Annotated in this window: 153 protein-coding genes and 4 pseudogenes (1 of these 157 only partly in view); 79 read left to right on the top strand and 78 right to left on the bottom strand. The window is 71.3% G+C overall.

Going from position 1 to position 182,423, the window contains the following annotated elements:
* Nucleotides 1–1,058, bottom strand: a 1,058-nt coding sequence (locus AB0E90_RS26295; RefSeq protein ID WP_360410898.1) for an aldo/keto reductase, incomplete at its 3' end; no start/stop codon positions are given.
* 125 nt (nt 1,059–1,183) lie between these two features.
* Between AB0E90_RS26295 and AB0E90_RS26290 the strand changes: the two genes are divergently transcribed.
* On the top strand, nt 1,184–1,762 hold the full coding sequence (locus AB0E90_RS26290; RefSeq protein WP_360410895.1) for a helix-turn-helix domain-containing protein: 579 nt from the start codon (nt 1,184–1,186) through the stop codon (nt 1,760–1,762).
* Nucleotides 1,763–1,780: 18 nt separating this feature from the next.
* Here AB0E90_RS26290 and AB0E90_RS26285 read toward each other — a convergent pair whose 3' ends face one another.
* Together AB0E90_RS26285 and AB0E90_RS26280 are read right to left on the bottom strand one after the other, a co-directional pair.
* Complete coding sequence (locus AB0E90_RS26285) at nt 1,781–2,524, bottom strand: alpha/beta fold hydrolase (protein WP_360410892.1); 744 nt, start codon at nt 2,522–2,524, stop codon at nt 1,781–1,783.
* Nucleotides 2,521–2,745 carry a DUF5988 family protein gene (locus AB0E90_RS26280; RefSeq protein WP_360410888.1) on the bottom strand — a complete coding sequence of 75 codons (225 nt, stop codon included), beginning with the start codon at nt 2,743–2,745 and terminating at the stop codon, nt 2,521–2,523. The genes AB0E90_RS26285 and AB0E90_RS26280 overlap by 4 nt, the downstream gene beginning before the upstream one ends.
* Before the next feature lie 150 nt (nt 2,746–2,895).
* On the opposite strand from AB0E90_RS26280, the gene AB0E90_RS26275 reads away from it, so the two are divergent.
* Nucleotides 2,896–3,213 carry a hypothetical protein gene (locus AB0E90_RS26275; protein WP_360410885.1) on the top strand — a complete coding sequence of 106 codons (318 nt, stop codon included), beginning with the start codon at nt 2,896–2,898 and terminating at the stop codon, nt 3,211–3,213.
* 4 nt (nt 3,214–3,217) lie between these two features.
* Nucleotides 3,218–3,904, top strand: coding sequence for a response regulator transcription factor (locus AB0E90_RS26270; RefSeq protein WP_360410882.1), 687 nt, complete (start codon nt 3,218–3,220; stop codon nt 3,902–3,904).
* 2 nt (nt 3,905–3,906) lie between these two features.
* On the opposite strand, the pseudogene AB0E90_RS26265 reads toward AB0E90_RS26270, so the two are convergent.
* From AB0E90_RS26265 to AB0E90_RS26235, 7 genes and pseudogenes are all read right to left on the bottom strand, one after another.
* A pseudogene (locus AB0E90_RS26265) lies at nt 3,907–5,280 on the bottom strand (beta-ketoacyl synthase N-terminal-like domain-containing protein); the annotation flags it as partial.
* 10 nt (nt 5,281–5,290) lie between these two features.
* A complete protein-coding gene (locus AB0E90_RS26260) occupies nt 5,291–19,060 on the bottom strand; it encodes an SDR family NAD(P)-dependent oxidoreductase (RefSeq protein WP_360410879.1) in 13,770 nt (4,589 codons plus the stop codon).
* Between the two features lie 2 nt (nt 19,061–19,062).
* A complete protein-coding gene (locus tag AB0E90_RS26255) occupies nt 19,063–19,842 on the bottom strand; it encodes an SAM-dependent methyltransferase (RefSeq protein WP_360410876.1) in 780 nt (259 codons plus the stop codon).
* A 53-nt stretch (nt 19,843–19,895) separates the two neighbouring features.
* Nucleotides 19,896–20,510, bottom strand: a complete 615-nt coding sequence (locus AB0E90_RS26250; RefSeq protein WP_360410873.1) for a response regulator transcription factor — start codon at nt 20,508–20,510, stop codon at nt 19,896–19,898.
* Nucleotides 20,507–21,073 carry an ATP-binding protein gene (locus AB0E90_RS26245; RefSeq protein WP_360410870.1) on the bottom strand — a complete coding sequence of 189 codons (567 nt, stop codon included), beginning with the start codon at nt 21,071–21,073 and terminating at the stop codon, nt 20,507–20,509. Before AB0E90_RS26245 ends, AB0E90_RS26250 begins: the two co-directional genes overlap by 4 nt.
* Complete coding sequence (locus AB0E90_RS26240; RefSeq protein WP_360410867.1) at nt 21,070–21,741, bottom strand: class I SAM-dependent methyltransferase; 672 nt, start codon at nt 21,739–21,741, stop codon at nt 21,070–21,072. The genes AB0E90_RS26245 and AB0E90_RS26240 overlap by 4 nt, the downstream gene beginning before the upstream one ends.
* A 14-nt stretch (nt 21,742–21,755) precedes the next feature.
* The gene (locus AB0E90_RS26235) at nt 21,756–22,538 is read right to left on the bottom strand and encodes an SAM-dependent methyltransferase (protein ID WP_360410864.1); all 783 of its coding nucleotides are present in this window, start codon (nt 22,536–22,538) and stop codon (nt 21,756–21,758) included.
* Nucleotides 22,539–22,839: 301 nt separating this feature from the next.
* On the opposite strand from AB0E90_RS26235, the gene AB0E90_RS26230 reads away from it, so the two are divergent.
* The 12 genes and pseudogenes from AB0E90_RS26230 (at nt 22,840) to AB0E90_RS26175 (ending at nt 33,955) form a co-directional block, all read left to right on the top strand.
* Entirely contained in the window at nt 22,840–23,073 is a 234-nt protein-coding gene (locus AB0E90_RS26230) for an acyl carrier protein (RefSeq protein ID WP_360410860.1), read from the top strand.
* Nucleotides 23,070–24,347, top strand: a complete 1,278-nt coding sequence (locus tag AB0E90_RS26225; RefSeq protein WP_360410857.1) for a beta-ketoacyl-[acyl-carrier-protein] synthase family protein — start codon at nt 23,070–23,072, stop codon at nt 24,345–24,347. Before AB0E90_RS26230 ends, AB0E90_RS26225 begins: the two co-directional genes overlap by 4 nt.
* Nucleotides 24,344–25,549: a beta-ketoacyl synthase N-terminal-like domain-containing protein gene (locus AB0E90_RS26220; RefSeq protein ID WP_360410854.1), complete on the top strand. Its 1,206-nt coding sequence runs from the start codon at nt 24,344–24,346 to the stop codon at nt 25,547–25,549. Before AB0E90_RS26225 ends, AB0E90_RS26220 begins: the two co-directional genes overlap by 4 nt.
* Before the next feature lie 73 nt (nt 25,550–25,622).
* Nucleotides 25,623–26,009, top strand: a pseudogene (locus AB0E90_RS26215) (cupin domain-containing protein); the annotation flags it as partial.
* Entirely contained in the window at nt 25,989–26,327 is a 339-nt protein-coding gene (locus tag AB0E90_RS26210) for an antibiotic biosynthesis monooxygenase family protein (protein WP_360410922.1), read from the top strand. The pseudogene AB0E90_RS26215 and the gene AB0E90_RS26210, both read left to right, overlap by 21 nt.
* On the top strand, nt 26,324–26,674 hold the full coding sequence (locus AB0E90_RS26205; protein WP_360410851.1) for an antibiotic biosynthesis monooxygenase: 351 nt from the start codon (nt 26,324–26,326) through the stop codon (nt 26,672–26,674). Before AB0E90_RS26210 ends, AB0E90_RS26205 begins: the two co-directional genes overlap by 4 nt.
* Nucleotides 26,658–27,056, top strand: a complete 399-nt coding sequence (locus AB0E90_RS26200) for a nuclear transport factor 2 family protein (RefSeq protein ID WP_360410848.1) — start codon at nt 26,658–26,660, stop codon at nt 27,054–27,056. Before AB0E90_RS26205 ends, AB0E90_RS26200 begins: the two co-directional genes overlap by 17 nt.
* Nucleotides 27,053–27,913, top strand: coding sequence for an MBL fold metallo-hydrolase (locus AB0E90_RS26195; RefSeq protein ID WP_360410845.1), 861 nt, complete (start codon nt 27,053–27,055; stop codon nt 27,911–27,913). The genes AB0E90_RS26200 and AB0E90_RS26195 overlap by 4 nt, the downstream gene beginning before the upstream one ends.
* Nucleotides 27,879–28,325, top strand: a complete 447-nt coding sequence (locus AB0E90_RS26190) for an ester cyclase (protein WP_360410842.1) — start codon at nt 27,879–27,881, stop codon at nt 28,323–28,325. The genes AB0E90_RS26195 and AB0E90_RS26190 overlap by 35 nt, the downstream gene beginning before the upstream one ends.
* A 12-nt stretch (nt 28,326–28,337) precedes the next feature.
* Entirely contained in the window at nt 28,338–30,926 is a 2,589-nt protein-coding gene (locus AB0E90_RS26185) for an acyltransferase domain-containing protein (protein ID WP_360410839.1), read from the top strand.
* Nucleotides 30,923–32,971, top strand: a complete 2,049-nt coding sequence (locus tag AB0E90_RS26180; protein ID WP_360410836.1) for a beta-ketoacyl synthase N-terminal-like domain-containing protein — start codon at nt 30,923–30,925, stop codon at nt 32,969–32,971. The genes AB0E90_RS26185 and AB0E90_RS26180 overlap by 4 nt, the downstream gene beginning before the upstream one ends.
* Before the next feature lie 33 nt (nt 32,972–33,004).
* Nucleotides 33,005–33,955 (top strand): AfsA-related hotdog domain-containing protein, encoded by a 951-nt coding sequence (locus AB0E90_RS26175; protein WP_360410833.1) that lies wholly within the window; start codon nt 33,005–33,007, stop codon nt 33,953–33,955.
* A gap of 9 nt (nt 33,956–33,964) precedes the next feature.
* Here AB0E90_RS26175 and AB0E90_RS26170 read toward each other — a convergent pair whose 3' ends face one another.
* Nucleotides 33,965–34,372, bottom strand: a complete 408-nt coding sequence (locus AB0E90_RS26170) for a cobalamin B12-binding domain-containing protein (protein WP_360410830.1) — start codon at nt 34,370–34,372, stop codon at nt 33,965–33,967.
* Nucleotides 34,373–34,399: 27 nt separating this feature from the next.
* The gene (locus tag AB0E90_RS26165; protein ID WP_360410828.1) at nt 34,400–35,980 is read right to left on the bottom strand and encodes a methylmalonyl-CoA mutase family protein; all 1,581 of its coding nucleotides are present in this window, start codon (nt 35,978–35,980) and stop codon (nt 34,400–34,402) included.
* A 142-nt stretch (nt 35,981–36,122) separates the two neighbouring features.
* Here AB0E90_RS26165 and mce point away from each other — a divergent pair, with 142 nt between their 5' ends.
* The 4 genes from mce (at nt 36,123) to AB0E90_RS26145 (ending at nt 40,148) form a co-directional block, all read left to right on the top strand.
* Complete coding sequence (mce, locus tag AB0E90_RS26160; protein WP_360410825.1) at nt 36,123–36,548, top strand: methylmalonyl-CoA epimerase; 426 nt, start codon at nt 36,123–36,125, stop codon at nt 36,546–36,548.
* 68 nt (nt 36,549–36,616) lie between these two features.
* Nucleotides 36,617–37,996, top strand: coding sequence for an 8-oxoguanine deaminase (locus AB0E90_RS26155; RefSeq protein WP_360410822.1), 1,380 nt, complete (start codon nt 36,617–36,619; stop codon nt 37,994–37,996).
* A gap of 47 nt (nt 37,997–38,043) precedes the next feature.
* A complete protein-coding gene (locus tag AB0E90_RS26150) occupies nt 38,044–39,411 on the top strand; it encodes an MFS transporter (RefSeq protein WP_360410919.1) in 1,368 nt (455 codons plus the stop codon).
* Entirely contained in the window at nt 39,408–40,148 is a 741-nt protein-coding gene (locus AB0E90_RS26145; RefSeq protein ID WP_360410819.1) for a hypothetical protein, read from the top strand. The genes AB0E90_RS26150 and AB0E90_RS26145 overlap by 4 nt, the downstream gene beginning before the upstream one ends.
* On the opposite strand, the gene AB0E90_RS26140 is transcribed toward AB0E90_RS26145, so the two are convergent.
* From AB0E90_RS26140 to AB0E90_RS26115, 6 genes are all read right to left on the bottom strand, one after another.
* The gene (locus tag AB0E90_RS26140; protein WP_360410816.1) at nt 40,149–40,976 is read right to left on the bottom strand and encodes a carbohydrate ABC transporter permease; all 828 of its coding nucleotides are present in this window, start codon (nt 40,974–40,976) and stop codon (nt 40,149–40,151) included.
* Nucleotides 40,973–41,857, bottom strand: a complete 885-nt coding sequence (locus AB0E90_RS26135) for a sugar ABC transporter permease (protein WP_360410813.1) — start codon at nt 41,855–41,857, stop codon at nt 40,973–40,975. Before AB0E90_RS26135 ends, AB0E90_RS26140 begins: the two co-directional genes overlap by 4 nt.
* Before the next feature lie 2 nt (nt 41,858–41,859).
* A complete protein-coding gene (locus tag AB0E90_RS26130; protein WP_360410809.1) occupies nt 41,860–43,158 on the bottom strand; it encodes an extracellular solute-binding protein in 1,299 nt (432 codons plus the stop codon).
* Nucleotides 43,155–45,470 (bottom strand): glycoside hydrolase family 36 protein, encoded by a 2,316-nt coding sequence (locus AB0E90_RS26125; protein WP_360410806.1) that lies wholly within the window; start codon nt 45,468–45,470, stop codon nt 43,155–43,157. The genes AB0E90_RS26130 and AB0E90_RS26125 overlap by 4 nt, the downstream gene beginning before the upstream one ends.
* 119 nt (nt 45,471–45,589) lie before the next feature.
* Nucleotides 45,590–47,737, bottom strand: coding sequence for a carbohydrate-binding protein (locus AB0E90_RS26120; protein ID WP_360410803.1), 2,148 nt, complete (start codon nt 47,735–47,737; stop codon nt 45,590–45,592).
* An 87-nt stretch (nt 47,738–47,824) separates the two neighbouring features.
* A complete protein-coding gene (locus AB0E90_RS26115) occupies nt 47,825–48,808 on the bottom strand; it encodes a LacI family DNA-binding transcriptional regulator (RefSeq protein WP_360410800.1) in 984 nt (327 codons plus the stop codon).
* Nucleotides 48,809–48,936: 128 nt separating this feature from the next.
* Here AB0E90_RS26115 and AB0E90_RS26110 point away from each other — a divergent pair, with 128 nt between their 5' ends.
* Together AB0E90_RS26110 and AB0E90_RS26105 are read left to right on the top strand one after the other, a co-directional pair.
* Nucleotides 48,937–49,524, top strand: a complete 588-nt coding sequence (locus AB0E90_RS26110; RefSeq protein WP_360410796.1) for a SigE family RNA polymerase sigma factor — start codon at nt 48,937–48,939, stop codon at nt 49,522–49,524.
* Nucleotides 49,451–50,506, top strand: a complete 1,056-nt coding sequence (locus AB0E90_RS26105) for a hypothetical protein (protein WP_360410793.1) — start codon at nt 49,451–49,453, stop codon at nt 50,504–50,506. Before AB0E90_RS26110 ends, AB0E90_RS26105 begins: the two co-directional genes overlap by 74 nt.
* Before the next feature lie 50 nt (nt 50,507–50,556).
* Here the strand turns inward: AB0E90_RS26105 and AB0E90_RS26100 are convergent, their stop codons facing one another.
* The 3 genes from AB0E90_RS26100 to AB0E90_RS26090 are packed head-to-tail and all read right to left on the bottom strand — an operon-like array spanning nt 50,557 to nt 52,879.
* Nucleotides 50,557–51,639: a hypothetical protein gene (locus AB0E90_RS26100; RefSeq protein ID WP_360410790.1), complete on the bottom strand. Its 1,083-nt coding sequence runs from the start codon at nt 51,637–51,639 to the stop codon at nt 50,557–50,559.
* Nucleotides 51,636–52,202, bottom strand: a complete 567-nt coding sequence (locus AB0E90_RS26095) for an RNA polymerase sigma factor (protein ID WP_360410787.1) — start codon at nt 52,200–52,202, stop codon at nt 51,636–51,638. Before AB0E90_RS26095 ends, AB0E90_RS26100 begins: the two co-directional genes overlap by 4 nt.
* A 38-nt stretch (nt 52,203–52,240) precedes the next feature.
* On the bottom strand, nt 52,241–52,879 hold the full coding sequence (locus AB0E90_RS26090; RefSeq protein ID WP_360410784.1) for a hypothetical protein: 639 nt from the start codon (nt 52,877–52,879) through the stop codon (nt 52,241–52,243).
* Nucleotides 52,880–52,969: 90 nt separating this feature from the next.
* On the opposite strand from AB0E90_RS26090, the gene AB0E90_RS26085 reads away from it, so the two are divergent.
* The 3 genes from AB0E90_RS26085 to AB0E90_RS26075 are packed head-to-tail and all read left to right on the top strand — an operon-like array spanning nt 52,970 to nt 55,241.
* A complete protein-coding gene (locus tag AB0E90_RS26085) occupies nt 52,970–53,443 on the top strand; it encodes a nucleoside deaminase (RefSeq protein ID WP_360410781.1) in 474 nt (157 codons plus the stop codon).
* A gap of 5 nt (nt 53,444–53,448) precedes the next feature.
* Complete coding sequence (locus AB0E90_RS26080) at nt 53,449–54,429, top strand: phosphotransferase (RefSeq protein ID WP_360410778.1); 981 nt, start codon at nt 53,449–53,451, stop codon at nt 54,427–54,429.
* A 23-nt stretch (nt 54,430–54,452) separates the two neighbouring features.
* On the top strand, nt 54,453–55,241 hold the full coding sequence (locus tag AB0E90_RS26075; RefSeq protein ID WP_360410775.1) for an SDR family oxidoreductase: 789 nt from the start codon (nt 54,453–54,455) through the stop codon (nt 55,239–55,241).
* Here the strand turns inward: AB0E90_RS26075 and AB0E90_RS26070 are convergent.
* Nucleotides 55,210–56,181 carry a DMT family transporter gene (locus tag AB0E90_RS26070; RefSeq protein WP_360410772.1) on the bottom strand — a complete coding sequence of 324 codons (972 nt, stop codon included), beginning with the start codon at nt 56,179–56,181 and terminating at the stop codon, nt 55,210–55,212. The two genes, AB0E90_RS26075 and AB0E90_RS26070, sit on opposite strands and share 32 nt — an antisense overlap.
* On the opposite strand from AB0E90_RS26070, the gene AB0E90_RS26065 reads away from it, so the two are divergent.
* Both AB0E90_RS26065 and AB0E90_RS26060 read left to right on the top strand, forming a co-directional pair.
* Complete coding sequence (locus AB0E90_RS26065) at nt 56,180–57,568, top strand: PLP-dependent aminotransferase family protein (protein WP_360410769.1); 1,389 nt, start codon at nt 56,180–56,182, stop codon at nt 57,566–57,568. The two genes, AB0E90_RS26070 and AB0E90_RS26065, sit on opposite strands and share 2 nt — an antisense overlap.
* Nucleotides 57,569–57,581: 13 nt before the next feature.
* Entirely contained in the window at nt 57,582–58,799 is a 1,218-nt protein-coding gene (locus tag AB0E90_RS26060; RefSeq protein ID WP_360410766.1) for a TerC family protein, read from the top strand.
* A gap of 7 nt (nt 58,800–58,806) precedes the next feature.
* Here AB0E90_RS26060 and AB0E90_RS26055 read toward each other — a convergent pair whose 3' ends face one another.
* From AB0E90_RS26055 to AB0E90_RS26035, 5 genes are all read right to left on the bottom strand, one after another.
* On the bottom strand, nt 58,807–60,840 hold the full coding sequence (locus AB0E90_RS26055; protein WP_360410763.1) for a hypothetical protein: 2,034 nt from the start codon (nt 60,838–60,840) through the stop codon (nt 58,807–58,809).
* A gap of 410 nt (nt 60,841–61,250) precedes the next feature.
* On the bottom strand, nt 61,251–62,249 hold the full coding sequence (locus AB0E90_RS26050) for a hypothetical protein (protein ID WP_360410916.1): 999 nt from the start codon (nt 62,247–62,249) through the stop codon (nt 61,251–61,253).
* Nucleotides 62,250–62,310: 61 nt separating this feature from the next.
* Complete coding sequence (locus AB0E90_RS26045; RefSeq protein ID WP_360410760.1) at nt 62,311–62,835, bottom strand: DUF4232 domain-containing protein; 525 nt, start codon at nt 62,833–62,835, stop codon at nt 62,311–62,313.
* Nucleotides 62,836–62,927: 92 nt separating this feature from the next.
* Nucleotides 62,928–63,767, bottom strand: a complete 840-nt coding sequence (locus AB0E90_RS26040) for a phosphotransferase (RefSeq protein ID WP_360410757.1) — start codon at nt 63,765–63,767, stop codon at nt 62,928–62,930.
* The gene (locus AB0E90_RS26035; RefSeq protein ID WP_360410754.1) at nt 63,764–66,037 is read right to left on the bottom strand and encodes a tetratricopeptide repeat protein; all 2,274 of its coding nucleotides are present in this window, start codon (nt 66,035–66,037) and stop codon (nt 63,764–63,766) included. The genes AB0E90_RS26040 and AB0E90_RS26035 overlap by 4 nt, the downstream gene beginning before the upstream one ends.
* A gap of 336 nt (nt 66,038–66,373) precedes the next feature.
* On the opposite strand from AB0E90_RS26035, the gene AB0E90_RS26030 reads away from it, so the two are divergent.
* Together AB0E90_RS26030 and AB0E90_RS26025 are read left to right on the top strand one after the other, a co-directional pair.
* Complete coding sequence (locus AB0E90_RS26030; protein ID WP_360410751.1) at nt 66,374–67,921, top strand: M1 family metallopeptidase; 1,548 nt, start codon at nt 66,374–66,376, stop codon at nt 67,919–67,921.
* A gap of 77 nt (nt 67,922–67,998) precedes the next feature.
* A complete protein-coding gene (locus tag AB0E90_RS26025) occupies nt 67,999–69,912 on the top strand; it encodes a KUP/HAK/KT family potassium transporter (RefSeq protein WP_360410748.1) in 1,914 nt (637 codons plus the stop codon).
* 9 nt (nt 69,913–69,921) lie between these two features.
* Here the strand turns inward: AB0E90_RS26025 and AB0E90_RS26020 are convergent, their stop codons facing one another.
* Nucleotides 69,922–70,533 carry a dihydrofolate reductase family protein gene (locus AB0E90_RS26020; RefSeq protein ID WP_360410745.1) on the bottom strand — a complete coding sequence of 204 codons (612 nt, stop codon included), beginning with the start codon at nt 70,531–70,533 and terminating at the stop codon, nt 69,922–69,924.
* A 119-nt stretch (nt 70,534–70,652) separates the two neighbouring features.
* A complete protein-coding gene (locus tag AB0E90_RS26015; RefSeq protein WP_360410742.1) occupies nt 70,653–73,925 on the bottom strand; it encodes a S8 family serine peptidase in 3,273 nt (1,090 codons plus the stop codon).
* A 203-nt stretch (nt 73,926–74,128) separates the two neighbouring features.
* On the opposite strand from AB0E90_RS26015, the gene AB0E90_RS26010 reads away from it, so the two are divergent.
* From AB0E90_RS26010 to AB0E90_RS25970, 9 genes are all read left to right on the top strand, one after another.
* Nucleotides 74,129–77,590 (top strand): LamG-like jellyroll fold domain-containing protein, encoded by a 3,462-nt coding sequence (locus AB0E90_RS26010; RefSeq protein WP_360410739.1) that lies wholly within the window; start codon nt 74,129–74,131, stop codon nt 77,588–77,590.
* Nucleotides 77,591–77,628: 38 nt separating this feature from the next.
* Nucleotides 77,629–78,411, top strand: coding sequence for a class I SAM-dependent methyltransferase (locus AB0E90_RS26005; protein WP_360410736.1), 783 nt, complete (start codon nt 77,629–77,631; stop codon nt 78,409–78,411).
* 75 nt (nt 78,412–78,486) lie between these two features.
* On the top strand, nt 78,487–79,125 hold the full coding sequence (locus AB0E90_RS26000; protein ID WP_360410733.1) for a DUF4956 domain-containing protein: 639 nt from the start codon (nt 78,487–78,489) through the stop codon (nt 79,123–79,125).
* Nucleotides 79,122–79,895: a polyphosphate polymerase domain-containing protein gene (locus AB0E90_RS25995; protein WP_360410730.1), complete on the top strand. Its 774-nt coding sequence runs from the start codon at nt 79,122–79,124 to the stop codon at nt 79,893–79,895. Before AB0E90_RS26000 ends, AB0E90_RS25995 begins: the two co-directional genes overlap by 4 nt.
* Nucleotides 79,896–80,185: 290 nt before the next feature.
* Nucleotides 80,186–80,767, top strand: a complete 582-nt coding sequence (locus AB0E90_RS25990; protein ID WP_360410727.1) for a hypothetical protein — start codon at nt 80,186–80,188, stop codon at nt 80,765–80,767.
* Between the two features lie 174 nt (nt 80,768–80,941).
* Nucleotides 80,942–81,280, top strand: coding sequence for a hypothetical protein (locus tag AB0E90_RS25985; RefSeq protein ID WP_360410724.1), 339 nt, complete (start codon nt 80,942–80,944; stop codon nt 81,278–81,280).
* 157 nt (nt 81,281–81,437) lie between these two features.
* Nucleotides 81,438–81,839: a VOC family protein gene (locus tag AB0E90_RS25980; protein WP_360410721.1), complete on the top strand. Its 402-nt coding sequence runs from the start codon at nt 81,438–81,440 to the stop codon at nt 81,837–81,839.
* 1,920 nt (nt 81,840–83,759) lie between these two features.
* Entirely contained in the window at nt 83,760–84,521 is a 762-nt protein-coding gene (locus tag AB0E90_RS25975; protein WP_360410718.1) for a glucose 1-dehydrogenase, read from the top strand.
* Nucleotides 84,522–84,576: 55 nt separating this feature from the next.
* Complete coding sequence (locus AB0E90_RS25970; RefSeq protein WP_360410715.1) at nt 84,577–86,322, top strand: NAD-binding protein; 1,746 nt, start codon at nt 84,577–84,579, stop codon at nt 86,320–86,322.
* An 8-nt stretch (nt 86,323–86,330) separates the two neighbouring features.
* On the opposite strand, the gene AB0E90_RS25965 is transcribed toward AB0E90_RS25970, so the two are convergent.
* Together AB0E90_RS25965 and AB0E90_RS25960 are read right to left on the bottom strand one after the other, a co-directional pair.
* Nucleotides 86,331–86,894, bottom strand: a complete 564-nt coding sequence (locus AB0E90_RS25965) for a TIGR03086 family metal-binding protein (protein ID WP_360410712.1) — start codon at nt 86,892–86,894, stop codon at nt 86,331–86,333.
* Entirely contained in the window at nt 86,894–87,844 is a 951-nt protein-coding gene (locus AB0E90_RS25960; protein ID WP_360410709.1) for a sigma-70 family RNA polymerase sigma factor, read from the bottom strand. The genes AB0E90_RS25965 and AB0E90_RS25960 overlap by 1 nt, the downstream gene beginning before the upstream one ends.
* A 135-nt stretch (nt 87,845–87,979) precedes the next feature.
* Between AB0E90_RS25960 and AB0E90_RS25955 the strand changes: the two genes are divergently transcribed.
* The 4 genes from AB0E90_RS25955 to AB0E90_RS25940 all read left to right on the top strand — a co-directional run bounded on the left by AB0E90_RS25955 (nt 87,980) and on the right by AB0E90_RS25940 (nt 91,780).
* Entirely contained in the window at nt 87,980–89,446 is a 1,467-nt protein-coding gene (locus AB0E90_RS25955; RefSeq protein WP_360410706.1) for an LmeA family phospholipid-binding protein, read from the top strand.
* Nucleotides 89,447–89,605: 159 nt separating this feature from the next.
* Entirely contained in the window at nt 89,606–90,610 is a 1,005-nt protein-coding gene (locus AB0E90_RS25950) for an NAD-dependent epimerase/dehydratase family protein (protein WP_360410703.1), read from the top strand.
* 40 nt (nt 90,611–90,650) lie between these two features.
* A complete protein-coding gene (locus AB0E90_RS25945; RefSeq protein ID WP_360410700.1) occupies nt 90,651–91,274 on the top strand; it encodes a helix-turn-helix domain-containing protein in 624 nt (207 codons plus the stop codon).
* On the top strand, nt 91,271–91,780 hold the full coding sequence (locus AB0E90_RS25940; RefSeq protein WP_360410697.1) for a GNAT family N-acetyltransferase: 510 nt from the start codon (nt 91,271–91,273) through the stop codon (nt 91,778–91,780). Before AB0E90_RS25945 ends, AB0E90_RS25940 begins: the two co-directional genes overlap by 4 nt.
* On the opposite strand, the gene AB0E90_RS25935 is transcribed toward AB0E90_RS25940, so the two are convergent.
* Nucleotides 91,777–92,418 (bottom strand): hypothetical protein, encoded by a 642-nt coding sequence (locus AB0E90_RS25935; protein ID WP_360410694.1) that lies wholly within the window; start codon nt 92,416–92,418, stop codon nt 91,777–91,779. The genes AB0E90_RS25940 and AB0E90_RS25935 overlap by 4 nt on opposite strands.
* Before the next feature lie 103 nt (nt 92,419–92,521).
* On the bottom strand, nt 92,522–94,315 hold the full coding sequence (locus AB0E90_RS25930; protein WP_360410691.1) for a polysaccharide deacetylase family protein: 1,794 nt from the start codon (nt 94,313–94,315) through the stop codon (nt 92,522–92,524).
* Between the two features lie 192 nt (nt 94,316–94,507).
* Between AB0E90_RS25930 and AB0E90_RS25925 the strand changes: the two genes are divergently transcribed.
* From AB0E90_RS25925 to AB0E90_RS25910, 4 genes are read left to right on the top strand one after another with little or no spacing between them, the layout of a single operon-like run.
* Complete coding sequence (locus tag AB0E90_RS25925) at nt 94,508–95,710, top strand: cytochrome P450 (protein ID WP_360410688.1); 1,203 nt, start codon at nt 94,508–94,510, stop codon at nt 95,708–95,710.
* A 5-nt stretch (nt 95,711–95,715) separates the two neighbouring features.
* Entirely contained in the window at nt 95,716–95,910 is a 195-nt protein-coding gene (locus AB0E90_RS25920) for a ferredoxin (RefSeq protein WP_360410685.1), read from the top strand.
* Nucleotides 95,911–95,930: 20 nt separating this feature from the next.
* The gene (locus tag AB0E90_RS25915; RefSeq protein WP_360410682.1) at nt 95,931–96,080 is read left to right on the top strand and encodes a hypothetical protein; all 150 of its coding nucleotides are present in this window, start codon (nt 95,931–95,933) and stop codon (nt 96,078–96,080) included.
* 14 nt (nt 96,081–96,094) lie between these two features.
* Complete coding sequence (locus AB0E90_RS25910) at nt 96,095–96,388, top strand: hypothetical protein (RefSeq protein WP_360410679.1); 294 nt, start codon at nt 96,095–96,097, stop codon at nt 96,386–96,388.
* On the opposite strand, the gene AB0E90_RS25905 is transcribed toward AB0E90_RS25910, so the two are convergent.
* Nucleotides 96,383–96,997 carry an NAD(P)-binding domain-containing protein gene (locus tag AB0E90_RS25905; RefSeq protein ID WP_360410676.1) on the bottom strand — a complete coding sequence of 205 codons (615 nt, stop codon included), beginning with the start codon at nt 96,995–96,997 and terminating at the stop codon, nt 96,383–96,385. The genes AB0E90_RS25910 and AB0E90_RS25905 overlap by 6 nt on opposite strands.
* 2 nt (nt 96,998–96,999) lie before the next feature.
* Nucleotides 97,000–98,031, bottom strand: coding sequence for an LLM class flavin-dependent oxidoreductase (locus AB0E90_RS25900; protein ID WP_360410673.1), 1,032 nt, complete (start codon nt 98,029–98,031; stop codon nt 97,000–97,002).
* Between the two features lie 61 nt (nt 98,032–98,092).
* Between AB0E90_RS25900 and AB0E90_RS25895 the strand changes: the two genes are divergently transcribed.
* On the top strand, nt 98,093–98,545 hold the full coding sequence (locus AB0E90_RS25895; protein ID WP_360410670.1) for a MarR family transcriptional regulator: 453 nt from the start codon (nt 98,093–98,095) through the stop codon (nt 98,543–98,545).
* Here the strand turns inward: AB0E90_RS25895 and AB0E90_RS25890 are convergent.
* Nucleotides 98,538–99,590, bottom strand: coding sequence for a maleylacetate reductase (locus AB0E90_RS25890; protein ID WP_360410667.1), 1,053 nt, complete (start codon nt 99,588–99,590; stop codon nt 98,538–98,540). The genes AB0E90_RS25895 and AB0E90_RS25890 overlap by 8 nt on opposite strands.
* Complete coding sequence (locus AB0E90_RS25885) at nt 99,587–100,450, bottom strand: intradiol ring-cleavage dioxygenase (protein ID WP_360410664.1); 864 nt, start codon at nt 100,448–100,450, stop codon at nt 99,587–99,589. Before AB0E90_RS25885 ends, AB0E90_RS25890 begins: the two co-directional genes overlap by 4 nt.
* Before the next feature lie 280 nt (nt 100,451–100,730).
* On the opposite strand from AB0E90_RS25885, the gene AB0E90_RS25880 reads away from it, so the two are divergent.
* The 5 genes from AB0E90_RS25880 to AB0E90_RS25860 all read left to right on the top strand — a co-directional run bounded on the left by AB0E90_RS25880 (nt 100,731) and on the right by AB0E90_RS25860 (nt 105,366).
* Nucleotides 100,731–102,548, top strand: a complete 1,818-nt coding sequence (locus AB0E90_RS25880) for a sigma-70 family RNA polymerase sigma factor (RefSeq protein WP_360410661.1) — start codon at nt 100,731–100,733, stop codon at nt 102,546–102,548.
* Between the two features lie 43 nt (nt 102,549–102,591).
* Nucleotides 102,592–103,341, top strand: coding sequence for an SAM-dependent methyltransferase (locus AB0E90_RS25875; protein WP_360410658.1), 750 nt, complete (start codon nt 102,592–102,594; stop codon nt 103,339–103,341).
* Nucleotides 103,338–104,081: an IclR family transcriptional regulator gene (locus AB0E90_RS25870; RefSeq protein WP_360410655.1), complete on the top strand. Its 744-nt coding sequence runs from the start codon at nt 103,338–103,340 to the stop codon at nt 104,079–104,081. The genes AB0E90_RS25875 and AB0E90_RS25870 overlap by 4 nt, the downstream gene beginning before the upstream one ends.
* A gap of 101 nt (nt 104,082–104,182) precedes the next feature.
* Complete coding sequence (locus AB0E90_RS25865; RefSeq protein WP_360410652.1) at nt 104,183–104,317, top strand: hypothetical protein; 135 nt, start codon at nt 104,183–104,185, stop codon at nt 104,315–104,317.
* Nucleotides 104,318–104,367: 50 nt separating this feature from the next.
* Nucleotides 104,368–105,366 (top strand): hypothetical protein, encoded by a 999-nt coding sequence (locus AB0E90_RS25860; RefSeq protein ID WP_360410649.1) that lies wholly within the window; start codon nt 104,368–104,370, stop codon nt 105,364–105,366.
* Here the strand turns inward: AB0E90_RS25860 and AB0E90_RS25855 are convergent, their stop codons facing one another.
* From AB0E90_RS25855 to AB0E90_RS25845, 3 genes are read right to left on the bottom strand one after another with little or no spacing between them, the layout of a single operon-like run.
* A complete protein-coding gene (locus tag AB0E90_RS25855) occupies nt 105,367–106,263 on the bottom strand; it encodes a hypothetical protein (RefSeq protein ID WP_360410646.1) in 897 nt (298 codons plus the stop codon).
* Nucleotides 106,260–106,622, bottom strand: coding sequence for a hypothetical protein (locus AB0E90_RS25850; RefSeq protein WP_360410644.1), 363 nt, complete (start codon nt 106,620–106,622; stop codon nt 106,260–106,262). Before AB0E90_RS25850 ends, AB0E90_RS25855 begins: the two co-directional genes overlap by 4 nt.
* Before the next feature lie 25 nt (nt 106,623–106,647).
* Nucleotides 106,648–110,172 (bottom strand): CHAT domain-containing protein, encoded by a 3,525-nt coding sequence (locus AB0E90_RS25845; protein WP_360410641.1) that lies wholly within the window; start codon nt 110,170–110,172, stop codon nt 106,648–106,650.
* Between the two features lie 234 nt (nt 110,173–110,406).
* On the opposite strand from AB0E90_RS25845, the gene AB0E90_RS25840 reads away from it, so the two are divergent.
* Genes AB0E90_RS25840 through AB0E90_RS25830 form a run of 3 tightly spaced genes read left to right on the top strand, consistent with a single transcriptional unit; the run spans nt 110,407 to nt 114,944 of the window.
* Nucleotides 110,407–110,961, top strand: a complete 555-nt coding sequence (locus AB0E90_RS25840; RefSeq protein ID WP_360410639.1) for a hypothetical protein — start codon at nt 110,407–110,409, stop codon at nt 110,959–110,961.
* A gap of 14 nt (nt 110,962–110,975) precedes the next feature.
* Complete coding sequence (locus AB0E90_RS25835) at nt 110,976–111,605, top strand: hypothetical protein (RefSeq protein WP_360410637.1); 630 nt, start codon at nt 110,976–110,978, stop codon at nt 111,603–111,605.
* A gap of 24 nt (nt 111,606–111,629) precedes the next feature.
* A complete protein-coding gene (locus tag AB0E90_RS25830; RefSeq protein WP_360410634.1) occupies nt 111,630–114,944 on the top strand; it encodes a tetratricopeptide repeat protein in 3,315 nt (1,104 codons plus the stop codon).
* Between the two features lie 4 nt (nt 114,945–114,948).
* Here AB0E90_RS25830 and AB0E90_RS25825 read toward each other — a convergent pair whose 3' ends face one another.
* Both AB0E90_RS25825 and AB0E90_RS25820 read right to left on the bottom strand, forming a co-directional pair.
* Nucleotides 114,949–115,332, bottom strand: coding sequence for a toll/interleukin-1 receptor domain-containing protein (locus tag AB0E90_RS25825; RefSeq protein ID WP_360410631.1), 384 nt, complete (start codon nt 115,330–115,332; stop codon nt 114,949–114,951).
* A 742-nt stretch (nt 115,333–116,074) separates the two neighbouring features.
* Nucleotides 116,075–116,413, bottom strand: coding sequence for a hypothetical protein (locus AB0E90_RS25820; protein ID WP_360410929.1), 339 nt, complete (start codon nt 116,411–116,413; stop codon nt 116,075–116,077).
* Nucleotides 116,414–117,014: 601 nt separating this feature from the next.
* On the opposite strand from AB0E90_RS25820, the pseudogene AB0E90_RS25815 reads away from it, so the two are divergent.
* Together AB0E90_RS25815 and AB0E90_RS25810 are read left to right on the top strand one after the other, a co-directional pair.
* A pseudogene (locus AB0E90_RS25815) lies at nt 117,015–117,536 on the top strand (hypothetical protein); the annotation flags it as partial.
* Between the two features lie 75 nt (nt 117,537–117,611).
* Entirely contained in the window at nt 117,612–118,157 is a 546-nt protein-coding gene (locus AB0E90_RS25810) for a hypothetical protein (protein WP_360410925.1), read from the top strand.
* 3 nt (nt 118,158–118,160) lie between these two features.
* On the opposite strand, the gene AB0E90_RS25805 is transcribed toward AB0E90_RS25810, so the two are convergent.
* Nucleotides 118,161–119,552 (bottom strand): amidase, encoded by a 1,392-nt coding sequence (locus AB0E90_RS25805; RefSeq protein ID WP_360410628.1) that lies wholly within the window; start codon nt 119,550–119,552, stop codon nt 118,161–118,163.
* Between the two features lie 114 nt (nt 119,553–119,666).
* Here AB0E90_RS25805 and AB0E90_RS25800 point away from each other — a divergent pair, with 114 nt between their 5' ends.
* Nucleotides 119,667–121,448, top strand: a complete 1,782-nt coding sequence (locus AB0E90_RS25800; protein ID WP_360410625.1) for an FAD-binding dehydrogenase — start codon at nt 119,667–119,669, stop codon at nt 121,446–121,448.
* Here the strand turns inward: AB0E90_RS25800 and AB0E90_RS25795 are convergent.
* Complete coding sequence (locus tag AB0E90_RS25795; RefSeq protein WP_360410622.1) at nt 121,435–122,067, bottom strand: TetR/AcrR family transcriptional regulator; 633 nt, start codon at nt 122,065–122,067, stop codon at nt 121,435–121,437. The two genes, AB0E90_RS25800 and AB0E90_RS25795, sit on opposite strands and share 14 nt — an antisense overlap.
* 96 nt (nt 122,068–122,163) lie before the next feature.
* Here AB0E90_RS25795 and AB0E90_RS25790 point away from each other — a divergent pair, with 96 nt between their 5' ends.
* A complete protein-coding gene (locus tag AB0E90_RS25790) occupies nt 122,164–122,808 on the top strand; it encodes a DUF4232 domain-containing protein (protein ID WP_360410619.1) in 645 nt (214 codons plus the stop codon).
* Nucleotides 122,809–122,855: 47 nt separating this feature from the next.
* On the opposite strand, the gene AB0E90_RS25785 is transcribed toward AB0E90_RS25790, so the two are convergent.
* Both AB0E90_RS25785 and AB0E90_RS25780 read right to left on the bottom strand, forming a co-directional pair.
* Nucleotides 122,856–124,508, bottom strand: coding sequence for a glycoside hydrolase family 43 protein (locus AB0E90_RS25785; protein WP_360410616.1), 1,653 nt, complete (start codon nt 124,506–124,508; stop codon nt 122,856–122,858).
* A 128-nt stretch (nt 124,509–124,636) separates the two neighbouring features.
* Nucleotides 124,637–126,100 carry a sugar transferase gene (locus tag AB0E90_RS25780; RefSeq protein WP_360410613.1) on the bottom strand — a complete coding sequence of 488 codons (1,464 nt, stop codon included), beginning with the start codon at nt 126,098–126,100 and terminating at the stop codon, nt 124,637–124,639.
* 457 nt (nt 126,101–126,557) lie between these two features.
* Here AB0E90_RS25780 and AB0E90_RS25775 point away from each other — a divergent pair, with 457 nt between their 5' ends.
* The 3 genes from AB0E90_RS25775 to AB0E90_RS25765 all read left to right on the top strand — a co-directional run bounded on the left by AB0E90_RS25775 (nt 126,558) and on the right by AB0E90_RS25765 (nt 130,446).
* On the top strand, nt 126,558–127,655 hold the full coding sequence (locus AB0E90_RS25775; RefSeq protein WP_360410610.1) for an LCP family protein: 1,098 nt from the start codon (nt 126,558–126,560) through the stop codon (nt 127,653–127,655).
* A 248-nt stretch (nt 127,656–127,903) separates the two neighbouring features.
* Nucleotides 127,904–128,956, top strand: a complete 1,053-nt coding sequence (locus AB0E90_RS25770; RefSeq protein ID WP_360410607.1) for a hypothetical protein — start codon at nt 127,904–127,906, stop codon at nt 128,954–128,956.
* Complete coding sequence (locus AB0E90_RS25765) at nt 128,953–130,446, top strand: serine protease (protein ID WP_360410604.1); 1,494 nt, start codon at nt 128,953–128,955, stop codon at nt 130,444–130,446. Before AB0E90_RS25770 ends, AB0E90_RS25765 begins: the two co-directional genes overlap by 4 nt.
* Nucleotides 130,447–130,516: 70 nt before the next feature.
* On the opposite strand, the gene AB0E90_RS25760 is transcribed toward AB0E90_RS25765, so the two are convergent.
* Together AB0E90_RS25760 and AB0E90_RS25755 are read right to left on the bottom strand one after the other, a co-directional pair.
* Nucleotides 130,517–131,773 (bottom strand): hypothetical protein, encoded by a 1,257-nt coding sequence (locus AB0E90_RS25760; protein ID WP_360410601.1) that lies wholly within the window; start codon nt 131,771–131,773, stop codon nt 130,517–130,519.
* Nucleotides 131,770–134,412, bottom strand: coding sequence for a glycosyltransferase (locus AB0E90_RS25755; protein WP_360410598.1), 2,643 nt, complete (start codon nt 134,410–134,412; stop codon nt 131,770–131,772). Before AB0E90_RS25755 ends, AB0E90_RS25760 begins: the two co-directional genes overlap by 4 nt.
* 284 nt (nt 134,413–134,696) lie before the next feature.
* Here AB0E90_RS25755 and AB0E90_RS25750 point away from each other — a divergent pair, with 284 nt between their 5' ends.
* The gene (locus AB0E90_RS25750) at nt 134,697–137,198 is read left to right on the top strand and encodes a glycosyl hydrolase family 28 protein (protein WP_360410595.1); all 2,502 of its coding nucleotides are present in this window, start codon (nt 134,697–134,699) and stop codon (nt 137,196–137,198) included.
* On the opposite strand, the gene AB0E90_RS25745 is transcribed toward AB0E90_RS25750, so the two are convergent.
* The 7 genes from AB0E90_RS25745 to AB0E90_RS25715 all read right to left on the bottom strand — a co-directional run bounded on the left by AB0E90_RS25745 (nt 137,199) and on the right by AB0E90_RS25715 (nt 144,405).
* Nucleotides 137,199–138,290, bottom strand: coding sequence for a glycosyltransferase family 1 protein (locus tag AB0E90_RS25745; RefSeq protein WP_360410592.1), 1,092 nt, complete (start codon nt 138,288–138,290; stop codon nt 137,199–137,201).
* A gap of 4 nt (nt 138,291–138,294) precedes the next feature.
* On the bottom strand, nt 138,295–139,425 hold the full coding sequence (locus AB0E90_RS25740; RefSeq protein ID WP_360410589.1) for a glycosyltransferase: 1,131 nt from the start codon (nt 139,423–139,425) through the stop codon (nt 138,295–138,297).
* A gap of 193 nt (nt 139,426–139,618) precedes the next feature.
* Nucleotides 139,619–140,134 carry a DUF6245 family protein gene (locus AB0E90_RS25735; RefSeq protein ID WP_360410587.1) on the bottom strand — a complete coding sequence of 172 codons (516 nt, stop codon included), beginning with the start codon at nt 140,132–140,134 and terminating at the stop codon, nt 139,619–139,621.
* Between the two features lie 303 nt (nt 140,135–140,437).
* Nucleotides 140,438–141,163 (bottom strand): hypothetical protein, encoded by a 726-nt coding sequence (locus AB0E90_RS25730; protein WP_360410584.1) that lies wholly within the window; start codon nt 141,161–141,163, stop codon nt 140,438–140,440.
* A gap of 851 nt (nt 141,164–142,014) precedes the next feature.
* Nucleotides 142,015–143,202 (bottom strand): serine hydrolase, encoded by a 1,188-nt coding sequence (locus AB0E90_RS25725; RefSeq protein ID WP_360410581.1) that lies wholly within the window; start codon nt 143,200–143,202, stop codon nt 142,015–142,017.
* Between the two features lie 4 nt (nt 143,203–143,206).
* Nucleotides 143,207–144,094 carry a hypothetical protein gene (locus AB0E90_RS25720; RefSeq protein WP_360410578.1) on the bottom strand — a complete coding sequence of 296 codons (888 nt, stop codon included), beginning with the start codon at nt 144,092–144,094 and terminating at the stop codon, nt 143,207–143,209.
* A 119-nt stretch (nt 144,095–144,213) separates the two neighbouring features.
* Nucleotides 144,214–144,405, bottom strand: coding sequence for a hypothetical protein (locus AB0E90_RS25715; protein ID WP_360410576.1), 192 nt, complete (start codon nt 144,403–144,405; stop codon nt 144,214–144,216).
* Between the two features lie 84 nt (nt 144,406–144,489).
* On the opposite strand from AB0E90_RS25715, the gene AB0E90_RS25710 reads away from it, so the two are divergent.
* Both AB0E90_RS25710 and AB0E90_RS25705 read left to right on the top strand, forming a co-directional pair.
* Nucleotides 144,490–144,921, top strand: coding sequence for a MarR family transcriptional regulator (locus AB0E90_RS25710; protein WP_360410573.1), 432 nt, complete (start codon nt 144,490–144,492; stop codon nt 144,919–144,921).
* Nucleotides 144,922–144,925: 4 nt separating this feature from the next.
* Complete coding sequence (locus AB0E90_RS25705) at nt 144,926–145,297, top strand: hypothetical protein (RefSeq protein ID WP_360410570.1); 372 nt, start codon at nt 144,926–144,928, stop codon at nt 145,295–145,297.
* On the opposite strand, the gene AB0E90_RS25700 is transcribed toward AB0E90_RS25705, so the two are convergent.
* Nucleotides 145,282–146,418: a glycosyl hydrolase 53 family protein gene (locus tag AB0E90_RS25700; protein WP_360410567.1), complete on the bottom strand. Its 1,137-nt coding sequence runs from the start codon at nt 146,416–146,418 to the stop codon at nt 145,282–145,284. The two genes, AB0E90_RS25705 and AB0E90_RS25700, sit on opposite strands and share 16 nt — an antisense overlap.
* Before the next feature lie 90 nt (nt 146,419–146,508).
* Here AB0E90_RS25700 and AB0E90_RS25695 point away from each other — a divergent pair, with 90 nt between their 5' ends.
* A complete protein-coding gene (locus AB0E90_RS25695) occupies nt 146,509–147,555 on the top strand; it encodes a LacI family DNA-binding transcriptional regulator (RefSeq protein WP_360410564.1) in 1,047 nt (348 codons plus the stop codon).
* A 144-nt stretch (nt 147,556–147,699) separates the two neighbouring features.
* Here the strand turns inward: AB0E90_RS25695 and AB0E90_RS25690 are convergent, their stop codons facing one another.
* A complete protein-coding gene (locus tag AB0E90_RS25690; protein ID WP_360410561.1) occupies nt 147,700–148,149 on the bottom strand; it encodes a MarR family winged helix-turn-helix transcriptional regulator in 450 nt (149 codons plus the stop codon).
* Nucleotides 148,150–148,218: 69 nt separating this feature from the next.
* Here AB0E90_RS25690 and AB0E90_RS25685 point away from each other — a divergent pair, with 69 nt between their 5' ends.
* Nucleotides 148,219–148,587: a tautomerase family protein gene (locus AB0E90_RS25685; protein WP_360410558.1), complete on the top strand. Its 369-nt coding sequence runs from the start codon at nt 148,219–148,221 to the stop codon at nt 148,585–148,587.
* A 42-nt stretch (nt 148,588–148,629) separates the two neighbouring features.
* Here AB0E90_RS25685 and AB0E90_RS25680 read toward each other — a convergent pair whose 3' ends face one another.
* The 4 genes from AB0E90_RS25680 to AB0E90_RS25665 form a co-directional block, all read right to left on the bottom strand.
* Complete coding sequence (locus AB0E90_RS25680; protein WP_360410555.1) at nt 148,630–149,190, bottom strand: hypothetical protein; 561 nt, start codon at nt 149,188–149,190, stop codon at nt 148,630–148,632.
* Nucleotides 149,191–149,256: 66 nt separating this feature from the next.
* Nucleotides 149,257–150,228, bottom strand: a complete 972-nt coding sequence (locus AB0E90_RS25675) for a nitroreductase family protein (RefSeq protein WP_360410552.1) — start codon at nt 150,226–150,228, stop codon at nt 149,257–149,259.
* A 2-nt stretch (nt 150,229–150,230) separates the two neighbouring features.
* Complete coding sequence (locus AB0E90_RS25670) at nt 150,231–151,208, bottom strand: nitroreductase (protein ID WP_360410549.1); 978 nt, start codon at nt 151,206–151,208, stop codon at nt 150,231–150,233.
* A gap of 96 nt (nt 151,209–151,304) precedes the next feature.
* Nucleotides 151,305–152,990: a GAF domain-containing protein gene (locus AB0E90_RS25665; RefSeq protein WP_360410546.1), complete on the bottom strand. Its 1,686-nt coding sequence runs from the start codon at nt 152,988–152,990 to the stop codon at nt 151,305–151,307.
* Between the two features lie 79 nt (nt 152,991–153,069).
* Between AB0E90_RS25665 and AB0E90_RS25660 the strand changes: the two genes are divergently transcribed.
* From AB0E90_RS25660 to AB0E90_RS25625, 8 genes are all read left to right on the top strand, one after another.
* Nucleotides 153,070–153,714, top strand: a complete 645-nt coding sequence (locus tag AB0E90_RS25660) for a response regulator transcription factor (RefSeq protein ID WP_360410543.1) — start codon at nt 153,070–153,072, stop codon at nt 153,712–153,714.
* A 72-nt stretch (nt 153,715–153,786) separates the two neighbouring features.
* Nucleotides 153,787–155,175 (top strand): cytochrome ubiquinol oxidase subunit I, encoded by a 1,389-nt coding sequence (locus tag AB0E90_RS25655; protein ID WP_360410540.1) that lies wholly within the window; start codon nt 153,787–153,789, stop codon nt 155,173–155,175.
* 17 nt (nt 155,176–155,192) lie between these two features.
* Nucleotides 155,193–156,203 carry a cytochrome d ubiquinol oxidase subunit II gene (cydB, locus tag AB0E90_RS25650; protein WP_360410537.1) on the top strand — a complete coding sequence of 337 codons (1,011 nt, stop codon included), beginning with the start codon at nt 155,193–155,195 and terminating at the stop codon, nt 156,201–156,203.
* The gene (gene cydD, locus AB0E90_RS25645) at nt 156,200–157,807 is read left to right on the top strand and encodes a thiol reductant ABC exporter subunit CydD (protein ID WP_360410534.1); all 1,608 of its coding nucleotides are present in this window, start codon (nt 156,200–156,202) and stop codon (nt 157,805–157,807) included. The genes cydB and cydD overlap by 4 nt, the downstream gene beginning before the upstream one ends.
* A complete protein-coding gene (cydC, locus tag AB0E90_RS25640) occupies nt 157,804–159,459 on the top strand; it encodes a thiol reductant ABC exporter subunit CydC (protein WP_360410531.1) in 1,656 nt (551 codons plus the stop codon). Before cydD ends, cydC begins: the two co-directional genes overlap by 4 nt.
* Before the next feature lie 19 nt (nt 159,460–159,478).
* Nucleotides 159,479–160,420: a nucleoside hydrolase gene (locus AB0E90_RS25635; protein ID WP_360410528.1), complete on the top strand. Its 942-nt coding sequence runs from the start codon at nt 159,479–159,481 to the stop codon at nt 160,418–160,420.
* A 139-nt stretch (nt 160,421–160,559) separates the two neighbouring features.
* On the top strand, nt 160,560–160,808 hold the full coding sequence (locus tag AB0E90_RS25630; RefSeq protein WP_360410525.1) for an Arc family DNA-binding protein: 249 nt from the start codon (nt 160,560–160,562) through the stop codon (nt 160,806–160,808).
* Nucleotides 160,808–161,233: a type II toxin-antitoxin system VapC family toxin gene (locus AB0E90_RS25625; protein WP_360410913.1), complete on the top strand. Its 426-nt coding sequence runs from the start codon at nt 160,808–160,810 to the stop codon at nt 161,231–161,233. Before AB0E90_RS25630 ends, AB0E90_RS25625 begins: the two co-directional genes overlap by 1 nt.
* Before the next feature lie 33 nt (nt 161,234–161,266).
* On the opposite strand, the gene AB0E90_RS25620 is transcribed toward AB0E90_RS25625, so the two are convergent.
* Genes AB0E90_RS25620 through AB0E90_RS25610 form a run of 3 tightly spaced genes read right to left on the bottom strand, consistent with a single transcriptional unit; the run spans nt 161,267 to nt 164,130 of the window.
* Nucleotides 161,267–162,571, bottom strand: coding sequence for an EAL domain-containing protein (locus AB0E90_RS25620; RefSeq protein ID WP_360410522.1), 1,305 nt, complete (start codon nt 162,569–162,571; stop codon nt 161,267–161,269).
* A complete protein-coding gene (locus AB0E90_RS25615) occupies nt 162,561–163,295 on the bottom strand; it encodes a dienelactone hydrolase family protein (RefSeq protein ID WP_360410519.1) in 735 nt (244 codons plus the stop codon). Before AB0E90_RS25615 ends, AB0E90_RS25620 begins: the two co-directional genes overlap by 11 nt.
* Nucleotides 163,296–163,350: 55 nt before the next feature.
* A complete protein-coding gene (locus tag AB0E90_RS25610; RefSeq protein ID WP_360410516.1) occupies nt 163,351–164,130 on the bottom strand; it encodes a hypothetical protein in 780 nt (259 codons plus the stop codon).
* A 111-nt stretch (nt 164,131–164,241) separates the two neighbouring features.
* Between AB0E90_RS25610 and AB0E90_RS25605 the strand changes: the two genes are divergently transcribed.
* Nucleotides 164,242–164,649, top strand: a complete 408-nt coding sequence (locus tag AB0E90_RS25605; protein WP_360410513.1) for a hypothetical protein — start codon at nt 164,242–164,244, stop codon at nt 164,647–164,649.
* Here the strand turns inward: AB0E90_RS25605 and AB0E90_RS25600 are convergent.
* Nucleotides 164,646–165,812: a proprotein convertase P-domain-containing protein gene (locus AB0E90_RS25600; RefSeq protein ID WP_360410510.1), complete on the bottom strand. Its 1,167-nt coding sequence runs from the start codon at nt 165,810–165,812 to the stop codon at nt 164,646–164,648. The two genes, AB0E90_RS25605 and AB0E90_RS25600, sit on opposite strands and share 4 nt — an antisense overlap.
* 374 nt (nt 165,813–166,186) lie before the next feature.
* Entirely contained in the window at nt 166,187–166,750 is a 564-nt protein-coding gene (locus AB0E90_RS25595) for a DUF4190 domain-containing protein (RefSeq protein ID WP_360410507.1), read from the bottom strand.
* Between the two features lie 122 nt (nt 166,751–166,872).
* Between AB0E90_RS25595 and AB0E90_RS25590 the strand changes: the two are divergent.
* Nucleotides 166,873–167,329, top strand: a pseudogene (locus AB0E90_RS25590) (YdeI/OmpD-associated family protein).
* Between the two features lie 89 nt (nt 167,330–167,418).
* Nucleotides 167,419–167,856: a nitroreductase/quinone reductase family protein gene (locus AB0E90_RS25585; RefSeq protein ID WP_360410504.1), complete on the top strand. Its 438-nt coding sequence runs from the start codon at nt 167,419–167,421 to the stop codon at nt 167,854–167,856.
* Between the two features lie 26 nt (nt 167,857–167,882).
* Here the strand turns inward: AB0E90_RS25585 and AB0E90_RS25580 are convergent, their stop codons facing one another.
* The 5 genes from AB0E90_RS25580 to AB0E90_RS25560 are packed head-to-tail and all read right to left on the bottom strand — an operon-like array spanning nt 167,883 to nt 172,156.
* Nucleotides 167,883–168,542, bottom strand: coding sequence for a hypothetical protein (locus AB0E90_RS25580; RefSeq protein WP_360410501.1), 660 nt, complete (start codon nt 168,540–168,542; stop codon nt 167,883–167,885).
* A gap of 57 nt (nt 168,543–168,599) precedes the next feature.
* Nucleotides 168,600–169,172 carry an ATP/GTP-binding protein gene (locus tag AB0E90_RS25575; protein WP_360410498.1) on the bottom strand — a complete coding sequence of 191 codons (573 nt, stop codon included), beginning with the start codon at nt 169,170–169,172 and terminating at the stop codon, nt 168,600–168,602.
* On the bottom strand, nt 169,156–169,494 hold the full coding sequence (locus AB0E90_RS25570; RefSeq protein WP_360410495.1) for a DUF742 domain-containing protein: 339 nt from the start codon (nt 169,492–169,494) through the stop codon (nt 169,156–169,158). The genes AB0E90_RS25575 and AB0E90_RS25570 overlap by 17 nt, the downstream gene beginning before the upstream one ends.
* A complete protein-coding gene (locus AB0E90_RS25565) occupies nt 169,491–169,916 on the bottom strand; it encodes a roadblock/LC7 domain-containing protein (protein WP_360410492.1) in 426 nt (141 codons plus the stop codon). Before AB0E90_RS25565 ends, AB0E90_RS25570 begins: the two co-directional genes overlap by 4 nt.
* Complete coding sequence (locus AB0E90_RS25560; RefSeq protein ID WP_360410489.1) at nt 169,913–172,156, bottom strand: nitrate- and nitrite sensing domain-containing protein; 2,244 nt, start codon at nt 172,154–172,156, stop codon at nt 169,913–169,915. Before AB0E90_RS25560 ends, AB0E90_RS25565 begins: the two co-directional genes overlap by 4 nt.
* A gap of 285 nt (nt 172,157–172,441) precedes the next feature.
* Here AB0E90_RS25560 and AB0E90_RS25555 point away from each other — a divergent pair, with 285 nt between their 5' ends.
* Nucleotides 172,442–173,392, top strand: a complete 951-nt coding sequence (locus AB0E90_RS25555; protein ID WP_360410486.1) for an NAD(P)/FAD-dependent oxidoreductase — start codon at nt 172,442–172,444, stop codon at nt 173,390–173,392.
* Between the two features lie 120 nt (nt 173,393–173,512).
* On the top strand, nt 173,513–174,694 hold the full coding sequence (locus AB0E90_RS25550) for a right-handed parallel beta-helix repeat-containing protein (RefSeq protein ID WP_360410484.1): 1,182 nt from the start codon (nt 173,513–173,515) through the stop codon (nt 174,692–174,694).
* Nucleotides 174,695–175,140: 446 nt separating this feature from the next.
* Here the strand turns inward: AB0E90_RS25550 and AB0E90_RS25545 are convergent, their stop codons facing one another.
* From AB0E90_RS25545 to AB0E90_RS25515, 7 genes are all read right to left on the bottom strand, one after another.
* The gene (locus tag AB0E90_RS25545) at nt 175,141–177,657 is read right to left on the bottom strand and encodes an HAD-IC family P-type ATPase (RefSeq protein ID WP_360410481.1); all 2,517 of its coding nucleotides are present in this window, start codon (nt 177,655–177,657) and stop codon (nt 175,141–175,143) included.
* 113 nt (nt 177,658–177,770) lie between these two features.
* On the bottom strand, nt 177,771–178,283 hold the full coding sequence (locus AB0E90_RS25540; RefSeq protein ID WP_360410479.1) for a Uma2 family endonuclease: 513 nt from the start codon (nt 178,281–178,283) through the stop codon (nt 177,771–177,773).
* 128 nt (nt 178,284–178,411) lie between these two features.
* Complete coding sequence (locus AB0E90_RS25535) at nt 178,412–179,284, bottom strand: NAD(P)H-dependent oxidoreductase (protein WP_360410476.1); 873 nt, start codon at nt 179,282–179,284, stop codon at nt 178,412–178,414.
* Entirely contained in the window at nt 179,281–179,700 is a 420-nt protein-coding gene (locus AB0E90_RS25530; protein WP_360410474.1) for a VOC family protein, read from the bottom strand. The genes AB0E90_RS25535 and AB0E90_RS25530 overlap by 4 nt, the downstream gene beginning before the upstream one ends.
* The gene (locus AB0E90_RS25525; protein ID WP_360410471.1) at nt 179,693–181,051 is read right to left on the bottom strand and encodes an FAD-binding protein; all 1,359 of its coding nucleotides are present in this window, start codon (nt 181,049–181,051) and stop codon (nt 179,693–179,695) included. The genes AB0E90_RS25530 and AB0E90_RS25525 overlap by 8 nt, the downstream gene beginning before the upstream one ends.
* Nucleotides 181,048–181,848, bottom strand: a complete 801-nt coding sequence (locus AB0E90_RS25520; RefSeq protein WP_360410468.1) for an ATP-binding cassette domain-containing protein — start codon at nt 181,846–181,848, stop codon at nt 181,048–181,050. The genes AB0E90_RS25525 and AB0E90_RS25520 overlap by 4 nt, the downstream gene beginning before the upstream one ends.
* A 4-nt stretch (nt 181,849–181,852) precedes the next feature.
* Nucleotides 181,853–182,423: the 3' portion of an ABC transporter permease gene (locus AB0E90_RS25515; protein WP_360410465.1), read on the bottom strand. It continues 473 nt past the right edge of the window; the window shows 571 of its 1,044 coding nt (coding positions 474–1,044); the start codon falls outside the window, past its right edge — the gene reads right to left on this strand; its stop codon occupies nt 181,853–181,855.

The following is a 182,423-nucleotide window of genomic DNA, read 5'->3' as shown; positions in this document are numbered from 1 at the left end:
TCGTGGTGCTGCTCGCCGTGTTCGTCACCCTGCTCGCCTCGTTGCGGCACCTGTTGGCCTACCGGGAGAACCGGCGCCTGATCGCCGCTCAGCAGACCGCCCTGCACCTGGCCCGCGATCGGCTCGAGCGCGGCGAGTTCCGCGCCGGAGAGGGCCACGTCGACGGCGCCGGCGTTCTCGGCCACCCGGCCGGGCCGCTTGGTGCCGGGGATCGGGACCACCGGGACGCCGAGCTTCCCGGACTGATTGATCAGCCAGGCCAGCGCCACCTGGGCGAGGGTGGCGCCGTGCTCGGCGGCGATCTTCCGCAGCGGCTCCAGCAGCTCGGCGTTGCGCGTGGCGTTCTCGTCCGCGAAGCGGGGGATCATCCGCCGGTAGTCGTCGGGGGCGAGGCCGTCGCGAGAGGTGTAGACGCCGGTGAGGAAACCGCGGCCGAGCGGGGAGTGTGGCACCACCGCCACGCCGAGCTCGGCGCAGGCCGGCGCGACGGACTCCTCGATCGACCGGGTGAACAGCGACCAGTCCTGCTGCACCGCGGCGATCGGATGCGCCCGATGGCCTTCGCGCAGCTCGTCGGCGCTGATGTTCGACAGCCCGAGATGCCGGACCTTGCCCGCTTTCACCAGCTCGGCCATCGCGGCGACGGTCTCGCCGATCGGTGTCTTGGGGTCCGGGTGGTGCAGGTAGTAGAGGTCGATGTGATCCACGCCGAGTCGCTTCAGGCTCGCGTCGCATGCCTCGCGCACATACTCCGCGTCGCCGCGCAGCTGGCGCATCGCGCCGGTCTCCGGATCGCGCACGGCGCCAAATTTCGTCGCCAGCACGATCTGGTCGCGGTCGGCCGTCTTCAGGTATTCACCGAGAAACTTCTCGTTGGTGGAGCCGACGCCGTACAGATCCGAGGTGTCGAGGAAGTTCACCCCTAGGTCGGCGGCTTTCCGGAGTGTCGCGAAAGCGTCGTCCCGGTCCACCGGACCGAAGAACTCGCTCATGGTCATGCAGCCGAGGCCGATCGCGGACACCTGGAGGCCGGTTCTACCGAGGTCTACCGTACGCATTTTCACGCCCCATGCTCGATGATGTCGAAGTCAGTTGACGGTAAAACGGAATGGCCATACCGGTGCAAACCTTACCGGTATGCGCATCCCGCTTGTCAAACCTGTGCGAGGAGTGAGCCATCTCGATGACGGCGAAGGAAACCGGGCACCGGCCGCTGCGGGCGGACGCGTCGCGCAACCGTGAGCGCATCGTGGAGGTGGCCACGCGGATCTTCGCTGAGGAGGGGCTTGCGGTGCCGATCCACGAGATAGCCCGCCGGGCCGGGGTCGGCGTCGGCACCGTGGGCCGGCACTTCCCGACCAAGGAGGCGCTGTTCGAGGCGGTCGTGCTGGATCGGGCCCGGCTGATCGCGGCAAGCGCGGAGAACCTGTCGGCGGCCGCGGACCCGGCCACGGCGTTCTTCCGCTACTTCGCCGGCATGGTTGCCGAGGGCGCCATCAACCGTGGGCTCGCCCAGGCGTTCGGCGGGATCGGTTTCGACATGGGCGCCGCCTCCAAGCGCAACGGATACGACATTCTCGGCACCCTCGAACGGCTGCTCGAGGCGGCGCAGGCGGCCGGTGCCGTGCGCGCCGACGTGGACCTGGCCGACGTCAAGGCCTTCATGATCGGATGCCTGTCGCGGGAGAGCCGGGGCGCCGATCCGGCCGCCCGCGACCGCATGATCGCGGTGATCTGCGACGGGATGCGGGTCCGGCCCTGAGCGGAGCACGGCCGGGGTTCAGGCCGGCGTCAGCAGCTGCCGGGTGACCGTCTCGACGATCTGGTCCTGGCAGGCGGTCAGGAAGAAGTGACCGCCGGGCAGCACCCGCAACGCGAAGGCGGCGCCGGTGTGCCGGGCCCAGCCTTCCGCTTCGGCTCGGGTCACGTGCGGATCGCGGTCGCCGGTCAGCGCCGTGATCGGGCATCCGACGGTGGCGTCCGGCGGGCAGGCGTAGGTTTCGGCGGCCCGGTAATCGGCCCGGATGGCGGGCAGCACCGTCCGCATGAGCTCCTTGTCCTGCAGCACCCGCGCGTCCGTGCCGCTCAGCTTGCGGACCTCGGCGAGCACACCGTCGTCGTCGAGCAGGTGCACGGCGGTCCGCCGGGCGGACGAGGGCGCCCGCCGGCCCGAGGCGAACAGCATCTGTGGCGCGGCGCCGGGGCCCAGCCGCCGGGCCAGTTCGAAGGCCACCAGCGCGCCCATGCTGTGCCCGAAGAAGGCAGTCGGGCGCGGCTCGGTGCCAGCCAGGGCCGCCTCGATGCGGCCGGCCAGTTCGGGCAGATCCTCGACCGGGCGCTCGGCCCGGCGGTCCTGACGCCCCGGGTACTGCACGGCGAGCACCTCGATGCTCGCCGACAGGGCCCGGGACAACGGGAAGTAGAAGCTGGCCGAGCCGCCGGCGTGCGGGAAGCAGACCAGTCGTGGCCGGGTGACGGCGCCGGGATGGAAACGGTGGAACCAGGTCTCCGGGTTCTCGCTCACTCGGCGACCCTCGTGCTTCCGGTCCAGCGGAAGACGTTCGTATCGAAGGCCTCTTCGGTGCGCTCGAAGTGTTCGTAGCCGGTGCCCCATCGAAGCTTGATCTTGACGTCGTCCGGGCGGGCCGAGCACTGCCGCATCGATGTCGGTATGTCGACCGGCCCGCCCTCCAGGACGGCGTCGATGGTCAGGTCGTCAGTGGCGGACAGTTGGTAATCCTTCACGATCGGCCTCGCTCTCCAGGTCAGAGGGTCCGAGAGTGCCATGCGTCCATCCTGGGGAGAGCGGTTAAAGCCTGCCTTGCGCCGGTCTTGAGGCCGGCCGCTTAAGGCTCTGGCTAGGGCGGCAAAAGGGCCGCTGCCCACAGTGAGGCCATGCTCTTCTTCCGGCCGCGACGTTTCTCCGTGCTGGCTCTCCTGGTCCGTGCGAGCAAGTGGCTCGCGAGCCGGGCCTACGAAGGCCTGGTCCAGCTCGGCTACTGCATGACGGTGCTGGCCGTGGATCCCGAGACCCAACGGCTCATACGGGATCACGCGCGCTCGCCGCGGCCGGCGGTCCCGCCCTGGCCGGGGGTGCCGGACGACGTGCTGCTGACGGCTCAGGAGCGGATCGCCTGGGCAGAGCTCGCCGCGCATCTGATGGAGACCGGAGACCGGGAGCCCCGCGGCCCCGGCCGGGACGAGAGCAGGTGATGCGATGCCGGACACGAACGGCAGTCCGCACGACTCGCTGCCCATCGGGGTCTGCGCCGCGCCCAGTTTCTACCGGGCGGGCATGACGACGGTTCTCCAGGCCGTACCGGATCTGGACGTCGTGGTCGAGTTCGACAGCTCCGGCTACCGGCCGCGCCTGTTGCACGACTACCGGCCCCGGGTGCTACTGATCGACCTCGAGGGGCTGGACGTCGAGAACCTGCTCATCCGTCGGGTGGTGCCGGAGACGGCGCGACTGGCCATCAAGGTCATCGCGCTCTCGTCCGATCGGCACTTCGACTCCGCGATGCGGATGCTGCAGAGCGGGGCACAGGCATTTCTGCACCGGGACACGCCGGTGCCGCGGCTGATCGAGGCGATCCGCGCGGTCGACGACGGCGGGGTCGTCCTCGATCCGCACATCGCCCGGGACGTGCTGCGCAGCATGCGCACCGGCGGGTTGCCGGACACCTCGGTGCGGCTCACCCGCCGGCAACGGCAGATCCTCGGTCTCCTCGGTCTCGGGCTGACCAACATCGAGATCGCCGACCGGCTGCGTCTCGGCCGGCCCACCGTCAAGACCCACGTGTCGTCCCTGCTGCGCGCCCTCGACCTGCGCGACCGGACCCAACTGGCGGTCTTCGCCTGCACGCACGACCTGCGCGCGCACGACGGCGAACCGGAATATTAGCCCTCCAGCACCACGTGGGCGTTGGTGCCGCTGACCCCGAACCCGGAGACGGCCGCCCGGCGGGGCCGTCCGGCCACGGGCCACTCCTGCGTCTCGGCCAGCACCCGCACGGCGCCGGACGACCAGTCCACCAACGGTGTCGGCTCATCCACGTGCAGTGTTCGGGGCAGCACCGCGGCGCGCATCGCCAGCACCATCTTGATCACGCCGGCCATCCCGGCCGCGTGCTGGGTGTGGCCGAGATTCGACTTCACCGACCCGATCCACAGGGGTCGGCCGCCGTCGCGCCGCGATCCGTACGTGGCGATGACGGCCTCGGCCTCGATGGGATCGCCGAGCCGCGTGCCCGTGCCGTGTGCCTCGACCGCGTCGACGTCCGCGGGCGAGAGGCCGGCGTTCGCCAGCGCCGACCGGATCACCTGCTGCTGGGAGAGGCCGTTCGGCGCCGTCAGGCCGTTGCTCGAACCGTCCTGGTTCACCGCCGAGCCGCGCACCACCGCCCAGACACGACGATTTGCCCGTACGGCGTCGGAAAGCCTCTGCAGCACGAGAACGCCGACGCCCTCGCCGAATCCGGTGCCGTCGGCGGCGGCCGCGAACGGCTTGCACCGCCCGTCCGGGGCCAGGCCCTGCTGGCGGGCGAACTCGACGAACAGCCCCGGCCCGGCCATCACCGTCACCCCGGCGGCCAGCGCCAGCGTGCACTCGCCGGACCGCAGCGCCTGCCCGGCGAGGTGCATCGCCACCAGCGACGACGAACAGGCCGTGTCGACCGTGACGGCGGGCCCGGTGAACCCGAACTGGTAGGCGACCCGGCCGGAGATGACGCTGGGGGAGGTGCCGGTCAGCAGGTGTCCGCCGACCGATTCCGGCGCGCCGGCCGGCGGCGGCCCGTACGCCTGTCCGGTGGCGCCGACGAAGACACCGGTCGCGGTGTCCCGCAGCGACTCCGCCTCGATGCCGGCGTGTTCCAGCGCCTCCCACGACACCTCCAGCAACCGGCGCTGCTGTGGATCCATCGCCAGCGCCTCCCGTGGCGAGATGCCGAAGAAGTCCGCGTCGAACCGGCCGGCTCCGTCCAGGAACGCGCCGTGGCGGGTGTAACAGGTGCCCGGCCGGTGCGGGTCGGGGTCGTAGAGGTCGTCCAGCGCCCAGCCGCGATCGGTGGGAAAGCCGGACACCGTGTCGACTCCGGCGGACACGAGCTGCCACAGGTCCCGCGGCGAGTTCACCCCGCCGGGAAAGTGACACGCCATGCCTACGATCGCCAGCGGTTCACGGCCGGCTTCCTCGAGCTCGCGCACCCGCTGCCGGGCCTCCCGGGCATCGGCGATGCTCCGCCGGAGGTAGTCGCGGAGTTGTTGCTGGTCTGCCATCTTGCCTCCCTCAGGGTTGCTCGTCCACCAGGGCGAACAACTCCTCGTCGCTCGCGGTGTCCAGGTCCTCGGCCGGTGGCTCGGCCCCGGCGTCGCAGATCGCCAGCAGCTCGCGCAGCCCGGCGCGGAGCCGGGCGCGGCCGTCGGCGTCGACCGGGCCGGCGCGCAGCAGGCCACGCAGGTGGTCGACGGCCGCGTCGGTGGCCGGCCGGTCCCCGGCCGGGGCGCCCAGCCGCTCCCGCAGGTGCCCGGCGAGCCGGGCGGGGGTCGGATGGTCGAACACCAGGGTGCTGGCGAGCCGGATGCCGGTGCGGCCGGCGAGCCGGTTGCGGAGCTCGACCGAGGTCAGCGAGTCGAAGCCGAGGTCCTTGAAGCGCTGATCGGACGGCACCCGGCCGCGATCGCCGTGGCCCAGCACGGCCGCGACCTCGGTGCTGACCAGTTCGAGCAGCGCCCGGTCACGGTCGGCCGCGGGAAGTCGGGCAATGCGGTCGGCGGCCCACGCGTCCGGGGGTGCGGCAGCGCCCGCGACCGGGCGGCGCAGCGGTCCCCGGGCCAGCTCGCGCAGCACCGCCGGAAGCTCCGGCCCGCGGGCGGCGAGCGCCTGCCGGTCCAGCCTGGCCGGGACGCAGGTGGTGGCGCCCAGCGTGAGCGCCCGGTCGAACAGCGCGGCGCCCTCCTCGGCCGACATCGCGACCAGCCCGTCGCGGCCCAGGCGGTGCAGGTCGGTGTCGCCCAGGTGACCGGTCATGTCGCTGTGGTCGGCCCACAGCCCCCAGGCGAGTGAGATGCCCGGCCGCCCGGCCGTGCGGCGGGCGGTCACGAGCGCGTCGAGGGCGGCGCTGGCCGCCGCGTAGCCGGCCTGCCCGGCGGTGCCGAGCACCCCGGCGATCGACGAGTAACACACGAAGAGGGCGAGGTCGGCATCCTGGGTCAGCTCGTCCAGATGGCGTGCGGCGTCCACTTTCGCCGCGAGGACGCCGGCGAGCCGTTCGGGGGTGAGCTCCGTGACCACGCCGTCGTCGAGCACGCCGGCGGCGTGCACCACACCGGTCAGCGGCCGGTCCGGGGGCACCCGGGACAGCATCGCCGCGACCGCGGACCGCTCGCCGGCGTCACCTGCCACCACCTCGACCCGGGCGCCCGCACCGGACAGCTCGGCGACGAGCGCGGCCGCGTCCGGCGCATCCGGCCCGCGCCGGCTCGCCAGGAGCAGGCTGTCCACCCCGTACCGGTGCACGAGGTGCCGCGCCAGTAACCCGCCCAGCCGGCCGGTGCCCCCGGTGATCAGCACCGTGCCGGTGGCCAGGTGGCCGGCCGGCACCGTCAGCACCAGTTTGCCGGTGTGCCGCGCCTGGGCCAGATCGCGGAACGCCGCCCGGGACTCGCGCAGGTCGTACACGGTGAGCCGGGGCATCGTGAGGGTGCCGTTCCCGAACAGGGCCAGCACCTCGGCGAGCATCTGCCGGAGCCGGTCCGGGCCGGCGTCGAGAAGCTCGAACGCGTGGTAGGTGACGCCCTGATGAGCCGTCGCGACCGCCGCCGGGTCGCGCAGGGCGGTGCGGCCGATCTCGACGAACCGCCCGCCGGGCGACAGCAGGTCGAGAGACGCGTCCACGAACTCGCCGGCGAGCGAGTTGAGCACGACGTCCACGCCTGGCCGGAACCGATCGCGGAAGCCGAGGTCGCGGGAGGACGCGAGATGCTCGTCGTCGAGGCCGGCCGCGCGCAGCGCGTCCCACTTGGCCGGGCTCGCCGTGGCGAAGACCTCCGCGCCCAGGTGCCGGGCCAGTTGGACGGCGGCGGTGCCGACGCCGCCCGCCGCGGCGTGCACGAGCACCGACTGGCCGGCGCGGAGCCGGCCGACGTTCACCAGGCCGTGGTACGCGGTCAGGTAGACCACCGGGACGGCCGCCGCCTCGGCGAAGCTCCAGCCGGCCGGGATGCGGGCGAGCAGCGCCCGGTCGGCGACCGCGACCGGCCCGAAGCCTCCGGTGAGCAACCCGAGCACCCGGTCGCCGGGGGCCAGGTCGGTGACGTCGCCGGCGACCTCGAGAACCACGCCGGCGCCCTCACTGCCGGGCACGGCGCCGGCCGTCGGGTACATACCGAGGGCGATGAGCGCGTCCCGGAAGTTCAGCCCGGCGGCGCGGACCGCGACCCGGACCTGTCCGGGTCCGAGCGGTGCGGCGGCGTCCGGGGCAGGCGTCAGGACGAGACCGTCGAACGAGCCCGGTGCGGGAACGGCAAGCCGCCAGTGCGAGACGGCGGGGGGTACGAGGCCGGGCGTGGCCGGCTCCAGCCGCGGCACCGTCACCTGGCCGCCGCGGACGGTCGCCTGGGGTTCGCCGGTGGCGGCGATCGCCGCCACCAGGCCGGCCGATATCCGGCCGGTGTCGGTGTCGACCAGGATGAACCGGCCCGGGTGCTCGGTCTGCGCGCTGCGCAGCAGGCCCAGGGCGCCGGCGGCGGCCGGGTCGCGGTCGGCGTCGCGGGTGAGCACCATCAGCGCCGGACTGTCGCCGGACAGCCGGTCCCGGACCAGTTCCAGCGCCTGCCCGGCGTCGGCCACCGAGGTGATCGGGAGGTCGTCCGGGCCCGGCCCGGCCGCCGGGGGGAGCGGCCGGGCCGCCAGGCGGTAGATATCGCCGGCCAACGGCGCCGGAGGCATCGCACCGGCCGGCAGCGGGCGCAGCACGACCCGTTCGGCCCGGAGCACCGGATCGCCCGTCTCGTCGGTGGCCAGCAGTTCGTAGCCGCCATCCGGGCCCGGCGAGAGCCGCACCCGCAGGGCGCCGGCGCCGGCGGCGTACACCTCGACGCCGGACCACGCGAACGGGAGAACCAACGGCCCGTCCGGCCGGGCCAGCCCGGGCACCAGCGCGTGCAGCGCCGCGTCCAGCAACGCCGGATGTACGCGGTAGCCGGCCGGATCCTGCTCGTCGGCCAGCCGGACGTCGGCGAGCAGCACCTCACCGTCCCGCCACATCCGGCGCAGACCTCGGAAGGCCGGTCCGTAGCCGTAGCCGGCCTCGGCGGCGCGCTGATACCCGCCGTCCAGCGGCACCTCCTCCGCGCCCGGCGGCGGCCAGGTGCTCCACCGCTGTAGGGGCGGACGGGCAGTCGCCGGGCGTACCGCTCCGGTTGCGTGCTCGACCCAGGCGCCGTCCGCCGCGCGACTGTGCACGGCCACCGCCCGCCCGCCGTCGGCGCCCGCGGCCGAGACGATGATCCGCACCGGCACCCGGCGCGTGTCCGGCACGATCAGTGGCGCGGTCAGGATCAGCTCGTCGATGCGGTCGCAGCCGGCCCGCCCGCCGGTGGTCAGCACCAGGTCGATCAGCGCGGCCGCCGGGACCATCGGCGTGTCCAGCACCCGATGGTCGCCCAGCCAGGCGGGCGCGGTGACCGACAGCCGCCCGCTGAGGACCACGCCGCCGTCCGGCAGGTCGACGGCCGCGGCCGCGATCGGATGCCCGGCGGCGTCCAGCCCGGCGCCGGCCAGGTCGGGCGCGTTCGCCGGGCCGAGCCAGAATCGTTCGCGCTGAAACGCGTACGTCGGCAGGTCGATTTGCGGCCGGCCGGACCGGTCGGGTGACGCCGGCCAGTCCACCGGCACCCCGCGGACCCACAGCCGGGCCGCCGCGTCGAGCATTCGCGGCCAGCCGCCGTCGTTGCGGTGCAGGGTCGCCCCGACCACCGCGTCCGGCATCGTCTCGGACAGCCCGGCGACCAGCACGGGGTGCGGGCTGACCTCCACGAGGACGGCGCCGGCCAGCTCGCGTACGGTTTGTTCCAGCCGCACCGGCTCGCGCAGATTGCGGTACCAGTAACCGGCGTCCAGCCCGGTGGTGTCCATCCGGCCCGCCTCGACCGTGGAGTGGAAGTCGATGCGGGCGGCCCGCGGCGTCAGCTCGCCCAGCTCGGAGATCAGCCGGTCCCGGATCTCCGCCACGTGTGCCGAGTGGGACGCGTAGTCGACCGGCACCCGCCGGGCCTCGATCTCCCGTCGCCGGCACTCGTCGAGCAGCTGATCCACCGCCGCGGCGTCGCCGGAGACCACGGTCGACGCCGGGCCGTTGAACGCGGCCGTCCCCAGCCGGCCGGGCCACCCGGCGGTCAGCTCGGCGGCCGCCTCCGGGCCGAGCGGCAGCGAGACCATGCCGCCCCGGCCGGCGAGCGCCCGCAGTGCGCGGCTGCGCAGCACCACGACCCGGGCCGCCTCGGTCAGATCGAGCGCGCCCGCGACGCAGGCGGCGGCGATCTCGCCCTGGGAATGCCCCACGACCGCGTCGGGGCGGACGCCGAGGGACTCCCACAGCGCGGCCAGCGACACCATCATCGCGAACAGAGCCGGCTGCACCATGTCGACCCGCTCCAGCGGAGCCGGGCCGAGCACGGCGTCCAGGAGCGAGAAGTCCACCAGGGGGTCGATCGCGGCCGCGCATTCCCGCATGGTCTCCCGAAAGACCGGCGCGGTCTCCCACAGCGCCGCCGCCATGCCCGGCCACTGAGAACCCTGACCGGGGAAGACGAAGACGACGGCGGGCCGGTCGGTGCTCGCGGCGCCGCGCACGACACCGGGGTCGGTCCCATCCGTGGCCAGGCGCCGCATCAGCTCGTCGCGGCCGGCGCCGAGGAAGACGGCACGTTCCGTCAAGGGCGCCCGGCGGGGTAGTGCGGCGGCGATCCGGGCGGCGTCCACGCCGGGATTCGCGGCGGCGAACTCCAGCAGCCGCGCTGTCTGCCCGGCCAGTCCGGCCACCGACCGGCCGGACACCGGCCACGCCAGGGCGGGCAAGGGCAGTGGGGCCGGCTCGGCGGGTGGTTCGGTGGTGGGCGGTTCCTCGAGGATGACGTGCGCGTTGGTGCCGCTGATGCCGAACGCGGACACCCCGGCGCGGCGGGGGCGGTGGCCGGCCGGCCATTCCCGGGCCCGGGTCAGCAACTCCACCGCGCCGGCCGACCAGTCCACCTCCGGCGTCGGCTCGTCCACGTGCAGCGTTGCGGGAAGCACGCCGGCCCGCATGGCCATCACCATCTTGATGATCCCGGCGATGCCCGCCGCGGCCTGCGTGTGCCCGATGTTGGACTTCACCGAGCCGAGCCACAGCGGGCCGTCGGTGCGCTCCTGGCCGTACGTGGCGAGCAGCGCCTGCGCCTCGATCGGGTCGCCCAGCAGGGTGCCGGTGCCGTGCGCCTCGACCGCGTCGACGTCGCCGGTGGACAGGCCGGCGTTCGCCAGCGCGGCCCGGATCACCCGTTGCTGGGCGGGGCCGTTGGGCGCGGTCAGCCCGTTGCTGGCGCCGTCCTGGTTCACCGCGGAGCCGCGCACCACGCCCCAGATCCGGCGCCCGTCCCGGACCGCGTCGGACAGTCGTTGCACCACCAGCACGCCCACGCCCTCGCCCCAGCCGGTGCCGTCCGCCGCCGCGGCGAACGCCCGGCACCGCCCGTCGGGGGACAGGCCGCGCCGGCGCGAGAACTCGGTGAACACGGTGGGCGTGGCCATCACGGTCGCCCCGCCGACCAGGGCGAGGTCGCAGTCGCCGGATCGCAGCGCCTGACCCGCCAGGTGCAGCGCCACCAGCGAGGACGAGCACGCGGTATCCACCGTGACGGCCAGGCTTTCCAGCCCGAAGTGGTAGGCGATCCGGCCCGACGCCACGCTGGTCTCGCTGCCGGTCAGCAGATAACCCTCGGACGCCGGGGCGGTCTGCTGGAGCCGGGTGCCGTAGTCGTCGTACATGACGCCCGCGAAGACGCCGGTGGCCGAGCCGCGAAGGCTTTCCGGCACGATGCCGGCGTCGGCGAACGCGTCCCAGGCCGTCTCCAGCAGAAGCCGCTGCTGCGGGTCGGTGGCGGCCGCCTCGCGCGGGCTCAGGCCGAAGAAGCCCGCGTCGAACAGCGCCGCGTCGTACAGGAAGCCGCCGTGCCGGGTGTACGACGTGCCCGGGTGGTCCGGATCGTGGTGGTAGAGGCGTTCCAGCTCCCAGCCCCGGTCGGCCGGGAAGGCGCCGATCGCGTCGGTGCCGGAGCGGACCAGCTCCCACAGGTCGCCGGCCGAGGCAACCCCGCCCGGGTAGCGGCAGGCCATGCCCACGATCGCCAATGCCTCGTCCCGGTGGCCGGCCGCAACGGGCGCCGGCGCGGCGGAGCCGCCGGCGACCTCGCGGCGCAACAGGACCGCGACCGCGGCCGGGGTGGGGTGGTCGAAGACCAGCGTCGCGGGCAGCCGCAGGCCGGTCGCGCCGGCGAGGCGGTTGCGGAGGTCGACCGAGAGCAGCGAGTCGAAGCCCAGCTCGGTGAAGGCGCGGGCCGGATCGACCGCGGCCGGGCCGGGGTGTCCCAGCACCACCGCCACCTGCGTGCGGACCAGGTCGGTGAGGGCCCGGTCGAGATCGGCGGGCGGCAGCGCGCGCATCCGGTCGAGCCAGTGGTCCGGGTCCGGCGCGGGATCGGCGGCGGTCCCGGGTGTGCTCCGGCCGGTCGGCCGGCGGAGCGCCGCGCTGGTCAGCCGGGCCGCCACGACGACCGGTTCCGGGCTGCGCAGGGCGGCGTCGAACAACGTCAGCGCCTCGCCGGTGGGCAGCGGCGCGATCCCGGCCCGGGCCAGCCGGGCCCGGTCGGCCGGGCTCATGTCCTGGGTCATCGCGCTCTCCTGGGCCCACAGGCCCCACGCGATGGCGAGCGCGGGCCGGCCCGCCGCGTGGCGCTGCCGGGCGAGGCGGTCGAGCGCCGTGTTGGCCGCCGCGTAGTTGCCCTGCCCGGCCCCGCCGAGTGTGCCGATCACCGAGGAGAAGAGCACGAACGCGTCGAGCCCGAGGTCACGGGTCAGCTCGTCGAGGTGGCGTGCGCCGTCCACCTTGGGGCGCCAGGCGGCGGCCATCCGCTGCGGTGTGAGCGAGCCGAGGGTGGCGTCGTCACGCGTGCCTGCGAGATGCACCACGGCGGTCAGCGGGTGTGCGGCCGGCACCGAGGCAATCAGCCGGGCGAGCGCGTCCCGATCGGTGACGTCGCAGGACTCGACGCGGATGTCCACGTCCGGTCGCCCCAGGTCGGGCGGCTCGGCCGCCGTGCGCCCGACAAGGATCAGATGGCGTACGCCGTGGTGCGTGGCCAGGCGCCCGGCGATCAACCGGCCGAGCGCGCCAGTGCCACCGGTGATCAGCACGGTGCCGCCGGAACGCCAGACCCGCTCCGCCCCCACCCCGGCGGGCGCCAACCGGGGCGTCAGGAGCTTTCCGGCCCGCAGCACGAGCTCCGGCTCCCCGGAGGCGAGGGCGGCCGGCAGCGCCCGCTTCGACGCCGGGGTGTCGTCGGTCGCGACGAGCACGAACCGGCCCGGGTGTTCGGCCTGGGCGGAGCGGACCAGGCCCCACACCGGCTCGTCCGGCTCCCCGGTGACGACGGCGAGCGGGGTGCCGGCATCCCGGAGCTCATCCAGGACGCCGAGCATCGCCTGGTAGGAGTCGTCCGGAACGGTCCGCACGACGAAGTCCGGCCGGTCGGCGGGCATCGAGGGAAGTGGCCGTTCCACCCAGTCCAGTCGCTTGAGGGCGGGTGCCCTGGTGACGTCCGCCGGGCGCAGGTCGAGCCGTTCCACGGTCAGGATCGGCGCGCCGTCGGCGTCGGCGACGGCCAGGCCGGCCCCGGCGATCCGGACCTGCGCCGAGACCGCCCCGGTGCGGTGCAGCGTCACCCCGCGCCAGGCGAACGGCAGCAGGAGCTCCGCGCCGTCGTGGGCGAGCCCCACGATCGGGTGCAGCGCCGCGTCGAGCAGCGCCGGATGGATCCCGTAGCCGCCGCCACCGCCGCGCACCTCGGCGAAGATCTGTTCCCCGGCCCGGCGCACCTCGGTGACCAGCGCGAAGGAGGGCCCGTACCGGTAGCCCCGTTCGGCGAGCGTGCGGTAGAGCTCGGTGGGGGACACCGGTGTCGCGTTCCCGGGCGGTCCGGGCGCCGGAGGCGGCGAGTCCCCGGCCGGTGCGGCAATGCCGGTCGCGTGCCGCACCCAGGGGCCGTCGCCGTCCGGTCGCGACCAGATGGCGACCGGACGGCGCTGCCCGTCGTCCGCCGCGCCGACCGAGACCTCGAGCCGCACCGGCTCGCCGGCCTCGAGCGCCAGCGGCGCTTCCAGCACCAGTTCGTCGAGGCGGGTGCAGCCGCTGCGCTGCGCGGCGTGCAGGGCCATCTCGACGAATGCCGCGCCGGGCAGGATCGTGGAGTCCCCGATCGTGTGGTCGGCGAGCCACGGCTGAGCGGCCAGGTCGAGCCGGCCTACCAGCAGGGTGCCGCCGCCGGGCCGGTCCACCGCCGTGGACAGCAGCGGGTGCCCGGTGGCGAGCCCGGCGGTGGCCGGCGGCATGAGCCAGTGGCGGCGCCGTTGGAAGGGGTAGGTCGGAAGGCCGGGCACCACCCGGCCGGGCCGCGGCCACCGCACCGGGACCCCGGCGACATACAGCTCGGCGGCCGAGCGCAGGAACCGGCCGAGCCCACCGGCGTCGCGCCGCAGGGTGCCGGTCACGGTGGTGCGGGCCGGGCCGATCGTGTCCTGAATGCTCGCGGTCAGCACCGGATGCGGGCTGACCTCGACGAAGGCGCGGAAACCGGCGGCGGCCAGGCCACTGATCGTGTCCTGGAAGCGGACGGTGCCGCGCAGGTTCCGGTACCAGTAGCCGGCGTCCAGGTCGGTCGCCTCCACCGGCCGCCCGGTGACGGTGGACCAGAACGCGACAGTGCCGGCGCGCGATCCGATCGTGCCCAGGGCCGCCGAGAGCGGTTCGCGGAGGTCCTCGACCTGGGGAGAGTGGGAGGCGTAGTCGACCGGGATCCGCCGGGCCCGGATCCCTTCGCGCTCGCACCACGCGGCGAACTCGTCGAGGGTGGCGGAGTCGCCGGAGACGACCGTCGCGCCGGGGCCGTTGACCGCGGCGAGCGCGAGCCGGCCGGTCCACCGCTCGATCGCCTCGGCCGGCGCCGCCACCGACAGCATGCCGCCCCGGCCGGCCAGCTCGGCGCGGATCAGACTGCTCCGTGTCATCACGATGCGGGCGGCGTCGGTCAGGGTCAGCGCCCCGGACACGTACGCTGCCGCGATCTCGCCCTGGGAATGGCCGGTCACCGCGTCCGGGCGGACGCCGTGTGCCTCCCAGAGCCGGGCCAGGGCGACCATGACGGCGAAGAGCGCGGGCTGCACCACGTCGACCCGGTCGAGCGGCCGCCGGCCCAGCATCGCATCGATCAGCGGCCCGTCCGCCGACGGGGCGAGAGCGGCCGCGCATGCCTCCACGCTCTGCCGGAAGGCCGGCACGGTGTCCCACAGGCCGGCCGCCATGCCGGTCCACTGCGATCCCTGGCCGGGGAAGACGAAGACGACCGGTGCACGGTCGCTGTGGCCGCGCACCACGACCGGTGATTCGCCACCGGTGGCGAGCGCGGCCAGGCCACCGGCGTATCCACCGGCGTCGGACGGCAGGAGCACCGCGCGGTGCTCGAAGGCAGTGCGGGTGGCCAGCGTGGCGGCGACGTCGCCGGACTCGGCGGGCGGCATGGCCAGCAGATCGGCGGCGCGGGCGGCCAGCGCCCCGGGTGTACGCGCGGTGAGCACCCACGGCGGCGGCGCGTCCGGGGCCGGCGTCGTGGCCGCCGGGGCGGCCGCCGGGTCCTCGAGGATGACGTGGGCGTTGGTGCCGCTGATGCCGAACGAGGACACGGCCGCCCGCCGCGGCCGATCCGCCGGGGCGAACCAGTCTCGCGCCTCGGTCAGCAGCGTGACGTTGCCGGCGGTCCAGTCCGCCTGCGGGGTGGGCGCGTCCACGTGCAGGGTGGTGGGCAGCGACCGGTGCCGCATTGCCATGATCATCTTGATGACGCCGCCGATGCCGGCCGCGGCCTGGCTGTGCCCGATGTTCGACTTCAGCGACCCCAGCCACACCGGAGCCGCCCGGCCCCGACCGTACGTCGATATGATCGCGTCCGCCTCGATCGGGTCGCCGAGGACGGTGCCGGTGCCGTGCGCCTCGACGACGTCGATGTCCATGGTGGACAGTCCCGCGTCGGCGAGGGCCTGGCGGATGACCTCCTGCTGGGCCGCGCCGCTGGGCGCGGTCAGCCCGTTGGAGGCGCCGTCCTGGTTGACCGCCGTGCCGCGCAGCACCGCGAGCACCGGGTGGCCCTGTCGCTCGGCTTCGCTCAGCCGTTCGATGACCACCAGGCCGGCCCCCTCGGCCCAGCCGGTGCCGTCGGCCGCCGCAGCGAACGACTTGCACCGCCCGTCCGGCGCCAGCCCGCGCTGCCGGTCGAACTCGACGAACATGCCGGGGGAGGAGAGCACGGTGGCGCCGCCCGCGATGGCGAGCGTGCAGTCGCCGGACCGCACGGCGCGGGCGGCCAGATGGAGCGCGACCAGCGAGGATGAGCAGGCCGTGTCCACCGTGATCGCCGGCCCGGTCAGACCCAGCTGATAGGCGATGCGGCCGGAGGCCACGCTGGGGGTGGTGCCGGTCAGCAGGAAGCCACCGGCATCGCCGGCCGGCTCGTGCAGGCGCGGTCCGTAGTCCTGTGCGGTGACGCCGGCGAACACGCCGGCCCGCCGGCCGCGGAGCGACGCCGGGTCGATCCCCGCCCGCTCCAGCGCCTCCCAGGCCAGCTCCAACAGCAGACGCTGTTGCGGGTCCATCGCGGTGGCCTCGCGCGGACTGATTCCGAAGAAGTCGGCGTCGAACCCGTCGGCCCCGGTCAGGAAGCCGCCGCGGCCGGACAGCCCCCAGCCCCGATCGGCCGGGAAGTCGCCGATGGCGTCGACCCCGTCGGCGACCAGTCGCCACAGGTCCTCCGGGCCGGCGACGCCGCCGGGGTAACGGCAGGCCATCCCGACGACGGCGAGCGGCTCACCGGGGGCGGCCGCCGGGGCGTCCCCGGACCGGGCGGCCGGACCGGCGGTCAGGTGCACGATCAGCGCGTCCGGGGTCGGGTGCTGGTAGACGAGCGTGCTGGGCAGTTCGAGGCCGGTCGCCGCGGCGAGCCGATCGCGGAACTCCACCGCCGCCAGCGAATCGAACCCGAGGTCCCGGAAGGTGCGCGAGGTGTCGATCGCGTCCGGGTCGTGGTGGCCGAGGGTCAGGCCCAGCTGGGCGCGCACGACCTCGCCGGCCTGGGCCGGGACGTGCGGCGGGGGTGGCGGCGGTGCGGCATCGACCGGGGGCGCCCCGGCCGCCGGCAGCCAGTGCGGCCGGCGCTGGAACGCGTATCCGGGAAGGTGGATCCGCCGGCCGGCCTCGGCGGCCGCCGGCCAGGACACCGGTGCGCCGGCGACCCAGGCCTGCGCGAGAGCCGCACGCAGGGTGTCCGCCTCCGGCCGGCCCCGGCGTAGCAGGGCGATCGTGGTGGTCTCGCCGGGCGGGACGACCCCACGCACCAGACCGCTCAGCGACCGGCCCGGGCCGAGTTCGACGAAGATCGCGGCGCCGGCCTCGCGCAGGGCGCGGACACCGTCGGCGAACCGCACCGGGCGGCGGACGTGCGCCACCCAGTAGTCCGGCGAGCACAGCTCGGCCGCCGTCGCCATCCGGCCGGTGACGTTCGAGACGACCGGCGTCGAGGGCGGCCGGAACGTCAGACCCGCGGCGACCGTACGGAATTCGGCCAGCACCGGCTCCATCTGGGACGAGTGGAACGCGTGGCTCACCGCGAGTGGGGTCGCCCGGCCGCCTCCGGCCCGCCACCGCCCGGTCAGCTCGTGCACCGCCGCCCGGTCGCCCGACACGACGACCGCGTCGGGGCCGTTCACCGCGGCGATGGCCAGATCGTGCCCGGCCAGCCACGGCTGAACGGCCTCCTCGCTGCCGCGCAACGCCACCATGGCGCCGCCGGCCGGCACCGAGCCGATCAACCGGCCTCGCGCGGCCACCAGCGTGCAGGCGTCCGGAAGGGACAGCACGCCGGCCACGTACGCGGCGGTGAGCTCGCCGATCGAGTGCCCGGCGAGCAGATCGGGAGCCAGTCCGTTCGCGGCGGCGACCCGATGCAGGGCGACGCCCAGCGCGAACAGCGCGGGCTGGGTGTATTCGGTACGGTCCAGCAGGGCCGCCGGCGCCGCGAACAGCACGTCGGCCAACGGCCGGTCGAGCAGCGGATCGAGGTGTGCGCACACCTCGTCGAAGGCGGTGGCGAACCGGGCGTCGCCGCGGTAGAGGTCGTGGCCCATGCCGGCCCATTGGCTGCCCTGCCCGGGGAAGAGGAACGCCACCGAGCCCGGGCCGGACCGGCCGCCGCCGTCCGAGGCCACCCTCTCGAGCGCGGTGCGCAACTCGGCGGCGCCGGACGCCCACACGAGTGCCCGCTGAGCGAAGGCGGATCGGCCGGTCGCCAGCGTCCGGGCGATGTCGCCGAGATCCGGCTGGTGGCGCTCCAGGTGCCCGGCGAGCGCTGCGGCCTGCTCGCCCAGCGCGCTCGCGTCCCGGGCCGACAACGCGAACGGCAGCATGCCGGCGGCTGCGGGGCGGCCCGGCCGCGGCGGAGCCTCGGCGATTACCACGTGACAGTTGGTGCCGCCCATCCCGAAGGAGCTCACCCCGGCCACGAGGGGACGGTCCGGATGCGGCCACGGGCGACGGGCCGAAACCATGCCCAGGCCGAGCCGGCCGAGCGGGATGGCCGGGTTCGCGGTGGCGAAGTTCAGGGTGGGCGCGAGCTCGCGGTGGTGGACCGACAGGGCGGTCTTTACCAGGCCGACGATGCCGGCGGCGCCCTCGAGGTGACCGACGTTGGTCTTGGCCGAGCCGACCAGCAACGGGTCGCCGGCCGGTCGCCGGGCGCCGAGCACCGCGCCGAGGGCGGCGGCCTCGACCGGATCGCCGGCCCGGGTGCCGGTGCCGTGCAGCTCGACGTACTGCACCGCCGCCGGCCGGACGCCGGCCCGCCGGTAGGCCCGCCGCAGCACGTCACGCTGGGCGTCCTCGGCCGGCACGGTCAGGCCCTCGCCACCGCCGTCGTTGCCGGTCGCGCTGCCGCGGATGACGCAGTAGATCGGATCGTCGTCGGCCAGCGCGGCGCCGAGCGGTTTGAGGAGCACCACCGCGGCGCCCTCGCCGCGGACGTATCCGTTGGCCCGCGCGTCGAACACGTAGCACCGGCCGTCCGGCGAGAGGCCGCCGAACCGGGCCGCCGCCACGCTGCCGCTCGCCGCGAGGTTGAGATTGACGCCGCCGGCCAGCGCCAGCTCCGACTCTCCGGTGCGCAGGCTCTGCACCGCCAGATGCACCGCAACCAGCGAGGACGACTGGGCCGTGTCCACCGTCATGCTGGGGCCCCGCAAGCCCAAGGCGTAGGAGACCCGGTTCGCGATCAGGCCCCGGAACGTACCGGTGTTGGTGTACCGGCTGACGTTCTCGACCAGCGCGGCGTAGTCGCTGGTGATGCATCCGATGTAGACGCCGGCTCGGCGGCCGCTTACCGCCTCCGGCGCGATGCCCGCGTCCTCCAGCGCGTGCCAGCCGAGTTCGAGCACGAGACGCTGCTGCGGGTCCATCGCCGCGGCCTCGCGCGGGCTGATGCCGAAGAACGCCGCGTCGAAGCCGGCCACGTCGTCCAGGAAACCGCCGCGGCCGATCCGGGCCTGCTCGTCCGGGGTCAGGCCGGTGGGCGGCGTCCACCGACCGGGCGGCACCTCGGTGACGGCATCACGGCCGTCCCGCAGCAGTGTCCGGAAGGCGTCGAGATCGGGTGCGCCGGGCAGGCGGCAGGCCATCCCGACCACCGCGACATCACGGTTGCGCATGGTCAGATCGCGCCTCGGCCGGCGGTCACGATCCGGCCGCCGAACAGATCGGGCAGCCCCGGATCCACCGCGTACCGCTGCAGGCACTCATCCCAGCCGAGGTCCTCGACGGCGTCGAAGCCCGCGTCCATCAGCAAGGCGGCCATCTCGCCGGTGGCGAAGAAGGACCGCCACGGTTCGCCGCCGCGGGCCAGGCCCGCCGCCACCTCCGCCAGGGCTTCCTGCCGGCGCGGCGGCAGGGTGGCCCGCGGCTGGTTGTAGTCGAAGACGAGCTCGGCCGGGGCCTCCAGCCCGGCGACGAATCGCAGCATGCCGACCAGCACGTCGGCGGCGAGGTAGGGCACCACGCCGAGCGAGGCGAAGAACGACGGCGTACGGCGATCGAAGCCCGCCTCTTCCAGGGCGGCGATGTCGCTCAGGTCGACCGGGCAGTAGACGACGTTGCCCGGGACGGCGATGCCGGCATCGGCCAGCCGCTTACGTTTCCACGCCTGGGTGTCCGGCTGGTCCACCTCGAACACCCGCATCTCCGGGTACGGATTGCGGTACGCGAAGGTGTCCAGTCCGGCCCCGAGGATCACCACCTGTGCGGCGCCGGCCCGGGCCAGACGGTCCTCGGCCAGGCGGTGGCGGATGGCCATGAACATGCGGACCGCGGGCGGCATCCCACCCCGCGCGGGCGCGTCCGGATCCATCCCGGCGATGCGTACCGCCAGCGGGTCGGGAAAGACACTGGCGGAATCGGCGATCTGGTGTACGGCGCGTGCGTGAGCAGAACTCATCGCAGTGCGGCTCGGCTGCCCGGCGTCCATGAGGTCTCCTGTCGGCGGGTGGGTCATGCGGTCAGGCGGAGCTGCCGGGCGCAGGTGACCAGCTCGGTACGGCGGCTGACGCCGAGCTTGAGCTTGATCGACGCCCGTTGCGCCTCGATGGTCCGGATGCTCACCCGCAGCTCGTCGGCGATCTGCCGGTTGGTGAGGCCGTCCGCGATGAGCGCGAGAACTTCGCGCTCGCGTTTGCTCAGAGTCGTGTCGAGGCCCGGATCGCGGTCGAGCAGCGCGGCGCCGAGCGCCGGGTCGAGGTACCGGCGGCCGGCGGCCAGCGCGTCCACGGCGGCGACGAGTTCCTCGGCCACGGCCTCCTTGCGCAGGAAGCCGTGCGCGCCGGCGGCCAGCGAATCGCGGGCCAGCTCGGGGTCGTCGTGCATGGTCAGGATCAGGATGCGCGTGCGCGGGGAGAGCGCCCGGATCCGCGGCACCAGGTCGAGACTGGAGGTGCCCGCGAAGCTCAGGTCGAGCAGGAGCAGGGTGGGGCGGTGACGCTCGACCAGTTCGGCCGTCTGCGGCAGATCCGCGGCCTCGCCGACGACCACGTTGCGGTCGTCCTCGAGCAGGGTGCGGATCCCGCAGCGGACGACCGGGTGGTCGTCGGCGATGATGATCGTCGTCATCGGCCGGCCGATCGCGGCAGCGTCACCGTGACGACGGTTCCGGCGCCGGTGGAGTCGATCTCCAGTTCGCCGCCTGCCGCCTTCGTCCGGGCGTACATGGCGGTGATGCCCAGCCCTCGGCGGGCGGCGCCCGGGTCGAACCCGCGGCCGTTGTCCCGCACCTGGCCGACCAGGTGTTTCCCGACGCCGGCCACGATCACCCGGACGTGCGTCGCGCCGCTGTGCCGGATCGCGTTGTGCAGAGCCTCGTGCAGCACGCGCCCGGTCGTCGGATCGGCGGTCGCCCGCTCGTCGACGGAGACGCTGATGCCGGTGAGGGATTCGAGGCGGTGCGCGGTTTCGGTGAGCGTCGCGCCGACGCCGGCCCGGGCCGGACCGGCGCCGCGGACCAGATCGCGCAGGGCGGCGATCTCCCGGTCGAGCAGCGCCCGAAGGTCCTCGCCGACGTCGTGGGCCAGCGGGCCGCCGGTGGCCAGCGCCCGGTCGAGCCGGATCCGGGCGACGGCGAGGCTCTGCAGCACCCCGTCGTGGATCCGCTGCGCCAACTCCTGCGCCTCGGTCATCGTGAGCCCGGAAAACGGGCCGAGAAGAGACACACCACACCGGTCACCGTCACCTCGACATCGGTGAACCGGGCCGCGAGCTGGGCGGCCAGGTCCTCCGCCCGATCGTCGAAGTTGCTGAAGACCCCGCTGCGGTTGAGGCGCCGCAGCAAGCGCCCGGACCTCGTCGTGTGCGGGGCGTCGACGCCGAGGACGGTGCTGCCGAAGACGCGGGCGCCGGGAACGAGGTAGGGCGTCACGTGATCGAGGACGGCGGCCTTGTGCGCCATCGGGCCGGGCAGGCAGTGCAGCAGGAAGCTCATGCCGACCGAGTCGAACCGGGCGGCGCCGAGGTCGAACGGCTGGAGGGCGTCCCGGACCCGGGTGGCGGGCCGGTAGCGCTCGATCCGGCCGGCCGCGGTGGACAGGGCGGCGTCGTTGGCGTCCAGCAGCGTGATCGACGGGGAATCGGCCGGGAAGCGGCAGTGGTCCAGGTACCAGCCGGTGCCCGGCCCGATGTCGAGGTGGCGGGCGCCGACCTGGCGGTCGTAGTGCGCCAGCATCGTGCGCCGGGAGCAGCGCCAGACCCAGCGGCTCACCAGGCCCAGCACGATCAGGTCGTAGGCGGACAGCCAACGGCGATGGTAGAAAGCGGCTTCCTGCGGAATGTGCGTGTCGGTCGATTCCATGGCCACCCTCGGGTCTAGTCGCGGATCGCGGTGATGAACTGCGCGCCCGGAAGCCGGCTGTCGGGCCGGCCGAGGCGCAGGCCGACAGCCGGGCGGCGGTGACTGCTGATCGTCCAGCCCTGCCCGGCCAGCCAATCCGGCCCGTCCGGCCCGAGCCCGCCGCGGAAGACCACGCTGGGCCGGGCCGCCGTGTGCTCCAGCACCAGCCGGCTGCCGGCCGCCGAGTGCGCGCCGATCCAGGTGAGCAGCCGGCGCGCCTCGTCGTCGGCGAGGTAGTGCAGCGCACCCTCGGTGACCCAGGCCGTCGGCCGGGCCGGGTCGAACGGGCTCACCATCGGCCGGTCGGCCCAACCGGCCGGCGGGCCCGCCTCGACGAGAACTCGCCGGCACCCGGCGGCGGCGCCGGCGAGCGCCCGCTCCTTGAACCTGAGGACCCGCGGCACGTCGACCTCGAAAAGGCACGTCCCGCCGGGCCAGGGCAGGCGGAACGCGCGGGTGTCGAGACCGGCGCCGAGGAGGACGACCTGCCGGCACGGCCCGGCCGTCACCTCGCGGAGGTGGTCGTCGATGAAGCGGGTGCGGACGACGCCGCGTGAGTAGAACTGGTCCACCCAGTCGCGGAGCCGTAGCAGATCCGCCGCGCCCATCCCCGCGGTGGCCGCGTCGATGAGCACCTGGGCGAGGGGGTCACGGAACAGCGCATCCGCGCGGGCGGACTCGCGGGCCCGTGCCATCGCCGCCGCGACCGACGCGAGGGAGACACCGGCCGGCGATGCCGTGGAAACTGCTGCGTCCATTCGTCCCCTCCATCAATTAAATGCACGAAATCATAGTGTCGAAACGGTGTCAACCATTGCGCAAGAGCTGGTTTAGCTAATTCTGGAGAATGATATTTCTATTCATCCGCACGAATGAAGAGGTGACCGGCGTCACCATCGCAGGCACGACGAAAACGCTTCTGAGCAGGTGCTTCGTAGATCGGTGCCGGATCGGGGAATTGGTTCGGCGGGCCGAAGAGCGCCCCGCCGAACGTACGTACTCTCACCTTTGTCATCGTCGCGCGTGAGGGGAACGCAAATGGCCGTACCGAAAGTCACCATGAGTGATCTGATGGGAATTCTGGTCGCCCGGATCGGCCTGCCCCGGGATGCGGTGACCGATGACCCGGCGGAGACGTTCGAGGGCATCGGCCTCGACTCCCTGGCCCGGATCCAACTGAACGCCCAGCTCGAGGAGCAGTACGGCGTCGAAGTGGACGACGAGCGGCCGTACGAGACGTTCGGCGAGCTCCTGGCACTCGTCAACGAGGAACTGAGCGAGCACGCCGGATGATCGGGGAACGGCGAGTCGTGGTCACCGGGATCGGAGTGGTGGCGCCCGGCGGGCCGACCCGGAAGTCGTTCTGGCAGCTGATCACCGAAGGCCGTACCGCGACCCGGGCGATCACGCTGTTCGACCCCACCGGGTTCCGGTCCCGCATCGCCGCGGAGGCCGACTTCGATCCGCTCGCCGCCGGGCTGACCCGGCAGGAGATCTTTCGCAACGACCGCTTCATACAGTTCGCCCTGGTCGCCGCGGACGAGGCGATGGCCGACGCGGGGCTGGCCGCGGGCGACGACGGGATCGACCGGGACGACATCGGCGTCTGCCTCGGCAGCGCGGTCGGCGCGAGCACCCGGCTCGAGGACGAGTACGTGGTGGCCAGCGACGGCGGCCGGCACTGGGAGGTGGATCCGCGGTTCGCCTCCCGCTTCCTCTACCACGCGCTGGTGCCGAGCAGTCTGGCCACCGAGGTGGCCTGCCGCTTCGGCGCGCACGGGCCGGCCACCGTGATCTCCACCGGCTGCACGTCGGGCATCGACGCGGTCGGTCACGCCTTCCAGCTCATCCAGGACGGCGCGGCGGACGTGGTGGTGACCGGGGCCGCCGAGGCGCCGATCACGCCGATCTCGATGGCCTGCTTCGACGCCATCCGGGCCACCAGCGCACGCAACGACGAGCCGGCCACGGCGTCGCGGCCGTTCGATGCGACCCGGGACGGCTTCGTGATGGGCGAGGGGTCGGCGGTGCTGATCCTCGAGGAGTACGAGTGCGCGCGGCGGCGCGGGGCCCACGTCTACGCCGAGATCGTGGGATACGCCAACCGCAGCAACGCCTACCACATGACCGGGCTGCGGCCGGACGGCGCCGAGATGGCGCGGGCGATCGCCGCGGCGTTGGACCAGGCGAGACTGGCCCCGGACGCCGTGGATTACGTGAACGCCCACGGATCGGGCACCAAGCAGAACGACCGGCACGAGACCGCGGCCTTCCGGCGCAGTCTCGGCGAGCACGCGTACCGCACCCCGGTCAGCTCGATCAAGTCGATGGTCGGGCATTCGCTGGGCGCGATCGGCGCCATCGAGGTTGCCGCGTGCGCGCTCGCGGTCGAGCACGACGTGGTGCCGCCCACCGCCAACTACGAACAGCCCGATCCCGAATGCGACCTGGACTACGTGCCCAACGAAGCCCGCGACCAGCGGGTGGACGTGGCGCTGTCGGTCGGCAGCGGCTTCGGCGGCTTCCAGTCGGCGATCCTGCTGGCCCGCCCGGGACAGCGGCGATGACCGCCGTCATCACCGGCCTCGGCGTGGTCGCGCCCACCGGGATCGGCATCGACGCGCACTGGCGGGCGACGCTCGCCGGCGAGATCGCGGTGCGGCCGATCGAGGCGTTCGCCGCGCACCGGTACGGGGTCACGCTGGCCGGCCAGGTGCCCGGTTTCCGGGTCGAGGAGCACGTCCCGGAGCGGCTGGCGGTGCAGACCGACCGCTGGACGTGGCTGGCCTTCGCGGCCGCGCGGCTGGCCCTGACCGACGCCGGCTACGACCCGGCCGAGCACGACCCGTACGCCACATCGGTGATCCTCGCCAGCGGCTCCGGGGGAAACGAGTTCGGCCAGCGGGAGATCCAGGCGCTGTGGAGCCGTGGCCGTAAGGCGGTCAGCGTCTACCAGTCGATCGCGTGGTTCTACGCCGCCAGCACCGGCCAGGTGTCGATCCGGCACGGCACCAAGGGCCCGGCCGGGGTGGTGGTGTCCGACGCGGCCGGCGGGGTGGACAGTCTCGGCTGGGCCGAGCGGGTCATCCGCCGGGGGACCACCGCGGTGATCGCGGGCGGGACCGAGGCCCCGATCTCGCCGTACGCGCTGGCCTGTCTGTCGACCAACGGCCGGTTGTCGGCGGCCACCGACCCCCGGGCCGGCTACAAACCGTTCGACCGGTCGGCCAACGGGTACGTGCCCGGCGAGGGCGGAGCCGTGCTCCTCGTGCAGAACGCGGAGACGGCTCGGGCGGGTGCGTACGGGACCGTCGCCGGTTACGCGGCCACCCACGACGGCTATCACTATCGTGACGCGGCGCCGGACGGGCACCAGTACGCACGCGCGATGGGGCGGGCGCTGGCCGTCGCGGGCCTGCGCCCGGACGAGGTCGACCTGGTGGTGGCGGACGGCGCCGGCTCGGTCGACCAGGACGCCGCCGAGGCGAGCGCGTTGCGTGCTGTGTTCGGCCCGCGCCGCGTGCCGGTCACCGCGCCGCAGGGGCTGGTGGGCCGGCTGGCGGCCGGCGGTTCCGCGCTCAACGTCGCCACCGCGCTGCTGGCCATGCGGGCCGGTGTGGTCCCGCCGGTGGGCAACCTCGATGACCCCGATCCCGGCTACGGCCTCGACCTGGTGCGGGAACCGCGGGAGATGCCGATCGGCACCGTCCTGGTGGGCGCCCGCGGAATCGGTGGATTCAACAGCGCGCTCGTTTTGCGACGCGCCTGATGCGGATTTACCGCAACGTTTTCGCGGTGCATCTCCGATGCGCTCCGATTCACTTTACGGAGAGGATGTGGCCATGACGAAACCGAAGACGGCGCGAATTCGCGCCGATGACATCACGCCGGGCCTGGCCCGTGGTGGTGAACTGCGCATCGTGCTCGGACCGGGCACCGTCGGCAGCCGATCCGGGTATCTGGGGACGGTCATTCTTCAGCCGGGCGAGCGGGTGGTCGAGCATTACCACCCGTATTCCGAGGAATTTCTGTTCTGTGTTCGCGGCGAGCAGGTGCTCGACGTCGAGGGCGAAGAATGGAAACTCACTGCCGGCGAGGCGCTCTACGTCCCGATCGGGGCCCGGCACCGGCTGCGCAACGCCGGGACGACCGAGGCGATGACCGTCTACCACCTCGGTCCGCTGGCCCCCGATCCGTCGCTGAGCCACATCGACACCGAGAGCCTGACGGACGCCGAGCAGCGGGCCCGGATCCTCTTCTCGGTGCGGGTGGCCGAGGAGCGGAGGACGGACTTCCTGACCGCGTACGAAAAGGTGAGATATTCCGTCGCCGGGGTGCCCGGGCACGTGCGCGACCAGATCTGCCAGTCCTCGGACGACCCGGACCAGTGGCTGATCACCAGCGAGTGGTCCTCCCTCGCCGACTTCTTCGCCTGGGAGAAGTCCGACGAGCACCGGGAGGTGGTGCGGCCCATGCGCGACTGCTACAGCCAGCCGGAGTTCCGGAGCTTCTCGGTGGTCGCCGAGACGAGTTCGGTGCACCCATGAGCGTCATTTCCGAGAAAGAGCGAGTCCTGACCTACATCAACATATTCCACTGCAAGCCGGAGAATCAGCAGGCGCTTTCCGACGCCATCCGCAAGGAGACCGACGACGTCGTACGGCATATTCCCGGTTTCCGGTCGGCCAATTTGCACCGCAGTGTCGACGGCACCCGGGTGACCAATTACGCCCAGTGGAGCGAGTTGTCGGCCTTTCAGCAACACATTCGCAGCGAGGCCGGCCGCGCGATGATTCTCGAACTCCACAAATACGCCGATGACGTCGACGTCAAGGTGTACGCGGTGGACTGGATCGTGACCGGCGAGAAGGAGAGTCATGAAGACCGCCCGTGAACTGTGGGAGTCGGTGTGGTCGGCGATCGACGGCGACGACCACGTCACCGTCCGCCGGCTGTGCGGCGACGACATGGAGATCAAGACACCCAGCCGCCATTACGTCGGTGGCCAGAAGCTCATCGAGATGCTCAATCTGCACCGGTCGGTGCATGCCGACCTCCAGCGGCAGATCGACGGCGTGATCGAGTCCGCCGACGGCCGCGCGCTCTCCTGCGAGATGACGGTCTCCGGCCGGCCGCACGGCACGGACAAGCGGCTGTCCTGGGTCGTCGTCGAGACGATCCGCACCGACGGGGAACGGATCACCTCGTGGCACTCAATGCTCGACCGGGCGTGGCTGATCAGTGAGGTCAAGTCTCTTCAGGAGCAGCCGGCGTGAGTGCGGTCGAGATCGCCGACGGCGTGGTCGCCCTCGTGCACGGCAACGGTGGCGCCGGTCTCGCCAACTCCGCGCTGCTCCTCCGGGAGTCGTCGACAGTGATCGACACCATGCTCCTGCCGGAGATGGCGTCGGGCATCGCCGCGACGCTGGACCGGCGCGACCGCCGGGCCGATCTCGTGATCAACACCCACAACCACGCCGATCACATCGGCGGGAACACCGTTTTCGGCGATACGCGTACGGTCGCCCTGCCGCGTACCGCGGCGGCCGTCGAGGCAATGCGGCAGCCCGGTTTGCCGGCCCTGCTCAGCCGGGTGATGCCGGCCTTCGCCCCGAAGCTGGCCGGCTGGGACACGGTCGCGCCCGAGCCGCTGCCGCCGGTCGAACTGCAACGTCTGCTGCCGGACGAGGTGCGGGTGCTGGCCTTCGAGGGCGCGCATTCCACCGCGGACCTCGCGCTGTGGCTGCCCGCCGACGAGGTGCTGATCGCGGGCGATCTCTGCTTCGCCGGGGTCACGCCGCTGGCCGTGCACGGCGACATCGGCCGCTGGCGGGCGGCCGTCGGCGAGCTCATCGCGCTGCGCCCGCGGGTGGTGCTGCCCGGCCACGGGCGGCCCGCCGGCGTGGAGGCGCTGCACGCGCTCGCCGACTATCTGGATCGTGTCCTCGACGCTGCCACGGGGGCGCTTGCCGAGCGCCTCGACCCGGCGGCGGCGTGGGCCGCGTTCGATCCCGGTCCCGCGGCCGGATGGCGGGAACCGGAACGGACGCTCGTGAACATCGAAGTGGCAATGCGTCCCCAACCCGAAGGAGCACATCATGTACGCCGAGAAGCTGCGCCGCATCCTCGATGAGGCGTTCTCGCAGGGCAAGGTCGAGGTCCTCGACGAGCTGATGACGCCCGACTTCGTCAACCACAACGCCCCGCCCGGGATGGATCCGGGTGTCGAGGGCGTCAAGCAGGTGATCAAGGCCGAGCGGACCGGCTTCCCCGACCTCAAGATCGAACTGATCCGCGACTTCGAGCAGGGCGACTTCGTCATTCAGCAGGTGGTGGCGACCGGCACTCACCTCGGCATGGCGTTCGGGGCCGAACCGACCGGCCGCAAGGTGAGCTGGAACGAGATCCACATCGCCCGGGTCCGGGACGGGCGGGTCAGCGACCACTGGGCCTGCAACGACCTGCACGCTCTGCTGATCCAGATCGGCCGGATCGATCCGCCGGACATGTCGGCCTTCGCCCGGGCGGCGGCCGCAGCGAACTGAGGGAGACGGATAATGACTGCTGGCGACGCGGGGACGGCCAGGCCGATGGTGCCCTGGGTGCTGTCGGCGCGCAGCCCCGCGTCGCTGCGCGGCCAGGCCACCCGGCTGCTGGCCGCGGTCTCCGAACCGGACGAGCTGGACCCGGCGGCGATCGGATCGGCGCTGGCGTCGACCCGCTCGCGGTTCGAGCACCGGGTTGTCGTCCTCGGCACCGGCCGGCCGGACCTCACCGCCGGGGTGGCGGCGTTCGCGCACGGCGAGCGCTCCCCGGCGGTGATCGCCGGGCCCGGCCCGGGCCCGGTGGGCGGCACGGCCTTCCTCTTCCCCGGCCAGGGCAGCCAGTACATCGGTATGGGCCGGGAGCTCTACCGGCACGTCAAGGCATTCGCCGAGGCGCTCGACGAGGTGTGCGCGGCGCTCGACCCGCACCTCGACCGGCCGCTGACGGCGGTGCTCTTCGCCGCCGACGGGGCACTGCTGGAGCGGACGGTGTTCACCCAGCCCGCGCTGTTCGCCGTCGAGGTCGCCCTCGCCCGGCTGCTCGATTCCTGGGGTGTCCGGCCCGACTACCTGATCGGGCACTCGGTGGGTGAGCTGGCCGCGGCGCACGTGGCCGGCGTGCTCACGCTGCCGGCCGCGGCCGAGCTGATCGCCGCGCGCGGCCGCGCCATGGAGGCGGCGCCGGCCGGCGCCATGGCCCAGTTGCGGGCGACCGCCGCCGAGGTCGAGGAATCCCTGGCCACGCTGGGCGGCGAGGTATCGCTCGCCGCGCGCAACGCCCCGGAGGCGACGGTGGTGTCCGGCGCCCGGGATGCGGTCGAGAAGGTGGTCGAGCTGTGGCGCGGGCGCGGCCGGCGAGCCGACTGGCTGCCGGTCCGGCACGCCTTCCACTCCGCGCACCTGGACGGCGTGCTGACCGAGTTCGCCGCGGTCGCCCGAGGTCTGTCGTACCGGCCGCCGGCCATCCCGATCGTGTCGAACGTGGGCGGCGAGCTCGACGAGAACCTGACGGATCCGTCCTACTGGGTGCGCCAGGTCCGCGAGCCCGTCCGGTTCCATCCCGGGATCGTCGTGCTCCAGCACCTCGGCGTCTCGACATTCGTGGAGGTCGGGCCGGGCCAGGTGCTGTCCTCGCTGGCGGCGCAGTGCGCGCTGCCGGGCCTCGCCGCCCGGCAGGTGACCCTGGCGACGCTGCGTCCCGAGGCCGAACGGACGACGCTCGTGGCGGCGCTGGCCGAGCTGTTCGTCCGGGACCATCCGGTCGACTGGCGGGCCGTCCTCGGCGAACCTCCCGGCCCACCGGCGCAGCTGCCCACCTATGCCTTCGACCACCGGCACTACTGGCTGCTGCCCGAGCCCGCCGGGGAGCCGGCCGCCGCCGGCCTCGACCCGGTGCGCCATCCCGTGCTGCGGCACCGGATGGACACCGCGGACGGCGCCACCGTGATCTTCTCCGGCCGGCTGTCGCTCGCGACGAACGGCTGGCTGGCCGGCCATACGGTGGCCGGCGCGGCGTGGGCGCCGGCGACGTTCCTCGTCGAGCTGGCGCTGCGCGCGGCCGGTGGGGCCCTCCGTGAACTGGTGCTCCAGGCCCCGCTCGTGCTGCCCGAGCAGGGTGTTCTGGTCGTCCAGGTGACCGTCCACCGCGGCGGGGCGCTGGTGCTGGCATCGCGGGTCGAGCACGCCGAGCCCGATGAGCGGGGCGGCTGGTCCGTGCATGCCACGGGTTCGGTCGGCGGACTGGCGCCACCGCCGGTGATGGAAACGTCCTGGCCGCCGGCCGGCGCCGTTGCGGTGGACGCCGGCGCCGGTCAGGAGCGGCTGGCCGCGGCCGGGTTCGGCTACGGCCCGGCGTTTCGCGGTCTGCGCGCGGTGTGGCAGCGGGGCGACGAGGTGTTCGCCGAGGTCGAGGCGCCGTCCGCGGCCGGCGTGGACCCGGCGGCGTACGGTCTGCACCCCGCCCTGCTCGACGCGGTTCTGCAGGCCTGGCCGGTTGCCGTTCCCGGGGTCGGCGCCGTCGTGCCGTTCTCCTGGGAGGACGTCTCGCTGCACCAGGCCGGGGCCGGTCAGCTGCGGGCCCGGCTGTCCCCGGCCGGCGAGCGGGCGATCTCGATCGCGGTCGCCGACGGTGCCGGCCATCCGGTGCTGGCCGCGCGGGCGATCCGGATGCGGCAGCTGCCCACCGGCGCCGGGGTGGCGCCGTCCCTCGGCCGGGCGGCCCCGGCCCCGACGCCCGGCGACGAACCGGACCTGCGCCATCTGCTGGCCGCGATCGATCCGGCGGAGCGGCAGGCGCAGGCGCTGCGGGTGGTCGGCCGCGAGGTGGCCGCCGTTCTCGGGCACGGTGACGACCGGCCGGTCGACCCGTACCGCTCCTTCCGCGACCAGGGGTTCGACTCACTGACCGCGGTGGAGCTGCGCGACGCCCTGGCCGCGACGACCGGCGTCCCGCTGCCGGCGACGGTCGTCTTCGACCATCCGACCCCGGTGGCTCTCGCCGATCACCTCTGCCGGGCCGTCCTGGGCGAGGATCCCATCGATGCCATGGACGTCGAGGACCTGATCGAGGCCGCCCTCGCCACGGGCGGCGATCAACGATGAGCGGCGAACGGGAGGCTCGGCTCGTCGAAGCCTTGCGCGAGTCGCTCAAGGAGGTCGAACGGCTGCGGCGGCACGGCGCCGCAGAGCCGGATCCGATCGCGGTGGTCGGCGTGGGGTGCCGCTTCCCGGGCGGCATCGGCTCGCTCGACGACCTGTGGGACGTGGTCGCCGATGGACGCGACGTGATTTCCGGTTTCCCGGCGGACCGCGGCTGGGACCTGTCCGGGCTCTACGATCCCGACCCTGATCACGCCGGGACGTCGTACGTGCGGCAGGGTGGGTTTCTGGACGAGGCGGTGGAGTTCGACGCCGATTTCTTCGGCATCGGGCCGGCCGAGGCGACCGCGATGGATCCGCAGCAACGACTCCTGCTGGAGACGGCGTGGGAGGCGCTGGAGGGCGCGGGCATCGACCCGCATTCGCTGGCCGGCAGTCCGACCGGCGTCTTCGCCGGGTGCATGACGCCGGAGTACGGGCTCGGCGCCGCCGGGGACGCCACCGGCTTCCGGGCGACCGGGGCGGCCGGCAGTCTGGTCTCCGGCCGCGTGGCGTACGCGCTCGGGCTGACCGGCCCCGCGATCACCGTCGACACGGCCTGCTCGTCGTCGCTGGTGGCGGTTCACCTGGGAGCACAGTCCCTGCGGGCCGGGGAGTGTTCCCTCGTGCTGGCGGCCGGGGTCACCGTGATGGCGACCCCACGCCAGTTCGTGGACCTGTCGCGGCAGCGCCTCCTGTCGCCGGACGGCCGGTGCCGGTCGTTCTCGGCGGCGGCGGACGGCACCGGGTGGAGTGAGGGTGCCGGCGTGCTCGTCCTGGAACGACTCCCGGATGCCCGCCGCCACGGGCATCCGGTGCTGGCCGTGGTGCGCGGCAGCGCCGTGAACCAGGACGGCGCTTCCAACGGGCTGACCGCGCCGAGCGGCCCGGCCCAGGAGCGGGTGATCCGGGCGGCGCTGGCCGAGGCGGGCCTGTCCGCCGACGGCGTCGACGTGGTGGAGGGTCACGGAACCGGCACGGCGCTCGGTGATCCGATCGAGGCGCGGGCGGTGGTGGCGGTCTACGGCCGCAACCGTCCCGCCGACCGGCCGCTGCTGCTCGGGTCGATCAAGTCGAACCTCGGGCACACCCAGGCCGCGGCGGGCGTGGCCGGCATCGCCAAGATGATCGCCGCGATGCGGCACGGCCTGGTTCCCGCGACGGTGCACCTGACCGAGCCCACGCCGCACGTGGACTGGAAGAACAGCGGCGTGGCGCCGGTGAGCGCACCGGTCGCCTGGCCGCCGACCGACCGGCCGCGGCGCGCGGCCGTGTCGTCATTCGGCATGGCCGGCACGAACGCTCACGTGATCCTGGAGGAGCCACCGCCACCCGGCGCGCGGCCGGCCGGGACGCCGATGGAATCGATTCCCTGGGTGCTGTCCGCGAGAACACCGGCAGCGCTGGCCGACCAGGCGCGCCGGCTGCTGGCCCGGGTGGACCGGGACGACCCGGACCCGGAGGACGTCGGCTTCTCCCTGGCCCGCACCCGGGCGCGGTTCGAGTGCCGGGCCGTGGTGCTCGGTGCGGATCGGGCCGGATTGCGGGCCGGGCTGCGGGCGCTGGCCGGCGGCGACGCCGCGGACGCGGTGCTCGGCGACATCGCCGGGCCCTGGTACGACCGGGCGCGGCAGTTCGTCGCGGGCGAGGCGGTCGACTGGGGCCAGGCCTTCGACGGATCGGCGGCCCGGCGGGTGGATCTACCGGTCTACCCGTTCCAGCGGCGGCGGTTCTGGCTGGGTCAGCCGGACTCCGGCCCGGATCCGGCGGCCGGACTGGTCGACGCGGTCGCCGCGGCCGTGCGTGCGGTCACGGCGAGCGCCGGCGGCCAGGAGATCGGTCCCGACGATGACCTCTTCCAGTGGGGACTGACGTCCATGTCGGCCGTGGAGCTTCGCCGGCGCCTGGACGCGCTGGCCGGCACCGGCGTGACCCTGGCCCAGATCTTCGACAACCGCACCATCCGCGCGCTGGCCGGGCTGCTGTCCCGGCAACCGAGCCACACGTAAACCGAGCCACACGTAACCGAGGAGGGACGCGTCATGCGCGAAAGCACCATTCACCCGGCCGTCGCGGCGTTGAGTTTCGACCGGCCGGTGACGCCGGCGGAGGTGAACCGGAAGTCCCCGGCGGAGGTTTTCGCCACCGACGCGGCCCGGCTCGCCGCGGACGAGTTCGCCGTCGCCGTGCGCCTCCCGCATGATCACGCGCTCTGGTCCGATCGGCGGGCTCCGTGGCACGACACGCTCACCGTGGTCGAGGCGTTCCGTCAGGCGCTCGTCCTGGTGCGCTACCGGTACCTGGAGGTCGCGGCGGGCACGCCGTCCGGGGTGCAGCAGATGGAGTTCGCCGTCGGCGACCCCGCCGTCTTCCGGGCCGCGCCGGGCGAGCCGCTCGAGTGCGTGCTGATCATGCGGGTCACCCGTTCCCCGATCGGCGACGGACTGCTCGACATCGCCGGCGCCTGCACGACGCCCCGGGGGCACGGCATGACGTTCTCCGCCGGCAGCGTCGTCATGCCCCGCGGGGTCTACGACGAGATCCGGGCCTATCAGCGCTCCCGGAAGCGGCCGGGTGACGCCGGTCCGGTCGCGGCGGGCCGGGCCACGGCGGGTCCGGTCGATCCCGCGGCGGTGGGCCGTCGCGACCCGCGCAACGTGGTCGTCGGCCGTCCGGCCGAAGTGTCCGGCCGATATCCGCTGGTGGTGGACCGCACCCATCCGTCGTTCTTCGACAAGAGCTACGACCACGTCCCGGGCACGCTGCTGCTGGAGGCCGCGCGGCAGAGCGTGCTGCTGGCCGCGGCCGAGGCCGGCCCGGCCGCAGTCACCCGCTGCCGGCTGAGCTTCGCGACCTTCGTCGAGCTCGACGCGCTCTGCGAATGCAGTGTCACGGTGGAGCGCGGGCCGCGCTCGGTCACCGGGTCGGTGGGTTTCCACCAGTACGGCGAGCGGATCGCCGAGGGAGAGCTGGAGCTGAGCAGGCTCGAGTGACGGCCCGGGTCACCCCGCGACCGGGCGTGGGACGTTGTCCCGGACCCAGTCGGTGATCGTGCCGATCGGCGTGCCCGGTGTGAAGAGCGCCGCGACGCCCAGCGCCTGCAACGCCTCGATGTCGGCCGGGGGGATGATGCCGCCGCCGAACACCACGATGTCGGCGGCGTCCTCCGCGTGCAGCAGGCGCATGACCTCGGCGAAGAGCGTGGAATGCGCCCCCGAGAGGATCGACAGGCCGATCGCGTCGGCGTCCTCCTGGAGGGCGGTGCTGACGATCTGGGCCGGCGTCTGGTGCAGTCCGGTATAGATGACCTCGACGCCCGCGTCGCGCAGCGCCCGCGCGATCACCTTGGCGCCGCGATCGTGTCCGTCCAGCCCCGGCTTGCCGATCACGACACGAATCCGGCCCGGCATGGCGTTCCCCTTACGTCGATCGGTGGATTACAGCGTGTCCGGCGGGACGTAGGCGCCCCAGACGGTGCGCAGCGCGTTGCAGATCTCGCCGACGGTCGCCCGCTCGTCGAGCGCCGTTCGCATCGGATAGAGCACGTTCTCCCTGCCCTCGGCGGCCCGCTTCAGGTGGCTCAGGGCCAGCTGCACTCGCGATTCGCTGCGGCCGGCCCGCACGGCCGCGAGCCGCTTGACCTGCCGTGCCTCGCCGGCCGGGTCGACCCGCAGCGGCTCGTACGGTTCCTCCTGGTCGATGACGAAGCGGTTCACGCCGACCACGGTCCGCTCGCCGGCGTCGGTGCGCAGCGCGATCTGGTACGCGTTCCGCTCGATCTCGGCCTTCTGGAGCCCGCGCTCGATGGCGCTGACCGCACCGCCCGCGTCCGCCACCCGTTGCATGAGCGCGGTGATGGCCGCCTCCAGCTCGTCGGTCAGGGCTTCGATGACGTACGAACCGGCGAACGGGTCGACGGTCGAGGTGACGTCGGACTCGAAGGCGAGCACCTGCTGGGTGCGCAGCGCGAGCCGGGCGGACTTCGCGGTGGGCAGCGCGATCGCCTCGTCGAAGGAGTTGGTGTGCAGCGACTGGGTGCCGCCGAGAACCGCGGCGAGGCCCTGGAGCGTCACCCGTACCAGATTGATCTCGGGCTGTTGCGCGGTGAGCTGCACGCCGGCCGTCTGGGTGTGGAAGCGCAGCATCGTCGACCGCGGATTGGTGGCGCCGAACTCCTCCTTCATGACCCGGGCCCAGATGCGCCGGGCCGCCCGGAATTTAGCCACCTCCTCGAGGATCGTGGTGCGGGCCACGAAGAAGAACGAGAGCCGTGGCGCGAACTCGTCGACGTCCATCCCGGCCGCGATCGCCGTACGCACGTACTCGATCCCGTTCGCCAGGGTGAAGGCGATCTCCTGAGCGGGGGAGGCGCCGGCCTCCGCCATGTGGTAACCCGAGATCGAGATGGTGTTCCAGCGCGGGATCTCCGCCCGGCAGTAGCGGAAGATGTCCGCGACCAGCCGCAGCGACTGCCTCGGCGGGAAGATGTACGTGCCGCGGGCGATGTACTCCTTCAGCACGTCGTTCTGGATCGTCCCGGTGAGCTGGTCGCCGCTCGTGCCCTGCTCGGCCGCCACGCGCTGGTAGAGCAGCAGCAGCACCGCGGCCGGTGAGTTGATGGTCATCGAGGTCGACACCCGGTCGAGCGGGATGCCGTCGAACAGCACCCGCATGTCGTCGAGCGAGTCGATCGCCACGCCCACCTTGCCCACCTCACCGCGAGCCAGCTCGGCGTCGGAGTCGTGCCCCATCTGGGTAGGCAGGTCGAAGGCGACCGAGAGGCCGTTCGTGCCGTTCGCGATCAGTTCCCGGTAGCGGGCATTCGATTCGGCCGCGTCCCCGAAACCGGCGTACTGCCGCATGGTCCACGGCTTCCCGGTGTACATCGTCGGGTATACGCCGCGGGTGAACGGGTACGAGCCGGGCTCGCCGAGCTTCTCCGCGGCGCGCCAGCCCGCCGGCATGTCGGGGCCGTAGACGGGCGCCACGGGCAGGCCGGACTCGGATTCGTACGCCATGGGTGGGCCTCCTCCGGGTGATCGACGGCGTCGGGTCCGAGGATCCAGGTTCGCGCTAAAGGCGCTCCAAACGCACGGTTTCGGGGGGTTGCCCCGGCGGCGGACCGGCTGACACATTCGAGCTCCGCGAGAGGAGTTGATCGTGTCCGACGACAGCCAGTGGAGGGTGACCGGTGTCGACCATGTCGGCATCGCCGTGCCCGACCTCGATGAGGCCATCGCGTTCTACGAGCGCGCCTTCGGCATGCGCTGCACCACCATCGAGGTCAACGAGGAGCAGGGCGTCCGGGAAGCCATGATCGAGGCCGGCGACGGCGCGCAGATCCAGCTGCTCGCCCCGCTCGGCGACGATGGTCCGATCGGCCGGTTCCTGGCCAAGCGCGGGCCGGGCATGCAGCAGATCGCGTACGCGGTGACCGACCTCGACGCCGCCGCGGCCGCGCTGCGCGGGCGCGGCATCGAGCTGCTGCACGAGACGCACCGGCCGGGCACCGGGGGCTGCCGGGTCAACTTCATCCACCCGCGGGACGCCGGGGGCGTGCTCGTCGAGCTGGTGGAGCGCAGGTGACGATCTGTTGGTAACGCGCGGATGCGACATTGGTCGGGCAATCGCCGCACCAAGATCGTGAGGACGCCGTGGAACAAGCCGCTGACCTGCTCGTACGCAATGCCCTGCTGGTGGCCACCGCTGACGAGGGTGGGCGGGAGATCCCGGGTGGGTGGGTCGCCGTCACCGGCGGGCTGATCAGCGGAGTCGGCGGCTCGGCCGAGGCGCCGCCGGCAGCGCGACGGGTGCTCGACGCCGGCGGGTGCCTGGTCACGCCGGGGCTGATCAACACGCATCACCACATCTATCAGAACCTGACCCGCTCCTATCGGCCGGTCGTCAACGGGACGCTCTTCGAGTGGCTCACCGGGCTCTACCCGCTGTGGAGCCGGCTCGACGAGGAGGCCTCGTACCTCTCGGCCTGGGTCGGGCTGGCCGAGTTGGCGCTCGGCGGCTGCACCACCACGACCGACCACCTCTACGTCGCGCCCAAGGGCGGCGGTGACCTCTGGTCGGCCGAGATCGCCGCGGCCCGCGAGCTCGGCATGCGGTTTCACCCGACGCGGGGGTCGATGAGCGTCTCGCAGAAGGACGGCGGGCTGCCGCCGGACAGCGTCGTGCAGGACGAGGACGAGATCCTTGCCGACTGCGAGCGGCTCATCGGGCAGCACCACGACCCGAACTGGGGCGCCCTGGTGCGGGTCGCGATCGCGCCCTGCTCGCCGTTCAGCGTCAGCCCGGAGCTGATGAAACGCGCCGCCGAACTGGCCGAGCGCCTCGACGTCCGGCTGCACACCCACCTGGCCGAGGACCCGGACGAGGACACCTACTGCATGGAGCGGTTCGGCCGCCGCCCGATCGAGCAGTTCGAGGAGGTGGGCTGGCTGACCGACCGGTCATGGGTGGCGCACTGCATCTACCCCAGCGACGCGGAGATCGCCCGGCTCGGTGCGGCCGGCGTCGGTGTGGCGCACTGCCCGAGCTCGAACATGCTGATCGGCGGGGGCGGGTTCGCGCCGGTGCGGGAGTTCCGCGCGGCGGGGGTGAACGTGGGGCTGGGCTGCGACGGCTCGGCGTCGACCGACTCGGCGTCGCTGTGGCTGGAGGCCCGCACCGCGCTGCTGCTGGGCCGCCAGCGGAAGGGGCCGACCGGGATGACCGCCCGCGAGGTCCTCGACATGGCCACCCGCGGCGGCGCCGCCTGTCTCGGGCGGCAGGGCGAGCTGGGTGAGCTGACCGTGGGCGCGGCCGGCGACCTGGTGTGCTGGTCGCTGGAAGGGCTCGCCTATGCCGGCGCCCTGACCGACCCGATCGAGGCCTGGCTGCGGTGTGGCCCGACCGCGGCCCGGCACACCGTGGTGGCCGGGAAGATCCTGGTCGAGCAGGGGATGCTCACGGCGGGCAACACCACCGACATCCTCGCCCGGCACGCCCGTGCCGCCGCCCACATCCAGGGTTTGGCGGCATAAGCAGGGGGAACAGCCCGGCGGTGACACAGGTGAACCGCTGGCACGCGATGACGGTCGCGCTCGTGGCCGGCTTCATGACTCTCCTCGACGTGAGCATCGTCAACGTCGCCCTGCCGTCGATCCGCGACGACCTGCATCTGAGCTCCAGCGAGCTGCAGTGGGTGCTGTCCGGGTACGCGCTCACGTTCGGGCTGCTGCTGGTTCCGGCCGGCCGGTTCGGTGACGCCCGCGGCCGGCGCAACGTGTTCATCGCCGGGCTGGCCGTCTTCACCCTGGCCAGCGCGGCGGCCGGCCTGGCCACCACGGCGACCTGGCTGGTTATCGCCCGCCTGGTGCAGGGCGCCGCGGCCGGCGTGGTCAATCCGCAGGTGTCCGGCCTGATCCAGCAGCTGTTCGAGCCGAAGGAGCGGGGCCGCCCGTTCGGCCTGCTGGGCGCCACGATCGGCATCTCCACCGCAGTGGGCCCGCTGCTCGGCGGTCTGCTGATCCAGATCTTCGGCGCCGCGGAGGGCTGGCGCTGGATCTTCTACATCAACGTGCCGATCGGCCTGGCCGCGATCGCGCTGGGCACCAAGTGGATTCCGGGCCGGGCCGAAGAGGAGAAGGAACGGGAGGGCCTCGATCCGGTCGGCGTTGTGCTGCTCGGCGCCGGCGTGATCCTGCTGCTCCTGCCGCTGGTGCAGGAGCGGGAGTGGCACGGCCAGGCGAAGTGGCTGCTCGTGGTGGCCGCGGCGATCGTGCTGGCCGGTTTCGTGGCGTGGGAGCGTCACCTGAAGGGGGCGCCGCTGGTCGACCTGTCGCTGTTCCAGCACCGGTCCTACGGCCTGGGCGCGATCATCGGGCTGCTCTACTTCGGCGGCTTCACCTCGATCTTCTTCACGTTCACCCTGCTGCTGCAGAGCGGCCTGCACTACTCCGCCCTGGAAGCGGGCCTGGCGGTGACCCCGTTCGCCCTGGGCTCCGCGGCGGCGTCGGCGATCGGCGGCCGGGTGGTCAACCGCTACGGCCGCCCACTGGTCGTGATCGGGCTGATCGCGGTGATCGCCGGCCTCGTCGGCACCGACCTGGTCGTCGATCACGGGGGCTGGGCCACCGCCGTACCCCTGTTGATTGCCGGTCTCGGCAGCGGCCTGGTCATCAGCCCGAACCAGACGCTCACCCTCGCCGAGGTCCCGGTGCGGCGGGCCGGCAGCGCGGGCGCGGTTCTGCAGACCGGCCAGCGCATCGGCACCGCGATCGGCATCGCCGCGGTCGGTTCGGTCTTCTTCAACCGCCTCGCGCATCATGGCGGCGACTGGGTGCAGGCCTTCCGTACCTCTCTCTGGGTGACCATCGCGTTCGTCGCGGTCGCGTTCGTCGCCGCCGCCGCGGACGTGTTTGCGGCTCGACATGATCGAGCATCATTACCGGCATGAATCGATCGATGCTCTGGTTGACCGGGGGAATGACGGCGCTTTTCGTCGCCGGATGCACGACCAGTGATCCGACCGAACCGCTGTTCGCATCGCCCTCCGTGGCCGCCGAGACGCCGACGCCGCCGACGGTGAGCGCCGAGCCGGCCGCGACCGGGACGAAGAGCATTCCGGCGGACGTTCCGGCGAGCGCCTTCCTGCAGGCGGCCGACGCGCCGGAAAAGGCGCGCGACCAGCCCAAGGCCGCCGATCACTCGCTGCCGGCTTTCTGCAAGACGAGCTTCGAGCAGAAAGACCAGGTTGGTGTACGCGGAACCCAGCTGCTCCTGATTCAGAGCAAGGGCGACACCGAAGGCTCCACGCCGAAGTCCGCCGTCTACGAGGACGTGATCGTCTACCGGGGCGACGGCGCGACCGAGTTCATGTCCGACCTGCGGGCGGCCGTGAAGAGCTGCGCCTCGGAGAAGGACGACGTCGGCGTGACGGTGAAGAACTTCCTGCGCGGCCCGATCGGTGGCGGCGACGACTCGGAGCTGATCGAGCGGACCAGGCCGGCCACCGACGACGCCGGCGAGCCGATCGACAACCAGATCCACCAGGTGTTCTGGGCGGCGGTGCGGCACGGCGACACGATCGCGTTCGTGAGCAACACCGGCTGGGAGTCCGGTGGGGCGGAGAAGGGCGACACGGTCACGCTGGGCACCCGCGCCGCCGCCCGGGTCGAGAAATGGCGCGGCTGATCACTTCACCGCGCCACCGGTGATACCCGAGATGATCTTCCGCTGGGCGATGGCGAACACCACGACCAGCGGAAGACTCATCATGATCACGTACGCGAAGATCAGGTGCCAGTTGTTGAGATAGAGACCGGCGCTCGCCACCCGGAACAGGTTCAGCGGCAGCGTGTCGAGCCGGCCGCCGACCACGAAGAACGCGTAGAACACGTCGTTCCACACGTACAGGCAGATCAGGATCGTGGCGGTGGCCAGCACCGGCCGCAGCAGGGGCAGCACGATGCGGCGGAAGACCAGCATCGGCCCGGCCCCGTCGATCTGGGCGGCCTCCTCGAGCGACTCGGGGATGGTGCGGACGAACCCGGTCACGAAGAAGATCACCGTGGACAGGTAGATGCCGAGGTAGACGGCGATCATGCCGACCGCGGTGCCGGCCAGCCCGAGCTGCCGCAGCAGCAGCACGACGGTGACGACGGCCGGTGGCAGAATGATGCCGCTGATGCCGACCGCGTAGAGCACCGCCATCAGCTTCGACGTGCGGCGGGCGAGCACCCAGGCGGCCATCGACCCGAGCAGCAGAACCAGCAGCACAGTGGGAACCACGATTAACATGCTGCCGAGAAAAGCGGCCGGCACCTGGGCGTCCACCCATACCTGCCGCACGTTGTCGACCAGATGCCACCTAGACGGCAGCGCGAAGTTCGGGTTGATCGCCTCACCCTGCGACTTCCCGGCGGTGACGACGACGAGCCACAGCGGCGCACCGATCAACAGCAGAACCAGGAGCACGCTGACGTACGGCTGGAGCCGCCGCCAGATAGGCAGGTCACTCATAGGATCTGCTCCCGTCGCCGCAAGAGGTAGATGACCGGGAACGCGAGCAGCGCCACCAGCAGGAACAGCACCAGGCTCATCGTCGTGGCCTGGGCGAACAGCCCCTGCCCGAAGGTCCGGTAGATGAAGATGTTGAGGATCTCGGTGGTCCGCGCCGGCCCGCCGCCGGTGGTGGCCTGCACGATGTCGAAGCCGTTCATCGAGCCGAGCAGCGCGGTCGCGACAGTGAACGTGACGGCCGGCGCGAGCAGCGGCGCGCGAATCGTCCAGAACGCCCGCCACCGCGACGCCCCGTCGATCCGGGCCGCCTCCATCACGTCCTCCGGCACGGTCTTCAGCCCGGCCAGGTAGATCAGCATCGACAGCCCCATCCACTTCCAGGCGTGGATCAGGGAGACGACCAGCAGCGTCCAGGTCGTGTCGGCCAGCCACCCGGACGGCTTGAGCATCGCCTGGAAGAGGTAGCCGACCGCGAGCGCCGACATCAGCACCGGCACCAGAAAGAACGTCCGCGCGATCCGATTGACAGCGGTGTCGCGTTCGAGTAAAACGGCCAGACCGAAACCGAAGACATTCTGAAAGACCGCGACGAGTACGGCGTAGAGCAGCGTGATCCGCAACGACCGGAACAGCGTCCCGTCGCTCGCCAGCGCGGTGAAGTTGTCGAATCCGACCGGGTTGATGGCGCTCTTGAAGCCGGACCAGTCGGTGAACGCGTACACGAAGTTGAACAGCGTCGGCAGCACGAAAAAGACGACGAGCACGGCGTACGCGGGAAAGAGAAACCACATCGGATGCGTACGCCGGCGGATGGTTCGCGGGGCCGGCCCGGGCGCGGGGGAGACGCGCACCGGGGCCGGCAGTTCGACGGTCGCGGGCATAGCTAGTAACCGGCGGCCTTGGCGAGCTGGGCGAATTGGTCCTGAGTGGCTTTCGCGACCTGTTCCGGCGTCATGGTTCCGGCGATCATGTCGGCGAGGTTGAGGTAGAGATCCGGGTTGGCGACCGCCAGGGCCTGCATCGATCCGACCGAGCTCGGCAGCGACGCGTGCACGTCGAGCAGGGCTTTCGGCACGCCGGCCGGGCTCGCGACCGCGGTTTCCAGGGAGACGGTGTTGCGGTCGGTGACGAAGTCCTGGTAGCCGGGGCCCATCCAGTAGGCGAGCAGCTGCCGGGCCGCCGCTTCCCGTTTCGCGTCACCGGTCTTGAACGCGACGAGGGCGTTCGACTGGTCCGGGATGAACGTGCCGACGTTGCCGGACGGCGCGATCGGGAAGAAGCCGATCTTCTGGTCCAAGGTGGGGGTGTCGGCCTTCGCCTGCAGTTGCCCGAAGAACGAGTTGACCTGCACGACCATCGCGGCCTTGCCGTCCAGCAGCGCCGCGCCCTGGTCCTCGAACTTCGCCTTCTTGATGTCGGCGTTGAACAGCCCTTCACCGATCAGCGACTGGTATTTCTTGATGGCGTCGAGAATGGCCGGGTCGGTGAACTTCTCCTTGCCGGAGTTGACCCGGTCCCACAGCCCGCTCTTGGCCGCATCGGCCAGCTGAATCTGCACCCACCACTGGGTGGCCCACCGGTCGGCGCCCATCTCGTAGAACGGCGTCACGCCCTTGGTCTTCAGTGACCGCGCCAGGGTGATCATCTCGTCGAAGTTCTTCGGCGTGGCCGTGACCCCGTTGGCCGCGAAGACCTCCTTGTTGTAATAGACGCCCTCGACCGCCGGACTGGTGATCAGCGCCGCATAGCGGGTGCCGCCGAGGATGCCGGTGATGTCCTTCAGCGACGGATCCAGCTTGCCGAGCCACGGCGCATCGGTGAGCGGTTGCAGATTGGATTTGGCGTTGAGCGCGGTGAGCATCGACGCGGTCGGCTGCCAGAATGCGATGTCGGGCTGGTCGCCGGTCGCCACCTTGGTCTGGATGCCCTGCTCATAGGGGTCGGGAATGGTGACGACCTGAACCGTCGCCCCGGTCGCCTTCTGAAATCCCTCGATCACCTTGGCCGGCACCGTGTTGCTGTTCTGCGCGGCCCAGATCGTGAGCTTCACCCCGTCCAGCTTGGTGTCGGCAGCGGGCCATTCCGTGCTGCCGGCGGCGGCGGTCGAGTCGCCCGACCCGGGATCGCTGCAGGCGGAGACGGCGAGGAGGGCAATGACGGCGGCACCGATTATTCGTTTCATGCTGATCCTTCGGTCGCGGTGATCCGGAAGAGCCGTGCGGCGTGCGTTTCGTCGCCGGTCGCGGTGACGGTGAGGGTGGCGCCGCCCGGATCCCACGAGTGGGTCCAGGCCGGCAGATGACGGGGAAAGAGCACGTCGACCGCGAGGGGCCGGCCGTGCAGGTGGTCGAGGCGAAGAGTGGTAGTGGCGCCGCCCCCACGCCGCCACAGCGCCAGGTAGGTGACGCCGACCGCGCGCCGGCCGGCCAGTTCAGCTCCCGGCCCCGCCGGCGTGCCCGCCGCGCCGGGGAGCGTCGCGGCCCTCGTGCCGGTCAGTTCAGCTCCCGGGCCCGACGGCGTGCCCGCCGCTTCGGGGAGCGGTGCGGCCGTCAGCGCGAGGCTCAGCCAGGTGTCGTCCCAGCCGGGCAGTCCGTGTGGCCAGCTCGGTACGGCCCGTGCGACGTCGTCGCGGATCGCCCGGTAGGTGTCCACGGCGTCCCGCACGTGCTGTCGTTGCGGCCCGGTCATGCCGTCCAGCCGCCCGGACAGGTAGAGCCGCCCGGACAGGCCGGTGACCAGGGTGAACGCGGCCTCTTCGGCGCTCATCTCCGGCTGCGGATAGGCCCAGCTGGCCGCCTGCTCGGGCAGGATCGACAGCGGCGCGGCCACCGCGATCGGCGGATAGCGCCGCCAGTCCTGCTGGTCGCTGGTCGACTGCAACTGCATTCGGGCGAGCAGCGCGTAGTCGGCACGCATCCCGCCGGAGGCGCAGTTCTCCAGGATCAACCCCGGATGCCGGTCGAGCACCCGGTCGAGCCAGTCGAGGTGCGCCCGGTTGTGCCCGAGCAACCCCGCGCCGGCGCTTTCCCCGCCGACATCGGTGCCCGCCCCCGGGTCGATGTTGTAGTCCAGCTTGAAATAGCCGACCCCGAACTGCTCGACGAGCCGATCGACCACCTCGTCCAGGTGCGCGACCGCCGCCGGATGCCGCAGGTCGAGGTGGTAGCGGCCGTGCTCGACCAGCCGCACCCCGCCCCGCTGCAGGAACGCCGCCGGTGGCAGCTTGTCCTGCATCGGGCTGCGCACCCCGATCACCTCGGGCTCGAGCCACAGCCCGGCCACCATGCCGTGCCCCCGGATGCGGGCGATGACCTCCTCGATGCCGCGCGGGAACCGGGTCTGCGACGGCTGCCACTCGCCGACGCTGTCCCACCAGGCGGCGTCGTTGTCGTACCAGCCGGCGTCCACACAGAACACCTCAGCGCCGACCCCGGCCGCAGCGTCGACGAGCGGCAACAACTTCGCCGTCGTCGGGTCACCCATCAGCGTGTTCATGTAGTCGTTGAACACAACCGTCGCCGTCGCCGTCGCCGGGACCGACGCCGTGGTCGCCACCTGGGCCGGGACCAAGGCCGTGGCCGGGGCCGGGTGCGGCCGGACGAGGTGCCGCCGGTGCGCGGTCATCGCTGCGACCGCCCCGTCGAGGCCGCCGGGGGACCGGGCGATCGACACCGGCACGGTGGTGAACGATTCGCCTGGTTCCAGCCGTTGCTGCCACTGGTGGTCGAGGTCGGTCGGCCCGAGCAGCGCCAGATAGGCGCCGCCGAGCCGCTCGCCCACCTCCCACCGCCACGGCCCGTTGTGCTCGATCTGCCACAGCCAGGTCGCCCCCGACTCGCGATCGACGAGCGCGCCGGCCGGCAGGTGCGTGCCGGTCGACCAGGTGCCGGTCGCGACCCGCGCGATCCGTCCCCGCCCGTCCTGCCCGTGCAACGGCAGATTGAGATCGGGCACGAGCCCGTCGCGCAACGGCCGCCGGCTCCACCGCCCCTCGCCAAGCCATTCACCGTCACCCGAAACGAGATCGAGCCGGTCGACAGCCGCCTCGGCCCGGCCGGGCGCTTCAGCCAACGTCCCGGCTGAGCCGGGCGTTTCGGCCGGCGTCCCGGCCGGGCTGGGCGTTTCGGCTCGGCCGGGCGGGTCGGCCGAGGCCAGCCCCAGCGCCAATGACGTCACGCTGAGCAGCAGGATCGGGTCGTCGCTGTCGTTGGTCACGGTGGTCCGCACCTGGCCGGCCGCGGCCCCGTCCGCCCAGCGGAAACTGATCCGGCTGCGCAGGCCACTGGCTCCGTCCCGCTGGTCGATCTGCCGCTCGTGCCAGACGCCGTCCCGGCCCTCCGAACTGCCGATGAGCCGCATGCCCTGGCCGATGGCGGTGCGCACGTTGCGCTGGGAGACGTGCGCCCGCCCGAACCCGGCCGCGAGCACCTCGACGAGCGGCTGCCCGCCGATCGCCGCCGGCCCGTCGGGCGGCAACTCGATGTCCAACCTCACTGAGGCTCCTTGTCAGCCCTTGCGGGCAGCTCAGCCCTTGCGGGCAGCTCAGCCCTTGCGGGCAGCTCAGCCCTTGCGGGCAGCTCAGCCCTTGCGGGCAGCTCAGCCGGCGGTGGCGCTCAGCCGATGGGGGCGGCGATCTGGATGCGGTCGATGTTCGGGGCGTAGGCGGTTGAGGCGTTGGCGAAGGTGATCGTGTTGGTGCCGGCGGTGAGGTCGACGTCGACGACCGTGGTCCAGTAGTTGGACCAGCCGAGTGTGTTGCGGAAGAACACCTTCTTGGCTGGGCCGCCGTTGACGCTGATCTCGGCGTACCGGTCGACGATGTTGCTGTTGTAGTTGGTGGCGCCGTCGCCGAGTTCGCCGTTGGCGTAGCCGACGACCATGCGGTAGCGCCCGGCCGCGGCCGCGTTCACGCCGTTGAAGCGCAGCGTGTTGCCGCTCCCGGCGCCGATCCAGCCGACGTACTTGCCGCCGGTGGCGGCGCTGTCGCTGACCACGGAGGCCGCCCCGCTGAGCGTGTTGGTCGCGCTTTCCGCCTCGTAAGCTGTGACGGTCCCGCTCGTGGCGGCGACATCGAGGTAGTCGAGGTTCACCGCGTCGCGGTCATCGGTGGCGTAGGCGTTGTATTCGACCCGGCTGATCCCGGCCGGCAGGAACACCTTTGTAGTGGCGGTCTTCCACGTGTTCCAGTCGGCCGTACCCGGCAGGACCAGGGTCGTCAGGTCGGATCCGTTAATCCGGATTCGCGTCGAGCGGTCGGCAGGCGCCCCGGTGTAAGGCCCGGCCGAGTAGCGCAGGCTCAGGTTGTAGTAGCCGTCCGACGGCACGGTCACGACGAATCTGGTCGACGCGGTGCTGCTGGCGCCGTACCCCTCGGTGAAGTAGGTCCCCGAATAGCCGGTGTTGCTCCCGTAGGTGACCTTCGCGGTGCCGCCGAGGGCGGCATATTCCGCCTCGTAGCGAGTGGCCGACGCGGCGCTGGTGTCGGTGTTCGGGGTGACGATGATCTGGTAGGCCGACTGGCCCTTGAGGCCGGTCAGCGGCACCGTGACCTGCCCGCTCGAGGCCGCGAAGTCGCCCTCCTTGACCACGTAGGGGCCGGTGGAGGCGTTCAGGCCGGAGTAGTCGACACCCCAGACGGTGGCGTGCACGGTCGTGCCGAGGCTCGACGGGATGCCCTTGACCAGGACGTTCGTGTCGTAGGTGCCGGCGGCCGGGTTGTTGCCGCCGAAGATCACCCGGGCCTGCTTCCTGGTCGTGTCGAGGGCCGCGACGCCCTGCAACGACCCGCCGGCCGACGGGGGAGTGACCGCGACGGTGTTGCCGGTCAGCTCGCCGTACCACTTGTAGAGCCACCAGCCGCCGGTCGCCTGGTTGTTGTGGGTGACCAGGTCGTTGAGGCCGCCGGCGGTGGTCCAGTAGGCGAGGCAGCCGTCCACCTTGCTCGCCTCGAACTTGGCCACGAACTGCACCAGGTTGCCGGGCACGCCGAGGTCGCCGGAGGACCGCCCGTACTCGTTGATGGTGATCGGCCGGGCGCTGACGCCCAGCGACGTCTCGATCGAGCGGTAGTCGTTGTAGTGGTCCTGCCAGCTCGAATAGAAGTCGTTGCCGAGCTCGTGCCAGGTCATCACGTCGGGCAGCACGTTGTTGGCCTTGGCATAGGTGAGGAAGGTGCGCAGGTCGGCCGAGCGGTAGGAGGCGAAGTTCGGGCCGGCGATCCGCGCGGTCGAGTCGATCGAACGGATCTTCTGGAACACGGTTTTCCAGTCGGCGAGCAGGCCGTTCAGATTGCCCGAGTACCAGATGCCGTCGGGTTCATTGAAGGGCACGTACACGTACGAGCTGCGGTACGGGTCGGCGACCACCTTGCGGGTCATCGTGTCGACCTTGGCCAGGTAGTCGGCGATGCCGGGGTTCGGGTACGGCCATTCCTGGTAGATGTCCTGCAGGTAGATCTGGATGTCGCGGCCGCCGGCCCGCTTGAACATCGGCGCGATCTTCAGCGCGTCGCCGTTGGGGTGCTGCAGCCCGTCGGGCGCCTTCTGCGCGGTGACCTGCGGCTTGAGCGCGGCCAGCATGGTCTCGTTGGGGATGCCCTCGTCGCCGAGGCCGTAGAGGAATCCGGTGGCGCCGTAGCGCAGCGCGCCGGTGCTCGTGGCCAGGTCGACGACCAGCTGCGAGGCGGCCGCCTGGGCCGGGGCGGCGGCCAGGGCGCCCATCAGCGTCGCGGTGGCGAGCACGGCCAGCTCTTTCTTCACCATGGACCTCCATCTATGTGACCGGTCACATCTGTGGTCATGAGTGTGACCGGTCACACGGGGTCAGGAGAAGGGCTCGTTACGGTTTTGTTACGGAGGCGGTGCGGTCGACTCCCGCAGGATCAGCCGGGGCGCCTCGAGCTCGTGCTCCGGCACCTCGGCGAGGGCGGCGACGCAGGCCCGGCCCAGCGCCACGAAGTCCATGCGCACGGTGGTCAACGCCGGCGTCCAGTAGGCGGCGCCCGGCACGTCGTCGAACCCGATGATGCTCACTTCGCCCGGCACGTCCCGGCCCGCCTCGAACAACGCCCGGCGCACCGCGAGGGCGGTGTCGTCGTTGCCGCACAGAATTGCGGTGACCGACGCGTCCGCGGCCAGGCGTTGCCCGGCCAGGTAGGCCGACCGGAAATCCCAGCCGGCCGAGACCACCCCGGGCACCGGTACCGCCGCCTCGTCGAGGGCATCGCGCCACCCGGCCTGCCGCGCGGCCGCCGGCGCCTCGGACGGGATCGCCACGTGATGCACCGTGCGGTGGCCCAGCCGCAGCAGATGCCGGGTCGCGTCGGCGGCCGCCTGCCGCTCGTCCAGGAAGATCATCCGGCGGGCGCTGCCGGGCAGGCCGCCGGCCTCGGTCGCCGCCACCACCGGCACGTCGCCGGGCAGCAGGCGCAGCACGCCCGCCCCGGCCGGGTCGAACGCGACCACCACCACGCTGCCGGCGGTGGGATCGCTGACGTACTCCACCGCGTGCCGGATGTCGGCCGCCGAGTCGGACTCCACCACGCGGACGCCGACGGCCAGGCCCAGCAGCCGCCCGGCCTCCTCGACGCCCTGCAGCAGGCTCGCGTAGCCGTACAGCGTCGTGTTCGCGGTGACCACGGTGATCGCGCGGGCCCGCCCGAGCCCGAGCGCCCGGGCCGCCCGATTGGGCCGGTACTGCAGCCGTTCCATCACCTCGACGACGTGCTGCCGCGTCTCCGGCCGCACGTTCGGCGAGTCGTTGATCACCCGCGACACCGTCTGGTAGGACACGCCGGCCGCGGCCGCGACGTCCCTGATCCGCGGCGCAGTCATGAACACAGACTAGTCACGCGTCGGACGCCTCCCTCGTTCGCGCCACGACCGCCGAGGAAAACCGCCGCCGGATGCAACCTCCGGAAGGCTTCCGCTCCTCTGACTGTCGACGAAGGGGGCTCTACCGAGTGGATGGCGAAGACATCGACGGCTTCCGCGAGTTCGTCCAGGTCCGGTTCGAGCCGTTGCGGGCGCTGGCGTTCATGACGTGCGGGGACTGGCAGGCCGCGGAGGACGCGGTGGCCGGCGCGCTCGCCCGGCTCTACCTGCGCTGGGACCGGGTCTCGTCGCCGGAGGCCTACGCCCGGACGATGGTGGTGCGGGCGGCGATCGGCGAGAAGCGCCGGCCCTGGCGGCGGGAGCGGCCGGCCGGCGACGCGATGCCCGACGTGGCCGGCCCGGATCAGTCCGGCGACATCGACGAGCGGATCCGATTGCGGGGCGCCCTGCGCAAGGTGCCGCCCCGGCAACGCGCCGTCCTGGTGCTGAGGTTCCTCGAGGGCCTCAGCGTCGAGGAGACGGCCGAGATCCTGGGCTGCCGTGCCGGCACCGTCAAAAGTCAGTGCTCGCGTGGGCTGGACACCCTGCGCACGGTGCTGGCGGCCGAAGACATCATCATCACCCACCCGGAAGGGAACGAGAATGGTCTATCACGTCCGCGACGTGCTGGAATCCGGCCGGCAAACGCCGCCGCCGCCGTTCACCAGCACCGATGACATCATCCGCCGGGCCGGGCGGATCCGGCTGCGCCGGAGCCTGGCGGCCGGCGGGGCGGCGGTCGCGGTGGCTCTCGCCGCGATCGGCGGCGGGCTGCTCGTCGGGAAAGGGCCGGGAGACAACCAGATCCTGACCGCGGCGCCGCTGCCGGCGCAGTTCCGCACGGTGTTCGGGGAGTACCGCACCGGCCCGAACCAGATCGGCCCGATCGGCCAGGTGACCACCGAGTACCAGCGGTTGCCGGTCTACCGCGACGGCCTGACCTGGGATGACGACCAGGGCCGCAGCTATCCGCTGACCGACGGCGCGATCACGTTTTACCAGCCCGGCGTCTTCGATCCGGCCGCGCTCGGCTCCGAGGACTTCGGCACGACCTTCGGTCCCGCCTTCGCGGTCACGGTCGGCGGCAAACAGGGCATCGGGAAACTGATGACGTACGCGACGCCGCACTCGGACCGCTCTACCCGGACGGCACTCGCGTGGCAGTACGAGCCGGGCGCGTGGGCCACCTACGTCCCGGCGGCGCGGGAGACCAGCGCCTCCACCGCCGACGCTATCCGCATCGCCGACGCGGTCAAGCCGGGCGCGAGCCACGAGGTCAAGGTGCCGTACCGGATGACGTTCGTCCCGGACGGCTGGCAGACCGTCGCCGCCGAGGAGACCACCACGAAGTACAGCAACGTGCTGTCCGACGTGTACCTCTACGACGGCCCGCTGCCCGGCCCCGGCCCGGTCGACGTGCGGCTGGACGGCGTCCACCTGCTCCTGATGCGCGGTCTGCCCAAGGACGGCGCCGTCCGCGGCAAGGACGGCGTGCACTGCTACCCGGTGCCGGCCTGCACGGTCGTGTTGGGCGACTACTTCATCGACGTGGACGCCCGGACCAGTGGGCTGTCTCCGGCGACCGTCCGGCAGATCGTCGACGGACTGAAACCGGTCGACTTCACCGACCACAGCACCTGGCTGCCGGTCGGCGGATGACAAGCGGCGGTGGCACGACCCCCCGTGAGTCGTGCCACCGCCGTGGCCGATCAGCGCGAGCAGCCGAGCCAGTCCTGGTAACCGACCGGGTCCTTGCCCGCGGCGATCTTGTCGCTGACCTCCCAGAACGCCTCGGGCCAGTCGCCACCGTCGTTCATGTCGTTGAGCACCTTCCAGTGATGGCTGCTCTTCATCGCGTCCGCCGCCTTCCGCACGGCGGCCTGGTCGCCGGCCTTCCGGGCCCGCTCCCACTCGGCGATCCAGCCGCAGCCGACCAGGCCGGTGACCAGGGCGCCGAAATGGTACGGCGAGTTCGTGCCGAGCGCGGCCACCTTGGCGCGGTCGAAGTTCGGCGGCAGTGGGACGTCCGCCAGGATCTTGTCGGCGGCCGCGTCGGCCCGGTCGGCGGTGACGACCTCCGGCGGCATCGCGGCCAGCCACGTCTGCACGTCGACCTGCTTGATGGTCGACACGGTCCGGTCGAACTGGGCCTGCGTCCACGTGCCGCTGGAGCGCAGCTCGACGAAGCTGTCGCCGTTCGGCTTCAGCTGGATCGCCCAGTCGCCGTAGCTGTAGGTGAACAGGAAGCCGGGCAGTCCGTCCACCGTCGCCGGCTTGGGCTTGCTCACGTCGAGCCGGTCTTTGTAGTAGCTGTCGTAGTACTCAGCCCGGTACCAGTTCATCTCCAGCCGGCGATCGCCGTTGTGGAACTCGATCGAGCCCTCCCGCTCGACGAAGTCGTAGACGTTCCCGACCTTCCACCCCGACTCCTTGATCAGCAGGCGCGGGTTCTTCTCGGCCGCCTGCAGCACCATCGCCGAGTAGCGGATGGCGCCGGACGCTGACACCTGCGGCTCTTCACTGGGGGAGGCGGAAGCACCGGAGGAACCGGAAGCATCGGACGAGGGGGCGGACTGGTGGTTGCGGAGCACGGCGGTGACGCCGAGCGCGGTGGTCAGGACTGCGGCCGCGGCCACGGCGGTGACCAGGCGGCGCATCAGCGGGCGACGAGTGGACGGCTCGGACATGATCTCCTCGAGAAGGGTCTGCCCGGCCCCGTCGAGTTGCCCGATGACCTCGGCTCGGTACGGGTCGGCGTTGCGGATCACCCGGTCCAGCTGTTCGTCGGTCATCTGCCCTCCTCGGGGACGGGTGCTGCCAGGACGTCAAATACATGTCCGGGCGGCCCCAGATCGTCACCGAGCAATTCGCGCAGCCGGGCCCGCGCCCGGGAAAGCCGCGTGCGCACCACGGCCGGGCTCACCTCCAGCACCGCCGCGGCCTCGCGCGGTTCGAGGCCCTCCCAGATCGTCAGCATCAGCACCTCCCGGTCGAGATCGCCGAGACGCGCCATGGCGGCCCGCACGGTCAGCCGGTCCGGCACCTCACTGCCCGGATCGGGAGCGGTGGGTGCGGCGAGACGCTGCCGGAGGCGTACGCCTAATCGTTCGCGCCGCACCCCACCGCGTATGTGATTGGAAAGCACCCGCCGGGCCACCCCGTAGAGCCAGAGCCGCGCCTCGCCGCCCTCCGGGATCTCCCGATGTCGCCGCCAGGCGACGAGGAATGTCTCCGCGACCACATCGGCCGCATCCGCCGGCTGGTCGACGCGCCGCAACGCGTACGCCAGCAGGTGCTCGAAGTTGCCGGCATAGATCAGCCGGAAGCGGTCCTCGGGTGCGGTCGCGGAGATCACGTGTAGTCCATGTCCGGCTCGGCGGTGATCGTGACAGGCTAATTCGAAGGCGCCAGCTTCCCCGACGCCGACAGCTTTCTCGAGGCCGACAGTGCGATCGTGTGCATGCCGCGCAACCCGACGTCCTGCGCGCCCACCGCCATCACGATGGCGGTGACTCCGCCTTCGGCGAAGACGATCAGCCGGGTCCGGATGGCCGGTTCACCTCCGGTTTCGATGAGTACGCCGGAAGCCTGCGCGCCGAGATCAGGGACGCTCATCCGGGACACCGACAGGGTGAGGTCGCCGAGGCGAACCCGAGGGCAGGTCTTCGGGGCACGGCCGAGGTCGGCGACCAGTTTCCGGGCCCGGTCCGGCCCGGCGCCGATGAGGATCTCGTAGACCAGCAGCCCGTCCGTCTTGCGGAAGAACGAGGCGTACGAGGTGATCGCCGGCCGGTTGACCACGCTGCCGACCGCCACCGGGTTGGTGCAGATGGCCGGGTCGGGCTGCCCCGGCTCGAGGACGTCGTTCAACTCGTCCGCCGGCTGGAAGCCGGCCGGCAGATCGGCCACGGTGAGCAGCGCGGCCCGTGGCGGCTTGGGATCCGCGGCGGCCGACACCGGCCCCGAGGGGATCGCCAGCGCCGAGGCCGTGATGATGACCGTTGTGATGCATCTTATCGCTTTTGTGGGCATTATCCCACGCTAGCTCTCCCGCAAATCACCGCGGACGGGTTTGCGGCGCGCTCACCCTAGGCTTGGTTGATCAATGGAGAGGGGTGCCGGATGGCGATCACGGAGGCGGATCAGGGCTATCTCGAGCGGGCGGTGGCGCTCGCCTGGGAGGCCCGCGAGCGGGGCGATCACCCCTTCGGGGCACTGCTGGTCACCGCGGACGGCCAGGTCGTGGAGGCCCGCAACAGCGTGGTCACCGGCGCCGACCCCACCGGCCACGCGGAGACCAACTTGGTGCGGCTGGCCGGCAAGCTGGACCGGGCGACCCTGACCGGGAGCGCGCTCTACACGAGCACCGAGCCGTGCGCGATGTGCGCCGGCGCCATCTACTGGTCCGGCATCGGCCGGGTGGTCTTCGCCCTGTCCGAGGCCGACCTGGCCACGATGGTCGCGGAGGAGGAGGGCGTGCCGCCCCTGCGCCTGCCCTGCCGCGAGGTCTTCGCCCGCGGCGGCCGCGAGATCACCGTCGACGGCCCGGCCCCGCTACTCTCCGCCACCAAGGTCCACGAAGGCTTCTGGGACTGAGCCGGATGGACGTTGCGGAGATCGTTGCGCGGGAGTTCGGTCTCGGGGCGGTCGTCAGCTTCCGGCGGGCCACCGCCGGGATCATGAATGTGAACTGGCAGCTCGTCACCGGGAGCGGGACCTATGCGGTCAAGCTTCAGCGGGACGGGACGCCGGAGCAGGCGCGGATGGTGCAGCGGGTGCTGCCGTCGGTGGCGGAGCTCCGGGTCCGGGTGCCGATCGCTCGGGTCACCCGCGGCGGGGACACGCTGCTGCGGGTCGGCGACGACTGGTACATGGTGTTCGACTGGCTGCCCGGCACGCACCCGCGCGAGGGCGACGTCGACCTGGACGCCTGCGCCGCCTTCGGGGACCTGGTCGGGCGGTTGCACCTCCGGCTCGCCGGCGTCTGCCCGGTCGTGCCGCGGACCGTCGTGGACACTCCGGTGCGGGCGGCGGACGCGGCGGCAGCCCTGGCGGGATACGCGGAGCGCGGGACGGGCGACGACTTCGACCTGGTGGCGCGGCCGGTGATCGCCTGGCGGCGGGCGCTTCTGGCCGAGGTGGGCGATCACCGGCCGGCCGGCGGGGCGATCGGGCCGGCCGGGTGGACGCACGGCGATCTGCAGCCTTTCAACCTGCTGGGGGAGGACGGGCGAATCACCGGGGTGCTTGACTGGGATCGCCTGGGAGTGCGCACCTACGGACTGGAGGTGGTGCGGGCGGCCACGATCACGTTCAGCACCGGCGAGCAGGACGGCCTCGATCTGGAACGCGTGGCGGCGTTCGCGCGTGCTTATCGCGTACACATCGAGGTGTCGGACGCGGAGCTGGCCGATGCTGCTCACCGCAGGTGGTGGGTGCTGGCGACGGACGTGTGGCCGCTGGATCGGCATTACGACGACGGCGACACCAGCTGCGACGACATCTTCGTGCGGCGTTGCCGGTTCCTGCGCTGGTGGAGCTCGCATCGGGCGGCGGTCGTCGAGGCCCTGACCCGCCGGTAGCACCCGCCGGTAGGGTGCCCCGCATGGAACGCACCGCGCTGGTCACCGGGGCATCGTCGGGCATCGGGAAAGCTACCGCCGCGCTGCTGGCTGCGCGCGGCTACCGCGTGCTCGGCACCAGCCGCAAGCCGGACGCCGTGGAGAAAGACGTGGAGATGATCCGGCTCGATCTGGCCGACGACGACTCCATCGAGGCCCTGGCGGAGCGTCTGGCAACCGTGGACGTCCTGGTCAACAACGCCGGCGAGAGCCAGTCCGGGCCGTTCGAGGAGCTGCCGGTCGACGCGCTGCGCCGGCTCTTCCAGGTCAACGTGCTCGGGCCGGTCCGGCTCGCCCAGCTCGCGCTGCCGGGGATGCGGGAGCGCGGCTACGGCCGGGTCGTGATGGTCGGCTCGATGCTGGCGTCGTTCCCGCTCGCCTACCGGTCGTCCTACGTGGCCACCAAGGCGGCGATCAAGGGCTTCGCCAACGGCGCACGGCACGAATATTCGCCGTACGGAGTCTGGCTGACCACCATCGAGCCCGGCTCGATCAACACCGGGATCAGCGAGCGCCGCACGAAATACATCTCGGCGGACTCGCCGCACCGGCCGCAGTTCGAGACGATGCTCGCCGCCCTCGACCGCAACGAGAAGGCCGGCATCTCCGCCGAACGCGTCGCCGAGACGATCGTCAAGGCCATCGAGGCGGACAAACCCCGGCAGCGGTACGCCGTGGGCAGCAACGCGCCGCTGGTGTTCGCGCTCCGGCGAGTGGCCCCGGCGGCGCTCGCCGAGAAACTCACCCACCGCCGCCACGATCTGCGCCGCTGACCGGCGCCCGGCCGCCGGCACGCCCCGCGCCGCTGGCCGGGTTCAGGGTTCGGGCGCGCTGGATCAGCACTACGCAGGCCAGCACGACGGCCGCGGCCGCGATCGAGGCCGGCGTGACGGTCTCGCCGAGCAGCAGCGCCGACCAGATCAGCGTGAGGATCGGCTGGCCGAGCTGGATCTGGCCGACCTTCGCGATGCCGCCCTTGGCCAGGCCCGCGTACCAGGCGAAGAAGCCCAGGAACATGGAGACCACGGTCAGGTAGCCGAAGGCGGCCCAGGCGGTCGCATTCGCCTGCGGCGGGCGGGACCAGGCGGCGAACGCGGTGATCGGAAGAGTAGCGGGCAGGGCGACCAGCAAGGCCCAGCAGATGGTACGGGCGCCGCCGAGTTCCCGGGCGAGCGCGCCGCCCTCGGCGTACCCGAGTCCGCAGAGCACCACCGCGGCGAGCAGGTAGAGGTCGTTGACCGAGAAGGATCCGTGCACCGTCCCGGTCGCGATCAGGAACGTCAGGACCACCGCGAGGCCCGCGCCGCCGGCCAGCCAGAACAGTGGCGGCGGCCGTTCGCCGGCGCGCACCACCGCGAAGATCGCGGTCATCGCCGGCAGCACGGTGACGACCACCGCGCCGTGCGCCGACGTCTGGCTGGTCAGGGCGAGCGACGTGAACAGCGGGAAGCCGACGACGACGCCGAGCGCGACGATCGACAGCCGCCGCCACTGGTCGCGGGTGGGCGCCGCGGCGCGCACGCCACGCAGGTAGAACCAGGCCAGCGCGGCCGCCCCGGCCGCCCGGCCGAACGCGACGAACCACGGGTCGAGCTGCTGGACCGCCACCCGGGTGGCCGGCAGCGACATGCTGAACGCCAGCACGCCGATCGCGCCGAGGGCCAGGCCCGCCGTTACCGTCGGCGGCGCGATAGCGTTACTCTTGCTTCTCATGAATGACGGTAACGCAGCCGACCGCGTTATCCAAGATCTCCGGCGCCTCGCGACCGCCGCCGCACCCGGCAGCCAGTTGCCGTCGGTGCGCGCGCTGACCGCCCGGCATCAGGCCTCGCCGGTCACCGTGGCTGAGGCGATCCGAGTCCTGGCCGCTCAGGGCGTGGTCGAGGCCCGTCCCGGCCGGGGCACGTTCGTGGCCGCCCGCCCGGTGCTCCCGGCGCCGCCCGATCTGTCCTGGCAGACCGTCGCCCTCGGCGCGGCGCTGCCGGGCGACGCCGACATGGCGGCGTTACTCGCGTTACCCCTGGCGGGCGCCATTCCGCTTTCTGGCGGTTACCTCGACCCCGACCTCCAGCCGGCCGCCGCGCTCGGGGCGGCGCTGGCCCGGGCGGCCCGGCAGCCGGCCACCTGGCAGCGCGGCCCGGTCGAGGGCCGGGAGGATCTGCGGGCCTGGTTCGCCCAGCAGTCCGGCACCGGCCTGCGCGCCGGCGACCTGGTCATCTGTCCCGGCGGTCAGGCCGCGCTCTCGTCGGCGCTGCGGGCGCTCACCACCCCCGGCGACACGCTGCTCGTCGAGTCGCCCACCTACCTGGGCGCCCTCGCCGCCGCCCGGGCCGCCGGCCTGCGCATCGTGCCGGTCCCGGCCGACGCCGACGGCGTGCTCCCGGACCAACTGGCCGCCGCGTTCGCCCGCACGTCGGCCCGGCTCTTCTACTGCCAGCCGCTGCACGCCAACCCCAGCGGGGCGACACTCGCGGCACACCGCCGCCGGGCGGTGGCCGACGCGGTCCGCGAGGCCGGCGCCTTCCTGATCGAGGACGACTACGCCCGCGACCTCACCATCGACGGCGACGCCCCGCCCCCGCTGGCCGCCGACGACCCCGACGGCCACGTCATCTACTTGCGCTCGTTGACCAAGTCGGCGGCCCCCGGCCTGCGCATCGCCGCGATCGGCGCCCGCGGCCCGGCCGGCGCCCGGCTGCGCGCCGCCCGCCTGCTGGACGACTTCTTCGTGGCCGGCCCGCTACAACAGGCCACCCTGGAGTTCGTCACCGCCCCCGCCTGGCCCCGCCACCTGCGGCACCTGCGCACCGCCCTGCGCGCCCGCCGCGAGGCCCTGCTGACCGCCCTGTCCCGGCACCTGCCTAGCTTGGTTCCGGCGGCCGTCCCGCGCGGCGGCCTGCACCTGTGGGCCCGCCTCCCCGACGGCGCCGACGACGTGGCCACCGCCAACGCCGCAGCCACCGCCGGCGTGATCGTCTTCCCCGGCCGCCCTTGGTTCCCGGCCGAGCCTCCAGCCCCACACCTGCGCCTGACCTACGCCGCCGCCCCACCCGACCAGATGGACGAGGCCATCCGCCGCCTGTCCCACGCTCTCGTTTGATTAGCCTGCTTCTATGCCCCGGGAACCCACCGTCAAGGAGTCGGCGCTCTGGGCGCTGGCCCATGCGGCGGCGGCGGTGCTCTTCGGCGTTCTGGTGTGGGCGGCGGCCGGCGGCACTCGGGCGCTCGAGTTCTACACCGGCTGGCTGGCCGGCTATGCGCTGACCTTCGACAGCGTCCTGGTCTTCGCGGTCATCATGGCCCGGTCCGCGGTGCCCGGTCCGCTCCGGTCGAGGGTGCTGTTCAGCGGTGTCGCGCTGGCTCTGGCCCTGCGCGGGGTGCTGATCGCGGTGGGCGCCGTGCTGATCGCGTACACCTCCTGGGTCCTCGCGGTTTTCGGGGTCTTTCTGCTGAGCACGGTTTTCCACCTGCTCCGGCGGAGTGACGACGAGGACGAATTCCGGGAGGGCATCCTGGCGCGGTGGTTCCGGAAGGTGGTGCCGATCCCGGCGCCGTCCGGCGGTGACGGGCCGGCCGGTGGTGGCGGGCCGGCCGGTGGCGAGCGCGGGCCGGTGCTGGTCGCGGTGGTGGCGTTCGGGTTTGCCGATCTGGTGTTCGCGCTCGATTCGACCGCGGCGACCTTCGGCGTCACCACGGTGCCCTGGCTGGTTCTGGCGATCACGGTCTTCGCGTTGTCCGGGTTTCGCCACCTGTACTTCCTGCTCTACGCCCGGTGGGACCGCCTGATCTACCTCAACGCGGGCGTGGCCTTGGTGCTGGCCTTCATCGGCACGAAGATGGTCCTCGAGGCGATGCCCTGGGCGCCGGAGATCCCCGCCTGGGTCTCCGCCCTGGTGGTCGCCGGCACGCTCGCCGTCGCCGTGCTGGCCAGCCTGTTGATGACCGGCCGGAACGGGCGTCGGGAGACCGCCTCCGTCGACATAGCGCTCTTCGTCGGCACGGCGGTCGCCTCCGGGGTCGTCGGCAACGCCGCCTACGACGGCCTCAAGCATTTCCTGCCGCGGTACCTCCGGAGGAAGTCCGCCCGGAGCGGCATCACCCAGTTGCAGGCTCAGACGATCGCCTATGGAGCGATCATCAAGAAATGCCGGGAGGCGGGGCTGGCCGAGCCCGACCTGGCGACCATGACGCATCGCTACACGGCGCACGGCGACGGCCACTGGACGATCGACATCGGCGACCAGCGGTCCTCGGTGCGGTTCTGGATCGTGGTGCCGGCCGCTGATCCGTCGGCCGGCACCGCCCGCGTCGAAGTGACCTGGAAGGAGTGACCCGGGTTCACTGCCTGCCGGTGTATTGGAAGAGCACCGTCCCGTGCGAGGAGTAGACGGTCGCCCAGGATGGTGAGTTGGCGAACGCGTCGCGGTAGGCGGCGAATTGTGCCTTCGTCTGGATGCCGTATTCCTCGCCGTAGTAGGACGAGACCGGTGACCAGATCGCGTACAGGTGATCGGCGGTCGTGCCGGTGCCGATGTAGTCGACGAACTTGTCGGTCACGCTCGCCTCGATCTCGCTCACCGTGCCGTCGCTGAGCGCGAAGGCGGTGGTGTCGAAGTCGCTGCGTTTGAGGGAGATGTGCGTCCGGCTCTGCGACGGTGGCGAGCTCGGCACGTCACCGGGGCCGAGATTGAGCAGGTAGCTGATGTCGCCGGGACCGGTGTTGGCCGCCTGGAACCGCCTGGTCGCCTCGCGGTCCTGCGGCGAGACCACGTTGCTGGCGTCCATCCCGAACGTGGCGATCGAGAAGGTGGTGACCAGGGTCAGCAGAGTCGCCAGCATCGGCACCGACGGGCGCAGCCGCACCGACGGGCGGAACGCCTGGGCCGCCAGCACGGCCAGCCACGGGATGCCGAAGAGGGTGGCCCGGAAGATGCCCTCGTTGCCGTACGGGTTGACCAGGATGATGACCATGCCGACCGACGGGCACAGCGCCACCGCCCAGATCGCCCGTTCGCGCCGGCGCCGGAACAGGGTGACTGCGGCGAGCAGACCGAGGAGCAGGACGCCGAGCAGCAGCGCGGCGCTGGTGATCGGGACCACCGCCAGCCGGCTGAGCCCGGGCGTGACCATGGTCGCCGGCGGCTTGAAGTTGTCCGAGTTCCCGATGCTCGACAGGTTGAGGAAGTTGCCCAGGTCACGCCAGTGCAGCAGGGCCCAGCCGCCGGCCGGCGCCAGCACGGCGGCCGGCAGCCACCACGGACGGATCATCCGGAACACCGCCAGGATGGCCAGCACACCACCCACGGCGTATGGGCTGAGCTGGTGCGTGACGCTGATCGCGACGCCGGCCACGCTCATCGCCGCGAACTTCGGCCAGGCCGGGAGGGGGGAGAGCGCCAGCCCGAACACCATCAGCCCGAGGACGAAGCCGACCGACTGCGGGGAGAAGTAATCCTGGCCGACGGTGTCCGCCAGGATCGCGAAGGCGACCGCGAGCCAGGCCTGGTAGCGGTCGGCGATCAGCTGGCCGGCCAGGTAACGCATGGCGATCAGCCGGCCGAGGCCGATCAGCGCGGGCCAGGCCATGGCCAGGTTGGTGGAATCCCGGATGCCGGTCACGTCGCACAGCCAGGCCATCGCGGCGAAGTAGCCGGGCCAGCCGTTGTAGACCGGCACGGTCGAGCTCAGGTGATGCGCCGAGCGGATCTGGTCGACGAATTCCAGGTGCTTGACCGCGGCCTGCAGGCGCGGGCCGTCGTAGACCAGGCCGGGTGTGCCGGTGAGCACCAGCATCAGCAGGAGCACACCGATCGCCGTGACAGCCTCACCGGCCGACCTCGCCAGAGCCAGCCCGGCCACGACCAGGCCGAGTCCTACGTACCACCACGGACCGATTTCTACCAGGAAGCCCCAGATTCCCGGGGTGAGGTGCCGATGGGTGGCCGCGGCGAGGAAGCAGATGATCGCGCCGGTCGCCGACAGCAGCAGGGCGGGCGGAGCCGCCGGAAGCCGGAGCGGCACCGCCGGGTTCTCCCGCACGGCGGACCGCAGGCCCAGCACGTGAAGCGGAACGGTCGCCGCGAGGACGATCGCTGCCGCCACCCACGGGTGCCAGGCGCCGAGCTGGAGCATGACCGTCGACAGCACGATCAGGCCGCTCAGCGAGGTGCCCACGCTCAGCACGAGGCGCAGGGTCAGGTCGGGGCCGCGGAACAGGACCCAGGGCGCCGCCCCCGCGCCGAAGAGCAGATAGCCACCCAGCCCGGCGATGCGGAGCGTGTCCACGCCGGCGACCTGGCCGACCAGTCCGGCGACCACCGCGATCAGGCTCACCAGTGAGATGACCAGCCGGGCGCGGGTGGTCGTCGTCACAATTCCGGGTGCCGGTGATTCCGCTATTTCGGTATTACGCACAGGCGGGTCACAGACAATTTCGCTCTGTGTGATTGCCAACAGATTACTATTGTGGTCGGTCACTAGGGCCGGAATCCTCACATCGTCTTTCGGCAGCGTGTGAGCGGGGGCTTTAAGGCCTCCGCGCCGAGCTCATATTAGTGGTGATCAACGAGCATTCCCGGCCTGGCGAAAGGCTTTGCCGATTGTTTAATGAGTTCGATGCGAGCGGCGCGGCGGTCGACCCGAAATCTCCTCGATAATCGACTGTTCGCGTCTCTCCGATGTCCGAACGGTCACCGCCACCATCGCCATGCGTGCCGATTGGCGTACCGATCAGCAAATGCGCACCGGACGGCCGAAACAGTCATCCGGCGGGAAAGGGCCGCTTATCGCGGCTGATGCCGCGAAATGACGTCGTACAACCGCTGCGGGGTGACCGCGCCGGCGTAGACCCGGCCGTCGTCGGTGATCAGGACGCTGAGCACGGTGCCGGCGAACAGGTGGCCGCTGCCCCACGGGCCGCTGACCCGGGGCATGAAGCTGATCGCGCCGGTGGCCGCCGGCAGCCGCGCGGTGAGCACCGACGTCCAGCCCGTGCCGAGCACCGCCGGAGCCACCGCCCGGTGCGGCATGTTGCCCTCGGACATCGTGGTGCCGGGCGGCGGGTTGAACACGAACTGCTCCCGGTCCGGCACCGCGAAGCTGATCTGCTGGAACGCCACCCGGACGGCCGGGTTGGTGGCGTTCTTCGGGTACACGTCGACGCGCAGCGGGAGGTGGTGCTCCGCGTCGATCGCCAGGCTCACCCGGCCGATCAGCGACGCCGGGTCGGTGGGGTGCAGCACCAGCTCGTAAGCGCCCCGGCCGGCCACCTCGACCGCGCCGGTCGTGCTGACCCCGGTGGCCGGATCGATGGCGGCCAGGACGGCGTCCGCGGCCTCCTGCGGCGTCGCCGGCACGATCGGCAGGGTCAGGTGGCTGCCCAGCTTGTCGGTGCTGTTCCACATCCAGGCGTTCGCGCCGTCGCGGATCAGGTCGGTCTCGCCGTGCGAGGTCAGCAGCGCCACCCGCGCCCTGTTCTCGCCGGCCTGCCAGATCCGGGCGGTGGTGACGCCGCCGAGGATGCCGGCCAGGTCGGCGGCTCCGGCGCCCATCCGGCCGAGGGCGGGCAGCCCCAGATCGGCACTCTCCACGATGGTGCCGGACAGCCCGTCGACCCGGACGTCGTGCAGGTCCTCGAGCAACTGGCCGGCACTGCGCGGCGGCAGCGACGGGTCGGCGTTCGCGATGATCGTGCCGGCTGCGGCGCCGCCCCCGATGACGACGACCGCCGCGGCGGACGGCACCAGCCAGCGCAGCGCTCGCCGGGACCCGAATGCGGACACGATGCTCACGCCGACAGCCTGCGTCCCGGCCCCTGTGACCCGGCTGAGAGCGCCGTCAGCGTCAGGCTGCCGGCCGCCAGGCGCTCACGGCGACGCGGCCGGTGCTGCCCAGGTCGATGTCGCTGCGCGGGGTGACCGGCTGGGCGGGGGCGCCGGCGGCCGGGCCGATTTCCAGGTAAGGGGCGCTGACCGGCGGGTTGGTGATGTCGTTGTAGGTGTTGCGCCAGGCCAGGACGGCGGTGGCGCGCTGGCCGGGGCGGAGGGTCAGCTTGCTCGGCGGCTTGTCGTAGTCGGGGATCGAGCCGGTGATGGCGGTGGTGCCCTTGAGGACCTGCACGGTCACCGGCTGCCGCTGGTCGTCGAGGAGGCGCACGACCGGATAGCCGTTGACGCGATACGTGGCGGTGCCGCAGTTGACCAGGTAAAGGTCGAGGACGCGCAATCCCATCGCGGCGTCGCCCGGGCCGAGCTCGACCCGCACGCCGCCGGCCGGGCAGGCCGGCTGGGCCGGGGCCGGGGCCGGAACCGATGGCGCCGCCGAAGCTGATACCGGAGCCGGAGCCGGCGGCGGGACCGAAGCTGACACCGGTGGCCTTGGCGCCGGCGCTGCCCCCTCCAGAGGAGCGAGCTCACTGCAGCCACTCAGAAGAGCGACCACCACCAGGAGGTACGGGACTCTCACCGGACCAACTCCCGGATGTGGGCGACGGCCTTGCCGAAGTAGCGGTGCTCGACCGGCCGGGTCAGGAAGTCGGCCAGTGAGTAGAGGTCGAGGGCCGCGCTCAGCCGCCGCCAGTCGCCGGGCAGCTCGCCGCCGCCGTCGCGGAAGCCGCGCAGGAAGTCGTCGGAGAAACCGGGCGGGCGCGGGTCGCGCAGCATGTTGCCGACATCGAACAGCGGCGAGCTGCTGAACGCGAATTCCCAGTCGAGCACGGCGGTGACCCGGCCGTCGACGGCGAGCAGGTTCTTCGGGTTGTAATCGGCGTGCACCAGCCGGCGGCTGCCCTGGAGGGCGTTCAATTCGGGGGTGACTTCCGCCGCGTACCGCAAGAGGGCCTTTTGCTCGTCGCCGGTGAGGTGGCCGGTTGCGTTTCCCTCGCGCAGGCAGCGGTCGACGAACGCGTCGAGGCCGCCGATCAGCTCGTCTCCGCTGGGCGTCAGGTCCTCGCCTCCGAAGAAGCCCGGCGCGTCGAAGGTGACCGAGCCGATCCGGGCCAGGGTCACGCCAACCGGATAACCGTCCGTGACCGGCCCTCCGTCCACGAACACGGACAGCAGCAGGCCGGCCTCCGGATCGGCGGCCACGACCTCGGCGACCGGCACGACGCCGTGCAACCGGCGGGCCAGCGCCGCCTCCACCGCGCAGCGGTTGTCGCCCCGGTAGCGCCGCAGGACGAGCCGGGCGCCGTCGCTCATCTCGAGCAGGACGTTGTGGTTGCTGTAGCCGCCGCTGAGCTCGCGCGACGAGACGATCTTGAGGTCGGTGACCGATTCGGCCCACTCGGTGCCGGTGCTCATCGGGAGTGCACCTCGCGGTCGGCCAGCTTCGCCCGCACGTCGTCGGCGTCCGGATGGTCGAGCTCGGTGAGGATGGCCAGGGCGTTGCGCCAGGCGTCGCGGGCCGCCCGGTGCCGGCCGGCTGCCTCCTCGGCGTCACCCAGGTGGGACAGCACGATTCCTTGGTATTGCTGGTCGTTCTCGTCGCGGAACGCGGCCGCCGCCCGCCGGTAGCAGGCCACCGCCTCGGTCAACTCGCCCAGCCGGAAGTGCGCCATGCCGACGCTGTCCCACGAGTGGCCGGCGCCCATCCGGTTGCCGGCCGCCTCGTGCACGGTGACCGCCCGCCGGCAGTAGTCGAGGGCCTGCCGATAGTCGCCCATCGTCAGGTAGCACCAGCCGATGTTGTTCATCGCCCGCGCCTCGCCGATCCGGTCGCCGTCCGAGCGGGACAGCTCGAGCGCCCGGCCGCCCTCCTCGAGGGCTTCCGAGTAGCGGCCCTCCCGGCGGGCCACGATGCCCAGATTGAGATGTACGTCGGCCATGCCGGCGACATTACTAAGCTCGCGGTAGAGGGCGAGGGCCGTGGTCAGGTGCGACCGGGAGCGGGCGAGGTCGCCGAGGCCGGCCAGCGCGAACCCGACGTTGTAGTGGCTGACCGCCTGCAGCAGCACGTCACCGGCCCGCTCGGCGGCGGCGACCGCGACCATCTGCCAGTGCGCCCAGTTGCGCTTGTCCCACCGGCGCTCCAGGTAGGTCAGCACCGCCCACGCCATCCACCAGGCCTTCGCGTCCAGGCCGGCGGCGATGGCGAGGTCGGCGCAGGCGCGCAGGGCCGGCTGCTCGGCGGCGAACCAGGCCATCGACGCCGCGCCGCCGGCGAACGACTCGGGCGTCGCGCCCTCGGCGACGTCGGTGGGGCGCTGGCCGCTGAGGTTGCGCTCGCTCTTGAGGCAGTGGTCGGCGGCGAGGGCCGACTGAAGGTAGTGGTCGATCATCCGCCGGGCGGCCGCGTCCCGGTTCTCGTCCGAGTCGATCTCCTCGGCCAGGTCGCGGGCGTAGTCACGGAGCAGGTCGTGCGAGCCGTAACGGCCGGGCAACTGCTCGGCGAGCAGGTTGGCGTCGAGCAGCTCCTGCAGCGCCGGGCGGACCTGCCGGGCGGAGAGCCCGGCCAGGCTGGCCAGCGCGGGCGCGCCGGCGACCGGGGTGGCGTGCAGGGCGAACAGCCGGAACAGTCGGGCCGCGTCGGGGCCGAGCTTGCGGTAGGACCAGGAGAACACCCCGCGCACGTCGGTGGCCGGGTCGGGGCCGGCCAGCACGTCCAGCCGGGAGCGGGCCTCGCGGAGCTCGGCGGCGAGGGCGGTCAGCGGGAAACCGGGGTTGGCGGCGGCCCGGGCGGCCACGATCGCCAGGGCCAGCGGCAGGCGGGCGCACGAGCGGACCAGGTCGTCGACGGCGCGCGGCTCGGCGCGGACCCGGTCGGCGCCCATCCGCCGGGCCAGCAGGTCGCGGGCCGACTCGGTGTCGAGCACGTCGAGCAGCAGCAACTGGGCGCCGTCGGCGACGGCCAGGCCGGCGAGCCGGTCGCGGCTGGTCACGACCACGACGCAGCCGGGCACGCCGGGCAGCAGCGGGCGCACCTGCTCGGCGTCGCCCGCGTTGTCGAGCAGGATCAGCATCCGCTGCCCGGCCAGCACGCTGCGGTAGAGGGCGGCGCGTTCCGGCAGGTCGGCCGGGATCCGCTGGGGCGCCACCCCGAGCCCGTCGAGCAGCCCGCGCAGCGCCTCGGTGGCCGGCACCGGCGGCCCGACCGGGCCGAAGCCGCGCAGGTTGACGTAGAGCTGGCCGTCCGGGAAACGGTCGCGCACCCGGTGCGCCCAGCGGATGGCCAGCGTGGTCTTGCCGACCCCGGCGGTGCCGGACACCGCCGAGATGACCACGCCGCGGGCGGCCTCCTCGGGCGGGCCGTCGAGCAGCGCGTCCAGCCGGGTCAGCTCGCGGTCGCGGCCGGTGAAGCCGGACGGGTCGGACGGCAGCTGCGCCGGGGTGATCTGGGCGCCGGTGGCCGGTTCGGCGGCCGACGCCAGGAAGCGGTCGCGGTCGGCACCCTCGAGCCGGAACGCGTCGGCGAGCAGGCGCATCGTCGACATCCGCGGCGCCGCGACCTTGCTGGCCTCCCACTTGCCGACACTGCGCACGCTGACACCGGCCCGCTCGGCGAGCTCCTCCTGGGTCATGCCGAGCCGCCGGCGGTGAGCGCGCACCAGGTCACCGAACACGGAGCTCCCCACGAAAGTTTCGCCATCGATCCTCGACGATCGTCTCAGGTGGGGTCACGCCGGACCAAGCAGCAAAAGTTCCGGTTAAGTTCCGATTCGAATCCACCCGGTCCCCGCGCAGGAGCGGAGCCGGCGCGGCATTCTCCATCGACGCGATAGGCAAAAGTACCGACGAAGGTCCTGGCTCGGCACTCCTTACCGGGGGAGTCTGATGGGCAGACCAGGGGCGGTGCTTCGCTGAACCAGAGGGGGAGGCTCAGCGGAGGGGGGCACCGCCCCGCCTTATCTTTCGGGTCAGCCCGAAAAGCGGTACTAATTGATCTAGATATATTGTTACGCTCGGCCGCCATGAGCACTGAATTGGGTAACGTCCCAACACGCCTGGTGGCGTTAGGGTCGGCGACGATCCTGAGTGTCACCGGTGTCGTGGTGATCGCAGTCGGCCCCGCGTCCGCCTCGGGGCACCGTCCGACTCCCGGCGCCGCCGGGCTCGGCGACCGGTTGTACCCGCTGCTCGGCAACGGGGGCTACGACGTACAAAATTATGACCTCAGCCTGACGTATCCGAAGAAGGATCCGGCGCAGCAGGTCCTCGGCGACGTGACGATCACGGCCGTCGCCACGCAGTACCTTTCCCGGTTCGACCTCGACTTCGGCGGCGACGGCGTCGGCCAGGTCTGGGTCAACGGGAAGCCGGCCTCGTTCGCCCGCTCCGGCGACGAGCTGATCATCACGCCGAAGAAGGCGCTGCCGTCGCACCGCAAGTTCACCGTCCGGGTGGCCGGCTTCACCGCCACGCCGATCGCTCCCGACGCCGACTCGCCGGCCGGCTTCGTGCGCACGCCCGACGGCACCATCGTGGCCGGGCAGCCGGACGAGACGCACAACCTCTACCCGAGCAACGACCACCCGCGTGACAAGGCCACCTACACGATCCGGATCACCAACCCGGTGGGCTGGACCGGCACGGCCAACGGGGTGCAGGTCAGCAGCCGGCAGAAGAACGGCAACGTCGTCTCGGTCTATCGGGAGAACCACCCGATGGCCAGCGAGCTGATCCAGGTCGCGGTCGGCGACTTCCTCGTCTACAACCGCGGCAAGGCCGACGGGGTCCCGGTGCGCGACGTGGTGCCGCGCCGCCTCGCCGACGAGTTGCTGCCCAAGGCGGCCGACGAGACCAACGAGATCAAGTTCATGCAGGGCAAGGTCGGGCGCTACCCGTTCGAGAACTACGGCACCCTGGTCATCGACGGCGAGCTCGGCTTCGCCCTGGAGACCCAGACGCTGTCGCTGTTCGACACGTGGTGGTACAGCCAGCCGTCGTACTACCTCGACCCGGTCGCCGCCCATGAGCTCGCCCACCAGTGGTTCGGCGACAGCGTCGCGCCGTGGGAGTGGAGCGACGTCTGGCAGAACGAGGGCCACGCCACCTGGTACGAGTACGAGTACGCGCTGGCCACCGGCAACCTGGAGAAGTACACCGGGCACACAAGTCTGGATGACCTGTACAAGAGCGTCTACGCGCGCGGCGACCAGCTGCGTGCCAAGTACGGTCCGTCGGCGCGGCCGCTGAAGGCCGACTCGATCTGGGACGTCTTCAACCCGAACGTGTACGACGGCGGAGCGATCGTGCTCTACGCCCTCCAGCAGAAGGTCGGCGACGCGAAGTTCCGGCAGATCGAGCGCAGCTGGGTCAGCAAGTACAAGGACCGGTCCGCCTCGACCGGCGACTTCATCCGGCTCGCCTCGCAGGTCTCCGGCCAGAACCTGACGTCGTTCCTGACCGACTGGCTCTACAGCACGAAGACCCCGCCGATGCCGGGCCACCCCGACTGGACCGTCACCCCGGTCCCGGCGGCCTCGACGCTGGCCGCTCCCGCCCAGCACCACCGGTAACACCTGCGTTTTCCGGTCCGACCGACCTCTCGGCCCGTAATGTCCGTTCCGACGGCATTACGGGCTGAGGAGGGGTCGTGGGGCATCCCGGTCCGAACGACACCGTGCGACTCGCGGTGGTCATCGGCGCTCTCGGCGTCGTGTTCGGTGACATCGGGACCAGCCCGCTCTACACCCTGCAGACCGTCTTCGACCCCGACGACCCGCATCCGGTCCCGGTCAGCACCGCCAACGTGTACGGCGTCGTCTCCCTGATCTTCTGGTCCGTGATGATCGTCGTGACGGTCACCTACATCCTGCTGGCCATGCGCGCCGACAACGACGGCGAGGGCGGGGTGATGGCGCTGATCACGCTGATCCGGCGCTCCGGCACCGAGTACGGCGGTAAGCGGGCCACGTGGCTGGCGGCGCTCGGCATCTTCGGCGCCGCCCTGTTCTTCGGCGACAGCATGATCACGCCGGCCATCTCGGTGCTGTCCGCCGTCGAGGGCATCAAGATCGTCGAGCCGTCGCTGGCCGAGGCCGTCGTGCCGATCACCGCCGTGATCATCCTGGTCCTGTTTCTCACCCAGCGGCGGGGGACCGCGACGATCGGCAAGGTCTTCGGACCCGTCATGATCCTCTGGTTCGCGACGATCGGGATCCTCGGCATCGGCGGCATCACCATGCATCCCGGGATCCTGGCGGCGCTGTCACCGACGTACGCCATCAGTTTTTTGTTCGGGCATTTCGGCATCGCCTTTTTCGCTCTCGCCGCGGTGGTGCTCTCGGTGACCGGCGCCGAGGCGATCTACGCCGACATGGGGCACTTCGGCCGCCGGGCGATCAGCCGCGGCTGGCTGTTCCTCGTGCTTCCCGCCTGCGTGCTCAGCTACCTCGGACAGGGCGCGTCGATCATCGACGACCCGGCCCGGATCAGCGGGCCGTTCTTCCTGCTCGCGCCGGACTGGCTGCGGCTGCCGCTGGTGCTGCTCGCCGCCGCGGCCACGGTCATCGCCTCGCAGGCGGTGATCACCGGCGCCTACTCGGTGACCTCGCAGGCCGCCCAGCTCGGCTACCTGCCGCGGCTGCGGGTCACGCACACCTCCGAGTCGGAGATCGGGCAGATCTATGTCCCGTGGATCAACTGGCTGCTGCTGGTCTCGGTGCTCACCCTGGTCTTCGCGTTCCGCAGCTCGGCCGCGCTCGCCTACGCCTACGGCATGGCGGTGACCGCCACGATCACCATCACCACGCTGCTCTTCTTCTACATCGCGCAGTGGCGCTGGCCGCGGATCCCCGGCTGGGTGATCGGCGGCGGGGCCGGCCTGCTGGTGGCGTTCGACCTGCTGTTCGTGGCCGCGAACCTGACCAAGCTGCTGCACGGCGCGTGGCTGACGCTGCTGATCGGGCTCACCGCCTTCACCGTGATGACCACGTGGCAGAAGGGCCGCGCGATCATCACGGCCGAGCGCAAGCAGCGGGAGGGGTCACTGCCGGAGTTCATCGAGCAGCTGCGCGAGAACTCCGGCGACATCGCCCGGGTGACCGGGACAGCGGTGTTCCTGAACCGGGGCATGCAGACGGCTCCGCTGGCCCTGCGCGCCAACGTCGAGCACAACCACGTCCGGCACAACCACATCCTGATCATCTCGATCGAGACCCAGGTCGTGCCGCGGGTGCCCGCGGCCGAGCGGGTGGAGATCGACGACCTGGGTTACACCGACGACGGCATCACGTTCGTGACGATGCGCTTCGGTTACGCCGACACCCAGGACGTGCCGGCCACCCTGCGCCTGCTCGATCCGGCGAAGACCGAGGGCCACCTGGACCTGGAGAACGTCTCCTACTTCCTCTCCAAGATCTCCCTGCGCCGCGGCGCCGCGCCGACGATGGCCCTGTGGCGCAAGCGCCTGTTCATCGCGACGTCCTACATCACCGCCGACGCGGCCGAGCACTTCGCCCTGCCCCGCGACCACACCGTCATCATGGGTTCCCACATCGAGGTGTAGGCGGCGTGATCAGATGCCTTCGTTGCCTGGGGTCAGGTCCTTGACCTCGTCGTAGCCGGCCTTGGCCGGGGACTCCGACGGGGCGTAGATCACGCGGATCACGCCGGTCGGGAAGGCCTCGGTCGAGATGACCTTCAGGTGGTACGGGGTGTCGCCGTCGTCGAACAGCCGGCGGCCCTTGCGGGCGGCCACCGGGTGCACCAGCAGGCGCAGTTCGTCGATCAGGCCGGCTGCGAGCAGCTGCTGCACCACCGAGATCGAGCCGGGGATGAGCAGGTCGTTGTCGGCCTTGAGCCCGCGCACGGCCTCGACCAGATCGCCGGTGAGCAGCTCGGAGTTGCGCCAGGTGAACTGCAGCGGCTGGCGGGACACGACCACCTTGCGCACGTCGCCGAGCTGCTTGGCGAACGTGGCGTCGTCGCCGCCGGCTGCCTCGCGGCCGGGCCACGCGCCGGCGAAGCTGTCGTAGGTCTCGCGGCCGATGAGCAGCACGTTGGCGGTGTCGTAGTCCTCGCCGACGGAGCGGCCCATGTTGTCGTCGAAGTACGGGAAGTGCCAGTCGGGGTCGATCTCGGCCACGCCGTCGGCCGAGATGAACAACGTGGAGATGACCTTCGCCATGGCGGTGAGTCCTTCGCAGTCGGTGGTGTCGGCCAAGTAGACCGCCGCCGGGGCCGGAACTCATCGCATGGGGCGGAAAAACGCCGGGCCGGGCCGCGAACGGCCCAGCCCGGCGGGTGTCAGCGGACGGCGTACGCCCGGATGACGGTTTGGGTCACCGCGTTGCCCTTGCTGTCGGTGGCCGAGACGCGCAGCGAGGCGAAGCCGCTGCTGCGCGGGTGGTTGACGGTCGCGACCCGGTGGTCGCCGTCGCCGCGCACCGATGCGTGCTGCCAGGTCTTGCCGTCGTCGTAGGAGACGTCGACCTTGACCGATCGGGCGGTGCCGGCGGTGGAACCCGGCTGGTGCTCGACGGTCACCGGGATCTCGAACCGGCGACCGGCGGCCGCCGCGTTGTTGCTGTCCAGCTTGGGGCTGAACCGGACGGTCGACAGCGGCAGCCGCTGGTAGCCCTCCTCCGGGGCGTGCCCGGACTTGAACGTCCAGGCCGCGCTGACCGAGGTGGAGAGCAGGTGCGGAGCGCCGCGGGTGGCCGCGACCTCCAGGCGGTACGTCGCGGACGCGGCGGGCAGGTCGAACTCGTTGCCGTCGCCCAGCTTCGTGTCGCCCTTGAACAGCGCCGCCGTCTGGGTGTCCGTCGTGGAGAAGCCGGGGTGGCCGGCGCCGTCGCCGAACAGTGCCGGGTACGCGTACAGGTGGTCGCCCTGCCGGACCACCCAGTCGCCCTCCCAGAGCGGCTGGGTCACGTTCGGGCCGAACACCGCGGTGTTCCACGCCTGGTGGTAGGTGTGGCCGGCCCGGAACGGGGTGCGTGCGCTGAGCTGCTCGCTGATCAGCTCCGGGTAGTCGTCGCCGACCGCCGGGACCTGCTGCATGAAGTCGCCCGACCACTGCGCATCGGTGTTGAGGTATTCGGTGCGGTGGAACGGCAGGCTGAACGGCAGGATGACGGACCAGCCGCCGCTGTTCTCCGAGTACTGCGCGAAGTTGCCCTTGGCGCCCTCGGCCCCGGTCGCCGCCACCGCGTAATCGGACTTGATCGTGGCGAGGTCACGCAGCTTCGGCTTCTTGGTCAGCCCGCTGAACATCTTGCCGGGCTGGAAGTAGGCCAGATCGGTGGTCCACGGGCTGTTCCGGAACGTGCCGTCCGCGCCCGGGTCGGCGAACGACCCGTTCACGCTGGCCAGGAAGATGTCCGAGGTGGCCGGGGTGGCCGGGCCGGCGGACAGCGACGCGAGCGTCAGGCCGAGCGCGGTCGCCCCGATGCCGAATTCCGGCGTGGTCCAGTCCGCGCTGACCGCGGCCAGGGTGGTGCCCGCGTTCGCCTGCGGCGGGGTGACGTTCAGCGGCTTGGCGTTGCGGCCGTCGAACGTGACCGTCTGGTCCTTGGCGACGACCAGCTCGGAGATCGTGAGCATGGCGGTCGTCTCGGCCTCGGCGTTGTTGATCCAGGCGAACGCGCCGTAGCGGCCCTTCGGGATGCGGACCGTCTCCGAACCCTGCGCCTGGTAGATGTCGAAGCTCTGGAACGTGTCGAGGTTGAAGAGCCCGGCGTAGTGGTCGAGCGACGGCGTACCGTCCGGATTGGTGGTGTTGACCGTGAGGTTGTAACTCTCCACCTCGCGGTCGACGCCCAGCGGCGTCGAGACCTGCACGCCGCCCGCGGCGGTGGCGGTGAGGTAACCGCCGAGCGCGCCGTCCGGCAGTGAAGTAACGCTCGTGTCGGCGGTGACGGTGGTGCTGGCGGTGCCGCCGGCCGGCACGCTCAGGTGGGTGGTGGCGACCGTGAACGGCGCGCCGGTCAGGGCCAGCGTCAGATCGACGGCGGCGGTGCCCGAGTTGCGGTAGGTGACGGTCTTGGTGACCGGCTGGTCGTCGCCGTGCGGCCAGATCGCCAGGCCGAAGCTGAGGCTGCCCTCGTCGGCGGTGACGGTCTGGGTGATCTCGCGGGCCACGTCGACCCGGCCCGCGCCCTGCTGGAACGCGCCGAAGCCGTCGATCTGCTCGGCCGAGCCCATCAGCGTGTTCTTGCGCAGCTTCGAACCCCAGTCCGGGTGCTCCTGGGTGAGGATCGCGGCCGCGCCGGCCACGTGCGGGGTGGCCATCGAGGTGCCGGACAGCGAGACGTAGCCGTCGACCGGCGCGGGATCGCCGATGAACCCGTGCGCCGCCTTGGCCGCCACGATGTCCACGCCGGGCGCAGTGATGTCCGGCTTGACGGCGTGATCACCGGTCCGCGGGCCGGTGCTGGAGAAGTCGGCGAGCTGGTCCTCGCGGTCGACCGCGCCGACCGCGAGCGCGGCGTCGGCGGTGGACGGCGAACCGGCCGAGTTCGGCCCGGCGTTGCCGGACGCGATCACGAACAGCGTGTTGAACTGCGCGGTCAGGTCGTTGACGGCCTGCTCGAGCGGGTCGATGTCGGGGGTGTCGCCACCGCCGAGGCTCATGTTGACCACCGGCGCGTGCTCGGCCGCCCAGGCCATGCCGGCCAGGATCGCCGAGTCGTCGCAGTACTCCGTCTCGCAGACCTTGCCGATCAGCAGCTTGGCGCCGGGGGCGACGCCCTGGTAGCGGCCGTTCGACGCGGCGCCGGAGCCGGCGATGATCGACGCGACGTGGGTGCCGTGCCCGACCTCGTCGTCGGCCGTCGGCATGGTGGTGAAGTTCTCCACCCCGGCGATCTTGCCGGCCAGGTCGGGGTGGGTGGCGTCGATGCCGGTGTCGAGAATGGCCACCGTGACGCCGGTGCCGTCGAAACCGGCCTGCCACGCGGTCGGCGCGCCGATCTGCGGCACGCTGTGGTCGAGGCTGATCTTGCGCTGGCCGTCCAGCCAGACCCGCTGCACGCCGGGCTTCAAGGAGCGGGCGTTCGCCGGGCCGCTGGTCAGGGACGACCAGAGTGAGGTGCGGTCGGCTTGGGCAGCGATAACCCCCACCTTGGAGATGTCGCGCGTCACCCGCGCTCCGGCGGCGGTGAGCGCGCTGCGTGCGCCACTTGCGCTGTTCTTCGGGTACGAGATGAGCAGTCGCAGATCACCGCCGCCCTGCGCGGCGAGTGCGGTGACGTCGAACAGCCGCTTGTCGAGCCGTCCCGCGCGCAGGAGCGCGAGCGCGTCGGACGGAATTACGTAGCGGTGCTCGCGGGTGGTCTGTGTGTCTCGGGTGGTCTGGGTCAGGAAACGAATCTTGCTGCGGCCCGGTCCGGGCTGGACGGACGCGCCCTTGCCGTGCGTGGTGATCCGGTCGCCGGTGATCAGCGTGACCGAGGTGGACTTCTCTGTTGCGATCGGAGTTCCGGTGGTCGTGGACGGTGCGGCTGCCGCCGGCGCCTGCAGGGCCCCGATTATCAGGGCCGAGGTGAGCAGTACGGCTGGCAGTCTTCGTCGACGCATCTGGGTGCCTCCCCGTGCCGGGCCCGTCCCGGCTCCGGGATAGACACTGGCAAATGGACGCAACCTTCGCTGCCCGGATTTGAGAAAACGTTTTCCTGAAGCCATTGACGAGCGTGACTGGCCCTCCGTAACGTGACCGAAATCCCGGGGTGACATCGCGATCGATGAGGTGGATCTCGTTGCGAAAAGGTTTTCTCTGTTTCTTGGCCGTCACTCTTGCGTGGGCGGTCGCACCGGCCGGCCCCGCTGCGGCTGCGGCCGCCGTGCCCGCGCCGGTGGCCGCCTACACGTTCGACTCCGATGACCTCGCCACCGGCGTGATCGCCGACTCCTCGGGCAACGGTCTGGACGCGACGCTCGTCAACGGCTCGACCGCCGCCCTCGTGGACGGCGCCCTGCAACTGCCGGGCGGCGCCTCGACCTCGAACGGCGCGTACGTCACGCTGCCCAAGGGGATCCTCGAGGGCCGCACCGATCTGACCGTGTCGATCCGGGTCAAGTGGGACGGCGTCGCCGCGCCCTGGCAGTGGATCTACGCGCTCGGCAAGGACACGACCAGCCGGATCTTCACCACGCCCTACAGCGGCGACGGCCGGCTGCTCACCGCGGTTGCCGCGAACGTCGGCGGGGCGGCCGCGGAGGTGTACGGCTATGCCGCGCTGCCCGCGAACGTCTTCAAGACCATCACGTTCACCCTGGACACGTCGGCCGGCCGGCTCACGACCTACCTCGACGGCGCGGAGGTCTCCTCGGCCGCGACCACGGTGACCGCGGGCGGCCTCATCGACGCCACCACGACGTCGTCCGGCTTCATCGGCAAGTCCTTCTACGCCGATCCGCTCTTCGACGGCGCGATCGACGACTTCCGGGTCTGGGGGAGTGCTCTGACTTCCGAGCAGGTCGCTTCTGGTCTTACCCCGCCGACGGTGACCGGTTTGTCGGAAACGGCCTTCTCGGTGGGAACGACGATCGGCACCGCCCCTCAGTTGCCGGCCGCCGTCCGCGGCACGTTCTCGGACGGATACGACCGCGACGTGCCGATTGCCTGGGCCGCCGTGGACCCCTCCGCCTACGCCCAGCGCGGCACCTTCACCGTCGCCGGCGTGGCGGCGGGCAGATCGGTCACCGCCACGGTCACGGTCATCCGCGAAGGCGAGATGACGATCGACCTCGGCCAGTCCACCGGCAAGTTCCACGGTGGGGCGTCCGGCTCGCTCTACGGCCTCTACGGCGACGGCGTGCCGACCAACAACCTGATCGAGGGCATGAACCTGCGGACCGTCTCGACCAAGGCCCAGGACGGGCCGCAACACCCGGGCGCGGACGCCCTCGAGGTGGTCAAGCCGCTCGCCGACAGCACCGGCGGCGACGTCTACATCTACATGACCGACATCCACCGCGGCTTCCCCTACCAGTGGCCGGGGAGCACGCCGGCGGAGAAGCTCGCCACCTATGAGCAGAAGATCGCGACGCAGGTCGACCAGGTGCTGACGCTGGACAAGAAATACCAGGACCACATCGTCTTCGTGCCGTTCAACGAGCCCGAGGGCAACATGTTCGGCACGGGGGAGTGGAGCTACGACGGCACCAGCTGGCTCACCGATCCGGCCGACTACTTCGCGGCCTGGGACGAGGTCTACCGGCTGATCAAGGGCAAGATGCCGGCGGCGCGGATCGCCGGACCCAACACCAGCATCCTGTACGACCAGGTCAAAGGCTTCCTGACGCACACTCTCGCAGCCGGCACCCTGCCCGACGTGATCACCTGGCACGAGCTGAGCCACCCCGAGGCGGTGCGGGAGAGCGTCGCGGAGTACCGCCAGTGGGAAGCCGCTCTGCTGCCCGGCAAACACCTGCCGATCAACATCAACGAGTACGCGTTCAACTACCACACCTCGGTGCCCGGTCAGATGATCCAGTGGATCTCGGCGATCGAGGAGTCCAAGGTCGACGCGGACATCGCGTACTGGAACATCGACGGCAACATCTCCGACTCGGCCGTGCAGGCCAACCGGGGGAACGGCCAGTGGTGGCTGTTCAACGCGTACGGCAGCATGACCGGCGACACCGTGGCCGTCACGCCGCCCTATCCCGGCCAGAACTACACGCTGCAAGGCGTCGCCACGCTCGACCAGACCAAGCGGCAGGCGCGGGCGATCATCGGCGGGGCGACCAGCAAGGGCTACATCCAGTTCACGCACGTGCCCGCCGCCTTCGGGAAGCGGGTGCACGCGTCGATCCGGGAGATCCCCTGGACCGGGCAGATCGGTGACTCGGCGCAGCCGCGGGTCATCGCCGAGAAGGAGCTCTCGGTCGCCGGCGGAACGGTCGCCGTCGAGATGCCGCAGCTCACCGAGTCCTCGGCGTACGAAATCGTGTTGTCGCCCTGGAGTTCTGGTTCTTCGGTTTCGCGGTGGCAGGGCTCCTATGAGGCGGAAGCGGCCACCTGGACCGGCAGCGGCTACAGCAAGAACGGGCCGGAAGGTTCGACCGCCGACGTGTCGAAGTTCTACACCTCCGGCGGGTACGACGTCGGCGGCCTGCGCACCGGCAGCGACGGGGTGCTCTCGTTCGACGTCGACGTGCCGGTCACCGGGCGCTACGACCTGTCGGTGTTCGCCAACTCGCTGAACACCTACGAGCTGGTGAAGGAGCAGGGGCCGACCAACGTGTTCCTGCGCGTCGACGGCGCCGCCGAGCAGGAGTTGTTCCTGCCGCTCGGCTACAAGTGGGTGGTCTGGGACCACACCGACACGACCGTGCAGCTGACCGCGGGCAAGCACACGATCGCCCTCGCCGCCAAGAGCCTCGACGGCGTGCGGGCGACCAAGGGCGACGCGATCCTCGACCGGATCACGCTGTCCCAGCCGGGGCCCGCGGTCGCCACCTACGACGCCGCGCTGGCGTCGCTCGTGAAGGCGGCGCCGATCTCCGGTCACGTCGCCGTGGCGCCCGGTGGCAGCGCGACGTTCTGGGTCTACTCGAAGGCCGATGCCGAGGCCACCCTCGACCTGGGTATCGCTGCCGGGGCGGCGGCGATGACGGTCAACGGGGTGCAGGTGGGGACGCTCCGGCGTGGCCGGTCGAAGGTCGGGGTCCCGCTGTCCGGCGGCGTCAACAAGGTCACGGTCAGCGGGGCGGCCCTGATCGACAAGCTCGACGTCACCCCGGGTGGCAACCGGCTGCCGTCGACCACGGTCGAGGCGGAGAACGGGGTGCTCGCGGGCACCGCCACCGTTGCCGCGAAATCCCTGGCCAGTGGGGGCCGGGCGGTCACCGGCATCACCGGCGCCAACACCCTCACGGTCAGCGTCCCGGCGGCGCGGGCCGGGACGTACGCCCTGAAGATCCGCTACTCCAACCCCGAGCAGGCGGAAGCCACCCACTACAACCCGGACCCGCTCGCCCGGCACGCCGACATCGCGATCAACGGCGGCGCGGCCAGGCGGGTGCTGTTCCCGCACAGCTTCCACGACAACAACTTCTGGGAGCTGACCGTCCCGGTGCAGCTGGTCAAGGGCAGCAACACGATCCGCTTCTCCTCGGCGGAACTGCCCAACTTCGACGGCCAGACGTACGCGTCGAACATCTGGCCGGACGTGCTGCTCCGCTCCGCCTACGCGCCGTTGATCGACAGGGTGACGGTCACGCCGTACCGCAAATGAGTTGCCCGCCGTCATCGCCGCGTCCTACGGTCGTGGCGATGACGGCGGACCTGTTCGACCCCACAGCCATGTATGACCCGGACTATCTGCATTTCTTCGCGTCGCCCGGGGCCGGCTCGCCGACCCACGGCCCGCTGGTCGGCACCGCCTACCGCGACGACGCCGCCGCCGACCTGGTGTGGCAGTTGCTGGCGCTCGAGCCCGGCATGCGGGTGCTCGACCTGGCCTGCGGCCACGGCACGCTGGCCAACGCGCTCGCGGCGCGCGGCGGCGAGGTCACCGGGCTCGACTCGTCGGCGGTGTTCCTGGAGCGGGCCCGCTCCGCTGGCGAAACCGGCGTCGAGTTCGTCGCCGGCGACATGCGGAAGCTGCCGGCGGAGTGGACCGGCCGGTTCGACCGCCTGGTCAACTGGACCACCGCGTTCGGCTACTTCGACGACCCCACCAATCGCGCCGTGCTGGCCGAGATGGCCCGGGTGCTGCGCCCCGGCGGCCGGCTGGCGATCGACGTCGACAACCTGCCGAAGTTCCTGTCGTCCTGGACCCCGTCGCGCATCACCGCGACCCTCGACAACGGCGACATGCTCGTCGACCGCCACCGCCTCGACGCGCTGACCGGCCGTTTCGAGGTGGAGCGCACGGTGATCCGGGACGGCCGCGCCCGCAAGCTCACCTTCGTCAAGCGCCTGTTCGGTTTCCCGGAGCTGCGCGACTGGTGCGCTGCCGCCGGCTTCGCCGACGTGGCCGGCCATGGCGAGGACGGCCGCCCGCTGACCACCGACCACCACCGCATGGTCGTCACCGCACAGCTGCCGGCTTGACCCCCGTCACCCTGGCGGGTGCTCTTTGCTTCACTGTCACCGGCCGGTCCGGCGGAGTTCATTAGCGTACGTCGAGTGCCCCTCCTGTTCTCGTTCGCCGCGACCGGGGCAGATTCGGTGCACATCCCTGATCTGCTGACCCGCGCCGCCATCGACCTGGTGTCGCTGCTGGTGCTGACCGCCGGGCTGTACGCACGCCGGCACAGCGGCCGGGAACTGCTGATGGTCTACGTCTGCTTCAACGTCGGCCTGTTCGCCGCCCTCACCATGATCACGATCGGGATGTTCCCGGCCGGGGTCGGCTTCGGGCTGTTCGGCGTGCTGTCCATCATCCGGCTGCGCAGCCAGACGTTCTCCACCGCCGAGATCGGCTACTTCTTCCTGGCCCTGGTGCTCGCGCTCGTCGACGGACTGTCCGGGCGCGACGTGATCCTGTCGGTCGTGCTGTCTGCCGTGCTGCTGGTCGCCGTGTACTTCGCCGACCACCCCGGCCTGCACCCACGGGTGCACACCGCCCGGCTGACGCTCTCCCGCGCCTACCCGGACTCGCAGGACCTCCAGCGCGCCGCCGAGGAGCGGCTCGGGGTCCCGCTGATGGACCTGGAGGTGCTGGAGATCGACGACGTCCGGGACACCACCCGGGTCGCGGTTCGCTACAAGCGCCTGGACGGTGCCCCGCGCGCCGATTTCGCCCTGGCCACCCCCGAGCCGTGAACACGGAGGCAGTCCGCCGCCGGCTTTCCGCCGCCGCCCCGATCGGCCTGGCCGAACTGGACAGCGCCGCGGCCTTGCAGCACCGCCTGGACACGAAATACCTGATCGACCTCGACCAGCTCGACCGGATTGCCGACCGCTTGGCCGCCACCCATCGCCGGTTGGTCATCGACGACCGCACCGCCTTCGACTACCGCACCAGCTACCTCGACACACCGGCGCTCACCTGCTTCCACGATCACCGCCAGGGCCGGCGGCGAAGATTCAAGATCCGCACCCGGTTGTACGGCGGTGAACTGTGCCGCTTCGAGATCAAACTCAAGGACGGCCGCGGCAGCACCGACAAACACGCCATCACCGTCGCGGCGGACGAGTTCGGCACCGTGTCCGAGCGGGCCGCCGGCTTTCTCACCGAGGTCCTGGCCGGCTGTTACGGCCTGACCGCGCCCGCCGCACTGGCGCCCCGGCTGCTGGTTCGACAGCATCGGCACACGTTCGCGGCCCTCTCCGGCGCGTGCCGGGTCACCCTCGACACCGACGTGACCTTCGCCGCCACCACCGATGGGACGGCGGCCGGCCTGCGTCCGGGCCTGGTGCTGGTGGAGACGAAATCCGCCCGCGGCCGCGGCCTCGCCGACGACCTGCTGCGCCGGGCGGGCGCCCACCCGCTGAGCGTCAGCAAGTACTGCGCCGGCATGGCCCTGCTCCACCCAAGCCTGCCCGACCAGCCATGGCGCCGCCTCCTGCACCGCTACTTCACCTGCGCATGATCTAGCCGAGACAAGCTCCGGATAGATCTGGCTGTGCGGGGCCGGCCAGACGTGGCTCAGCGAATCATCAAAGGCCTTCAGCCGTGGCCGGCCGACGAACGCCGTCGAATTCTGTCTCACCGGTCAGGGTCCGCCCGGAGGGGTACGTGGTTGGTTGACAACCGCAGAGGTGCCATCGACGATGCCGCGATGGGCGGTATCGGCGTCGAAGTGAATCAGCACGATCAGGGTTACCGGGCTGAATGGGAATCGGATTAGATGAGTGGCGCGTTTTCACCATCCTTGTCTTCGTGGCTGCGGTCATCTCGTTCGCCATTTACCGGTACTCGCTGTCGGAGAGACGACGCCAGTTCGAGAATGTCTACGTCCTCGGACAGCTCGCTGCGACCCCGGCGAGCAACGCGGGCAACCCGCTGGAACTCAACCAGTTGTGGCTCGCGAATCGGGATCGCCTGAACGCCTACCACCATCTGACCCAGAGTTATGCCTCGTCGTCGCGTCAGCTCACGATCTTCACCCTGCTCGCCGGCTTCTTCTTCCTGCTGCTGGTCGGCGGGACAGTGGTGTTCGTGCACAGCACCGCCGCGGCCGTCGCGGCCTCGGTGATCGCGGCCGGCGGGGCGGCCCTGACCGGATACATCGGAAACACGGTGCTGCGCAACGCCAACGCCTCCTCCCACGAGGTGCTCGCGTTCTTCGCGCATCCGCTCGAGGTGGAGCGGTTCCTGAGCGCCGAGCGCCTGGTGGCACAGATGCCGGCGGAGTCCCGCCCGGCCGCGCTCACCCTGATCGTGCAAGCCCTGACCCGCACGACCGATCCCGCAACGCCCACCACGGAGGCGCTGGACGGTGAGCCCTCCTCCGCCGGATGACCGATGGGGAGCTCCGCGTGGACTCTGTACGTCGGTTTGCGTACGCGTAGGGCCGCCCGGCGACGGATGAGATGGCCGCCGCTGCGCCGGACCATGGTGCGTGAAGCGGCGGCAAATCTTGGAGGAGCGATGGCATCGGTACGCGTATTGCGGGCGGCTGCGGTAGCGAGTCTGGTGATCGGGGCAGTTGGGATCAGCCTGCTGTGGGCCGGCGGCGTCGAGTTCCCGGTCGCGGTGCCGCCGGGCATCGTGATCCTGTTGGTGGGAGCGGTCTTCGTGGCGTTGGCGCCGTGGCGCTGGGCGCCCATCGTCGGCGTGGTGCTAGGCGCGTTCATCACGGTCGGCTTCCTGATCAGTCCGACCGGAGTGGACAACTTGACGGGCGACGCGGGCAGCACGGTGATGGTGGGCCAAGCGATTCAGCTGCTCGGCGTCGTGGCGGCGATGGTCTTCGGGGCGCTCGCTGCCCGTTCCGGGTACAGCCGGCGGCCGCTCGCTGCGCGTTCCAGGTAGAGCCGCCGGGGGTGAGCGCCTCTGTCCGATGCCGACGCCGAGTCATGCTCGGGCCGGTCCGGCCGTTGTACGATCTTGGCCCGGCATGGGTGCATGTCGATGCCCCCGGATTGAGCTGCCGGTTGTGTGATCAGTCGTCGAACGAGGGGAGTCGCACGTGATCAAAGGATTGAACAAAGTCGAGGTCATCACCATTTTCGTGGAGGATCTCGCCGGCACGCGGGCGTTCTACGAGAACGTCTTCGGGCTCGAGGTCGTCTACGCGGACGAGGCCTCGGCAGTGGTCCGGCTGGAGAACATGATGATCAACATCTTGCGGATCGATCGCGCGGACACGCTCGTCGAGCCGCGGGCGGTCGCCGGGGCGGAGGCCGGCGCGCGCCTGTTGCTCACCATCGCGGTGGAGGACGCCAACGCCGTGCACGAGGAGCTGAAGCAGCACGGGGTGACCATCCTCAACGGCCCCATCGACCGCCCATGGGGCCGCCGGACGATCGCGTTCGCCGATCCCGCGGGCAACGTCTGGGAGGCTGCGCAGATCCTGCCGCAGACCTCCTGACCCGAAGCGAGTCAATCCCGGCCGGCACCGCACTCAGGCGGTGCCGGCCGTTCCCGGCACAACATGAGCAGCCAGCCCGGCACTGTACGAGCATGGGCCATCCTCACCTGGTCAGCGGTAATTCGGATCGTCCGGCGGCCGCAGCTCGCTACCATCAGCCTTCACCCGCGGCCGAGTGATGGATGCGAAATGACGCTGCCTGGCAAGGGCTCCCGACGCATCGTTGTCGACGGTGTCCACTATCGCTGGCTGGTTCGGCGCCGTCCCACCTACTGTCAGGGCAATGGCTGGTCGCCGCTGAGATTCGTTGTCGAACAGCTGGCGAACCCTGGCGCACCATTGGTGGTCTCTCAGACCTGCGCCCATCCTGGCAACTGGCTGAGCTTGTCGAGCGAGCCGGTTCTGCCGAGCATGGTGGCCGCCGAGATCCGCGAGGCGTTGGTGTCCGGCTGGCGGCCGGCACACCCAGGTCCGCCTTTCCGGTCGACAGTGCCGGGGCCGGGCACTGGCGAGGAATAAGGCATTTCGTCCGATCCGGCGAGGGATTGTTCTCATTGCTGTCCGGCTCCGGATCGGTTTCCGAGGTTGGCATGATCGTAAATTGGCGGGCGGTATGCGGGTCGCGGGAGAATGTATCCATGCGGTACCAGCAATTGCAGTTATTCACCCGCCCGGCGACCATTGCTATGCGGGATCGCACGAAAGCGCGTAACTATTCGCCGGAGAAAGATGAGTTCCGCCGCGACCATGCGCGTCGCCGGAATTGGGGGCTTGTTCGGCGGCATGCGCTGAAGTTGTGCCGGTTGCACGGCTGCTCCGGCAGGTGTGCGGAGGTGGGTCTGCACGATGACTTCGAGGCTGTGCCGCCGCTGATCTGGCCGGACGAGGCGACCTGCGTGCGGCGGCCGTCACCGGCTGCGCCGGGCCATGATGGCTCGAACGCGCGTGACCTACCGCCCGCCCGATCGATCCTCGCCAGCCAGGCAGCGACTGCGCGCCGGCCGGAAACCGCAACTCGGGCAGAGTTCCCATCGCGGGCGCAAGCTGCTGTTCCGGCTGGGCCCGCGCGGCAGGCTGGGCCCGCGCGGCAGGCTGGGCCCGCGCGGCAGGCTGGGCCCGCGCGGCAGGCTGGGCCCGCGCGGCAGGCTGGGCCCCCGCTTCAGGTCGAGCCCCCGCTTCAGGTCGAGCCCGCGCGCCGAGCGCACGTCATTGACCAAGCCGATGGTGCCGACCGAGTGGGACCCTCCTGCCGGGGCAGAGGCTGCCGGCCGACATGGATCAGCCGCGCCGGACGAACGGCATCGGCCGCGCGAGACCATCACACAGCCGAGGCCCGGTCGTCACCTCAGGGTTCGCCCATCAGGGTTCGCTCATCAGGCGATAGCGAATTGCGTGCACCCGGCCGTCACCTGTCCGCGACAACATTATGCCGCGGCCGGCACCCACGGGCGGCACCCGTCGACAGCGCATTTCCGGAAAATGAGCGGCCGATGGGGGAAGGCAGGCGACGTTCGCTACAGAATAGGTCGGTGCCGGTTCGGGGGAATGGTAGGCATCATTCGCCCGAAGAAAGAACGGAAGGGGATATTCGTCTCCGGCGCGGGATCCTGTGAGAGCAAAGAGAACAGTTTGGCGGCGACGGCAAATGCGCCTCGTCGGCATGGTCGGACGTGTTTGCGTCAGCAGGCCGGACGGGAGCTCAGGGTTGGGCTCCTGCCCGGTGGCCGGGGGCGGCGCGACCGTTGCCGGGCGGGGTGATGAGGCTTCCTGGAGTGAATCCGGTGGGCCGGTCGTCGGTGAGAACGTGCCTAAGTGCTCCTGTGGGTGGCGGTGGAGTTTGCGAGCGTTGGGTGTCGGATCGCCGCGTTGCGGTGCTGCTTCGCTCGGAGTGGCGGCGCGGGGTCGAGGAAGAAGGCCGTCATGAGCCGCCTGGCCGGGAAGGTCGCCATCATCACCGGGGCCGCGAGCGGTATGGGTCTCGCCGCCGCTGAGCTGTTCGCGCGGGAGGGTGCGAAGGTTGTCGCCACCGACGTGGTTGCCGACGTGCTCGAGAAGGAGGTTGCCGGGCTGGCCGGCGACGTCATCGCGGTGCCGCTGGACGTGGCCTCCGCCGACGCGTGGGCCGAGGTCGTCGCGGCCGCCGTCAGCGCCTACGGCGGGGTGGACATCCTCGTCAACAACGCCGGCATCCACCTGGCCAAGGGCATCCTCGAGACCGAGCTCGACGAGTGGGACCGGGTCATGGCGATCAACACCACCGGGGTGTGGCTGGGCATGAAGGCGGTCATCCCGCAGATGAAGGCCCGCGGCGGTGGCTCGATCGTCAACTGCTCGTCGATCGCCGGCATCATGGGCGGCGCGGCCGACGGGCACGGCGCGGCCTGCAGCGCGTCCAAGGGGGCGGTGCGGTCGCTCAGCAAGCACGCGGCGCAGTGGTTCGCGGCCGACAACATCCGGGTCAACTCGGTGCACCCGGGCGCCGTCTTCACCGGCATGGCCCAGGCGATCGGCATCACGTCGCGTGCGGCGATGGCCGCGTACGACAACGGCAACACCCCGCTCGCGCCGCACGCGGGTGAGCCGATGGACATCGCGTACGGCTACCTCTACCTGGCGTCGGACGAGTCCAAGTTCGTCACCGGCGAGGAGCTGGTGATCGACGGCGGCTGGATCACCCACTGATCCGACGGGCCGGCCGCGTAACACTGCCGAAACGGTTGGCGTCGATCCTGCTCCGATGAGACGCGGGCACATCATCGTCTGCGGGCTCGACGACGTCGGACTGCGCACCGTCGAACAGCTCCACCACGCGGGCGTGCAGGTCGTGGTCGTCGAGGACGACGCCGACCCGCGGCTGGTGCGGGTGGCCCGCGGCTGGGGCGTGCCGGTCGTGGTCGGCAGCCCCCGCCTGATCGAGACCCTCGACGAGGCCGGCCTGGCCACCGCGGCCGCCGTCATCTGTGTGCTCGCCGACGACCTGCACACCATCGAGGCGGCCCTGCTGACCAGGGAGAACCGGCCCGACATCCGGGTTGTCGTGCAGCTGCGCAACCCGGCCGTCGGGCGGGCCCTGTCCGCCCTGTCGATCTCGGTGCTCGACGTGGCCGGCCTGTCCGCGCCGTCGCTGGTCGAGTCGTGCCTGCGCACCGGCGTGCACGACCTGTCGCTGGACGGCCATCCGTTCGTGGCGATGCGGGTGATCGCGGACGCCGACGCCCGCCTGCGCACCCGGTTCGGGTCCCTCGCCCCGCTCGCCGTGACCGGCGCCGACGGCAGCGACATGGTGGTCTGCCCCGGCCGCGACCACCGGGTGCGGCCGGGTGACCTGGTCACGCTGTTCGGCACGGTGGCCGAGCTGGCCGAGGCCGGCCTGCACAGCCTGGCCGGCGGCCGTCGGGCGCCCGACCGGCCGGGCCGGCTGCGCAGCCGGTGGCAGATGGCGCGGTCATTGCTGGGTGCGGTCGACCGCCGATTGGCGTACGTCTTCGGCGGTCTGCTGATGCTGGCGACCGCCGCGATCGTCGTGCTGCGCCTGAACTACCAGGAGGCCGACGGCACCCGGATGTCCGTCCTGGACGCCGCCTATTTCACCGTCGAGACCATCGCCACCGTCGGCTTCGGCGACTTCAACTTCCGCAGCCAGCAACCGTGGCTGCGGATGTTCGCCATCGCCCTGATGGTCTGCGGCGTGCTGCTGGCCACCACGTTCTTCGCGCTGCTGACCAACACGCTGGTCACCATCCGGCTCGAGGAAGCGCTCGGCAACCGGCGGCTGCGGCAGCTCAGCGGCCATGTCGTCGTCATCGGCCTGGGGTCGGTCGGGGTGCGGGCGGTGGAACGCCTGGCGGCGATGGGCATTGACGTGGTGGTCATCGAACGCGACGAGAACAGCCGGTACGCGGCGCAGGCGCGCGAGATCGGCGTCCCGATCATCTTCGGCGACGCCACCCTGCCGCAGACCCTGCATCGTGCCCAGTTGCCGAGCGCCCGCGCGGTGGCCGTGCTGACCAGCGACGACCTGGTCAACCTGGAGACCGGCCTGGCCATCCGCGACCAGTTGGGCGGCGACGTGCCGGTGGTGCTGCGCCTGTTCGACCGCACCCTGGCCGCGACGGTCGAGCGCAACTTCGGCCTGGGCCAGGCGCGGTCGACGGCGGCGCTGGCCGCACCGTGGTTCGTCGGGGCGGCCCTCGGCCTGGACGTCATCTCGACGTTCTACGTCGGCGCGCAACTCATGCTGGTGGGCCGGCTGACGGTCGCTCCCGGCGGCGGCCTGGACGGCCTGGCCATGCAGGACCTGTCGGCCCGCACCCGGGTGGTGGCGATCAGCCGGGCCGCCGCGGCCGGCGCCCTGGAACACCCGCCGCGCCGGGACACCCGCTTCGCCGCCGGCGACCAGGCCTACCTGATCGGCCCCTACGAGGAGCTGCTCCAGGTCCTGCAGCGCGACACCCTCTCACCGAGCACCCTGGGCGCTAACTGATCTGGGCGCTAACTGAGCGGCCGGCCGAGGAAGGCCAGGAGGCGGTCGCCCGGTGCCGCGCCCGGCGATGGGGGGAGCGGGCGGGCGAACCGGCCCGGGCGGTCGGCCGGGTGGATCAGCACCACGGCCAGGTCGAGGAGCTCGTCGGCCAGGTCGGGTGGGATCGGGCGGGGTCGGCCGCAGGCGTGGGCGATGTCCCAGCCGTGGGCGGTGAGCTCGATGGCGCCGGCGCCGGCGATCAGAGGCGCGCTCAGGGCGGCGTGCTCGACGCGTACTGCCGAATTGTCTCGAGCCGACACCCACGCGCCCAGAAGGAGCACCGCCTGGTCCCGCGCCAGCGGGATCACCCCGGCGGCCGGCGGCGGCGCGGTGAGGGTGACCCGGCCGGTCTCGGCGGCCTCCCGCAGGGCCGCCATCGAGTCGATCAGATGCGTCAGCAAGGCCCGCAGGTCCCACCGGCCGCACGGCGTGGGCGACGTCAGCAGCGCCGGCGTGACCAGGGAAAGGCTGCCCAAGCAGTACGCCACTGCTCGCTCCAGCACGGCCACCCCGGCCCGCAGCGCCACATCCATCAGGTGACCGGCAGCGAATCGGGCAGGCCGAACGTGCGGAACAGGCGCAGGTCGAAGAAGCTCGACACGTGGCTGACGCCGTCGGCGGCCAGGGCGAGCACCGGCAGCTGGAACGGCTCGTAGACGTCGCCGTTGCGGAGGTAGAGGCCGAACGCGTGCTGGCCGTTCGCCCTGGTCGGAACCAGTTTCATGTCGCCGGGACCCTGGGCCGGGCACTGCGTGTCGACCAGCCGGGCGATGGTGTCCGGCCCCTTGTACCACCCCGTGAACGGGGGCATCTCCCAGACCGCGTCCTTGGTGAAGATGTCGACCATCGCCGCGGTGTCCTTGGCCTCGAACGCGGCGACGAACCGGTCCAGAAGGCCCTTCTGCACGGCGGAGTCGGGCTCGGCGACCTCATCGAGATCGACGGTGACCTGCGACAACTGGGCGCGGGCCCGTTGCAGGGCGCTGTTCACCGAGGCGACCGTCATGTCGAGCATCGGCGCGACCTCGGCGGCCGGCCACTGCAGCACGTCGCGCAGGATCAGCACGGCGCGCTGGCGGGGCGGCAGGAACTGCATGGCGGCCACCATGGCCAGCCGGATGCTCTCCCGGCCGGTCACCACCGTGGCCGGGTCGAGCAGGGCGTCGGGCATCGGTTCCAGCCACCGCACCTCGCGCTTTTCGATCAGGTCGTCGGCCGGGTCGGAACTCGGCGCGCCCAGGCCCATCGGCAGCGGGCGGCGGCCGCGGGACTCCAGGGCGTTGAGGCAGGCGTTGGTGGCGATGCGGTGCAACCAGGTGCGCATCGACGAGCGGCCCTCGAAACGGTCGAACGACCGCCAGGCCCGCACGTAGGTCTCCTGCACCAGGTCCTCGGCGTCGTAGACCGAGCCGAGCATGCGGTAACAGTGCGCCAGGAGCTCCCGCCGGTACGGATCGGCCTGCTCCACGAACTCGCTGTCCACTACGCCACCTCCTCATGAGTACTGACCACCGGCACCCGCAAAACTCATCGCCAAGGTTAGTGAGGGGGTGAGACATAAAAATCGATGAACCGCGACAGGTTACCGGCACGTAAACAACGCCGAGGGGGTGTCTACATGACCATGGTGGAGCCGGAGACGCGGACCGAGACGCATCGTCCCCTGCACCTCGCGCGCGGTATGCGGTACAAGTGGGTCGCCTGGCTGGCCAGCGGTCTGGTGCTGGTCGTGGCGCTCGCGATGATCGCGTACGCGCTGCCCGTGCCGTTCCTCGACAGTTATTTCCGTGGCCAGATCATCGAGCAGGTGAGCAGCCAGGTGTCGTGCCCGGGCGCGGCCGCCGTGCGCACCGAGGTCACCGTCGGCGGCGGGCCGCTGGTGCCGCAGGCGCTGCACAAACACCTGAACGAGGTGACCCTGACCGTGCCGGACGCGACGCTCAGCGGCGTGCCGCACGCCCGCTTCGTCGCCACCATGCGTGACGTCACCCAGCCGGCCGGCGGCACCCACGTGGGCAGCTTCGACGCCACCATCACGGTCAACTTCGGCTTCCTGCCGACGCCGAAGGGCACCCCGAAACGGACCTTCCACAAGGCGGGCGACGGCGGCCTATCCGTCGACGTGGTGATGCCGGCGTCGTCGGCCGACAACGTCAAGGCCAAGCTGCTCATGAAGATGCGGCTGCGCGGCCAGACCGCGCAGTCGGTGCCGCAACGGCTGGAGATCTTCGGCAAGACCATCCCGGCCGGCCAGGTGGGAGACCTGGCCGGAGGCGTACGCAGTCAGCAGTTGCCCGCTCTGCCGGCCGGTATCGCCTACAAGTCGATCACGCCGAAGCCGGACGGCGTGCACATCGAGATCGGCGGTGTGTCGGTCAACGGCCTCGACACGCTGCCCACCGACGTCGGCGGTCGGACGGTGTCGTACTCGGCAGCGAATGGTCTGCTCGGCATCAACACCACCGCGATCGGGGTCCCGCTCACCATCCACACGCAGCCGGTGCTCGGCGCCGGTGCGCTGACGCTCGTGCCGAAGGTGGTGCACATCTTCGGCGGCGACCACCAGCCGACCGACGCGATCGGAAAGCTGGTGCTGAGCCAGATCAACGCCGACGACCTGAAGCAGTCGCTGCCGGCCCTGCCGTCCGGCGTCACCTACCGGTCGGTCAGCGTCGACCCGGAGGGCATCAAGGTGGTCGTCGGTGGCGTCACGACCCAGCCGTTCTCGGTGCTGAAGCAGCCGCCGGGCAACCCGACCGTGTTCGGCGCGGAGGGCGGCCTGCTGACGGCCACCGCGACCGGCGGCTCCGGCGAGGACACCCCGGTCGTGCTGTACGGCAAGCCGGTCATCAAGGACAGCGCCCTGGACATCTCGCCGGACCAGATCGAGATGTTCGGCGTCCGCTTCCCGGCGGTGAACGTGCTCGCCGAGGTGGCGCCGCAGGAGACTACCTACGCCCTGCAGAAGCTCCCGGAGGGCCTGACCTACGGCGGTGTCGAGGTGTTGCCGGACGGCCTGCGGATCCGGCTGACCGGCCAGGACGTCACCATGCAGCGGGGCGCCCTGACCGGCAGCGCGTGCTGAGTCACGCGCTGCGGCTCCGCCGGAGCAGCCCGGCGACCGACCCGATTCGCATTTGCACGTTCTGCGCCGTGGTCCTGATCACGAGCCTAGACGGAGAAGTAATCTCCGCTTCTTGCTATTCTCGAAACGGAGACCAAATCTCCGATTAGAGGAGGAGCGATGAAGGTTCTCGTGACAGGCGCCACCGGCTACGTGGCCGGCTGGGTCATCGTCGAACTGCTGCGGCGCGGGCACGAGGTGCGGGCCACGGTGCGCAGCCTCGACAAAGCGAACAAAGTGCAGGAGGCGATCGGCGGCGGGAAGCGACTCACGTTCGTGGTCGCCGACCTCACCAAGGACGACGGGTGGGACGCCGCCGTCGCCGGCATGGACTACGTGCTGCACGTGGCCTCGCCGCTCGGCGGCACGGGCGACCTCATCACGCCGGCTCGCGACGGCACGCTGCGGGTGCTGCGCGCGGCCACCGCCGCGGGCGTGCGGCGCATCGTGATGACCTCGGCCGCCAACGCGGCCAGCCCTTCGTCGTACGCCGAGGAGGGCGTCACCGACGAGACCCTGTGGACCGACCCGGACGACCCCACGCTTATCCCGTACCGCCGGTCGAAGACCGTCGCCGAGAAAGCGGCCTGGGATTTCATGGCCGGCTACGACGGCCCGGCCGAGCTGACCACGATCCTGCCCGGCGCCGTCCTCGGCCCCCTGCTGAACAGCGACAACGTCGGCTCGGTGGAGATCGTCCGGCGGATGCTGACCGGCGCCGTGCCCGGCACACCCCGCATCGGGCTCGAGGTCGTCGACGTGCGCGACCTCGCCGACCTGCACGTCCGGGCGATGACCACGCCGGCGGCGGCGGGCGAGCGGTTCCTCGGCACCGGCGAGTTCATCTGGATGAGCGAGATCGCCCAGGCGCTGCGCACCGGCCTCGGCGATGCGGCACGCAAGGTGCCCACGCGCCGGCTTCCCGATTTTCTGGTACGCGTTCTCGCTCTCTTCGACCCGTCGTTGCGTGCCATCACCGTCTCACTGGGCCGCCGCAACCGGCACAGCACCGCGAAGGCCGAGCGGATCCTCGGCTGGCAGCCCCGCCCGGCCGCGGAAACCGTGGTCGACTGCGCCCGCAGCCTGCTCGCCGAGGGGGTGACCGATAAGATGGCCCGGTCATGAGCGCTCGCAGCGGTTCGGCCCGCCTTTTCAAGGCCTGGTCATGAGCGTGCGCAAGGATTCGGCCCGCAACCGCGCCCGCCTGGTCGAGGCCGCCCGCGAGGTCTTCGCCGAGCGCGGCTTCGGCGCCACCCTCGACGACATCGCCCGGCATGCCGGCCTCGGCACCGGCACCGCCTACCGGCACTTCCCGAACAAGCAGGCGATCGCCGCGGAAGTGCTGGCCGGCGCGACCGAGCAGATCGCCGTCGACGCCCGGCACGCGCTCACCATCGACGATCCGTGGGCGGCGCTGGTCGCGTTCTTCGAGGCCAACGCGGCCCGCCAGGCCCGCGACCGGGGCCTCTACGAGGCGCTGACCGGGCGCGGCGACGACGAGACCCAGGCCCGCATCTGGCCGGAGATCATCGTCGCGGTCACCGAGCTGTTCGACCGCGCCCACACCGCCGGGGTCGTCCGCGCCGACGCCACCCCGCAGGACCTCGCCGCGATCTTCGCGCTGCTCGGCCCGGCATTCACCATGAGCCGGCAACTGTCGCCCGACCTGTGGCGCCGCTACCTCGGCCTGCTGCTGGACGGCCTGCGCGCCACCGACCGCCCGCCGTTGCCGGCCCCACCCCCGACCGCCGCCGACCTGCCGATCCTCCTCAAGTCAGGAAAGACATGATCTCCATCGCCGCCGGCCCGGACGTCGCTCCCGCCGTTGCCGACCTGGTCAACGAGGTCTACACGACCGGCGAGGAGGGGTTGTGGGCCGGCGAGGTCTCGCGCACCGGTCCCGCGGAGATCGCCTCGTTCATCGCGGCCGGCGAACTGCTGATCACCCATCTGGACGGCGAGATCGTCGGCGCGGCCCGGGTGCAGCGCCTGCCGTCCGGCGAGGGCGAGGTCGGCATGCTGGCGGCCCACCCGAAGCGGCGCGGCGCCGGCATCGGACGAGACCTTCTTGCGTACGCCGAGAGCTGGGCCCAGGCGCAGGGTCTGCGCACCATGCAGCTGGAACTCTTGGTCCCGAAGACCTGGAAGCACCCGGTCAAGGAGTTCCTGCACACCTGGTACACCCGCTCCGGCTACCAGGTCGTGCGGGTGACCGACCTGACCGAGTCCTTCCCGGCGCTGGCCCCACGGCTGGCCACCCCGTGCGACTTCCTGATCTTCAATAAGCAGCTCTAGTGCCACTGGGTGACGGCCAGGTAAAGCCCGTCGTCGGCGTCGCCGGTCACCCGCACCATCATCACGTTGCCCACGCCGGTGCGGACGCAGAGCTTGGTGCCCACCTCGGCCGGGGCGTCGGCGACCGGCACGGTCTGCAGCGAATCCAGACAGGAGTACGCATCGGTGGTGCCGTCCGCGGACACGTCCGCGAAACGCGCCCCGGACATCGCGGTCAGCCGGTACCTCGTCCCGTAGCGGCTGTTGTCGAGCAGGACGTCCGCCGAGTCGATGGTGCCGGCCGGACCGGTCGCCTGGCTCGGCGGCGCGGTGTCCAGCTCGATGCCGGCGGCCTTGTGGATCAGCACCTTCCCGTTCCACACGACCCGGGCGACGGGTTTGTCGTCCCCGGTCGACTCGGGCGTCGGGTCGGTCGGCGGCCGGGTCGGATTCCTGGTCGGCGGGGTCGTCCCGCGGTCGTCCGGCTCGGTCGGCTCGGCGGTGATCTTGCAATCTTTACCCAGGGACGTGTCGCAGAACCAATCGGCGCCCTGGCCGATCTGGATGACGGCGAACAGGGCTGCGGCCATGGTGCCGGCGAGTGACCACGCTGCGATCTTGTTGCCCCGGCTCCAGCCATTGCCCTCGTCCGTCGCCATGAGTTCCTCGCACTCGACGCAGCAGTCCGCTGCGACGGGATACGGATGCGCCCGGTGATCAGATGAACACTCCGAGTGTCGGCTACCCGACACGGAGGCGTCGTCAGTTGGCGACCATCGCGTAGTTGTCCGTGGTCAGTTGGCCGACGCTGTCGAGGGTCAGGCCGAACGTGACCGCCTTGGTGCCGGCCGGCACGGCCGGTGATGCCCAGGTGGCGGTCGTGTAGGCGGCGGAGGTGGCGAACGGTGGGCTCTGCGTCCACCACGACCAGGTGCCGGCGGCGTCCTGGCGGTAGAGGGTGAGGAACGTGGGTGCGCTGGACTTGTAGGCGACGCTCAGGGTGTACGTGTGGCCGGTCAGCACGAGCGGGGCGCAGTTGCCCGAGTCCCAGCCGGGGATCAGCTTGGCGTCCCCGTCGGTGCGGCTGGTCAGCTCGAGGCGTTCGGCGTAGGTGCCGGTGAACGCGTCGGTGACCCGGGTCCACACCGGAGTGTTGACGCCGTAGCCCGCGCCGGTCCAGCACTGCGGGAAACCGTCCGCGCCGGCCGCCTCGAGGGACGGGTTGACCAGGGCGTTCACGCCGACCGGCGCGGGTGCGGCGGTGGTGTCGGCGAAGCCGTAGTCGTCCACGGTAAGGGTGCCGACGCTGTCGATGGTCAGCCCGAAGCTTGCTGCCACGGCGGTGCCGGGCGGCACGGGGCTGAGCCAGGTCGCTTTCGTCCAGGCGCCGGCGGCGGCCAGCCGCGGGCTCTGCGTCCAGTAGCTCCACTGCCCGATCGCATTGCGTTGGTACAGCGTGAAGAAGACCGGGGCGGTCGATTTGTACCAGGCGCTGACCTGGTATGTCCGGCCCGGCGCCACCTGCGAGGAACACTGTCCGAGGTCGAAGGTCGGGACGAGCTTGGCATCGCCGTCGGTCCGGCTGGTCATCGAGACTCGCTCCGCCCAGGTTCCGGAGTGGGCGTCGTTGACCCGGGTGGTGCTGACGATGTTGGTGCCGTAGCCGGCCGACGTGTAGCAGTCCGGGACCGCGGCGGCGGCCGTCTCGAACGACGGGTTGCGCACCGTGTTCACCCCGGGCGCGCCCGGGGCCGGAGCGGCGGTCGGCGTGACCGCGGGTTTGACCGCGCCGCCGAGCACCTGCTGCACCGTTCGCACGGTGGTGCGGATGGTCGGCGCCGACCGCGGCTGGAGCCACGCCAGGAACTGGTCGAGGACGGCCGGGGCGATCGACTCGGCCGGGCAGCCGCTGCCGGCGCACAGGTGGTGCAGGTTGAGCGGCACCCAGCCGCCGCCGGTCTCGGCCCGGGTGACGACGCTCTTGAGGTTCGCGAGGGTCCAGTTGCTCTCGATGTCGTCCGGCGTGCGAATCGCCCACCGGTCGGCCGGCGGCACGGTCTCCGCGGCCGGGCAGTCCGCACAACTGAACGGTGATCGCAGGTCGCCGGCCACGCGGGCGGAGTTGTAGCCGCAGCTCTGCACGATCGACTTCGTCGTGGCATCGAATTCAACAAATGGATAGGCGAACGACGTGACCGCATATCCCCAGGACAGCAGAGTATTGCGGTCCAGACAGATCTGGCGATTCTGTTCGGCGGCGGAAAGGGTCGGCAGGTTCTGATGTGTCGCGGTATGTCCGCCGATCTCGTGACCGGCCGCCTTCAACGCGTCGAGATCGGTGCGGGTCATGTATCCGGGCAGGCCGATCAGCGCCGAGTTGATGTAGAACGTGCCGGTCATCCCGTACTTCTCAAGCAGCTGTTTGCCCTGCAGTTGATCGGCGACGCCGTCGTCGAACGTGAACGTGACCTGCACCGGTTTGCTGGCCGAGGCCTGCGCCGGCGCGGCCGGCAGAAAAACGAGCAACGCCGCGATCAAAACCTTTTTGAGATCCATTCGGTACGCCCTCCCCGTCCATTCCGGACTATGCCAGGGCAGCGGCCAATTGACTACCGACACAAAATTGCTTTTGGTGGCCGGTGGGCGGCAATTCCGAAATGATCCAGCCGAAAGAGTTGCTTTCGATCATTCATCTGGCCTAGCTTCCATTGAGGACTGTCACTGTCTTGATCGTGGGAGGAACTCGCCATGGCCGTCGCGGACTACCCGTTTTCCCAGCCTGCCGCCCTCGAGCCGCCCGACGAGTGGGCCACGCTGCGCGACGGGTGCCCGGTTTCCCGCATCCGGATGGCCAGCGGAGACGAGGCGCTGCTGCTCACCCGCTACGACGACGTGCGCGCCATGCTCGCCGACCCGCGCTTCACCCACAACCTGACCCAGCCCGACGCGGCCCGCATCGCCGACTCGGAGAGCGGTGGCGTCTTCAACGAGGGCGGCGCGGCGGCCGGCATGACCAGCGGCGAGGGGCACGTGCGGTGGCGGCGGATGATGAGCCGCTCGTTCACCGCCAAGCGGGTCAACGCGCTGCGCCCGCGCATCGAGGAGATCGCCCACGAGCTGATCGACGAGATGGAGGCGGCGGGCGCGCCCGCGAACCTCGGCGCCGCGTTCGGCTTCCCGCTGCCGGTCTTCGTCATCTGCGAGCTGCTCGGCGTGCCCGCCGACTACCGCGACCGGTTCGCCCACTGGTCCGACGCGATGCTCAACCTGACCCGCTACTCCCAGGCCGAGCTGGACATTGCCCGTCGCGACTTCCACGAGTTCATGGCCAACCACGTGCGCACCAAGCGGGAGAAGCCGGGCGACGACCTGCTCAGCGAGCTCGCCACGATCGCCGACGCGCAGGACGGCCGGCTCAGCGAGCCTGAGCTGATCATGACCGGGCAGGGCCTGCTGGTCGCCGGCCACGAGACCACCGCCAACATGATCGGCAAGATGGTCGCGATGCTGCTGTCCGACCGGGCCCGCTGGGAGCGCCTGCTCGACGAGCGCGGCCTGATCCCGTCGGCGGTGGAGGAGTCGCTGCGCTTCGACGCCAACCCCGGCTTCGGCATCCCGCGCTACCTCAGCGAGCCGGTCGAGGTGGCCGGCGAGACGCTGCCGGCCGGCACCACCGTGATCACCAACCTGGCTTCGGCCAACCGGGACACCTGCGCGTTCGCCGACGCCGGCGACATGGTGCTCGACCGCCGGCCCAATCCGCACCTGGCTTTCGGCGCCGGCCCGCACTCGTGTCTCGGGCAGGCGCTCGCCCGGGTGGAGCTGCAGACCGTCCTCGGCGTACTGCTGGATCGTCTGCCCGGTCTTGCTCTTGCGGTCGAGCCGGCCGAGCTGCGCCGCCGGGAGGGCCTGGTGGTCGGCGGCCTCGACGAGCTTCCGGTGCGGTGGTGACGGCCGTGGAGATCACCGTCGACCAGGACCTGTGCTGCGGCGCCGGCCAGTGCGCCATGCTCGCCCCGGACGTCTTCGACCAGCGCGACTCCGACGGCGTGGTCATCCTGCTCGACCCGGCCCCGCCGCCGGCGCTCCTGGGCGTGGTGGAGGACGCGGTCGCGGTGTGCCCGGCTTCGGCCATCTCCGTCAAGCCGTAGAAGCTGGCACCATGGTGTGAATGGACCGCGTCGTCTACCTGGCCGCCCATCCCGACGAGGCCGACGTGGTCGCCGCGCTCGCCGAGCCGCTGGCGGCTGCCGGCTCACGTGCCGCCCGGCCATCCGCTGCGCACCTGCCCGCTCCGAACGCTCGAGCCCTCGCCGGATAGGCCGCGGGAGCCAGTTGTCCGCCCGGTTGGAGCTGGACCGTTTGCTCGCCGGGGATGCGCTGGCACGCGAGATCCTAGGACTGGTCGCGGCGGCCGAGCGGCCGGTGGGCGTCGACGAACTGGTCCGGCTCACCGGGCGGGCGCCATGGGAGGTCGACGGCGCGCTCAGCGGCGCCGCCGGCCGCACCCTGGTCGTCAGCCCCGAGGGCGCCTACGTCTCGTTCGGCCACGAGACGCTCCTGGAGACGGCCCGCGCGCACCTCGGCCCGCTGCTCCTGGCGGGCTTCCGGAAGCGCCTGGACTCATGAGTGGGCGCGGTCCAGCATCGTCCTGACCTCGGTGGCGTCGGTGTTGGCGCCGAAGATCGGGGTGCCGGGCTCCATGCGGATGCCGTCGGCCAGGGGGCCGGCGAGCACCGGGTCGAAGCCCAGGGCGTCGACCAGGGTGGCAACCTCGGCGGGGGAGTCGCCGGCGATCGCTATCGCCTTGCGGCCGGGGGCGCCGGCCGGGCGGGCGCCCTCCTCGAGGTCGTGGTAGCCCATGTGGTTGAACGCCTTGACGACGTTCGACGCCGGCAGGAACTTCTGGACCAGTTCGCTCGAATTGGTCAGGTCGTCGCGGACGCCGTCGACCTCCCACCAGTAGTTCATGGCGTCGATGACCAGCTTGCCGTCCAGTTCTTCGGCCGGGATCGTGCGGTACTTCCCGAGCGGGAGCGCGAGGATGACGATGTCGGACTGGGCGGCGACGTCGGCGGCCGCCAGTGGGACGGCACCGGGGGTGAGGACGCTCGCGATCAGCGCGATCTTCGACGGGGCGCCGGAGCCGGCGATCAGGACCCGATAGCCGGCGTTCAGCGCGAGCCGGGCCAGCACGGTGCCGACCTTGCCCGCGCCCAGGATTCCGATGGTGGTCATGCTCAGCCTGCCAGGATGTCGTGGACCATGGGGATGACCTTCGCACCGAACAGCTCGACGGCGCGCAGCCGCGCCGAGGCGGGCTGGGCGCCGGCGCTGTAGATCAGGTCGAAGCGGCCCACGCCGAGGGCCTGGACCGCGCGGGCGATCTTACGGGCGACGGTCTCCGGCGAGCCGATGTACAGCGAACCGTGCTCCGCCTCGGCCTCGAACTCGGCCCGGCGCAGCGGCGGCCAGCCGCGCAGCGCGCCGATCCGGTCCCGCATCACCTTGTACGGCGCATAGAACACCTCCCGTGCCTCCTCGTCGGTGTCGGCGATGAAGCCGGGCGAGTGCATGCCGACCGGGTGAGCGACGGTGCCGAGCTGGTCGGCGGCGCGGCGGTACAGATCGACGTAGGGCGCGAACCGGGCCGGATCGCCGCCGATGATGGCGAGCATCAGCGGCAGTCCGTGCTTCGCGGTGCGGACCACCGACTGCGGTGAGCCGCCGACGCCGACCCAGGTGGGCAGCCGGCCGGACTCGGTCTTCGGGAACACGTCGGCGTCCTGCAGCGCGGGGCGGGTGGTGCCGCTCCAGGTGACCGGCTTCTCGTCGAGCAGCCGCACGAACAGGTCGAGCTTCTCCTCGAACAGCACGTCGTAGTCGGCCATGTCGTAGCCGAACAGCGGGAACGACTCGGTGAACGAGCCCCGCCCGAGGATCACCTCGGCCCGGCCGTTCGACAGCGCGTCGACGGTGGCGAAGCGCTGGAACACCCGGACCGGGTCGTCGGAGCTGAGCACGGTCACGCCGGACGCGAGCCGGATGCGGCTGGTCCGCCCGGCGATGCCGGCCAGCACCGTCTCCGGCGTGGAGATCGAGTATTCCGGGCGGTGGTGCTCGCCGAGCGCGATCACGTCGACGCCGAGCTGGTCGGCGAGCACGGCCTCGTCCACGACCTGCCGGATCGCGGCGGCGTGGGTGAGGGACCGGCCGGCGTCGTCCACCGGCACGTCGCCGAAGGTGTCGAGGCCGAAGCTGAGATCAGTCATGGTGCGTCCTCCGGTGAGTGCGTCGTACTATTGACACGTCAACTAGATGGGGTGAGGTTTTATGCCCAAGCTCCCGTCACGCGAGGAACTGCGGGTCTGGCGTGAGTTCATCGAGGCCGGCGAGGCGCTGCGCAACCAGATCGCCGGCCGCCTGCAGGCCGACACCGGGCTGTCGACCGGCGACTACACCGTGCTGCTGGCCCTGAGCGAGGCTCCGGCGAACCGGGTGCGCTCCTCCGAGCTGGCCACCCTGATCGGCTGGGAACGCAGCCGGCTGTCCCACCACCTCGGCCGGATGGAGCGCCGAGGCCTGATCCGCCGCGAGGAGTGCGCCACCGACAGCCGGGGCGCCGAGGTGGTGCTGGCCCCGCCCGGCGCACAGGCGTTCCAGGCCGCCACCGTCCCGCACCTGAGGGCCGTGCGCGAGCTGTTCGTCGACGCCCTGACCCCGGAGCAGCTGGCTGCGGCGGCCGACATCGCGGCCGCGCTGCGCCGGCACCTGCCGGTCAGCTGAGGGCGCCCTCCCAGGCCGCGCGGAGCAGGGTCGCGATCTCCGCGCGGGTGGCCGGGCGCGGGTTGGCGTACGGGCTCGCGGTCACCACGTCGGCGATCCGGTCGATGTCGGAGAACGCCATGCCCAGCTCGCACAGGGAGCCCGGGGCGCCGAGGCTGTCGGCCAGGTCCCACAGGTAGCGGGCCGGGTCGGTGGTGTCGAAGGCCTGGCTCAGGGCGGCCGTCGCGGCCGGGGCGAACGGGGCGTTGAAGGCCAGCACGTGCGGGAGCACCACGGTGTGCGTCTCGGCGTGCGGGAGGCCCAGCGTGCCGCCGAGGGCGTGGCACAGCTTGTGGTGCAGGCCCATCGTGGTGGCGCCCAGGACGGCGCCGCACAGCCAGGCGCCGTAGAGCGCGTCGCTGCGTGCGGAGATGTCGGAGATGTCGGCGGCCACCGACGGCAGGGCGGTGACCAGCGCCCGCGCGCCCTCGGCCGCCATCAGGGAGACGATCGGTGAGGCGTCCGGCGCGTAGAGGCCCTCGACCGCGTGCGCGATGGCGTTGAAGCCGCTGGTCACCGAGAGCGACGCCGGCATCGACACGGTCAGTTCCGGGTCGTAGACGACGCTTACCGGGAGCACCCGCGGGTTGCGGCCGGTGTTCTTCACCCCGTCGGCGGTCAGGCCCCAGACCGGCGTCATCTCCGAGCCCGCGTACGTCGTCGGCACCGCCACCACCGGCAGGCCCAGCTCCTTGGCGATCGCCTTGCCGAGGCCGATCGACGAGCCGCCGCCGACCGCCACGCAGCTGTCCGCGCCGAGCTCGGTGGCCAGGGCGACGGCGCGGGCCGCGGTCGCGGCCGGGACGTGCATCTTCGCCTCCGGCAGCAGGCCGACCGCGTGGTCGCCGAGCGCGGCGAAGACCTGCTTGGCGGTGGCCTCCTGGCGCGGGCCGCAGACCACCAGCACCCGCTGGAAGCCCAGGGTGGCGACCTCGGCCGGGAGCTTCGCCAGCGCGCCGGGCGCGAAGACGACCCGCATGGGCAGCGCCGCGTAGGTGAAGTTCATGAGCTCAGCAACCGGATGTCGAAGGTCAGCGTGCGGAACGGATTGCCCAGGCCGAGCGTGGCGGCCCGGGCCGGGTCGTCGACCAGCGGCACGTCGCGCACCAGGCTCTCCTTGACGCCGAAGACGGCATCGGAATCGAGGTATGGGCTGTCGGCCACGAACACGTGCGTGGTCACCGAGCGGAATCCGGGCGCGGTCACGATGAAGTGCAGATGCGCAGGCCGGTAGGGATGCCGGCCGGTGGCGCCGAGCAGCTCGCCGACCGGGCCGTCGTCGGGGATCGGGTAGAACCGCGGCACCACCGAGCGGAACCAGAACCGCCCATCAGCATCGGTCTCGAACAAGCCGCGCAAATTGCCCGGCGGCTGGATGCCGGGCTGCTGGACGTCGTAGAAGCCGTCCTCGTTGGCCTGCCACACGTCCACCGTCGCGCCCGGAACAGGATCGCCCGAAGGGCCGGTGACCTGCCCGGACACCAGGCACGGCGTGCCCTTGTCGTCGAGGGCGATCTCGTCGCCGAGCGAGCGCGGCGGCGACTCGACCACATGGAAGGGGCCCAGCACGGTCGACTCGGTCGAGCCGCCGCCGCTGCGGTGGTTGATCGTCTCGACCAGCATCGACACGCCCAGCACGTCGGAGAGCAGGATGAACTCCTGCCGCGTCGCGTCGCACTTCTGCCCGGTGCGGGTGAGGAAGTCGATCGCGACCGCCCACTCGGCCTCGGTCAGCTCGACGTCCTTCACGAACTCGTGCAGGTGCCGGACCAGCGACGTCATCACCTGACGCAGCCGCGGGTCGGCCGTCTGCCCGAAGCTTTCGGCGACCACCTCGGCCGACCGCTCCTCGCTGAACAGCTCCATGCCGCCAAGCCTAGGCCCAAGACCGGCTGCCGCGCGTCAATAGCCTTTCGCACGCGGCATTACCGAATTCACCAAGGTCTTAAGAAAACCATAACTGTTTTGTACGCCCACCACTCCCGCCATCTCCCCGAAAACCCTGGTCCGGGCACTTGTGACGAAGCCGATGCGGGAAAAGTGATATGTGTGCGCCGTCCATTCGGCCGTTGTTTGACAGGCGGCCGGAAAACAATTTAGCCTCGCTGCGCGGAAACAGCTGAACTGGCGTCAAGGGGAGAGACAAATGCGGGAACGGGATGTGGTCGTCGCGGCCCAGCGCGGTGACCGGCGGGCCCGCGAGCAACTCGTCCGCGCTCTCCTGCCGCTGATCTACAACGTGGCCGGGCGTGCGCTCGGCGGTCACCCGGACGTCGAGGACGTCGTGCAGGAGACGATGCTGCGGGTGGTGCGCGATCTCGGCTCGCTGCGGCAGCCGGAAAGCGTGCGGTCGTGGGCGCTGACCATCGCGATGCACCAGATCAGCAGCCACCAGGAGCTAGCGTCCGGCGAGGCCGGGCTCGACCAGGTGCCGGAGGCCGGTGCCGACTTCGAGGAGCTGGCCATTCTGCGGCTGCGGCTCTCCGGCGAGCGGCGGCAGGTCGCCGAGGCGGCCCGGTGGCTCGACGAGGAGGACCGCACGGTTCTCGCGCTGTGGTGGCAGGAGGCGGCCGGGGAGCTCGCCCGGGCCGAGAGCGCGGCGGCGCTCGGCACCACCCCGGCCTACGCGGCGGTGCGGGTGCAGCGGATGCGCGCGCAGCTCGACCGCGGCCGGGCGATCGTGGCCGCCCTCGCCGCGCAGCCACGGTGCGCCGGGCTGGCCGAGGCCGCCGCCGGCTGGGACGGGCGGCCGGGGCCGCTCTGGCGTAAGCGGATCGACCGGCACGTGCGGGACTGCCCGGTCTGTCTCGCCCAGGCGCGCGGGCAGGTCGCGGTGGAGCGGCTGCTTGCGGGCTGCGCCCTGGTGCCGGTCCCGGCCGGGGTGGCGGCCGCCGCAACGAAGACGGCTGGGGGCTTGTCGCTCGTCAGACTGGTTCGGCCGAGGGTTTTCTCCGTCGCGGCGGCCGCGGCCGCTGTTGTGGTTGTGGGCGGCGCCATGGCGTACTCCCAAATGCCGGCCGGGAAGCCGAAGCCGACCGCCCAGATCGTGGCCGCGCCCAGCTCCGTCCCGGTGACCACCGCGGCGCCGTCGCCGTCCGTCCTGGCCTCGAGTGTGCCGGCGAAGGCGAAGCCGAGCCCTTCGAAGACGGCGAAGAAGGTCAACAAGGTGGCCGCGGCCGGTTGCGGGGCAGGGCTCGACTCGATCTGGGCGAGCTGGCCGATGGTGGCGTCGCCGAAATACACCGATCTGGGGAACGGGACGGTGCGGGACGAGTCGACCTGCCTGGTGTGGCAGAAGGCGGTGGCGCCGTCGACGCACACGTTCACCGACGCGAAGAGCTACTGCGCCGGGCTCGATCTCGACGGGGACGGGTGGCATCTGCCCAGCCGGATCGAGCTGACCTCGATCATCGACGCGTCGCGGTCCGGGCCGGCGATCGACAGGTCGGCGTTCCCGGGCACGCCGGCGCAGTTCTTCTGGACGTCCTCGCCGTGGGCCGTGACGAAGGAGCCGTTGCGGGCCTGGATCATCAACTTCTACGAGGGGCTGGCGTCGAACGGGGCGTACCAGTCGGGGGCGTATCAGGTGCGGTGCGTGCGGTCGGGCGACGGCGCCGGGCGGCCGAAGTACGAAATTTCCGGCTCTGAGGTGAGTGATCCGGCGACCGGGCTGACGTGGCAGCGGGGCCAGTCCGCGACCATGACGGCGGCCGCGGCGGATGCGCACTGTGCCGATCTCGGGATGCGGCTGCCCACTCTGCGGGAACTCTCGACCACCGTGGACGAGACCCGGGTCGCCCCGGCCATCGACATCGACGCATTCCCGTCGACCGTCAAGAACGGGTGGTACTGGACGTCCACCGAGGCCGCGCCGGACCCGACGAAACGGTGGGCGCTGAACTACGACGACGGATACACCAACTACCGCAAGGCGACCGAGGGATACGCGCGCTGCGTCGGCTGAGTCCTCGGTGGACAAGCGCTTGCCGGTGACATAGAAAGGCGCCATGACTTCGCCGGAGCTTCGCCCGGACATCCCGCACGCCGCCCGCATCTGGAACTACTGGATGGGTGGCACGGACAATTTCCCGGCCGACCGGGCCGCCGGTGACGCCGTCGTCGGTGTCTATCCGGAGATCGCGCTGATGGCCCGCTTCTCCCGGCAGTTCCTCACCCGGGTGGTGCGTTTCCTGGCCACCGACGCCGGCATCCGGCAGTTTCTCGACGTCGGCACCGGCCTGCCGACCATGCAGAACACGCACGAGATCGCGCCCGGCGCGCGGGTGGTCTACGTCGACCACGACCCGCTCGTGCTCGAGCACGCCCGCAGCCTGCAGACCAGCGCGGAATACGTGCTGGCCGACTACCACGAGCCGGAGAGGATCCTGGCGGCGGCTTTGGAAAAACTCGACTTCACCGAGCCGGTCGCGGTCATGTTCATGGGCGTGCTGGGTTACGAGCCGTCGCTGGCCGAGGTGCGCCGGATCGTCGGCACGATCTTCGACGCCACCCCGCCGGGCAGTTACCTCGTGCTGTGGGACGGCACGAACACCACGCCCTCGGTGGTGGAGGGGGCCAAGAAGCTGGCCGAGAGCGGCGGCGCGCCGTACATCCTGCGCAGCCCCGCCGATCTGGCGACGTGCTTCGAGGGTCTCGAACTCGTCGAACCCGGCCTCACCCAGATCACCGCCTGGCGGCCGGGCGGGGGAGACGTCGAGTACATCGACGCCTACGGGGCGGTGGCGCGCAAGCCGTGACCGGGGAGGTTCGGTCGGTCGGGCGCGCTTTGGACATCCTCAGCGCGTTCAGTTCGGCGCACCCCCGGCTGACGCTGTCCGAGCTGGCCGAGGCGGTCGGCCTGCCGCGGCCCAGCGTCCGGCGCCTGGCCGTCACGCTGATCGACCGCGGCTTCCTGCGCCAGGACCCGGACGGCGGTTACCTGCTCGGGGCGCGGCTGATGGAGCTGGGCAGCCAGGTCACGGCCAGCTCCGCGGTCATCCACCGGGCCGCGCCGGCCGCCGACGAGCTGGCCCGGATGACCGGCGAGACGGTGCTGATCGCCGAGGTCGACTGGGCCTCGCTGTCGCTGCTGATCATCGGCAAACGGCATCCGGTGCGGCCGGCCGCGGAGACCTCGGCGGTCGGCCGGCGCTCCGCGATCGCCAACGGGTGCCTGGCCAAGGCGGTGCTCTCCGGGCTGCCACCGGCCGAGCTGGCCTCGGTGGTGCCGAAACTGCGGCTGACCCCGCGCACCACGGCGTCCATCATCGACCCCGACGCGCTGACCGCCGACGTGACGGCCAGCCGGGCCCGCGGCTACGCCGTGCAGTCCGGCGAGTTCCTGCCCGGCATGTCCGGCGCGGCCGTGCCGGTGCACATCGCCGGCCGGGTGGTCGGCGCGCTGGCCGTGCTCGGGCAGACGATGCGCTTTCCCGGCCCCGAGCTGCACCGCGCCGGCCGTCTGGTGCGCAGCGTCCTGGCCGCAACCACCCGGTGACGCCCGGTCATGCGTTTCGCGGTGCGGAACGAGGCCTGCCCATGGCCGATCTTGGTGGCTAACCTCCCGGGCGTTCAGTTCCGGACGCAGGAGGATCCACCGTGGCCGACGACAAGCAGGACATCGAGTACGAGAAGGACGGTGGCGGCACGCTGGTGACCCTGATCGTCGGCGGCCTGATCGTGTTGATGCTGGCCGCTCTCGGGCTCCTGCTCTACCTGGCCTTCTCGAACTGACCATCGAGCACTACTCTCCTGGTCTTCGGCATCCGATGGGAGGACCCGCGATGTTCGGCTCGCTGGCATTGGAGACCGCGATCGGTCTCGCCCTGGTGTTCTTCGTGGTCGCCTCGCTCGCGTCGGCCATCGTGGAGGGCATCTCGCGGCTGCTGCGCAAGCGGGCCCGGGACCTCGAACAGACGATCGGCCAGATGCTCAGCGGCAGCATGACCTACGACGGCACGGCGAAGTCGGCCCTCGAACTGTTTCAAGGCACCTCCATCTACGAGTCGGCGGAGATGGCGGCGAGCCGCGGCCGGCGCCTGTTCCGCAAGAAGGTCGGGCCGGCCTATCTCTCCGCCAGGTCCTTCGCCGACGCGATCGACGAGCTGAGCGACAAGCTCACGCACACGCCGGTCGACGGGCTGAACAAGCGGCTCGCGAAGTTCAAGCTCGACGGCGCCGACCTCACGCTCGAGGCGAAGGCGGCCCTGGAGAACTGGTTCGACGAGACCATGGGCCGGCTCGGCGGGGCGTACAAGCGGTGGGTCACCGGGGTGCTGTTCGTCGTCGGGCTGGGCCTGTCCGCCGCCGGCAACGTCTCGGCGTTCCACGCGGCGCAGACGCTCTGGCAGCAGCCGGCCGTGCGGCAGGCCGCCATCGACGCGGCCGCACAGGCCGCCGCGAAGAGCACCACCCCGGACAGCGTCGTCGCCGAGAACGTCAAGACGGTCCAGGACCTCGCCGGGCTCGGCCTGCCGGTCGGCTGGGAGCAGGGCACCCATTGGAGCGATGCGGCCTGGACCGTGTCGCACCTCGCCGGCTGGCTGGTCACCGCGCTGCTGCTGATGCTGGGGGCGCCGTTCTGGTTCGACATCCTGTCCCGCCTCGTCTCGCTGCGGACCACCGGCGCCAAGCCGCCGACCGCCGCGCAGGATCCGGGAGCCGCCACGTCGCTGCGGGCGGCGGCCGCGCCGATGGCCGCGGTGGGGGAGATCGCGGCGGCCGAGCGGGCCGCCGCCGCGCCCAACGAACGCAAGCGGCTCTGGTCGCGCCGCGAGAAGTGATCAGCTCTTGTCGGTGACGAAGGCGGGCTCGGCGCTGTCCGAGCCGTAGCGCAGGTAGGACACGAGCCGCTCGCCCAGCTCACGCTCCGCCGCCGGGTTGGCCGGCAGTGGCCAGCACAGCTTGCGGTAGAGCTCCAGCCGGTGCAGGTCGATCGCCGCTTCGAGCAGCTCGCCGTGGGTGGCGGCGGCGCCGTGCACGGTGGTGCGGACCAGCAGCGCCGCGCCGGCGATCCCCAGCGGCGCCGCCCACCACACCCACGGTGTCAGCACGACGAGCAGCACGCACCACAGCACGGCTGAGACCGAGCGTTCCACGGCGTACCCGGCCGCGGTGATTTCCTTCTGAGTGGTCTCCGGCATGACCAGGAACAGGTGCGGCCAGATCGCCACCGGGTCGAGGCCGTACTTGTCGATCGGGCGCGTCTGCGCCGCCCGCATCAGGTTGCCGAGTCGCGTCGGAAGGTAGCGCTCCGTCGTGCTGGGCCGGTTGCGCAGCCGCCGGTCGAGCCGGGGGTCGCTGCGCTGCTCGTGGTGGAGCCGCTGCACCGCCTCCTGGTCCCGCTCCGCCGCCTGCTCGATCCGGCCGACCAGCCACGCCCGCACCGGCTCCAGCCAGGACGGCCAGTAACCGGCCAGCAGCCGGGTGGCCGGCGGAACCGCGGCCAGGACGAGCAGGCCGGCCAGCGCCACCCCGGTCAGCACCGCCGCCGTCGCCAGCCCCTGCACGAAGCCGGGCCGCCCGCCGGCCCACCTGGTCGCCTTGGCGACCAGCTCACCGCCGTCGTGCCCGGACCAGGCCGCGACGGCCGCGCCGAGGAACACCAGGGCCAGGAAGAACGCGCTGAACACCCGCTGCGAGGCCCGGCCGCTGACCGTCCGGAAGAGCGACTCGATCAAGGCTTGCGTTCCAGCTCGACGTCGTGCACCGGGCACTTCGGCGGCCGCTCGCCGACGAACCTCCGGTACCACACCAGGCTGCCCATCGGGCAGGTGAACGTCGCCGACGGCCGGACGAACTCGGGGTCGCCGCTCAGCCGGGCGTAGTCCCGCTGGCTCGACGTGACCGCCTCCAGATAGTCGGACAGCCACTCGCGCACCCGGGTCTGCTGGCCGACCACCGCGATCAGCGCGTCGTCGTCGGAGGCGGCGGCGAGCTCGGCGGCGAACGCGCCGGCCTCACCCGGCCCGATCAACTCCGGAAGGTACGGCTCCATGGCCGCCGTGGCTCGGCGGATCGTCGATTCCTCGCTGGCCACTCCGGACTCCTCACGCGCCGACGTTTCACGCGCCGACGTAGATGAATGGCGCCCAGAAGTACGGATCGCCGAAGGGACGGTCGGCCGGCACCCGGAAACGCAGGAAGTCGAGCTCCGGCGGCAGGCCGTCGCATTGTTGCAGAATTTCCCGCGCCGTTGCGTCACGCAGCCACTCCCGGGCCCGAGCCAGGGCCACCGGCGGCGTCGCATCGGCACATTCGCGATAGAACGCCCGCACGAACAGGAAGGTGGCCGCGTCGTCCACCGGCCACAGGGTGCCGACGACGCCGATCGCTCCACTGTAGATGCAAGCGGATGGCAGGCCGACGACCTCGTCCCGCGCCGACAGAATGTCACTGACCCCGGTCTGACAGGCCGACAGGAACGCCAGCCGTACGCCGTTGAGCAGCTGCCGCTCGATCAACTCCCGCAGCCGCAGCTCCTGCCCGCCGATCAGGATCGCCGACTCGGCCGGGTCGTCGAGCCGGTAGATGCCGTGCGTCGCGAGATGCAGGCGATCGAAGTCCGGCAGCGCGGCCAGCAACTCGTCCTTGGCGCCGGGCCCGGCCGGCACCACCCGCCCGAGTGTTTCGACCTCCCGGGCGGCCAGCGGCAGGCTCGGATCGCCGTAGGCCAGCACCCCGGACGGCCGGCCGCTCTCCCGCGCCAGCCGGGTGCGGCAGTGGTGCCGGACCTCGGCCGAGACGGCCTGGATCAGCACCGATCCGTCGGCGGCGAACAGACTGAACGGCACGGCGCTCCACGGCCCCATCGGCACGATCAGGGCCGTCCCGAGACCGCGCAGGGCGTCGCGCAACCAATCCGCCACCGCCGACCGCCGCAGGTCGGCGATCGCCTGCCGGATCGGCTCGCCGCCGGTCATCGCGCCGACCAGAAGCCCGCCGCCGTGGCCCGGCCCGTCGGAGTGGAACAGCAGCGCGGACAGGTCCTGGTGGGTGAACGGGTGCTCCCGCTTCTCGATCTCGCCGGTCCCCGGCCGCAGACTCAGCAGCACCGTGCCCCAGGTCGTGGACAGCAGGTAGACGACGGCGTCCACCCCGGTGGCGTACCCGCGGATCGCCGCGACGTCGACCGGCGCCGCCGTGGTCAGCGCGGCGCGGGCGGCCGCCGCCACCCGCCGGGCCGACTCCAGCTCGGCCTTGCGCGTCTCGTCGTCGAGGCGGGCCTGCGGGGCAGTGGTGCGGGCGTGGGCGAGCCATGGCGCCCGGACCGCGGACTCGGCCGCCCGCACCGCGGCGAGGGCGCTCAGGTAGTGCTGATACGCCGCCGACTCCGGGTCGACCGACGCGTCCACGGTGGCCGGATCGAGTTCCAGCGCCTCCCGCAGTGCGAACGCCCGGCCCGCCTCGGCCAGCGCCACGGCCTGCGCCAGGTTGCCGGCCCGCGCCTCCGCGTAGGCCGCGGAGGTGTGCTGCACGCCGGCCTGGCGGAACAGCGTGGTGCGCGCGGACGAGCGGGCCGATTCCGCGTACGCGTACCGGAAGGCGTTGATCGCGGTCCGGAACGCGGCGGCCGCGGCCGGCCATCGCCCGGCCTCGGCATGGCATTCACCGAGCAGGTCGGCGGCCCGGGCGGAGAACTCGGGCGCCCGGTCCGGGGTCAGCTGCTCGAGTGCGAGCTCTCCATGCCGTACGGCGAGATCGGGCTCGTTGTTGATCTGATGCACGACGGCCTTGTTGAGCTGCGCGATGCCCCACTCGAACGGATAACGCTCCGGTGGCAGCGCGGCGATCGCCTCGTCCGCGTAGGCCAGCGCCCCGGGCAGATCCGGCTCGGCCATCTTCGCCTTCACCAGCGAAAGCCCCGACCGCAGCACACCCCACAACCCCGGATCGCGCTCCCGGGTGTAGAAGACGACGGCCCGGGCGCCGTGTTCCAGGGCGCGGCCGGCATCCTCGATCGCCCCGCGGTTCACCCGCCGCCCGTAGAGCGTGGCGAGCTGCTGGTGGCACTCGGCGCGGGCGTGTTCGCCGTCGACGGCGCCGAGGACCTCCTCGATCAGGTCGATGGCCTGCTGCTCGAACCGTGCCCTCGGCTCCAGATCCCGTTCCAGCATCGTCGTCGCCAGGCCGAGCCGGGCCATCGCCCACTCGGTGCGGCCGGTCTGCTCGCGGGTGGCGGCCGTGGCGTTGCCGAAGCAGGTGAACGCCTGCTCGACGTTGACCGCCCGATTGCCGGCATAGCGCTGCTGGTAGCACACGCCCAGGTTGATCTGGACCATCGCCCACTCGGCCGGGTTCCGCTCCCGCCGCAGGCCCGCCACGGCCAGTTCCAGCTCCGCCCGGGCCTGCTCGATGTTGAGGTGCCGGTCGCCGGTGCGGGTACGCAGATAGTGCATACCGATGTCGTTGTGGATCATGGCGGCGGTATAGGGATGGTGTACCGGGTCGACGATCGCCAGCGCCTGTTCCGCCAGCTGCAGGCCCCGGGCCTCGTTCTCCGCCGGATCGCCGGCCGCCCGGGCCGCATAGGCGTGGTGCAGACCGATCAGAACGGCGGCGTGGCGGGCCCGGTCCCGGGGACTCTCCGCCGGGCGCTGGTCGAGGAGGCCGAGCGCCTCCTCGCCGACGCGGACGGCGCGTTCGATCCAGGCCTCGCGGTCGCCGGTATGCCGCTGCGCCCAGTACATCGCACCGAGATTGCACAGCGCGGCGACGAGCCAGATCGGATCCTCTTCCGTGCGCAACGACGGCAGCGCCGACTCCACGGTGGCGATCGCCTCCGTGAAGCTTTCGGCGCCGCGCAGGCTGTCCAGCTTGAACCGGGCCAGCCCCAGGTAAACCCGGGCCTGCGCGCGCTGAACGCCCTCGGCCCGCTCGGCCAGCGCCGCCGACTGCGCCAGCGCCCGTTCGAGGGTCTCCGGCGTCGCGCCGCGCTCCGGATCGATCAGCTCCTCGATCGCGCTCAGCTCCACGGCGACCTGGAGCTCCTCAAGAATCGGCATCGCATGCGCGATACGCCGATCGCCCGCCTCCCCGAATCGGCCTCGGGCGCGGCGCAGCTCGGCGAGCGACGTGTCGATCTGCATCGTCTGGCCGGCGACCTCCGCGGCCGGATCCAGGCGGTCCCGGATCCGGGCGAACAGCCGGTCCAGATCGTCCGGAAGCTCCTCCGCCGGCGCCGGCGGCGCTTCCTCGGCGGCCGGCGGCAGCGCCGTCATCCACTCCTCGATGACCGGGGCGATCGCGTCGATCGTGCCCGAGGCCACGTGCGGTGTCTCGGTCATGCTCTCGGCCTTGCGCACGATCTGAGCCAGATCGCTCCCGGTCCATTGACTGTCCCGGCGGCCCATCCCCGGGGGCGGGACGAACAGCATCACCGGCAGCTTGCGCGGGTGATAGACGAGCAGGCCGTGCGGCGCCTGCACGGCGCGGTGGCAATGCCCGCAGACGAAGTCGAAGAGGACTCCCTGGCGGATCTCGGTGAGGACCTCGGGCTCGGCCTCGAGATTGCGGATGACGCGCAGCTCGAGCACCATCGGCCGGCCGCATCCGTCGCATTCGGCATCAGCCTGGAGTGGTTCGTACATGATGGCCGGAGCCTAGGGGGCCGCCGCTGCCGCCACCAGGACAACCGACAGCTTGCCGACAAACATTGAACCGGCAGTGGTACGCCGTGCGTACCAACCGAATAACCATTCCGGCCACTCTGTCGAATCAAGGACATTGAATCGAATTAAAAGCCGCCGATTCTTTGTGATCTTGAATTGACGCGCTTGGATGGCGCAGTTCCCTGTCAACCGGCTGATGCGGCGGTAAGCACGATGGGTTTTCTGCTTTTCGTGGGCGGCGTCGCCCTGATCGTCTGGGCGATCGTCGAGTCCAGCCGCAAGAAGAATCCGGCCGCTGTCGGCACCGAGCTCGCGGCCGCGCTGTCCCGGGGCGACGGCGACAAGTCGCGCAAAGCGCTGAGCCAGCTCCCCGGCTGGAAGATCGTCGAGCGGCTGCGCACCGTCGCCGACGGCACCTGCGAGCTGCGGCGCGACGCGATGCTGGCGAGCCAGGCGGGCGTGCCGGCCGACACCCTCACCCGCCTCTACACCGCGATCGGCCGCAACGAGGAGATCGTCGTGGCGGTCGCCCGCAAGGTTGCCGCCCTCGGCGAACAGAGCGGCGGCCGCTTCCGCAAGCTGCCACCGGCCGCACGGCAGCTGCTGGACCAGGACGTCGCCCGGCTCGACGAGATCAGCCGGGCATCGCGGACCGTTCGCAGCAGCCTCCAGGTGGCCACCGCGTCGCTGCATGCCGGCGCCGGCGCCGCCCGCGCCGACGCGCTCGAGGCCGTCGGGCGTGCCCTCTACGAACTCAGCACCTCCTAGAAAGGGCAGGGCCCTTGACCCCATCGAATGTCGTCGCCGTCATCTCGATCCTGGACCGGATCATGACAATGCTCGACGGCCCCCACCCCGTGTCGCCGCGGGCCATCGACGCGGAAGCGGGCGAGCTGGAGAGAGCCATGCGCGCTTTCTCGGTGGAGCGCGGCACCCAGCTCGAGAACTACCACGTCGGAAACGTCCGGCTCGAGCGACTCCGCCGCGACGAGGCGCACGCCCGGCGTGAGCTCGAACGCGCCCGGGAGCCGCGGCTGCAGCAGCTGCGGGAACGCGAGCTGCGGAAGATCCAGTCCGAGATCGACCACCTGGAGCGGCTGCACCCGCAATTGGCCGACACCCGCCGCCAGGTCAACGAATCGGCGGCGGTGCTCGGCCGGGGCCTGGTGGAACTGCGGCGGCTGCGGGAGGTCCTGGAGGTCGAGAACGCGGCGGCCGCGGCCACCCGGGCGGCCGGAGCCGCCTACGCGGAACTCAGCCGGGCCCGGCAGGAGATCGAGCAGGCCCGCCAGGAGGCAGACCACCGCGCCGCCCAGGGTCGCCGGGGCATCGAGGAGGCGATGGACGACGACTTCGTGACCGGTCTGGTGCTCGGCGAGGCCGAGGACCGGCGGTGGGACGGCCGTGGCTGACCGTCCATATGCCACTGTTGACCCGTGACGGACGGGGCCTCGATCGGGCAGGGCGTGTGGCTCGTCGCCGCGCCGGAGGAGACCGACCTGGCCGACCTCCTGATCGGGCCGCTGCGCACCGCCGGCTACGTGCAGCACCAGGAGGGCGTGCCGGTCGGTGACTCCATCGTGGGCGCGGCCACCGACGCGGTGGCCCGCGGGCTGCCGATCATCCTGTGCGCCACCCCGCTCTCGGTCGGCAGCAGCTGGACCTATCAGATCGTCAACGCCACCCGGGCCGGCGGCCGCCCGCGGGTCTTCGTCGTGCAGATGAAGGGCGACACCTACGTCGACCATCTCAGCCTGCAGACCAGGGTCGCCCGCTACGACCTCGAGCCGGCCCGCGCCGTCGACGACCTGCTCTCGTCGCTGCGCCGGCATTACCCGCCCGCACCGCCGCCGGCCCGCACCGCCTCGACCGCCTCCACGGCTCGCCGGCACGCCCTCGACGAGCTGGCCGGCCTCGGCGCCGACCATGTCGACCTCGACGCGGTGCAGCGCTTCCGGGAGAGGCTGCGGCCCGAGCGGGCGGCCGAATACCCGGCCGGCCTCGACCCGTGGCAGTGGCTCACGGCGGCACAGCTCTGGCAGGACGGAAGCCTCACCCGGGCCGGCGCGCTGCTCTTCGGCCGGCAACCGACCGCGGCCACCATGACCGGCGTCGTCAAGTGCGTGCGCTACTTCGGTGACGACCGCTCCGCCCGCCGTGAGCTGGTCACCCTCACCCGCGGCATCCCCGACCAGATCCGCGACGCCCGCACGTTCGTCCAGGAGCGGGTGCGCCGCGGCGAGGCGACCGCCGCCGACCAGGCCGAGGCCGCCGTCCAATACGAATACCCGATGGCCGCGGTCCGCGAGATCGTCGCCAACGCGCTCGTCCACCGCGACCACACCGATGCCGGCCGCGAGGTGCACGTGCGGCTCTTCACCGACCGGCTCGAGGTCTCCAGCCCCGGCGGCTGGCCCGGCCGCGAGCTCCAGGCCGGCGTCACCTACCTGCTCGACGACCTCAAAGGCCAGTCGATCAAACGAAACACCTGGCTTGCGTACGTCTTGAGCTGGGCCAGCCTGTTCGAAGGCCTCGGCGGCGGCATCCCCACGGCCGTCCACGACTGCGTGAACCTCGGCACCAGGCCGCCCACGGTGCTGCTCGACGACCAGGGTTTCGTCACCGTCACCCTGACCAAGGCGGAGTGGTCCGGGCCGATCACGAGCACCGCACCGGGCCGGAACACGGCGTGGCCGATCGTGGTCGGCGTGCTGCCACCCCGTTCCGACAATCGTCTGGCACGCGAGGCCGACCGGGTCCTGACCGAGTTCGCCTCGTCGGACGCCGGCGCCGCCATGGTCGTCGTCGGGACCGGCGGCGTCGGGAAGACCCAGGTCGCGGCGGAGCTGGCCCGGCTGGTCGCCGGCTCGGGCGCGGCCGACCTGACCGTGTGGGCCAACGCGTCGTCACGGTCGAACGTGCTGGGCGCCTTCGCCGAGGCGGCCGCACAGGTGACCGGGACGATCGACGCCGACGCCGAGCGGTCGGCGGACCGGTTCCTCGGCTGGCTCAGCTCCACCGGCCGGCGGTGGCTGGTCGTTCTCGACGACGTGCAGGACCCGGCCGACATCCGGGACCTGTGGCCGCCGGAGCGGCCGGCCGGCCGGACGCTGGTGACCACCCGGCGGCGCGACGCGGCCTTGATCGGCTCCCGCCGCGTTCTGGAACTGGGAGTCCTCGCCCCGGCGGAGTCGGCGGAATACCTCGCGGCCCGGCTGGGCCACGACGGCCGGCTGCTCGACGAGGCGGCGGAACTCGCCGACGACCTCGGCCACCTGCCGCTCGCCCTGGCGCAGGCCGCGGCCTACATGCTCGACCGGCAGCTGGACTGTGCCGGTTACCGGCGGCGGCTCGCCGCCCGGGCGATGGCCGCCGTTCTGCCCGAGGTGCTGCCGGACGACCAGTCCCGGCCGCTCTCGCAGACCTGGACGCTCTCGATGGAACTGGCCGACACCCTCGCTCCCCGCGGGCTGGCCCGGCCGATGTTCGAACTCGTGTCGGTGCTCGACCCCAACGCCGTCCCGATCGCCGCCCTCACCGCGCCCGCGGCCCTCGCCTACCTGCAGGACCGCCGGGGTGACGACCCGGTCGGCGAGGACGACGCCCGGGACTCGCTGCACTCCCTCAACCGGCTCAGCCTGCTCAACCTCTCGATGACCTCCCGGACGGTCACCACCCACCGGCTCGTCCAGCGTGCCTGTCGCGAGACTCTCAGCCGCCCGGAGCTCGACGACGCCCAGACCGCGGCCGCCGCCGCTCTGCTGGCGGTGTGGCCCGACGTCGAGGTGAGCGGCACACCGGGCCAGCAGCTGCGTGCCAACGCCGCCGCGCTGCTCGAGCTCGGCGGCTCGGACCCGGAACTGTCCGCCTACAACCTCGCGCGCCGGCTCGGCCGGAGTCTGGGCGAGGCCGGTCAGATCGAGGGCGCCGTCGCGACCTTCGACCGGCTCTGGGGCTATGCCACGCAGCGGTGGGGCGACGATTACCCGGCGACGCTCGTCGCCCGTGCGGACCGCGCCGCGTGGCAGGGCCGGGCCGGGCGGCCGGCCGAGGCCGCCCGCGACTATCGGGGGATCGTCGGCGATATGCGGCGAGTCCTCGGCCCGGACCATCTCAACACCCTGACCGCCCGGCGGAACCTTGCCTCCTGGCGCTCCCTGGCCGGCGACGTCGACGGGGCCCGGCAGGACAACGTGGCCCTGATCGAGGACATGATCCGCCTCTTCGGCCCCGACCACCCGCAGACCCTGACGACGCGGCACAACCTGGCCGCCGCCTACGCCGAACTCGGGCGGCACGACACGGCGCTGGAGATCGCCGACGCGCTGATCGCGGACGAGGAACGCGTGTTCGGCCCGGACCATCCCGACGTGCTTCGCACTCGGGCCAACCGGGCGGGTTCGCTCGGCAAGCTGGGCGATCCCGGCGCGGCCGTGCGAGCCTACGAGGACGTGCTCGCGCGACTCACCGTCGTGCTCGGCCCCGACCATCCCAGCACCCTCGCGACCCGCGCCGAACTGGCCCTCTGGCGGGGCCGCGTGGGTAAGGTCGTCGCCGCGGTAGCCGAGTACACCGCGCTTCTCGCCGACCTGACCCGGGTGCTGGGCTCGACCCACCTGGACACCCGGCGCGTGCGGGCAAGACGGGACGAACTGGCCCGCAAGGCCGGCATCGATTCGCCGTCGGGCGCCACTGTCTCGCATGGCGTCGTGCTCGGCGATCTCAGCGTCCAGAACAACACATTCGGTTGAGTGGTCAGGCCATCGCGGCGCAGAGGTCGGTCACTCCCTGGGGCCAGTCCTTGACCAGGTCGGCGTACCGCGTGCCGGCCAGGATCGCCGGTGGGTCGCCACCGGTCAGCCGGGCCGGGAGGATCTTCACCGGGTGGCCGCTCAGCTGCCGGTGCAGAGTGGACGTCCACTCCGCGTCGGTGTAGGCGGATCGCCCCGACGACGAATAGCACAGGACCAGGTAGTCGAGGCCGTCGAGGCCTTGGTCGATCTGGCCGGCGATCGAGTCGCCGATCTTGATCTGTTCGCTGTCGATCCAGACGACGTGGCCGTGCTTCTCCAGGTCGGCCTTCAGCGCCACCGCCTCGGCGCGATCCGGCGTGCGGTACGAGATGAAGACGGCCGCCACGAATCCTCCTTTGGGGGTGCTCGTTACCGGGCACACGGTACCGTCCGCCGTCGACGGCCCCTCCGTCACTTCTGTCACTTGGCGGCTATTGGCCGTTTTGCCGCAATAACGTGAGCATGCCCGTCTGCTGACGAAACCCACGGTTGGGGATTGCGGAAATGGTCAGAACACTTCCGCGGCGCGGTATCGCCGTGCTGCTGACCCTGTTCGTCGGTGGACTGGTGGGACTGGTGTGGGTCCTGCCGTCCGATGCGGATACTGCGGCCGGGCTGACCGATGTGACGGTGTATTTCGGCAGTGACACCGGGGTCTCGCGTCAGGTTGCCGGCCGGGACGCCGAAACCGCCACGGCGAGTTCGCTGAAGTCGGTTGCCGTATATCCAGCTACGGGTGTTGCGTTTGTTGCCGCTACCAAGGCCACCGGCGGTCCGGGCGTCATGCCGATCATCACCGACGGCAATGACAACCTCTCTCTGGGCGCTTCGGAGTTCCCCGGTCTGGCGAGTGCCGACGACGTCGCGATCGATGCGAACGGCACCGTCTATGTGGCGTCCGCCGCGAGCAGCACGCTGGGGAAGCGGGCGACGGGCGCATCCGAGGCGACCTACCTGGAGACGCCGGACTTGAACCCCTCCTCGGTCGCGGTGAGCGGATCCGGCAACCACATCTACTTCGCCGACACCAGCGGCGGTGTCTACGAGTACACGCAACCACAGTCCCGCGTGGCGGCCGTCGGTGCCGATCAGACCGAGCCCGCCAGCGCGTCGCCGAGTGAGTCGGATAGTGCTTCGGCGAGTGCGTCGCCGAGTGAGTCGGATAGTGCTTCGGCGAGTGCGTCGCCGAGTGAGTCGGATAGTGCTTCGGCGAGTGCTTCAACCAGTGCCTCGGCGAGCGCGTCGGCAAGTGCTTCAACCAGCGCCTCGGCGAGCGCGTCGCCGAGCGACTCGGCAAGCGCGTCGCCAAGTGCGCCGACCGGCCCATACACGGACGTGTCGGACGTCTCCGCCGACGATCTCGTGGTGGACGCATCGGGCCACCTGTACATCGCGGACTCGGCGGAGAAGAAGATCCTGGTGTACACCCCAGGGGGAGCGACCTCGACCGCTGTCGACTTCAGTGACAGCGGGCCGGTTGCGCTGGCGATCGACGACGGGGGCGACCTCTGGGCCGCGCTGCAGAACGGCGACATCCATCGGCTGCACCCGTCATCGAGAGGGCTGCTGGTCAGTAATGATCAGGGTGAACCGCTCGTCACGGCCGCCGGTACGAAATCGCTGGCCGTCCGCGTCGTTCCCGCCGCGCCCACCGCCGTCGCCGCCGTGGCCGGCGACTCCATCGCCGATGTGAGCTGGAAGGATTCCGCCGTCAACGGCGGGGTCAGCCCGGTCCTTTATCACGCCGCGGCCCTCACCAAGGGCGCCAACGACGGCTGGACGTGGGCCGGTCCGGGGTGTGATGCGGATCCTGGTGACGAGACATGCACGATCACCGGCCTGAACAACACCACGCAGTATTCGTTCACCGTGACGGCGTCGAACATCGCTGCGTACGACGACAGCGGTTTGTCCGCGCCGAGCGAGCGGTCCAACGTGATCAGCCCGTCCGCGCCGCCTTCGGCTTCCGCTTCCGTGTCGACGTCGGCTTCTACGTCCACCTCGGTTTCCGCGTCCACCTCGGCTTCCATGTCGGCGTCGGCTTCGCCCTCCACGTCGACCTCGGCGTCGGCTTCGATCTCGGCTTCCACGTCGGGCCCGACGAGCGCCCCGACGTCGACCACCGCCACCACGTCGGCTCCGACCAGCGCTCCTACGACCACGCCGACTACCGCACCGACGACCACGGCGACCTCGTCGCCGACGGTCTCGCCTACCGCGACATCGACCACCAGCCCGCCGACGTCGTCGCCGACCGTGACGCCGACGACCACCGCGCCGACGACGGCGCCCACTACTGCGCCGACGACGGCGCCCACTACTGCGCCGACGACGGCGCCCACTACTGCGCCAACGACCACTGCCGCTCCCGTTGTGCCGCTGGCGCCGACCGGGGTGTCGGCTACCGCCGGGATTGCCTCGATCACGGTGTCGTGGAGTGCGCCTACGGCGAACGGTGCGGTCATCACCGGGTATCGGGCCACTGCCTCGCCCGGTGGGGCCAGCTGTTCCACCGACGGGGCCACCACGTGCGTCGTCGGCGGGGCGGCGGGTAGCGCGTACACCGTCAGTGTGGTTGCGGTCTCGGGGGCGGGTGATTCGCCTGCCTCGAGTTCCTCGGGGGCGGTGACGCCGACCGCGCTGATCGTGCCCGCCTCGGCGCCGGACACCGACTTGCCGCTGGAGATGCCGGGTGGCGCGGTCTCCTCGGCGGCGCCGGGGTCGTCGCTGACCATGTCGGGTTCCGGGTACGCGCCGTTCTCCGAGGTGACCCTGGCGGTCTACTCGACGCCGCGGGTGCTCGGGAAGGTGACCGCGGACAGCGAGGGGGCGTTCGAGACGTCGATCGCCGTGCCGGACGACCTCACTCTCGGGACGCACTCGTTCGTCGCGGCCGGGGTGGACGAGAACGGTGAGTTCCGGGCCTTGCGGCTGGACCTGACGGTTGCCGCGAGCAGTGACGACGGATTGCTTCCGGTCACCGGAGCGGCGGTGCTCTGGGTGATCGTGGCCGGCTTCGCCAGCGTGGTCACCGGTGTGACGATGCGACGCTTCGCGACCGACGGCCCGCTCGGCCGGCACCGCGGCCGCCCGGGCCGGCCCGCCAACCCCGGGACGCGAGGATCGGAGCGGCGCGGAAGCCACCGGATCCGGCCGAGCATCCCGGAGTGACGGTCAGACAAGCGGCGGCGGGACTCGCCGGACCCAGTCGGTCTGGCGTTCCCACGCCGCGGCCAGGCTCAGCAGGGAGCGGTCGTCGTGGTTGCGGCCGATCACCTGCAGGCCGATCGGCAGGCCGTCGTGGCTGAAGCCGGCCGGCATGGCCAGGGCCGGCGCGTTGATCAGGGTGGCCAGGGTGCTGACCTCCATCCAGCGGTGGTAGGAGGTCATCTCGACGTCGCCGATGCGGGCCGGCCAGTGCAGGGTGGCGTCGAACGGCATGACCTGGGCGGTCGGCAGGACGGCGTAGTCGTACGTCTCGAACAGCTTGCGGAACGCCTGGTAGAGGGCACTTCGCCGGATCGAGGCGGCGAGCACGTCGGAGCCGCTCAGGCCGGCCGCGCCGTTCACCTCGTACACAATCTCGGGTTTGAGTTTTGGCAGTAGCGAGGGGTCGTCGAACGAGCCGGTCAGCCAGTGGCGCAGGGTGAGCCAGGCGGGCCAGAGGTCGGCGCTGTCGAATCCGGGCACGCCGTCGAGGGTGGTGACGGTGATGCCCAGGTCAGCGAAGCTTTGCAGGGCGGCGCCGGTCACCCGCAGGACCTCGGGCTCCATCGGGAGGTAGCCGCCGAGATCGCCGAGCCACGCCACCTTACGTCCGTTTATTTCCTGTAAATCGGTCAAAGCCGGATCGGCGGGCAGCGACAGCGGGGCCCGCGGGTCGTAGCCGGACATGGTCTGCAGGAGAAGGGCCAGGTCAGCCGAGGTACGGGCGATCGGGCCCTCGACGCCGGACTGGGCGACGAAGACCTCGTCGGCGAGGCTCGGCACCCGGCCGACCGACGGGCGCAGGCCGAGCACGTTGTTCCAGCCGGGTGGGTTGCGCAGCGAGCCCATGAAGTCGCTGCCGTCGGCCACCGGCAGCATCCGCAGGGCGACCGCGACCGCCGCGCCGCCGCTGCTGCCGCCGGCCGTGCGGGTCTGGTCGTAGGCGTTGAGCGTGGTGCCGAAGACGTTGTTGTAGGTGTGCGAGCCGAGGCCGAACTCGGGCACGTTGGTCTTGCCGATGATGATCGCGCCGGCCGCCCGGATGCGTTCGACGTGCAGCGAGTCGGCCGTCGCGGGCGGCGGGTCGCGGAAGAAGCCGGCGCTGGTCGGCAGGCCGGCCGCGTCGGCGAGATCCTTGACCGCAAAGGGAAAGCCGTGCATCCAGCCCTGTCTTTCGGCACGGTCCGCGGCAGCCGCGTCAGCGATCAGGGAAGCGCGGGGCCGCAGTGCCACGAGAGCGTTGACCGAAGGGTTGAGCCGTTCGATCCGGTCCAGATAGGCGGTCATCACCTCGACGCAGCTCACCTGCTTGTCGCGAATGGCGGCGGACAGTGAAGTGGCGCTCCAGTCGACGATCATGCGCCCCAGTTTGACGGACAACGAAGCGGCCCACGCTTGGCGTCCGGCGACTATCGCCGCGCTATATCGAACTGTTTCCATTTCCTGGCGCACCGCGACATGAAGGAGATTCACATGGAGACGCCAGGAATCAGTCGTCGACGGGCACTGGCCGTGGCCGGCGGTGCGGTGGCCGCGACCGCCGTCGCGCAGGTGGCGTCACCCGCCGCATTCGGCGCCGCGGCCGCCTATGACGCCGACGCGATCGTCATCGGGCACGGGCTGGCCGGGCTGGTCGCCACGTCCGAGCTGGTCGCGGCCGGGCGCAAGGTGCTGCTGCTCGACCAGGAGCCGGAGGCGAGCCTCGGCGGCCAGGCGTTCTGGTCGTTCGGCGGGCTGTTCTTCGTGAACTCCGACGAGCAGCGGCTGATGGGCATCAAGGACAACGTCGACCTGGCCTGGCAGGACTGGCAGGGCGCGGCCGGGTTCGACCGGGGCGTCGACGACCCGGCCGGCCAGGACTACTGGGCGGCCAAGTGGGCGCGGGCCTATGTGGAGTTCGCGGCGGGGGAGAAGCGGTCCTGGCTGGCCGGCCTCGGCGTGCAGTGGTTCCCGATCGTCGGGTGGGCGGAGCGTGGCGGCGGCCTGGCCGACGGGCACGGCAACTCGGTGCCCCGCTTCCACGTGACGTGGGGCACCGGGCCGGCCGTGATGGAGCCGTTCGAGAAGAAGGTCCGGGCGGGGGTGGCGTCGGGCAAGGTGACCTTCAAGTTCCGGCACCGGGTCGACGAGGTGGTCAAGACCGGAGGAGCGGTCACCGGCGTCCGCGGATCGATCCTCGAGCCCAGCACCGCCGCTCGCGGCGTGGCCAGCTCGCGCACCGTGGTCGGCACGTTCGAGTTGCGCGCCCCGGTCGTGATCGTCACCTCCGGCGGCATCGGCGCCAATCACGACCTGATCCGGCAGAACTGGCCGGCCCGGCTCGGCAAGGCACCCACCAAGATGATCACCGGCGTGCCCGCCCACGTGGACGGCCGGATGCTGGCGATCACCCAGTCGGCCGGCGGCCGGATCGTCAACCCGGACCGGATGTGGCACTACACCGAGGGCCTGAAGAACTTCGCCCCGATCTGGCCGAACCACGGCATCCGGATCCTGCCCGGCCCGTCGTCGATGTGGTTCGACGCCAAGGGCAAGCGCTTCTCGGCGCCGGACAACCCGGGTTACGACACCCTGCACACGCTCGGCACCATCACCGGCACCGGGTACGACTACTCGTGGTTCGTGGCCACCCAGGAGATCGTGGACCAGGAGTTCGCGCTCTCCGGCTCCGAGCAGAACCCGGACCTCACCAACAAGGACGTCTGGCAACTGCTGTCGCGGATCTGGCAGACCCCGGAGCCGATCCAGAAATTCGAGAAGTACGGCGAGGACTTCGTGGTCGCGGCCACGCTGCCCGAGCTGGTCGCCGGGATGAACCGGATCACCGGCACCAACCTGATCAACCTGGCCGACCTGCAGCGGCAGATCGAGGCCCGGGACCGTGAGATCGACAACGCCTACAGCAAGGACGCCCAGGTCATGGGTATCCGCAACGCGCTCTCCTACATCGGTGACTCGCTGAGCCGCACCGCCGGCGCGCACAAGCTCCTCGACTCGAGCAAGGGGCCGCTGGTCGCGGTGCGGCTCAACATCCTCACTCGCAAGACGCTCGGCGGTCTGCAGACGAACCTGTCGGGCCAGGTGCTCGACGCGTCCGGCGCGCCGATCCCCGGCCTCTACGCGGCCGGCGAGGTCTCCGGATTCGGCGGCGGCGGGGTGCATGGTTACCGATCATTGGAGGGTACGTTCCTGGGCGGTTGCCTCTTCTCGGGCCGGGCGGCCGGACGCGCAGCCGCCGCCGCTACCGCTTCGTGACCTGGATGCCGGCCAGGAGCGCGGCGAACCTCCACCGCAGTCGCTCCTGGCCGGTCCCGGTGAACAGCTCGTCCCGCACCGCGTGGATGTGCGGGTAGTCCTCGGCCCCGGCGTCGCGGACGGCCGCCACCTGATGGTGGTCGTCGGAGTCCCCGCTGTGCTCAGCGGCCGACGCGGTGGCCTGCTGCAGCAGCAGATCGACTCCCCAGGCGGCCTGCTGCTGCGGCACCCCGCGGTCGTGCAGCCGGCCGAGCACGACGTCGATCAGCCGCAGGTAGCGCGGACCGGACGGCCGCAGCAGCAGGACCGACCGGGCCAGCGCCGGATAACCCCACAGCAGCTGCGTGTAGTCGGCGAGCAGCCCGATCAGGTCCTGCTCCAGGTTCAGCGCCGCCAGCAACTCGTCGAGCAGGGCGCCGTGCAGCTCGGCGGTGTTCTCGACATAGACGTAGAGCGAGGCCGGCCCGGTGTCGAGTTCAGTCGCCAGCCGCCGCATGGTGACCTTCCCGAGGCCCTCCTCGCGCATGATCCGCAACCCGATCGCGACGATTCCTGCCCTGCTCAGGGGTGGTTTCGCCGGGCGGTCACGGCGGCTGACAGGCTCACGTCTCGGGCTCACCGCGCGATCGTAACGAACGCGTTCGCCAGCCGGTCCGGTGACGTACGGCACGAACGCGTGAGGTGCGCTCCTGCGTAATACAGGTAACAAGGTGGTATGAGAAAAGTCCTGCTTCTGCTGGCCGCCCCGGCCCTCCTCGCCGCCGGTTGCTCCAGCAGCTCCCCGTCGGCCGATCCGACGACGACGGCCACCACCGCGTCCACGCCGTCGGCGTCGACGTCACTCGGCTCGGCGCCCGGCGCCACGGCCGGCTCGTCCGCCACTGCGGCGCCGCAGCCGTCGGCCACCCGCTCGGACACCCCGGTCTCCGGCCTGCCGCGTTGCCACACCGCGGACCTGGCGGTGAAGCTCGGCCGGGGCGAGGGCGCGGCCGGCACGCAGTACATCTCGCTGGTCTTCACCAACAAGTCCGACCACAAATGCACGGTGTACGGATATCCCGGCGTCTCGTTCGTCGCCGGTGACGCGGGCACCCAGATCAACAACGGCTTCACCCGGGAGAACAGCGCGAAGGTCAAGGTGCCGCTGGCGCCGGGCGCGGTCGCCCACGCGACGATCGCCGGTCACGATGTCGGCTTCTTCGACGCGAGCAAGTGCAAGCCGGTGAGCGTGCGTGGTTACCGGGTGTACCCGCCGGACGAGACGGCGTCGATCTTCGTGGCCGCGCCGGGGAAGGCGTGCTCGGCCGCCGGCGTCGACCAGTGGCGGGTCCGGGCGATCGCGGAGGGCGCCTCGGAGTGATTAGTTGCCCGGGCCGGGCGCACCCTGCCCGGCCCGGGCACCCCTCTTCACCCAGAGGTCTTGAAGGTGGCGCGATCGAAGTCGGCGAAGCCGCCCTCGCGCCCCAGGTCCTGCACCCACAAACCGACGAACGCGCCGGTGAAGCCCCACGCCTCGGGCTCGCCGGCGACGACGTTCGCCGCGTACTCGTCCGACAGCGTGGTGGCGTCGAACGCCGGGCCGATCTCCTGCCATCGGGGCTCGGCGGCCGGGTCCGCGGCCCACGCGAACGACAGCTCGGGACCGTCGAAGCGCAGGCGCAGCGCCAAGCGTGACACACCGCTGAGATCGCGGCGGGTGTCCGGAACTTCCCGGACCTTGCCCGAGTCGCAGGCGAGCACGCTCAGCACCGGAGTGCCGTCGTCCTCGGCCGTCACGTAAAGGTAGTACCAGTTGCGGGTGTTGTAGTAGCCAGTAATTCCGGCGAGTTGCCGGTAGTTACGGGGCTGGAACTCCATGACCGCGTCGAACGTCAGGTGGCGGGCGGTCACCCGGCGGGCCACCAGGCTCGGCCGCAGCCGGGTCATCGGCGACTGGCCGCCGTAGATGCGCAGGTGGGAGGGGCGCTCAATGAGCGAGACCCAGTCGGGGGTGGCCGGCCGGCGCAGCGTCGACCAGTTCACGCCGAGGGTGCTCGCGTCGAAGTCGTCGTCCTCGAACCGCTCGGAGGAGACCGGCCGCTCGGCCGGAACCGGCACGCCCAGCGGGGCCGGGACGACGTCGGCGGGCACGCCGCCGGCGATCCGCGGCCAGCCGTCCTCGCTCCAGGTGACCTCCTGGATCGCCGACTCCCGGCCGAGCACGCAGCGGCCCAGCTCGGAGTAGGGGCGGCCGACCAGGTGCGCCAAATACCACTGGCCCGCGGGCGTCTCGACCAGGCTGCCGTGCCCGGCCTTCTGCAGAGTCAGCTCGGGGTGGCCGTTCGAGGTGAGCAGCGGGCCGGCCGGGTCCGCCTCATACGGCCCGAGGAGGTCTCTTGATCTGGCCACCGTGACCTGGTGCTCCCAGCTGGTGCCGCCCTCGGCCGTGACCAGGTAGTACCAGCCGTCCTTGCGGTAGAGATTGGGCGCCTCGGTGACCTTGGCCGCGGTGCCCTTGAAGATCATGTGCTCGTCGCCGGTCAGCGCTTTGGCGTCCCGGTCGTAGCGCTGGATCGAGATGCCACTGAAGCGGTTCCGGCCCGGGCGCCAGTCGGCGACCATCGACAGCATCCAGGTGCTGCCGTCCTCGTCATGGAAGAGCGACGCGTCGAAACCGCGGCCGTGCAGCACCACCGGATCGGACCACGGTCCCTCGATGGACGGCGCGGTGACCAGGTAGTTCTGCGGGTCCCAATAGCCGCCGGCGAACGTGGAGACGTCCGTGTAGAGCAGGTGGAACTCGCCGTGCGCGTAGGTCAGGCTGGGCGCCCAGACGCCGCCGGAGTCGCCCGCGCCGGTGAGGTCGAGCTTTTCCGTGGAGGTGAGGGCGCCGCCCAGCGGGCGCCAGTCGACCAGGTTCGCCGAGTGGTGCAGGCGCACGGCCGGGAACCACTCGAACGTCGAGGTGGCGATGTAGTAATCGGCGCCGACCCGCAGGATGGACGGATCGGGGTGGAAGCCGGTCAGCACCGGGTTGGTGATAGCCGCTCCGGCCGCGACCGCCGTCTCGGTGCTCGTCATCGCTCGTTACCCCCGAGGTCGTAAGTTCCGTGACTCTATCGCAACTTGCGAGTGGTGGTCCCCGTGATTTTGCTGGGAATGCGCTCGGCCCGGCCCCCGCGTGCGGGAACCGGGCCGAACGGCGCTTTCTACCTTCCGCCGCCGCGGAAAACCTCGCCGACGGTACGGAGGATGACCTTCACGTCGAGCCAGAGCGACCAGTTCTCGATGTAGTAGTTGTCGAACCGGGCGCGGTCCGAGATCGGGGTGTCGCCCCGCAGGCCACTGACCTGGGCGAGACCGGTCAGGCCGACCGGCACGCGGTGGCGCATGGCGTACTCCGGGTAGTCGACCGAGAAGCGGTCCACGAAGTAGGGCCGTTCCGGGCGCGGGCCGACGATCGTCATGTCACCGCGCAGGATGTTCCACAGCTGGGGGAGCTCGTCCAGCGACGTGCGCCGCATGAACTTGCCGAACGGGCCGACCCGCGGATCGTGGCCGATGTTCCAGTTGGTCTGCGACTCGGCGTCGTCGACCGGCCGCATCGAGCGGAATTTCAGCACGTTGAACGGCACGCCGTACCGGCCGATCCGCTGTTGCTTGAAGATGATGCCCTTGCCGCCCTCGAGGCGGGTGCCGATCGCGCAGACCGCCAGGATCGGGCTGAGGAGCAGCAGGGCGATGCCGGAGAAGAACACATCGGTGCTGCGCTTCACCGCCCATTTCGGACCGGACAGAATCGGACGGCGCAGGGGTACGACCGGGATCGCGCCGATGTGGTCGGGCGAGCCGACCGAACCGGGGAACTCGCGCAGCCGCGGCACCATCCACAGGTCGGTGCGGGCCAGGCCGGGCGCCCGGACCGCGCGCAGCAGGCGGCTCTCGGAGGAGTCGATGTCCGCGATGATCACCACGTCGCACTCGGTGTAGCGGACCAGTTCCTCGAGCGACTCCAGCTCACCGACCAGCGGCATGCTCTCCCGCTTGTTGTGCGGGGTGGACAGCACGTCGACGAAGCCGGCGAAGCGCAGGCCGTACTGCGGGTAACGGCGCAGCAGGCGGGCCAGCTCGACGGCGATCGGGCCGCCGCCCACGATGATCGCCGAGTGCTCGACCAGGCGCTTGCGGCGGGCGTAGATGACCGCGGCCCGGCTGATCGCGCGGGCCGGCAGCAGCAGCGCCGCCGAGATCGCGGCGAGCCGCAGGAAGCCGTCGATGTAGTTGATCGAGCCGTGCCGGCCGGCCACCACGATGGCGACCGCGGCCGTGGCGGCCAGGAAGCGGAAGTAGATCTGTGGGAGCTCGTCGAGCACGCTCAGGTGGCGGCGGGCGCGGTAGAGCCCGCCGAGGCCGAACGCGCCCACGGTGAGCAGCGCCATCGCGACGATGCCCTTCCAGTACTGCTGGCTCCAGGAGATCGGGGCGAGCAGCGCGGCCAGGTCGATCGGCAGCGCGAGCATCCAGGCCCGCAGCGCGCGAGTGCGGTTGGCGCTGGCCGACGGGATGTAGGGCAGCACCACGGTGGACCGTGAGTTGCCGCCCTCGACGATGATCCGCTCGGTCGGCGGATCCTCCGGGCTGCGCCGGGGCGCAGGGACGACCATCGGCTCCATCGACTGCTCCCCGTTAGGTTCCCACCAATCGAACTCGTCGTCCTGTTTGTCCGGCCCGTCCGCCCTCTTTGTGCGGTCTCCCGCAGCGTCGGGTGGCGGGCCGCCGCCCAACGGTTCCCGGGAGCGCCCCGGGATCGTAGGCCCCGTCTGCACCATCACGTTCCCCCGTGTTACGAAAGCGGCTCATCTACCGCGATCGACGGGGATGTTAAAGCTTGCTGTGCATCGACACCACCCGCTTCATCGATGGCTGCGCGGTTCGAAACCTATCGAATCATTGAGTGCTTTGACCGATTCGCACGCTTCGATGGTATTCGTGCTCCGGGCATTGGTCGCCAATTCCGGTCATTAAGGGAGCGAGTCGGCGCGAATGCAGTTCATCACATCTTCATTTTGCGCGCCTTCTCACTCAGATTTGGGGCAGTCCAAACTTGCGGCCATCAGTACGATCCGTGCCATGCCGACCAGTCAGCCGATCTACGACCGTGATGCCACCGAACTAATCGGCTTCGGCAGCGACGGCAACCTCCCGCCCGAGGTGCGGACGCACAAGAGCCCCAAGAAGAAGCGGAGCAAGAAGAAGATCGTCCTGATCTGCATCCTTGTCCCGCTGATCCTGATCGGCATCGGCCTGATCGGTGGTGGCCTCTACCTGAAGAACGTCGAGTCCAAGGTGCAGCGGGTGGACGCATTCACCCAGGTCCCCGAGGCCAGCCGCCCGCAGAAGGAAGCCGCCGCCGGCAAGGCGATCAACTTCCTGCTCCTCGGCAGCGACACCCGCGACCCGGAGAACGTGGGCGGGTCCCGCTCGGACACGATCATCGTGATGCACCTCAACAAGGACCAGTCGGCCGCGCAGCTGATCTCCATCCCGCGCGACACCTACGTGCACATCCCCAAGTCGGCCGACGGCAAGCACGGCAACGTCGACTCGAAGATCAACGCGGCGTACGCGTGGGGCGGCATCCCGCTGATGGTGCAGACCGTCGAGGAGTACACGAACATCCGCCTCGATCACGTTGCCCTGGTTGACTTCGCGGGCTTCAAGGACATCGTCGACGCGCTCGGCGGCGTGACGATCGACGTCGAGTCCACGTTCACCTCGACCCACTCGCTGAACGCGAACCACGAGCGGCACTTCGAGAAGGGCGTCCAGAAGATGGACGGGGCAGCGGCGCTCGACTACGCCCGCGAGAGGTACTCGTTCAAGGACGGCGACTTCGCCCGCATCCGCCACCAGCAGCAGGTCATCAAGGCGATCCTGGACAAGGCGTCGTCCAGCGGCACGATGTCCAGCCCGAGCCGGATCAACTCGTTCCTCAAGGCCACCACCGACACGGTCAGCGTCGACAAAGACCTGAACATGCTGTCGATGGCGACGCAGCTGCGCCACCTGGGAAGCGGCAACCTGAACTTCTACACCAGCCCCAGCGCTGGCACCGGCATGATCGGCGACCAGAGCGTCGTGAAGCCCGACAAGGCCAAGGCCAAGGCGCTGTACGCGGCCGTCCGCAAGGACGACACCGACACCATCAACAAACTGGCCGCCGGCTGATCGCTATTTGCCGCAATCTATTCGCCGAATAAATCACGCACCGTAATGGCCTCGTTCCGCTGACCGGCGGATTCGGGGCCATTGTGGGTGCGCACTAAGGCCGGAGTCGATCCGGGGGCGCGTGGCGTGCGCTGTGTCACTATCGAGGATAAGAGCCCAGGGCGAACGGTTCGGCGAGCGCTCTGACCATGGCTGAGAGGCAAGAACGGGGTCCCATGCGTGGGGAAGGCGCTGATAATCTTCAGCCGATGAGCACCGACCAGTCACCGGAGCGGGACGAGACCACCGAGGTGGTTTCGCCGCAGCCGGCGTCGTGGCCGCCGGAGATGAACTCGTACCCGGCCGACCCGATCTCCGGCCACCCGATCTCCGGCCACCCGGTGTCCAGTCAGCCGGTGTCCAGTCAGCCGACTTCCGGCTACCCCGTTTCCGGTCAGCCGACCTCCGGCTACCCCGTCTCCAGTCAGCCGACTTCCGGCTACCCGGCCTCGGGCGACTGGTCCGCCCAGACCTATCCGCCCGCGGTCACCCCCACCTGGCAGGTCTCCGGCGCGCCGGATCAGTCGCCGGGCGTGGCGCAGACCTCGGTGCCCCCGCAGCCGGCCTGGACCGACCCGCTCGCGGTCGACCCGAACAACTGGCAGCCCCGGATCGTCCCGACCCCGCCGCAGCCCAAGAGCAAACTGTGGATCGGCGTGCTGGCCGGCTTCCTGATCGGGGTGCTGCTCGCCGCCCCGACGGTCTACTTCCTCACGCCGGGCGACGGCGATCCGGCACCCTCCCCGACGACGCCCACCGCTGCCGCGGCGGCGCTCGGCCCGCTGGAGAAGAACCAGCTCGCTCTCAACCGGCCGCGGTTCCACGACGACCTGGCCGTTCTCGCCGCGTCGTGGCTGCCGTTCGTGACCAACTGCCTGGCCGCCGGCGAGGAGGGCGGCCCCCGGATGGGCGCGGACGAGAAAGAGCACGTGCTCTGCCGGTACGGCAACATCTTCATCCACTTCGCCTGGTACAAGACGCCGGTGGACCGCACCAACGCCCGCGAGGACCGCAAGCGGTTCAGCACCCAGTTCCAGAACGTGGCCCCCGGCCTCTCCGGTGCGGTGCAGAAAGCCCGGACCTCCGATCCGACGGTAGGCACCTACATCGAGTACGCGCTGGACTCGCACGGGCCGGCCGCCGGCATCTGGTGGGACGCGACCGACGACAAGACCGTCGCGATCTACCTCGAGTCCAGCTGGGACACCAGCCTCGGCAAGTCCTGGGACCCGCTGCGTGACCTGTGGCAGCGGCACAGTTGAGCAACACGGCACGGCTCCGTCGCCTCGCCGCCCTCGCGGCGGTGTTCACCGTGGCCCTCGCGACGCCCGCCCCGGCCCACGCCGCCGACGGCGGTTACGGCCGTAACGAGTCCATCACCTCCCTGGTCAACCCGTCGACGCTGGTCCTGGTGGCCACGTTCACCGGCACCCTGCGCGAGCGCGCCGGCGGCGACCCGATCGACGACGAGCCGGTCGTGCTGCGCCGCACCTGCAGCGGCATGGTGATCAACCCGGCCGGCTACGTCGTGTCGACCAGCCAGTGCGTGCGGCCCAGCTCGGACGTCCTGCTCGCCAACGCGCTGACCGTCGAGTCGCAGATCCAGGTGGTTCGCGGCGAGATGGCGGTGGAGCAGGCGGCCGATTACGTCACCACGCGGATGAAGACCGCCGAGTTCACCGGCGCCGACCGCGAGAAACCGCCGGTGTCCACCGTCGAGGCCTGGATCGACAGCTACCACGAGCGCGACGACGACGCGCGGGCGATCACCGGCTCGGTGGTCTACGCCCAGCCGATGTCCGGCGGCGACGTCGCCGTGGTCAAGCTGAACAAGGCCGGCCTGCCCGCGGTCGAGCTCGCCCGCGAGGACACCCTCGCCACCGGCGACCCGATCGTGCTGTCCGGCTATTACAGCGACGGGCAGCAGCCCAACGAGCTGTTCTCGCTGCGCAACGTCTCCACCACGGTCGGTGGCCTGGGCGGCACCAACCGGCTGACCATCAGCGACGGCATCGGGCCGCAAGCCCGTGGCGGCGCGATCTCCGACTCGACCGGGCGGCTCCTGGCCATTCAGGACGCCGACGTCAGCGCCACCGGCGAACCGGTCCGGGACATCGTCAAGGCCAGCCACATCCAGCGGGCGCTGGCCTCGGCCAAGGTGACGGCGTCGCTCAGCGATGCCGACCGGGAATACCGCTCCGCCCTGCAGGACTACTTCGCCGGCCGGTTCACCCAGGCCGCCGACCGCTTCGGCGCGCTGGCCGGCCGCGCACCCAACTTCTGGCCGGCCAAGCTCTACCGCGATCGGGCGATCGAACGGCGCGACGTCGACGGCGACGCGATCGTGAACGCCGCCCAGTGGGGCAGCTACGCCCTCGCCGTGGGTGCGGGAGTGCTGATTCTCGGCCTGCTGCACCTGGCCGGCCGCTGGCGCCGCCCGGCAACCGCGGCCCCCACCACCGACCCGCCTGCCGTTCGCACCTGGCCGGCAGCCGACGCCCCGGAGCAGGCCCCCCGGCCGGCCCCGGCCCCGGCCCTTCGTCCGGAGCCGAGGTCGCGTCCGGAGTCTGCGCCAGTGCAACGGCCGGAGCAGCCGCCCGCTTTCCGGCCGAATCAACCGGCCAGGATGGCCGACCCCGCGGATGCCGAGACCGTCGTCATGAACGTCCCGCCGCCGCGCGAGCCGATGGACGACGAGACGGCGATCCTGGAGCTGGACCGATCCCACTTCGGCCGCGATTTCGGCCGCTGACCCGAAGCTCCAAAAGGTCCGGACCCAAACGGGTCCGGACCTCTTCTTTGCCGTCGAGTGGCGGTGAGGGCTACCGGGTGGCGGGCTCGGCTGGGGTCGGCTGCCGGGGGCCGGACGTTCGGCTGCTCTGGGGCCACAGGATCACGGCGATCGAGTAGATGACCATGCCCAGCGATGAGCCCAGCAGGTAGCCGACCGCGTCCCATCGGGCCGCCATCAGCGGCGCGGCGATCAGGGTGACGACGAGCATGACGTACCGGGTCTGCAGGAGCGCGCTGAACTCGCCCCGCACGAACCGGCTCAGCGAGGTCCCGAACGACAGTCCCAGCGCCGCCTTCTCGATGCCGGCCGCGATGAGCGCGACCCCGACCGGGATGAAGGAGAGCGCCGGCACGAGTTCCCGCCCGCCGATGATGGCGAAGCCGATGATCACCGCACCGACCGCCATGAGCGCGGTGGAGACGAGACCGTCCCGCAGGTCGCTCAGGGCGCCGGCGGCGGCGTCGGCCTTGCGGCGATAGACCAGCACGCGGCGCAGGGTGATCGAGACGAAGGCGAGTGGCGCGTACACCTGCTGGAGGATGCGGACCGCGCCGAGCACCGCCGGGCTGACGAAGAACGCGGTGATCTGGATGGCCAGCAGCGGGGTGACGCCGACGAGGAACGCGTCGAAGGTGGCCGGCCCGAGCAGGCCCCGCCGCGACCCGAGCCATTGGCCGAGCCCGCGGAAGGCGGCCCGGCGGTGCGCGTAGGCCGCCGCCGCGAGGAGGAAGAACCCGGCGTTGACCACGGCCCAGGAGAGGCAGATCCCGAGCGGCGAGTGCAGCGCCGCGAAGGTCAGCATGGCCACCATCTGGGTCGCGAGCCAGGCGGCCGTCTCCACGAACGCGCCGCGCGGCGAGCCGGCGGCCACCCCGGCGGACCGGCCGATGTCGAGGACGATCGCGAACGGGATGCCGGCCGCGTAGGCGATCGCCAGGCCGGCGTCGACGTCCGGCACTACCAGCGCGGCCACGATGGCCACCAGCGCGCCGATGACGCCGCCGGTGAGCGAGGCACCGACCGCCCACTGGCAGGTCTTGTAGTCGGTCTTGTGGCCGGCGTGGGACTCAGCGAGCAGCGTGGCCTCGGCCAGCGACCGCTGGAGCACGCCGACGGTCAACTGGAAGATGAGGACGGCCGAGGCGGTGGAGCCCACCGCCGACAGCCCGCCGCCGTAGGCGAGGGACAGGCTGAAGACCAGGCTCGTCGCCATCAGGGCGAGCTGACCGAGCACCAGGGTGGCGGCCGACCAGGCGGCGGGGCTCTGCGGGATCCGGAGCCTCATCGGGTCTCTCCCACGGTCGCGGCCGGACGGCGGCGCAGGAGATTGCTGACGGCTCCGCTCACCACCAGCGGCAGCGCCTTGGCCACCGGGCGGCGCGTGGCCGGTTCGGCCCGGCCGGCGAGCAGGTCGGCGAGGGCGCGAGCCGCCGCCTCCGGGTTGCGGAAGTCGGCGAAGGCGTACGGGGCGCCGGAGACGGCGGCGGATTCGGGCAGCCCGCCGACGCGCGAGATCAGCATCGGCCGGCCGCGGAGTCCGGTCTCGACCGCCACCCGGCCGAACGGCTCCATCCAGGTCGACGGGATCAGCGCGACGTCGATGTGGGCGCAGAACGCGTCCGCGTCCATCTGGCCGGCCAGCACGATGCGGACCGATTCCTTGGCGGCGAGCTCGTTGATGGTGGCGACGTAGCCGGGCTCGCCCTCGCCGGCGAGCAGCAGTTGGACCGGGCGGGAGGTGGTCCGCTGGTAGGCGGCGACGGTGCGGATCGCGGCCTCGATGCCCTTGACCGGGCTGAGCCGGCCCAGGTAGCCCACCACGAGATCGCCGTTGCCGCGGCGGGGCGGGGCGGGCGTGGTCTCGCTGAACGCGAGCGGCAGGCCGACCAGGGCGTCGTCAGCGTTGATGACGCCGGCGCGGCTCAGGTCGGTGCGGACGAACTCGGAGACGCAGACCGCCTGGGCGTCGGCCGGGGAGGCGCGCTGCATGATCGACTTCTTCACGGTGCACTCACCGCAGATGTCGGCGCAGATGTTCTCGCCCTTGAGCCGGGAGCGGCGCCAGCAGGTGTCGCTGAGGTCGTGATAGACCCGGACGTACCGGAAATGGTCGCTGCGCACCTGGCGGATGAGCCACGGCCCGGTGCGCGCCATGTTGTGCGCCACCACGATGTCCGGGCCGAAGTCGCGCACCTGCTGGGCCAGCCGGGAGGCCACCCCCGGCACCGTCCAGGCGGTCAGGAACTCCAGCGCGTGCCGCACCCGCGAGCCGGCATGGACCCGGCGGGCGAACGGCCGGTGCACGGAGTGGATGGTGACCGGCCCGTCCTGGTAGGTCTTCTCCACCGCCCCCGGCACGAACACGGCCACGTCGGCGGATTCGGCCAGCTTCTGCGAGACCGACCGGGCGGTGCGCTCGGCGCCGCCGACGGAGTCGGGCCACCACCAGTCGGCCAGCACCGCGATCCGGGGCCGGGCCGTGTCCAGTTGGATGTCGGGAAGTGGTGCGGGGCGGGTCAGGCCCCACCGCCGGCCGCGCCAGGCGAGGGTGGCGGCGAGCAGGGTGAAGAACGCGGAGGCGGCGAACGGGACCTGGGAGCCGAGCGGCCCGCGCAGCAGGCCGATCTGGCACGCCGCGAACAGCACCGACGCCGCGGTCCCGATGCCGGAGACGCGATAGCCGAGCTTCCGGTCCATGGTGCGAGTGAGCCGGCCGTAGAAGAAGAACAGCACGATCACGCCGACCAGGCTGAACTCGAGGTAGACCTCGGTCCAGTAGGGCAGCGCCAGGTTGGTGAACTCGTAACCGCGACTGGCCGCCACCACGTTGCCGGCGCCGATCGCCTTGCCCTCCCACAGCGACCGCGGCACCCAGAAGAGCAGGGCGGAGATGTGGTGGTGGCCCCAGGTGTGCCCGTGGGCGTCGACGTAGTAGACGGAGTTGACGGTCTGCTGGAAGCCGTCGAAGTCGAACGTGTAATAGGCGTCCAGGCCGAAGCGGAGCGTCCCGCGGGCGGCGCTGTTGCGGAACGAGTTCGCCAGTGGGTAGAGCACCGCGAGGCCGAACAGCAGGCTGAGCGTGAACGCCGTACGCCATCGCTGCCGGTCGATGCGGACGGCGGCGAGGAAGGCCGCCAGCAGCACGCTGAACGCGAAGAACCGGCTGGCCGACAACGGGTTGTTGTAGATCATGTTGAGGACGGCGGCGACCGCGGTGGCCATCAGCAGCAGGCGCCGCGCGCGCAGGTCGGCCCAGTTGCGGTTGCGCCAGCAGATCAGGCACAGCAGCAGGGCCACCACCGAGACCGCCGACGGGAGGATGCTCAGCAGCCCGAGCAGCGACTGGTCCTGTCCGCTGCGCAGGCCCGCGGCATCGATCGCGGCCTGCAGCGCGTCGCGGTCCATGAACCGGACTTTCAGGCCGCCGGTCTGCGGCAGGCACCACGCGGCCAGCAGGGTCGCGACCGCGGTCACCACGATCGCCTTCTCGATGGTGATCTCGGTGCGCCCGGCCGGCGCCCGCTGGATCCGCGGCCGGGTGAGTGCGTGGCCGATCAGGTAGGGCACGATGGCGCAGAGGACGATCACCTGTGCGGTCACGTAGAACTGGTAGAGCGGCAGATCGGGCCAGGCCAGCCGGTTGTCGCGGATCTGCAGCAGCGGCGCGAAGCCGACCCACACCGCGGCGAAGGCCAGCAGGGTCACCGCCGCCGGGGAGAACTCCCCGATGTAAGTGATCCGGACCAGCCCGAGCAGGGCGACGGCGACGATGACCAGGCCGAGCCAGCCGGCCGTGGTGGGGCTCGGCATCACCGTGGTGATCGCGAGGAAGACAGTCAGAATGCCGACCGCGACACTCGCGACCGCGGGCGCGATGCGCGGTCGCCGTTTCCGGTGAGCGACAGCTCGCGCGTTTTCTGACATCTGCCGTATTCCCGTTCGTCGTGGGGGACGCGACGCACCCACTCGACCAGCGAGCAGACGGTTGCGTGGCTCCCCGTAGCCCGCACTCAACCCGGTACTCAATCCCGCTGCCATGCTGCCTGTCAATCCGGCGGGACAATCGTTACCGATATCTCAAGGCGCCGTGCAGGATCGATCGGGATGATTACGGAAGGTGACGCCCCGGAGGGCCGAACGATCAATGATCACCGTTGTACGCTTCGCCCGACGTCGTCCACACCGGGAGCCCACGCTTGACCTCGCGAATGCGGAGCAGAACCCTCGCCGCGCTCCTGATGGTGGTGTCGATCAGCGGTTGCTCCTCGAAGTCCGGTGCCAAGCCGGGCTCCCCGGTCTTCATGCCCGCCGCCCCGGCGGCCGGCGCGTTCAGCCTGGCCGACGACTTCAACGACGTCGCCCCGGGCGCGGCCGCCCCGGGCTGGGTGGCCGCCGCGGCCGGTGGTCCGGCGGTCGCCGCGTTCCCCGACACCGTCGACCGCAGCCTGCGGATCACCCGGCCGGCCGGCGCCGCCGCGATCCAGGCGCACCGTGATTTCCCGTCCGTCGAGGGCGTCGTGGAGGTGCAGGCGCGGGTCCAGGTGAAGGACTGGTCGGCGGATTATGACGTCTTCGAGCTCGCCTCCACCGAGGGTCTGGTGGCCGCCACGGTCGGCGTCAGCCACGGCCGGTTCGTCGACGCGGCCGGCGAGGGTTTCGCCCCCGCCGATCCCGGCCGGTGGTACACGTTGCGCGCCGTGCTGAACACCGCCGATCGGAAATACGACCTGATCATCGATGGGCAGCAGGTGCGCACCGCGATGCCGTTCACGGCCGCGGCGACCGGCATCGCGCGTTTCTCGGCGGGGGTGCGCACCGGTTCGGCCGGCACCCTGTTCGTCGACAACGTGACCGCCCGCGGCAATCCGGCGCCGTCGGTCGGCTACGTCCTGTTCGACCAGTTCAACGACAAGCCGCTCGGGGCCACCGTCGCCGCCGTGCCGAGCGACGAGGACCGCAGCCTGCAGCTGGCGCACCGGGACGGCGGCGCGGGCGCCACCGCGATCCGGCCGTTCGCCGCCCAGGCCGGTGTCGTGGTGGTGCAGGCCAACGTCCGCACCGACGAGCTCAGCGGCGCGAAGGTCGCCCTCGACGTGCGCGACGCCGCCGGCGGGATCGCGGCGTCGATCCAGTTCAAGGGCTCCGCGCTGGTCTATGACGACGGCGCCACCGCCCATCCGCTGACCACGGTCGCGCTCCGCGAGTGGTACACGGTGAAGCTCGTGCTGGACGTGCCCGCCCGCCGCTTCGAGGTCTACGTCGACGGCCGCCGCTTCGCCCCGCCCGCGCCGGGCGCCGTGCTCCAGCCGCGCTGGTCGTTCCGCGACGCCGGGGTGAGCACGGTCGACCAGCTGTTCTTCGGGGTCGGCCCGGGCCCGGCCGGCACCGTCCGGATCGACAACCTGATGGTCTTCCCGCCGGTCAGCACGCCCCCGGGCAAGGTCCTGGACGTGCGGCAACCGCCCTACGGCGCGACCGGCGACGGCATCCGCGACGACACCGCCGCGATCCAGCGGGCGATCAACGAGGTCCCGAAGGGCGGCACGGTGTTCCTGGCCGGTGGCGTCTTCCTCACCGGCGCTCTGCTGCTGCACTCGGACATGACCCTGTGGATCAACCAGGACGCGGTGCTGCTCGGCTCGACCGACGACGCCGGCTACCCCGAACTGCGCAAGGACGCGGCCGGTACGCCGTTCTCCGGTGGCCTGCTCAACCGGGGCCTGGTCACCGCGGCGAACACGGCGCACGTGCGGATCGAGGGCGGCGGCACGATCGACGGCAACGGCGGCAAACCGGCCTGGGGGATCGAGGGCGGCACGAGCCGGCCGGCCCTGATGGCGCTCACCCGCAGCCAGGACGTCATCATCCGCAACCTGCACGTGCGCGACTCGGCGACGTGGGCGATCGTCCCCGACGAGATCGACGGCCTGCTCATCGCGGACGTGACCGTCGACAGCCGGATCTACGCCAACCGCGACGGCATCGACGTCGTCGACAGCCACGGGGTGCTGATCGAGCGGGTGGCGGTCTCCTCCGACGACGACGCGATCTGCTTCAAGTCCTATTCGGCCAAGGGCGTCGACGGCGCGGTCGTGCGGTTATCGACCGTCGGCCAGTCGGTCCGGGCCAACGGCGTCAAGTTCGGCACCGGCAGCGTCACCGCGTTCCGCAACGTGGTCGTCGAGGACGTGCTGATCAAGCACGTCGACAAGGCCGCCCTGGTGGCGCTGGCCGTCGACGGGGCCGCGATCAGCAACCTGTCCTTCCGGCGGATCACCGTCGACGACGCGTTACGGGCGGTCTTCGTTCTGCTCGGCCGGCGCACCGGCCCGGACGGCACGGACGCGCCGCCGCGCTGGGTGAGCGGCGTCGCGTTCGAGAGCGTCTCCGGCGAGAACCTGACCGAGCCGTCGGCGCTCTCCGGGCAACCGGTCGGCGGCGTCGACCGCCGCCTCTACGCCATCCTGCTCAGCGACGTGCGCCAGGCGGTCGTCGGCGGCGTCCGGAAGCAGGTGCCCACGCCGACCGAATACCGCGGGCTCTACCCGGAGAGCAACCTCTGGACCGGCCCGACGACGGTGCCGGCCAAAGGCTTCTACCTGAACCACGTCAACGGCGTCACGAGCCGTGGCAACACCGTGGTGACCTGGAAGAAGGACGTCCGCCCGCCGATCGCGCTGCACGACGCCCTCGCCGTCACCAACGGCTGATCAGCCGCCCGAGGGCGCCGACGCCGGGTGCGCGGGCGCCGCGGCCAGCAACTGGACCAGATGCGCCGTCGCGTCCCGCCAGGAACGGCCGCCCACCTCGGCGGTCGGCACCGGCAGGATCCCGCTCTCCACCTGACGCAGCGCGCGCACCATCGCCTCCGGGCTCCAGCTGTCCATCCGCACCGCGGCCCCGCCGGTCGCCTCGTGCAACGCCGGGTCGGGGGAGATGACGGTCGGCGTGCCCAGCCGCAACGCCTCGGCGGCGGGCAGGCCGTACCCCTCGAAGTGGCTCGGCATCAGGAACGCCGCCGCGCCGGTGAGGGCGGCGGCATACTCCTCGTCGGACACCCGGTTCAGGAAGATCACGCGAGGCGCTGCCGGCGACTCCGCGGCGACGCGGCGGAACTCCTCGGCCGGGTCACCCCCGGTCAACACCACGAGGATGTACGACGGGAGTTGCGCGACCGCCTCGATCGCGAGCTCCACGCCCTTGTGCGCGGCATGCCCCGCGACCAGCAGGTATTGCCAGCCGGACTGCCACACCGCGGACAACTCAGCGGGCAGCGCGCCGGGCACCACGCTGAGGTCGCTGCCCGGGTGCCAGACGGCCGTGCGGGAGTAGTCCACGCCGTACACCCCGAGCAGATCGTGGCGGGTGCGGGCGCTCACGCAGATGAGCCGCTCGGAACGGCCGATCGCGGTGCCGTAACTGAGGCGCCGATATTGCCTCACCGACGCCGACAGGTTGTGCGGCCACAGCTTGAAAGCCAGGTCGTGCACGATCGTGGTGACCGGCAGCCGGCTGCCCCGGATCGCCAGCGACGGGCTCAGCGACAGCACCCGGGTGCTGTCGTCCTGCTTGCCGGTGACCCGGCGCAGCGTCTCGGTGGCGCCGGCGATGGTGCCGAGCCGGCCGCCGTCCTGAGAGCTGACCACCTCGGCCTCGCAGGTCCGGTCGGCGGGCGGCTGCCAGCCGGGCGGCGCGGCCACGATGCGCAGCGTCTCCGCCGCCGGCCAGTAGCGCACCAGCTCGCTGAGCACGCGGGTGATGCCGCCGGCGCCGACGCCGCTGCAGTCGACGATCGTGGTCATCGGTTCACCGGGTCTCATCGTCGATCCAGCGGGCCATCCGGTCGGCGAACCGGTCGCCGGAGAACGCGTTGGCGTGCCACCGGATCCGGTCCGGGTTGAGCTCGTGCAGCCGCTGGACGGCCTGCGCGTACGGCCCCGGCTCGAGGCTGTCGAGCAGGAAGCCGGTCTCACCCTCGACCACCGTCTCGAGCAGACCGCCGCGGCGCAGCCCGAGCACCGGGGTGCCGCACGCCTGCGCCTCGACCGGGATGATGCCGAAGTCCTCGTGCGCCGGGAACAGCAGCGCCCGCGCCCCCCAGTACAACTGGCGCAGCCGGTCGCGATCCGGGCGTACCTCGAAATGAATCGGCACCCGCTTGCCGGCGGCAAGCCGCCGCAGCCGCTCTTCCTCCGGCCCGGACCCGGCAATGATCAGCGGCAGGCCGGCGGCTTCGGCGATTTCAATGATCAAATCAAAGTTTTTGTACGGGATCCAGCGCCCGATGCCGAGCAGGTAGTCCCGTGACTGGTACTGATCCTGCGCCGGCGCGCCCGCGAAGTAGGGCACGTCGACCGGCGGGTTGATCACCGCGGCGTCCCGCTTCCAGAACCGCTGGATGCGCCCCTGCACCTCGCGCGAGTTCGCCGCGTACGCGTGCACGTGCTTGCTCAGCTGGATGTCGGCCTTCTGCAGCACCCGGCGCGGCATCTTGAGCATCGGGTGCGAGCCGCGGCCGTCGAAGTCCGGGCTCCACACGTAACGCGCGGGGGAGTGGATGTAGCTCAGGTGCCGCGTCTCGGCCGGGTCGCCCAGCTTCACCGTGTGCGCGAACGCGTGCGACGACGAGATGACCACGTCGAAGTGGTGATTGGACAGGGTGCGCCAGACCAGCGGCATCGCCGGCAGGGCCAGGGCTTTGCTCTTGGTCAGCGGCGTGCGCGACAGCCAGGACTGACCCAGGCGCAGTCGCTCGGTCTCGACGCCCTCGTCGGCCCAGAGGACCAGGCGCTCGGCGTGCGGGAGCAGCTCGGCGATGGCCAGGAAGACCGCTTCGGAGCCACCGGTGGCACCGAACCACTCGTGGACCACGGCCACCGAGCGGTCGCCCAGCAATGGCAGTTGTGGCAGGCGGGCGGTCGAGTCGTACAACGTCATGAGGCGGCGCCTGTCACTATTTCCCCCGAAATGCGCGCACGCGTGGGGGATATGCCCCACGCTCGATGGCGGCACTAACTTAGTAGGCGGCTGCACGCATCTGTCAATCCGAATGTGTGATATCAACACCAAGATCACTCACCGCGCCTCCTTTCCCGGTCCTTCTGCGCCGGGTGGATCTGCGTCGGGCGGGTCAGAGGTCGACGGAGCCGAGCAGGTCGAGCATCAGGTCGGTGTTGTCGATCGCGGCCTGCAGATTCCGCCGGGCCTCCCGCAGCCGCCGTGAGTGCGCGGCGAGCGTGCGCACGTCCCCGGCGGCCACCGCGCCCCGGGTCGACGCATTGACCTCCACCAGCGTCTGCAGGGCATCGGCGGCCTGGGCGGCGGCGAGCGGGATCGGATCGGTGCGGCTCTCGTGCGCCAGCGCCGGAAGCGGGGCGCAGGCCCGCCGCAACTGCCACGAGACCAGATCCGCCCGCGCGGCCGGGTCGGCCGCCGCCAGTTGCCGCTGCCACAGCGCGAACCGGGCTTCCCGGCTCAGGCGCAGCCGATCCGCCGCCATGGCCTCGCCCTGGGCGGCGCCGAGCAGCGCGCTGGCCAGCCAGGCCCGCTGCCCCTCGGCCGTCCCGCTGGCGGTCTCGTCGATCCCGAGCGCGGCCAGTGCCGCCGTCAGTCGGCCCACATCCTCCGCCTCGTCGGCGTTCTGCATGGCGGAACGCTATCGATCGATGCCTCAACCGTCCGCGCGCCACGCCCCACCCCGTGCGCCGGATCCAGCTTTACCTCCCACGCCGCGATTTTGATCAGTTCGGGCCAGGGTTTGCGGAATCGTTCGACGTCTGCCGGTCGAGCGGATCATGTGCCAGGCGCGGCCCCGGCATCGGGCGGCCCGGCGGCCGTGGCCGCCGGGCCTGCTCAGCCGGTCGTCAGAGGTCCCGTGTGGCGAGCTTGTTGTCACCCGGAACGTCGCGCCGGCCTGGCTGCTCTCGCGAGACGCTGCGCGTGTTCGTTGTCAGTGGAGGCGCTGCAGCTTGCGGGCGGCGGTGATGGCGATGGCGTTCGCCTCCTGCGGGGTCACCGGGGCGGTGCCGATCAGCATGATCGTGAGGGCTGTTCCGCGGTAGGCGACCGCGATCATCTTGCCCTGGACGGTCATCCCGACGGCGGGCAGTTTGGCCGTGAAGGCCACGCCGGCTGCGGCGTCGCCCATCCGTGCGACGCGCAGCGGGGTGAGGCGCAGGCGGATCGCCTGGCCCGAGGCCGGGACGTTGGTCAGGACCGTCGGGCACTGGTGCGGGGCGATGGCCACGCCGTCGACGATATCGAGGGCCGCACGCGGGCCGGTCGAGGTGATCGACTCGAAGAGCATCGTCCCGAGACCGTTCTTGGCGAACGCCGCGGCGGCCGTGCGGCCCCGGTGCACACCGGCGCTCGTGCCGATGTGCTGGTCGCAGATGTCAGCGTCGGTGTTGATGTCGCCCATCATCGACATCCCGCTGCCACCGGTCATCGTTTGATAGCCGGCCGGTAGGTCGTTCGTCGTGAGCAGCGCGCCGGTCAGCGGTCGCGGCCGGGGCGCGACGGCCACGGATGCGAACCCGGGCGCGGACGCCGCCGTGGCCGCTCCGGCCTGGGCGGCCGCGGCCGGCGATGCGAGGGCCGGCACGGGCGCCGCGAGCACCACCGCGCCGACGGCGGCGACAGCAAGTCTGACTGATTTGTACCCAATTTTCCGCATTTCCTTACGGTAACCCGCGGGTGCGCCCCGATCGTGGAGATCGGTGCCGCCGCGAAGGGGGCGCCCCGAGCGGGTGACGCGAGGCCGGGGCGTGGGGGCCCGGAGGGCAGGACGAGGGATTGAGGCCTGGAGCGAGGGGCTGAGGCGCGAGGGGCTGAGGGGCGAGGGGCTGAGGGGCGAGGGCTGGGGCGAGGGGTGATCGCCGGCCGGCCGCGAGGTTGCCGGCCGGCGATCGGCTCTTGCCGCCGAGGACGGCGGTTTTTCGGACGACCCACCCGCCTGCCGGATCTGGGCAAGCCGGCTGACGAGTGGGTCGGTCTTGACGGTCGCCCGGCGCCGCGTGTCAGGCGGCGTTCGCTGTGTGTCAGGCAGCGCTCGGGTTTGCGCCGGGCGACCGAGTCTCGGTTGGTGCGCTCAACGCCGGCGGGCGAGGTCGGCGGAGTGCTGGTTGGAGCGGAGTGGCTTGGGTGGGGCGGAGTGGCTTGGGTGGGGCGGAGTGGCTTGGGTGGGCGGAGTGGCTTGGGTGGGGCGGAGTGGCTTGGGTGGCGCGGAGTGGCTTGGGTGGCGCGGAATGGCTTGGGTGGCGCGGAATGGCTTGGGTGGCGCGGAGTGGCTTGGGTGGGGCGGAGGTGCTGGGTGGAATGGCGGCGGCAGCCCACGCGGGGGGTCGGCGCGTGGGATGCCGCCGCCAGGTGAGAGTGGGGTTTCGGGCAAATCTCCGCTGTGGCCCGGTTTCGTCCTCTCCTTTCCTGGTGCAAATGGGCACGGCGGAGCCATCGGTGAATTGCTGCGGGTTTGGTCTTCGGGGGCCGCGGGGTCCGGACGGCCGTCTCAGCGGTGCTGGGCTGGGCTCAGCGGGTGCTGGCGAAGTGGTCGGCGATGCGACGCAGAGCGGTGATGGTCTCGAGGTCGCGGCCGGGGTCGTCCTGGGTGGGCCAGGCGCTGCATTTGACGATCACTACATCGGCGGACGGGTCTATGTAGAGGTATTGGCCGTGGACGCCCACGGCGGCGAACGCGTCGAAGGCGGTGCTGCCGAGCGTCCACCATTGGTTGGCGTAGCCGTAGTGGGGGTAGCCGCTGGGGCCGAGGGCGCCGACCGCCAGCTGCGGCAGGTCGCTTCCCCGGCTGCGCCGGACCCAGTCGCGCGGGACGACCTGGCGGCCGGCCACGACGCCGTCGTGGGCCATGAGCAGGCCCAGGCGGGCCACGTCGCGGGCGGTGGCGTTGAACGAGCCCGCGCCGAGTGCGGTGCGGGGGCGGGCCCGGGTCAGCCAGTAATAGGCATCCCGGTCGGCGCCGAGGTGGCGCCACAGGCGGTCGGCGGCGTAGGACGCCAGGGTCATCTCGGTGGCGGCCTCCAGGACCCAGCCGAGAACCTGGGCGTCGAGGGTCGAGTAGTTGAAAGCCTCGGCGGCCGGGGCCCGACGCTGCGTCGCCCGGACCACGGCGGCCAGGTCGCCGCCGCCCATCGCGGCCTGTTCGAAGCGCTTGATGTCGCTGTCCGGCACGTCCCACACCTCGAGGCCGCCGACGCCGCTGGTCATGGTGAGCAGCTCGCCGAGCGTGACCTCTTCGTAGGCCGAGCCGACGAAGTCCTTCCGGTAGTCGGCGACCCGGTCGTGCAGGCTGTCGATCTTGCCTTCGGCCATCGCGATGCCGATGAGCAGCGAGGTGACCGATTTCGAGACCGAGAAGAGCTGCATGCGGGTGCGTGGGCCGGCGAAGACGCCGGGGTAGTACTCGTGGATGACGCGGCCGTGGTGCAGCACCACGAACGCGGTGGTGTTGGTGCGCCGGTGCAGTTCGTCGAGGGTGCGGTCGGTGCCCTCGAAGCGGTAGGTCAGGTCGAGCCGGTGCGACTCGAACGGGAGCGGCCGGTGCACGTCGCCGCGGGACACCCGCTCGGTCGGCATCAGCCAGTTCATGTGGGTGAAGGTGAACTCGCTGAACGGTCGCCGCATCAGCAGGTCACCCTGCCTGTCCCACCAGGAGGGAGGTCGGGCGGCCCGTGCGGGCCGTTCGGTGGTGCTTGTCATCTCGTTACTCCCCGTGCTCGGACGGTTGCGCTGCGCCTTCGAACACTTCACGAAGAGTCGGGCCTTGTGGTTCATCGATCGGCTCGAGGTAACTGTTCATCATCGCCAGGATCGCCATGCCGGCCAGGTTGTCGCCAGGGCCGTCGCCCAATACACCCGAGCCAGGGTCACCCAGATGGCGGATGACGAAGCCCTCGGTGATGGCGGCCAGGATGTTCGTGAACTGTTCGAGGGTGATGCCCCGGCGCAACCGGAAGCCGCGGGACGCGATGGTCTGCTCGTAGACCTTCATCCAGGGCTCGAGGGCGCCCGCGTAGTTGTTGGCGATCGCGTCGTGGATGCCGTCGTTGCGGTCGGCCGTCGCGCAGACGACCAACTGCAGGCGGAACAGCGGCATCCGGCAGACCGCGAGGATCTCGTGGAACGCGGCGCGGTGCACGGCGTCGACGAAGCTGTCGTCTTCCGCCAGCCAGTCGCCGCGCGTCTCCAGCTCGGCCCCGTATTGCGGGTCGTAGTTCATCGCGTGGAACAGGAACGCCAGCAGGTCATTGAGGTAGTCGTCGTGGCTGGCCCAGGTCGACCTGTACGGGCCGGTCCCGCGCTGGCGCAGGAATGGCGGCTCGAGCTCGGCCACCTCCCGCGACAGCGCCCGCTCGGACAAGAAGTTGAGACCCGACCAGTACTCCTTGCGCCCGTCACTGTTCGGCGCCGCCACTTTCGGGGCGCCGAGGTTGCGTTCTACGAGGTTTGCCCCCGCCTTGAGGTAGGAGGCGACCTTGAGCGAGTTGACGAGCGCGGCACGGGTGGACTCCCGGACACCCTTCACACGGGTGACGATGCCGGAAAAGTCCTGGCTGTAAGGATAAGGCAGGTCCTTCTTGCCGTACGTCATGAGTCGATTGTTGTCCGAATTCCAGGCAACTCAAGTGCGCACGTGCGTAGTACTCGGAGGCTAGAACTCTGGACATTTCCAAATACGAAAATGTGGCTATTAGTAGCGGTGCAATTACGCTATGCGGTCGTACGTTCCTGGCGACGGCGTTCGCGCTGCTCCTGGGTGTAGCGCTTACGGGCCGCGAGGTCGCGCTTCCACTGTTCGCGGGAAGATGCGTCACAGCCTTGCACGGCGCCCTTGGTCTGTGCGGGCCCGATCAGGGACCGGAAGAACCAGTCGTGAAAAGTGTCGCGGAACCACGTGCGCATGGCAGGCCTCCAAATAGTTTGTGCACCAACTGTTGGTGTACAAACTATCGGTAGGATGGGGTGGAACTGAAGGGGGACGGGCAATTGAGTGACCAGGATCCGCTCGCGCTGGAGGAGCAGGTCTGCTTCGCCCTGTCGGTGGCGGCCCGCGGCGTCGTGGCCGTCTACCGCCCGCTGCTCGAGCCGATGGGCCTCACCCACCCGCAGTACCTGGTGATGCTGGCCCTCTGGCAGTACGCCCCGGTTTCCGTCCGCCGGCTCTCCGACCTGCTGCAACTCGACCCGGGCACGCTGTCGCCGCTGCTCAAGCGACTGGAGGCGATCGGTTACCTGCGCCGCGACCGCAAGGCCGGCGACGAGCGCAGCCTCGCCATCACGCTCACCGAGCCCGGCCGGGCGCTGCGGGCCGAGGCCGAGAAGATCCCGCCGGCCGTGGTCGAGCGCCTGGGCATGCCGATCGAGGAGCTCCGCTCGCTGCACGCGGCGCTCACCCAGGTGATCGCGGCGGCAAGATAGACGCATGCGGATCGCCGCCTTCAACGTGGAAAACCTCTTCAACCGCGCGAAAGCTCTCGATCAGCGCACGTGGTCACTCGGCCGGCCGGTGCTGGAGGCGTACCAAAGCATCTGCTCTTTGCTTGAAGAGGTTGTCTATAGCGATCAGATCAAGCATGAGATCCTGCGTGAACTGGGCAAACTCGGGCTGCGCCACAGTGATCAGGCGAAGTTCGCGCGGCTGCGGCAAAATCGCGGGCGGCTGCTGCGGCGCTCGCGCGACGGGCAGGTCAGAGTCATCGCCGGCGGCCGCGCCGACTGGATCGGCTGGGTGGAGCTGACCACCGATTTCCGGACGCCACCCCGCGCCGGCACCGGCCGTCACAGCCTGCGGTAGGCCTTGATCGAGGGGAGCGCGCGCCCGGTGAAGTCGAACTGGGTCAGGTTGTCGTTGGACGCCTCCGCGCCCGGCTGCCAGCCCACCCCCGGGATCCACTCCGGCTCCCAGGCCAGGAAGCCCAGCCCACGGCCGTCCGGCACCTGCTTCAGCACGTCACGCACGGCCTCGTAGAAGCCGGCCTGCCCGGCCGGGGTCGCCGGGAAGCGGTCGGCGTCGGGCAGCACCGTGTCGGCGCCGACGATGTTGCCGCGCCCGTCGCCGTCCTCGAACGTCCACGGGTAGGACACCTCGGCCAGCAGCACCGGCTTGTCGTAGCGCGCGACCGAGTCGACCAGGTTCGCCTGCAGTTCAGCGAGGGAGCCGTGCCACATCGGGTAGTACGACTGGCCGATGATGTCGAACGGCACGCCGTACGTGGTGATGTTGTCGAAGAACCACTGGGTGTCGCCCATCTTGCCGCCGCGGTCGATGTGCAGCACGATCTTGGCGTCGCACTGACCCTCCCGGGCGCCCTTGATCCCCGACTTGAGCAGGTCGGTGAAGGCCTGCCACTGCTGGGTGCCGTCCGGCAGATAGAGCTGCCCGGCCGGCCACAGGATGCCGCTGGTGATCTCGTTGCCGATCTGGATCATGTCGACCGGCGTGCCCTGCCTCGCGAAATCTCGGACGAGCTCCCGCGTGTAGCTGCGGATCTTGGCGATCAGGCCGGGCAGGTCGGTGGGCCAGCTCGCCGGGATCGGCTGCTTTCCGGGGTCGGCCCAGAAGTCGCTGTAGTGCGGGTCGAGCAGGATCTTCATGCCCGCCCGCTTGGCCCGTTTCGCCAGGCCGAGCGCGCGGGCCTGGTCGCTGTAGCCGTCGGGCGGATCGACCCAGACGCGCAGGCGCATGTAGTTGGCGCCGGCGTTGGCGAGGATCTGCTCGGCCGGGCGGACACGGCCGGCCAGGTCGCGGTAGCGGACACCGGCCTCCTCGAGCTGGGGGAGGAAGGACAGGTCCGCCCCGCGCACGGAAAGGGTGGTCTTCGCGGCGTGGGCCAGCGCTTGTTTCGGCAGAAGGGCGGAGACGGCAAGGCCGCCGGCGCCGGCGAGCAGCGAGCGGCGGCTGAGTGAGGATGACATATGGAAATACCTCTCAGTCCGGTGACGACTGTGAGCGCTCACGGTGCTCTGGCCTAGATGGAATGTCAAGGGCGGGGATATCGTGCGCGCATGCCCGACGTTCACCCCAAGTCGCGCGGCGCCGCCCGCCGGGCCCAGCGCCGCGGACCCACCATGGAGGACGTCGCCGAGATCGCGGGCGTCTCCCGCGGCACGGTGTCGCGTGTGCTCAACGGCGCGACCCACGTGAGCTCGGCCTCGCTGGCCGCGGTGCAGGAGGCGATGCGGCAGACCGGTTACGTGGTCAACCAGAACGCTCGCAGCCTGGTCACCCGCCGATCGGGAGCGGTCGCGTTCGTGCTGTCCGAGCCGCCCGACCGGCTCTTCGAGGACCCGGTGCTGAGCACCCTGCTGCGCTCCTGCACGGCGCTTCTCGGCGATCAGGGCCGGGGTCTGATGCTCATGCTCGCCGGCACGCCCGAGGAGCGCGAACGCGTCCTGCACTTCGCCCGCGGCGGCCACGTCGACGGCGTGCTGCTGGTCTCCCGGCACGACGGCGACCCACTCGCGGCTCAGCTGCACGCGACCGGTGTGCCGGTGGTCGTTTGCGGTCGCGCTCCGGTGGACGGCCCGCCGATGCCGTACGTCGCGGCCGACGACCGCGGCGGCGCCCGCCTGATGACCCAATACCTGCTCGACCGCGGCGCTCGATGCCTGGCGACGGTGGCCGGCCCGGCCGACACGGCCGGCGGCGCCGAGCGACTGGCCGGCTTCCGCGACGTGCTCGGCCGCCGCGTCCCGGCACGCGCGATCGCCCGCGCCGAGGCATACACCATCGAGGCCGGCCGGGCCGCGATGTCGCAGCTCCTGCACGGTTTCGCCGAACTCGACGCGGTCTTCGTCGCCTCCGACCTGCTCGCCGTGGGCGCCCTGCAGGCATTGCACGCGGCCGGCCGCAGCGTCCCCGGCGACGTCCTGCTCGGCGGCTTCGACGACTCCGCGATCGCCTCCGCCACGATGCCCCCGCTGACCACCATCCGCCAGCCGTTACCGCAGGTGGCGGCCGAGTTGATCGAGGTCCTGCTACAGCTGATCGCCGGCCGTCACCCGTCCTCACGAGTGCTCCCGACGTCACTCGTCCGCCGCGACTCGGCCTGAGAGATTCCGTGAGCGCTCACAACCATTGAGGAGTACGCGGCCCGGGCCCCCAACCGCAGCGCCGGCCCAACCCACCTTCTCGGCAGGAAGCAGACCGTCCCGTGCGAAGGGATCAGCGCTTCCGATCTTCGATGACTCCGGGCGTCAGCCATCGGCTACCGCGGCCTCGTAGGCCAGCAGCGTGTCGACGATCAGGCGGCGTTCGGCGGGAGTGAGCGGCGCCAGGGTTCGCCGCCAGGCGGCCGCGAAGGGGGACAGCCACTCGGAGATGGCGTCCCGGGCGTCGGGGGCGATGTCGACAATCCGGCGGCGGCGGTCCGCGTCGTCCTCGTGGCGGATCAGGACGCCCTTCCGGCTCAGGTCGCTGACCAGCAGGCTCACCGTCGTCGGGGCCACCTCGAGGCGGTCGGCCAGCTGGGACACCGTCTGCGGGCCGTCCAGCAGCAGCAACGACATCAGGGACCGGTGACGCGGGGCCAGGTTGAAGGCTTGCAGCTGAGCCGGCGGGACGATGCGCTTCGCCCGGCTGACCAGGCGAGGGAACAGCATGATCAGTTCGCGGACGGCGTCGTCCGGCGGATCGGGCGTTGACACCCCGTACGCCTCCTAATAGCTTTGATGTCAAATGTTCTTTGTCGTCAAAGACATCCTAGGGGAGCGGGCATGCCTCATCTGACCGTGCATGCGCTGGAGAGCGACCTCGCCGGGCGCGAGGGCGACCTGATCGCCGGGCTGACCGAGGCGGTCGTCGCGGTCTACGGCGAGTGGGCCCGGGAGAGCGTGGAGGTCCTGCTGCTCGGGGTGGCCGCCGGGCGGTGGGGGAGCGGCGGCAAGGTGGCCGGCGCGCCGGCGCCGCGGGTCGCGTTCGGCATCCGGGCGACCGTCCTCGACCGCCCCGATGCGGCCGAGGTGCTCGGCCGGCTCACCGCCGGCATCACCGACGCGCTGGCGGCGGTGATCGGCGAGCAGGCGCGAGCCGGGACGGTCGTCGAGTTCGCAGGGACGCCCGCCGGGCACACCGGAGTGGGCTGAATGCCCTGCCGGGCTTCCGGCAGGGCATTGGTGGTGGGTGGTTCAGATGAGCCAGCGGTTCTTCTGCACGATCGGGAGCTTGGCCCAGATCTTGCCGAGGCCCCAGGTCTGGCCGGCGTAGGTGAGGGCGAAGACGATCGCGGCCAGGCCGTAGATGACGTGGTAGTCAACAACCGGGTTCGACGAACCGGAAGCGATCGGCCATTCGGCGAACCACATGAAGGCCATCATCAGTGGTGCGGCGACGGCGGAGACGCGCAGGCCGATGCCGAGGATCAGGGCGAGGCCGAGGCCGAGCATGCCGATCATGAAGGCCCAGTTGGCGAAGGGGGTGCCGGCGATGCTGTGGAAGAAGCTCTTGAGCGGTCCGGCTTCGACGGTGGACAGGAAGCCCTTGGTCGGGGAGCCGCCGTGGATCCAGGCTTTGGCCGACGGGGTGGCGTAGCCGAAGCCGAAGGTCTTGTCGAGGAAGGCCCAGAGGAAGATGAAGCCGGTGGCGACCCGCAGGACGGCGAGCACCTTCGCGGCGGTCTTGGTGAGCATGTGCCCGGGCGCTTCAACCTTCTCGAGGTGGGCCACGTTGCTCCGGCCGATGGTGGTCATTTCGTCCTCCTGGATTCAATCTCTCTGGCTCTGACTCTCCTCTCGGCCGGGCTTTCCCACCTGGGCCTAAGTCCCTGGAATGCCCGGGACCAAAGTCCCTGAGCCGGTCAGGACCTCGGACACCTCGCGGCGCGGGGTGGGGCGGCTGGGCATGCCGTAACCGAAGCGGATCACGATCTGCGGGTGCCCCGGCCGGCCCAGCGAGCGGCGCAACTGGTCGCGGGCCGCCGGCACCTCGATGGGCTGGCTGATCAGCGACGTGTCCAGGCCGGCCGCGGTCGCGGTGAGCAGCACCTTCTGCATGGCCTGGCCGGCGTTGCTCTGGTCGGCGGCGGTGTCGCCGGGCACGCCGAGGATGCCGACCAGCGGTTCCGGTTCGTAGTCGTGGCCGGGCGCGCGGCGGCGCTCGTTGAAGAAGCGCTGGGGCAGGATGTCCTGCGGCTCGGCCAGGGGCGCGCGGGCGTAGTCGGGGATGGCGTGCCGCCACGTCTCCATCTCGGCCAGGTAGGCGGTGTCGCGCTGCAGCACCCGGTCGGCGCTGTGCGCGATCTCCGAGAAGCCGGCCACCGCGACCGTGCCGACCAGCAGGGCCAGCCAGCTGCTCTCGGAGCGGGCGGCGTCGATCAGCCGCACCCGCACCTCGGTCGGCACCGGGTCGGGCCAGAACGGCTGGCGGTTGCTGTGCCGGCGCGGGACGGCGTCGAAGAGCTCGGTCTCCGCATACGTCGGGGGGCGTTCCCTCGCCGGCGTGAGCCGGGCGATCAGGCCGGGCTCGCGCGGTTCGGGGTGCAGCCGCACCTCGGCCGGTCGCCCGGACGCGGCGAGCGCGAGCCGGGCGTTGTAGGTGGCGGCGCCGACCGCGAGGCGGGCCGCCCAGCCGGTGCGGTCGATCGCCGGCAGCCGGCGGGCCGGGTCGGCCAGGATCTCGATCGCGCCGCCGGCCAGGCGGAACAACCACGGCTGGCTGTTGTGCAGGGACGGCGCGCGGACGGCGGCCTCGACCGCACGGTGCAGGTCGGCCTCGGTGTAGGAGTCCATGGTTACTCCACGATCGTGATCACGTCGCGCGGATCGCGCCGCGGGGCGCGGGGCAGCGGAACGTCGGCGGGGTTGGCAACATCGGCGGGCAGATGCCCGAGGCGGACCACCAGGTAGGGGTCGCCGAGGCCGGCGAGCATGACGCGCAGCAGGTTGCGCGGCCACTCGACCTCGATGGCGTCGCTGATCGGCGCGGTGGCCAGGCCGTCGGCGGTGGCACGCAGCAGCAGGGCGGAGAGCGCCTCGCCGCCGCGCAGCAGGTCAGCCGGCTCGTCGCCCGTGCCGAACAGCACCACGAACGCCGCGCCCTGGTCGTGGGCGGTGCCGGCGGCCAGGCCCGCGTCGCCGCCGGGGGCGAAGTCGCGGACCGGCACGCGGCGCAGCTCGTCGCGGACCGCGGTCGATGCCGGCACGCCGTCACCGGCGAAGTCGGGCCGGCTGGTCCACTGGTCGAGCTCCTCGCGGTAGGCCGGGTCGGACTGCTCGGCCCGGGCCGCCAGCTCGGCGGTCACGGCCAGCTCGGGGATCTGCTCGGCGCGGACGACGTGCAGGTAGGCCCCCTCCGACTCGACGAGCCGGCGCAGCACGGTCAGCTCGGCATCGGCGACCGGGACGTCGCCGAACGCCCGCCGGTCGGTGCGGCGCCGGTGGATCGCGTCGGCGAGGCGGGCCGCCTCGGGGTCGGGCTCGGCCGGCGCCGCGAGCCGGAGCCGGGCCAGCAGGGCCGGCCGCGCCGGGTCGGGGAGACGCCAGACGACGGCCGGATGCCCGGCCGCGGCCAGGGTGACCCGGGCGTGGTGCAGGGCGGCGCCGCAGCTGAGGAGCAGCAGTCGCCCGTCCCGGTCGACGGTGTCGAGGCGGCGGCTCGCGTCCGACCACAGCTCCATGGTGTCGCCGGTGATCCGCCACGACCACGGCTGGGTGTTGAACACCGAGGGTGCGTGCTGAGCCGCGCGGGCGGCAGCTTCCAGTGCTGTCATGGGACCAGCGTGCCGCGCGGCAGGCCCTGCCGATCAGGGCCGAAAGTCCCCCATCCGACCGCCCCGCCCGCCACCCATGATCAGACTGAAGGCCATCTAGGAAGTGATAGGCGCTCGCCAGGTGGCCACGGTGCCGCGACCGCCGGGGCCGGGGCCGATCTCGAACTCGCCACCGAGGTCACCGGCGCGGTCGATCATATTCACGATGCCGCCGCGGGCCTGGGCCGGGTCGGCGCCGACGCCGTCGTCCTCGATCCGCAGCACCACCTCGTCGCCGGTGGCGTGCACCGTGACCCGGACCGTGGTGGCCTGCGCGTGCCGGGCGACGTTGGAGAGCGCCTCGCGGAGCACGGCCATCAGCTCGGGAACGATGTCGTCGGGGATGGCGCTGTCGACCGGGCCGACCGTGTCGAGCACCGGGCGGAAGCCGAGCGTCTCGGCGGCGGCGTCGACGGCCTCGCGCAGCTCGGTGCGCAGCGACGGGCCGGTCGGGGTGCGCAGCTCGAAGATCGAACGGCGGATGTCGCGGATCGTCGCGTCGAGGTCGTCGACGGCCGCGTTGATCCGCCGGACCGCTTCCGGACGCGCCGCATGGGGCACCGCGCCTTGCAGCTGCATGCCGGTCGCGAACAGCCGCTGGATGACCACGTCGTGCAGGTCGCGGGCGATGCGCTCGCGGTCCTCCAGCACGACGAACTGCTCGCGCTCCTCCTGGGCCCGGGCGCGCTCGAGAGCGAGGGCGGCCTGGCCGGCGAACGTGGAGAGCAGCACCGCCTCCTCGTCATCGCCGGGCCGGTCGAGCGGCTGGGTGACGATCAGCACGCCGCGCATGGCCTGCGCGACGGTCAGCGGGGCGGCCAGCGCCGGGCCGTCGGGCACCGCGGCCGGCCACTCGGCCGCGGCGACCAGGTTTTCCACGTAACGGTATTTCTCCGAGCCGAGCTCGGCGGCGACCACCGGGTCGATCGGGATGGACCGGCCGGCCAGCCCGTCGGCGCCCTCGGCCACCTCGATCGTGTAGCGGCTGTTCTCCTCGTCGTAGAGCAGCACCATCACCAGGTCGGCGCCGGAGACCTCACGGGCGCGCCGGGCGATCAGCCGCAGCGCCTCATGGGTGCGGACCTCGCCGAGCAGCACGCCGGTGATCTCGGCGGCCGCGGCGAGCCACCGCTCACGGCGCTGGGCCAGGGCGTAGAGGCGGGCGTTGTCGATGGCGACGCCGGCCGCGGCGGCGAGCGCCACCACGATCTCCTCGTCGTCCTGGCTGAACTCGGGGGCGCCCCTCTTTTCCGCCAGGTAGAGGTTGCCGAAGACGTGCTCGCGGGTGCGCACCGGGACACCGAGGAAGCTGTGCATCGGCGGGTGGTTGGGCGGGAAGCCGAACGAATCCGGGTGCTTGGTGATGTCGGGCAGCCGCACCGGCTTCGGGTGGGTGATCAGCAGGCCGAGCACACCGCGGCCGTGCGGCAGGTCGCCGATCTTGGCGTGGGCGGCCGGATCGATGCCGTGGGTGATGAAGTCGACCAGGTCGGAGCGGTCGGCGCCGATCACGCCGAGCGCGCCGTACTGCGCTCCGGCCAGCGCGCAGGCGGCCTCGACGATGCGCTGCAGGGTGCTGCGCAGGTCGAGGTCGCTGCCGATGCCGACGACGGCGTCGAGCAGGGCACGAAGCCGCTCGCGGCTGGCCATGACATCGCCGACCCGCTCGAGCATTTCGTGCAATAGTTCGTCGAGGCGAACCCTGGAGAGCGGGCCGAGGCCTAGCGATGGTGGTTCCGACATGCGGCTAGGTTATCGAGTTCGAGCGGCCGGGGACCTTAGGCACTTGGGCCCTGTGGATAACTAGCGGTAGGAAAGAATCATGATCCGCGTCTTTCTGCTCGACGACCACGAGGTGGTCCGCCGTGGCCTCGTCGACCTCCTTCAGGCCGACGGCGACATCGAGGTGGTCGGTGAGTCCGGTTCGGCCCAGGAGGCCACCCGCCGCATCCCCGCGCTGCGCCCCGACGTCGCCGTCCTCGACGCCCGGCTGCCTGACGGCAACGGCATCGACGTGTGCCGCGACGTGCGGGCGATCGACTCGTCGATCAAGGGCTTGATTCTTACGTCGTACGAGGATGACGAGGCCCTGTTCGCCGCGATCATGGCCGGCGCCTCGGGTTATGTGCTGAAGCAGATCCGCGGCACCGACCTGGTGGACGCGGTGCGCCGGGTCGCCGAGGGACAGTCGCTGCTGGACCCGGCGATCACCCAGCGGGTGCTGGAGCGCATCCGCAACGGGGTGGAGGCGCCGCGCGAGCTGGCCGGCCTGACCGATCAGGAGCGACGGATCCTGGAGTTCATCGCCGAGGGCCTGACCAACCGCGAGATCGCGTCGCGGATGTTCCTGGCCGAGAAGACGGTGAAGAACTACGTCTCCAGCCTGCTCGCCAAGCTCGGCCTGGAACGGCGCACACAGGCGGCGGTCCTTGCCACTCGTCTGCTCGGAGATCGCAAGTCCGGGTGACGGGACTTTCGGCCCTGCCCGACGGGACGGATTGATCGAAAGGATACGGACGAATCTTAGAAAGGATCGTCCGTGGACGCGCTAGATCTCGCCCGATGGCAGTTCGGTGTCATTACCGTCTACCACTTCCTGTTCGTGCCGATCACGATCGGCATGTCGGTTCTGGTCGCCGGGCTGCAGACCGCCTGGGTGCGGACCGGCAAGGAGCAATACCTGCGGGCCACGAAGTTCTGGGGCAAGCTGTTCCTGATCAATTTCGCGATCGGCGTGGTCACCGGAATCGTGCAGGAGTTCCAGTTCGGCATGAACTGGAGCGACTATTCACGTTTCGTCGGCGACATCTTCGGTGCGCCGCTGGCCATCGAGGGCCTGCTCGCCTTCTTCCTCGAGTCCACCTTCCTCGGCCTGTGGATCTTCGGCTGGGACAAGCTGCCCAAGAAACTGCACCTGGCCACGATGTGGCTCGCCGCGCTGGGCACCTGGCTCTCGGCGTACTTCATTCTTGCGGCGAACTCATGGATGCAGCATCCCGTGGGTTATGTGCTCAACGAGGCCCGCGGCCGCGCCGAGCTCAAGAGCATCGGCGCCGTGCTGACCAACTCGACCACCCTGGTGACCTTCCCGCACACCATCACCGCCTGCCTGCTGACCGGCGGCGCCGTGCTGGTCGCGGTCAGCGCCTGGCACCTCAAACGGCGTAACCAGGAAGACATCTTCCGCCCGAGCCTCAAGCTCGGCGCCTGGGTGGTCCTGATCGCCGGCGTCGGCGTGCTGATCACCGGTGACCTGCAGGCCCGCGTCATGACCGAGCAGCAGCCGATGAAGATGGCCGCCGCCGAGGCGCTCTACAACACCGCCAAGCCGGCCAGCTTCTCGATCTTCACGATCGGCTCGCTCGACGGCAGCGAAGAGGTGGCCAGCGTCCGCATCCCGTCGCTGCTGTCCTTCATGGCGACCGGCAGCCCCAGCGGCGAGGTCGAGGGAATCAACAACATCCAGCAGGAGTACGAGGATAAGTACGGCGCCGGCAACTACAAGCCCTACGTGCCCGTCACCTACTGGTCGTTCCGCCTGATGATCGGCTTCGGCGGCCTCGCCATGCTGGTCGCACTGGCCGCGCTCTGGTTCACCCGGCGCGGGCGCACGAGCGCTCCGAGGTGGTTGTGGATGGCCGGGATCCTCGCGATCGGGGCGCCGCTCGTGGCCAACTCGTTCGGCTGGATCTTCACCGAGATGGGCCGTCAGCCGTGGTCGGTGTTCGGCGTGCTCAAGACCGCCGACAGTGTCTCGCCGTCGGTGGGCGCCGGGACGGTCGCCACCTCGTTCATCGGGCTCACCCTGCTCTACGGCGTGCTTGCCGTGATCGAGGTCGGGCTGTTCCTGAAATACGCCAGGGCGGGCGCGCCCGAGATACCGCCCGAGTCCGAGTCCGAAGACCGGCCGCTGGCCTTCGCGTACTGAAAGGAGGTTTGCTGATCATGGAATTGACCACGGTGTGGTTCGCACTCATCGCCATCCTCTGGGCCGGCTACTTCCTGCTCGAGGGATTCGACTTCGGCGTCGGCATCCTGCTGCCGATCCTCGGCCGCGACGACCGGGAGCGCCGCCTGCTGATCAATACGATCGGCCCGGTGTGGGACGGCAACGAGGTGTGGCTGATCGTCGCCGGTGGCGCCACTTTCGCCGCTTTCCCGGAGTGGTATGCGACCTTGTTCTCCGGTTTCTATCTGCCGCTGCTGCTCATCCTGGTTGCGCTGATCATCCGCGGAGTCGCGTTCGAATACCGCGGCAAGCGTGACGGCGGGCCGTGGAAGGCGCGCTGGGACTGGGCGATCTTCGTGGGCAGCGTGCTTCCGGCGCTGCTCTGGGGCGTCGCCTTCGGCAACATCGTCCGGGGCGTACGGATCGACGAACACCACGAATACGTGGGCAGCTTCGTCAACCTGCTCAACCCGTACTCGTTGCTCGGTGGTCTGACCACGCTGACGCTGTTCACCCTGCACGGCGCGGTGTTCCTGGCCCTCAAGACCGACGGCGAGATGCGCCGGCGGGCAAACGGCCTGGCCTCGAAGATCGGCGTCCCGGTCGTCGTGATCGCCGCCGCGTTCCTGCTGTGGACCGCGATCGCGCACTTCGACGGGGTCGGCGTGGTGCTGTTCGCGCTGGCCGCGGTCGCGCTGATCGCCGCGCTCGCGGCCAACCGGCTCGGCCGCGAGGGCTGGGCGTTCATCGCCACCGGCATCACCCTGGTGCTGGCCGTGTTCGGCCTGTTCGTGACGCTCTTCCCGAACGTCATGCCGTCGTCGATCGCCGATGCGAACAGCCTGAACGTGGACAACGCATCGTCCACTCACTACACCCTCAAGGTGATGACGTGGGTGGCGGTGTTCTTCACCCCGATCGTGCTGCTCTATCAGGGCTGGACGTACTGGGTGTTCCGCAAGCGCCTGACCGTGGAGAGCATTCCCCACCCGCGAGGCCAGGCATGAAGCCCCTGGACCCGCGGCTTCTGAGATATGCCCGCGCCAGCCGGGCCTACCTCGCGGCCACTGTCGCACTCGGCGTGGCCCAGGCCGTGCTGATCGTGGCCCAGGCCACGCTGCTGGCGCACGGCATCGCCGCGGCCTTCTTGGACGGGCTGTCGTTCCACGGCCTCACCCCGACGCTGATCGCGCTGGCCGCGGTAACCGCCGGGCGGGCGGCCGTCGGCTGGCTGCAGGAGGCCGCGGCGGCGCGCTCCTCCGCGGCGGTCAAGGACGAGTTGCGCGGCCGGCTGTTCGCCCAGGCGGCCGCGCTCGGCCCCGGCCGGGTCAAGACCGGCGAGATGATCGCGCTGGTCACCCGGGGGCTGGACGCGCTCGACGCGTACTTCGCCCGATACCTGCCGCAGCTCGTGCTGGCCGCGTTGATTCCCGCCGTGGTCCTGGCCCGGCTTCTTCCCGCCGACCTGGTCGCCACCGTCACGATCGTGCTGACCCTGCCGCTCATCCCGGTCTTCATGGCGCTGGTCGGCATGCACACCGAGTCGGCCAACCGGCGGCAGTTCCGGCTGCTGGCCCGCCTCGGCCACCACTTCCTCGACGTCGTGGCCGGGCTGCCCACCCTCAAGATCTTCGGCCGCGCCGCCGCCCAGGCCGGCAACATCCGCCGGGTCAGCGCGGAGCAGCGCCGGGTAACGATGCGCACGCTGCGGATCGCGTTCCTGTCGTCGCTGGTGCTCGAGTTGCTCGCCACGCTGTCGGTGGCGCTGGTGGCGGTCGGCATCGGGCTGCGCCTGGTCAACGGCGATCTTTCGCTGGCGACCGCCCTGCTGGTGCTGATCCTGGCGCCGGAGGCCTATCTGCCGCTGCGGCAGGTCGGCGCGCAATATCACGCGGCCGCGGAAGGCGTGGCCGCCGCCGAGGAGGCCTTCGCGATCCTCGAGTCCCCGGTCGTGGCTTCGCCGGGCGCCGCTTCCGCGGCCGGCCCGATCGTTTTCGAGGAAGCGGTTGTCCGCTACCGCGAGCGGGACGCGCTCCGGCTCTCCGCGGTCGTCGAGCCCGGCGAGTTCGTGGCGCTGACCGGGCCGAGCGGCTGCGGCAAGTCGACCGCGCTCAACGTTCTGCTGGGCTTCGCGCCCGTGTCCGACGGCGTCGTCACCGTTGGTGGTCGCGATCTGTCCACCATGAACCTGCGGGACAGCATCGCCTGGGTGCCGCAACGGCCGCACCTGTTCGCCGGCACCATCCGCGAGAACATCGCCCTCGGCGCCCCGCCGGACGCCGACGTCATGGCCGCCGCCCGGCTCGCCGGCGCCCACCACTTCATCGTCGACCTCCCGGCCGGCTACGAGACCGTGCTGGGCGACGGTGGCACCGGCCTCTCCGCCGGCCAGCGGCAACGGCTCGCCCTGGCCCGCGCGTTCCTGCGGGACGCCCCGATCGTGCTGCTCGACGAGCCCACCGCCAACCTCGACGCGGCCTCCGCCGAGGGGATCATGGCGGCGATCCGGCGGCTGGCCCACGGCCGTACGGTCCTGATGGCCGCCCATCGTCCCGAACTGATCGCGCTCGCCGGTCGCGTTCTCGACCTCACCCCGGTCGGTGCCCGATGAACTACCTCCGTCTGCTGCGCCCCGGCTTCTGGCTCGCCGTACTGTCCGGCGCCGCGGCCGCCGGTTGCGCCGTCGGCCTGATGGCCACCTCCGCCTGGCTGATCTCCCGCGCTGCCCTGCACCCGCCGGTGCTGCACCTGATGGTGGCGATCGTCGCGGTGCGCGCCTTCGGCGTGGGCCGCGGCGCGCTGCGCTACGCCGAACGCCTCACCGGCCACGACGCCGCCCTGCGCGCGCTCGGCAGCGTGCGCGTGCGCCTGTTCACCCACCTGGCCCGCGTCGCGCCGGCCGGCCTGGCCGGCTTCCGCCGCGCCGACCTGGCCCAGCGCCTCGCCGCCGACGTGGACGCGGTCCTCGACCTGCTCACCCGGGTGTTGCTGCCCTACGCGGTGGCCATCGTGGTGGGCGCCGGGTCGGTGCTGCTGATCGGCGCGCTCTCGCCGATCGCCGGCGTCACCCTGGCCGCCGGCATCCTGCTGGTCGGCGTCGGGGTTCCGCTGCTGCAGGCCCGGGCCGCCCGGCAGGCCGACGGCCGTCTCGCGCCGCTGCGCGGCGAACTGGCCACCCAGGCCGCCGATCTGTTGCAGGGCCTGCCCGACCTGATCGCGTACGGCGCGGCCGCCGACCGCCTCGAGAAGCTCGCGTTTGTCGGCGGCGAACTGCGCACGGCCGAGCGCCGGTCGAGCGTGATGGCCGGCCTGGCCGCGGCCGTCACGGCTCTGGCCACCGGCCTGTCCGTGCTGGTCGGCCTGGCGGCCGGCGCCGTCGCGGTCCGTTCCGGCGACCTGAAGGGCGAACTGCTCGCGGTCGTCGTCCTGACCCCGCTCGCGGTCTTCGAGACGGTGGGCACGCTGCCCGCCGCCGCCCAGCGCTTCGCGGCCTGCCGCACCTCGATGCGCCGCCTGGCCGAGGTGATGGCCACGGCGTCCCCGGTAGCCGAGCCGACCGACACTCCGGCCGGGCTGCCGGCCGGGCCGCACACCCTGCGGCTCACCGACGTCGGCGCGGCCTGGGTGCCCGGCCGCCCGGTGCTGCACGACTTCAACCTGACGCTTGCGCCCGGTGACCGGGTGGCGCTGGTCGGGCCGAGCGGCTCCGGCAAGAGCACGGTGGCCGCGCTGCTGGTCCGCTTCCTCGACCCGACCGCGGGCCGGATCACCATGGACGGCGTCGACCTGCGGGACATCCCGTCCGACCGGGTCCGGCGGATCGTCGGTTACCTGCCCGAGGACGCCTACCTGTTCGACACCACCATCGCCGCCAACCTGCGCATCGCGCGACCCGACGCCACCGACGACGAGCTGCGCGCGGCGCTGGCGCAGAGCCGGCTGGCCCAGTGGGTGGACGGCCTGCCCGCCGGCCTGGAGACGACGGTGGGGGAGCACGGCATGGAGCTCTCCGGCGGCGAGCGCCGCCGCCTGGCGCTGGCTCGCGCGCTGCTGGCCGGCTTCGAGGTGCTGATCCTCGACGAGCCCACCGAACACCTGGACGACGAGACCGCGGCCGCCCTGACCCGCGACCTGCTGGCTGCGGCCGGCGACCGCACCGTCCTGCTGATCACCCACCGCCCCGGCATCGCCGCCGAGGTCGACCGCGTGATCAGCCTGGGCGAACCAGCCGCCACACCGGAGCCGGTCCCGGTCCAGATCTAGACCCTTTATCGTCGTGCAGATGAGCGAGCCGATCATCATCGACTGCGACCCGGGCCACGACGATGCGCTGGCGCTGCTGCTCGCCGTCGGCGATTCGCGGCTGCGTCTGCTCGGCGTGACCACGGTCGCCGGCAACCAGACGCTCGACAAGACCACTCGGAACGCGCTGAAGATCCTCGCGCTGGCCGGCGCGGCCGACGTCCCGGTCGCGGCCGGCTCGGCGCGCCCGCTGGTCAGCGACCTCACCGTGGCCGAGGACATCCATGGCGCGTCCGGCCTGGACGGACCAGACCTCGATGTCCCGGTCGCCGAGCCGGTGGGCGTGCACGGCGTCGAGCTGATGCGGCAACTCATCGTGGCCGAGCCCGACCCGGTCACGGTGATCGCCACCGGACCGCTGACCAACGTGGCTCTGCTGCTGCGAGCCCACCCCGAGGTGATGCCGCGGATCAGCCGGGTCGTCTTCATGGGTGGCTCGACCGACCGGGGCAACTCGACGCCGTACGGCGAGTTCAACATCGTCACCGACCCGGAGGCCGCCGACATCGTGCTGCGTTCCGGCCTGCCGACCACGATGATCGGCCTGAACGTGACGCACCAGGCGCTGGCCACCACCGAGATCATCGCCGAGTTCCAGGGCATGGGCACCCGGCTCGGCACCATCTGCGCGGAGCTGATGACGTTCTTCGCGAGCACGTACCGCCGGGAGTTCGGCTTCGAACATCCCCCGGTGCACGACCCGATAGCGGTGGCCGCCGTGATCGACCCGTCGATCATCCAGACCGTCGCCGCCCCGGTCGCGGTGGAGTTGACCGGCACACACACTCGCGGCGCGACCGTCGTGGACCTCCATCACCGCACCGCCGGACCAGCCACCGCCGACGTCGCGGTGGGCCTGGACGTGGACGCCTTCTGGCGGCTTCTCATGACCGCGGTGCGGAAGGTGGGCGACGCGACCTGAAGAAGGTGACGGGTCGAGGCGACATCTGCGCCGGGTCAGCCAGCCGGCCCGCGGACGGCAGCCATCCCGGCGATCCGACGCCTTCGTGCATCGCATGCTAGCATTGCTATCACGCCGCGAGCGACGAGGAGATGAGGCAATGGCAGCCCTCAGCATCCGAGATCTGGATGACTCCGTGAAAGAAAAGCTGCGTCTGCGGGCAGCGCGGCACGGCCGCTCCATGGAGGCCGAGATCCGCCTCATCCTCACCGCGGCCGCCACCGAGGAAGAAGGCCCGCGACCCGACCTCTTCAGCGCGCTGACCGAGCGATTCACCCAGCTCGGCGGCGCGGACCTGGACGTTCCGGCCCGCACCACCCCACCCCGCGCGGCGGACTTCGGCGAGTGATGATCGTCCTCGACACCAACGTCGTCTCCGAACTCATGCGTGCCGCTCCCGCTCCAGCGGTGATCGCCTGGCTGCAACAGACTTCCAGCACCGGCCTCTACACCACGTCGGTCACCGTCGCCGAGATCCGCTACGGCATCGCGCGGCTTCCGGACGCCCGCCGCAAACATGACCTGAGCCAGGCCGCCAACGAAATCTTCGCCGCCTTCCCCCGCCAGGTGCTGCCCTTCGACCTCGCCGCGGCCACCGCCTACGCGGACGTGGTCGCCGCCCGCGAGGCAGACGGCAACCCGATCAGCGGATTCGACGGCCAGATCGCCGCCATCTGCCGATCCCGGGCCGCAACCCTCGCCACGCGTAACACCAAGGACTTCATCGACACCGGAATCACCCTCATCGACCCGTGGCAGCAGACAACCGGCTGACGTCGCCGGCTCGATTCCGAGGTGGCCGGCCGGTCAGGCCCGGGTGAGCAGGAGTGGCGCCGGGCGGGCCGGGGCCAGCCAGGGTAGCAGGGCGCGGGCCGCCTCCAGGACGAGGGCGCGGTCGTGGGTCACGGCGAAGTCGAAGCGGCGGTCCCGGTCCGGGCCGGGGTCGCCCAGATCGCGGGCGACCAGCGCGGCGGCGCGGTGCGGGCCGACCACGATCACGTTCCACTCGCCGTGCAGCGGGTCGGAGGCGGCGAAGGCGGTGCCGTGCACGCCGGGGGCCGGCTCGTTGCCCAGGCCGGCGCCGAGCGCGGCCACCAGGGGACTGCTTGCGGCCAACCTGGCGAAGCGGGCCGCGGTGGCCGGCGTGAAGTGCTGCGCCTTCTGGAAGCAGGCGAGAAGAACGGGCGGCTCGGCGCCGTCTCCGGCCCAGGCCTCCAGGTGGCGGCTCATCGGCATCAAACGGCTTTTGGTCGTACGGGTTATCGGGCGCCGCCGGGTGACGATGGTGAACGGGGTGTCGACGCTCAGCGCGGGTGGCGCGATGAACGGCAGGTGGGCGCCGGCCCGGACGTCCGCGGGCAGCGGGGCGGGGCGGCCGTAGTGCCAGCCCTGGCCGACGGTGGCGCCCATGGTCCGGGCGGTGGCGGCGTGCCGCGCGGTCTCGATGCCCTCGGCGAGGACAACTGCGCCGCTGGCCTCCGCGTACGCGTCGACGGCCGCGACGACCCGGGCGGTGTGCGGCTCGTCGGGCTCGCGCAGCAGCTGCATGTCCAGCTTCACCACGTCGGGGTGGATGAACGGCATCAGCGCCAGCGAACCGGGGTCGGCGCCCACGTCGTCCAGGGCGACACCCCAGCCGTCGGCGCGCAGGCTCGTGGTCGCGGTCAGCAGGCCGGCCGGGTCGTGGGCGATGCTGCGCTCGGTCACCTCGGTGACCACCCGCAGCATCGCCTGGGCCTCGGCGACGTGGCCGGCCAGGTCGGGCGGGCAGGACACCCGCGACGCCGTCGGCTCCATGTTGACGAACCAGGTCAGCGACGGGTCGGGGTCGGCCGCGAGGATCGTGCGGAACGCGACGGCGCGGCACACCCAGTCCAGCTCGGTCTCCCGGCCGGCCGCGCGGGCCGCGGCGAACAGCGCGTCCGGCATGTGCCACGGCGTGCCGGCCGGTCCGCGGCTCAGCGCCTCGTAACCGATCAGCCCGCCGGTGGACAGGTCGACCAGGGGCTGGAAGAGGGTGGTCACGGCCCGCTGGTCGATCACCTCGTGGATGTCACGCACGCCGGAGATATCGGCCGGACCGGGGTCGAGTTGAGCTTGCTCAGCGGCCACGCAGGAAAGAGGCGGCCGAGGCGTACGCGAGATCGCTGAGCGCCGGGTCGTGCCGCGCGCCGATGTCGCGCATGAAGGCATGCTCGCCACCGCGGTAGATGTGCAGTTCGAGGTCGTCGAGGCCGGCCGCGTAGAGAGCGGAGACGACCTGCAGGCGGGCGTCGGCCGGCACGTGCGGGTCCGACGAGCCGAACACCATCATCAGCCGGCCGCGAATGTCGGCGGCCCGGGCCAGCGAGCCGGCGTCGGGGTCGGCGCCGAGCACGCCGTTCTGCAGGCCGGTCGCGTAGAAGCAGACGGTGGCCGTGACCCGTGCGTCGAACGCGGCCCGGAACGCCAGGTGACCGCCGATGCAGAAGCCGGTCGCGAACAGCTCGGTGACACCGGACAGGCCCTGCATGTAGTCGAGGACCGCGGTCCGGTCCGAGTCGAACTGCGCCACCGTCGTCGAGGCGGCCCCGCCGAGACCGGCCTGCTTGCCGGCGTCGTCGAACTCGAGGGCCACGCCGGCCAGCGGGCCGCGCGGGTAGATCTCCGGCACCACGACGATGAAGCCCTCGGACGCGAGGCGCCGCGCCGACCGCAGCGACGACTCGGTCAGCTGGAAGATGTCGGTGTAGAGCAGCAGACCGGGCCACGAGCCACCACCGGCCGGCCGGATCACCGCCGTCCGGATCTCGCAGTCGGGCGCCGGCACATTGACGAGGTCCTCGCTGAGCTTCACACCGAGCACCCTACCCACGCAAAAGGCGCAGGTCGGGCCCACACCCCGCGTGTCGTCAGGCGTCCGGCGGATTGTCCGGCGGGGCCGGGATCACGGGCGGTGCATACGGTGGGTAGCCAAAGGCCGGCGGCGGATAGCCATAAGGGGCCGGGTAGCCGTAGGGCGGCGGCGGCGGATAGCCGAAAACCGGCATATAGCCATGGACGGGCGGAAAGCCGGACGCCGGCCGGAAGTAGCGCCGCGCCGGCCCGGTGAACAGCAGGATGACGGTCGAGATGCCGAGCAGCAGCGCCAGCATTCCGAGACTGCCGCCGACGATCCCGGAGATCTGCGAGAAGCCGTTGTCCAGACTGCTCAATTTGTCGTAGAAACCGGTGTCGTAGTCGCCGGAATCGCTGAAGTCCACGTCACCGTCGAAACCGGTGCCCTCGTCCGTGCTCGCGACCAGCAGGAAGCCGAGGGCGCCACCGATGAACACGCCGCCGCAGCAGTAGAGCGCCGCGAGCAGCACCGGCGCGCCCAGGCCGACGGCCGACAGGATCCGCGCCGCGTTGCTGCCCCGGCGCACGCCGAGGGCGGTGATCCCGAGCCAGGCCGCGAGGACCAGGAGCGGAACGGCGATCACCAGCGCGCCGAACAGGTTGCTGGAGCGCTCGTCGGCGACTTCGGCCGGATCGGCGGTGGCGACCGCCCGGACCGCCTCGTCGATCAGCCCGTCGTAGTGGATCGCGTTGGCGATGGCCAGCCCGGCGCAGACGAGCAGCGCACCCGCGATGCCGAGCTGGAGCTTGAAGGCGATGGTCACCTGGGACGGTCGCGGTGCGGCCTCGTTCACGGCGTGCAGGTTACGGTCAGCGGACTCACAGCGGGAAGGGCCGGACGGCCAGAAATGATCACCAGGCCCGGTCTTCTCATGTGGGTGTGCCGCCGACCGAAACAGGTGGGCATGCTCGCGGTCCTCGCTATTGACGTGACCGGCGACGGCGACGCCGATCTGGTGCGGGTCGCTTTCGCCGAACTGTTGCGCGCCCGGGTGCCCGGCCTGCCGGACCTGCCGGTCCGCCTCGGCGGCTCCGGGGTGACCCTCACCCTGCCGGGCCTGCTTGCGCCTTCCCAGGTGTACGACCTGGCCGGCGCCGTCGCGGCCGAGGCCGGCCCGCTGGTGGTGGCCGGCCGGCTGATCGGGATGACCGCCAGCATCGGAGTTGCGGTGTCGGACACGCTGCCGGTCGAGGAGCTGGTGCGGCGCGCCACCGTGGCGATGCACGAGGCGCGCCGCTATGCGCCGCGGACCAGCTGGGCGATCTGGCGGGAGTCGTTCGACCACCACGAGTCGCTGGCCGACGCGGCCTAGACGGTCAGCGTCCAGGTGCCGAGGTAGCCCTCGTCGCCGACGTAACCGTCCTTCACGCTGAGCTTCCAGGCGCCGTTGGACGTCTCGCTGGACAGGTTCGCGGTGTAGGTCGTGTCGACGTTCGCCGTGCTGTCGGTGGTGCTCGTGGATTTGAGGATGTAGTAGGAGCCGTCCGGCGCGTACAGCCAGATCGAGATGTCGCCCCGGAAGGGGTGAGTGATGTTGACGTAGACCGACGAGGTGCTGGACGCGGCCGTGTGCGCGCAGCCGGCGATGGTGATGGTGCTGGTCACCGCGGATCCGGCGTCCGGAATCGTGACATCGGTGCCGTTGGTGCCGGTGCAGCTGCCCCCGCTGGTCGGGGTCGCGGTGGCCGTGGCGGTCGCGGTGGCGGTGGCCGTCGTCGTGGCGGTCGCGGTCGAGCCGCTGCCGAGGACCACCGTGACGGTCACGGTGCTGTTGGTGCAGGCGGCGGCGTACGACGTGAGGGCTGATTTCTCGGCGGTGTCGACGCTGAGGCCCCAGCGGGTCTTCACCACGGTCCACTCGGTGATGTAGCGGCAGTAGACGCTCGACAGCGACGGCATCCATTCGGCCGGGTCGGCGTCGCTCTTGCTCTGGTTGACGTTGTCGGTGACCGCGACCAGCGGGCGGGAGTCGCCGAGGTCGTTGGCGTACGACTCACGCTGCGCCGCCGTCCAGTTGCGCGCTCCCGAGTCCCAGGCCTCGGCCAGCGGCACCATGTGGTCGATGTCCAGGTCGGAGGGGTCGGTCCAGGTGGCGCCGTCGTAGTAGGAGAGCCATTTGCCGCCGGTGAGCCTGCACCCCGAGCCGACCGTCGGCTTGGTGGTGGCCTCCTCGATGAGCACCTCGTAACGGGTGTTGCAGCCGTCGCCGTCGGCGTCGATCCACAGGTTGAACAGGTCCCGGTCGTACCCGGTGCGCACCTCGGTGGCGACCGGCAGGTTGGCGACCATGGTGCGCAGCGGCAGCGAGACGGTGGCCGCCTCGGCCGGCCCGGCGGTGGTGATCGCGACGAGGAGGCCGGCCAGGAGGGTGAGAACGAGAGCGACGGCGCGCCGCCGGTGGCCCTTGTTCGGGGCGCCTCGATCCATCGGGGTGGACGGCAACATCGGGGCGGACACGCGGAGAGTGCGGCTCATGGCTTGCTCCTAGCGGCTGTGGTTGGCCCAGATTCTCGGCCGCCAGGTATCGAAATATGTCATTCCAGCTATGTAATAGCCGAACGCGTATGCCCCGATCAGCCCCCGTACGTCTCGAACTCTGCCACCCGGGGTGTTCCGCCGGCCGCGAGAATGGCAAAGTCGATCTTGGAGAGGGTTCGCGGTGGGCCGGAGGATCCGCGGCCGGCCGGCTCTCGTGCCGGACGAGCAGCACCGCCCCCGTGAGGAGGACGGTGCTGCCCGCCACGGCCAGAGCCGGCGTCCAGCGCGATCGGAGCGAACTGCCGGTCAGCACCGGGAAAGCGTATCGATGTTGATGGTTCAGTTCGACATGCGAGCTACTGGTGTAAAGATCAGTTGCCGGTGTTGATCGTGCAGAGCGAGTCGAACTTCGCGGCGTCCGCGTTGATCTTCGTCTGCAGGTCGGCGGGGGCGTCGCCGGTCTGGATCGCCTTCAGCAGCGCCTTGTAGTCGTCGGCCAGCGCGAGGGTGGCCGCCTTGACGTCGTCGTGCTTCGACTTGTTCGCGGCCGCGGTGAGCTCGTCGATGGTCGTCTGCACGGTGGTGGCGTTGACCGTGGTGGAGCTCTTGATGATGGCGTCCTTGCCGTCGGTGCAGCCGGCGTCGAGAACCTTCGAGTTGGAGACCGCGAAGACCAGCGTGATCACCAGCGCCCAGCCGATCATGCCGAGGATCGAGATGATCGTGCCGGCGATCGCCAGGCCGCGGCCCTTGGCCTTGCCGGCGCCGGTCTTGGCGATGGCGATCAGGCTGAGGACGAAGCCGAGCGGCGAGATGATGAAGGCGAAGATGAAACCGGCGATCGCCAGGCCGCTGGTGCCCTGCTGGGGCGCGGGCGGCTGGGTCGGGTAGGCCGGCTGTCCGGGAGGAGGAGGCAGCTGCGAGTCGAGCGACACTTTATGGTTCCCATCAGGTTTCTCACAGGTTCGGAGCCGAGACGGTATCGGTTCGACCGCGGAAAAGCTGCCCCGTGTCGCAATCGTTATCGGTTGACCGGGCGGCGATCTACCGTGGCGTCATGGCAGACATCAACCTGACGTTGCCGCTCGAGCCGAAAGGCCCGGCCGGCGCATTCGTGCTCTCCGATGAGCAGGTGGCGACCGTGGGCGGCGGCCGCAAGGCGTTCCCGGTGCGGCTCACGGTCAACGGCGTGACGCTGGCGGCGCGCCTGGCCCGGATGGGTGGCGAAAATCTGATCGGGCTGGCCCGCGCGGCCCGCGATCAGGCCGGCGTGGAGCTGGGCGCGAGCTACGAGATCACGGTCGCGGCCGACGAGGCGCCGCGCACCGTCGAGGTCCCCGGCGACCTGGCCACGGCGCTGGCTGCCGACGAGCAGGCGGCCACGGCGTATGAGGCCCTGACGTTCTCGCATCGCAAGGAGTTCGTCCGCGATCACCGAGGCCAAGCGCGAGGCCACCCGGGCGCAACGGGTCACCAAGACGGTCGAGATGCTCCGCTCTGGTGAGCACCGCTGAAAAACGAGAGCACTGCTCTTGACTGTGGCCGGGCCGGCGCTGTTTACTGTTCTCAAGCGAGAGCACTGCTCTCAAATTGAGGAGTAGACATGCGCTACCTGGTCCCGAACCGTTCCGCCGAAATGTTCAACTCCGTCGCCAAGTGGCTGACCGCCCGCGGCGTCAGCGTGCTGGGCAGCCGGGTGCTCGCCGTGCGGGGGCGCCAGAGCGGCGCGGTCCGCACCACCGTGGTCAACCTGTTCAGCTACCAGGGCGAGCGTTACCTGCTGGCGCCGCGCGGCACCACCCAGTGGGTGCGCAACCTGCGCGCCGCCGGCGAGGGCGAGCTGCGACTCGGCCGCGGCGCCCAGAGCTTCACCCCGGTCGAGATCGCCGACGCCGACAAGACCCCGCTGATCCGCCTCTACCTGCGCAAGTGGGCGTGGGAGACGGGCGCCTTCTTCGACGGCCTGAAGGCCGACTCGCCGGACGAGGAGATCGCCGCGGCGGCCCCCGGCTTCCCGGTCTTCCGCATCGTCGCGAGCTGAAGCCTAGGCCGTGTTTCAAAGACGGCCTAGATGCGGTCGGTGGCGCGCTGGGTGAAGCCGAGTGGGACGGCCACCGGGTTCCAGGCCGCGACGAACTGCTTCTTCGCCGTCTGGGCCTGTTTGGACGAGGCCTGGCCGCGCTCCCAGGCGGCGTCGCGCGCGGCGGTGTCGCCGCACTCGCCGTTGGCGGCCGGTTCGGCCCAGGCGACGAAATGCGCGTCGGCCGCGAGCGCGTAGCCCAGGGCGGCCCTCAACGTGGACTTCACGGTCGCGCCGTTGCTGAGAGCCGACACATCGGCCGCGTCGAGGTCGGCGATCTGCTTCGTGCGCTCGTCGCCGACCGCGCGCATCTCACTCAGCGCGCCGGGCAGGGCGGTGCAACGGCGTACGCGATCGATGGCGTTGTTGAGTTTGGCCCGGCTGGCGGCGCTGCGGTCGAGCAGTGAGTCGATCGTCGCGGCCTGGTCGTGGGCCGACGCGGCTTTCGATGCCGGCGCCGACGAGGTCACCGGCGCCGGGGAAACGACGGACGCTACGGAAGAGGGGCGGCCGCGCACCAGGAACACGACGACCATGCTCAGGCTGAGCAGCGCGACGATGCCGAGCCCCAGCAGCACGAGCAGGATCCCGTTGCCTCCCCGCGGCGGGGTCGGTGGAGCCGGCGGCTGCGGAAACGAAGGCTGCATGCGGCAAGGTTATCGATGGACGGCAACGGTCGGCTCCCCCGTCCGTGCGAAGAGTGACTACCTCAGCCGCCGGGAGAGGACCTCCTCGGTGAGCGCCACCAGCACCTCCTTGACCGACTCGCGATGCCGGGCGTCGCACTCGATGATCGGCACCGCGCCGTCGATGCCCAGGGCGTCGCGCACCTCGGCCATGTCGAACCGCATCCCGCCGTCGAAGCGGTTGATCCCGACGATGAACGGGATGCCATTCTCCTCGAAATAGTCGATCGAGGGGAACGAGTCTTCCACCCGGCGGGTGTCGACCAGCACGATCGCGCCCAGCGCGCCGTCGACCAGGTCGTCCCAGAGGAACGAGAACCGGTCCTGGCCGGGGGTGCCGAACAGGTAGAGGAGCAGGGCGTCGTCGAGGGTGATGCGGCCGAAGTCGAGCGCCACCGTCGTGGTGGTCTTGCCGCTTACGGCCGAGGTGTCGTCCACGCCGATCGAGGCCTCGGTCAACTCGGCCTCGGTGACCAGCGGTTCGATCTCGGAGATGGCGCCGACGAAGGTCGTCTTGCCCACCCCGAAGCCGCCGCTGATGACGATCTTTACGGCTATCGGTGGCGCCACCGTGTCAGAGCGCGCGGACACGATCACGGATCCTTTCGATCAGGCTGGTGGAGAACTCGTCCGGTTGCTCCTCGATGCGCACGTAGCCCTCGGTGATCAGGTCACCGACGATCACCCGGACCACGCCGAGCGGGGCGGCGAGCGCCGCGGAGAGGTCGGCGACCGACTGCGGCCGCTGGCACAGTTCGACGATCCGGCGGGACTCGAAGCGCAACGGCGCGGACAGCGCCGCCGGGGCGGCCCGCAGCTGCGTCTCGATGCGCAGCCCCTCGTGCATCGGTGTGGTTCGCCCGCCGGTGAGCATGAACGGGCGCACCATCGGGTCGTCGTCCGCAGAAGTCATCGCGGCAGGTGCCGGCGGGATTCGGCGATCAGCGCCGGGGTGAGCAGGGCGCCGAACCGATCGGCCAGCATCGAGATCTCGTACCCGACCAGGCCCAGATCGCAGTCGCTGCCGGCGACGACGCCGAGAACGCTCCCACCGGAGATCTGCGACACCAGCAGGAAGCCCCGGCGCATCTCGATCATGATGAGCTTCAGGCCGTCGAAGTCGTACCGGCGGGACGCGCTGCGGGCGAGACTGGCGAGACTGGACACGATCGCGGCGAGCTGATCCGCCTCCGCCCGGTTCAGCCCTTCGGAACTGGCGATCAGCAAGCCGTCCGACGAGACCGCGACCGCGTCCCGTACGCCATCGGTCTGATGAACGAAGTTGCCGAGCAGCCAGTTGAACTGATGCCGGTCGGCCGAAGCGTCGACGCTCATGCTTCTTCCTTCTCCAGTGGGGTGGCGTTGCCGGCCCGCAGCACGCCCGCGCGGAAGGCGGTGAGCCGGTCCCGGACGTCTTCCGGGGAGTCGGTGACGGCCGGCGGCGGCGTTTCGGCCACGACGACGGATCGGGCCGCCGGGGCCGGGTCACGCCGGGCGCGCGGGGTGCGCCGGCGAAGTCCGTTGGGTGTGTGTTCCGGCTGCCCGGGGACCGGACCGGAGATCGGCGAGCTGTCCACCACGACGTACTCGATGGTGTCGGAGCGCAGCGGCGCCTGCGGCAGACGGCGTGCCACCGGAGCCGGAGCCGGAGGCGAGAAGGGGGTCGCGGTGACCCTCTTCTGCTCGGTGAGGATCGCCGCGGGCAGCGCCAGCCGGGCCGTCACCCCGGTCACCGGCGACGGGGCGAGCTGCACTCCGACGCCGGTCTCGGCGGCGAGCCGGCCGACCACGAAGTGGCCGAGGAAGCGGGCCGGCGCGGTGATGAAGTCGCCCTCGCCACGCAGCCGCTCGTTGGCCCGGTCCATCTCCGCCTGCTCCATGCCGATGCCCTGGTCGAGCACGGCGATGAGATAGCCGCCGCCGAGCACCCGGCCGTAGATCTCGACCTCCACGTCGGGCGGCGAGAAGGCCAGCCCGTTCTCGATCAGCTCGGCGAGCATGTGCGCGATGCTGCCCACCACCGAGCCGCTGACCAGCACGTCGTCGACCCGCCGCAGGCTCACCCGGCGATATTCTTCGACCTCGCTGATGGCGGCCCGGATCACGTCGGTGATCGCCAGCGGCTCGGTGAACTGCCGCGGGCCGGCCGCGCCGACCAGCACCAGCAGGCTCTCCGCGTTGCGGCGCATGCGGGTGGCGAGGTGGTCGAGCTCGAACAGGTTGGCCAGCCCGGCCGGGCTGGACTCCTCGCGCTCCAGCTTGGTGATGAAGCCGAGCTGGCGGCGCAGCAGGTTCTGGTTGCGGCGGCCGAGGTTGGCCAGCGACTCGGCCGACGCGCGGCGCAGCCGCACCTGCTCGATGGCCAGCGCGTACGCCGTGTTCTGCACCTGGCTGAAGGCCTCCGCGACCAGGCGCACCTCGTCGCTCGCGTCGCGGGGGACCGGGACCGGCGGGGGAGGGGATTCGGTGTCACCGGCGGTGGCCCGCCGCACCGATGCGGGCAGCTGCTCGGCGGCGAGCCGGTGCGCCTCGGCGGCCAGGGCGGTGAGCGGCCGGGCCAGCCAGCGGGAGGCCACGACGGCCAGGTAGACCGCGCCGGTCAGGCACAGCAGCAGCGCCGCGGTCAGCACGCCGAGGCGCATGGTGGCGTTCCGCTTGAGGTCCTTGGCATTGTCCTGCGCGGTGGTGCCGATGTCGCGGCCCACGTTGAGCAGGTCGGTGAGCACCGTGCCGGAGGACGCCCACCAGGCGTCGGCGCTGACGTTCAGCCGGCGGCCGTCGGCACCGCTCAGCGCGACCAGTTCCATGGCGCCGGTCTGCTGGCCGTCGGCGGTGCTCAGCACCCGATTCTTGGTGTCCAGCGCCTGCCGGTTGCCATATTGGTTGAAGGCCAGCAGCGCGGTGTCCCGCGACGACCGGGTCGAGACGAACTGGACGAACTGGGTGGGTGTGAAGGCGCCGGCCGCGAACACGCCGTAGAGCAGCGCCCGCTCCTGCGCGGCCGACTCCTTGGCCACGCTGAGCATGCTGAGCGTGGCGTAGTTGCGGCGCAGGTCGGCGTCACCGACCGCGCTGAGACCGTAATCGATGTTGACCAGTTGGGCGATCAGCGTGGTGTAGAAGCCGGTGGTCGCGGCCATCGCGCCGGCGCCGGTGTCGGTGGCGGCGCGCACCCCGCCGAGGCCGTCGAGCTGGCCGACCACCCCGGCGACCCGGTCCTCCACCTCACCGCCCGGCTCGGTCAGCGACTCCACGGCCGCGCGCTGCTTGTCGACGCGCTGGCGGGCGGGGGCGAGCTCGGCGCGGAAGGTGGCATTGCCGCCGAGCAGGCCGGACGCCAGCCCGCGCTCGGTCTGCAGGTCTTCCACCAGCTCGAGCACGGCCAGGTCGAGGGTGACCGCGCGGGCCGTCTGCGCGGCGGTGCGGTAGTTGTCGATCTCGCCGGTCGCGATGACACCCAGCAGAGCCAGGGTGACCGCGACGGGCAGGGCCAGGGTCCGCGCGATGCGGCCGCGGATCGTGCCACCCGAGCGGCGGCGGGACGACGGTGCGGCGGCCTCGTCGGGGACGGGCACGCGATCAGCTCCTCTTTCGGGGGATGTGTGAGCGTGCACACAAAATGTCCGAATAGCTCTGCGCGATCGCGGGGGATCACTCTCGGTTGATCGCGCAAACAGGATCTGTGCTGCTGATACTCATGGTCAATAGGCCGGTCCGAGAAATTTACCTTCGGGTAACTGACATTGACCATCGACGAATCCCGCAGTATTGCCTTATTTCCGGCAGCGAAAACAGTTTTTGCTGACCTGGCAACGTTCCTTGCTGTTCGCAACCGTGCCGGGCGATGGTTCGACGCGGAGGTGGTTTCGGTGCAGGACGCATACGAGGTAGTGGTCGTCGGCGGCGGCGCGGCCGGGCTCAACGGGGCCCTGATGCTGGCCCGGTCCCGGCGCAGCGTGCTGGTGGTGGACGCGGGGGCGCCGCGCAACGCGCCCGCCGACGGCGTGCACGGCCTGCTGGGCCGCGAGGGCATGCCCCCGCTCGAGCTGGTTCGGCGTGGCCGCGAGGAGGTCCGCGGCTACGGCGGCGAGATCATCGACGGCGAGGTGACCGGCGCCCGGCGCGACGGCGAGGAGTTCGTGGTCGGGCTGGCCGGCGGCCGTTCGGTGCGGGCCAAGCGCCTGCTGGTCACGACCGGCCTGGTCGACGAGTTGCCCGAGGTGCCGGGGCTGCGCGAGCGCTGGGGCCGCGACGTCGTGCATTGCCCGTACTGCCACGGCTGGGAGGTGCGCGACGAGCCGATCGGCGTGCTGGCCACCGGCCCGGCGTCGATGCACCACGCGCTCCTGTTCCGCCAGCTGACCGGCGATCTGATGTTCTTCCAGCACCAGCAGCCGGATCTGACCGACGAGCAGGCCGAGCAGCTCGCCGCCCGCGGCATCACCGTGGTGACGGGCGAGGTCGCCGAAATCGAGATCAACAATGACGCGATTGATGGCGTACGGCTGAAGTCCGGTTCGGTGATTCCGCGCCGGGTGATCGCCGTCGCCACCCGGATGGTCGCCCGGGCCGATTTCCTGGCCGGTCTCGGACTGAAGGCCGTGCCGCACATGTCCGGCATGGGGGAGCACGTCCCGGCCGACCCGACCGGCCGCACCGAGGTGCCGGGCGTGTGGGCGGCCGGCAACGTGACCGACCTGTCCGCGCAGGTGGGCTCGGCCGCGGCGGCCGGCGCGTTCGCCGGCGCCCAGATCAACATGGATCTGGTGGTGGCCGAGACGGCGTTGGCGGTGGCCGCCCGTTCGCATTGACGAATGGCAATGCCTGACGTAGTTTTCCCTGAGGAAAGCGCATTCCTGTAATACGAGCCGCCGTGCCCCACCGCACCTTGGGCGCGGCGGTGCCGTCGTCCCCGGCACAGGAGGTTTTCCGTGAAATTCAAAGTCCTCGGCACCGCGAGCGTTCTCGTCGCCGCCGTTCTCGTCGCGCCATCGCTGGCCGACGCGGCCGTGACCACCTACTACGTCGCCCCCACCGGCAGCGACAGCAACGCCGGCACCCTGGCCGCGCCGTTCGCCACCATCCAGAAAGCGGTCACCGCCGTCACCGCCGGCGGCACGATCGCGCTGCGCGGCGGCACCTACCCGCTCGCCTCCACCGTCACGATCGCCAAGAGCGGCACCGCGAGCGCCCCCATCACGCTCACCGCCTACCAGTCGGAGCGGCCGGTCATCGACGCCGAGGCGCTGCCCTACACACCGGGCGCGGTCGGCTCGACCATCCCGAGCGCGCAGCGCGGGGCGATCCACATGGAGGCGTCCTACTGGAAGATCGCCGGCCTCGAGATCGTCCACGGCCCGTACGCGATCTACTGCAACAACTGCAACAACAACACGTTCGAGCGGCTGTCCACGCACGACAACTACGAGACCGGCTTCCAGTTGCAGGGGACGTCGGCCGGCAACCTCATCCTCAACCTGGACAGCTACAACAACCGGGATCCGCGCAAGAACGGGGAGAGCGCCGACGGCCTCGGCATCAAGGAGGGCAGCGGCGCCGGCAACGTGGTGCGTGGCGCCCGGCTGTGGAACAACATCGACGACGGCTTCGACGCGTGGTCCTTCACCTCGCCGATCACGATCCAGGGCAGCATCGCCTACGGCAACGGCTACAACCGCTGGAGCATCCCCGACTTCTCCGGTGACGGCAACGGCTTCAAGCTGGGCGGCAGCAGCGGCACCGGCCCAGCCGCGGCGCACGCGGTCAGCAACAGCATGTCGTTCGCCAACGCCGCGACCGGCTTCACCGACAACGGCAACACCGGCACGATCACGGTCAGCCGCAGCACGGCGTACCAGAACGCGAAGACCGGTTTCGACTTCGACGGCGGCTCCACCTCGAAGCTGACCGCCAACCTGGCCGTCGGCAACGCCACCGCGGTCGCCCTCGGCTCGTCGACGGCCTCGGGCAACTCCTGGAACATCGGCGGCACCTGGACGCTGCTGAGCACCGACTCGTCCACCATCACCGGCGCCCGCAACACCGACGGCTCGATCCGCTCGTCCAACTTCCTGGTGCCGGCGAACGGAGCCGCAGTCGGCGCGAAGATCTAGACCAGACCTCTTCCGGTACGGGCTGCGAGTCCACAACCGCACCTTCACCCGACCGCCGGCACCACGCGACCGGCGTGCAACACGAGCACGCGCCGCGCCTTTCGGGCAACCGGACCCCACAGCCACCGGCTTTGCTCTGTGTACTTATACGCGCGGATCCGCGCGTATAAGTACGCAAAGCAAAGGCCCGAACAGGCCGGTGTTCGCCGAGGTCAGCGTGGATGATCCCGAGGCCTGTCGGCGGCCCGGGAGGACGCCCGGGCCGGGCCCGCCCGTAGCGGGCGCGCGGAGGGTGAGTTGCACCTGCCGGGACCGACTGGCACGGGAGCGGGGCAGCGCGTACGCAAAAAGAGAGCATGAGCAAAACGCGCGACGCGGCGGCAGACCTGGACCTGTCGGCGGCTTTCGGCCAAGCCAGACCGTTTCCGTCTTGACGGCGAATGTGTCTAGGCGTCCGAGCGCAGGTGATCCAGGCCGAGCAGGCGGTCGAGCGCGCGCAGCCGGAACGCCAGGCTGAGCACCGCGAACCACAGCACCAGCATTGGCAGCACCAGCGCGAACATCGGCGCCGACGGACCGGCCAGGCCGAAGTAGCCGTAGAGCGCCGGCACGAACAGGACCGCGCCGAACGCCGCGACGAGCCCGCCGACCAGGTAGGTCGGCCGCTTGTCCGGCGTCGGCTCGGTCCATGCCGCGAACAGCCGGTTCGGCGGCAGCAGGAACAGGATGAGCACGAACGAGGCCAGGCAGAAGAAGCTGGACAGGCCGGTCTGCGCGGCGATGGTGGCGGCGGCCGCGGTGAAGTCGGTGTCACTGCCGTAGGTGAGACCGGTGTAGCGCTCGAAGTCGTTGATCACCTCGGACGGCGTGTGCCCGGAGCTGAAACCGATCATGACGGCCTCGTAGATGCCGGCGTAGAGCGCCGCCCCGAACGTCGCGGTGACCACCGCCGCCGGGATGACGAAGCCGGCCAGCCGGGTCAGCATCTTGGGGTCGGGCGCGGTCGGCTTCGCCCACATGGTCAGGAAGAAGGTCGGCACGCCCACCGTGAACAGCGTCAGCCCGACCTGCGTGGGCGAGTACGGAAAGCCCAGCCCCAGCATGGTCACGGTCAGGATCACCAGGCCCTGGCTGGCCACCCGGGCGAGGAAGACGTGCAGCGACAGCCCGATCCCGTTGATGATCCGCCGGCCCTCGCGCTGGGCCGGCGGCAGCGCCGCGAACGAGTCGTCCACCAGCACGATGTCGGCCACGTCCCGGGTCACCGCGCTGCCGCTGCGCATCGCCACCCCGACCTGGGCGCCCTTGAGCGCGCGGGCGTCGTTCACGCCGTCGCCGATCATCGCGACGTAGTGGCGCTGGCGGCGCAGCGACTGGACGATCCGCTCCTTGTGCTCCGGGGCGACCCGGCCGAAGACGGTGGTCTGGGCGACGACCCGGTCCAGCGCGTCGTCGTCGAGAGCGTCGAGCAGCACACCCGGCATCGGCACCCCGGCGTCCAGGCCGGCCCGCGTCGCGATCGCCGCCACCGTCCGCGGATCATCGCCGGACAGCACCTTCAGGTCCACGCCGTCGTGCCGCAGCTTCGCGATCGTCTCGCGCACCTCGGGCCGCAGCTCGTCGGCGAGAGCCACCATCGCGATAGCTTCCAGCGCCGGCAGGGCGGGGCGTCCGGCCGCGTCGCGCAGCCGCGCATCGCTGTTCACCGGCTTGGCGAGCAGGAGTACGCGGAGACCGAGCTCGGTATTGCGCGCCACGTCGGCTTCCGGCGCGGGCGTGGCCAGGCGCGCGGCCAGCGCGTCCGGTGCGCCGAGCAACCACGTGCCGTCGTCGGTGCTGACCCCGGACCAGCGCAGGGAGGACGCGAAGGCAACCTCGTCGCGGACCGCCCAGGCCGTGCCGGGCAGAGCGGACGCCAGCGCCTGCGAGGTGAGGTTGGGCGCGGCCGCGCTGCGGGCGAGCGAGCCGAGCAGCCGTTCCACCTCGGCCTTCTCGTGCCCGCCGAGCGGCCGGATCTCCGCGACGGTGAGCCGCCCGGTGGTGAGCGTGCCGGTCTTGTCGGTGCAGACCACGTCCACGTTGCTGACCGACTCGACCGCGTTGACCTGCTGCACGAGCGCACCCGAGCGGGCGATGGTGGCGGCCCCCGCGGTGTAGGCCACGGCAATCAAGAAGAACAACCCATAAGGCACCAGGCCGGACAGTACGGCGGTGGTCTGCACCACCCGCAGCACGGTGAAGCCCTCGATCGCCGCCTGCCCGAGGATCGCCCCGCTCATCAGCGTGACCAGCAGCATCACCAGTCGCACCAGGAACTCGATCCGCTTCTGCAGCGGCGTCTTGTCGGTGGTCACCCGGCGTGCCTCCGCGGTGAGCCGCCCCGCGTAGCTGCGCGCCCCCACGTCCCGGGCCAGCTGGAACCCCTCGCCGGCCACACAGAGGCTGCCGGACCGCAGATCGTCGCCGGGCAGCTTGGCCACCGGGTCGGACTCGCCGGTCAGCAGCGACTCGTCCGCCTCGACCCGGCCGCCCTCGAGCACCGGCCCGTCGACCACGATCTGGTCGCCGGTGCGCACCTTGATCAGATCACCCCGTACCACCTGATCGGGGTTGACCGGAATCTCTTGCTCGTCCCGGACCACGACGACCTGGGCGCGGTCGAGCAGTTGCAGCCGGTCCAGCTTGCGCTTGGCCCGGATCTCCTGCGCCGCGCTGATCACCGCGTTGATCAGGCCGAGCCCGACGCTGATCAGCGCATCGCTGTACCGGCCCATGGCCAGCAGCGTCGCGCCGATCACGAACAGGATGATGTTGAAGAACGAGAAGACGTTGGTGCGCAGGATCTCGGCGTAGCTGCGCGACCCACCCTTGACCGCGGTGTTCGCCTCGCCGTGCCGACGCCGGTACTCGGCCTGGGCGCGGGTGAGCCCCTGGCCGGCGGTAGCCAACACCTGTTGCGCCATCCGGCACCCCCTCGCCGGAAATCACGCTACCTGCCGGTTGAGCCGGTTTTCGGCGCTTTTGCCGTGCCCGCGGCCGGAGTGCCGTGGTCGACCCCCCGGTTCCGGCCAGATGCCTAGATGAGGTCGTGCTCGGCCGGGGTGGTGTTGAGGACCCAAGACAGCGGCATGGTGGCCTGAACGGTGTACTGGTCGCCGGACAGCCGATGAATGGTGACTGTCTGTGCGGCGTCCTGGTCCACCATCCAGTACTGCGGGATGCCGGCGACCGCGTACTCGTTGCGCTTGGTCACCGTGTCCACGCCTTCGGAGCCAGGGGAAATGATCTCGATGGCGAGAAGCACGTCGGCGACGGGCAGCCAGACGCCGTCGGCCTGTGGCTTGCTCCAGACCACCAGATCGGGAATGCGCCCACCGACGCCGTTAGGCCCTGGAATGCGCAGCCCGACTGCTTGGGCCACCCTGTCGACCGGCACGCCGGCGGTGGCCAGCCACACCATCAGGCGAGTCGCGATGATCGCGTGGGCATACCCCGGCGGCGGCATGATCGAGAGAACTGCCTCGGGGCTGATCTCGTATCGATGGTGCTCGTCCGCGGCCATCATCGCCGTCAGGTCGTCGAGCGTCACGACCGGTGGCATGTACCTGCCGACAGCCTCTGAGCTCATAGCCGCATCGTACTTGTTCGCCCCGCCACATCGGGAACCAGAACCGCCCGCCAGTTCGAGCCGGGCAGGCGGGGTCGCAATGGCGTCGGTCAGCGGGGCCGCACCGGGTCGAAAGCCGGGATCTTCGCCGTTCGCTGGGCGATCTCGGCGGCCAGGTCGCGGTGCCGGGCCGCGGTTTCCTGGATCTCGGTGGCGTGGGCGCGCTTCTCGGCCATGGTCAGCACCGAGGTGTTGAGGTCGGTCCACTCCACCGACGCGTCCGGGCGCAGCGTGCCCCGGGCGCCGCAGGTCGCGCACGCGACGCCCGTGCCGGACAGCTCGATCACGCTGAGGTGGCAGAGCGGGCACAACCCCGGCTCGCCGAGGTAGGCGACGTCGTCGAACGCCTTGCCGAGCTGCCCGGCCACGTTGGCGCCCAGTTGCGCGGCACGTGTCAGGGCCTCGTCGTCGAGCACGATCGAGTGCGGCGTGCCGGCGCCGCTGAAGACGACCTGATCGACCACGGCGATGTGCATCGAGAACGTGATCGTGTGCAGCAGGGGGAGCGCCAGGGTCTTCCACTGCGGCGTGAGCGATCCGCCGACCGCCAGGAAGCCGGCCACCCGGGGCTTCAGCACGCGCTCGTCGACCCGGAACGGCACGGTCGGCTCGGCGCCGCCGCGGCGCAGCGCCACCAGGTGCTCGATGATCGCGGCGTCGGCGTTCGGGCCGAGCAGGCGGTCGACCAGGAGCTTGAGCGAGGCGGCCATGGTGCGCGACATGATCGAGGTGCTGACGATCAGGCCGTCGCACTCGATCAGCTTCTCCCACAGCCAGTCCAGGTCGGCCTGGCTGGTCAGGTCGAGGTCGGCGAGCCGGACGAGTTCGACGTCGGCGCCGCCGGCCGCGGCCAGCGCGGTGCACAGCACGATTTCCGAGCTGCCCCCGGCGTTGCCGGCGGACAGGCCGAGGATCCGGCTCACGGTTGCCTCCTCTGCATCAGTTCGACGAGGTTGCCCTCGGGGTCGGCGACGAACGCCATCCGCACGCCCTGCTCGGGGGAGGGTTGCGGGGCCATCACGGCCCGCGCGCCCAGCTCCACCACGCGGGCAAACGCACGATCAAGATCGGGGACATCAAAGGCGATGTGCCCGTACGCCTCGGACAGCGCCGCCTCGGCCGGGCCGGCCGGTCGCAGCCCCACGACCGAACCGGGCCGGTGCAACAGTTCCAGGCGATCACCGTGCCCCGGGTGCAGCAGCATGACGATGTCGAGATCGATCGCGTCGACGCGCAGGTCCAGCTCGCGCACGTAGCCGAACGCGGCGCAGTACCACTCAGCCGCCGCCTCCAGGTCGTGCACGGCCAGCCCGGCGTGGTCGAGGCGAGGTTCAGGCATGGACGTTGAGACGTTCCGGGTCGGCCGCGAGGTAGGACTCGAACCGCCGGTCCGGGTCGCGCCGGGCACGGATCTCCTCGAGGCGCTGGTAGTTGGCGTCGGAGAGGAAGCGGTCCTGCCGCACGGTGAAGTCGGTGTCACCGAGATAGACCCCGGCCCCGCCGTCGGCGGCGATCGCGGCGGTCCGCTCATGCACCCAGGTGCGGTACTTCTCGTCGTCGGCCGCGTCCTGGTAGACCACGTAGGTGGCGATGTAGACGTTGCCCTCGACCGAGAACGCCATGTCCGGCAGCGGCCGGGTCGGCGCCCAGCCGTACCAGATGGAGAACGAGTGGGTGGTGTCCAGCTCGCTCCACAGGCGCAGCAGCGGGGGCGCGAGCCGGTCGGCCGGCGCGTCGGTCCAGGTGCAGTCGACCGCGTAGCGGTGGCCCTCCGGGCTCTGCTCGTCCTGCGCGGCGCTCTCCTCGTCGAGGCTGGTCTCGCCGCGCACGTGCCCGAGCGGGGTGAGCGGGCAGCTGTCGAAGACCCGCAACAGGTCCTCGGCCTCGGCCGGCGAGGAGACCATCGCGGTCGTGTGCAGCAGCAGGACCGTGCCGGGATGCGCCACGCCCTCGTCGAGCGGCACGTTCGGCAGGCGGGTGGCGGCGATCACCGGCTCGACCCGGCGGTCGAGTTTCGGCAGCAGCTCATGCATCCAAGCCAGCAGCGAAGCGCCGTCGTCGAGGGAGAACGACCAGGTGTCGTGCCACAGATGCGGATAGGCCGGGTAGGTCTGCAGGTGGAAGGCGGTGACGATGGCCGGGAAGCCCGGCCCGGCCCCGCGCGCCGCCCAGTAGAGGTCGCTGTTCTGCGAGGCATCGCAGCGGATCTGCGAACCGTCGGCGGTCACCACGTCGACCGCCACCACGCTCTCGCAGGCCCAGCCCTTGGCCCGGCTGTTCCAGCCCTGGCCGCCCTGCAGCAGGAAGCCGCCGAGGCCGACGGTGGGGCAGTGGCCGCCGGGAAACGCCCGGCCGTGGGACGTCAGGAACGGGGCGAGCTCGCGGCCGCCACGGACGGCCGGCCCGGCGACGGCGATGCCGGTCGACTCGTCGTACGCCATCGTGTTGAGCTCTTCAAGATCGATGAGCAGCGCATCGTCGCGGACACTCCAGGCCGCCCAGGAGTGTCCGCCGGACCGCACGCTGACCGTCCACCCGCGCTCGCGGGCCATCCGCACGCCGTCGGCGACGTCCTCGGCCGAGGAGGCGATCAGCACCGCGGCCGGATAGCGTTCGGGGCGGCGGTGGTTGAAGACGCGCCCGACCCGCGCCTCCTCGTAGCCGGCGAATCCGCGCTGGAACAGCCTCATGAGGCGCCCTCGGTGGCGAACATCGACGGGCGGGCGCCGGTGATCCAGCCGACCAGGTGGTCGTTCTCGGTCTCGGCGGCCGGGATGTCGGCGACCTTGCGGCCGCGGTTGAGCACCGTGATGCGGTCGCAGACATCCATCGCGAGGGGCAGGTTGTGGGTGACCAGCACGCAGGCCACACCCTGGTCGGCGAGGCGGCGGATGAGCGCCTGCACCTGCTGGGTCTGCTCGTAGCCGAGCGCCGCGGTGGGCTCGTCGAGCAGCAGGATGCCGTTGCGCTCCTCGTCGAACACCCGGGTGGCGCCGCGGGCGAGCGCGACGACCTGACGCTGGCCGCCGGAAAGCATCTCCACCGGGCGGGTCATCGAGGCCGTACGCACCCCGAGCTTGTCCATCTCCTCGGTGGACCGGCGGCGCTGGGCCTTGTGGTCGATGAAGCCGAGCCAGCCGAGCAGACCTTTGCGCAGGATCTCCCGGCCGAGGCTGAGGTTGGTGGCGATGTCCTGCGCGTCGACCAGGGCAAGGTCCTGATAGACCATCTGGATGCCGGCGTGGGTGGCGTCGGCGGGGGAGCCGAACGTCTGCTCCGCGCCGTGCACCCGGATCTCGCCGTTGGTCGGCTGGTGCGCGCCGGACATCACCTTGAGCAACGTGGACTTGCCGGCGCCGTTGTCGCCGAGCAGCCCGAGCACCTCGCCCTGCCGGACCTCGATGTCGATGCCGTCGAGCGCCCGCACATAGCCGTAGTGCATGTCGACGCCGCGCAGTTGCAGCGCCGGCTCGGTGGTAGCAGTCATGACGTCACCTCGTTCCGGTGTGCACGGAGGCACTTGCGTTCTGCACGAGCCGGCGGGACACGGTGGTGGACACCCACTTCTCCACGGCGAGGGAGCCGAGCAGCAGCAGGCCGGTGGTGGCGGTCGCCCAGTAGGGCGAGACACCTTTGATGGTCAGCGCGTTCGAGATGGTGCCGAGGATGAGCGCGCCGACCAGCACCCGGGGCAGCGACCCCCGCCCGCCGGCGAGGGAGACACCGGCGAGCGCGACCGCGGTCAGCGCGTTGAAGATGATGCTGACGTTGGCGGACGGGTTGGCCTCGGTGACCAGCGCGGTGGTCACGATGCCGCCGAGCGCCGCGCAGAACCCGCTGATCACGAAGCCGAGCACCTTGTAGCGGTCGGCGTGGATGCCGGAGCGGCGGACCGCCTCGGCGTTGCCGCCGACCGCCATCATCCGGATGCCGTCGCGAGTGCGGGTGAGGAAGACCGTGAGCACCGCGAACAGCGCGGCGGTGATCCAGACCGGGGCCGGAACTCCGGCGAACCGGTCGGTGCCCAGGAACACCAGCGAGTCCAGCCCGGAGATCGTGTAG

Source organism: Actinoplanes sp. NPDC026619 (assembly GCF_040638295.1).
GTDB lineage: Bacteria > Actinomycetota > Actinomycetes > Mycobacteriales > Micromonosporaceae > Actinoplanes.
Note: the sequence above shows the minus strand (reverse complement) of the source record. Positions and strands in the feature narration are given on the sequence as shown.

Bases quoted from the DNA above. Each gene is read 5' to 3' on its own strand.
- AB0E90_RS26290 (WP_360410895.1), top strand. From the start codon at position 1,184: ATGACGGCGAAGGAAACCGGGCACCGGCCGCTGCGGGCGGACGCGTCG.
- AB0E90_RS26275 (WP_360410885.1), top strand. From the start codon at position 2,896: ATGCTCTTCTTCCGGCCGCGACGTTTCTCCGTGCTGGCTCTCCTGGTC.
- AB0E90_RS26270 (WP_360410882.1), top strand. From the start codon at position 3,218: ATGCCGGACACGAACGGCAGTCCGCACGACTCGCTGCCCATCGGGGTC.
- AB0E90_RS26260 (WP_360410879.1), bottom strand. From the start codon at position 19,060: ATGCGCAACCGTGATGTCGCGGTGGTCGGGATGGCCTGCCGCCTGCCC.
- AB0E90_RS26255 (WP_360410876.1), bottom strand. From the start codon at position 19,842: ATGAGTTCTGCTCACGCACGCGCCGTACACCAGATCGCCGATTCCGCC.
- AB0E90_RS26250 (WP_360410873.1), bottom strand. From the start codon at position 20,510: ATGACGACGATCATCATCGCCGACGACCACCCGGTCGTCCGCTGCGGG.
- AB0E90_RS26245 (WP_360410870.1), bottom strand. From the start codon at position 21,073: ATGACCGAGGCGCAGGAGTTGGCGCAGCGGATCCACGACGGGGTGCTG.
- AB0E90_RS26240 (WP_360410867.1), bottom strand. From the start codon at position 21,741: ATGGAATCGACCGACACGCACATTCCGCAGGAAGCCGCTTTCTACCAT.
- AB0E90_RS26235 (WP_360410864.1), bottom strand. From the start codon at position 22,538: ATGGACGCAGCAGTTTCCACGGCATCGCCGGCCGGTGTCTCCCTCGCG.
- AB0E90_RS26230 (WP_360410860.1), top strand. From the start codon at position 22,840: ATGAGTGATCTGATGGGAATTCTGGTCGCCCGGATCGGCCTGCCCCGG.
- AB0E90_RS26225 (WP_360410857.1), top strand. From the start codon at position 23,070: ATGATCGGGGAACGGCGAGTCGTGGTCACCGGGATCGGAGTGGTGGCG.
- AB0E90_RS26220 (WP_360410854.1), top strand. From the start codon at position 24,344: ATGACCGCCGTCATCACCGGCCTCGGCGTGGTCGCGCCCACCGGGATC.
- AB0E90_RS26205 (WP_360410851.1), top strand. From the start codon at position 26,324: ATGAGCGTCATTTCCGAGAAAGAGCGAGTCCTGACCTACATCAACATA.
- AB0E90_RS26200 (WP_360410848.1), top strand. From the start codon at position 26,658: ATGAAGACCGCCCGTGAACTGTGGGAGTCGGTGTGGTCGGCGATCGAC.
- AB0E90_RS26190 (WP_360410842.1), top strand. From the start codon at position 27,879: ATGTACGCCGAGAAGCTGCGCCGCATCCTCGATGAGGCGTTCTCGCAG.
- AB0E90_RS26185 (WP_360410839.1), top strand. From the start codon at position 28,338: ATGACTGCTGGCGACGCGGGGACGGCCAGGCCGATGGTGCCCTGGGTG.
- AB0E90_RS26180 (WP_360410836.1), top strand. From the start codon at position 30,923: ATGAGCGGCGAACGGGAGGCTCGGCTCGTCGAAGCCTTGCGCGAGTCG.
- AB0E90_RS26175 (WP_360410833.1), top strand. From the start codon at position 33,005: ATGCGCGAAAGCACCATTCACCCGGCCGTCGCGGCGTTGAGTTTCGAC.
- AB0E90_RS26170 (WP_360410830.1), bottom strand. From the start codon at position 34,372: ATGCCGGGCCGGATTCGTGTCGTGATCGGCAAGCCGGGGCTGGACGGA.
- AB0E90_RS26165 (WP_360410828.1), bottom strand. From the start codon at position 35,980: ATGGCGTACGAATCCGAGTCCGGCCTGCCCGTGGCGCCCGTCTACGGC.
- AB0E90_RS26150 (WP_360410919.1), top strand. From the start codon at position 38,044: ATGACGGTCGCGCTCGTGGCCGGCTTCATGACTCTCCTCGACGTGAGC.
- AB0E90_RS26145 (WP_360410819.1), top strand. From the start codon at position 39,408: ATGAATCGATCGATGCTCTGGTTGACCGGGGGAATGACGGCGCTTTTC.
- AB0E90_RS26140 (WP_360410816.1), bottom strand. From the start codon at position 40,976: ATGAGTGACCTGCCTATCTGGCGGCGGCTCCAGCCGTACGTCAGCGTG.
- AB0E90_RS26135 (WP_360410813.1), bottom strand. From the start codon at position 41,857: ATGCCCGCGACCGTCGAACTGCCGGCCCCGGTGCGCGTCTCCCCCGCG.
- AB0E90_RS26130 (WP_360410809.1), bottom strand. From the start codon at position 43,158: ATGAAACGAATAATCGGTGCCGCCGTCATTGCCCTCCTCGCCGTCTCC.
- AB0E90_RS26120 (WP_360410803.1), bottom strand. From the start codon at position 47,737: ATGGTGAAGAAAGAGCTGGCCGTGCTCGCCACCGCGACGCTGATGGGC.
- AB0E90_RS26115 (WP_360410800.1), bottom strand. From the start codon at position 48,808: ATGACTGCGCCGCGGATCAGGGACGTCGCGGCCGCGGCCGGCGTGTCC.
- AB0E90_RS26105 (WP_360410793.1), top strand. From the start codon at position 49,451: ATGGTCTATCACGTCCGCGACGTGCTGGAATCCGGCCGGCAAACGCCG.
- AB0E90_RS26100 (WP_360410790.1), bottom strand. From the start codon at position 51,639: ATGACCGACGAACAGCTGGACCGGGTGATCCGCAACGCCGACCCGTAC.
- AB0E90_RS26090 (WP_360410784.1), bottom strand. From the start codon at position 52,879: ATGCCCACAAAAGCGATAAGATGCATCACAACGGTCATCATCACGGCC.
- AB0E90_RS26085 (WP_360410781.1), top strand. From the start codon at position 52,970: ATGGCGATCACGGAGGCGGATCAGGGCTATCTCGAGCGGGCGGTGGCG.
- AB0E90_RS26080 (WP_360410778.1), top strand. From the start codon at position 53,449: ATGGACGTTGCGGAGATCGTTGCGCGGGAGTTCGGTCTCGGGGCGGTC.
- AB0E90_RS26075 (WP_360410775.1), top strand. From the start codon at position 54,453: ATGGAACGCACCGCGCTGGTCACCGGGGCATCGTCGGGCATCGGGAAA.
- AB0E90_RS26065 (WP_360410769.1), top strand. From the start codon at position 56,180: ATGAATGACGGTAACGCAGCCGACCGCGTTATCCAAGATCTCCGGCGC.
- AB0E90_RS26070 (WP_360410772.1), bottom strand. From the start codon at position 56,181: ATGAGAAGCAAGAGTAACGCTATCGCGCCGCCGACGGTAACGGCGGGC.
- AB0E90_RS26060 (WP_360410766.1), top strand. From the start codon at position 57,582: ATGCCCCGGGAACCCACCGTCAAGGAGTCGGCGCTCTGGGCGCTGGCC.
- AB0E90_RS26040 (WP_360410757.1), bottom strand. From the start codon at position 63,767: ATGAGCACCGGCACCGAGTGGGCCGAATCGGTCACCGACCTCAAGATC.
- AB0E90_RS26030 (WP_360410751.1), top strand. From the start codon at position 66,374: ATGAGCACTGAATTGGGTAACGTCCCAACACGCCTGGTGGCGTTAGGG.
- AB0E90_RS26020 (WP_360410745.1), bottom strand. From the start codon at position 70,533: ATGGCGAAGGTCATCTCCACGTTGTTCATCTCGGCCGACGGCGTGGCC.
- AB0E90_RS26015 (WP_360410742.1), bottom strand. From the start codon at position 73,925: ATGCGTCGACGAAGACTGCCAGCCGTACTGCTCACCTCGGCCCTGATA.
- AB0E90_RS26005 (WP_360410736.1), top strand. From the start codon at position 77,629: ATGACGGCGGACCTGTTCGACCCCACAGCCATGTATGACCCGGACTAT.
- AB0E90_RS25975 (WP_360410718.1), top strand. From the start codon at position 83,760: ATGAGCCGCCTGGCCGGGAAGGTCGCCATCATCACCGGGGCCGCGAGC.
- AB0E90_RS25970 (WP_360410715.1), top strand. From the start codon at position 84,577: ATGAGACGCGGGCACATCATCGTCTGCGGGCTCGACGACGTCGGACTG.
- AB0E90_RS25965 (WP_360410712.1), bottom strand. From the start codon at position 86,894: ATGGATGTGGCGCTGCGGGCCGGGGTGGCCGTGCTGGAGCGAGCAGTG.
- AB0E90_RS25955 (WP_360410706.1), top strand. From the start codon at position 87,980: ATGACCATGGTGGAGCCGGAGACGCGGACCGAGACGCATCGTCCCCTG.
- AB0E90_RS25950 (WP_360410703.1), top strand. From the start codon at position 89,606: ATGAAGGTTCTCGTGACAGGCGCCACCGGCTACGTGGCCGGCTGGGTC.
- AB0E90_RS25945 (WP_360410700.1), top strand. From the start codon at position 90,651: ATGAGCGTGCGCAAGGATTCGGCCCGCAACCGCGCCCGCCTGGTCGAG.
- AB0E90_RS25940 (WP_360410697.1), top strand. From the start codon at position 91,271: ATGATCTCCATCGCCGCCGGCCCGGACGTCGCTCCCGCCGTTGCCGAC.
- AB0E90_RS25935 (WP_360410694.1), bottom strand. From the start codon at position 92,418: ATGGCGACGGACGAGGGCAATGGCTGGAGCCGGGGCAACAAGATCGCA.
- AB0E90_RS25930 (WP_360410691.1), bottom strand. From the start codon at position 94,315: ATGGATCTCAAAAAGGTTTTGATCGCGGCGTTGCTCGTTTTTCTGCCG.
- AB0E90_RS25925 (WP_360410688.1), top strand. From the start codon at position 94,508: ATGGCCGTCGCGGACTACCCGTTTTCCCAGCCTGCCGCCCTCGAGCCG.
- AB0E90_RS25915 (WP_360410682.1), top strand. From the start codon at position 95,931: ATGGACCGCGTCGTCTACCTGGCCGCCCATCCCGACGAGGCCGACGTG.
- AB0E90_RS25905 (WP_360410676.1), bottom strand. From the start codon at position 96,997: ATGACCACCATCGGAATCCTGGGCGCGGGCAAGGTCGGCACCGTGCTG.
- AB0E90_RS25900 (WP_360410673.1), bottom strand. From the start codon at position 98,031: ATGACTGATCTCAGCTTCGGCCTCGACACCTTCGGCGACGTGCCGGTG.
- AB0E90_RS25895 (WP_360410670.1), top strand. From the start codon at position 98,093: ATGCCCAAGCTCCCGTCACGCGAGGAACTGCGGGTCTGGCGTGAGTTC.
- AB0E90_RS25890 (WP_360410667.1), bottom strand. From the start codon at position 99,590: ATGAACTTCACCTACGCGGCGCTGCCCATGCGGGTCGTCTTCGCGCCC.
- AB0E90_RS25885 (WP_360410664.1), bottom strand. From the start codon at position 100,450: ATGGAGCTGTTCAGCGAGGAGCGGTCGGCCGAGGTGGTCGCCGAAAGC.
- AB0E90_RS25880 (WP_360410661.1), top strand. From the start codon at position 100,731: ATGCGGGAACGGGATGTGGTCGTCGCGGCCCAGCGCGGTGACCGGCGG.
- AB0E90_RS25875 (WP_360410658.1), top strand. From the start codon at position 102,592: ATGACTTCGCCGGAGCTTCGCCCGGACATCCCGCACGCCGCCCGCATC.
- AB0E90_RS25860 (WP_360410649.1), top strand. From the start codon at position 104,368: ATGTTCGGCTCGCTGGCATTGGAGACCGCGATCGGTCTCGCCCTGGTG.
- AB0E90_RS25845 (WP_360410641.1), bottom strand. From the start codon at position 110,172: ATGTACGAACCACTCCAGGCTGATGCCGAATGCGACGGATGCGGCCGG.
- AB0E90_RS25840 (WP_360410639.1), top strand. From the start codon at position 110,407: ATGGGTTTTCTGCTTTTCGTGGGCGGCGTCGCCCTGATCGTCTGGGCG.
- AB0E90_RS25805 (WP_360410628.1), bottom strand. From the start codon at position 119,552: ATGATCGTCGACTGGAGCGCCACTTCACTGTCCGCCGCCATTCGCGAC.
- AB0E90_RS25800 (WP_360410625.1), top strand. From the start codon at position 119,667: ATGGAGACGCCAGGAATCAGTCGTCGACGGGCACTGGCCGTGGCCGGC.
- AB0E90_RS25790 (WP_360410619.1), top strand. From the start codon at position 122,164: ATGAGAAAAGTCCTGCTTCTGCTGGCCGCCCCGGCCCTCCTCGCCGCC.
- AB0E90_RS25785 (WP_360410616.1), bottom strand. From the start codon at position 124,508: ATGACGAGCACCGAGACGGCGGTCGCGGCCGGAGCGGCTATCACCAAC.
- AB0E90_RS25780 (WP_360410613.1), bottom strand. From the start codon at position 126,100: ATGGAGCCGATGGTCGTCCCTGCGCCCCGGCGCAGCCCGGAGGATCCG.
- AB0E90_RS25775 (WP_360410610.1), top strand. From the start codon at position 126,558: ATGCCGACCAGTCAGCCGATCTACGACCGTGATGCCACCGAACTAATC.
- AB0E90_RS25770 (WP_360410607.1), top strand. From the start codon at position 127,904: ATGAGCACCGACCAGTCACCGGAGCGGGACGAGACCACCGAGGTGGTT.
- AB0E90_RS25760 (WP_360410601.1), bottom strand. From the start codon at position 131,773: ATGAGGCTCCGGATCCCGCAGAGCCCCGCCGCCTGGTCGGCCGCCACC.
- AB0E90_RS25755 (WP_360410598.1), bottom strand. From the start codon at position 134,412: ATGTCAGAAAACGCGCGAGCTGTCGCTCACCGGAAACGGCGACCGCGC.
- AB0E90_RS25750 (WP_360410595.1), top strand. From the start codon at position 134,697: ATGCGGAGCAGAACCCTCGCCGCGCTCCTGATGGTGGTGTCGATCAGC.
- AB0E90_RS25745 (WP_360410592.1), bottom strand. From the start codon at position 138,290: ATGACCACGATCGTCGACTGCAGCGGCGTCGGCGCCGGCGGCATCACC.
- AB0E90_RS25740 (WP_360410589.1), bottom strand. From the start codon at position 139,425: ATGACGTTGTACGACTCGACCGCCCGCCTGCCACAACTGCCATTGCTG.
- AB0E90_RS25735 (WP_360410587.1), bottom strand. From the start codon at position 140,134: ATGCAGAACGCCGACGAGGCGGAGGATGTGGGCCGACTGACGGCGGCA.
- AB0E90_RS25730 (WP_360410584.1), bottom strand. From the start codon at position 141,163: ATGCGGAAAATTGGGTACAAATCAGTCAGACTTGCTGTCGCCGCCGTC.
- AB0E90_RS25725 (WP_360410581.1), bottom strand. From the start codon at position 143,202: ATGACAAGCACCACCGAACGGCCCGCACGGGCCGCCCGACCTCCCTCC.
- AB0E90_RS25720 (WP_360410578.1), bottom strand. From the start codon at position 144,094: ATGACGTACGGCAAGAAGGACCTGCCTTATCCTTACAGCCAGGACTTT.
- AB0E90_RS25715 (WP_360410576.1), bottom strand. From the start codon at position 144,405: ATGCGCACGTGGTTCCGCGACACTTTTCACGACTGGTTCTTCCGGTCC.
- AB0E90_RS25705 (WP_360410570.1), top strand. From the start codon at position 144,926: ATGCGGATCGCCGCCTTCAACGTGGAAAACCTCTTCAACCGCGCGAAA.
- AB0E90_RS25700 (WP_360410567.1), bottom strand. From the start codon at position 146,418: ATGTCATCCTCACTCAGCCGCCGCTCGCTGCTCGCCGGCGCCGGCGGC.
- AB0E90_RS25695 (WP_360410564.1), top strand. From the start codon at position 146,509: ATGCCCGACGTTCACCCCAAGTCGCGCGGCGCCGCCCGCCGGGCCCAG.
- AB0E90_RS25685 (WP_360410558.1), top strand. From the start codon at position 148,219: ATGCCTCATCTGACCGTGCATGCGCTGGAGAGCGACCTCGCCGGGCGC.
- AB0E90_RS25680 (WP_360410555.1), bottom strand. From the start codon at position 149,190: ATGACCACCATCGGCCGGAGCAACGTGGCCCACCTCGAGAAGGTTGAA.
- AB0E90_RS25675 (WP_360410552.1), bottom strand. From the start codon at position 150,228: ATGGACTCCTACACCGAGGCCGACCTGCACCGTGCGGTCGAGGCCGCC.
- AB0E90_RS25670 (WP_360410549.1), bottom strand. From the start codon at position 151,208: ATGACAGCACTGGAAGCTGCCGCCCGCGCGGCTCAGCACGCACCCTCG.
- AB0E90_RS25665 (WP_360410546.1), bottom strand. From the start codon at position 152,990: ATGTCGGAACCACCATCGCTAGGCCTCGGCCCGCTCTCCAGGGTTCGC.
- AB0E90_RS25660 (WP_360410543.1), top strand. From the start codon at position 153,070: ATGATCCGCGTCTTTCTGCTCGACGACCACGAGGTGGTCCGCCGTGGC.
- cydB (WP_360410537.1), top strand. From the start codon at position 155,193: ATGGAATTGACCACGGTGTGGTTCGCACTCATCGCCATCCTCTGGGCC.
- cydD (WP_360410534.1), top strand. From the start codon at position 156,200: ATGAAGCCCCTGGACCCGCGGCTTCTGAGATATGCCCGCGCCAGCCGG.
- cydC (WP_360410531.1), top strand. From the start codon at position 157,804: ATGAACTACCTCCGTCTGCTGCGCCCCGGCTTCTGGCTCGCCGTACTG.
- AB0E90_RS25635 (WP_360410528.1), top strand. From the start codon at position 159,479: ATGAGCGAGCCGATCATCATCGACTGCGACCCGGGCCACGACGATGCG.
- AB0E90_RS25630 (WP_360410525.1), top strand. From the start codon at position 160,560: ATGGCAGCCCTCAGCATCCGAGATCTGGATGACTCCGTGAAAGAAAAG.
- AB0E90_RS25625 (WP_360410913.1), top strand. From the start codon at position 160,808: ATGATCGTCCTCGACACCAACGTCGTCTCCGAACTCATGCGTGCCGCT.
- AB0E90_RS25605 (WP_360410513.1), top strand. From the start codon at position 164,242: ATGCTCGCGGTCCTCGCTATTGACGTGACCGGCGACGGCGACGCCGAT.
- AB0E90_RS25600 (WP_360410510.1), bottom strand. From the start codon at position 165,812: ATGAGCCGCACTCTCCGCGTGTCCGCCCCGATGTTGCCGTCCACCCCG.
- AB0E90_RS25585 (WP_360410504.1), top strand. From the start codon at position 167,419: ATGCGCTACCTGGTCCCGAACCGTTCCGCCGAAATGTTCAACTCCGTC.
- AB0E90_RS25580 (WP_360410501.1), bottom strand. From the start codon at position 168,542: ATGCAGCCTTCGTTTCCGCAGCCGCCGGCTCCACCGACCCCGCCGCGG.
- AB0E90_RS25570 (WP_360410495.1), bottom strand. From the start codon at position 169,494: ATGACTTCTGCGGACGACGACCCGATGGTGCGCCCGTTCATGCTCACC.
- AB0E90_RS25565 (WP_360410492.1), bottom strand. From the start codon at position 169,916: ATGAGCGTCGACGCTTCGGCCGACCGGCATCAGTTCAACTGGCTGCTC.
- AB0E90_RS25545 (WP_360410481.1), bottom strand. From the start codon at position 177,657: ATGGCGCAACAGGTGTTGGCTACCGCCGGCCAGGGGCTCACCCGCGCC.
- AB0E90_RS25530 (WP_360410474.1), bottom strand. From the start codon at position 179,700: ATGCCTGAACCTCGCCTCGACCACGCCGGGCTGGCCGTGCACGACCTG.
- AB0E90_RS25525 (WP_360410471.1), bottom strand. From the start codon at position 181,051: ATGAGGCTGTTCCAGCGCGGATTCGCCGGCTACGAGGAGGCGCGGGTC.
- AB0E90_RS25520 (WP_360410468.1), bottom strand. From the start codon at position 181,848: ATGACTGCTACCACCGAGCCGGCGCTGCAACTGCGCGGCGTCGACATG.